Annotated in this window: 208 protein-coding genes, 2 pseudogenes and 2 riboswitches (1 of these 212 cut by a window edge); of the genes and pseudogenes, 128 read left to right on the top strand and 82 right to left on the bottom strand. The window is 71.2% G+C overall.

The window, feature by feature from the left end; translation table 11 throughout:
* The 3 genes from LZ604_RS06780 to LZ604_RS06770 all read left to right on the top strand — a co-directional run.
* Positions 1-733: the 3' portion of a class II aldolase/adducin family protein gene (locus tag LZ604_RS06780; protein ID WP_234513371.1), read on the top strand. The gene continues 62 nt to the left of window position 1, outside the view; 733 of the gene's 795 nt are visible here — the last part of the coding sequence; its start codon lies off the left edge, out of view; the stop codon is at positions 731-733.
* A 200-nt stretch (positions 734-933) separates the two neighbouring features.
* A complete protein-coding gene (locus LZ604_RS06775) occupies positions 934-2223 on the top strand; it encodes a hypothetical protein (RefSeq protein WP_234513370.1) in 1290 nt (429 codons plus the stop codon).
* A gap of 245 nt (positions 2224-2468) precedes the next feature.
* Positions 2469-3002, top strand: coding sequence for a DoxX family protein (locus LZ604_RS06770; RefSeq protein ID WP_234513369.1), 534 nt, complete (start codon positions 2469-2471; stop codon positions 3000-3002).
* A gap of 434 nt (positions 3003-3436) precedes the next feature.
* Here LZ604_RS06770 and LZ604_RS06765 read toward each other — a convergent pair whose 3' ends face one another.
* Both LZ604_RS06765 and LZ604_RS06760 read right to left on the bottom strand, forming a co-directional pair.
* Entirely contained in the window at positions 3437-3679 is a 243-nt protein-coding gene (locus LZ604_RS06765) for a hypothetical protein (RefSeq protein WP_234513368.1), read from the bottom strand.
* Positions 3666-5261: a PspC domain-containing protein gene (locus tag LZ604_RS06760; protein WP_234513367.1), complete on the bottom strand. Its 1596-nt coding sequence runs from the start codon at positions 5259-5261 to the stop codon at positions 3666-3668. The genes LZ604_RS06765 and LZ604_RS06760 overlap by 14 nt, the downstream gene beginning before the upstream one ends.
* A gap of 177 nt (positions 5262-5438) precedes the next feature.
* Between LZ604_RS06760 and LZ604_RS06755 the strand changes: the two genes are divergently transcribed.
* Positions 5439-6731, top strand: coding sequence for an ATP-binding protein (locus LZ604_RS06755; RefSeq protein ID WP_234513366.1), 1293 nt, complete (start codon positions 5439-5441; stop codon positions 6729-6731).
* Positions 6728-7453: a LuxR C-terminal-related transcriptional regulator gene (locus LZ604_RS06750; RefSeq protein WP_267971030.1), complete on the top strand. Its 726-nt coding sequence runs from the start codon at positions 6728-6730 to the stop codon at positions 7451-7453. The genes LZ604_RS06755 and LZ604_RS06750 overlap by 4 nt, the downstream gene beginning before the upstream one ends.
* Positions 7454-7493: 40 nt before the next feature.
* Here LZ604_RS06750 and LZ604_RS06745 read toward each other — a convergent pair whose 3' ends face one another.
* Positions 7494-8561, bottom strand: coding sequence for a C40 family peptidase (locus tag LZ604_RS06745; protein WP_234513365.1), 1068 nt, complete (start codon positions 8559-8561; stop codon positions 7494-7496).
* 476 nt (positions 8562-9037) lie between these two features.
* Here LZ604_RS06745 and LZ604_RS06740 point away from each other — a divergent pair, with 476 nt between their 5' ends.
* The gene (locus LZ604_RS06740) at positions 9038-9391 is read left to right on the top strand and encodes a hypothetical protein (protein WP_234513364.1); all 354 of its coding nucleotides are present in this window, start codon (positions 9038-9040) and stop codon (positions 9389-9391) included.
* On the opposite strand, the gene LZ604_RS06735 is transcribed toward LZ604_RS06740, so the two are convergent.
* Complete coding sequence (locus LZ604_RS06735; protein ID WP_234513363.1) at positions 9369-10337, bottom strand: tellurite resistance/C4-dicarboxylate transporter family protein; 969 nt, start codon at positions 10335-10337, stop codon at positions 9369-9371. The genes LZ604_RS06740 and LZ604_RS06735 overlap by 23 nt on opposite strands.
* Before the next feature lie 139 nt (positions 10338-10476).
* Positions 10477-11667 carry a C40 family peptidase gene (locus LZ604_RS06730; RefSeq protein ID WP_234513360.1) on the bottom strand — a complete coding sequence of 397 codons (1191 nt, stop codon included), beginning with the start codon at positions 11665-11667 and terminating at the stop codon, positions 10477-10479.
* 8 nt (positions 11668-11675) lie between these two features.
* A riboswitch (cyclic di-AMP (ydaO/yuaA leader) is annotated at positions 11676-11845 on the bottom strand.
* A 251-nt stretch (positions 11846-12096) separates the two neighbouring features.
* Between LZ604_RS06730 and pcrA the strand changes: the two genes are divergently transcribed.
* On the top strand, positions 12097-14646 hold the full coding sequence (gene pcrA, locus LZ604_RS06725; protein WP_234513358.1) for a DNA helicase PcrA: 2550 nt from the start codon (positions 12097-12099) through the stop codon (positions 14644-14646).
* Between the two features lie 97 nt (positions 14647-14743).
* Here pcrA and LZ604_RS06720 read toward each other — a convergent pair whose 3' ends face one another.
* Positions 14744-16363, bottom strand: a complete 1620-nt coding sequence (locus tag LZ604_RS06720) for a M23 family metallopeptidase (RefSeq protein WP_234513356.1) — start codon at positions 16361-16363, stop codon at positions 14744-14746.
* 220 nt (positions 16364-16583) lie between these two features.
* Entirely contained in the window at positions 16584-17444 is an 861-nt protein-coding gene (locus LZ604_RS06715; protein ID WP_234513355.1) for a lipase family alpha/beta hydrolase, read from the bottom strand.
* 614 nt (positions 17445-18058) lie between these two features.
* On the opposite strand from LZ604_RS06715, the gene icmB reads away from it, so the two are divergent.
* Positions 18059-18475, top strand: a complete 417-nt coding sequence (gene icmB, locus LZ604_RS06710) for a coenzyme B12-dependent isobutyryl CoA mutase small subunit (protein WP_234513354.1) — start codon at positions 18059-18061, stop codon at positions 18473-18475.
* A gap of 509 nt (positions 18476-18984) precedes the next feature.
* Here the strand turns inward: icmB and LZ604_RS06705 are convergent.
* Positions 18985-20610: a DUF5691 domain-containing protein gene (locus tag LZ604_RS06705; RefSeq protein WP_372482094.1), complete on the bottom strand. Its 1626-nt coding sequence runs from the start codon at positions 20608-20610 to the stop codon at positions 18985-18987.
* A 41-nt stretch (positions 20611-20651) separates the two neighbouring features.
* Complete coding sequence (locus LZ604_RS06700) at positions 20652-22004, bottom strand: SWIM zinc finger family protein (protein ID WP_234513352.1); 1353 nt, start codon at positions 22002-22004, stop codon at positions 20652-20654.
* Positions 22005-22136: 132 nt separating this feature from the next.
* Here LZ604_RS06700 and LZ604_RS06695 point away from each other — a divergent pair, with 132 nt between their 5' ends.
* The 8 genes from LZ604_RS06695 (at position 22137) to sucD (ending at position 31959) form a co-directional block, all read left to right on the top strand.
* Positions 22137-23312, top strand: coding sequence for an ATP-binding protein (locus tag LZ604_RS06695; RefSeq protein WP_234513351.1), 1176 nt, complete (start codon positions 22137-22139; stop codon positions 23310-23312).
* Positions 23309-25783 carry a DUF5682 family protein gene (locus LZ604_RS06690; RefSeq protein ID WP_234513350.1) on the top strand — a complete coding sequence of 825 codons (2475 nt, stop codon included), beginning with the start codon at positions 23309-23311 and terminating at the stop codon, positions 25781-25783. Before LZ604_RS06695 ends, LZ604_RS06690 begins: the two co-directional genes overlap by 4 nt.
* Positions 25780-27015: a VWA domain-containing protein gene (locus LZ604_RS06685; protein ID WP_234513348.1), complete on the top strand. Its 1236-nt coding sequence runs from the start codon at positions 25780-25782 to the stop codon at positions 27013-27015. The genes LZ604_RS06690 and LZ604_RS06685 overlap by 4 nt, the downstream gene beginning before the upstream one ends.
* A gap of 206 nt (positions 27016-27221) precedes the next feature.
* Entirely contained in the window at positions 27222-28463 is a 1242-nt protein-coding gene (locus LZ604_RS06680; protein ID WP_234513346.1) for a hypothetical protein, read from the top strand.
* Between the two features lie 243 nt (positions 28464-28706).
* Complete coding sequence (locus LZ604_RS06675) at positions 28707-28985, top strand: hypothetical protein (protein WP_234513344.1); 279 nt, start codon at positions 28707-28709, stop codon at positions 28983-28985.
* Entirely contained in the window at positions 28975-29328 is a 354-nt protein-coding gene (locus LZ604_RS06670) for a hypothetical protein (protein ID WP_234513342.1), read from the top strand. The genes LZ604_RS06675 and LZ604_RS06670 overlap by 11 nt, the downstream gene beginning before the upstream one ends.
* A gap of 543 nt (positions 29329-29871) precedes the next feature.
* A complete protein-coding gene (sucC, locus tag LZ604_RS06665) occupies positions 29872-31053 on the top strand; it encodes an ADP-forming succinate--CoA ligase subunit beta (RefSeq protein WP_234513341.1) in 1182 nt (393 codons plus the stop codon).
* Positions 31054-31074: 21 nt separating this feature from the next.
* Positions 31075-31959 carry a succinate--CoA ligase subunit alpha gene (gene sucD / locus LZ604_RS06660; protein WP_234513340.1) on the top strand — a complete coding sequence of 295 codons (885 nt, stop codon included), beginning with the start codon at positions 31075-31077 and terminating at the stop codon, positions 31957-31959.
* Between the two features lie 88 nt (positions 31960-32047).
* Here the strand turns inward: sucD and LZ604_RS06655 are convergent, their stop codons facing one another.
* On the bottom strand, positions 32048-32890 hold the full coding sequence (locus tag LZ604_RS06655; protein WP_308283568.1) for an RNA polymerase sigma factor: 843 nt from the start codon (positions 32888-32890) through the stop codon (positions 32048-32050).
* Between the two features lie 96 nt (positions 32891-32986).
* Between LZ604_RS06655 and LZ604_RS06650 the strand changes: the two genes are divergently transcribed.
* Positions 32987-34588, top strand: coding sequence for a cell division protein PerM (locus tag LZ604_RS06650; RefSeq protein WP_234513338.1), 1602 nt, complete (start codon positions 32987-32989; stop codon positions 34586-34588).
* A 351-nt stretch (positions 34589-34939) separates the two neighbouring features.
* On the opposite strand, the gene LZ604_RS06645 is transcribed toward LZ604_RS06650, so the two are convergent.
* The gene (locus tag LZ604_RS06645; RefSeq protein ID WP_234513337.1) at positions 34940-35722 is read right to left on the bottom strand and encodes a hypothetical protein; all 783 of its coding nucleotides are present in this window, start codon (positions 35720-35722) and stop codon (positions 34940-34942) included.
* A 352-nt stretch (positions 35723-36074) separates the two neighbouring features.
* Between LZ604_RS06645 and purN the strand changes: the two genes are divergently transcribed.
* Together purN and purH are read left to right on the top strand one after the other, a co-directional pair.
* Entirely contained in the window at positions 36075-36722 is a 648-nt protein-coding gene (gene purN, locus LZ604_RS06640; protein ID WP_234513336.1) for a phosphoribosylglycinamide formyltransferase, read from the top strand.
* Entirely contained in the window at positions 36719-38287 is a 1569-nt protein-coding gene (gene purH / locus LZ604_RS06635) for a bifunctional phosphoribosylaminoimidazolecarboxamide formyltransferase/IMP cyclohydrolase (protein ID WP_234513335.1), read from the top strand. Before purN ends, purH begins: the two co-directional genes overlap by 4 nt.
* Positions 38288-38363: 76 nt before the next feature.
* Here purH and LZ604_RS06630 read toward each other — a convergent pair whose 3' ends face one another.
* Positions 38364-38942, bottom strand: coding sequence for a hypothetical protein (locus tag LZ604_RS06630; protein ID WP_234513334.1), 579 nt, complete (start codon positions 38940-38942; stop codon positions 38364-38366).
* Positions 38943-39202: 260 nt separating this feature from the next.
* Between LZ604_RS06630 and LZ604_RS06625 the strand changes: the two genes are divergently transcribed.
* The 5 genes from LZ604_RS06625 (at position 39203) to LZ604_RS06605 (ending at position 44184) form a co-directional block, all read left to right on the top strand.
* Positions 39203-40057 (top strand): bifunctional methylenetetrahydrofolate dehydrogenase/methenyltetrahydrofolate cyclohydrolase, encoded by an 855-nt coding sequence (locus tag LZ604_RS06625; RefSeq protein WP_234513332.1) that lies wholly within the window; start codon positions 39203-39205, stop codon positions 40055-40057.
* Positions 40047-40559 carry a DUF3017 domain-containing protein gene (locus LZ604_RS06620; RefSeq protein WP_234513330.1) on the top strand — a complete coding sequence of 171 codons (513 nt, stop codon included), beginning with the start codon at positions 40047-40049 and terminating at the stop codon, positions 40557-40559. The genes LZ604_RS06625 and LZ604_RS06620 overlap by 11 nt, the downstream gene beginning before the upstream one ends.
* Before the next feature lie 521 nt (positions 40560-41080).
* Complete coding sequence (locus LZ604_RS06615; protein ID WP_234513328.1) at positions 41081-41650, top strand: helix-turn-helix domain-containing protein; 570 nt, start codon at positions 41081-41083, stop codon at positions 41648-41650.
* Positions 41651-41788: 138 nt separating this feature from the next.
* Positions 41789-42811, top strand: coding sequence for a helix-turn-helix domain-containing protein (locus tag LZ604_RS06610; RefSeq protein WP_234513327.1), 1023 nt, complete (start codon positions 41789-41791; stop codon positions 42809-42811).
* 383 nt (positions 42812-43194) lie between these two features.
* Positions 43195-44184, top strand: a complete 990-nt coding sequence (locus LZ604_RS06605) for a malate dehydrogenase (RefSeq protein ID WP_234513326.1) — start codon at positions 43195-43197, stop codon at positions 44182-44184.
* Here LZ604_RS06605 and LZ604_RS36190 read toward each other — a convergent pair.
* On the bottom strand, positions 44177-44731 hold the full coding sequence (locus LZ604_RS36190) for an MFS transporter (RefSeq protein WP_372482103.1): 555 nt from the start codon (positions 44729-44731) through the stop codon (positions 44177-44179). The two genes, LZ604_RS06605 and LZ604_RS36190, sit on opposite strands and share 8 nt — an antisense overlap.
* On the opposite strand from LZ604_RS36190, the pseudogene LZ604_RS06595 reads away from it, so the two are divergent.
* Positions 44639-44845: pseudogene (locus LZ604_RS06595) on the top strand (LysR family transcriptional regulator); the annotation flags it as partial. The gene LZ604_RS36190 and the pseudogene LZ604_RS06595 overlap by 93 nt on opposite strands.
* A 1-nt stretch (position 44846) precedes the next feature.
* Here the strand turns inward: LZ604_RS06595 and LZ604_RS06590 are convergent.
* Positions 44847-45623, bottom strand: a complete 777-nt coding sequence (locus LZ604_RS06590) for a hypothetical protein (protein WP_234513325.1) — start codon at positions 45621-45623, stop codon at positions 44847-44849.
* Between the two features lie 192 nt (positions 45624-45815).
* On the opposite strand from LZ604_RS06590, the gene LZ604_RS06585 reads away from it, so the two are divergent.
* The 5 genes from LZ604_RS06585 (at position 45816) to LZ604_RS06565 (ending at position 53088) form a co-directional block, all read left to right on the top strand.
* On the top strand, positions 45816-47336 hold the full coding sequence (locus LZ604_RS06585) for an aldehyde dehydrogenase family protein (RefSeq protein WP_234513324.1): 1521 nt from the start codon (positions 45816-45818) through the stop codon (positions 47334-47336).
* A 65-nt stretch (positions 47337-47401) separates the two neighbouring features.
* Positions 47402-48931 (top strand): GMC family oxidoreductase, encoded by a 1530-nt coding sequence (locus LZ604_RS06580; protein ID WP_234513323.1) that lies wholly within the window; start codon positions 47402-47404, stop codon positions 48929-48931.
* Complete coding sequence (locus LZ604_RS06575; protein WP_234513322.1) at positions 48931-50187, top strand: quaternary amine ABC transporter ATP-binding protein; 1257 nt, start codon at positions 48931-48933, stop codon at positions 50185-50187. Before LZ604_RS06580 ends, LZ604_RS06575 begins: the two co-directional genes overlap by 1 nt.
* Positions 50187-52127 (top strand): ABC transporter permease, encoded by a 1941-nt coding sequence (locus LZ604_RS06570; protein ID WP_234513321.1) that lies wholly within the window; start codon positions 50187-50189, stop codon positions 52125-52127. Before LZ604_RS06575 ends, LZ604_RS06570 begins: the two co-directional genes overlap by 1 nt.
* 1 nt (position 52128) lies before the next feature.
* Positions 52129-53088: an ABC transporter substrate-binding protein gene (locus tag LZ604_RS06565; protein ID WP_234513320.1), complete on the top strand. Its 960-nt coding sequence runs from the start codon at positions 52129-52131 to the stop codon at positions 53086-53088.
* A 114-nt stretch (positions 53089-53202) separates the two neighbouring features.
* Here the strand turns inward: LZ604_RS06565 and LZ604_RS06560 are convergent, their stop codons facing one another.
* Positions 53203-53742, bottom strand: a complete 540-nt coding sequence (locus LZ604_RS06560; protein ID WP_234513317.1) for a carboxymuconolactone decarboxylase family protein — start codon at positions 53740-53742, stop codon at positions 53203-53205.
* A gap of 47 nt (positions 53743-53789) precedes the next feature.
* Here LZ604_RS06560 and pdxR point away from each other — a divergent pair, with 47 nt between their 5' ends.
* Positions 53790-55199 (top strand): MocR-like pyridoxine biosynthesis transcription factor PdxR, encoded by a 1410-nt coding sequence (gene pdxR, locus LZ604_RS06555; RefSeq protein ID WP_234513313.1) that lies wholly within the window; start codon positions 53790-53792, stop codon positions 55197-55199.
* Between the two features lie 58 nt (positions 55200-55257).
* Here pdxR and LZ604_RS06550 read toward each other — a convergent pair whose 3' ends face one another.
* Positions 55258-56109 (bottom strand): hypothetical protein, encoded by an 852-nt coding sequence (locus LZ604_RS06550; RefSeq protein ID WP_234513533.1) that lies wholly within the window; start codon positions 56107-56109, stop codon positions 55258-55260.
* Positions 56110-56249: 140 nt separating this feature from the next.
* Between LZ604_RS06550 and LZ604_RS06545 the strand changes: the two genes are divergently transcribed.
* The 5 genes from LZ604_RS06545 to LZ604_RS06525 all read left to right on the top strand — a co-directional run bounded on the left by LZ604_RS06545 (position 56250) and on the right by LZ604_RS06525 (position 61389).
* Positions 56250-56588, top strand: coding sequence for a hypothetical protein (locus tag LZ604_RS06545; RefSeq protein WP_234513311.1), 339 nt, complete (start codon positions 56250-56252; stop codon positions 56586-56588).
* A 6-nt stretch (positions 56589-56594) separates the two neighbouring features.
* A complete protein-coding gene (locus LZ604_RS06540) occupies positions 56595-57779 on the top strand; it encodes a glutathionylspermidine synthase family protein (RefSeq protein ID WP_234513309.1) in 1185 nt (394 codons plus the stop codon).
* A 76-nt stretch (positions 57780-57855) separates the two neighbouring features.
* Positions 57856-57944: riboswitch (ZMP/ZTP riboswitch) on the top strand.
* Between the two features lie 40 nt (positions 57945-57984).
* The gene (locus tag LZ604_RS06535; RefSeq protein WP_234513307.1) at positions 57985-59436 is read left to right on the top strand and encodes a glycine hydroxymethyltransferase; all 1452 of its coding nucleotides are present in this window, start codon (positions 57985-57987) and stop codon (positions 59434-59436) included.
* A 198-nt stretch (positions 59437-59634) separates the two neighbouring features.
* On the top strand, positions 59635-60648 hold the full coding sequence (trpS, locus tag LZ604_RS06530; RefSeq protein ID WP_234513305.1) for a tryptophan--tRNA ligase: 1014 nt from the start codon (positions 59635-59637) through the stop codon (positions 60646-60648).
* 153 nt (positions 60649-60801) lie between these two features.
* On the top strand, positions 60802-61389 hold the full coding sequence (locus LZ604_RS06525; protein WP_234513303.1) for a 2'-5' RNA ligase family protein: 588 nt from the start codon (positions 60802-60804) through the stop codon (positions 61387-61389).
* 54 nt (positions 61390-61443) lie between these two features.
* Here LZ604_RS06525 and dprE2 read toward each other — a convergent pair whose 3' ends face one another.
* A complete protein-coding gene (dprE2, locus tag LZ604_RS06520; protein WP_234513301.1) occupies positions 61444-62208 on the bottom strand; it encodes a decaprenylphospho-beta-D-erythro-pentofuranosid-2-ulose 2-reductase in 765 nt (254 codons plus the stop codon).
* A gap of 137 nt (positions 62209-62345) precedes the next feature.
* On the opposite strand from dprE2, the gene LZ604_RS06515 reads away from it, so the two are divergent.
* A complete protein-coding gene (locus LZ604_RS06515) occupies positions 62346-63257 on the top strand; it encodes a YihY/virulence factor BrkB family protein (protein WP_234513299.1) in 912 nt (303 codons plus the stop codon).
* On the opposite strand, the gene LZ604_RS06510 is transcribed toward LZ604_RS06515, so the two are convergent.
* Entirely contained in the window at positions 63205-64479 is a 1275-nt protein-coding gene (locus tag LZ604_RS06510) for a D-alanyl-D-alanine carboxypeptidase family protein (protein ID WP_344412832.1), read from the bottom strand. The genes LZ604_RS06515 and LZ604_RS06510 overlap by 53 nt on opposite strands.
* A gap of 103 nt (positions 64480-64582) precedes the next feature.
* On the opposite strand from LZ604_RS06510, the gene LZ604_RS06505 reads away from it, so the two are divergent.
* The 3 genes from LZ604_RS06505 (at position 64583) to LZ604_RS06495 (ending at position 67914) form a co-directional block, all read left to right on the top strand.
* Positions 64583-64825: an SCO4848 family membrane protein gene (locus LZ604_RS06505; RefSeq protein ID WP_234513297.1), complete on the top strand. Its 243-nt coding sequence runs from the start codon at positions 64583-64585 to the stop codon at positions 64823-64825.
* A gap of 17 nt (positions 64826-64842) precedes the next feature.
* Entirely contained in the window at positions 64843-66198 is a 1356-nt protein-coding gene (locus LZ604_RS06500; protein ID WP_234513296.1) for a metallophosphoesterase, read from the top strand.
* A 159-nt stretch (positions 66199-66357) separates the two neighbouring features.
* Complete coding sequence (locus LZ604_RS06495) at positions 66358-67914, top strand: ABC transporter substrate-binding protein (RefSeq protein WP_234513295.1); 1557 nt, start codon at positions 66358-66360, stop codon at positions 67912-67914.
* A gap of 14 nt (positions 67915-67928) precedes the next feature.
* Here LZ604_RS06495 and LZ604_RS06490 read toward each other — a convergent pair whose 3' ends face one another.
* From LZ604_RS06490 to LZ604_RS06465, 6 genes are all read right to left on the bottom strand, one after another.
* On the bottom strand, positions 67929-68525 hold the full coding sequence (locus LZ604_RS06490; RefSeq protein ID WP_234513294.1) for a Uma2 family endonuclease: 597 nt from the start codon (positions 68523-68525) through the stop codon (positions 67929-67931).
* 156 nt (positions 68526-68681) lie between these two features.
* On the bottom strand, positions 68682-69446 hold the full coding sequence (locus tag LZ604_RS06485) for a succinate dehydrogenase iron-sulfur subunit (RefSeq protein WP_234513293.1): 765 nt from the start codon (positions 69444-69446) through the stop codon (positions 68682-68684).
* Positions 69446-71200 carry a succinate dehydrogenase flavoprotein subunit gene (gene sdhA / locus LZ604_RS06480; protein WP_234513292.1) on the bottom strand — a complete coding sequence of 585 codons (1755 nt, stop codon included), beginning with the start codon at positions 71198-71200 and terminating at the stop codon, positions 69446-69448. Before sdhA ends, LZ604_RS06485 begins: the two co-directional genes overlap by 1 nt.
* Before the next feature lie 19 nt (positions 71201-71219).
* A complete protein-coding gene (locus LZ604_RS06475) occupies positions 71220-71702 on the bottom strand; it encodes a succinate dehydrogenase hydrophobic membrane anchor subunit (RefSeq protein WP_234513291.1) in 483 nt (160 codons plus the stop codon).
* Between the two features lie 5 nt (positions 71703-71707).
* A complete protein-coding gene (gene sdhC, locus LZ604_RS06470; protein ID WP_308283567.1) occupies positions 71708-72088 on the bottom strand; it encodes a succinate dehydrogenase, cytochrome b556 subunit in 381 nt (126 codons plus the stop codon).
* Between the two features lie 208 nt (positions 72089-72296).
* Entirely contained in the window at positions 72297-72884 is a 588-nt protein-coding gene (locus LZ604_RS06465; protein ID WP_234513290.1) for a 2-oxo-4-hydroxy-4-carboxy-5-ureidoimidazoline decarboxylase, read from the bottom strand.
* A 280-nt stretch (positions 72885-73164) separates the two neighbouring features.
* Here LZ604_RS06465 and LZ604_RS06460 point away from each other — a divergent pair, with 280 nt between their 5' ends.
* The 7 genes from LZ604_RS06460 to LZ604_RS06430 all read left to right on the top strand — a co-directional run bounded on the left by LZ604_RS06460 (position 73165) and on the right by LZ604_RS06430 (position 79847).
* Complete coding sequence (locus tag LZ604_RS06460) at positions 73165-74787, top strand: beta-N-acetylhexosaminidase (RefSeq protein ID WP_234513288.1); 1623 nt, start codon at positions 73165-73167, stop codon at positions 74785-74787.
* A 261-nt stretch (positions 74788-75048) separates the two neighbouring features.
* A complete protein-coding gene (locus LZ604_RS06455; protein ID WP_234513286.1) occupies positions 75049-75621 on the top strand; it encodes a hypothetical protein in 573 nt (190 codons plus the stop codon).
* Between the two features lie 164 nt (positions 75622-75785).
* Entirely contained in the window at positions 75786-76208 is a 423-nt protein-coding gene (locus tag LZ604_RS06450; protein WP_234513284.1) for a hypothetical protein, read from the top strand.
* Positions 76209-76312: 104 nt separating this feature from the next.
* On the top strand, positions 76313-76930 hold the full coding sequence (locus LZ604_RS06445; protein WP_234513281.1) for an RNA polymerase sigma factor: 618 nt from the start codon (positions 76313-76315) through the stop codon (positions 76928-76930).
* 36 nt (positions 76931-76966) lie between these two features.
* Positions 76967-77788: a hypothetical protein gene (locus LZ604_RS06440; RefSeq protein WP_234513279.1), complete on the top strand. Its 822-nt coding sequence runs from the start codon at positions 76967-76969 to the stop codon at positions 77786-77788.
* A gap of 392 nt (positions 77789-78180) precedes the next feature.
* On the top strand, positions 78181-78858 hold the full coding sequence (locus tag LZ604_RS06435; protein WP_234513278.1) for an RNA polymerase sigma factor: 678 nt from the start codon (positions 78181-78183) through the stop codon (positions 78856-78858).
* A complete protein-coding gene (locus tag LZ604_RS06430) occupies positions 78858-79847 on the top strand; it encodes a hypothetical protein (RefSeq protein ID WP_234513277.1) in 990 nt (329 codons plus the stop codon). Before LZ604_RS06435 ends, LZ604_RS06430 begins: the two co-directional genes overlap by 1 nt.
* A gap of 212 nt (positions 79848-80059) precedes the next feature.
* Here the strand turns inward: LZ604_RS06430 and LZ604_RS06425 are convergent, their stop codons facing one another.
* Positions 80060-80890 carry a L,D-transpeptidase family protein gene (locus LZ604_RS06425; protein ID WP_234513276.1) on the bottom strand — a complete coding sequence of 277 codons (831 nt, stop codon included), beginning with the start codon at positions 80888-80890 and terminating at the stop codon, positions 80060-80062.
* 256 nt (positions 80891-81146) lie between these two features.
* On the opposite strand from LZ604_RS06425, the gene LZ604_RS06420 reads away from it, so the two are divergent.
* Genes LZ604_RS06420 through leuE form a run of 3 tightly spaced genes read left to right on the top strand, consistent with a single transcriptional unit; the run spans position 81147 to position 83640 of the window.
* Entirely contained in the window at positions 81147-82727 is a 1581-nt protein-coding gene (locus LZ604_RS06420; protein WP_234513275.1) for an acyl-CoA mutase large subunit family protein, read from the top strand.
* 38 nt (positions 82728-82765) lie between these two features.
* On the top strand, positions 82766-82927 hold the full coding sequence (locus LZ604_RS06415; RefSeq protein WP_234513274.1) for a hypothetical protein: 162 nt from the start codon (positions 82766-82768) through the stop codon (positions 82925-82927).
* A 59-nt stretch (positions 82928-82986) separates the two neighbouring features.
* Complete coding sequence (gene leuE, locus LZ604_RS06410) at positions 82987-83640, top strand: leucine efflux protein LeuE (RefSeq protein WP_234513273.1); 654 nt, start codon at positions 82987-82989, stop codon at positions 83638-83640.
* Between the two features lie 40 nt (positions 83641-83680).
* Here leuE and LZ604_RS06405 read toward each other — a convergent pair whose 3' ends face one another.
* The 3 genes from LZ604_RS06405 to LZ604_RS06395 form a co-directional block, all read right to left on the bottom strand.
* Positions 83681-84856: an acyltransferase family protein gene (locus LZ604_RS06405; RefSeq protein ID WP_234513272.1), complete on the bottom strand. Its 1176-nt coding sequence runs from the start codon at positions 84854-84856 to the stop codon at positions 83681-83683.
* Between the two features lie 197 nt (positions 84857-85053).
* Entirely contained in the window at positions 85054-86394 is a 1341-nt protein-coding gene (locus tag LZ604_RS06400; protein WP_234513271.1) for a polysialyltransferase family glycosyltransferase, read from the bottom strand.
* Entirely contained in the window at positions 86391-87368 is a 978-nt protein-coding gene (locus tag LZ604_RS06395) for a glycosyltransferase family 2 protein (RefSeq protein ID WP_234513270.1), read from the bottom strand. Before LZ604_RS06395 ends, LZ604_RS06400 begins: the two co-directional genes overlap by 4 nt.
* A gap of 198 nt (positions 87369-87566) precedes the next feature.
* Here LZ604_RS06395 and LZ604_RS06390 point away from each other — a divergent pair, with 198 nt between their 5' ends.
* From LZ604_RS06390 to LZ604_RS06370, 5 genes and pseudogenes are all read left to right on the top strand, one after another.
* Entirely contained in the window at positions 87567-88910 is a 1344-nt protein-coding gene (locus LZ604_RS06390) for a DUF6716 putative glycosyltransferase (protein WP_234513268.1), read from the top strand.
* A gap of 41 nt (positions 88911-88951) precedes the next feature.
* A complete protein-coding gene (locus tag LZ604_RS06385; protein ID WP_234513266.1) occupies positions 88952-90253 on the top strand; it encodes an N-acylneuraminate cytidylyltransferase in 1302 nt (433 codons plus the stop codon).
* 14 nt (positions 90254-90267) lie between these two features.
* Positions 90268-91206 carry an N-acetylneuraminate synthase family protein gene (locus tag LZ604_RS06380; protein ID WP_234513264.1) on the top strand — a complete coding sequence of 313 codons (939 nt, stop codon included), beginning with the start codon at positions 90268-90270 and terminating at the stop codon, positions 91204-91206.
* A 26-nt stretch (positions 91207-91232) separates the two neighbouring features.
* Positions 91233-92492, top strand: a complete 1260-nt coding sequence (locus LZ604_RS06375) for a hypothetical protein (protein ID WP_234513263.1) — start codon at positions 91233-91235, stop codon at positions 92490-92492.
* Between the two features lie 183 nt (positions 92493-92675).
* Positions 92676-93082: pseudogene (locus LZ604_RS06370) on the top strand (phosphate ABC transporter ATP-binding protein); the annotation flags it as partial.
* On the opposite strand, the gene LZ604_RS06365 reads toward LZ604_RS06370, so the two are convergent.
* Entirely contained in the window at positions 93058-93756 is a 699-nt protein-coding gene (locus LZ604_RS06365; RefSeq protein WP_234513262.1) for a class I SAM-dependent DNA methyltransferase, read from the bottom strand. The pseudogene LZ604_RS06370 and the gene LZ604_RS06365 sit on opposite strands and share 25 nt — an antisense overlap.
* A gap of 524 nt (positions 93757-94280) precedes the next feature.
* Between LZ604_RS06365 and LZ604_RS06360 the strand changes: the two genes are divergently transcribed.
* The 10 genes from LZ604_RS06360 (at position 94281) to LZ604_RS06315 (ending at position 105587) form a co-directional block, all read left to right on the top strand.
* Positions 94281-95501, top strand: a complete 1221-nt coding sequence (locus tag LZ604_RS06360; protein ID WP_234513531.1) for an amidohydrolase — start codon at positions 94281-94283, stop codon at positions 95499-95501.
* A gap of 374 nt (positions 95502-95875) precedes the next feature.
* Positions 95876-96940: a BMP family lipoprotein gene (locus LZ604_RS06355; RefSeq protein WP_234513530.1), complete on the top strand. Its 1065-nt coding sequence runs from the start codon at positions 95876-95878 to the stop codon at positions 96938-96940.
* A 466-nt stretch (positions 96941-97406) separates the two neighbouring features.
* Positions 97407-98456, top strand: coding sequence for a BMP family lipoprotein (locus LZ604_RS06350; RefSeq protein WP_234513261.1), 1050 nt, complete (start codon positions 97407-97409; stop codon positions 98454-98456).
* 212 nt (positions 98457-98668) lie between these two features.
* Entirely contained in the window at positions 98669-100351 is a 1683-nt protein-coding gene (locus LZ604_RS06345) for an ABC transporter ATP-binding protein (RefSeq protein ID WP_234513529.1), read from the top strand.
* Positions 100348-101466, top strand: a complete 1119-nt coding sequence (locus LZ604_RS06340) for an ABC transporter permease (protein ID WP_234513260.1) — start codon at positions 100348-100350, stop codon at positions 101464-101466. Before LZ604_RS06345 ends, LZ604_RS06340 begins: the two co-directional genes overlap by 4 nt.
* Positions 101466-102728: an ABC transporter permease gene (locus tag LZ604_RS06335; RefSeq protein WP_234513259.1), complete on the top strand. Its 1263-nt coding sequence runs from the start codon at positions 101466-101468 to the stop codon at positions 102726-102728. The genes LZ604_RS06340 and LZ604_RS06335 overlap by 1 nt, the downstream gene beginning before the upstream one ends.
* Positions 102725-103126, top strand: a complete 402-nt coding sequence (locus LZ604_RS06330; protein ID WP_234513258.1) for a cytidine deaminase — start codon at positions 102725-102727, stop codon at positions 103124-103126. Before LZ604_RS06335 ends, LZ604_RS06330 begins: the two co-directional genes overlap by 4 nt.
* Positions 103127-103209: 83 nt before the next feature.
* Complete coding sequence (locus LZ604_RS06325) at positions 103210-104493, top strand: thymidine phosphorylase (RefSeq protein WP_234513257.1); 1284 nt, start codon at positions 103210-103212, stop codon at positions 104491-104493.
* Positions 104494-104590: 97 nt separating this feature from the next.
* Positions 104591-105175, top strand: coding sequence for a Uma2 family endonuclease (locus LZ604_RS06320; protein ID WP_234513256.1), 585 nt, complete (start codon positions 104591-104593; stop codon positions 105173-105175).
* Between the two features lie 25 nt (positions 105176-105200).
* Positions 105201-105587 (top strand): STAS domain-containing protein, encoded by a 387-nt coding sequence (locus LZ604_RS06315; protein ID WP_234513255.1) that lies wholly within the window; start codon positions 105201-105203, stop codon positions 105585-105587.
* Here the strand turns inward: LZ604_RS06315 and LZ604_RS06310 are convergent.
* Positions 105471-106487, bottom strand: a complete 1017-nt coding sequence (locus tag LZ604_RS06310; RefSeq protein WP_234513253.1) for a sigma-70 family RNA polymerase sigma factor — start codon at positions 106485-106487, stop codon at positions 105471-105473. The two genes, LZ604_RS06315 and LZ604_RS06310, sit on opposite strands and share 117 nt — an antisense overlap.
* 193 nt (positions 106488-106680) lie before the next feature.
* Positions 106681-107958, bottom strand: a complete 1278-nt coding sequence (locus tag LZ604_RS06305; RefSeq protein ID WP_234513250.1) for an MFS transporter — start codon at positions 107956-107958, stop codon at positions 106681-106683.
* 63 nt (positions 107959-108021) lie between these two features.
* Here LZ604_RS06305 and LZ604_RS06300 point away from each other — a divergent pair, with 63 nt between their 5' ends.
* Positions 108022-108984 (top strand): LysR family transcriptional regulator, encoded by a 963-nt coding sequence (locus LZ604_RS06300; RefSeq protein ID WP_234513248.1) that lies wholly within the window; start codon positions 108022-108024, stop codon positions 108982-108984.
* 15 nt (positions 108985-108999) lie between these two features.
* Here the strand turns inward: LZ604_RS06300 and LZ604_RS06295 are convergent, their stop codons facing one another.
* Positions 109000-109761: a prolyl oligopeptidase family serine peptidase gene (locus LZ604_RS06295; protein WP_234513246.1), complete on the bottom strand. Its 762-nt coding sequence runs from the start codon at positions 109759-109761 to the stop codon at positions 109000-109002.
* A 113-nt stretch (positions 109762-109874) separates the two neighbouring features.
* On the opposite strand from LZ604_RS06295, the gene LZ604_RS06290 reads away from it, so the two are divergent.
* Positions 109875-111029 carry an adenosine deaminase gene (locus LZ604_RS06290; protein WP_234513244.1) on the top strand — a complete coding sequence of 385 codons (1155 nt, stop codon included), beginning with the start codon at positions 109875-109877 and terminating at the stop codon, positions 111027-111029.
* A 131-nt stretch (positions 111030-111160) separates the two neighbouring features.
* The gene (locus tag LZ604_RS06285) at positions 111161-111487 is read left to right on the top strand and encodes an ATP-binding protein (protein ID WP_234513242.1); all 327 of its coding nucleotides are present in this window, start codon (positions 111161-111163) and stop codon (positions 111485-111487) included.
* A gap of 101 nt (positions 111488-111588) precedes the next feature.
* Here LZ604_RS06285 and LZ604_RS06280 read toward each other — a convergent pair whose 3' ends face one another.
* The 5 genes from LZ604_RS06280 to afsQ1 all read right to left on the bottom strand — a co-directional run bounded on the left by LZ604_RS06280 (position 111589) and on the right by afsQ1 (position 115440).
* A complete protein-coding gene (locus LZ604_RS06280; RefSeq protein ID WP_234513241.1) occupies positions 111589-111795 on the bottom strand; it encodes a PspC domain-containing protein in 207 nt (68 codons plus the stop codon).
* 146 nt (positions 111796-111941) lie between these two features.
* Positions 111942-112493, bottom strand: coding sequence for a VanZ family protein (locus tag LZ604_RS06275; protein WP_234513240.1), 552 nt, complete (start codon positions 112491-112493; stop codon positions 111942-111944).
* Positions 112494-112592: 99 nt separating this feature from the next.
* Positions 112593-113207, bottom strand: a complete 615-nt coding sequence (locus LZ604_RS06270; protein WP_234513239.1) for a hypothetical protein — start codon at positions 113205-113207, stop codon at positions 112593-112595.
* Complete coding sequence (locus LZ604_RS06265; protein WP_267971025.1) at positions 113204-114865, bottom strand: ATP-binding protein; 1662 nt, start codon at positions 114863-114865, stop codon at positions 113204-113206. Before LZ604_RS06265 ends, LZ604_RS06270 begins: the two co-directional genes overlap by 4 nt.
* Positions 114763-115440, bottom strand: a complete 678-nt coding sequence (gene afsQ1, locus LZ604_RS06260; protein WP_121887427.1) for a two-component system response regulator AfsQ1 — start codon at positions 115438-115440, stop codon at positions 114763-114765. Before afsQ1 ends, LZ604_RS06265 begins: the two co-directional genes overlap by 103 nt.
* A gap of 271 nt (positions 115441-115711) precedes the next feature.
* Here afsQ1 and LZ604_RS06255 point away from each other — a divergent pair, with 271 nt between their 5' ends.
* Positions 115712-116449 (top strand): SigE family RNA polymerase sigma factor, encoded by a 738-nt coding sequence (locus LZ604_RS06255; RefSeq protein ID WP_234513237.1) that lies wholly within the window; start codon positions 115712-115714, stop codon positions 116447-116449.
* Between the two features lie 168 nt (positions 116450-116617).
* On the opposite strand, the gene LZ604_RS06250 is transcribed toward LZ604_RS06255, so the two are convergent.
* On the bottom strand, positions 116618-117319 hold the full coding sequence (locus LZ604_RS06250; protein WP_267971051.1) for a uridine kinase family protein: 702 nt from the start codon (positions 117317-117319) through the stop codon (positions 116618-116620).
* A gap of 63 nt (positions 117320-117382) precedes the next feature.
* Between LZ604_RS06250 and LZ604_RS06245 the strand changes: the two genes are divergently transcribed.
* Complete coding sequence (locus LZ604_RS06245; RefSeq protein WP_234513235.1) at positions 117383-117784, top strand: hypothetical protein; 402 nt, start codon at positions 117383-117385, stop codon at positions 117782-117784.
* A 148-nt stretch (positions 117785-117932) separates the two neighbouring features.
* Here LZ604_RS06245 and LZ604_RS06240 read toward each other — a convergent pair whose 3' ends face one another.
* The 3 genes from LZ604_RS06240 to deoC are packed head-to-tail and all read right to left on the bottom strand — an operon-like array spanning position 117933 to position 121234.
* The gene (locus tag LZ604_RS06240; RefSeq protein WP_234513234.1) at positions 117933-118832 is read right to left on the bottom strand and encodes an aldehyde dehydrogenase family protein; all 900 of its coding nucleotides are present in this window, start codon (positions 118830-118832) and stop codon (positions 117933-117935) included.
* On the bottom strand, positions 118825-120261 hold the full coding sequence (locus tag LZ604_RS06235; RefSeq protein WP_234513528.1) for an aldehyde dehydrogenase family protein: 1437 nt from the start codon (positions 120259-120261) through the stop codon (positions 118825-118827). Before LZ604_RS06235 ends, LZ604_RS06240 begins: the two co-directional genes overlap by 8 nt.
* Positions 120262-120277: 16 nt before the next feature.
* Positions 120278-121234, bottom strand: coding sequence for a deoxyribose-phosphate aldolase (deoC, locus tag LZ604_RS06230; RefSeq protein ID WP_234513527.1), 957 nt, complete (start codon positions 121232-121234; stop codon positions 120278-120280).
* Positions 121235-121348: 114 nt separating this feature from the next.
* On the opposite strand from deoC, the gene LZ604_RS06225 reads away from it, so the two are divergent.
* Positions 121349-122050: a PH domain-containing protein gene (locus LZ604_RS06225; RefSeq protein ID WP_234513232.1), complete on the top strand. Its 702-nt coding sequence runs from the start codon at positions 121349-121351 to the stop codon at positions 122048-122050.
* A gap of 967 nt (positions 122051-123017) precedes the next feature.
* Here LZ604_RS06225 and LZ604_RS06220 read toward each other — a convergent pair.
* Both LZ604_RS06220 and LZ604_RS06215 read right to left on the bottom strand, forming a co-directional pair.
* Positions 123018-123263, bottom strand: a complete 246-nt coding sequence (locus LZ604_RS06220; protein WP_234513231.1) for a DUF397 domain-containing protein — start codon at positions 123261-123263, stop codon at positions 123018-123020.
* Complete coding sequence (locus LZ604_RS06215) at positions 123260-124135, bottom strand: helix-turn-helix domain-containing protein (RefSeq protein ID WP_234513230.1); 876 nt, start codon at positions 124133-124135, stop codon at positions 123260-123262. The genes LZ604_RS06220 and LZ604_RS06215 overlap by 4 nt, the downstream gene beginning before the upstream one ends.
* A 156-nt stretch (positions 124136-124291) precedes the next feature.
* Between LZ604_RS06215 and LZ604_RS06210 the strand changes: the two genes are divergently transcribed.
* Complete coding sequence (locus LZ604_RS06210) at positions 124292-124741, top strand: ATP-binding protein (RefSeq protein ID WP_234513229.1); 450 nt, start codon at positions 124292-124294, stop codon at positions 124739-124741.
* 141 nt (positions 124742-124882) lie between these two features.
* Positions 124883-125341 carry a hypothetical protein gene (locus LZ604_RS06205; RefSeq protein ID WP_234513228.1) on the top strand — a complete coding sequence of 153 codons (459 nt, stop codon included), beginning with the start codon at positions 124883-124885 and terminating at the stop codon, positions 125339-125341.
* A 64-nt stretch (positions 125342-125405) separates the two neighbouring features.
* Here the strand turns inward: LZ604_RS06205 and LZ604_RS06200 are convergent, their stop codons facing one another.
* From LZ604_RS06200 to LZ604_RS06185, 4 genes are all read right to left on the bottom strand, one after another.
* Entirely contained in the window at positions 125406-126797 is a 1392-nt protein-coding gene (locus tag LZ604_RS06200; RefSeq protein ID WP_234513227.1) for a NucA/NucB deoxyribonuclease domain-containing protein, read from the bottom strand.
* Between the two features lie 438 nt (positions 126798-127235).
* Entirely contained in the window at positions 127236-128867 is a 1632-nt protein-coding gene (locus LZ604_RS06195) for a phospho-sugar mutase (RefSeq protein ID WP_234513226.1), read from the bottom strand.
* A gap of 253 nt (positions 128868-129120) precedes the next feature.
* Entirely contained in the window at positions 129121-129945 is an 825-nt protein-coding gene (locus tag LZ604_RS06190; protein ID WP_234513225.1) for a purine-nucleoside phosphorylase, read from the bottom strand.
* 500 nt (positions 129946-130445) lie between these two features.
* Positions 130446-130883 carry a gamma-glutamylcyclotransferase family protein gene (locus LZ604_RS06185; RefSeq protein WP_234513224.1) on the bottom strand — a complete coding sequence of 146 codons (438 nt, stop codon included), beginning with the start codon at positions 130881-130883 and terminating at the stop codon, positions 130446-130448.
* Positions 130884-130978: 95 nt separating this feature from the next.
* Here LZ604_RS06185 and LZ604_RS06180 point away from each other — a divergent pair, with 95 nt between their 5' ends.
* On the top strand, positions 130979-132427 hold the full coding sequence (locus tag LZ604_RS06180; protein ID WP_234513222.1) for an NAD(P)H-quinone dehydrogenase: 1449 nt from the start codon (positions 130979-130981) through the stop codon (positions 132425-132427).
* Positions 132428-132550: 123 nt separating this feature from the next.
* The gene (locus LZ604_RS06175) at positions 132551-133516 is read left to right on the top strand and encodes a DeoR/GlpR family DNA-binding transcription regulator (RefSeq protein ID WP_308283566.1); all 966 of its coding nucleotides are present in this window, start codon (positions 132551-132553) and stop codon (positions 133514-133516) included.
* Between the two features lie 305 nt (positions 133517-133821).
* On the opposite strand, the gene LZ604_RS06170 is transcribed toward LZ604_RS06175, so the two are convergent.
* Entirely contained in the window at positions 133822-135594 is a 1773-nt protein-coding gene (locus LZ604_RS06170; protein ID WP_234513220.1) for an acetyl/propionyl/methylcrotonyl-CoA carboxylase subunit alpha, read from the bottom strand.
* A gap of 363 nt (positions 135595-135957) precedes the next feature.
* Here LZ604_RS06170 and LZ604_RS06165 point away from each other — a divergent pair, with 363 nt between their 5' ends.
* Entirely contained in the window at positions 135958-136506 is a 549-nt protein-coding gene (locus LZ604_RS06165; RefSeq protein WP_234513219.1) for a hypothetical protein, read from the top strand.
* A 39-nt stretch (positions 136507-136545) separates the two neighbouring features.
* On the opposite strand, the gene LZ604_RS06160 is transcribed toward LZ604_RS06165, so the two are convergent.
* From LZ604_RS06160 to LZ604_RS06150, 4 genes are all read right to left on the bottom strand, one after another.
* On the bottom strand, positions 136546-137166 hold the full coding sequence (locus tag LZ604_RS06160) for a Maf family protein (protein ID WP_234513218.1): 621 nt from the start codon (positions 137164-137166) through the stop codon (positions 136546-136548).
* 22 nt (positions 137167-137188) lie between these two features.
* Positions 137189-137317 carry a morphogenic membrane protein MmpB gene (mmpB, locus tag LZ604_RS35660; RefSeq protein WP_267971020.1) on the bottom strand — a complete coding sequence of 43 codons (129 nt, stop codon included), beginning with the start codon at positions 137315-137317 and terminating at the stop codon, positions 137189-137191.
* A gap of 192 nt (positions 137318-137509) precedes the next feature.
* Positions 137510-137719 (bottom strand): acyl-CoA carboxylase epsilon subunit, encoded by a 210-nt coding sequence (locus LZ604_RS06155; protein ID WP_234513217.1) that lies wholly within the window; start codon positions 137717-137719, stop codon positions 137510-137512.
* Positions 137720-137742: 23 nt separating this feature from the next.
* Positions 137743-139326, bottom strand: a complete 1584-nt coding sequence (locus tag LZ604_RS06150) for an acyl-CoA carboxylase subunit beta (protein WP_234513216.1) — start codon at positions 139324-139326, stop codon at positions 137743-137745.
* 148 nt (positions 139327-139474) lie between these two features.
* Between LZ604_RS06150 and LZ604_RS06145 the strand changes: the two genes are divergently transcribed.
* Complete coding sequence (locus LZ604_RS06145) at positions 139475-140368, top strand: biotin--[acetyl-CoA-carboxylase] ligase (protein WP_234513215.1); 894 nt, start codon at positions 139475-139477, stop codon at positions 140366-140368.
* A gap of 184 nt (positions 140369-140552) precedes the next feature.
* Positions 140553-141692, top strand: a complete 1140-nt coding sequence (locus LZ604_RS06140; RefSeq protein ID WP_234513214.1) for an adenylate/guanylate cyclase domain-containing protein — start codon at positions 140553-140555, stop codon at positions 141690-141692.
* Between the two features lie 19 nt (positions 141693-141711).
* Here the strand turns inward: LZ604_RS06140 and LZ604_RS06135 are convergent, their stop codons facing one another.
* A complete protein-coding gene (locus LZ604_RS06135) occupies positions 141712-142320 on the bottom strand; it encodes a hypothetical protein (protein ID WP_234513213.1) in 609 nt (202 codons plus the stop codon).
* A 240-nt stretch (positions 142321-142560) separates the two neighbouring features.
* Between LZ604_RS06135 and LZ604_RS06130 the strand changes: the two genes are divergently transcribed.
* The 3 genes from LZ604_RS06130 to hutH all read left to right on the top strand — a co-directional run bounded on the left by LZ604_RS06130 (position 142561) and on the right by hutH (position 146332).
* Entirely contained in the window at positions 142561-143367 is an 807-nt protein-coding gene (locus tag LZ604_RS06130; protein ID WP_234513212.1) for an enoyl-CoA hydratase/isomerase family protein, read from the top strand.
* Positions 143368-143551: 184 nt separating this feature from the next.
* Positions 143552-144691, top strand: coding sequence for a GGDEF domain-containing protein (locus LZ604_RS06125; protein WP_234513211.1), 1140 nt, complete (start codon positions 143552-143554; stop codon positions 144689-144691).
* A 102-nt stretch (positions 144692-144793) separates the two neighbouring features.
* Complete coding sequence (gene hutH, locus LZ604_RS06120; protein WP_234513524.1) at positions 144794-146332, top strand: histidine ammonia-lyase; 1539 nt, start codon at positions 144794-144796, stop codon at positions 146330-146332.
* Between the two features lie 59 nt (positions 146333-146391).
* On the opposite strand, the gene LZ604_RS06115 is transcribed toward hutH, so the two are convergent.
* The gene (locus LZ604_RS06115; protein ID WP_234513209.1) at positions 146392-146787 is read right to left on the bottom strand and encodes a hypothetical protein; all 396 of its coding nucleotides are present in this window, start codon (positions 146785-146787) and stop codon (positions 146392-146394) included.
* Between the two features lie 154 nt (positions 146788-146941).
* On the opposite strand from LZ604_RS06115, the gene LZ604_RS06110 reads away from it, so the two are divergent.
* The 3 genes from LZ604_RS06110 to LZ604_RS06100 all read left to right on the top strand — a co-directional run bounded on the left by LZ604_RS06110 (position 146942) and on the right by LZ604_RS06100 (position 152528).
* Positions 146942-147229 carry a hypothetical protein gene (locus LZ604_RS06110; protein ID WP_234513208.1) on the top strand — a complete coding sequence of 96 codons (288 nt, stop codon included), beginning with the start codon at positions 146942-146944 and terminating at the stop codon, positions 147227-147229.
* Between the two features lie 307 nt (positions 147230-147536).
* Positions 147537-148787: a L,D-transpeptidase gene (locus LZ604_RS06105; protein WP_234513207.1), complete on the top strand. Its 1251-nt coding sequence runs from the start codon at positions 147537-147539 to the stop codon at positions 148785-148787.
* Positions 148788-149225: 438 nt separating this feature from the next.
* A complete protein-coding gene (locus tag LZ604_RS06100; RefSeq protein WP_234513206.1) occupies positions 149226-152528 on the top strand; it encodes a S8 family peptidase in 3303 nt (1100 codons plus the stop codon).
* Between the two features lie 82 nt (positions 152529-152610).
* Here the strand turns inward: LZ604_RS06100 and LZ604_RS06095 are convergent, their stop codons facing one another.
* Positions 152611-153534, bottom strand: a complete 924-nt coding sequence (locus LZ604_RS06095) for a helix-turn-helix domain-containing protein (RefSeq protein WP_234513205.1) — start codon at positions 153532-153534, stop codon at positions 152611-152613.
* Between the two features lie 170 nt (positions 153535-153704).
* Between LZ604_RS06095 and LZ604_RS06090 the strand changes: the two genes are divergently transcribed.
* The 4 genes from LZ604_RS06090 (at position 153705) to LZ604_RS06075 (ending at position 158867) form a co-directional block, all read left to right on the top strand.
* Positions 153705-154745, top strand: coding sequence for an NAD(P)-dependent alcohol dehydrogenase (locus LZ604_RS06090; RefSeq protein ID WP_234513204.1), 1041 nt, complete (start codon positions 153705-153707; stop codon positions 154743-154745).
* Between the two features lie 247 nt (positions 154746-154992).
* Positions 154993-155466 carry a hypothetical protein gene (locus LZ604_RS06085; protein ID WP_234513203.1) on the top strand — a complete coding sequence of 158 codons (474 nt, stop codon included), beginning with the start codon at positions 154993-154995 and terminating at the stop codon, positions 155464-155466.
* A 131-nt stretch (positions 155467-155597) separates the two neighbouring features.
* Positions 155598-157334 (top strand): S8 family serine peptidase, encoded by a 1737-nt coding sequence (locus LZ604_RS06080; RefSeq protein ID WP_234513202.1) that lies wholly within the window; start codon positions 155598-155600, stop codon positions 157332-157334.
* A 336-nt stretch (positions 157335-157670) separates the two neighbouring features.
* Positions 157671-158867: a PP2C family protein-serine/threonine phosphatase gene (locus LZ604_RS06075; protein ID WP_267971019.1), complete on the top strand. Its 1197-nt coding sequence runs from the start codon at positions 157671-157673 to the stop codon at positions 158865-158867.
* A 97-nt stretch (positions 158868-158964) separates the two neighbouring features.
* Here the strand turns inward: LZ604_RS06075 and LZ604_RS06070 are convergent, their stop codons facing one another.
* The gene (locus LZ604_RS06070) at positions 158965-159687 is read right to left on the bottom strand and encodes a DUF2637 domain-containing protein (RefSeq protein WP_234513198.1); all 723 of its coding nucleotides are present in this window, start codon (positions 159685-159687) and stop codon (positions 158965-158967) included.
* 24 nt (positions 159688-159711) lie between these two features.
* Positions 159712-159885 carry a hypothetical protein gene (locus tag LZ604_RS06065; protein WP_234513196.1) on the bottom strand — a complete coding sequence of 58 codons (174 nt, stop codon included), beginning with the start codon at positions 159883-159885 and terminating at the stop codon, positions 159712-159714.
* Between the two features lie 409 nt (positions 159886-160294).
* Between LZ604_RS06065 and LZ604_RS06060 the strand changes: the two genes are divergently transcribed.
* Both LZ604_RS06060 and LZ604_RS06055 read left to right on the top strand, forming a co-directional pair.
* Complete coding sequence (locus tag LZ604_RS06060; protein ID WP_234513194.1) at positions 160295-162601, top strand: SpoIIE family protein phosphatase; 2307 nt, start codon at positions 160295-160297, stop codon at positions 162599-162601.
* A gap of 168 nt (positions 162602-162769) precedes the next feature.
* Positions 162770-163006 (top strand): hypothetical protein, encoded by a 237-nt coding sequence (locus LZ604_RS06055; protein ID WP_234513193.1) that lies wholly within the window; start codon positions 162770-162772, stop codon positions 163004-163006.
* 75 nt (positions 163007-163081) lie between these two features.
* Here the strand turns inward: LZ604_RS06055 and LZ604_RS06050 are convergent, their stop codons facing one another.
* From LZ604_RS06050 to LZ604_RS06035, 4 genes are all read right to left on the bottom strand, one after another.
* Positions 163082-163675, bottom strand: a complete 594-nt coding sequence (locus tag LZ604_RS06050) for a TlpA family protein disulfide reductase (RefSeq protein ID WP_234513192.1) — start codon at positions 163673-163675, stop codon at positions 163082-163084.
* 100 nt (positions 163676-163775) lie between these two features.
* Positions 163776-164252, bottom strand: a complete 477-nt coding sequence (locus LZ604_RS06045; RefSeq protein WP_234513191.1) for a hypothetical protein — start codon at positions 164250-164252, stop codon at positions 163776-163778.
* 99 nt (positions 164253-164351) lie between these two features.
* Positions 164352-165566 carry a hypothetical protein gene (locus LZ604_RS06040; RefSeq protein WP_234513190.1) on the bottom strand — a complete coding sequence of 405 codons (1215 nt, stop codon included), beginning with the start codon at positions 165564-165566 and terminating at the stop codon, positions 164352-164354.
* A 139-nt stretch (positions 165567-165705) separates the two neighbouring features.
* On the bottom strand, positions 165706-166221 hold the full coding sequence (locus LZ604_RS06035) for an RICIN domain-containing protein (protein WP_234513189.1): 516 nt from the start codon (positions 166219-166221) through the stop codon (positions 165706-165708).
* Positions 166222-166422: 201 nt separating this feature from the next.
* Here LZ604_RS06035 and LZ604_RS06030 point away from each other — a divergent pair, with 201 nt between their 5' ends.
* Positions 166423-166908: a DUF3515 family protein gene (locus LZ604_RS06030; RefSeq protein ID WP_267971018.1), complete on the top strand. Its 486-nt coding sequence runs from the start codon at positions 166423-166425 to the stop codon at positions 166906-166908.
* Positions 166909-166951: 43 nt separating this feature from the next.
* Here the strand turns inward: LZ604_RS06030 and LZ604_RS06025 are convergent, their stop codons facing one another.
* From LZ604_RS06025 to LZ604_RS06015, 3 genes are all read right to left on the bottom strand, one after another.
* Complete coding sequence (locus LZ604_RS06025; RefSeq protein WP_234513186.1) at positions 166952-167488, bottom strand: hypothetical protein; 537 nt, start codon at positions 167486-167488, stop codon at positions 166952-166954.
* A gap of 28 nt (positions 167489-167516) precedes the next feature.
* Positions 167517-169382: a trypsin-like serine peptidase gene (locus tag LZ604_RS06020; protein WP_234513183.1), complete on the bottom strand. Its 1866-nt coding sequence runs from the start codon at positions 169380-169382 to the stop codon at positions 167517-167519.
* A 386-nt stretch (positions 169383-169768) separates the two neighbouring features.
* A complete protein-coding gene (locus tag LZ604_RS06015) occupies positions 169769-170116 on the bottom strand; it encodes a helix-turn-helix domain-containing protein (RefSeq protein ID WP_308283565.1) in 348 nt (115 codons plus the stop codon).
* Between the two features lie 269 nt (positions 170117-170385).
* On the opposite strand from LZ604_RS06015, the gene LZ604_RS06010 reads away from it, so the two are divergent.
* The 4 genes from LZ604_RS06010 to LZ604_RS05990 all read left to right on the top strand — a co-directional run bounded on the left by LZ604_RS06010 (position 170386) and on the right by LZ604_RS05990 (position 177596).
* Positions 170386-171102, top strand: coding sequence for a hypothetical protein (locus LZ604_RS06010; protein WP_234513181.1), 717 nt, complete (start codon positions 170386-170388; stop codon positions 171100-171102).
* Between the two features lie 97 nt (positions 171103-171199).
* Positions 171200-172228 (top strand): NucA/NucB deoxyribonuclease domain-containing protein, encoded by a 1029-nt coding sequence (locus LZ604_RS06005; RefSeq protein WP_234513179.1) that lies wholly within the window; start codon positions 171200-171202, stop codon positions 172226-172228.
* Between the two features lie 96 nt (positions 172229-172324).
* A complete protein-coding gene (locus LZ604_RS06000) occupies positions 172325-173302 on the top strand; it encodes a DUF6924 domain-containing protein (RefSeq protein ID WP_234513178.1) in 978 nt (325 codons plus the stop codon).
* A 451-nt stretch (positions 173303-173753) separates the two neighbouring features.
* On the top strand, positions 173754-177596 hold the full coding sequence (locus tag LZ604_RS05990; protein ID WP_234513177.1) for a S8 family serine peptidase: 3843 nt from the start codon (positions 173754-173756) through the stop codon (positions 177594-177596).
* Between the two features lie 129 nt (positions 177597-177725).
* On the opposite strand, the gene msrA is transcribed toward LZ604_RS05990, so the two are convergent.
* Together msrA and LZ604_RS05980 are read right to left on the bottom strand one after the other, a co-directional pair.
* The gene (msrA, locus tag LZ604_RS05985) at positions 177726-178436 is read right to left on the bottom strand and encodes a peptide-methionine (S)-S-oxide reductase MsrA (RefSeq protein WP_234513176.1); all 711 of its coding nucleotides are present in this window, start codon (positions 178434-178436) and stop codon (positions 177726-177728) included.
* Positions 178437-178513: 77 nt separating this feature from the next.
* Positions 178514-179632: a hypothetical protein gene (locus LZ604_RS05980; RefSeq protein WP_234513175.1), complete on the bottom strand. Its 1119-nt coding sequence runs from the start codon at positions 179630-179632 to the stop codon at positions 178514-178516.
* 118 nt (positions 179633-179750) lie between these two features.
* On the opposite strand from LZ604_RS05980, the gene LZ604_RS05975 reads away from it, so the two are divergent.
* Positions 179751-180905 (top strand): cystathionine gamma-synthase, encoded by a 1155-nt coding sequence (locus tag LZ604_RS05975; protein WP_234513174.1) that lies wholly within the window; start codon positions 179751-179753, stop codon positions 180903-180905.
* A gap of 16 nt (positions 180906-180921) precedes the next feature.
* Here LZ604_RS05975 and LZ604_RS05970 read toward each other — a convergent pair whose 3' ends face one another.
* The 3 genes from LZ604_RS05970 to LZ604_RS05960 all read right to left on the bottom strand — a co-directional run bounded on the left by LZ604_RS05970 (position 180922) and on the right by LZ604_RS05960 (position 182429).
* Positions 180922-181170 carry a hypothetical protein gene (locus LZ604_RS05970; protein ID WP_234513173.1) on the bottom strand — a complete coding sequence of 83 codons (249 nt, stop codon included), beginning with the start codon at positions 181168-181170 and terminating at the stop codon, positions 180922-180924.
* Between the two features lie 35 nt (positions 181171-181205).
* Complete coding sequence (locus LZ604_RS05965; protein WP_234513172.1) at positions 181206-181709, bottom strand: sigma factor-like helix-turn-helix DNA-binding protein; 504 nt, start codon at positions 181707-181709, stop codon at positions 181206-181208.
* A 213-nt stretch (positions 181710-181922) separates the two neighbouring features.
* Positions 181923-182429, bottom strand: coding sequence for a MarR family winged helix-turn-helix transcriptional regulator (locus LZ604_RS05960; protein WP_372482099.1), 507 nt, complete (start codon positions 182427-182429; stop codon positions 181923-181925).
* A 164-nt stretch (positions 182430-182593) separates the two neighbouring features.
* On the opposite strand from LZ604_RS05960, the gene ilvA reads away from it, so the two are divergent.
* Positions 182594-183823 (top strand): threonine ammonia-lyase, encoded by a 1230-nt coding sequence (gene ilvA / locus LZ604_RS05955; RefSeq protein WP_234513170.1) that lies wholly within the window; start codon positions 182594-182596, stop codon positions 183821-183823.
* Between the two features lie 33 nt (positions 183824-183856).
* Here the strand turns inward: ilvA and LZ604_RS05950 are convergent, their stop codons facing one another.
* A complete protein-coding gene (locus LZ604_RS05950) occupies positions 183857-184129 on the bottom strand; it encodes a response regulator transcription factor (RefSeq protein WP_234513168.1) in 273 nt (90 codons plus the stop codon).
* A gap of 387 nt (positions 184130-184516) precedes the next feature.
* Here LZ604_RS05950 and LZ604_RS05945 point away from each other — a divergent pair, with 387 nt between their 5' ends.
* Positions 184517-184885, top strand: coding sequence for a hypothetical protein (locus LZ604_RS05945; protein ID WP_234513167.1), 369 nt, complete (start codon positions 184517-184519; stop codon positions 184883-184885).
* Between the two features lie 93 nt (positions 184886-184978).
* On the opposite strand, the gene greA is transcribed toward LZ604_RS05945, so the two are convergent.
* Together greA and LZ604_RS05935 are read right to left on the bottom strand one after the other, a co-directional pair.
* Positions 184979-185476 (bottom strand): transcription elongation factor GreA, encoded by a 498-nt coding sequence (gene greA, locus LZ604_RS05940; protein WP_234513166.1) that lies wholly within the window; start codon positions 185474-185476, stop codon positions 184979-184981.
* Positions 185477-185644: 168 nt separating this feature from the next.
* Entirely contained in the window at positions 185645-186043 is a 399-nt protein-coding gene (locus tag LZ604_RS05935) for a DUF4307 domain-containing protein (RefSeq protein ID WP_234513165.1), read from the bottom strand.
* Between the two features lie 157 nt (positions 186044-186200).
* On the opposite strand from LZ604_RS05935, the gene mca reads away from it, so the two are divergent.
* The 7 genes from mca (at position 186201) to LZ604_RS05900 (ending at position 196295) form a co-directional block, all read left to right on the top strand.
* The gene (gene mca, locus LZ604_RS05930; protein WP_234513164.1) at positions 186201-187079 is read left to right on the top strand and encodes a mycothiol conjugate amidase Mca; all 879 of its coding nucleotides are present in this window, start codon (positions 186201-186203) and stop codon (positions 187077-187079) included.
* Positions 187080-187094: 15 nt separating this feature from the next.
* The gene (locus LZ604_RS05925) at positions 187095-187334 is read left to right on the top strand and encodes a hypothetical protein (protein WP_234513163.1); all 240 of its coding nucleotides are present in this window, start codon (positions 187095-187097) and stop codon (positions 187332-187334) included.
* Positions 187335-187481: 147 nt separating this feature from the next.
* Positions 187482-189509 (top strand): thioredoxin domain-containing protein, encoded by a 2028-nt coding sequence (locus LZ604_RS05920; protein WP_234513162.1) that lies wholly within the window; start codon positions 187482-187484, stop codon positions 189507-189509.
* A 210-nt stretch (positions 189510-189719) separates the two neighbouring features.
* Positions 189720-190997: a glycosyltransferase gene (locus tag LZ604_RS05915; RefSeq protein WP_234513161.1), complete on the top strand. Its 1278-nt coding sequence runs from the start codon at positions 189720-189722 to the stop codon at positions 190995-190997.
* Positions 190994-192637 (top strand): ArnT family glycosyltransferase, encoded by a 1644-nt coding sequence (locus LZ604_RS05910; protein WP_234513160.1) that lies wholly within the window; start codon positions 190994-190996, stop codon positions 192635-192637. Before LZ604_RS05915 ends, LZ604_RS05910 begins: the two co-directional genes overlap by 4 nt.
* Entirely contained in the window at positions 192634-193872 is a 1239-nt protein-coding gene (locus tag LZ604_RS05905; RefSeq protein ID WP_234513159.1) for a glycosyltransferase, read from the top strand. Before LZ604_RS05910 ends, LZ604_RS05905 begins: the two co-directional genes overlap by 4 nt.
* A complete protein-coding gene (locus tag LZ604_RS05900) occupies positions 193869-196295 on the top strand; it encodes a galactose oxidase family protein (RefSeq protein ID WP_234513158.1) in 2427 nt (808 codons plus the stop codon). The genes LZ604_RS05905 and LZ604_RS05900 overlap by 4 nt, the downstream gene beginning before the upstream one ends.
* A 32-nt stretch (positions 196296-196327) precedes the next feature.
* Here LZ604_RS05900 and LZ604_RS05895 read toward each other — a convergent pair whose 3' ends face one another.
* On the bottom strand, positions 196328-197059 hold the full coding sequence (locus LZ604_RS05895) for a Mut7-C RNAse domain-containing protein (RefSeq protein WP_234513157.1): 732 nt from the start codon (positions 197057-197059) through the stop codon (positions 196328-196330).
* 120 nt (positions 197060-197179) lie between these two features.
* On the bottom strand, positions 197180-197893 hold the full coding sequence (gene trhA, locus LZ604_RS05890) for a PAQR family membrane homeostasis protein TrhA (RefSeq protein ID WP_234513156.1): 714 nt from the start codon (positions 197891-197893) through the stop codon (positions 197180-197182).
* A 307-nt stretch (positions 197894-198200) separates the two neighbouring features.
* On the opposite strand from trhA, the gene LZ604_RS05885 reads away from it, so the two are divergent.
* Together LZ604_RS05885 and rfbB are read left to right on the top strand one after the other, a co-directional pair.
* Complete coding sequence (locus LZ604_RS05885) at positions 198201-200024, top strand: phosphoenolpyruvate carboxykinase (GTP) (RefSeq protein WP_234513155.1); 1824 nt, start codon at positions 198201-198203, stop codon at positions 200022-200024.
* A 388-nt stretch (positions 200025-200412) separates the two neighbouring features.
* A complete protein-coding gene (rfbB, locus tag LZ604_RS05880; RefSeq protein WP_234513154.1) occupies positions 200413-201387 on the top strand; it encodes a dTDP-glucose 4,6-dehydratase in 975 nt (324 codons plus the stop codon).
* Between the two features lie 266 nt (positions 201388-201653).
* On the opposite strand, the gene LZ604_RS05875 is transcribed toward rfbB, so the two are convergent.
* The gene (locus LZ604_RS05875; RefSeq protein WP_234513153.1) at positions 201654-202079 is read right to left on the bottom strand and encodes an SCO4983 family protein; all 426 of its coding nucleotides are present in this window, start codon (positions 202077-202079) and stop codon (positions 201654-201656) included.
* Positions 202080-202161: 82 nt separating this feature from the next.
* Entirely contained in the window at positions 202162-203373 is a 1212-nt protein-coding gene (locus LZ604_RS05870) for a pyridoxal phosphate-dependent aminotransferase (protein WP_234513152.1), read from the bottom strand.
* Positions 203374-203499: 126 nt separating this feature from the next.
* On the opposite strand from LZ604_RS05870, the gene LZ604_RS05865 reads away from it, so the two are divergent.
* Entirely contained in the window at positions 203500-204186 is a 687-nt protein-coding gene (locus LZ604_RS05865; protein ID WP_234513151.1) for a hypothetical protein, read from the top strand.
* 195 nt (positions 204187-204381) lie between these two features.
* The gene (locus LZ604_RS05860) at positions 204382-205275 is read left to right on the top strand and encodes a S1 family peptidase (protein WP_234513150.1); all 894 of its coding nucleotides are present in this window, start codon (positions 204382-204384) and stop codon (positions 205273-205275) included.
* A 28-nt stretch (positions 205276-205303) separates the two neighbouring features.
* Here LZ604_RS05860 and LZ604_RS05855 read toward each other — a convergent pair whose 3' ends face one another.
* A complete protein-coding gene (locus tag LZ604_RS05855; protein ID WP_234513149.1) occupies positions 205304-206914 on the bottom strand; it encodes an N-acyl-D-amino-acid deacylase family protein in 1611 nt (536 codons plus the stop codon).
* 11 nt (positions 206915-206925) lie between these two features.
* Positions 206926-208203: an amino acid deaminase gene (locus tag LZ604_RS05850; protein WP_234513147.1), complete on the bottom strand. Its 1278-nt coding sequence runs from the start codon at positions 208201-208203 to the stop codon at positions 206926-206928.
* A gap of 137 nt (positions 208204-208340) precedes the next feature.
* On the opposite strand from LZ604_RS05850, the gene LZ604_RS05845 reads away from it, so the two are divergent.
* The 5 genes from LZ604_RS05845 (at position 208341) to LZ604_RS05825 (ending at position 212959) form a co-directional block, all read left to right on the top strand.
* Positions 208341-209432, top strand: a complete 1092-nt coding sequence (locus tag LZ604_RS05845) for a sugar kinase (RefSeq protein ID WP_234513145.1) — start codon at positions 208341-208343, stop codon at positions 209430-209432.
* Positions 209429-210190, top strand: a complete 762-nt coding sequence (locus LZ604_RS05840) for an IclR family transcriptional regulator (protein WP_234513143.1) — start codon at positions 209429-209431, stop codon at positions 210188-210190. The genes LZ604_RS05845 and LZ604_RS05840 overlap by 4 nt, the downstream gene beginning before the upstream one ends.
* On the top strand, positions 210187-210597 hold the full coding sequence (locus LZ604_RS05835) for a RidA family protein (protein ID WP_234513141.1): 411 nt from the start codon (positions 210187-210189) through the stop codon (positions 210595-210597). Before LZ604_RS05840 ends, LZ604_RS05835 begins: the two co-directional genes overlap by 4 nt.
* Before the next feature lie 137 nt (positions 210598-210734).
* Complete coding sequence (locus tag LZ604_RS05830; protein WP_234513140.1) at positions 210735-212222, top strand: GntP family permease; 1488 nt, start codon at positions 210735-210737, stop codon at positions 212220-212222.
* A gap of 74 nt (positions 212223-212296) precedes the next feature.
* Positions 212297-212959, top strand: coding sequence for a hypothetical protein (locus LZ604_RS05825; protein ID WP_234513139.1), 663 nt, complete (start codon positions 212297-212299; stop codon positions 212957-212959).
* Between the two features lie 9 nt (positions 212960-212968).
* On the opposite strand, the gene LZ604_RS05820 is transcribed toward LZ604_RS05825, so the two are convergent.
* From LZ604_RS05820 to LZ604_RS05805, 4 genes are all read right to left on the bottom strand, one after another.
* A complete protein-coding gene (locus tag LZ604_RS05820; RefSeq protein ID WP_234513138.1) occupies positions 212969-214321 on the bottom strand; it encodes a M14 family metallopeptidase in 1353 nt (450 codons plus the stop codon).
* Positions 214322-214533: 212 nt separating this feature from the next.
* Complete coding sequence (locus LZ604_RS05815; protein WP_234513137.1) at positions 214534-215793, bottom strand: hypothetical protein; 1260 nt, start codon at positions 215791-215793, stop codon at positions 214534-214536.
* Positions 215794-215893: 100 nt separating this feature from the next.
* Positions 215894-216409 carry a SigE family RNA polymerase sigma factor gene (locus tag LZ604_RS05810; protein ID WP_234513136.1) on the bottom strand — a complete coding sequence of 172 codons (516 nt, stop codon included), beginning with the start codon at positions 216407-216409 and terminating at the stop codon, positions 215894-215896.
* Between the two features lie 193 nt (positions 216410-216602).
* Complete coding sequence (locus tag LZ604_RS05805) at positions 216603-218285, bottom strand: chitinase (RefSeq protein WP_234513520.1); 1683 nt, start codon at positions 218283-218285, stop codon at positions 216603-216605.
* 335 nt (positions 218286-218620) lie between these two features.
* Between LZ604_RS05805 and LZ604_RS05800 the strand changes: the two genes are divergently transcribed.
* The 14 genes from LZ604_RS05800 (at position 218621) to LZ604_RS05735 (ending at position 230575) form a co-directional block, all read left to right on the top strand.
* Complete coding sequence (locus LZ604_RS05800; protein ID WP_234513135.1) at positions 218621-219478, top strand: hypothetical protein; 858 nt, start codon at positions 218621-218623, stop codon at positions 219476-219478.
* Between the two features lie 93 nt (positions 219479-219571).
* Positions 219572-220285, top strand: a complete 714-nt coding sequence (gene cpaB / locus LZ604_RS05795; protein ID WP_234513134.1) for a Flp pilus assembly protein CpaB — start codon at positions 219572-219574, stop codon at positions 220283-220285.
* A 135-nt stretch (positions 220286-220420) separates the two neighbouring features.
* A complete protein-coding gene (locus LZ604_RS05790) occupies positions 220421-222034 on the top strand; it encodes a CpaE/TadZ family protein (protein ID WP_234513132.1) in 1614 nt (537 codons plus the stop codon).
* A gap of 71 nt (positions 222035-222105) precedes the next feature.
* On the top strand, positions 222106-222432 hold the full coding sequence (locus LZ604_RS05785; RefSeq protein ID WP_234513519.1) for a TadE/TadG family type IV pilus assembly protein: 327 nt from the start codon (positions 222106-222108) through the stop codon (positions 222430-222432).
* A 17-nt stretch (positions 222433-222449) separates the two neighbouring features.
* The gene (locus LZ604_RS05780) at positions 222450-223790 is read left to right on the top strand and encodes a TadA family conjugal transfer-associated ATPase (protein ID WP_234513131.1); all 1341 of its coding nucleotides are present in this window, start codon (positions 222450-222452) and stop codon (positions 223788-223790) included.
* A 25-nt stretch (positions 223791-223815) separates the two neighbouring features.
* Positions 223816-224763, top strand: coding sequence for a type II secretion system F family protein (locus LZ604_RS05775; protein WP_234513130.1), 948 nt, complete (start codon positions 223816-223818; stop codon positions 224761-224763).
* 13 nt (positions 224764-224776) lie between these two features.
* A complete protein-coding gene (locus tag LZ604_RS05770; RefSeq protein ID WP_234513129.1) occupies positions 224777-225685 on the top strand; it encodes a DUF5936 domain-containing protein in 909 nt (302 codons plus the stop codon).
* Positions 225682-226986, top strand: coding sequence for a sensor histidine kinase (locus LZ604_RS05765; protein WP_234513128.1), 1305 nt, complete (start codon positions 225682-225684; stop codon positions 226984-226986). The genes LZ604_RS05770 and LZ604_RS05765 overlap by 4 nt, the downstream gene beginning before the upstream one ends.
* Positions 226979-227710, top strand: coding sequence for a response regulator (locus LZ604_RS05760; RefSeq protein WP_234513127.1), 732 nt, complete (start codon positions 226979-226981; stop codon positions 227708-227710). The genes LZ604_RS05765 and LZ604_RS05760 overlap by 8 nt, the downstream gene beginning before the upstream one ends.
* 153 nt (positions 227711-227863) lie before the next feature.
* On the top strand, positions 227864-228034 hold the full coding sequence (locus LZ604_RS05755; RefSeq protein WP_372482102.1) for a hypothetical protein: 171 nt from the start codon (positions 227864-227866) through the stop codon (positions 228032-228034).
* Positions 228031-228639 (top strand): pilus assembly protein TadG-related protein, encoded by a 609-nt coding sequence (locus LZ604_RS05750; RefSeq protein WP_267971036.1) that lies wholly within the window; start codon positions 228031-228033, stop codon positions 228637-228639. The genes LZ604_RS05755 and LZ604_RS05750 overlap by 4 nt, the downstream gene beginning before the upstream one ends.
* Positions 228640-228654: 15 nt before the next feature.
* A complete protein-coding gene (locus tag LZ604_RS05745) occupies positions 228655-229245 on the top strand; it encodes a hypothetical protein (RefSeq protein ID WP_234513124.1) in 591 nt (196 codons plus the stop codon).
* A 7-nt stretch (positions 229246-229252) separates the two neighbouring features.
* Positions 229253-229897: an OmpA family protein gene (locus tag LZ604_RS05740; protein WP_234513122.1), complete on the top strand. Its 645-nt coding sequence runs from the start codon at positions 229253-229255 to the stop codon at positions 229895-229897.
* 102 nt (positions 229898-229999) lie between these two features.
* Positions 230000-230575 (top strand): dihydrofolate reductase family protein, encoded by a 576-nt coding sequence (locus LZ604_RS05735; protein ID WP_234513119.1) that lies wholly within the window; start codon positions 230000-230002, stop codon positions 230573-230575.
* The last annotated feature ends 111 nt before the right edge of the window (positions 230576-230686 follow it).

Here is a 230686-nt window from a genome sequence, read left to right as displayed (position 1 = left end):
GATGCACGAGTCGGTCGAGGACGAACGGGCGCACCGCAAGGAGCGGCTCGCGGGCGCGCTGCGGATCTTCGGACGGCTCGGCTTCGAGGACGGCGTCTCCGGGCACATCACCGCCCGCGACCCCGAGTACACCGGCTGCTTCTGGGTCAACCCGTTCGGGATGCCCTTCCGGCACGTCACCGTGAGCGACCTGGTGCTCGCCAACCAGGACGGGCAGGTGATCGAGGGCCGCTACCACGTGAACCAGGCGGCGTTCACCGTGCACGCCCAGGTGCACGCCGCCCGCCCGGACGTCGTCGCCGTCGCCCACTGCCACTCGGTGCACGGGCGGGCCCTCGCGGCGCTCGGCGATCTGCTCGACCCCATCACCCAGGAGTCCTGCGCCTTCTACGAGGACCACGCCGTCTACGACTCCTACACCGGTGTCACCGTGGACGTCGAGGAGGGCCGCCGGATCGCCGCCGCGCTCGGCAGCCGCAAGGCGCTCGTGCTGCGCAACCACGGGCTGCTGACCGTCGGCGACTCGGTGGACGCGGCGGCGTGGTGGTTCCTGTCGATGGAACGCTCCTGCCAGGTGCAGCTGACCGCGAAGGCCGCGGGGCGGCCGGTCCTGATAGACCACCGGCAGGCGGTGGAGACCCGCGAGCAGCTCGGCGGGGACCTGGTGGCCTGGATCAACTACCAGCCCCTGTGGCAGGACATCAGCCGCAGGGAGCCGGACCTGCTGAGCTGACCGTCCGCCGTCGGCGGTCGGAGGGCGCGCGGCACGCCCGCCTTTACGGTGAGTGTCAATCGACAGTCCGTTCTTTCACCCGCCGTGACCGGACCCGACGGACGAGAGGCGTGTCCGGTACGGCACAATTCGCTGTCGTCGCATGCCAGTTGCGGTGGCGGGTGCGGCTTGGGATCTGGCGCGGGAAGGCGGCAGCGGTCGTGGCGGTGCAGGAGGCGAGGCAGGGCGCGGGACGCGGAAGCGGTCCGGGTGCGCACGAGGGTGGCTGCACCTGCGGGGACTGCCCGCACGGCGCGCGTGAGGGACACCGGCGCGCGGTCGCGGAGTTCCTTGCGAAACGGGACGAGTTCGCCTCCGGGCGCGGGTTGCCTCCGGCGGTCGCGTACTCCGCGTCCGCGTCCCGGCAGTGGGTGTCCGACGAACTGACCCAGTCCGCGGACCTCGTCGCCGAGCGGAGCCGGGCCGACGGCGAGGCCTGGCTGGGCCGGCTGTGGCGGCTCACGGCGATCGCGGTGTGGAGCGCGGTGGGCGTCCTGCTGCTCGCGCAGGCCTTGACGGCGGTCGGGGCGGGATGGACCGCGGCGCGGACGGCCGGACTGGCCGCGGCCGTGCTGGCGGGCGCCGCGCTGACCGCCGCCGGATATCTGCACCGGGCGCGCGGCGGGGCGCTCGCGCCCGTCATCGGCGAGGACAACCGGCTGTCCACCTCGCGTGCGGTGGCGGCCGGCTGGGTGCTGTTCGTCGTGTACGCGCTGCTTGTGCTGATCGGCGAGCTGGCGGTGGCCTCGGCGCACGGCAGCCGCGACGCGCTGATCGCCGGGCTCGACCTCGCCCGCGGGGCGGGCGTGGTGACCGTGGTCGCCGTGGTGTGCGGGATCGCGGTCCTGGTACGCAGGGTGGTGAGCCTGCGGATCCTCGGCCAGCGCCTGCAGAAGGTACGGGCCGACCGGCCGCGGGCGGCGGATCTGCTGACGGACGACTCCGGACGCGGCAGCTTCGCGGACATCCAGTACGTGATGATCAGCGGGGTGGCGCTGGTCTTCGCGGCGGTACGGCTGGCCCGCCGCCCCGACCGGCTTCCCGACCTGCCGTGGGGTCTAGCCCTGCTGGTACTGGTCTCCGCGGCCACCTACCTCGCCGGGAAGTACGCCGAAGGCGGCCGCCCGGTGGTCCTCTCGGTGGTCCGGGCCCGGGAGGCGGGCGATCTGGATGCCCCGATCCGCACGGGCGACGACATCGAGATCCGCGGCGCAGGCTTCGTACCGCCCGGCGCCGAGACGGCGGACCGTCTGTCCCGGATGGCGGTCCGCATCGGCGCCGTCCATGTCCATGTGCCCCTCGTCCCGGTCCCCGGCGGCTTCAGCAACCCCTCGGACACGCTGCTGACGGTCCCGGTGCCGGCCGACGTGGAACCCGGGAGGGTGGACGTCCAGGTGGTGACGGCGGCCGGGGTCGAAACCAACCGGGTCACCATCGATGTGACGGAGTGACAGCGACCGGCTGCTCCGTTCGGCCCAGCCATGGGCGATGATCTGCCCGGTCCACCGGATGGCGGAGGGAAGTACGGAAGGAAGGGCCGGGACCGGGCTTGTTCGTACCGACAGGGATCAGCGAGCGGTGGTCGCCGGGGACGGGAGGGAGGAAAGTCGGTGCACACCGGTTGAGCGGTCCCCCCTCTTCGCACGTATGGTCTGTTGAGGGGTCAACAGCAGGCGGGTGAGAGGCGGCGGACACGATGGCTCAGAGCATGCGCACGGACTCCCACACTTCGTACATCGAGGAGAACCGCTCCTGGCGGGACACCGCCACTCGGTACGCTCTGCTTCCGCTGCGGGTCTTCCTCGGCGTCACCTTCATCTACGCGGGCGTGGACAAGCTCAACAGCAGCACCTTTCTGCACGACTCCGGCCCCGGCTCGATCGGCGACCTGATGCGCTCCGTGCGCGGCTCCTCCGCGATCCCGGCCATGGTCGACCTCGCGCTGAAGAACCCCTCCGGCTTCGGGTACGCCATGGCCCTCGGTGAGCTGGCCGTCGGCCTCGGCACGCTCGTCGGACTGCTGTCCCGCCTCGCCGCGTTCGGCGGCGCGCTGATCTCACTGAGCCTGTGGCTGACCGTGAGCTGGGCCTCCTCTCCCTACTACTACGGCAACGACCTGGCCTATCTGATGGCCTGGCTGCCCTTGGTCCTCGCCGGTGCCCCGGTCCTCTCCCTGGACGCCGCCCTCCGCGCCCGCCGCCAACGCCACCGCACAGACATGTACCGGTAAAACTCCGCCGCACGAAACCCAGCGGTCCAGCCGTCCATATCGATAACCGCGCGGGCCGGTCGCCTGAGGAAGTCCGGACGCGTGCCGGTGGACCGGCGACCGCTCGTGCCCCTGCCGGACAGGCCACCCCGCGAGACTCGGCCGCTGCCCGCGGACCGGCGGTGCTCGGGTCCGGCCGGGCGGGGCGCATCGCGGGGCTCGGCTGCCCGTCGGTCGCGCGGCGATGCGTGCCCGCGCCGGGGCGCTCGCGCGCGCGATGCGCGGTGCCCGCCGGTTGACCGGCGAATGCTCGGACTCGGTCGTTCGGTCGTGCGAGGGCACTCGGGCATCCGCCAGTGGACCGGCGGCGCTCGGGTCCGGCCGGGCGGTCGTACGGCGGTGCCCGCTGCGGGTGTCGGTATGCGCGGGCGTTCGGTGGGCCGTCGTTGTTCGCGTTACGGGGCCGCCGCCCCGTCCCGTTCTGCGGGGCGTTTCCCGGGTGACGTGCGGCCCCTGCGTATCGCGCGGGTCAGCAGGCCCGTCACGGCCGCGAGGCAGAGCCCGCCGCCGACGATCGGGACGATCGCGAACCACGGCGCCTCCCAGGCCCCGCGCGCGTCGCCGGCGAAGACGACCCCCGCAGCGGCCAGAAAGGCGCCGGCGACCAGCCGGCCGGGCTGGAACTCATGACGCAGCACGGGTCACCTCCACCTGGCCCACACCGACCTCGAGACTGACGTCGAGCGTGGCCACGCTCTTCGTCCCCGCCGCGGGCGAGAGCGTCAGCTCCTTGTGCCTGCCGGCCTCCACGTCCACGTCCTTCTTGGTGTCGCCCGGCAACCGGATGTCGGCGACACCCGTGTCGATCTTCAGCTTCACCGTCGCGTCCGCGGGCACCACCACCTTCAGCCGGCCCACACCCACCTCCGCCCGGGTCGTCACCGTCCCGTTTCCGGTCCGGTTCAGACGGCTGAGATCCAGGGTGCCGACGCCGGTGCCCAGTTCGTATCTCCCCTGCACGGCGGCCGCCGAGGCCGGCGCCCACGTCGTATGGGTCCAGTGAGTGCCGATGTCCTTCGGCAGCGCCGCCGACGCGGCGAGCAGACCCGCCGTGAGCAGGGCCAGGAAGACCGAGCCCGCCCCGGTACGCCCCAGGAGGGAGCTGAGCGCGATGCCCGTGCCGAACACGACGAGCGCGCCGGCGAGGCCCGTCTGCAGGCTGGTGCCGAGAGCCTGGCCGTTCCAGGTCAGGCCGGTGCCGAGACCGCCCGCCAGCAGCGCGAACAGGAACACCCAGCCGCCGATCCAGCGCGGCCCCCGTGGTCTGGAGCGGGGGGCGGTGCCTATCCGCTGTCCGTACGAGGTGCCGCGGGCGATGTTGACCGCCGCCGCGACATCACGGCTCGGGGTGTCGCTCGGGCCCCACAGATAGCCCGTGCCGCCCACGTGGGTGCCGTCCTTGACGATGGGGTCGCGCCACCAGGGGGCATGGGCGGCGGGCACGGGGGGTGCCGTCGCCTCCGGGGGTGCGTCGGCCACCGCCTGGGCGGCCAGCGGGTCCGGGTCGGGCGCGCCGCGGTGCCGCGACCAGTACCCCGCGCCGGCGAGGAGCAGGGACAGCACGACGGCGAAGGTCAGCACCCCGCCGTTTCTGAGCATCGACAGGAAGACTCCGCAGCCCACCAGGGCGAAGAGGACCGCGGCCAGGCCCTGGCCGTCGACGCGGCCCGTCAGCAGCTTGCGGATCTCGTTCTCCTCCTCGTCCTCGTAGGGGACGAAGAGCCAGCAGAAGCCGTAGAAGATGAGGCCGAGGCCGCCCGCCGCGGAGAGCACCGCGAGCCCGATCCTGAAGATCACAGGGTCCATGTCGCACTGCCGCCCGAGCCCTGCACAGACGCCGGCCAGCATCTTGTACCGCCGGTCACGCCGGAAGTGGCCGGAGCCCTGGCCCGCCTCGCCCTCGGAGGGCGTGCCGTCGCGCCCGGGTGCCTCCCCCCGCGCACCGCCCCCTTCGCGCGCGGGCGAGGAGAAGCCGGAGCCCGTGGTCTTCCGTGCGGTCCCGCCGGGGTCTCGGCCCGCGTCCTCGTGCCTGCCCTCGCTCACGCCCTCGCCCGCGTTCCCGTCCTCGGCCCCGTTCTCCCGCACGGCCGCATCCTGCCGTACCGCCGTGTCCTCGTGCGCCCGCGGCTCCACTCCCGGGGCACCCCAGGCGTGCCGGGCCTCGGGGCCGTGCCCCGAGCCGGGGTCCCGCCCCGCTGCCGTGTGCCGCTGATCCGTCATGTGTCCATGGTCGCCGCCCCAGCCGCCCGGCGGCAGTCGGGACGACCCTGGCCGAACCCTGAAATCTGCCCTGACGGCCGTCAAGGGAAGTGTTCGATCACCCGGATTCGAAGATCAGGGCAGTCTCGGGGGTCCACCCTGATGTCCGGGCAGACCACTCGTGTGACCATCGATGGCATGCCGGACGCCGCAGGAGTGCCTCTCGCCGACCCACGGCCGCCGCGCAAGCTCTACCGCAGCAGCGACGGACGCTGGCTCGGGGGAGTGGCGCGGGGGCTCGCCGGGCATCTCGGGCTGCCCGTGATCTGGGTGCGCCTCATGTTCGTGGGCCTGATGACGGCGGACGGCCTCGGCGCGCTGCTGTACGCGGCGTTCTGGTTCTTCGTCCCTCTCGGTGTCGGCGGCGTCGACGACCGCCGCTCCCCCTCCCTCGTCGGCACCGAGACCTCGCCCGACGGCCGTCGCAGACTGGTCGCCCGCAGACCCGACCGGGGCCAGATCGTCGCCCTGCTCCTCATGGTCGTCGTGGCGCTGACCTTCGTCGGCAGCGTGAACCTCGGCGGCGCCGCCAAGGCGTATCTCATCCCGGCCGTCCTGGTGGCGGCAGGCGTCGCCCTGGTCTGGCGCCAGGCGGACAACGCACGGCGGGCCCGCTGGATGGAGGTCGGCAGCCGCCGCCGCACCCTCACCCTGCTGCGCGCCGCGGCCGGTGTCCTGCTCGTCACCGCGGGCGTCTCCGGCATCTTCGTGCTGCAGGGCTCCGCGGCCCATCTCGGGTCCGTCCTCCAGGCGGCGCTCGCGGTCCTCGTCGGCATAGCGCTGCTCGCCGGGCCGTATCTCGTGCGTATGTCCCAGGACCTGTCCGAGGAGCGCCTGATGCGCATCCGCGCCCAGGAGCGCGCGGAGGTCGCCGCCCACGTCCACGACTCCGTGCTGCACACCCTGACCCTGATCCAGCGCAATGCGGAGAACTCGGGCGAGGTGCGCCGTCTCGCCCGTGCCCAGGAGCGGGATCTGCGCGCCTGGCTCTACAAACCGGAGGGGACGGGCAAGGACGAGGACGAGGAGCCCAGCACCCTGGCGGAGGCGGTCCGGCGCAACGCGGCGGAGGTGGAGGACAAGCACGGCGTCCCCATCGAGGTCGTCGTCGTCGGCGACTGCCCCCTCGACGACCGCACGAGCGCGCAGATGCAGGCCGCGCGCGAAGCGATGGTGAACGCCGCCAAGTACGGTGGCGAGGGCGGCGCCGTCCAGGTCTACGCCGAGGTCGAGGGAAAGACCGTGTTCGTGTCCATCCGCGACCGCGGCCCCGGCTTCGACCTGGACGCGATACCCGCGGACCGCATGGGTGTCAGAGAATCGATCATCGGCCGTATGGAGCGCAACGGCGGCACGGCACGGCTGCGCGCGGTGCCGGGCGGCGGCACGGAGGTCGAGCTGGAGATGGAGAGGGCGGAGAGTACGACATGAGCGACGCGAACGAGCCGGCCGGCCCGGTGGAGCCGGAGCGCGCGGGCGGGGGCACGGGGGAGCGGCGCGTGCGGGTCGTGCTCGTCGACGACCACCGCATGTTCCGTACGGGCGTCCGGGCGGAGATCGGGCAGACCGAGCGGACCGGCGTCGAGGTCGTCGGGGAGGCCGCGGACGTCGACCAGGCGGTTTCGGTGATCACCGAGACCCGGCCCGAGGTGGTGCTCCTCGATGTCCATCTGCCGGGCGGCGGGGGAGTCGAAGTGCTGCGGCGCTGTGCCGCGTTGACGGCGGACGCCGAGCGGCCGGTCCGGTTTCTCGCGCTGTCCGTGTCGGATGCGGCGGAGGACGTGATCGGGGTGATCCGCGGCGGCGCGCGGGGATACGTGACGAAGACGATCACCGGCTCGGACCTCATCGGCTCGATCTTCCGCGTACAGGAGGGCGACGCCGTCTTCTCCCCGCGTCTGGCGGGTTTCGTCCTCGACGCCTTCGCCTCGACCGACGCCCCGCCCGTCGACGAGGACCTGGACCGCCTCACTCAGCGTGAGCGCGAGGTCCTGCGCCTCATCGCCCGCGGCTACGCCTACAAGGAGATCGCCAAGCAGCTTTTCATCTCGGTGAAGACGGTCGAGTCCCATGTCTCGGCGGTCCTGCGCAAACTCCAGCTCTCCAACCGCCACGAACTGACCCGCTGGGCGACGGCACGCCGACTGGTCTGACGGCCAGGCACCCCCCGTGCCGGACGCGGGCCCTGCGGGCTCACACCACCCGCGTCGCCCCCGCGAACGGCATCTCGTCGATCGGTGCCAGCCGTACCGGCGCCGACGGGTTCGGCGCGTGGATCATCTGGCCGTTTCCCACATAGATCCCCACATGGCTGACCCCGGAGTAGAAGAACACGAGGTCGCCGGGGAGGAGCGCGGAGCGCGGGACGCGGCGGCCCGCACCGATCTGGGCGTATGTCGTCCGGGGCAGCGAGACGCCCGCCGAGTGGTACGCGGCCTGCACCAGCCCCGAGCAGTCGAAGGCGTCGGGCCCGGTGGCTCCCCAGACATAGGGGCTGCCGAGCTTGCCGTACGCGTACGCCACCGCTGCCGCGGCCCGGCCGTCGGGTGCCTCAGCGGCCGCTTCCGACGCCGAGACCGCGCCCAGGACGCCCCGCCCCGCCGACCGTGACGTGCGCCCCGCGCCTGCGGCCCCGGTGAGTTCGGCGCGCTGGCTCCCCGTCAGCCGGGACAGCAGTCGCCGTGCCTCGCTCAGCTTCTCGGTGACCGTCCGCTTCTGCCGCCGAAGCTCGGCCTGTTTCGAGGTCAGAGAGGCCAGTTCCACGCGTGCGGCTCCGCGCAGCCGCTCGATCTCCCGCAACTGCGCGCGTACGCGTGCCACGGCCGCCGCCTGCCGGCTGTCGACCCGCTCGGCGAAGGCGGCGTTGTCCAGGTACCGTCCCGGATCCGAGGAGAGCAGAAGCTGCACCGACGGGTCGATGCCGCCCCCGCGGTACTGCGCCGCCGCGGCCGATCCCAGCGCCTCGCGCGCGGAGTCGAGCCGGTCCGTGCGGCGAGCGGCCTCGTCCCGTAGCGCGTTGAGCCGTCGCGCGGCCCGGTCCGCCTGCTCCTTGGCACCGTCGTACTTCTCGGTCGCGACCTCCGCCTCCCGGTACAGCCGGTCCACCTCGGCTTTGGCCTGGGCCGGGGAGAGCGGCGGCTCGGCATGTCCGGTCCCGTCGAATCCGGCCGCGGACGCCGCTCCCGCGAGGGCGATCGTGGCGGCGGTCCGGGCCGTGGCCCCGCCGAGCGAACGCTGTCTGGGCTTGCGGTGCGCTGCCACCTGACCGTCACGTCCTTTCCTCCGACCGCCTGGGCGGCGGGCGGTGTCACGCGTCCGGCGGCGGCCCGCACAGGGGGAGCAGGCCGCCGCCGGACCTTCTCGGCGGTGGTGCCCGGCGGTCGCCCCTGGCCCGGGCGGCGGTGGGGAGCCGGTCACCTGGTGGAGGACGTTAGGCCCGGCCGTGACCGTCCCGTGACGCAATGTACGGAAGTGGCTCGACCGGATTGACGGTGACCGCATGTGACCGTGATTCCGTTCCGAGGCCGCCGACTTCACACTGTGTGGTGACCGTTGCGGCGGTTTCCCGGGCATGGCGACACGACGGAGTGCTATAGGGCGCATATATGCGTCGCCCGGTCGCTTCGGTCGCGCAGCGGGTCGGTCGCCCAGTCAGCCTGAGGGCGGCCGTGCGAGCGCCGTCACACCGCGTGGGCCGGTGTCCAGGCCCCGCGCGCCCCTCACTAGGCTCCGGCTCCATGGACGTACTCATCCATCTCTTCGTCGGCCTGCACATCGTCGGGATCGCCGCGCTCCTCGGCGGCTTTCTCACCCAGATGAAGGCGATGGGCCGGGGCACGGCCCGTTTCGTGCCCGGAATGCTGCACGGCGCGCTGACCATGCTGGTCACGGGCGTGGCCCTGGTCGGCCTCAATCAGGCGGACCACCACCACATCAACACCATCAAGATCGGGGTCAAGCTGGCCCTGCTGATCGTGATCCTCGGCCTGGTCTACGTGAAGCGCGACGAGGAGCAGGTCGAGAAGCCCCTGTTCGCCCTGGTCGGTGCGCTGACCACGGCGAACGTCTTCATCGCCGTGCTGTGGACCTGACGCTGTCCGCGAGGGACCTGACCGCTCCCACGAGAACCGCACACCAGACGGCCACCGCGATCCACAGCAGCACCTCGCCGGGGCCGTGCAGCCACGCCGCCCGGAGGGCGTCGGCGACGGACAGCGCCGCCACCGCCATCGTTCCCATCGAGAAGACGGTCGACCACCGCAGTGGGTCGTAGCCGGTGCGCGGCCGGAGCAGTTCGGCCGCCGCCAGCACGCAGTACCAGACGAAGGCGAGGGCGAGGAGGGCGATGGAGATACTCCGCAGGACCGTGTTGTCGTCCTTGTTCCAGAGGTAGAGGCCGCTGTCGGCGGCGGTGATCAGCCGCGCCCCGGCCACCGCGGAGAGGGCGGGCGCACCGCTCGCCATCCAGTGGTCGCCCGTGCCGACCGCCACCTGCCGCCGGTCGAAGCACCACAGCCCGACCAGGTAGAACGCCAGGCCGAGCCAGAAGAGCACCAGCGCGGTGTGGGCGAGCCAGGGCACCCGCAAGCCCGCGGCCAGCACCGACCCGAGCACAGCGATCCCCTCCATCGCCACGCATCCGAGGAACACCGCGCCGGGCATACCGCGCTCCCAGTTCCGAACGACCAGGAGGATCAGGGCCACCCACAGCCCGAAGCCCAGCGCGAGGAGGGTCTCGGCGAGCTGGGGCCGGTCCAGGGCGGCGACCCGGGTGCCCAGCATGGTGGTGGCCGGGACCACGGTGAGCGCGGCCGGGGAGCCGACGGGCCACTCCGGGCGGCCCCGCAGCAGCCGTGCGGAGATGTCGGCGGCCATCCCGAGCCAGGCGGCGGCCGCCAGTGCCAGGAGGACACGCGAGAGGACCTCGTACCCGGTCTGGTGCAGCCCGACCGACAGGACGCCGGTCGCCAACGCGGCGGCTCCGATGGCGGGCGGACGCTGCGCCCACCAGGTGCGGAGCGCAAAGGTGCCAGACATGCGCCCGATGCTAGGGACGCGCGCACGGCTTGCGTACGGGGCACGCGCGCGTGGACCCCGAAAACAACCCCACGCGCGCGTGGACCCCCAAACAACCCCGCGGGCGCGTACTGCCCGACCGGAACCCGCGCCGTCGGTCTCAGGCCGGCCGCACCACGCTGTGGATGATCGAGGCGCCGCCGTAGTAGACCGACTCCTCGCGGACGTAGGCGCCCGGCTTGGGGGCGTGGATCATCATGCCGTTGCCGATGTAGATGCCGACGTGGCTGATGTCGTCGTAGAAGAAGATCAGGTCACCCGGCCGGGCGTCGGCGAGCGGCACCGTCGTGCCGGCGTTCACCTGGTCGTACGTGGTGCGCGGAAGCGTCACCCCGGCGGCCTTCCACGCGGCCTGGGTCAGGCCCGAGCAGTCGTACGACTCGGGGCCGGTCGCACCCCACACATACGGTTTGCCGATCTGCGCGCGGGCGAAGGCGAGGGCCTTCTCGGCCTTCGTGGTGTAGGAGGAGTCCGCCGAGGTGGACCCCGAGGAGGGGGGCGTGGTGGTGGAGGACCCCGTGGAGCCGGTCGTGGTGCTCTTCGATGCCTGCTGCTGGGCCGCCTGCTGCTCCGCCTGCTGCTGGGCAGCCTGCTTCCGGGCCAGCGCCTCCGCCTGGCGCCGGGCCTCCTCCTGCTTCTGCTTCTCGAGCGCGGCGAGCCGCGCCTTCTCCTGTGCGGTCAGGTCGGACAGCATCTGCCGCGCGGCGGAGAGCTTCTTCTGGACGTCCGTCTTGGCCGTCCGCAGGGCCGTCTGCGACTCGGTGAGCGTCCGCAGGCTCTCGGCGGCCTCCCGCCGCTTCTTCATCGTTGCGGCCTGCTCGGTGACGTACTGGTCGACCGCTTCCTTCTGACGGCCGGTGAGCCGGCTCATCAGCTGCGTCTGGTCGAAGTAGTCCTGGGGGTTGTCGGCCAGCAGGAAGGTGGCCGTGTCGGGGGCCGCGGCCCCGGTCCGGTACTGCGCGGCGGCGAACGAACCCAGCTGCTCGCGCGCGTCGTTGAGCTTCTGTGTGCGCCGGGCGACGTCGTCGAGGAGCGTGTCGGCCTTTTTGCGCTCTTCGGCCGATCTCTCCTTGGCCGTGTTGTACTTCTCGGTGGCCGACTCCGCCTGGCGGTAGAGCTCGTCGACCTTCTTCTCGACTTCCTCGATGCTGGGCCTGCCGTCGGCGGCGGGCGCGGCCTGGGCCGTCTGCGAGAGCAGCGCGACGGAGGTCAGGGCCGCCGTGGCGAGGGCGGGGGTCCGTATGCCCGCGAGGCGTGGGCCCGAGGGGCGGGACTTGCGGTGCGGCGCCATGAAAGGCGTCTCCTTCCGTACTCCGCCTACCGGGTTAGCTGTCGGGTTCGGGCGGGTGGTTCGGAAGGTTGTGCCCTACGGCCGTGTCCCCTAGGACGCTCGGCCGATTCACCCCAGGTCGGGTGGGTCCCCGGCTCCGGCTGCCGCAAAGGCGCACCGGACTCGGCGGAGGCCGCACGGCCCGGCGACCTTCGCCGGTGGGGGTCGTGCGGCCCGCCCGGCACGGTAGCCAACTCTTGTGGCTCCTGTGAAGGTTGATGCGAGATATGCCCGATACATTTCCGTGATCTCGGCGTTGGGACCCCGGGTCGGGCGCGGACCGTGAACGGGCGGGCCCATACGGTGACGCTGCGGCGCCGGCCGGTCCGTCGCGCCGAGTTTCCGGGACGGCGGCCGGTTGTCGGTGGGGCGCCCTAGACTCGGAGAGCGATGAGCAGCCTCTTTGACGACAGCTTCCTGGCGGACCTCCAGGCCACCCCGGCCCCTGAGGAGGAGCCCCCGCCGCCCGAGGACGATCACGCTCCGGAGTCCGCTCCGGACGATCTGTTCGGCGGGCGCTTCGACCTGCCGCCGGACCGGGACTCCTACTACCGTGACGGTGCTCCCCGCCCGGTTCTCGACTCCCGGGCGCTGCTCGAGGGGCTGAACGAGAACCAGCGCGCGGCGGTCGTGCACGCCGGTTCCCCCCTGCTCATCGTCGCCGGCGCCGGCTCCGGCAAGACGCGTGTGCTCACGCACCGCATCGCCTATCTGCTGGGCGAGCGGCGCGTGCATCCGGGCCAGATCCTCGCGATCACCTTCACCAACAAGGCCGCAGGCGAGATGAAGGAGCGCGTCGAGCAGCTCGTCGGCCCGCGCGCGAACGCGATGTGGGTGATGACCTTCCACAGCGCGTGCGTCCGCATCCTGCGCCGGGAGAGCAAGAAGCTCGGCTTCACGTCCTCCTTCTCGATCTACGACGCCGCCGACAGCAAGCGTCTGATGGCGCTGGTCTGCCGCGACCTGGACCTCGACCCCAAGCGGTTCCCGCCCAAGGCGTTCAGCGCCAAGATCTCCAACCTGAAGAACGAGCTGATCGACGAGGAGGACTTCGCCGCCCAGGTCGCTGGGGGCACCTCCCCGACGGAATCCGGGGGAGGCTTCGAGAAGACCCTCGCCCAGGCGTACGCGCTCTACCAGTCGAGGCTCCGCGAGGCGAACGCACTCGACTTCGACGACCTGATCATGACGACGGTCAACCTGCTGCGCGCCTTCCCGGACGTCGCCGAGCACTACCGCCGCCGCTTCCGCCACGTCCTCGTCGACGAGTACCAGGACACCAACCACGCCCAGTACGCCCTGGTTCGCGAGCTGGTCGGCACCTCGGAGCACCCCGTGGACGTGCCGGTGGGCGAGGACGACCTGCAGCCCGCCGAACTGTGCGTCGTGGGTGACGCCGACCAGTCGATCTATGCCTTCCGCGGCGCCACCATCCGCAACATCCTCCAGTTCGAGGAGGACTACCCGGACGCCACCACGATCCTCCTGGAGCAGAACTACCGCTCCACGCAGACGATCCTGAGCGCGGCCAACGCGGTCATCGAGCGCAACGAGTCACGCCGCCCCAAGAACCTGTGGACCAATGCGGGCGCGGGCGCGCGGATCACCGGCTATGTCGCCGACACGGAGCACGACGAGGCGCAGTTCGTCGCCGACGAGATAGACCGTCTCACCGACCGGGGCGAGGCCAAGGCGGGCGACGTCGCCGTCTTCTACCGCACCAACGCCCAGTCCCGTGTCTTCGAAGAGGTCTTCATCCGTGTCGGCCTGCCCTACAAGGTCGTCGGCGGCGTCCGCTTCTACGAGCGCAAGGAGGTCCGGGACGTCCTGGCCTACCTGCGGGTGCTGGCGAACCCAGAGGACTCCGTTCCGCTGCGGCGCATCCTGAATGTCCCGAAACGGGGCATCGGCGAGCGCGCCGAGGCGATGATCGACGCCCTGGCACAGCGGGAGAAGATGAGCTTCTCGCAGGCACTGCGCCGCGTGGACGAGGCGTACGGCATGGCGGCCCGCTCGACGAACGCGGTCAAGCGGTTCAATGCGCTGATGGAGGACCTGCGGACCATCGTGGAGTCGGGCGCGGGCCCGGCCACGGTCCTGGAGGCCGTCCTGGAACGCACCGGTTATCTGGCCGAACTCCAGGCCTCGACCGATCCCCAGGACGAGACCCGCATCGAGAACCTCCAGGAACTCGCCGCCGTGGCCCTGGAGTTCGAGCAGGAGCGCGGCGAGGGGGCGGCGGCCGCGGAGAGCCCGGCTCCGGGGGGCACCCTGGCCGACTTCCTTGAGCGGGTCGCCCTGGTCGCCGACTCCGACCAGATCCCCGACGAGGAAGAGGGCGACGGCGTCATCACGCTGATGACCCTCCACACCGCGAAGGGCCTGGAGTTCCCGGTGGTCTTCCTGACCGGCATGGAGGACGGCGTCTTCCCGCATATGCGCGCGCTGGGGCAGACCAAGGAACTCGAGGAGGAGCGGCGCCTGGCGTACGTGGGCATCACCCGCGCGCGGGAGCGGCTCTACCTCACGCGGTCCGCCATGCGCAGCGCCTGGGGCCAGCCCTCGTACAACCCGCCCTCGCGCTTCCTGGAGGAGATTCCGGACCAGCACGTGGAGTGGAAGCGGACGGGCGGCTCCTCCGCCTCCCTCTCCTCGGGCCCGGTCTCGGGCGTGGCGGCCTCCCTGTCGTCGTCGCTGTCCTCGTCCCGGTCGCGGTCCTCGGCCGCGGGCGCCTCCGGTTTCGCCACGCGCCGCGGCGGTGCGTCGGAGAAGCCGGTGGTCTCCCTGGCGGTCGGCGACCGCGTCACCCACGACCAGTTCGGTCTGGGCACGGTGGTCGGCGTGAAGGGCACGGGCGCGAACGCGGAGGCGACGATCGACTTCGGCGACACGAAGCCGAAGCGGCTCCTGCTGCGGTACGCGCCGGTGGAGAAGCTGTAGAGCCGGTGGGCAACCGGTAGACCACGACGGCCGAGCCCCCGCCGAAGGGGGGGGGCTCGGCCGCGCGTCGATCACGCTGGTCGATCAGGCTGATCGATCAGGTGGGGTTCAGCCCGTGGCTGCGCAGCCAGGGCAGCGGGTCTATCGCGGCGCCCCCGTTAGGCCGTACCTCGAAGTGCAGGTGGGGACCAGTGGAGTTGCCCGAGTTGCCGGAGTACGCGATCGGCTGGCCGGCCTTCACGGTCGTCCCCGAGGGGACCCGGTAGCTGGAGAGGTGGCAGTACCACGTCTCCGTGCCGTCCTTCGCGGTCACGATCAGCATGTTGCCGTAGGCGCTGTTCCACTGGGTGCGGACCGTGCCGTCGGTCGCGGCCATGACCGTCGTGCCGTAGGAGACGGGGAAGTCGATACCGGTGTGCACCGACATCCAGTTGACCCCGGCCTGGCCGAAGTAGGCGCTGAGCCCCCGCTGTGTGACCGGCAGTACGAACTTCGGGCGCAGCCGCTCCTTGAGGGCCGCCTCCGCCGCCGCCTTCTTCTGCTCGGCCACCTGCTGGGCTTTGAGGTCGATACGTTCCTGCGTACGGCTCGCCCGGTCCGCGAAGTCGTCCGCGCCCGCGGAGAGGCTCTCGAGCTGGGAGTCCAGCTTGTTGTTCGCGGCGGACGGCTTCACCGGCACGGCATCGGACGCACTCGCCGTCGTCTCCTTGCCGCCGCTGCCACCCACACCGACCGTCGCGGCGGCGATCCCGGCCACCCCCATCACACACGCCGACGGCACGGCGACCGTCAGCAGCGCGGAGCGCTTCGCCGGGCTGCGGCGCCGGGACCGGCCGGCCGCGCGGGACGCGGCACGCGAGGCCGGCAGGGGGGTGATCTCTTCCTGGTCGTCGAGCAGGGGCGCGTCGTCGGACGGCTCATGCGTGGGCGCCAACTCGGCGTCGTCCACGGCGTACTGCTCGTACGGAAGCTGTTCGAAGGCGTCGGTGGCCGACTGGTCGAAGGCCTCAGCGGTGCCGAAGACCTGTGTCGCCGGCTGCTGCCCGAAGGACTCGGTCCCGTCGAAGGACTCGCCCCCGTGCAGGGGCGTCGTCGCCGTGGTCGTCGTCTGCTGGTCGTGCGCCGCGTGCTCGGCGACGCCGCCCGAGTTCCACTGGGTGGCGTCGTACGCCCCCGTGTCGAACGCCTGCGTGCCCCAGTCCCACTGCTGGGTCCCGTCGGCGGACTGACCGGCCTCGAGCCAGGCGTGTGCGTCCCACTGACCGGTGGCATCGACGGGTCCGCCCTGCGTGGGGATACCGACGAACTGCTGGTTTCCCATGCCCCAGGCGGCCGTGTCATGGCTGCCGGTGTCGAACGAGGCGTGGTGCTGGGCGGCGTACGGGTCGTAGTGGAGCGTCTCGTGCGTGCCGGTGCCGTACATCTGGTGGCCGTCCGCGCCGAGAGAGGAGTGGCTGCCGGTCCCCCACTGGGATGCGTCGTACGAGCCGGTCGCGCCGTCGCCCGGCAGGTCACCGAAGAGGGGATCGGCCGAGAAGGCCGTGCCCGTGTGGCCACCGGAGCCGAACGCCGTGGCGCCGGGGTCGGCATACGACGTGAATTCGGTGAACTCACCGTACTGGCCGCCCTGCCCGCCGTACGGCGCGTAGTGCGCCGAGGCGGCATCGGGGGCCGGAGCCGGGGGAGTTGCGGTCCCCGACGGGTGACGGTCGTTCACCAACTTCTCTTTCGCCTCGGCAGCAGGGGCTGGCAGAGCAGTGCGGCGACTGTACCCGGCGGTACGCGAGCGCGACAATCTTTCGCAGGTTTCCCTCGGGCAGGAAACGGGCAATCGGCCGTGTTTCGGCGGTCCCGGGCAAGGCTTTGGCTTTGCGTTCGATGAACGTTCGAGGGTCAGGAGGTGACCGTGAGGTGTCGGAGCGGCTGTCACGCCGCCGTCAGGCCACCGTCAGGCCACCGGTGGGAGCGTCCGCCGGTGCGGCCGGCTGTGCGAGGTCCAGTGCCTGCCGTATTCCCGTCGCGACCGCGGGGTGGACCGGGAGGGCCAGATGGCCGATGCCGCTCACCCGGATGTTGTGCGCCAGCAGGTCCGGGTGGTCGACGCAGGCCGTCTCCAGCGGATCCATCAGCGGGTCCAGATCGCTCCAGAAGCTCACGAAGTGCGTGCGGCAGCCGGGGGCCGGCTCGCGCAGTTCCTGGATCAGCTCGGAGGTGGGGCGCATCTGGCGGACGATGGGGTGCGCGTTCGCGAGCGGCGCGACCCGGGTGCCGGAGTGCGGCGTGCCCAGCGTGACGAGCGTACGCACGTGAAGGTCGCCGCCGAGGCGCTGCACGTAGTAGCGAGCGATCAGTCCGCCCAGGCTGTGGCCCACGACGTCCACGTGCGGCTGGCCGGTGCGCTCGCACAGCTCTTCTATGTGCCGGCCGAGCAGTTTCGCCGCGGTGCGGATGTCACAGGTCAGCGGAGAGTAGTTCAGCGACTCGATGTGCTGCCGGCCGTGCTGGGCGAGATTGCGGCGCAGCAGTACGAAGACCGAGCGGTTGTCGATGAACCCGTGGAGCAGGATGACCGGGGGCTTGGCCTCGGCCGGCAGCGTCGCGGCGTCCGGTGGGACAGGGAGCGCGCTGGAGTGGCGCTCCTGGATGATCCCGGAGGGGTAGAGCAGCAGATGCCCCGCGAGGATCGCGAGCTCCAGGGCGGTCGCCTTCAGCAGGGCCACGGAGAGACCGGCCAGCCTGCCCGGAAACATGCGCTGGCACAGCGGCACGAAGGGCTGCACTGCCCGCGAGACCATCATGGCCGACCTCCCGTCGGCGCACGCGAGGACGCCTCTGTCCCCCGTGTGCCCTTGATGGAAAGCCGCGGGGCGGTGGCCTGCGGGGCGGATGCCGTGGAAACGGCCGTGCCGCGGATGCGGCGCATGAGCCGATGGCGCGGCGGTCGGCTTCTCGTCGGGATGACGAATGACGCTTCCCGCCGTCCGCGTGATGCGGTTCCCGTCCTCCTCGTCCGGGTGCGGCTCCCGCTGTCGTGCCCTCGCAATCCTTATCGCCGGCGGGCCCGCCACCCGGCGCCCGGCCGGCGGTGGCGTGGCCGCCTTGCAGCGGCTCTCCGTGCGCACGATCCCCTCGGACCACGGCGCCCGAGCCGCTGATGCCGCGGCGCGTGTGCCGCGGGGAGGGGGGACCCTGCGCGGCGAACGTGTCCCATTGTGTGATTTCCCCCTCGGTCACCACCGCGAAACGGCCGGTTGCGGGATCCTGGCGATAACGTTCGTTCACTTCCCGGGTCGGTACGGAACGGGACGCCTGCGCCGTGGGGCCCGCGGCCCCTGTGTTCGCGCCGGTGCGGTGGTGTGCGGCACGGCGCAACATCGGTACAGGGTGGAGTAGTCGCTTCATGGAGGCAGTGATGGGTGTGGCAGCCGGTCCGATCCGCGTGGTGGTGGCCAAGCCGGGGCTCGACGGCCACGATCGCGGGGCCAAGGTGATCGCGCGGGCGCTGCGTGACGCGGGCATGGAGGTCATCTACACCGGCCTCCACCAGACGCCCGAGCAGATCGTCGACACGGCGATCCAGGAGGACGCCGACGCCATCGGGCTGTCGATCCTGTCCGGCGCGCACAACACGCTGTTCGCCGCGGTGATCGAACTGCTGAAGCAGCGCGACGCGGAGGACATCCTGGTCTTCGGCGGCGGGATCATCCCGGAGGCGGACATCCCCCTGCTCAAGGAGAAGGGTGTCGCGGAGATCTTCACGCCGGGGGCGACGACCGCGTCGATCGTGGACTGGGTACGGGCGAACGTACGTCAGCCGGCCGGGGCGTGACCGTTCCGTAGGCGGGGCGTCGGCCGGTCCCCGTCGGGGCGTCGGCCGGTCTGCCGGCTTGCGGCCGGTCCGTCGTTGTGTTGGCGGGTCTGTCGGGTTGCGGCCGGTTCGCTGTTGTGTTGGCGGGTGTGTCGGGTTGCGGCCGGTTCGCTGTTGTGTTGGCCGGTCTGTCGGGTTGCAGTCGACCCGCTGTTGTGTTGGCCGGCTGGTTCACGGCCTTGCGGCCTCGTAGCCCGGCCGGACCACGGCCTCCCGGGTGGTGTGCGGCTGCTCCTAGCCCGGGGCTGGGATGGGTGCGGCCGGCGGCCGGTTCCGGGGGCCAGCTCGGGCGTGACCGTGACCGTGACCGGGGGCGCCTTGCGGCCCGACCTCCGGGCCCCGCGCGCCGGCCCACGCTTGGGTCCCGAGGGCCCGCTCTCGCGCCACGGACCCGCGGGCCGGCTCTCGCTCCGGGCGCCGAGGGGCCGCGGGTGGCTGTGGGTCGTGGCTCCGGGGGCTCGCGGGTGCGCTCACGGTTCTCCCAGTTCCTCCCGCATCGCCGCGCGCAGACGCAGTGTCGTCGTCAGGCGCTGGAAGGCCTCGGCCCAGTAGCCGCCCGCCCCCGGTGACGCGTCCTCCGGCTCGTCGGGTATCGCCGTCAGCGCGGCGAGGCGATCTGTCTCCGCCGGGTCCAGACAGCGTTCCGCCAGCCCCATCACCCCGCTGAAGCTCCAGGGATAACTTCCCGCGTCCCGCGCGATGTTGAGCGCGTCGACCACCGCCCGGCCCAGTGGGGCGGCCCACGGGACCGCGCACACTCCGAGCAACTGGAACGCCTCCGACAGTCCGTGTGTGGCGATGAACCCTGCCACCCATTCGGCCCGCTCGGCGGCGCCCAGCGTCGACAGCAGCTTCGCCCGCTCGGCCAGGGACACCGCACCCGGGCCTCCGGCCTCCGGTGCCGAAGGCGGGCCGAGCAGCGCCCGTGACCAGCAGGGGTCCCGCTGCCGCACCGCCGCCCGGCACCAGGCCGCGTGCAGTTCGTCCCGCCAGTCGTCCGCCACCGGCAGTGCGACGATCTCCGTCGGAGTACGTCCCCCGAGACGTCCCGTCCATATGGCGAGCGGCGCCGCCTCCACCAACTGGCCCAGCCACCAGGACCGCTCACCCCGGCCGGTCGGCGGAGTCGCCGCCACCCCGTCGCGCTCCATCCCGGGATCGCACTCGTGCGGCGGCTCGACCACGAGCGTCGGCTCCCCGGGCGTCCGGTCGACCGCCACGCATGCCGCCGCCCGCGCCGCCATCCGCCCGGCCAGGGCCGAACCCGGCAGCGACGACAGCAACTCCGCCGCCGTGGCCCGCACATTGCGGCTCCGGTCGGACAACGCCTGCTCCAGGAACGGCTCGTCCGCGGGCTCCAGTCCCGTGCGCAGCGAGTCGAGGAACATCAGGCGGTCCTCGGCACGCTCGTTCGCCCAGGTGCCGGCCAGCAGTTCACGGGCGGCGGCCGGCTGCCGGGCCCGAAGGGCGCCGAGCAGGGCCACCCGTTCCGCGAACAGCCCCTGTTCCCAGAGGTGTTGCACGCGCCCAGGGTCTTCCGTCGGCAGTTCGGCCCCACCGGGTGCGGAGCGCAGCGCGAACCGCCAGTCCGGGTTCAGCCGGGCCAGCCACAGGGCGCGCGGGCCGGCGAAGGCCAACACCGCGGGGCGCAGGTCCGTACGCCCGCGAGCCGCGTCCAGGAGCGCCGGCAGCGCCTCCGGAGGCGGCGCGAAACCGCGTGCGTTGGCCAGCGCCAGCCACTGGGGCAGCAGCTCCATCAGGTCGGGCGCCGACCCCCGGCGGCCGCCGCTGCCCGTGCCGGGGCGGTCGGACAGCAGCAGGGCCAGACGGCGGGCCGCCGCGGGCGGCAGTGGCGGGCGGGGGTCCGGCGCTGCCGGCTCCGGTCTGGGCCCGGCGGGTGCGGGGCGCAGCCCCGCCCTGCGGCGCACGGTCTCCACGGCGGCCAGGTCCAGCAGCGCCGCCGGCGCCTCCCGGCCGGACGCCCAGGACGGCGCACGCCGGTCGGTGCCCAGCAGGGCCACGGTCACCAGCTCCTCCCAGGGCACCGCGGAGGGCGAGCCCGGCGCGGCCGGGGTCGCACGCTCAGTCACACGCATATCGGTCCCTTCCCGGTCGGTCGTGCGTCGTTTCGGTGTCGTCAGCACAGCGGGACCGCCTCCCCGGCGCCCTCCGGCCAGGCGGTGAGAGGGTTGAAGCCGCGGTGGCCGCACTCGCCGAACACCGTGACGGGCGCCCCGCCCGACAGGGCGACCAGACGCCACAGGCCCGGGCGGGCACCCGCCGACGGCGTGAGGGGAACGGCCGTGCCGCCCTCCGCGTCCGCCAGCTGCCAGGAGTCCCCGACCGGTGTCGGCACGACCCGGCCCAGCGTCACCGGAAACGAGTCCAGCCACGGGTCGTCCCGCAGCGCCCGTCCGTACCGTGCCAACGCCTGGGGCGTGGTCATGCCCGGCGGCCGTATCCCCGCCGGTGCCGCAGGCGCGAACTGCTCGCCCAGCGCCGCCCGCAGATGCCCCGCCCCCGGATACACGGACACCTCCGCCTCCAGCGCCAGGCCCACCGGCAGCGCCGGCTCGGGTGCCCGTCCGGCCGCCCCGTAGGAGAGGAGCAGCACCGTCCGGCCGGAGTCCGCGCCGTGCAGCCAGATGCGGCGCGTGGTGAGACGGCTGTCCGAGGTGTCGTACTGGGCCAGGACCAGCCAGCGGTCACGGACCGACGGACCGCCGGGCGAGCCCGGGAGGCCCACGCGGGAACGGACCGTCGCCGCCAGACCGTCCGGCAGCCGCTCTCGACGCAGCCAGCCCTGGTCCAGAAGGTGCAGCAGCGCGCACTCTTCCACGAGACGCACCGGCCAGCCCGGCCCCGACGACGGGATCGCCCCCAACTCCCGTACCCGGGCGGCCAGTCCCGGTGCCTGGGCGTCGACCATGCGGGCGGCCGTCTCCTCCCACATTCCGTACCCGTCCCGGTCGGCCGTGGCGAGGCCGCCGCGCAGCAGGTCCGTCAGCCGCTGCTCCAGCTCCGCCGCTCCCGCCGTGATCCGCTCGGCCCGCCGCTCCGCCCTGCGCCGGGCCGCCTCCGGATCAGCGGTCCTCGGGGAGTCCGGGCCGGTGGCCTGCCGCTGTTCCCGCGGGCGGTGTCTGCGCCTCTTGATCCACTGCTCGGCCCAGTCGGGTGCCGGCCCCCGCGGCACCGTCCCGTCCCCGCCCGCCCAGAGCAGCAGCAGTCCCAACGCGTGCTTGCACGGGAACTTGCGACTCGGGCAACTGCACTGGTACGCCGGGCCGGCCGTGTCCGCGAGGTCGACGACCGTTTGGTACGGCCTGCTGCCACTGCCTTTGCACAGCCCCCACACCGTCCCCTCGTCGGAACTGCCCGCCTCCGACCACGGTCCGGCAGCGCCGAGTTTGCTTCCCGCACTGCGTGACGCGGCGTCAGGCGCCAGTGCCAGCACCTGCTCCGCAGTCCAGCGCACCCCCTGCTCAGTCATGTCTCGAAGGTAGGTCCCGGCACTGACAATCAACCGTCGTGATGGTGTGTGTGCAGGTCAACGCGCATTGTCAGTGGTGTGGTGCACGGTTGGTGGCAGATCCGAAACGGCCGAGCCGAGGGGGATGTGGCCATGCGTGTGTCCGTTGATCCGATGTCCGTCGAACCGAACACGAGCGAGTCCGCGCCGGTGAACGGGTACACGGGTGCGGGCCCCGGCGAGGGGCTGTCCGCGCCCCTGCGACCGCACGCCGAGGACGCCTTCGCGGCCGAGCTCGCCGCGCTGGACGTGCAGGACGACCGGCCCCGCCCGGCCCGCTGGAAGCTGTCACCCTGGGCCGTGGCCACCTATCTGCTGGGCGGCACGCTGCCGGACGGCACGGTGATCACACCGAAGTACGTCGGTCCGCGCCGCATCGTCGAGGTCGCCGTCACCACGCTCGCAACCGACCGCGCCCTGCTCCTGCTGGGCGTGCCGGGCACGGCCAAGACCTGGGTGTCCGAGCACCTGGCGGCGGCCATCAGCGGCGACTCGACCCTGCTCGTCCAGGGCACGGCCGGGACGCCGGAGGAGGCGATCCGCTACGGCTGGAACTACGCGCGGCTGCTCGCGCACGGCCCCAGCCGCGACGCGCTCGTACCGAGCCCCGTCATGCGGGCCATGGCCGAAGGGAGGGTCGCGCGCGTCGAGGAGCTCACCCGGATCCCGGCCGACGTGCAGGACACGCTGATCACGATCCTGTCGGAGAAGACCCTGCCGATACCGGAGCTGGGGCAGGAGGTGCAGGCCGTCCGCGGCTTCAATCTGATCGCGACGGCCAACGACCGCGACCGCGGGGTCAACGACCTGTCGAGCGCCCTGCGCCGCCGTTTCAACACGGTGGTGCTGCCGCTTCCGCAGAGCGCGGACGCCGAGGTGGACATCGTCTCGCGCCGGGTCGACCAGATCGGCCGCTCGCTCGACCTGCCGGCGGTGCCCGACGGCATCGACGAGATCCGCCGCGTCGTCACGGTCTTCCGTGAGCTGCGCGACGGAGTGACCACCGACGGACGGACGAAGCTGAAGTCGCCCAGTGGGACGCTGTCCACCGCCGAGGCCATCTCCGTCGTCACCGGCGGCCTCGCACTGGCCGCCCATTTCGGGGACGGCGTGCTGCGCGCGAGTGACGTGGCCGCGGGCATCCTCGGCGCCGTCGTCCGCGATCCGGCGGCCGACCGTGTCGTCTGGCAGGAGTATCTGGAGGCGGTGGTCCGGGAGCGCGAGGGCTGGACGGACTTCTACCGGGCGTGCCGCGAGGTGACCGTATGAACGGCGGCTCCCCCTCCGCGGAGGGGCCGCTGCTGCTCGGGGTGCGGCACCACGGGCCGGGCTCCGCCCGCGCTGTACGGGCCGCACTGGAGGCGGCGCGGCCCCGGGCGGTGCTGATCGAGGGACCGCCGGAGGCGGATGCCCTGATCCCGCTCGCGGCGGAGGAGGAGATGCGGCCGCCGGTGGCGCTGCTCGCCCACGCCGTGGACGAACCAGGACGGTCGGCGTTCTGGCCGCTGGCCGAGTTCTCCCCGGAGTGGGTGGCGCTCCGGTGGGCCCTGGAGCACCGGGTCCCGGCCCGGTTCGTCGACCTGCCGGCGACACACACGCTGGCCTGGGACAAGGAGGAGCCGGCACCCGCGCCCGGGGCCGAAGCGGAACCTCCGGCCGGGGAGGATCCGGAACCGGGGCCCGGATCGGGGCTCGGCTCCGGCGACGCCGTGCGCGTCGACCCCCTGGCCGTGCTCGCCGAGGCCGCCGGGTACGACGACCCAGAGCGGTGGTGGGAGGACGTCGTCGAGCACCGGGGTGTGGGCGGCGAGGACGCGCTCGCGCCGTTCACGGCCCTCGAGGAGGCCATGACGGCGCTGCGGGAGGAGTACGGCACCGGGGGGCACCGGCGCGATCTCGTGCGGGAGGCGTATATGCGGCTCCAAGTGCGCTCGAACGTCCGGGAGTTCGGCCTCGAGGTGGCCGTGGTGTGCGGGGCCTGGCATGTGCCCGCGCTGCGTCGCACGACCGCCGTCGCCGCCGACCGCGCCCTGCTGAAGGGGCTGCCCAAGGTGAAGACGGACATGACCTGGGTGCCCTGGACCCACCGGCGGCTGTCCCGGGCCGGTGGTTACGGGGCGGGGATCGACTCGCCCGGCTGGTACGCGCATCTGTTCGCCGCTCCCGACCGTCCCGTCGAGCGATGGCTGACGAAGGTCGCCGGGCTGCTCCGGGAGGAGGACCGGATCGTGTCGTCCGCACACGTCATCGAGGCGGTGCGGCTCGCCGACACGCTCGCCGCGTTGCGCGGGCGCCCGCTGCCGGGGCTGTCCGAGACGACCGACGCGGTCCGGGCGGTGATGTGCGAGGGCTCGGACGTGCCGCTGTCGCTGGTGCGCGACCGTCTCGTGGTAGGCGACGTCCTGGGGGAGGTACCGGCGTCGGCTCCCGCCGTGCCGTTGCAGCGCGACCTGGCGCGGCTCCAGAAGCGGCTGCGGCTGAAACCGGAGCCGGGGGAGCGCGAGGTGGAGCTGGACCTGCGCAAGGACACCGACGCCGGGCGCAGCCGGCTGCTGCACCGGCTGCGTCTCCTCGGCGTCGACTGGGGCGAGCCCACGGCCTCGCGGGGCAGCACGGGCACGTTCCGGGAGACCTGGCGGCTGAGCTGGGAGCCGGAGCTGGCGGTGCGGGTCGCCGAGGCGGGGGTGTGGGGGACGACCGTGATCGCCGCCGCGACCGCCAAGGCCGAGGCGGACGCGGTCGCGGCGCGGGCGCTCGCGGAGGTCACCGGGCTCGCCGAGCGGTGCCTGCTGGCGGAACTCCCGGACGCGCTGCCCGTGGTGATGCGGGCGCTCACCGACCGGGCGGCCCTGGACGCCGACGTCGGCCATCTCGCCCAGGCTCTGCCCGCTCTGGTCCGCTCCCTGCGCTACGGAGACGTGCGCGGCACGGACACCCGGGCACTGGCAAAGGTCGCGGCAGGTCTCGCGGAGCGGGTGTTCGTCGGGCTGCCACCGGCGTGCACCGCACTCGACACGGACGCGGCCGAGGAGATGCGCCGTCATCTGGATGCCGTGGACGTGGCGGTGGGGCTGCTGGCGGAGGGGGCCGTGGCGGCCGCCGGGGAGATACGAGAGCGGTGGCGTGCCGTGCTGCGGGTGCTGTCCGGCCGGGACACCGTCGCAGGCGTCGTCCGTGGGCGTGCCGTGCGACTTCTCCTGGACGACGGGGAGTTGGAGCCGGGCGAGGCCGCACGGTTCATGGGGCTCGCGCTGTCGCCGGGTACGGCGCCGGCGGACGCGGCCGCGTGGATCGAGGGATTCGTCGGAGGCGGCGCCGGCGGCGGGATGCTGCTGGTGCACGACGAGCGGCTGCTCGGGCTCGTGGACACATGGCTGACAGGGGTGCCGGCGGAGGCGTTCACCGGCGTACTGCCCCTGCTGCGGCGCACGTTCTCGGCGTACGAACCGGGAGTCAGGCGTGCGCTGGGCGAGTTGGTGCGGCGCGGGCCGGACGCGCCGGGGAGCGCGGCGGCCGTCGGCGCGGGCTACGCCGGATTCGCGCCCGACCTGGACTCCGGGCGGGCGGACGCGGTGGTCCCGGTGGTGCGGCTGCTGCTCGGCCTGGACGACCCCGGCCGCGGTGATACGGACGCGTCGGACGGCAGGGGGCTGGACGAGTCCGCCGGTCTGGGCGAGTCCGTCGGTCTCGACGAGTCCGACGGCAGGGATGTCGACGACATGGTGGGGGTGGCCCGATGAGCGCGGACACGACCGGCCGTGAGGCGGCCACGCCATCCGCGGGCGAGGACGGCGGCACGGCGGGTACGGCCGGTACGGCGGCTGCGGCCGGGCTCGACGAGCGGCTGAGGCGCTGGCGGCTCGTGCTCGGCGGAGACACGGCGGACGGTACCGGGCGCCGGCTGACCGGGCGGGACGCGGCGATGGACGGGGCGCTGACCGCGTTGTACGGAAAGGGGGACACACCGCGTCGAGGGCGGGACCGTTCGGCGGGGCTGGGGGCGTCGGCGCCGTCCGTCGCGCGCTGGCTCGGGGACATCCGGACGTACTTCTCGTCGTCCGTCGTCCAGGTCATGCAGCGCGACGCCATCGACCGGCTCGGCCTGTCCACACTGCTGCTCGAACCGGAGATGCTCGAGGCCGTCGAGGCGGATGTGCACCTGGTCGGCACACTCCTCTCGCTGAACAAGGCGATGCCGGAGACCACCCGGGAGACGGCGCGGGCGGTGGTGCGCAAGGTCGTCGAGGACCTCGAGAAACGGCTCGCCACCCGCACCCGGGCCACGCTCGACGGCGCCCTCGACCGCAGCGCCCGTATCCGCCGGCCCCGCCACCACGACATCGACTGGAACCGCACCATCGCCGCCAACCTCAAGCACTACCTGCCGGAGTACCGCACGGTCGTGCCGGAGCGGCTGATCGGGTACGGGCGGGCGTCCCGGTCCGTGAAGAAGGAGGTCGTCCTCTGCATCGACCAGTCGGGGTCGATGGCGGCGTCGGTGGTGTACGCATCGGTGTTCGGAGCGGTCCTGGCGTCCATGCGGTCCCTCGCGACCCGGCTCGTCGTGTTCGACACGGCCGTGGTGGACCTCACCGACCAGCTCGACGACCCGGTCGACGTCCTCTTCGGCACCCGGCTCGGCGGCGGCACGGACATCAACAGGGCGCTGGCGTACTGCCAGTCGCGGATCACCCGGCCCACGGAGACGGTCGTGGTCCTCATCAGTGACCTCTACGAAGGAGGGATCCGGGAGGAGATGCTCAAGCGGGTGGCGGCGATGAAGGCGTCCGGGGTGCAGTTCGTGGCGCTGCTCGCGCTCTCCGACGACGGGGCCCCCGCGTACGACCGTGACCATGCGGCGGGGCTCGCGGCACTGGGGGCGCCGGCGTTCGCGTGCACACCCGAACTGTTCCCGGAGGTGATGGCGGCCGCGATCGAGAAGCGGGCCCTGCCGATACCGGAGACCGCATGAGCGGGGCGAGATGACGAGGGCGAGCACCGTCACCCAAACCGGGCACTGTTTGAAGCAAGGAGGAAAACGGATATGACTACCCATCGGTAACAGGGGGCTTGCGCGGCGACGGGAGGGCCGTGCAAGGATCGTCGGCGCTTCAATCCTCGGCGGTGCGCCGTGTCGCCCGTACCGCCTCGATCCGCCGCACGGAGGCTCTCCCCGTTGTGACCCCGCCAGCCGCACTGCCCTTCGCCGGTGCCGCACTGCACGTGATGCGTACGGCGGCGGGGCGGCGTGCGCTGCATCTGGCACTGCTGGTGGGCGGGTTGTTCGCACTGGGGTTCCTCTGCGAGGGGCAGGCCCATGCGGTGGAGGGAACACCCGTGGCCTCCACGGCTCCGACCGCCCCCGCCGCGGCCGGCACTCCGCCCGATGTGGTGCGGCCGGTCGAGAAGGCGGTCCGGCACGTCGAAGGCACCGTCAGCAGCGAGGCTCGGCAGGCGGTTCAGGGCTCTCCCCGTCAGGCAGCCCACCCCTCCGCAGCCGGCACTCGCCCCGCGGGCGGCACTCGCCCCGCGTCCAACAGGCGCTCCCTGTCCGACACCCGCTTCCTGTCCGACACCGGATCCGTGTCCGACACCCGCTTCCTGTCCGACACCGGATCCGTGTCCGACACCGGCTCCCTGTCCACCATCCGCCAGATGGCGCGGTCCCGCGCCGAGGGCCTCCTACAGTCCGGCGAGGGCTTCCTGCGGACGGTGTCCGAGGAATCGGCGGACGAGCTGTCACGTCGGCCGCCCATCCCGCCCATACCGCCCATTTCGTCCACCCCATCGATCCGGCCCCTGCGGCCCCTGCGGCCCCTCGGGCCCCTCCGGCCCATCCGGCCCCTCCCTCCCATCCGCTCGATCCCGTCAATCCTGCCCGTTCCGTCACTCCCGCCGGTTCTGTCGGTTCCTTCATCACCCTCGGTCCCGTCGACCCCGCCCGTTTCGTCCAGCCCGGGGTTTCCCGGTCTGCCGGATCTGCCGGGGTTCCCCGGAGCGCCGGGGCCGCCGGGTGTGCAGACACCGCCCGCGCGCACCCTGCCCATGCCGTCGGTGCAGGAGCGGCCGGTCGGCGGCGCGCGGCGCCACCGGCCGGGGGAGCAGCGGCAGGACTGGGGCCAAGGGCCGCGGATCACCGGGGCCGACGCGGCGTCCGGGCGGTACGCGCGCCGTGCCCTCCGCCTCCCGCGGCCTGTGCACGCACCCCTGCCCCAGTCGCCCGACGGCGCGCCGAACGGGGTGTTCGGCGTGTTTGACGCGCACTCGGCGGGCGACGACCGTGCATCGCGGCACGGTGACGGGCACGCCGTCGCGCCGCACCACCGGGCGCCGCTGCGGCTTCTGCCCGGCGCCACCGCGGTTGTCACCGCGGACGGGACCCGGGACCGCCACCGGAACATCCCAAAGTTCCCCGGCTAGGGCGGTACCTCCTCCCCGCGAGCTCTTCCACGTGGGGGCGGAACAGGTCTGCCCGCCGTCCGGACACCCCTCCGGTCCCCGGACGGAAGCCATCCGACCCGAGCCGTGGCAGCCGGACCGCATCCATGGCCGCCGGTCCCCCGACCGCCCATGAAGCCGTCGGCCCCTGCCGACACCGGCGACAGAACTCGGCAGCGGTGGTCCCGAACTCCCGGAACCCGATCCGAAGGATCTGACGCACACATGAACAACAACATCCGCCGCTCCATCGTCATAGCCGCCGGTGTCACCGGCGGCTGGGCGCTCGGCTCGGCCGTCGCCAGCGCGGACGAGCTGCCGGCGTCCTCGGTCTCCACGCCCGATGTGGGCATCGACACCGCGGACACGGTCGGCGCGGTCACCGGCACCGTGGGCGGGGTCGTGACCGACGTGCAGCACACCGTCTCCGAGGTCGCGCACGGTACGGCGGTGGACGGCGCCGCCCCCGGCCGCGACGGGGCCGGCGTACGGCGTGGCGGGTGAGGTGCGGCCGTTCGCGGGCGGGGTCGCCGGACAGGTTCCCCCGTTCGCCGAGGGCGTGGCCGTGGACGCAAGGGGGGCGGCGTACGGCGTCGCTGCCGAGGTGCAGCCCTTCGTGCAGGGCGTGGCCGGCTCGGTGCGGCCGGCTGTGCAGTCGGCGAACGAGGTCGTGCGGACGGCGGACGGTCTCGTGCAGCCCGTCGTGCACGGGGTGCCGGACGGCATCACCCGTCTGGCGTACGGCGTGACGGGTGATGTGCGGCCGTTGCGGGTGGGGCCGCAAACGAGGCCGGTTCGTTCGCCCAGGGCGTCACCGCTCCGGCGGCACCGTTCGCCGGTGATCTGACCGGGACGGCGGGGTCGGCCGCCGGCTCGCTGGCCGGCCACGCGGTGACCGGCGCCCGGGGCGCCGCCGCGTCCGTCACCCCGGACTACCTGCACTCGGGCCCTGGCGGCAGGTACTCCCTCTGAACGGCGACGCCGTAAGGCGTCCCATCGACTCCGCGGGGAATGAGGCACCGGGGTGGCCGAAAGCCGTCGGCCTGCCCCACCGAAACCCCGTGGACCGGGCGAGTGGCCCCATTGGGGTGGGGACCACTCGCCTCGCGCCCCTCCCGGGGCGGCAGAAGGGGTCCCACCGGGCCAACCCCAACCCGGTGGGACCCTCCCCGGCGCGCGGCGTCGCGTGCACGTGTGACAGGTATCACCGCTCAGGTGTGATCTGCGATTTAGAGCCCCACCTCAAGCGGCGATAACCTGCGAGACGGACATGCCGCGCGCTCGGACACCGTGTGCGCCTCCCTTGTGACACATGCGGACGTCACGTTGCCCTTCGCGGCACGCCCACGCATCCAACGAACCGCGAGATCACTGATAGGGACGGAAGCGCGTGGACCTGTTCGAGTACCAGGCGAGGGACCTCTTCGCCAAGCACGGTGTACCGGTGCTGGCCGGTGAAGTCATCGACACGCCTGAGGCGGCGCGCGAGATCACCGAGCGGCTGGGCGGCAAGTCGGTCGTCAAGGCGCAGGTGAAGGTCGGTGGCCGCGGCAAGGCCGGTGGTGTGAAGCTCGCCGCCACCCCGGACGAGGCGGTCGCCCGCGCGACGGACATCCTCGGCATGGACATCAAGGGCCACACGGTCCACAAGGTCATGATCGCCGAGACCGCCCCGGAGATCCTCGAGGAGTACTACGTCTCCTTCCTCCTCGACCGCGCCAACCGCACCTTCCTCTCCATCGCCTCCGTCGAGGGCGGCATGGAGATCGAGGAGGTCGCGGCCACGCGCCCCGAGGCCGTCGCGAAGATCGCGATCGACGCCATCGACGGTGTGGACGAGGCCAAGGCCCAGGAGATCGTGGCCGCGGCCAAGTTCCCGGCCGAGGTCGCCGACAAGGTCGCGCACGTCCTGGTCAAGCTGTGGGACACCTTCGTCAAGTCGGACGCCCTCCTGGTCGAGGTCAACCCGCTCGCCAAGGTCGCCTCCGGTGAGGTCATCGCCCTCGACGGCAAGGTGTCGCTGGACGACAACGCCGAGTTCCGTCACCCCGAGTTCGAGGAGCTCCACGACAAGGCCGCCGCCAACCCGCTCGAGGCGGCCGCCAAGGAGAAGAACCTCAACTACGTCAAGCTCGACGGCGAGGTCGGCATCATCGGCAACGGCGCGGGTCTGGTCATGTCGACCCTGGACGTCGTCGCCTACGCCGGCGAGGCCCACAAGGGCGTCAAGCCCGCCAACTTCCTCGACATCGGTGGTGGCGCCTCCGCCGAGGTCATGGCCAACGGCCTGGAGATCATCCTCGGCGACCCGGACGTCAAGTCCGTCTTCGTCAACGTCTTCGGCGGCATCACCGCCTGCGACGCGGTGGCCAACGGCATCGTGCAGGCCCTGGAGCTCCTCGAGTCCAAGGGCGAAGAGGTCAACAAGCCGCTGGTCGTACGTCTCGACGGCAACAACGCCGAGCTGGGTCGCCAGATCCTGGACGACCGCAACCACCCGCTCGTCCAGCGGGTGGACACCATGGACGGCGCGGCCGACAAGGCCGCCGAGCTGGCTGCTGCCGCGAAGTAAGGGACGAGGTCACACACAACCATGGCTATCTTCCTCACCAAGGAATCCAAGGTCATCGTCCAGGGCATGACCGGCTCCGAGGGCCAGAAGCACACCAAGCGCATGCTGGCCTCCGGCACGAACATCGTCGGCGGCGTGAACCCGCGCAAGGCCGGACAGGTCGTCGACTTCGACGGCACCGAGGTACCGGTCTTCGGCTCCGTCAAGGAGGCCATCGAGAAGACCGGCGCCGACGTCACGGTCATCTTCGTCCCGGAGAAGTTCACCAAGGACGCGGTCGTCGAGGCCATCGACGCCGAGATCCCGCTCGCGGTCGTCATCACCGAGGGCATCGCGGTCCACGACACGGCCTCCTTCTGGGCGTACGCCGGGAAGAAGGGCAACAAGACCCGCATCATCGGCCCGAACTGCCCCGGCCTGATCACCCCGGGCCAGTCGAACGCCGGCATCATCCCGGCCGACATCACCAAGCCGGGCCGCATCGGGCTGGTCTCGAAGTCGGGCACGCTGACGTACCAGATGATGTACGAGCTGCGCGACATCGGCTTCTCGACCTGCGTCGGCATCGGCGGTGACCCGATCATCGGCACCACCCACATCGACGCCCTCAAGGCCTTCCAGGACGACCCCGACACCGACCTGATCGTCATGATCGGTGAGATCGGCGGCGACGCCGAGGAGCGGGCCGCGGCCTTCATCAAGGAGAACGTGTCCAAGCCGGTCGTCGGCTACGTCGCGGGCTTCACCGCGCCCGAGGGCAAGACCATGGGTCACGCGGGCGCCATCGTCTCCGGTTCGTCGGGCACCGCCCAGGCGAAGAAGGAGGCGCTGGAGGCCGCAGGCGTCAAGGTCGGCAAGACGCCGACGGAGACCGCCAAGCTGGCGCGCGAGATCCTGGCCGGCTGACTTCTCCTCTCCGGCTGAACCGCCGTTGGGCCCGTGCTCCCCTCAGGGAGTGCGGGCCCAACGGCTTTTCCGGGTGTGCGCACAAGCGTCAGCGGGCCTCCGGAACCACTCGTTCCGGGCCGTGAAGGGGTGAGGACTCCAGGAGCGCTCGCAGTTCCAGCTGCTCCTCGGAGAGCGGGCCCTGCGCCACCCGCGGCGGCAGGTCCCGGATCTCCGTCCCCCGGGGCACGGGTCGTTCGTAATGGTCCTGGGCCATGCGCAGGGTCTGCGTGGTCGCGCCGACGATCGCGGCAGTGAAGGCGAGGGCCCCGACGGTCCCCCACCGGGTGCGCCGCTCGGCCCGGGACCGGACCGAGGGCGGCCGGGCCGCGTGGAGGTGCTGAGCGGTGGCCAGCTCGTCCAGCCTGCGCCGCAGTACCTCCGGCGCCGCCTGGTCCGGTACCAGCGCGGCGAGCGTCTCCCGGGCGAAGAGCAGCCGGCCCGCCGCGGCCGGAGTGCTCGCCTGTGTCTCGGCGGCGGCCTCCGGCAGACCGAGGCCGACGCCGTCGTGGAGCAGCAGTGTGCGCCGCCGCGCCGGAGACAGCGTCAGCAGCGCGTGCAGCAGCGCGCGGTCGGACGGGTCGGCGGGAGGCGGCTCGGCCCGCCGGTGGCGCAGGCGGAAGCGGTGCCGGGGCGAGAGCGCCCAGTCGTGTGCCGCCGCCCGCACCCATCCCGCAGGATCGGGGTCCACGGCCACCTCGGGCCAGCGCTGCCACGCCTGCTGGAAGGCCCGCTCGACCGACTCGCGGGCCAGTTCTCGGCGGCCGGTGAGCAGATACGTCTGCCGTACGAGGGCGGGGGCGCAGGACCCGTACAACGCGTCGAAGGCCTGAGAGGGCGTCACGGCGGGCCGCGCCGGGCGCGGTTGCGGGGAGACAGGGCTCTGTGTCACAGGGCGACCCTCCGTGCAGAAAAGAACATAAACATATATTGGGCGACACATCGGAGCTTGCCCTGTTACGACGGGAAAGCGCGTGTCGTTGGGAGCATGGCGGGCGTGACCCGATGGACCGACCGCCGAACCCCGCCGTCGTCTCCGCCCGCCCGGTCGCGCGACCGATGGGCCGGGCTGGGCGGCAGCCTCCTGGACGGCGCCGTCGCCGCGGTGCTGGGGCTCGGCTCGCTCGCCGTGCTCGTGATCGTGCTGTGGATCAGTTCACCGTTCCCCGACACCGGTCCCGGGGGCGCGCTGCACCTCGCGGCCTCGGTGTGGCTGCTGGCCCACGGTGTCGAACTTGTGCGCACCGAGACGCTCTCCGGGGTGCCCGCGCCCGTCGGGGTGACGCCGCTGCTGCTGGCCGTGGTGCCGGTGTGGCTGCTGCACCGCGCGGGGCGCGACGCGGTGGGCGGAGAGGACGGAGAGGACGGAGAGGACGGCGGGGAAGGGGAGGGCGACGAGCCGCTCGTCGCCGCGGGCACGGCATGGTCCGGCGTGGCGGCGGGCTATCTCGGGGTCGGCGCGATGGCGGCGCTGTACGCCTCGGGCGGAACCCTGCGGCCGGCGTGGACCTGGACCGCGGTGAGCCTGCCCCTGGTCACCGTGGTGACATCGGGAGTGGGCGTATGGACGGCGCAGGCGGCGGTGCCGTGGCCCGTGCGCCGGGTGCTCGAGCGGCTGCCCTCGGCCGGGCGACGCCTGCCGACCGCCGGGACGGTGCGCCCCGGCGGGCGGACCGGCCCGTCGGTCCTGCGGGCCGCCCTGGCCGGGACGGCCACGCTCGTGGGTGCCGGCGCGCTGCTCGTGGGCGCCTCGCTGGTGTGGCACGGCGGTGCCACGCGGGCGTCGTTCCTCGAACTCACGGGAGGGTGGTCGGGGCGGTGCGCGGTGCTGCTGCTGGCGGCGGCGCTGCTGCCGAACGCGGCCGTGTGGGGCGCGGCCTACGGACTCGGGCCCGGGTTCCTGCTGGGTGCCGGGCACGTGATCGGACCGCTGTCGACGGCGCGGCCCCCGGCCCTCCTGCCGCCGTTTCCGCTGCTGGCGGCGGTGCCCACCACGGGGGCCGGGCCGCTGCTGTGGGCGATGGGCGCGGTGCCGGCCGCGGCGGGGGTGACGGTCGGGTGGTTCGTCGCGGGGGCGGCGTGCGGGGGCCGCGGGCGGCGACGGAGCCGGGACGGGGTGTGGTCGGCCGGCCGGACGACCGCGGCGATGACGATGGCCGGGCTGCTGTGCGGGGCGCTGTTCGGAGGGCTCGCACAGGCGGCGGGAGGGCCGCTCGGCGTGGCGGCGCTTGCGCACCTGGGGCCTGTGGGGTGGCAGGTGGGCGGTGCGGCGGCCGTCTGGACGGTGGGTGTGGGCATGCCGGTGGCTCTGTGCGTACGGGCCTGGTGGCTGCGCGGGACCGGGAAGGCGGAACGGCGCGGACGGCGGATGCGGCGGCCCCGGCCGGTACCGGAATCCTCCGTGGTGCCCGCGCCTTCGGCTCCGCCGCCGCTGGTACCGGCACCGGCGGGGGTCCGCAGGCCGGGCGACATCACCCTGTGGGAGGACCCCGATCTCAAGCCGTACGAGGTGCTGTCGGGGGAGGTGGACCCGTTCCTGTCGGACTTCGGCAGGAGCGAGCCCCCGCCGGGCCCCGCACCGAACCCCTAGCGACCCGGCCCGGTCTCCGGAGCGAACTGCGGGCGAGTTCTTTCCCGGTTTCCGGAGCGAACTGCGGGCGAGTTCTTTCCCGGTCTCCGGAGCGAACCGCCGGCGAGCTCTTTCCCGGTCCCCGAAGCGAACCGGTGGCGAGCTCTTTCCCGGTCCCCGAAGCGAACCCCTAGCGAGCCGGCCCGGTCCCCGGAACCAACCGCTGACCAGCCCTGCCCCCAGCCCCGGCCGACCCTGGCGATCCCGCCAGGCTCCGGGAACACCGGCGCCGCGACGGCCTCGACCGGGACGCCGTGACCAGACCGCTGACCGGCCGCCCGACGAGCCCGACGGAGCCCGGGACCGCCCGGCTCAGTCCTGTGTGCCCAGGACGCCCCGGAGGTTCTTCGGCAGCAGGTCGTTGCACGAGTGCTTCGCCGCCGCCGTCAGGGAGTCGTTCAGACACGTGTAGTAGTCGCGGTAGACCAGCTGGGACGTGAACATGGCCGCCACCATCGCGAGCGCCAGGGACGCCGTGACCAGACCGCTGACCGCCGCCGTCGTCTGCGGGCGGGGCGCGGGCGCCGGGCTGTTCGAGCGAGAGGCGGCGGGCTTGGCGCGCAGCGCGCTCACGCCCCAGTACAACGACAGCGCTCCCAGCAGCAGGGCCACGTACGGCCAGCTGAAGAGGGCGAAGAAGAAGGCCCACATACCGCCCAGCAGCGCATAGCGCGCGCGGCGCTGCGCGGGGTCCGTGGGGTCCCAGCGCAGACCGGTACCCGGGCCGCCGGGCCGCTCGGGGCCACCCTGCCCGCCGGAGCCGCCGGGACGCTCGCCGAAGCGGCCGCCCGATGCCGGGCCGGGCTGCCGGTCGCTCCACTGGCTGCCCCACGGAGCTCGTCCGCCCTCGTCGTCGGAGCCGTCCTGCCCCTGCCCACGGCCTGGCTCCGGGTGGCGCGGCCGCCAGGGCCGGTCCGGCGTCCCCTCCGGCGGCGGCGCGAACGGGTTGTCGTCCGCGGGTGCCCCCTGGCCCCGACCACCGCTCGCGGAGTCACCCCCGTCGCCGGAGGTCTCGCCGCTCTCCCGCGGCGGCACGGGCGAAGGGTGCCGCTCGCGCAGCAGCAGCGGAGGGAGTCGGAGACTGCGGTCCGGCATCAGGTGTGCGTCTTCCCCTTGGTGGTTCTGGCGGGCGGCTGATCGGCGGAGCGGGCCGCGAGGCGGGCGCGCCCGGGCGGGCGTACTCATACGGATCAACGTTCCGCGCAGGCGCGGCGTTCCCCCGCGTCGATCCGCTCCCCCGGGCGGTTCTCCGCAGACGCTACCTCCCGGACGCGCCCCCGTCCCGCGGGGGTCGTCCGGTGTGCCGGTATCGTTGCTGACGGTCGACCGCTTCGTAGACTTCCCCGTATCCGGGCGTGCGAAGCATTCGTACGACCATACAAATGCTCTCCCGAGCGCATGCTCTCCGAGCGACCGCACGAACGCTCTCCCGAGAAAGGGCCCCGTCGTGGCCGAGTCCGTGGCCGAGACCGCCTCCGAGTCCGCGGCCAAGCGCCTGGTCGTCCTGGTCTCCGGGTCCGGCACCAACCTGCAGGCGCTCCTCGACGCCATCGCCGAGACCGGTCCCGCCTACGGGGCCGAGGTCGTCGCCGTCGGTGCCGACCGCGACGGCATCGAGGGCCTCGCCCGCGCCGAGCGCGCCGGGCTGCCGACCTTCGTGTGCCGGGTCAAGGACTACGACAGCCGGGAGTCCTGGGACGCGGCCCTCACCGAGGCCGTCGCGGCGTACGAGCCCGATCTCGTCGTCTCCGCGGGCTTCATGAAGATCGTGGGGAAGGAGTTCCTCGCACGGTTCGGCGGGCGGTTCGTCAACACCCATCCCGCGCTCCTGCCCAGTTTTCCCGGAGCCCACGGCGTGCGTGACGCGCTCGCGTACGGCGCAAAGGTCACCGGTTGCACCGTCCACTTCGTCGACGACGGCGTCGACACCGGGCCGATCATCGCTCAGGGCGTGGTGGAGGTCCGGGACGAGGACGACGAGAGCGCTCTGCACGAACGCATCAAGGAAGTCGAGCGAAGGCTGCTCGTCGAGGTCGTGGGGCGGCTCGCCCGCAACGGCTATCGCATTGAGGGACGAAAGGTAGTTATCCAGTGACCGCCACCGCCGAGAGCACCAAGCGGCCCCTGCGCCGCGCGCTCGTCAGCGTCTACGACAAGACCGGGCTGGAAGAGCTGGCCCGCGGGCTGCACGAGGCCGGTGTCCAGCTGGTGTCCACCGGCTCCACGGCCTCCCGTATCGCCGCCGCCGGTGTCCCCGTCACCAAGGTCGAGGAGCTGACCGGCTTCCCCGAGTGCCTGGACGGCCGGGTCAAGACCCTGCACCCCAAGGTCCACGCCGGCATCCTCGCCGACCTGCGTCTGGACAGCCACCGTGAGCAGCTCGCCGAGCTGGGCGTGGAGCCGTTCGACCTGGTCGTCGTCAACCTCTACCCGTTCCGCGAGACCGTCGCCTCCGGTGCCTCGCAGGACGAGTGCGTGGAGCAGATCGACATCGGCGGCCCGTCGATGGTCCGCGCCGCCGCCAAGAACCACCCGTCGGTCGCCGTGGTCACCAGCCCGGAGCGGTACGCGGACGTCCTGGCCGCGGTCAAGGACGGCGGCTTCGACCTCGCCGCCCGCAAGCGGCTCGCCGCCGAGGCCTTCCGGCACACGGCGGCCTACGACGTGGCGGTGGCCTCCTGGTTCGCGTCGTCGTACGCGCCCGTCGACGAGTCCCGCTTCCCGGACTTCCTCGGCGCCACCTACGAGCGCGAGAACACCCTCCGCTACGGCGAGAACCCGCACCAGGACGCCGCCCTCTACACCGACGGCACGGGCGGCCTCGCCGAGGCCGAGCAGCTGCACGGCAAGGAGATGTCGTACAACAACTACACGGACACGGACGCCGCCCGCCGTGCCGCGTACGACCACGACGAGCCCTGCGTCGCCATCATCAAGCACGCCAACCCCTGCGGCATCGCGGTCGGCGCGGACGTCGCCGAGGCGCACCGCAAGGCGCACGCCTGCGACCCGCTGTCCGCGTTCGGCGGTGTCATCGCCGTCAACCGGCCGGTGAGCCGGGAGATGGCCGAGCAGGTCGCCGACATCTTCACCGAGGTCATCGTGGCGCCCGGCTACGAGGAGGGCGCGCTTGAGGCCCTCACCAAGAAGAAGAACATCCGGGTGCTCAAGGCCCCGAACGGCCCCTCCAACCGCGTGGAGGCCAAGCAGATCGACGGCGGTGTCCTCCTCCAGGTCACCGACCGTCTCCAGGCCGACGGCGACGACCCGGCCAACTGGACCCTGGCGTCGGGCGAGGCGCTCTCCGCCGAGGAGCTGAAGGAGCTGGCCTTCGCCTGGCGGGCCTGCCGCGCCGTCAAGTCCAACGCCATCCTGCTCGCCAAGGACGGCGCCTCGGTCGGCGTCGGCATGGGCCAGGTCAACCGCGTGGACTCCTGCAAGCTGGCCGTCGAGCGGGCGGGCGAGGAGCGGGCGCGCGGTTCCTACGCCGCCTCGGACGCCTTCTTCCCGTTCCCCGACGGGCCGGAGATCCTGATCGCCGCGGGCGTCAAGGCGATTGTCCAGCCGGGCGGTTCGATCCGTGACGAGCAGGTCGTGGAGGCCGCGAAGAAGGCGGGCGTGACCATGTACTTCACCGGCACGCGCCACTTCTTCCACTGAGCCGCGCCGGACATGCCGGCGGCCTCCGGCCTCCCCGTCGGGGAGACCGGAGGCCGCGGCGCGACCGCTCGGGTCGTCAGTACGCGGTCTGCTGCCTGGGCCGGTTGAACCAGGCGGAGCCGTTGGAGTTGCCGACGAAGACGGCGATGAGGATGGCGAGCACCGTGTGCAGCAGGCCCACGAGGATGAACGGGTAGATGCCGAGGATCGCGGTGATGATCGCGAACACCAGGATCGTGATCCGGGCGCCGTTGCCACCGGTGTTGAACTTCACGGCCAGCACGATCGCGAACACCGCCCAGGCGATGGCGAACACCGCGACCGCCCACAGCCAGCCGGTCGAGTAGTCCGCGAGCTGCTGGAAGCTCGAGTCGTCCTTGTACTGCGCGTTGTTCTTGGCGGCGTGGACGCCGGCCGCACCGACGGCGAAGATGCCCGCACCGATCAGCTGCAGGCCGACGATGACCCACAGCAGCACCCGGGCGGCACCGACCGTGCCGGGCATGGTCGTCAGGACCGGCTGCTGGCCGTAGCCCCCCGGCGCCGGCGGGGCCTGCGGGTAGCCGTAACCGGGCTGCTGGCCCTGCGGGTAGCCGTAGCCCGGCTGCTGGCCCTGGGGCGGGCCGTAGGGGTTGTTCGGTTCACCGAAACTCATGAGCGGTTCTTCCTCCGTCTGCTCAAGTGCGGGGACGAGCGCGGCATGGATCGGAGGAAAGTTCTGCAGTTACGGTCCGTCCCCCCGGATACTGCCCGCGGCACCGCCGTTCATCGTTCTAAAGCGCTCGCACCTTTGTCCAGCGACATTTCGTATGTGTTGTGCAAGCGCAACCTCTCGGGTCAAGGCGGAAACCGGCCGTGACGCCGACGGGTGCCCGGATTGGAACCGGGGGCGGGTCATCCGCGAGGATGGGAGCCATGACCGCCCAGATTCTCGATGGCAAGGCCACCGCAGCCGCGATCAAGTCCGATCTGACCGCCCGCGTGGCGGCGCTGAAGGAGAAGGGCATCACGCCCGGCCTCGGCACGATCCTGGTCGGGGACGACCCCGGCAGCCGGAAGTACGTCGCGGGCAAGCACCGCGACTGTGCGGAGGTAGGCATCGCGTCGATCCAGCGTGAACTGCCCGCGACGGCCACTCAGGAGGAGATCGAGGCGGTCGTCCGCGAACTGAACGAGGATCCGGACTGCACCGGTTACATCGTGCAGCTGCCGCTGCCCAAGGGCATCGACGAGAACCGGATCCTGGAGCTGATGGACCCGGAGAAGGACGCGGACGGCCTGCACCCGATGAACCTCGGCCGCCTCGTGCTGAACGAGCCGGCGCCGCTGCCCTGCACCCCCAACGGCGTGCTCACCCTGCTGCGCCGCTACGGCGTGGAGATCAAGGGCGCCGAGGTCGTGGTCGTCGGCCGGGGTGTGACCATCGGGCGCCCGATGCCGCTGCTGCTGACCCGGCGCAGCGAGAACGCCACGGTCACCCAGTGCCACACCGGCACCCGCGACCTCTCGGCGCATCTGCGGCGGGCCGACATCATCGTCGCCGCGGCGGGCTCCGCGCACCTCATCCGGCCCGAGGACGTCAAGCCCGGCGCCGCCGTCCTCGACGTCGGCGTCTCCCGCAGCGCCGAGGGCAAGATCGTGGGCGACGTCCACCCGGACGTCGCCGAGGTGGCCGGCTGGATCTCCCCGAACCCGGGCGGCGTGGGTCCGATGACCCGTGCCCAGCTGCTCGTCAACGTGGTCGAGGCGGCGGAGCGCAGTGTCGGCTGACGGCAGGCCCGAGGAAACCCGGGAGAAGGTCACCGCACAGCGGCGGGAGGCGGACACCGAGCCCGTCGTCCCGGGCGCGGTCAGTGCTGCGGACGCAGCCGGGCGGCCCGAGCGGACGACCCGGAGGTTCCCGAGGATCACCCGGGACACCGCGCGGCCCGAGGGCGGCGGCCGGGCCGCGCCCGGTGACGCGCCCGCGCCCGCCCGGCAGTGGCCGATCCTCGCCGTGCTGGCCGTCGTCGGGCTCGGGCTGCTGCTGACCGCGCTGGACGCGTTCCGCCTGGGCACGATCCTGATCGGCGTCGCCCTGCTCGGCGGTGCCGTGATGCGCTGGACGCTGCCCGACGTGGGCATGCTCGCGGTGCGGTCCCGCTTCACCGACATGGTGACCTACGGCGTCCTGGGCCTCGCCATCGTCCTGCTCGCACTGATGGCCCAGCCCCACCCGTGGCTGGAGATACCGTTCCTGGACGACACACTGCACTTCACGGTCCGCGCCTGAGGCCACGGCCTTCCCGGCGCACACCACGGCGGGCCGCCCCTTCTCCCGGAGGGGCGGCCCGCCGTCGTATGCGCCGAGGACGCGCCGGGCGGTCGGCCGTGGGCGGTTGTCCGTACGGCGGCTGCGGGTTGTGCGGCAGCCGCGGGCGGCGTCGCAGTGGCTCACCGCGACCGGCCCGGATTCCCGATGGGCGCCGACGGGACGGAACGGGACGGCCTTCGACACGGTGCGGGCCGGAATCGGCACGGTTCCGGCCGGAAGTGGAACGAAGAACAAGGACCGGAAGACAAGGGGCGCTCGGCCTCTCCCCCGTGGGAGGCCGGGCGCCCGGGGCGGTCGAGCCGCCCGGGAAACACCCTTGTGTACGTGGGTGAGCTGTTCAACACCTGGCGGGCGGCTGTGGCACGGAAGTGACCATTCCGCTACCGTCTCCGCGACTCGCCCCGGAACCGACCTCGCCCCTGGCACCGTCAATCGAACGGACGGACGCCTTCGGGCCGGGTAACGCGGAGGAGTGAGCGATGGGCGCCTGGCAGCCGCTGCCGGACGATCTGCCGCCGGAGGTACGGCACTTCGTGGAGCAGTTACGGCTCCTGAAGGACCGCACCGGACTCAGCCTCGTCGCCCTCGGCGCACGCACCGCGTACAGCAAGTCGTCCTGGCAGCGCTACCTCAACGCCACCCAGCCGCCGCCCCGCCAGGCGGTCGCCGCGCTGTGCCGGGTCGCCGGGATCCCGGCCGAGGAGGCCGAACGCTTCGGTGTGCGCTGGGAGCTGGCGGTGCAGGCCTGGCCCCGCCAGCCGGCCCCGGCGCCCGCACCGGCGGGCGGCGGCCCCCTGCCCGTACCGGCGGACGGTCCCGTGCCGCCGCCGAGCGGTTCCACGCCCGGACCGGCGGACGGCCCGTCTCTCCCCCCGGCCGACGCTCCCGTACCCGGGGAGTACGAGGACGATCCGACGGTTCCGTGGTGGGACCGGCCCGAGGAGGTGCCCCCGCAGCGGCCCGCCGGGCGCCGCCTCCTGATCGCCGCGCTCCTCGCCCTGCTGACGCTGCTCGTCGTCGCCCTGGTCGGTGCCGTGACGCTCGGTTGACCTGAGTCCGGTGTGGCTCCTGAGGTCGCCGCCGTGTCTCTGTTGTGTCGATGCGTCGACAAGTTCGCGGATGTGCCCCGAATGCTCACCGAGCCCGGCTACCGTTCCCCTCGGGACCGGGGGAATGAGGGGGAAGCGATGCCTCGCTGGAAGTCCTTGCCCGAGGAACTCGATCCGCAGGTGCGGGAGTTCACGGAACAGCTGCGGCGGCTCGTGGAGCACAGCGGTCTGAGCGTCTCCGCCGTGGCGGACCGCACGGGCTACGGCAAGACGTCCTGGGAGCGCTATCTGGGCGGTCGGCTGCTCGCGCCGAAGGGGGCCGTCGTCGCCCTGGCCGAGGTGACCGGCGCCCATCCCGTCCATCTGACCACCCTGTGGGAGCTGGCCGAGCGTGCCTGGAGCCGCTCGGAGATGCGCCATGACGCGACCGTGGACGCCCTGCGGATCTCCCAGGCCCGCGCCGCGCCGGCGGAGCCGGAGACGGCGGCCGCCGAGCCCGGGGCGCACACCGGGAAGGCGGCCCGCAGTGCCGCGGCGGCGCTCGGGATCACGAGCCCGGCCGCGGCGCCGGGAACCTTCGGACCGGCGCCGGATATGCCGGGAACGTACGGACCGGCGGCACCGGGCGGCCCGCCCGGCGGGACCCGGCCGGACACCGGGGACCGGCCGTACAAGCGACGGCTGGTGATGTTCCTCGCGGGCATGGCCGGGGCGCTCGCGGTGATCGCCGCGGTCTTCCTTCTGACCGGCGGCAACGGAAACAGGCCCACGGCATCGCCCGAACGGGCCGCGACATCGGCGAGCGCGCTCCCCGAACTGCCGTCGGGCGTCAAGTGCGGCGGGGCGAGCTGCACCGGCAGGGATCCGGAGAAGATGGGCTGCGGCGGCACGCTGGCCAGGAGCACCAGCAGCGTCACCGTCGGCACGACCCTCGTCGAGGTCAGGTACAGCAGGACATGCGGGGCCGCATGGGCCCGTATCACCCGGGCGGCGCGCGGCGACAGGATCGAGGTGTCCGCAGGGGGGCCGGCCAGGCAGACCGGGTCGGTCACCGAAGCCACGGACACGGACGCCTACACCCCGATGCTGGCCGTCAAGGACCCGGCTGCCGCGAAGGCGTGCGTGACGCTGGCGTCGGGGCGCAAGGGGTGCACGAAGTAGCGCGTGGAAAAACATCGCCCCGACCACGCATGAGCCCGCCGTCATGGGGCAGGCGCACGGTACCCCCACGGGAGTCCGGCAGTGCCGGGAGGCCGACGGACCTTCCGGCCGGACACCCCCCAGGCGGCGGCCGCCGCTCAGTCCCCCTCTGCGGAGCGGACGGCCGCCGCCTCAGCCGGTTGTGGGACGGGCCACACGGGCCCGGCAGACCCGGATCACGGATGCGCGATAGCCTGACGGCTGGATCTCTCTTGACGCCAAGAGATCGATCATTCGTACCCTTGATCGATCATCGCGGTGGGCGTCGGCCACGAGCCGGCGGCAGGGATCCCGCAACCCCGGGGCGACGACGCCCCACCGCCAGCTGTCATACGGAGAACGCCATGACCCGCACTCCCGTGAACGTCACCGTCACCGGCGCGGCCGGCCAGATCGGCTACGCACTGCTCTTCCGCATCGCCTCCGGCCAGCTGCTCGGCGCGGACGTGCCGGTCAAGCTGCGCCTCCTGGAGATCACCCCGGCGCTCAAGGCCGCCGAGGGCACGGCCATGGAGCTCGACGACTGCGCGTTCCCGCTCCTGCAGGGCATCGACATCAGCGACGACCCGAACGTCGCCTTCGACGGCGCCAACGTCGCCCTCCTCGTGGGCGCCCGCCCGCGCACGAAGGGCATGGAGCGCGGCGACCTCCTCGAGGCCAACGGCGGCATCTTCAAGCCCCAGGGCAAGGCCATCAACGACCACGCCGCGGACGACATCAAGGTCCTCGTCGTCGGCAACCCGGCCAACACCAACGCCCTGATCGCCCAGGCCGCCGCCCCGGACGTGCCGGCCGAGCGCTTCACCGCGATGACCCGCCTCGACCACAACCGTGCGCTGACCCAGCTCGCGAAGAAGACCGGCACCTCGGTCGCCGACATCAAGCGCCTGACGATCTGGGGCAACCACTCCGCCACCCAGTACCCGGACATCTTCCACGCCACCGTCGCCGGCAAGAACGCCGCCGAGGTCGTGAACGACGAGAAGTGGCTGGCCGAGGACTTCATCCCGACCGTCGCCAAGCGCGGCGCCGCGATCATCGAGGCCCGCGGGGCGTCCTCCGCGGCCTCCGCCGCCAACGCCGCCATCGACCACATCCACACCTGGGTCAACGGCACGGCCGAGGGCGACTGGACCTCCATGGGCATCCCGTCGGACGGCTCCTACGGCGTCCCGGAGGGCCTGATCTCCTCCTTCCCGGTCACCACCGAGAACGGCAAGTACGAGATCGTCCAGGGCCTGGACATCAACGAGTTCTCCCGCGCCCGCATCGACGCGTCGGTGAAGGAGCTGGAGGAGGAGCGCGACGCGGTCCGCTCGCTCGGCCTCATCTGAGAACGTCTTCGGCGGTAGCGCCGCAAGCCCAAAGCGGGTCCCGCTCCGGTTTCCTCCGGAACGGGACCCGCGGGTGTCTCCGCTCCGCGGCCGTGTGGGCGCGGCCGTGGACGCGGTGCCGCTCTGGGCGGCCCGAGGGCGTCAGGGTGCGTGCGCGGCCGCCCGTGACCGTCCGGGTCTCCGGGCCGGCGCCGTACCCCGCCACCACCAGCGCCGTCGCCGCCAGCACCACCAGGGCGACCGTGCGCAGCGCCGGGCCCATGCCGTGCGGGAGGTCGGAGTGGGCGGCCAGGACGGTGCCGGTGACCGCGACGCCGAGCGCGGCGCCCGTCTCGCGGGCCGTGGTGCCGAGCCCCGAACCGAGTCCCGCCTGGTGCGCCGGGAGCGAGCTGACGACGCCGAAGGTCAGGGCGGGCATGGACAGCCCGGTGCCGGCGGAGACGACCAGATCGCCTCCTGGGGGCTGCCGCTCGCCGCGGAGCTGGGCCTTGTCACCTTCGCTGTGCCGCTGCCGCTTCCGCCGCTGCACATGGGGCTCGCCTGGCATCCGCGCCACGACGCCGATCCGGCGCACGCATGGCTGCGCGGCTGTGTCCGCGACCTCGCGCGGGACTGGCAGGTGGGCGCCGGAGCCGGCCCGGCGCCCACCGGAAGACCCTGACTCAGGCCGGCCGCAGCAGGTCCTGCAGCCTCGAGACGTCCATTGACGCGCTCGCGGGCGGGATCCTGGGCGAGACCGGCACGTTGTAGTCCGTGAAGGTGAGGGTCAGGTTCGTGCCCGGGCCCTTCTGGGCCGCGCGGTACAGGCGGTGCGGTGTGCCCGTCGTGACGTACAGCGTCGAGGTCAGGCCGTTCATCTCGAAGGACAGCGGGACCACCCGCCTGCCGCCCACCATCGTCGCGAGGCCCTCCTTCAGGGAGGCGGGCGGAGTCGCCGTCGCGGCCGACTGGAGGTCCTTGAGGTTGCAGACGTTGACGATGCCGCTGAAGAGCTTGTCGGACGCGGAGCCGTGGATGTAGTGGTTTCTGAACGTCTCGGCCGCCGCGGCGCCCCGTCCGCCCGGGAGCTCCGCCGTCCAGAACGTCGTGTCCGGCTTCAGCCACACATCGGTGCCGCGCTTGATGATCTGGACCGTGCCGCCGCGCGTGCCGAGGGTCAGGGTGCCCGCGCAGTCGCCCCGCCTGTCGAGTGCGAGGTTCATCTCCGTGGGCAGGGTGAGGCTGTTCATCGCGGTCGAGCTGCGGTCCTCGTAGCGGATGCGGACCGAGGTCGCCTTCCGCAGAGCGCCCTGCGCCTGTGCCGCCAGTTGCTGCGGGCTCTGGTCGCCGCCCATGTCGGCCGACGACACGCCGCCCAGTACGGGGGAGACCAGCAGACCCATCGTCGCGGCCGTCACCGTCGCGCACGTCGCGATCGTGAAGCCATGCGTCCGGAACATCGCGTCACCTCCACCAGTAGCTCAGGCTCAGCGTACTTTTCACCCTTTTCGACCGCATTTTCAGTGACGCGGAGCACTTTCGGTCACACGGACGCATGCATCCCCGGTGGAAGGGCAGGCGCTCGCAGCCCAAGGGGGGTGACACGCGTGTGGCACGGGGCGACCGAAGAGGAACGGAAGGCAATACCGATCATGGCGAGACAGCGCATACGGCAGGCAGCGCGGACCATCCATGTGGCAGGGGAGTGGCGCGCGGCGCTCTCCGGCGTCACGCGCGAGATCCTGGACCCCGCGGATGCCGAGCCGCTCGCCCTGGTCGCGGAGGGTGACGACAGGGACGCGGACGCGGCCGTCGCGGCCGCCCGCCGCGCCTTCGACGAGGGACCCTGGCCGCGTACGTCCGCGGCCGAACGTGCCGCGCTGCTGCGCCGTGTCGCTGATCTCCTGGTGCGCGACCGCGAGGAGCTGGGCCTCCTGGAGAGCCGCGACGCGGGCAAGACGCTGGAGGAGGGCCGCGTCGACATCGACTGCGTCGCCGACGCCTTCCGCTACTTCGCGGACCTCGTCGCCGCCGAGAGCGCCGGCCGGGTCGTCGACGCCGGCTCGCCCGACATCCACAGTGTCGTGGTCCACGAGCCCGTCGGGGTGTGCGCCCTGATCACGCCCTGGAACTATCCGCTGCTCCAGGCCAGCTGGAAGATCGCCCCCGCGCTCGCGGCCGGCAACACCTTCGTGATCAAGCCGAGCGAGATCACCCCGATGACCACCATCGCCTTGATCGAGCTGCTCGTCGAGGCCGGACTGCCCGCCGGGGTGGCCAACATCGTCACCGGCCCCGGCCACTCGGTCGGCGCCCGGCTCGCCGAGCACCCCGGTGTCGACCTGGTCTCCTTCACCGGCGGACTCGTCAGCGGCACGAAGGTCGCGCAGGCCGCGGCCGTCGGCGTGAAGAAGGTCGCCCTCGAACTCGGCGGCAAGAACCCCAATGTCGTCTTCGCGGACGCCTGCGCCACCGACGACGGTTTCGACACCGCCGTCGACCAGGCCCTCAACGCGGCCTTCATCCACAGTGGTCAGGTGTGCTCGGCCGGCTCCCGCCTCATCGTCGAGGAGTCCGTCCGCGAACGCTTCGTCGCCGAACTCGCCCACCGCGCGGGCCGGATACGCCTCGGCCGCGGCACCGAGAAGGGTGTCGAGTGCGGACCGCTGGTCTCCGCCCAGCAACGCGCCAAGACCGAGGCGTACGTCGCCTCCGCGCTCGCCGAGGGCGCCGTGCTGCGCTGCGGCGGCAAGCGCCCGGCGCCGGACGAGACCCGGCCGGCCACCGGCTATTTCTACGAGCCGACCGTGCTCGACCACTGCCACCGGGAGATGAAGGTCGTACGGGAGGAGGTCTTCGGGCCCGTCCTGACCGTGGAGACCTTCCGCACCGAGGACGAGGCGGTGGCGCTCGCCAACGACACCGAGTACGGCCTCGCCGGCGCCGTGTGGACCACCGACCCGGGCCGGGCCCGCCGCGTCGCCGGCCGGCTGCGCCACGGCACCGTATGGATCAACGACTTCCACCCCTACCTCCCGCAGGCGGAGTGGGGCGGCTTCGGCAAGAGCGGCGTCGGCCGCGAACTCGGCCCCGCGGGTCTCGCCGAGTACCGCGAGGCCAAGCACGTCTACCAGAACCTCGCCCCGAAGCCGGTCCGCTGGTTCGCGGGCTGACATCCACCGACCCCCGCCCCCCACCTCCCCGCCTTTCGCTCACCCCACCCATGGAGCAACTCCCCATGCACCACAACCCGCACGAGTACGACTACGTCGTCATCGGCGGCGGCACCGCGGGATCCGTCATCGCCTCCCGACTCACCGAGAACCCGGACGTCACCGTCGCCGTGATCGAGGGCGGCCCGAGCGACGTCGGCCGCGACGACGTCCTCACCCTGCGCCGCTGGATGGGCCTGCTCGGCGGTGAGCTGGACTACGACTACCCGACCACCGAGCAGCCACGCGGCAACTCCCACATCCGGCACAGCCGCGCCCGAGTGCTCGGCGGCTGCTCCTCCCACAACACGCTGATCGCGTTCAAGCCGCTGCCGTCCGACTGGGACGAGTGGGAGGCCGCCGGCGCCGAGGGCTGGGGCGCCGTCCCGATGGAGGCGTACTACGCCCGGCTCCTCAACAACATCGTCCCCGTCGACGAGAAGGACCGGAACCCCATAGCCCGCGACTTCGTGGACGCGGCCCAGGAGGCGCTCGGCGTACCGCGCGTGGAGGGCTTCAACACAAAGCCGTTCACCGAGGGCGTCGGCTTCTTCGACCTCGCCTACCACCCCGAGAACAACAAGCGCTCCAGCGCGTCGGTGGCGTATCTGCACCCGGTGATGGACGAGCGCCCCAACCTGACGATCCTCCTGGAGACCTGGGCGTACCGGCTCGAGATGGACGGCACCCACGCCGACGGCGTGCATGTGCGCACCAAGGACGGCGAGGAGATGCTCGTACGTGCCCGGCGCGAGGTCGTGCTGTGCGCCGGCGCCGTCGACTCCCCGCGGCTGCTGCTGCACTCGGGCATCGGCCCCAAGGCGGACCTGGAGAGGCTCGGCATACCGGTCGCGCACGATCTGCCGGGCGTCGGCGAGAACCTGCTCGACCACCCGGAGTCGGTGATCGTGTGGGAGACGCACGGCCCGATCCCGGAGAACTCCGCGATGGACAGCGACGCCGGTCTGTTCGTGCGCCGCGATGCGGAACAGCCGGGCCCGGACCTGATGTTCCACTTCTACCAGATCCCGTTCACGGACAACCCGGAGCGACTGGGCTACGAGCGGCCGGAGTTCGGCGTCTCGATGACCCCGAACATCCCCAAGCCGAAGAGCCGGGGCCGCCTCTACCTCACGAGCGCCGACCCGAGCGACAAGCCCGCGCTCGACTTCCGCTACTTCACCGACGAGGACGACTACGACGGCCGCACCCTCGTCGACGGCATCCGCATCGCCCGCGAGATCGCGAAGACCCAGCCGCTGGCCGGCTGGCTGAAGCGGGAGGTGTGCCCCGGTCCGGACCTCACCGGCGACGAGGAACTGAGCGCGTACGCGCGCAAGGTCGCCCACACCGTGTACCACCCGGCCGGCACCTGCCGTATGGGTGCCGAGACCGACGAACTCGCCGTGGTCGACCCTCAGTTGAAGATCCGCGGCCTGGACGGTATCCGCATCGCCGACGCGTCCGTCTTCCCCACCATGCCCGCCGTGAACCCGATGATCGGCGTGCTCATGGTCGGGGAGAAGGCCGCCGATCTGCTCGGAGGTAAGGCCTGATGGCTCTCGCAGTTCCCACTCGCAAAGCGCCCACCGGCACGCCCGACGACGCCCCCGTCTTCTCGGTCGACGGCTTGTGGAAGGTCTTCGGCCCGAAGGCCGCCCGCATCCCGGAGGATCCCGAACTCGCCGCGCTGCCGGCCGCCGAGCTGCGCGAACGCACCGGCTGCACGGCCGCCGTCCGCGACGTGGGCTTCGACGTCCGCAAGGGCGAGGTCTTCGTCGTCATGGGCCTGTCCGGCTCCGGCAAGTCCACTCTCGTGCGCTGTCTGACCCGGCTGATCGAGCCGACCACGGGCAGTATCGCCATCGACGGCGAGGACGTCCGCGCCATGGACAGGGCGCGGCTGCGCGAACTGCGGCGCCACCGCGCCGCGATGGTCTTCCAGCACTTCGGCCTGCTGCCGCACCGCACGGTCCTCGACAACATCGCGTACGGCCTGGAGATCCAGGGCGTCGGCCGGGCCGAACGCCGCGAGCGCGCCGCCGACTTCGTCGCCAAGGTCGGCCTGGAGGGCTTGGAGCAGCGGCGCCCCAGCCAGCTGTCCGGCGGCCAGCGGCAGCGGGTCGGGCTCGCCCGCGCGCTCGCCGTCGACCCCGAGGTGCTCCTGTTCGACGAGCCGTTCAGCGCGCTCGACCCGCTGATCCGGCGCGACATGCAGGAGGAGGTCGTCCGGTTGCACCGTGAGGAGGGCCGCACGATGGTCTTCATCACGCACGACCTGAGCGAGGCCCTCAAGCTGGGCGACCGCATCGCCCTGATGCGCGACGGCCGCATCGTGCAGCTGGGCACCCCCGAGGAGATCGTGGGCTCTCCGGCCGACGACTACGTCCGCGCGTTCGTCCGGGACGTGCCGCGCGAGCAGGTCATGACCGTCCGCTCGGCCATGCGCGCCGCGTCCGCGCAGGAGACGGAGGACGGCCCGGCGGTGTCGCCGGACGCGACGGTCTCGGAGGCGATCGAGGCGGTCGCCCGCACCGGTTCCCCGGCCCGCGTCATGGACCATGGCCGCTGCCTCGGCGTCGTCGACCACGAGCGCCTGCTCGGCGTGGTGGCCGGGACGGAGCCGGGTGCCATCGCCGGGGCCGAGCAGGGTGCCGTGGCGGGGTCCGAGCAGTATGCCGTGGCCGGGACGGAGCAGGGTGCCGTGGACGGCGCGGGTAGGAACGCCGCGGCCGCAACCGGGCAGGACATCGCGGCCGGGACGGAGCCAGGCGCCGTGACCGGAACGGAGCAGGCCAAGGGGGTGGTGTGATGGCCACGCTGACCGCCACCGCACCCAAGGCCAAGCTCCCCGGCCTCCTCAGACACCGTGCCGTGGGCAAGCTGCTGCTGCTGGCGGCCGTCGCGGCGGTGCTCGTGCCGCTGGCCCACGGCCGCTGGGCGAGCGGCGCCTGGCCGCACGCGCTCACCGTCGACCTCTCCAAGCCGCTGGCCTCGGCCAGCAACTGGGTCATCGACAACCGCGACAGCCACCCCCTCTTCCTGTACTTCTTCGGCTACGTCAGCAACGCCGTCGTCCTGTCCGTACGCGCCGTCTACCTCGTGCTGCTCGCCGCGGGCTGGGCGGGCGTCACGGCCGCCGCCGCGCTGCTGGCCTGGCGTGCCGCGGGCGCCCGCCTGGCCCTGGGCACGGCGGCCGCGTTCCTCGCCTGCGGTCTGCTCGGCATGTGGGTCCCCACCATGCAGACCCTGGCGCTCATGGTGGTCGCGGTGCTCGTCTCGGTGCTGCTCGGCGCGCTGCTGGGCCTCGCCGCGGGCCTGTCCGACCGTACGTTCCGCGCCCTGCGCCCCGTCCTCGACACCATGCAGGTGCTGCCCGCGTTCGCGTACCTCCTGCCCGTCGTCCTGGTCTTCGGCATCGGCGTCCCCGCGGCCGTCCTCGCGACCGTCGTGTACGCGGCCCCGCCCATGGCCCGGCTCACCGCGCTGGGCCTGCGCGGCGCCGACAAGGAGGTCCTCGAAGCGGTCGAGTCGCTCGGCACCACCGCCCGCCAGCGGCTGGTCACCGCCCGGCTGCCACTGGCCCGCAGGGAAATGCTCCTCGGCCTCAACCAGACGATCATGATGGCGCTGTCCATGGCGGTCATCGCCTCGGTGATCGGCGCCGGCGGTCTCGGTGACCGGGTCTACCAGGCCCTCGCCTCCGTCGACGTGGGCGCCGCTCTCGCCGCCGGCATCCCGATCGTGCTGCTCGCGGTCGTCCTCGACCGGGTCACCGGCGCGGCGGGAGCCGAGGGCGAGCGGCCCGGCGGCCGCGCCGGATGGGCGTACGCCGCCGTGGCGACCGTCGCCGTCGCGCTGGCCGCGCGGCTCGCCGGCCGCCTGGAATGGCCCGGCGCCTGGACCGTGCCGATCGCCGAGCCGGTGAACCGTGCCGTCGACTGGATGACCGCCCATCTGTACTCGGGCGTCCCCTACGTGGGCGGCACCGCCGACTGGGCGGCCCACTTCACCACCTGGATCCTGGACCCGGTGCGTGCCGGTCTCCAGTGGCTGCCCTGGTGGTCGGTGCTGCTCGTCGTCGCCGCGCTGGCCTGGCTGATCGGAACCTGGCGCACCGCGCTCACCGCCGTCCTCGCGATGGCCGCCACCGGTGTGCTCGGGGTGTGGAAGCCGTCCCTGGACACGCTGTCCCAGGTGCTGGCGGCCGTCGCCGTCACCCTCGTCCTCGGGTTCGCCACCGGGATCGCGGCGGCCCGCAGCGACCGGTTCGAACGGCTGCTGCGCCCGGTCCTGGACGTCTTCCAGACGATGCCACAGTTCGTGTACCTGATCCCGGTCGTCGCGCTGTTCGGCGTCGGCCGCGCACCCGCCGTCGCGGCGGCGGTCGTCTACGCGCTCCCGGCCGTCGTCCGGATCACCGCCCAGGGTCTGCGCCAGGTCGACCCGGCCGCCCTGGAGTCGGCGCGCTCGCTCGGCGCGACGAGCGCCCAGCAACTGCGCCAGGTGCAACTCCCGCTGGCCCGCCCGGCGCTGCTGCTCGCGGTCAACCAGGGCGTGGTCCTGGTCCTCGCCGTGGTCATCATCGGCGGCCTGGTCGGCGGCGGCGCGCTCGGCTACGACGTCGTCTTCGGCCTCGCGCAGGGCGACCTGGCGACCGGTCTGGTGGCCGGCGCGGCGATCGTCTGCCTCGGTCTGATGCTCGACCGGGTGACCCAGCCGACCGAGCGGCGCGCGAAGAAGGGAGCGTGACATGGCTCGTACGCGCAGAAAGATGGTGACCGCCGCACTCGCCGTGCTGGCGCTGACGACCGGCTGCGGTGCCGCCGACATGACCAGGCAGGCCTCGCCGTTCGCGGGTGCCCAGGGCGCGAGGACGGTGACCCTGTCGGTGCAGTCCTGGGTGGGCGCGCAGGCCAACGTGGCCGTGGCCCAGTACCTCCTGGAGCACAAGCTCGGCTACCGGGTCGACACCGTCCAGGTCGACGAGGTCCCCGCCTGGGACGCGCTCAGCCAGGGCCGGGTCGACGCGATCCTGGAGGACTGGGGCCACCCCGACCAGGAGAAGCGGTACGTCGAAGACAAGAAGACCATCGCCCGTGGCGGCGGCCTCGGGGTGACCGGTCACATCGGCTGGTTCGTCCCGACGTACCTCGTCAAGCAGCACCCGGACATCACGGACTGGCGGAACCTCGACAAGTACGCGCCTTTGTTCCGCACCGCGGAGAGCGGCGGCAAGGGGCAGCTGATGGACGGCTCGCCGTCCTACGTCACCAACGACAAGGCGCTGGTGGACAACCTGAAGCTGGACTACCAGGTGGTGTTCGCCGGTTCGGAGGCCGCGCAGATCACGCAGATCAGGCAGTTCGCCAAGGAGCACAAGCCCTACCTGACGTACTGGTACACCCCGCAGTGGCTGTTCAAGAAGGTCCCGATGACCGAGGTGAAGCTGCCGCCGTACAAGGAGGGCTGTGACGCGGACGCGGCGAAGGTGGCCTGTGCGTACCCGCACACGCCGCTGCAGAAGTACCTGAACGCCGGCTTCGCGAGGAACGGTGGCAAGGCGGCGGCCTTCCTGAAGAGGTTCCGCTGGACCACCGAGGACCAGAACGAGGTCTCGTTGATGATCGCCGACCGGAAGATGACCCCGGACCAGGCCGCGAAGAAGTGGGTGGACAGCCACCCCTCGACGTGGCGGGCCTGGCTGTCCTGATCAGCCCTGCCGCACGCCGAGGGATCCCGGGATGCCGGCCCGCGGCAGCGGCAGCGGTTCGCCGGGGGCGCCGATCGGATGGGCACGGTCGGCGCCCCCGGCGACGTACGGCGGTTACGAGTACTGCCCCGGCCGGTAGTGGCCCGGCACGGCACGGGCCGTCACGCCGAACCGGTTCCAGGCGTTGATGACCGCGATCGCGGCGATCAGCTGGGACAGCTCCGCCTCGTCGAAGTGCTTGGCGGCTCGCTCGTACACCTCGTCCGGCACGAATCCCTCCGTGAGGACCGTGACCGCCTCGGTCAGTTCCAGCGCCGCGGCCTCCTTCTCCGTGTAGAAGTGCCGCGACTCCTCCCAGGCGCCGAGCTGGACGATCCGCTCGACGCTCTCGCCGGCGGCGAGCGCGTCCTTGGTGTGCATGTCGAGCCAGAAGGCGCAGTGGTTGAGATGCGAGGCACGGATCTTCACCAGCTCGCGCAGCTTCGGGTCGAGGCCGCGCCCGGCGGCCGAGTCGAGCCGGACCATCGCCCGGTAGACCTCCGGGGCGTGCTCGGCCCAGTTCAGACGGGGTATGTGCTCGGGCGCGTACCCCGCGGTCGTGGGGGTGCCGCCCGTGGTGTCGCTGTTCGTGGGCGTGTGGTCGTTGCTCGTCATACTCTCGACCCTGGGAGCGAGGCAGCCCAGGAGTATGGTCCATTTCCGTGGAGAAACTATGGGCCACTCTGGGGACCGACCTCTATCTGAAGCCGACCGGTCCGGGTCTGCGCCGGGGCCTGACCGACGCCCTGCGCGAGGCGGTGCGTACCGGGCGGCTGGCCCCCGGCACCCGGTTGCCCTCCTCCCGCTCGCTCGCGGCCGACCTGGGCGTCGCGCGCAACACGGTCGCCGACGCCTACGCCGACCTCGTCGCCGAGGGCTGGCTCACCGCACGCCAGGGCTCGGGCACCCGGGTCACGGAGCGCGCGACGCCCCGGCCGTCCGGCCGGCCGGCCGCCCAGCCGCGGGAGCCGGGCAGCCTCCCGTACGACCTGGTCCCGGGAAGACCGGACCTCTCCTTCTTCCCGCGCACCGAATGGCTCAGAGCCGCCCGCCGCGCCCTGGCCTCCGCGCCCCACGAGGCCCTCGGCTACGGCGATCCGCGCGGCCGGGCGGAGCTGCGCACCGCGCTCGCCGGCTATCTCTCCCGGGTCCGGGGCGTCCGCGCCGACCCCGAGCGGATCGTCGTCTGCTCCGGGTTCGCACAGGGGCTGAAGCTGCTCGGCGAGGTGCTGCGCGACCGTGCCGCCGGCTCGCCCGCCTCACCGGCTTCGCTGGCCGTGGAGTCGTACGGCCTGGAGGTGCACTGGACCATCGTGGAGCGGGCGGGTCTGCGGACGGTCCCGCTCCCGTTCGACGACCTCGGGACCGGGACGGAGGCGCTGACCGGTGAGGCGGCGGTGCTGCTGAGCCCGGCGCACCAGTTCCCGATGGGCGGGGCGCTGCGGCCCGAACGGCGGGCCGCCGTGGTGGACTGGGCCCGCCGCACGGGCGGCCTGGTGCTGGAGGACGACTACGACGGCGAGTTCCGCTACGACCGTCAGCCGGTGGGCGCGCTCCAGGACCTCGACCCGGACCACGTGGTGTACCTGGGCACCGCCAGCAAGTCGCTGGCCCCCGGGCTGCGCCTGGGGTGGATGGTGCTGCCCCCGTCCCTGGTCCCGGAGGTGGTGGCCGTACGGGAGACCGGCGGCTGGTCCGGGGGTGTCCTCGACCAGCTGACCCTGGCGGAGTTCATCGTCTCGGGTGCCTACGACCGCCATGTCCGCGCCGCACGGCTGCGCTACCGGCGCCGCCGTGACGCCCTGGTCCAGGCGGTCGCGTCCCGCGCCCCCGAGGTGAGGGTCAGGGGCATCGCGGCCGGCCTGCACGCCGTACTGGAGCTGCCGCCGGGCTCCGAGGCGTCGGTGGTACGGGCGGCCGCCTGGCAGGGGCTGGCCGTCCACGGACTGTCCCGCCACCACCACCCGCACGCCGCCATCGAGCCCCTGGACGCCCTGGTCGTGGGCTACGGCACCCCACCGGACCACGCATGGGCGGGCGCGCTGGAGGCTCTGTGCCGGGCCCTGCCGTGACGGTTCGCCGCCGCCCCGGGAGGCGGCGGGGTGAGGGGCGGCAGAGATCGGTGGTTGGTCAGCTCTGACCGAGCGGGGTTTTCGCCACCTGTGCCGCGGGGGCCGGAGCCTCGCCGAAGCGGGCCAGCAGCAGCGCGCCCGCCACGGCGACGCAGAAGCCGAGTACCGCGAGCCAGGTCAGCCCCTCGCGGGTCCGGTCGCCGAGCCACACCACCCCGACCGTGGCCGGCCCCACCGTCTCGCCCACGACCAGGCCCGCCGTCGCCACCGTCACCGACCCCCGCTCCAGGGCCGTGGTCAGCAGCAGGAAGGCCGCGCCGCCGCCCAGCAGCAGCGCGTACACAGCCGGATTGGTGAGCAGGGCGGACGGCGTGAGCCCGTCGATCAGCCGTACCGCCACCTCGACGACCCCGAAGCCGAACCCGGCGCCCAGCCCCAGCACCAGCGACCGCCCCCGCCCCGGCAGCCGTCCCCCGGCCGCCCCCAGCACCAGCACGGCCACCGCGACAGCGAGCATCGTGTACTTCAGCGCCGTGGACCCGGCCCGGTCGCCCTCGGCCCCGGAAGCAAGCCCCAGCAGGGCGAGCCCCGCGCACACCACCCCGACCGCGGCGCCCTCACTCCCCGTCAGCCGCACTCCCAGCAGCCGCGTCCCGACCACCGCCGTCACGGCCAGACTCGAGGCGAGGGCCGCGCCCACCGCGTAGATCGGAAGCGACCGCAGCGCCGCGATCTGCAGCAGGAACCCGAGCCCGTCCAGCGCCAGCCCCGCCAGATACCGCCACTGCCGCAGGGCCCGCAGCAGCAGCGCCGCCTCCCCGCCCCCGCCGGTGCCTGCCGCGCGTGCCGCGACCGCCTGCAACACCGTCGCCGTACCGAAACAGACCGCCGCACCGAGCGCGCACACCATTCCAAAGAACACAAAGCGACTGTAGAGGAGCGCACGGAGGCAGGGGCCCGATCGAACACCAGAGTGGCCATCTCTAGTCTGGTGGCCGGAAACTTCTCACCGATGTCTCAACGACATCTCACTCGACGGGGGCCACGAACATGGCGGGCACACGCCGGCAACTGCGCTCGGGCACGGTCGTCCTCGGGGGCATGGGACTCCTCGCCGCCGCCCTCACCGCCTGCTCCTCGGACCCGGACAAGCGCTGCGTCGACCGCGACAGCTACACCCTCGGCAAGGGGTACAAGGTCGTCGCCGACAAGTACTGCACCTCCTCCGGGCCGTCCGGGCACGACGGCTGGTACTACGGCGGCAGCAAGAAGAGCGGCTTCGTGAGCGGCGGTTCCTTCACCAGGCCCAAGGGCTCGGGCGGATCCGGCGGCGGCCACAGCGGCGTCCACCGCGGCGGCTTCGGCGGCCACGGCAAGTCCGGCGGCTGAGCGGCCGTGGAACGCCGCACGACCGAGCCCCGCCCCGACTGGCAGCGCACCGTCGAGGCGCAGGGCCTCATCTACCCGCTCACCCGCTACCCGGACGACTCCCTGCGCCCCTACTGGGACGAGAGCGCGTACTACGTCTTCTCGCTGGAGGAGGTCGAGGCGCTGGAGGAGGCCGTCGAGGAACTGCACGGCATGTGCCTGGCCGCGGCCGCGCACATCGTCGAGCAGAACCGTTTCGCCGACCTGGGCATCACCGACCCGCGCGTGGCCCGCGCGGTCGCCGAGGCCTGGCGCCGCCGTGCCGAACTCCCCTCTCTCTACGGCCGTTTCGACCTGCGGTACGACGGTACGGGCCCGGCGAAGCTCCTGGAGTACAACGCCGACACACCCACGTCCCTGGTGGAGGCCGCCTCGCCCCAGTGGTTCTGGATGCAGGAGCGCTTCCCGGGCGCGGACCAGTGGAACTCCCTCCACGAACGCCTGGTCGCCGCCTGGGAGAAGCAGTCCGCGCTCCTCCCGCCCGGCGGTCCGCTCTACTTCGCGCACTCCTCCGTCGACGAACTCGGCGAGGACCTCATGACGGTCGCGTACCTGAAGGAGACCGCCGAGCAGGCCGGGCTCGACACCGACTGGATCTCCATGGAGGAGATCGGCTGGGACCCGCTCTCGCGGCGCTTCGTCGACAACGGGCTGCGTTTTATCCGCAGCTGTTTCAAGCTCTACCCCTGGGAGTGGCTGGTCGCCGACCGCTTCGGCGGCCATGTCATCGACACTCTCGACAACGGCGGCGGCACGGGCAGCACGCTGTGGATCGAGCCCGCCTGGAAGATGCTGCTCAGCAACAAGGCGCTCCTCGCGATCCTCTGGGAGCTGTACCCGGACCATCCGAATCTCCTCCCGGCCCACCTCGACGGCCCCCGCGACCTGGCGCACACCACGGGCTATGTCACCAAGCCGCTTCTCGGCCGCGAGGGCGAGGGCGTGACCGTCCATCAGCCGGGCGCCGAACCCGTCGTCCGGGAAGAGCCGTGCTGCTACCAGGAGCTGGCGCCCCTTCCGTCCTTCGACGGCAACCGCGTCGTCCTCGGCGCCTGGGTCGTCGCGGACGAGTCGGCCGGACTCGGCATCCGCGAGTCCTCCGGCCTGGTCACGGACGAGTACGCGCGGTTCCTGCCGCACGTGATCCTGTGAGCGGCGCGCGCCGCAGGCACCGTCGCTCGCATGGTGGACGCGGGGACCTGGCCGCCCGCCCCGCCCGGTAGGCTGATCGACGGGCCGTGACTGGCGCGCTGGGATGGGACCGACCATCGGGGAGCGGCCCCTGATGTGCGAGTGCCGTGCGCCTGGGCCGACCGTGAACCGTGACCGCTTCAAGCCACGCCACCCGGAGGCCGACATGCCGGAGCAGCAGCCACTCTCCACCGAGTCCACCGCCTTCCGCGCCGCCCTCGACGTGATCCGCGCCGTCGAGCCGCGCGTCGCCGACGCCATCGGCCAGGAGGTCGCCGACCAGCGCGAGATGCTCAAGCTGATCGCCTCCGAGAACTACGCGTCCCCGGCCACCTTGCTGGCCATGGGCAACTGGTTCAGCGACAAGTACGCCGAGGGCACCATCGGCCGCCGCTTCTACGCCGGCTGCCGCAATGTCGACACCGTCGAGTCGCTCGCCGCCGAGCACGCCAAGGAGCTGTTCGGCGCCCGCCACGCCTACGTCCAGCCGCACTCCGGCATCGACGCCAACCTCGTCGCCTTCTGGGCCGTCCTCGCCCAGCGTGTCGAGGCCCCCGCCCTGGAGAAGGCGGGCGTCCGCCAGGTCAACGAGCTCTCCGAGGAGGACTGGGCCGAGCTGCGCCGCGCCTTCGGCAACCAGCGCATGCTCGGCATGTCCCTGGACGCGGGCGGCCACCTCACCCACGGCTTCCGCCCGAACATCTCGGGCAAGATGTTCGACCAGCGTTCCTACGGCACGGACCCGGCCACCGGTCTGATCGACTACGAGGCGCTGCGCGCGTCGGCCCGCGAGTTCAAGCCGCTGATCATCGTCGCGGGCTATTCGGCCTACCCCCGCCTGGTGAACTTCCGGATCATGCGCGAGATCGCGGACGAGGTCGGCGCCACGCTCATGGTCGACATGGCCCACTTCGCCGGCCTGGTCGCGGGCAAGGTCCTGACCGGCGACTTCGACCCGGTGCCGCACGCGCAGATCGTCACGACCACCACCCACAAGTCGCTGCGCGGCCCGCGCGGTGGCATGGTCCTGTGCGACGACTCCCTGAAGGACCAGGTGGACCGAGGCTGCCCGATGGTGCTGGGCGGCCCGCTCCCGCATGTGATGGCCGCGAAGGCGGTGGCCCTCGCGGAGGCCCGGCAGGAGTCCTTCCGCGGCTACGCCCAGCGGATCGTGGACAACTCCCGCGCCCTCGCCGAGGGACTGATGCGCCGCGGCGCCACGCTGGTCACGGGCGGCACGGACAACCACCTGAACCTGATCGACGTGGCCTCCTCCTACGGCCTCACCGGCCGCCAGGCGGAGGCGGCCCTGCTGGAGTCGGGCATCGTCACCAACCGCAACGCCATCCCGGCCGACCCGAACGGCGCCTGGTACACCTCCGGCATCCGCATCGGCACGCCCGCGCTCACCACCCGGGGCCTCGGCACGGCGGAGATGGACGAGATCGCGGCCCTGATCGACCGCGTCCTGACGACCGCCGTCCCCGGCACCACCGGCAAGGGCACCCCGTCCAAGGCCCAGCACGTGCTGGACCCGAAGATCGCCGACGAGATCGCCCACCGGGCGAGCGACCTGCTCCAGGGCTTCCCGCTCTACCCGGAGATCGACCTGGGCTGATCCGGTCGCCGCGGCCCCCGGCCGTTCACGGATCGAACCAGCTCCCGCCGCGGCCCGGAGGCACCCCTGCCTCCGGGCCGCGCCCGGCGCACGGCGTACGCGCCCCGGCCCCCAGTACCGGTCCCTTCGTGGGCCACCCGTGAGCACCCTCTCCCTCCGCTTACCGAACGGTCCGCCGGACCTGAGAGAATGGTGAACATGGCTTCCGACAGTCCTCGCGTGCTCTCCGGCATCCAGCCCACCGCCGGCTCGTTCCACCTCGGCAACTACCTCGGTGCCGTCCGCCAGTGGGTTGCCCTCCAGGAGACTCACGACGCGTTCTACATGGTCGTCGACCTGCACGCGCTCACGGTCCTGCAGGATCCGAAGGAGCTGCGTGCCAACACCCGTCTGGCCGCCGCCCAGCTGCTCGCGGCCGGGCTGGACCCGGAGCGGTGCACGCTCTTCATCCAGAGCCACGTCGCCGAGCACGCGGAGCTCGCCTGGGTCATGAACTGCCTCACCGGCTTCGGCGAGGCCAGCCGGATGACCCAGTTCAAGGACAAGTCCGCCAAGCACGGCGCCGACCGCGCGAGCGTGGGCCTGTTCACGTACCCGATCCTCCAGGTCGCCGACATCCTGCTGTACCAGGCGAACGAGGTCCCGGTCGGCGAGGACCAGCGCCAGCACATCGAGCTGACCCGCGACCTCGCCGAGCGCTTCAACGGCCGCTTCGGCGAGACCTTCACGCTCCCGCGGCCGTACATCCTCAAGGAGACGGCGAAGATCTACGACCTCCAGGACCCGTCGATCAAGATGAGCAAGTCGGCGTCCACGCCGAAGGGCCTGATCAACCTGCTCGACGACCCGAAGGCCACCGCCAAGAAGGTCAAGAGCGCCGTCACGGACACGGACACGGTGATCAGGTTCGACGTGGAGGAGAAGCCGGGGATCAGCAATCTGCTGACCATCTACTCGACCCTCACCGGCACCGCTATCACCGAACTGGAGCAGCGGTACGACGGCAAGGGCTACGGCGCCCTCAAGTCGGACCTCGCCGAGATCATGGTGGACTTCGTGGCGCCGTTCCGGGAGCGCACCCAGCAGTACCTGGACGACCCCGAGACGCTGGACGGCGTCCTGGCAAAGGGCGCGGAGAAGGCGCGTGCGGTTGCGGCCGAGACGCTCTCCCAGGCATACGACAGGGTGGGCTTCCTGCCTGCCAAGCACTGACCCGCGCCGTGCCCCGACGCGCCGTGGAGTGCTGCACTCCACTCTGACTGTGCCTGACCGACGGCGGTGCGTGGTCGTACAGTCGGAATGCGAACACCACAGGCAGCCCGTCCTGCCCCGGCCACGCACACCAACACGACGACAGGAGACGACGTGGGGACCGTAACGATCGGTGTGTCGATCGCGGTCCCGGAGCCTCACGGCAGCCTGCTCCAGGAGCTGCGCGCGGGCTTCGGCGACGCCGCGGCTCACGGCATCCCCACGCATGTCACCCTGCTGCCGCCGACGGAGGTCGACGCCGCCGAACTGCCCGCGATCGAGGCGCACCTCGTCGAGGTCGCGACGGCCGCGCGTCCCTTCCCGATGCGGCTGTCCGGGACGGGCACGTTCCGTCCCCTGTCGCCCGTGGTGTACATCCGCGTCGTCGAGGGCGCGGAGGGGTGCGCCCGGCTGCAGAAGCAGGTCCGGGACGCGTCCGGGCCGGTGGCGCGCGACCTGCTGTTCCCGTACCACCCGCATGTCACGGTGGCGCACGGAATCGACGAGGCGTCCATGGACCGGGCGTACGAGGAGCTGTCCGGCTACGAGGCCGAGTGGCCGTGCACGGGCTTCGCGCTGTACGAGCAGGGTCCGGACGGCGTCTGGCGCAAACTGCGGGAGTTCCCGTTCGGCGGCGCGGTGGTGCCGCCCCAGGCGACGGCCCCGACCGAGGACACGTCCCTTCCCGCCCATCAGGGCTAGGGGTCCGAACCGGCCGTCCGCCGGGCCGGGGGCGTTGGGCCGGGGCGTCGGGCCCTAGAGCGGAAGGCGCCGGAACAGGGCCCTCGGCAGATGCCGCAGGGCCGACATCACCAGGCGCAGGGCCCCCGGCACCCACACCACCTCCGACCTCCTCCGCAGCCCCAGCTCGATCGCCGTGGCGACCTGCTCCGGGGTCGTGGTCAGCGGCCCCCGGTCCCGTGCGGCCGCGCCGGGCCCGCCCAGGGACGCGGGGCGTACGACCATGACATGCACACCGGTGCCGTACAGCGCGTCACCGAGGCCCTGCGCGAACGTGTCGAGCCCCGCCTTGCTGGAGCCGTAGATGAAGTCCGTTCGGCGGGCGCGCTCACCGGCGACGGACGACAGCAGGACCAGCGAACCGTGGCCCTGCTCCTGGAGCGCCCGGGCGCACACCAGGCCCGCCGAGACCGCGCCCGTGTAGTTGGTCTGCGCGACGCGCGCCGCGGCCACCGGGTCGCGCTCGTCGGTCGCCTGGTCGCCGAGCACACCGAACGCGAGCAGCACCAGATCGATGTCCCCCTCCGCGAACACCTTGCCGAGCGCGTTCTCATGGGACTCGGGGTCGAGCGCGTCGAAGGCGACGGTGCACGCGTCGGCGCCGAGCCCGCGCAGATGCCCGGCGGCCCTGTCCAGCTCGGGGGAGGGACGGCCGGCCAGCCAGACGGTCCGGGCGCCCCGGGCCACCAGGCGGCGGGCGGTGGCCAGCGCGATCCCGGAGGTGCCGCCGAGGATCAGCAGGGAGCGGGGAGCGCTGAATGCATCCTTGTGGGCAGGCATGACCGTGACCGTAGCGTTGCAGAACAGGCATAACCTCTCAATATCCCCACTCGGCGTCGCTCCTCACTGAAACGGGTGATGCGGGGAAGCCGGAGTACGCCGGGAGACGGCAAGGGCCACGAGGGGAGCGTCGGAACATGGACTGGCTGAAGAGACTCCCCGGCATCGGGCCGCTGGCCGTGCGGCTGACGGCCACGCACGCCTGGCGCTCGTACGAACGCCTCGACCGGGTGAAATGGACCCGGCTCGCGGCCGCCATGACGTTCGTCAGCTTCGTGGCGCTCTTCCCGCTGCTCACCGTCGCCGCCGCGATCGGTGCCGCGACACTCAGCGTGGACCAGCAGAACAAGCTCCAGAGCAAGGTCGCCGACCAGTTCCCCGGCATCTCCGGCCAGCTCGACATCCACGGTCTGGTGCAGAACGCCGGCACCGTCGGCGTCATCGCCGGTGCCACGCTGTTCTTCGTCGGCATCGGCTGGGTCGGCCAGATGCGGGACTGTCTGCGCGCGGTGTGGGAACTGCCCGACCGCGGCGAGAATCCGGTGCTGGCCAAGGTCAAGGACGGCGTGGTGCTCGTCGGCCTAGGCGGCGCGGTGCTGGTGACCATCGCCATCTCCACCGTCGCCAACGCCCTGGTCGACTGGGTGGCCGGGGAGCTCGGCCTCGGCCCGGGCGGCTGGGGCAGCGTGCTGCTGCGGATCGCCGCCTTCGCCGTCGCCGTCCTCGCCGACTTCCTGCTCCTGCTGTACGTCCTCACCCTGCTGCCCGGCGTGGAACCCCCGCGACACCGGCTGCTGACCGCCGCCCTGATCGGCGCGGTCGGCTTCGAGCTGCTCAAGCTGCTGCTCAGCGGCTATATCCAGGGTGTCGCCTCGAAGAGCATGTACGGCGCCTTCGGGGTGCCGGTCGCGCTGCTGCTGTGGATCAACTTCACCTCGAAACTGGTGCTGTTCTGCGCCGCCTGGACGGCGACGGGCAGCGGCGCGACCGGCGAGGTCACGGACGCGTCCGACGGCGTACCAGATCGGGCAGCGGCCAGCGGCGGTTGACCAGGAAGACGCCGGCGGCGAGCAGGAGGAGCACTCCGCCGGAGACGGCGAGTGCCACCCCGATCCCGCTGGAGCCGCCGCCCTTGACCGGGGCGGCCACGGCCTTGCCGGTCCCCCCGCCCGTTCCCTTGCCCTCGGACGTCCCGGTGCCGCCGGCCTGGCCGCCCGTACCGGCGCCCTTGGGTGCGACCAGCTCGCCCACCGGCCGGACCTTCCCGGCCGCACCGAAGCCCCAGTCGAACAGCCGGGCGGTCTCCCGGTAGACCTCGTTGTGCTCCTTCTTCTCCGGGTTCATCACCGTGACGAGCAGCACCCTGCCGTTCCGTTCGGCGACTCCGGTGAAGGTGGCACCGGCGTTGGTGGTGTTGCCGTTCTTCACACCCGCTATGCCCCGGTAGGGGGTGACATCGAAGTCCCCGGCCAGCAGCCGGTTGGTGTTCTGTATCTCGAAGGACCCGCGGGTCGTCTTGCCCTTCTTCTTCGTGGTCTCGCCCGGGAACGAGGTCCGCACCGTGGAGCAGTACTCCCTGAAGTCCTTCTTCTGGAGCCCGGACCTGGCGAACAGCGTCAGGTCGTACGCCGACGAGACCTGCCCGGGCTCGTCATAGCCGTCCGGGCTGACCACGTGCGTGTCGAGGGCCTGCAACTCCTCCGCGTGTGCCTGCATGTCCCTGACGGTCTGTCCGACCCCGTGGTTCATCGCGGACAGCACATGCACGGCGTCGTTCCCGGAGCGCAGGAAGACACCGAGCCACAGGTCGTGGACCGTGTAGCTCTCGCCCTCCTTGATCCCGACCAGGCTGGACCCGGCGCCCATACCGGCCAGGTCCGAGGGGAGCACCTTGTGCGTCTCGCTCCGGGGGAACTTGGGCAGCACGGTGTCCGCGAACAGCATCTTCAGGGTGCTCGCCGGAGGCAGCCGCCAGTGCGCGTTGTGGGCGGCCAGAATGTCACCCGACTCGGCGTCGGCGACGATCCAGGAGCGCGCGGTCAGGTCCTTCGGGAGCACCGGGGCGCCACCGCCGAGGTTCACCTGGGTGCCCGGCCTGCCGAGCAGTTCGCCGCCGACCGTGGACATCACCGCCGGAGGCTTGGCCGAAGCGGCCACGGTCGGGCTGGGCGGGGCCGCGAAAGCGGTCGCGGGAGCGGCGAGCGAGAGGGACAACACGGCGGCGGAGGTGATCGGCAGGCGACGCCCGGCGATCTTCTTCAAGACGGACACGGACGCGAACGTACCGGGTGCGCGACGGTAAGTCCCGGCCGGTCCCAGCCGATACCGGACACCCCTGGGCGAACGGCCACCCCGGAGCAGCGATACTGAGGGTATGAAGCTCAGCCGCCCCCTCTCCTGGTTCCTGCTCGCCTTCGGGGTGTGGAGCTGGGTCATCTGGATCACTTTCGTCAAGAACCTGTGGAAGGACGGCAGCGGACTCGCGTTCGACGACGCGGGGAATCCGACGGCGTACTTCTGGGTCCACCTGACGCTCGCCGTCGTCTCCTTTGTCTTGGGGACAGTCATCGGTGTCATCGGGTTGCGTGGACTGCGCGCGCTGCGACGTACGCCATAACGGGGAGCGGGCACACGGTGGTTGCCGTCTTCGTCCTCATCGCCGTGACCGTCCTGGCGGCGTTCGCCGCGCTGCACCGGTACGCATGGCGCCGGCTGGTCCACGACACGACCCGCGGCCCGGGCCTCGCCCGGCGCACCGGCACGGCCGTGTTCGTCGCCGGACCGGTGCTGACGGTCGCGGCCCTGGTGGCCGAGCGTGCCGGAGCCCCCTTCTGGCTTCAGCGCGTCCTGGGCTGGCCGGGCTTCCTGTGGATGGCGCTGTCGCTGTATCTGCTGCTGGCGCTGGTCGCGGGAGAGGCCCTACGGCCACTGGTGCGTCGTCTGGCGGCCCACGGCAGGCGGGCACGGCCCACGGCGACAAGTCCTTCTCCGGCACCGCCGGGAACGACCCACCCGGCCACCCGGACCGGGCCACTGCCGGATGCCGGGCCGGAGACGGCCGCCGCGCCGCTGTCGGAGACCGCGCTGGACACGGAGCCCGCGCCCGCGCCCGATCCGGGTTCCGGGTCGGCGCCGGATCCGGGTCCCTCGACCGCGCTCGCCCTCCCCTCCCGCCGTCTCTTCGTCTCGCGTGTCGTGGGCGGGGCCGTGACCGCTGCCGCGGTCGGCACCGTCGGCTACGGCACGTACGGCGTGCTGCGCGGCCCCGCGGTGAAGCGCGTCACGGTCCCGCTGGCCAGACTCCCGCGCTCCGCGCACGGTTTCCGTATCGCCGTCGTGAGCGACATCCACCTCGGCCCGGTACTCGGCCGGGGGTTCGCGCAGCGCGTGGTCGACACGATCAACTCGACCCAGCCGGACCTGATCGCGGTCGTCGGCGACCTGGTCGACGGCAGCGTGAAGGACCTGGGCCCCGCGGCGGCACCGCTGTCGCGGCTCAGGGCCCGTCACGGCAGCTACTTCGTCACCGGCAACCACGAGTACTACTCCGGCGCGGACCAGTGGATCGAGGAGGTGCGCAGGCTCGGCCTGCACCCGCTGGAGAACGCGCGCACGGAGCTGCCCGCCTTCGACCTGGCCGGCGTCAACGACCTTGCGGGCGACAGCGAGGGCGAGGGCCCCGACTTCGCCAAGGCGCTCGGCGACCGCGACACCGCACGAGCCGTCGTCCTCCTGGCCCACCAGCCCCTGCAGATCCACGAGGCCGTGCGGCACCACGTGGACCTCCAGCTGTCCGGTCACACCCACGGCGGCCAGCTCTGGCCCGGCGACCTCGTGGCGGCCGCCGCCAACCCGACCGTCGCGGGCCTGGAACGCTACGGCGACACCCAGCTCTATGTGTCCCGGGGGGCGGGCGCCTGGGGCCCGCCGACGCGGGTGGGGGCTCCCTCGGACATCACGATCGTGGAACTGGCGTCGCGCCGGGCCTGAACCGCAAGCGCTTCACGTGCGGTGAAACCGGCCCGCAACAACCCCTCGGTAAGTTCATCCTCGTCTCACCAAATGGCCCTTCCCCCAAGTGAATCACTGTGATTGGGTGATCCGCGCCACAGGGGAGTGGCTTGCGCTGAGGGCCTGGGGAGGGCGCCGATGCGATCGGCTCGCACGCGGATTCTCGCGACCGTGCTGGTACTGGCGGGCGTGGGAGTGGGCGGGTGGCAACTGCTGCCCGCCAAGGAGAACACCGGCAAAGCCATCACGGTCGGCACATCGGATGCCGTCACCTCGCTCGATCCGGCGGGAGCCTACGACGCCGGTTCCTGGGCGCTGTTCAGCAACGTCTTCCAGTCGCTGCTGACCTTCGAACCCGACGGCGTCGCGCCCGTGCCGGACGCCGCCCAGAGCTGTGACTTCCTGGGGACGGACCTCACGGTGTACCGCTGCACCCTCCGCAAGGGACTTCTGTTCCCCGGCGGGCGCGCCATGACGGCCGAGGACGTCAAGTACTCCTTCGACCGGGTCAAGCGCATCAACTCCGACGTCGGTCCCGCGAGCCTGCTCGAGACGCTCCACTCGGTCGACGCCGACGGGCTCACCGTCACCTTCCACCTGTCGTCGCCCGACGCGACGTTCCCGTTCAAGGTGGCCACCGGCGCCGGCTCGATCGTCGACCGCACCAGGTACCCGAGCGACGCGCTGCGCAAGGACGACGGCGCCGACGGGACCGGCCCGTACACCCTGACGTCGTATGTGAAGGACAAGAAGGCCGTCCTCGCCCGCAACAAGCACTACCAGGGCGATGTGCAGGACAGCGGCCGCCCGGTCGTGCTTCGCTACTACGCCGACCCGGCCGCCCTGGAGAAGGCGTGGAAGGCGAAGGACGTCGACGTCGCCACGCGTCAGCTGCCGCCCTCCGTGCTCGCCGGGCTCTCGCCCAGCGACCCCCGCCAGCGCGTCAGCGAGGCCGACAGCGCCGAGACCCGCAACCTGGTGCTCAACACCGCCGCCGGATCCCCGCTGCACGACCGCCGCGTCCGCCAGGCCGTCGCCCTGCTGATCAACCGCGAGGAACTGGTCAGCAAGGTGTACGAGGGCACCACCGACCCGCTGTACTCGCTGATCCCGGCGGGCATCACGGGGCACACCACGTCCTTCTTCGACGCCTACCCCACGCCCGACGCGCAGAAGGCCCGCGCCCTGCTCACCGCGGCGGGCGCGCGGGTGCCCGTCCGCCTGGCCTACGGCTACGCGCAGGGCCGCGGCGCCGCCGCCGAGGAGGCCGCCGAGCTGAAGCGGCAGCTGGAGGCGAGCGGGCTGTTCGAGGTGGACACCAAGGGCTACGAGTGGACCGACTTCCAGAAGCGGTACGCGAGCGGCAGGTTCGACGCCTACGCCGTCGGCTGGGTCGCCGACTTCCCCGACCCGGACACCTTCGGCGCCCCACTGGTCGGCACCGGCAGCAGCATGAAGAACGGCTACGGCAGCGAGGACGTCGACCGTCTGATCCTGGACAGCCAGCGCTTCTCCGACCGCAGCCGTACCGCCGAGGACTTCCAGCGGTTGCAGGGGATCGTGGCCCGGGACGTGCCGCTGATCCCCCTGTGGCAGCGCAAGGAGTACGTGGTCAGCAGCGAGGCCGTCGGCGGCGGACAGTACCTGTCGGACGGCACCGGTGTCTTCCGGCTGTGGCGGCTGGGCTGGATCTGACGAGTCCGGACCGCTCAGCCGCCCTGCTTCCGCCGTCCCGCATCGAGGATCTCCCCCACGTCCAGGGTGACTTCGGCGCCGAGGGAGTCGGGGAGGGTGACGAGTTCGCCGGCGGCGTGGACGTGGTGGGTGGCGTAGTCGCCCTCTGCCGGGTCGGTGAGCACGTGGAGGCGCCGGTGCCGGCGGTCGACGATCAGGAACACGGGGACATGGGCGTCGGCGTATGCGGTCACCTTGGTGCGCAGGTCCGTCTCCCAGTTGTCGGAGGTGACCTCCAGGACGAGCCGGAAGGCCGCCGGGTCGTAGCAGTTGTCCTCGACCAGGTGGTCTTCGATGTCGGTGTCGGCGATCGCCAGGTCGGGAACGGCGTAGTCCTCGCCTGTGCGAAGCCACAGGCCGATGCCCTGGAGCACCTCGTCGAGTCCGGCCCCGATGAAGGGGCGCATGAGCTCCGTCAGGGCGCGAGCGTGGGGGGCGTCCAGGGGCGGGGACACGAGGATCTGGCCGCCGATGATCTCGACTCGGTAGCCCGGAAGGCGGTCCATGATCCGGTTCGCCTCCGCGATCAGCGGACGCTCGCCATGGGGCCGCTCGGCAGCTGCTGCTGACATCAGATGCCTCCTGGGAGCTGGTGCCGAGAACATCATCGTAGGCGGGGGAGCCCGGGAGCGTCCCGTCGCGGCGCTCCCCCGATCGTGGCCGCAGACAGCACGAGGGCCCCGTTCCCAGGGGAGCGGGGCCCTCGGCGGCCTACCGGAGGAAGGACCTCAGAAGCGGCGCGTGATCAGCGCTCGCTTCACCTCCTGGATCGCCTTGGTCACCTCGATGCCACGCGGGCAGGCGTCCGTGCAGTTGAACGTCGTGCGGCAGCGCCACACGCCGTCCTTGTCGTTGAGGATCTCCAGCCGCTGCTCACCGGCGTCGTCACGCGAGTCGAAGATGAAGCGGTGCGCGTTGACGATCGCCGCCGGGCCGAAGTACTGGCCGTCGTTCCAGAACACCGGGCACGAGGACGTGCACGCGGCGCACAGGATGCACTTCGTGGTGTCGTCGAAGCGCTCGCGGTCCTCCGCCGACTGCAGACGCTCGCGCGTCGGCTCGTTGGTGTCCTTCGTGATCAGGAAGGGCATCACGTCCCGGTACGCCTGGAAGAACGGCTCCATGTCCACGACCAGGTCCTTGAGGACCGAAAGGCCCTTGATGGGCTCGATCGTGATCGGCTTCTCGGGGTTGATGTCCTTGATCAGCGTCTTGCAGGCCAGACGGTTCTTGCCGTTGATCCGCATGGCGTCCGAGCCGCAGATGCCGTGGGCGCAGGAGCGGCGGAACGTCAGCGAGCCGTCCATGTCCCACTTGATCTTGTGCAGACCGTCGAGGACGCGCTCCTTGGGGTCGATCTCCAGCTGGAAGTCTTCCCAGGTCGCCTCCGCCGAGACCTCCGGGTTGAAGCGGCGGACCCGGAAGGTGACCGTGATGTAGGGGGACGCCGCCTGGGCCTCCGCCTCGGCCTTGTCCAGAACAGGGGTTGCCATCAGTACTTACGCTCCATCGGCTGGTAGCGGGTCTGGACGACCGGCTTGTAGTCGAGACGGATGGACTCGGTGCCGTCGTCGCCCACCTCGCGGTACGCCATGGTGTGGCGCATGAAGTTGACGTCGTCGCGGTTCGGGTAGTCCTCGCGGTAGTGGCCGCCGCGGGACTCCTTGCGGGCCAGGGCCGACACCGCCATGACCTCGGCCAGGTCGAGCAGGTTGCCCAGCTCGATGGCCTCCAGCAGGTCCGTGTTGAACCGCTTGCCCTTGTCCTGGATCGCCACGTTCTTGTAGCGCTCCCTGAGCTCGGCGATCTTCTCGACCGCCGTCTTGATCGTCTGCTCGGTGCGGAACACCATGACGTTCGCGTCCATGGTCTCCTGCAGCTCACGCCGCAGCTCCGCAACCCGCTCGTTGCCCGTCGACGACCGCAGCCGCTCGATCTGCGAGACGACCAGCTCGGCCGGGTTCTCCGGCAGCTCGACGAACTCCGCCTTCTGCGAGTAGTCCGCCGCCGCGATGCCCGCGCGCCGTCCGAAGACGTTGATGTCCAGCAGCGAGTTGGTGCCGAGGCGGTTCGCGCCGTGGACGGACACACAGGCGACCTCGCCGGCCGCGTACAGGCCCGGGACCACCGTGGTGTTGTCCGAGAGGACCTCGCCCTCGACGTTCGTCGGGATACCGCCCATCGCGTAGTGCGCGGTCGGCTGGATCGGGATCGGGTCCGTGTAGGGCTCGATCCCGAGGTACGTCCGGGCGAACTCGGTGATGTCGGGCAGCTTGGCGTCCAGCTGCTCCGGCGGGAGGTGGGTGAGGTCCAGGTAGACGTGGTCGCCCTCGGGGCCGCAGCCCCGGCCCTCGCGGATCTCCGTGTAGATGGAACGGGACACGACGTCACGCGACGCCAGGTCCTTCATGACGGGCGCGTACTTCTCCATGAAGCGCTCGCCGTCCTTGTTGCGGAGGATGCCGCCCTCACCGCGCGCGCCCTCGGTCAGGAGGATGCCCATGCGCCAGATGCCGGTCGGGTGGAACTGGAAGAACTCCATGTCCTCCAGCGGCAGGCCACGGCGGTACACCGCCGCCTGGCCGTCACCCGTGAGCGTGTGCGCGTTCGACGTCACCTTGAAGAACTTGCCGCAGCCGCCGGAGGCGTAGATCACGGCCTTCGCCTGGAAGACGTGGATCTCGCCGGTCGCCAGCTCGTAGGCCACCACACCGGCCGACTTCTTGACGCCGTCGACCTCGGTGATCAGCTGGTCCAGGACGTAGAACTCGTTGAAGAACTCCACGCCCTCCTTGACGCAGTTCTGATAGAGCGTCTGGAGGATCATGTGGCCGGTGCGGTCGGCCGCGTAGCAGGAGCGGCGGACCGGGGCCTCGCCGTGGTTGCGGGAGTGACCGCCGAAGCGGCGCTGGTCGATCCGGCCCTCGGGCGTCCGGTTGAACGGCAGGCCCATCTTCTCCAGGTCGAGGACCGAGTCGATGGCCTCCTTCGCGAGGATCTCGGCGGCGTCCTGGTCGACCAGGTAGTCACCGCCCTTGACCGTGTCGAAGGTGTGCCACTCCCAGTTGTCCTCCTCCACGTTGGCCAGCGCGGCGGCCATGCCGCCCTGCGCTGCGCCCGTGTGGGAGCGGGTCGGGTAGAGCTTCGTCAGCACGGCGGTGCGGCTGCGCTTCGTCGCCTCGATCGCGGCGCGCATGCCGGCGCCGCCGGCGCCCACGATGACGGTGTCGTACTTGTGGATCTTCATGATTCTCGCAGCCCCGTGCCTAGCGGATGTTCGGGTCGAAGGTGAAGATCACCAGCGTGCCCAGCAGGATGGTGAACACCGTGGCGGTGTACAGCAGGCCCTTCAGCCACAGACGCGTGCTCGCCTGCTCGGCGTAGTCGTTGATGACGGTACGCAGGCCGTTGGCGCCGTGCAGCATGGCGAGCCACAGCATGGCGAGGTCCCAGACCTGCCACCACGGGGAGGCCCAGCGGCCGGCCACGAAGGCGAAGCCGACCTTGGTCACGCCGCCGTCGAGGACCAGCTGGATCAGCAGGTGGCCGAGGACCAGGACGACCAGGACGATGCCGGACAGGCGCATGAACAGCCAGCCGTACATCTCGAAGTTGCCGCGGGTCGACTTCGGGGTCTTGTTCGTCCGCTTGCGGGGCGACTCGATGACCGGCGCCGGGTTGTCGACGTCGTACAGCGAGGCACCCTCGACGGGGCCGATGCCGGAGGCGGTGGTTTCAGTCGTGGACATACGCGTCAGCTCCCGAACACTTCACGAGCGGCGTGGCCGAGGACGGGGTAGATGGCCCCGAGCATCAGAACGACCCAGATGCCGACGACCGTCCAGAGCATCTGCTTCTGGTAGCGCGGGCCCTTCGACCAGAAGTCGACGGCGATGACGCGCAGGCCGTTCAGCGCGTGGAAGAGGATGGCGGCGACCAGGCCGTACTCCAGCACGGCGACGATCGGCGACTTGTACGTGGCCACGACCTTGTCGTAGGCCTCGGGGGAGACACGGACGAGAGCGGTGTCCAGCACGTGTACGAACAGGAAGAAGAAGATGAGGACGCCGGTGACTCGGTGAGCCACCCAGGACCACATTCCTTCCCGGCCGCGGTACAGCGTTCCAGCCGGCACGGAAGAACCCTCCGGGAGCGGGGACTAGGGCCGCGCCGGCTTCTCTGTCGGTCGGGCCCGGCCGGGTACGGTCCACCGGCCCCCAGCATCGTAGCGACGTGTTCTCGGAACGCTTACGGCGGCCCTGCCGATGTGATCAAACCGGCAATCAAACGGGCACGGACGGGCTACTGGGACGGGTTGCGGGGCGGGACATGGACGGCAGGGCTTATGGAGCGTGCCCCGCCATCGGCAGCCCGGACGGGTTCCGGACGAGGCGCGCCAGTCTGCCCTTCGCCAGGCGGCGCAGTTCCTCGGCCGCCAGCAGGCGTTCTTCCTCCGGATCGTTCGCCAATCGTGACCGGATGCCGGCCAGCATCAGGTCGGCGGACTCGTCGGGGGTCACCCCGTCCAGACAGATGACGAACACATGTCCGAACCGACTCTCGTACGCCGCGTACGCGGCGCTCAGCGCGGTGTGGGCCGCGGAGTAGGCGCCGTCGGGCAGCAGGGTGAGCGTCTCGCCCGCCAGCGCTTCGGCGAGGTCCGCGGGGGACAGGTCGTATGCCGCCTCGTCGGCCGCGGCGAGCAGGGAGTCCATGTCGGGGTAGGGGCGGTGCTCGGTGACGCGGTGGACCCAGCGCAGGCTGCGGCAGCAGGCCGAAAGGGCGCGCCGGGCCTCGTCGGCGGGTGCGGAGTTGAACCGCTCCAGGCCGACCGGCGTCGCGGTGCGCTGTTGTGCCGGCAGGGCGGTGGCGCCGGGGAGGCGGGGGAGGCGGTGCGCGGGCAGCGTGGGTCCTCGGCGGGTGGCGGGCAAGGGATGCGGAAAATGCGCCGTCACGTTATCGACGGCGGTCGGGTGGGCGTCCGGCGGCCGCCCGAATTTCACCCGAACAGGAGAGTTTCAAGGCTGCTTGTGGACGATCGGGGCGAGCGGTGGTCGTAAGTTCGGAAGGGATGAAGGGGGACAGATGTGTGGAGGTGGGTAGTGTGTGGTCGATAGCCGGGCGAATGCCTACGGATGTGGTGTGTGACGTGGGGCAGAGGCTGACGCGCACGGTGCGGCCGTACGCGACTGTGGTGCGAGGTGCGGAGCGGTGACCGGCCGGAGGCGGCAGGTACCCGAGGGAAGGACGCACGCAAGGCGCAACGGGTTGCTGCTGGGCGGCGCGGTCGTCACCGCCGGCGCGATCGCGGCGGCCGTGACGCTGTGGCCGTCGGGCGGCGGCGCGCCCCCGGTCAGGGTGGGCACCTCCGCCACATCCCCGACGGGGTCCCCGGTCCCCTCCCCGACCGCGACCTACCCCCTTTCGCAGGCACCCCGCACCATTCCGGCCGTCCGTGAGTTCACCGCCGCCCGCGGTCCGGGCTGGCGGCCCGCCCCCGGGGGTCGGGTGGTCGTGGACGACGCCGCTCTCGCCGACGAGGGGCAGTTGCTGGCCGGGGAGCTGGGGCTGGCGTACGCGGGGCAGACCGGTGCGCGCGCCGGCGACGTGGAACTCGACGTGACCGGGGGCGGCAACCAGGAGTCGTACGTCCTGACCGTCCAGAACGGGCGGGTCCGGATCGACGGCCCGGGCGAGGCCGGGGTCTTCTACGGCACCCGCACCCTCAAGCAGGAGGTGCACGGCGGCGGCGCCGCGCCCGAGGGCGTCGTGCGTGACGCGCCGGACAAGGCCCGGCGCGGCCTCATGCTCGACATCGCCCGTAAGTACTACACGGCCGGGTGGATCGAGGACCGCATCCGGGAGCTGGGCGACCTGAAGTACAACGAGATCGGGCTGCACTTCTCCGACGATCAGGGCTTCCGTATCGAGTCCTCCTCGCATCCGGAGATCGTGTCCGCCCAGCACCTCACCAAGGCGGAGGTCAAGACGATCGTCGACCTCGCCGCCGGCCGGCACATCAACGTCGTCCCCGAGATCGACTCGCCCGGCCACCTGGGCGCCGTGATCGCCGCGCACCCCGACCTCCAGCTGCGCAACGCCGCCGGCGTCGCCTTCCGCGGGGCGGCCGACATCTCCAAACCGGCCGCCGCGAAGATCGTGGACGACCTCCTGAACGAGTACGCGGGCGTGTTCCCGGCTCCCTTCTGGCACCTCGGCGGAGACGAGTACCTGGCGCTCACGGTGGCGAACCCGTCCGCATCCTTCCCGCAGCTCGCCGCCGCCGCGAGGGCGAAGTACGGCCCGGGGGCGGGCGTCGCGGACCTCGCGACCGGCTGGCTCGACGACCGGGCGAACGTGATGCGCGGCCACGGCCGCACCATGCGCGCGTGGAACGACGGCTTCTACCAAACGAGCGCTGCACAGCCGGCCAAGGACCTCCAGGTCGCGTACTGGACCGGCAAGGAGATCGGCGCCCGGCTGCCCGAGGCTTACCTGAGCGCGGGCCGGCAGCTGATCAACTACAACGACGAGTTCCTCTACTACGTGCTCGGCCAGCCGCAGACCTTCGTCTACCCCACCGGTCAGCGCATCTACGAACAGTGGACACCGCGTGTGGTCCGGGGCACGGCCGCGGTGCCGGCCCGGTACGACGGGCAGATCCTCGGCGGAGTGTTCGCGGTGTGGGGCGACCGTCCGAACGCGCAGACGCAGGACCAGGTGGCGGCCGGGATCCGTATGCCGCTGCGGGCGTTGGTCCAGAAGCTGTGGGATCCGCGCCCACCGGCGCTTTCCTGGGCGCAGTTCCGGCAGTCGGCGGACCGTCTGGGGTGACGGCGGTCCGGGGCCCGCCCCGGCCGGAGCGGGCCCCGATTGGCGGAATGCTGTATTCCGGGCGCGCATCCGGTGTCGCTGTGGTCTATTCGGTACCTCTGCGGCGGAACCGAGGGCGCAATGGCCGAAAACATCTCTTCGAGGCGCCCGACCGGCATGACGGGGTGCCTCTGTGACACTCCCGCTCCGTTGCACGCAGTAAGGGGAAGTGCGGGCTCCGTAGACATGAGGCGCCCCGTCGAGGCGTTTCGAGGAGGCGTGATGAGCCTGGTGGACCTGATCGCACAGGCCGACGAGCGTGCACTCGCGGCAAGCGGACTGGCTTGTTTGGATCGGTGTGTCCCCCTCCTCGGAGGTGACGACGACATCCTGCGCCCGCTGTGGGCGTGCCTCGTCGAGGGCCACGAGTGGGAGGAACGGCTCGCGAAGGCGCGGGCCGGACTGGACGGCGGGGGCGAGGACGCCTCCGCGGAGTGCGCTTTCGAGGCCGAGGCCGCGCGGCTCGCACGCGGGATGCTGGAGGACGTGCCCGCCGAGCCGTCCGCCGACGCCCTGCGCCGGTGGGCCGATGCCTGCTCGGTGGCCGCGCTGCAGATCCACCAGCTGCTGGACCCTTCCGACGACGACGGCGAGTCCTCGGTGGCCGCGCACCGCGAGGGCCGCACGGACGGCATGTCGCCGTTGGTCGCCGCCGAACTGCGACGTCAGGTGACCGTCCTGGAACTGGTCGCCGACCACGGAGCCACCGGACTGCGGCAGGCCCGTGACGTGTCGACCGAGGGACGGCGGGTGCTGCGGGCGGTCGTCTCCCGCCGCGCCCGAGGCCGGGCCTAGGGGGCCCTGGGCCTGGGCTCCTTGAGAACGACCCGGCTGCGCAAACCCCCTTCGCGAAAGAATCCTGTGACTGTCCTGTGGGTCCGTGGGGCGGTTCTGCGCCGGTGTCGGGGACTCCTCCCGGACGGCGTGACGCTTCACGACGGCAGGGCGCTCTTCCGGATGTGAACGCAACTGAGCTGACCAGGCCTCACGCCGCCACCAAGCCCGTGCGCTGGGCGGCCGACGTCGTCGCGGCCCTGCGCGAGGGCGCCCGGCTGCGGCTCGACTACTCCGCGCAGAGCCTGTGGCGGGTGGATCGGACGATCGAGGAGATAAGCCGTCAGGGCGCCCCCTATGCCGCCGTGGAGACCACGCTGCGAGGCTTCGGCGCGTACGCCGGCGAGGTGGTCGTGCGGCTGACCGGCGGCGAGTGGTGGACGACCGGCGGCGACCACTGGATACGCACCCCCGACGGCCGCCTGTGGGACCCGATCGACGAGGCCCGCCGCTGCTACCACGGCGACGGCTCGCTGCGGCTGCTGTGCCGGGACGCGGAGAGCCTGGCACCGAGGGGCCACTCCCCCCGTACACATGACGGCCAGTGACATTTACGTGGGGGCGGACGCTGATGACCTTGGGGGCGTGAGTAAGACCGGCGTGCCGCATACGTGTGGGGACGCGAGACCACTCGCCACGAACGAGGACAGCGTTGGGCCAGGGAGGGGAAACCCGCCGCACGCAGGCGTACGACGGGGAGCTGGGCGCGGCCGTCGCAAGGGCCCAGCAGGGGGACGAGGCCGCCTTCGCGGTGGCATACCGGATCGTGCAGCCGGGACTGCTCGGCTATCTGCGCGGGCTCGTCGGCGACGACGCGGAAGACGTGGCCTCCGACGCCTGGCTGGAGATAGCCCGTGACCTCGGCCGGTTCAGGGGCGACGGCGCCGGCTTCCGGGGCTGGACCGCCACCATCGCCCGGCACCGCGCGTTCGACCACCTCCGGCGCCAGCGGGTCCGACCCCAGTCCACGGCCCTCGACAGCGACGCCCTCCAACTGCCCGGCCGCCACGACACGCACGACCAAGCCCTGGAGTCCCTGTCGACCGAGCGCGCCCTGGATCTCATCTCCCGGCTGCCACGCGACCAGGCGGAGGCGGTACTGCTGCGCGTGGTCGTCGGCCTCGACGGGCCCGCAGCGGCCCGGGTCCTCGGCAAGCGCCCCGGCGCGGTCCGCACCGCCGCCCACCGGGGCCTGAAGCGACTCGCACGCGAACTCGCCGGCCCCGGTGTGACGGAAGACGGCAACGGGACGCTGGGGGAGTCGGAATGAGCGCGAGCACGGCGTGGGTCGGGAACGGAAACGGTCATGGGTGAGCGACACAACGGTGGTGGGCACACGGCCCGCCCTTCCGTACGCCCCGGCCCCGAGACACGGACCGCCGACGCCCTGCGCGCCGCCTTACAGCCCCGGCGCCTCGACCCGGAGGCGGAGGCCCGGGCCCTCGCCGCCTTCCGCGACGCCCGCAAGCAGCGGCAGGGCACACGGCCGGTGCGCACCCGGCGGTGCGACGACTGGCGTCCCAGCACCGGGCGCCCGGCGGGCCGTTCGCTGCGCACGCTGCTCGCCGTGCTTCTGTCCGGTGCCGCCCTCGGCGGAGTCGCCGTCGCGGCGAGGGGCGACCTGCCGCACGACATGGCGCCGCGACGGCCCGTCGGCTCGCAGGCGCCTCGGACCCCGGGGCCGCCGCAGCGGACGAGCGGCACCGGCTCGGCGGGCGAAGCACCCGGGGCGGACGGGCGGTCCAAGCGGGCCGCCCCGCCGCACGCGTCCCCGAGTCCGGGCCGGGCGACGCGGAAGGCGGCCGACAAGGGGGCCAAGGCCCGGGACAAGGCCGACCGCAAGTCCGCCGAAGCGGCAGCCAGGGCCGCGAAGAAGGCGGACAGGCCCGCGAAGAAGGCGGACAGGCCCGCGAAGAAGGCGGACAGGCCCGCGAAGAAGGCGGACAGGCCCGAAGAGACGAAGAAGGCCGGCAAGGAGGCTAAGAGAGCGAAGAAGCCCTCCAAGTCCCCCAAACCTTCCAAGTCCCAGAAGTCTGCAAGGTCCCCGAAGTCCCCGAAGTTCCTGAAGTCCCCTGAGTCGGGTAAGTCGCCGGAGTCCTCGAAGTCCGCCAAGCTTGCGAAGTCTTGAGAGTTCCGGAAGGTCAGGTAGGTCCGGAAGTTCAGGAAGTCCGCCGGGAAGACCCCCGCGCCCGGTGAGAAGGGGCAGGGCAGGCGCGTGGCGCGGGAAGCCGCCGATGGCAACGGCCGGGGCCGCCACCCCCCACAGGAGAGGCCCCGGCCGTCGCGCGGCACGGGCCGCGCGGCGGCCCGTACTCTCTACAGCGTCGGGGGTGCCTTTTCTGTCACACCTCCGCGTCACGGGTTGGTTGCGCCGCGTGCGGACGTGGACGTGGAGCGGTTTCAAGCCGTAACGTGCCTTTCGCGCCGACCGCGGATGATCAGAAGAACGGGTAAGGCAAACGCCGCTCATCACGCGCGGCCGTAGACCGCAACGAACGATGAGGATCAGGGGCAGTTCGGGTGCTGGGGGACGACGCGGAGCTGACGGCCGCGGTGCTTGCGGCACAGGCCGGGGACGAGACCGCGTTCCGGACCGTGTACCGCGCCGTGCACCCACGGCTGCTCGGATACGTGCGGACGCTGGTCGGCGACCCGGACGCGGAGGACGTCACCTCCGAGGCGTGGCTGCAGATCGCCCGTGACCTGGAGCGGTTCAGCGGCGATGCGGACCGGTTCCGCGGCTGGGCGGCCCGGATCGCCCGCAACCGCGCGCTCGACCACATACGGATGCGCGGGCGCCGCCCCGCGATCGGCGGCGACGAGACGGAGCTGACCGGGAAGGCCGCCGAGTCGGACACGGCGGGCGAGGCCATGGAGGCCCTGGCGACCGGCCGCACCCTCTCCCTCATCGCCCAGCTCCCGCAGGACCAGGCGGAGGCCGTGGTGCTGCGGGTGGTCATGGGCCTCGACGCCAAGTCCGCGGCCGAGACGCTCGGCAAGCGCCCCGGAGCCGTTCGCACGGCCGCCCATCGTGGCCTCAAACGGCTTGCCGAGCTGATCGGAAACGCCGGTCCGGAGGCGGATCCGGAATCGGCCGGCGTGCTCGGCGCCATGCCTCCTCAACGAGGAGCGCGCAGGCGCGCGGTGACGTCCGCCGGTGTGACGCATACGCGTTCGCGGACGCAGAGGGACATGTGATGGCCGACGAGCAGTACAGGTGGCTGGACAGTGACGCCGCGGAGCGTCTGCTGCGCGGAGAGCCGCTGGACGCCGTTGGCGACGACGCCCGCGAACCCGCCGCAAGGCTTGCCGAAGCTCTTGCCGCACTCGCCGCCACAACCCCGCCGACCAGCGCGGAACTGCCGGGCGAGGCTGCCGCGCTGGCCGCCTTCCGGGCCGTGCGCGCCGATCGTGAGCAGGCTCGGGCGGCGCTCGGCCGGCCCGACCCCTCGCATGCCGCTGACCGGGTCGCGGACGCCGGGCTGGTCCGCCTGGGGCGTTCCGCCGCAAACGGACGGCGGGCCCGCTGGGGGCGGCCCCTGCGCTTCGGTCTGGCCACCGTGGCCGCCGCCGGGATGATCGGCGGGGTCGCGGTCGCGGCCGGAACCGGAGTCCTGCCGACGCCCTTCCAAGAGGAACCGGGGCCCACCGTGTCCGTGTCGTCGGCCACGTCGCCGCGACACCCTCTGCTCACTCCGGCGCCCGGTGCGACGGAGACCAGCGGACCTGTGACGCCGACGCCGGGCGCCACCCCCGGAGCCTCCGCATCGGGCGGTTCCTCGCGTGACGAGGCGGGCGGCGCCTCCGCCGCCACCCCCTCCCCGAGCACCCCCGGCGACGGCACCTACGGGCGCACCCGGGACTGGTGGACCGCGGTCCGCTCCTCCTGCCGTGACATGGCCGGCGGCAGGGAACTGCGCGCGGACCGGCTGCGCGATCTCCAGGACGCGGCCGGCGGCAGCGGCCGGGTGAAGACCTTCTGCAAGGTGATGCTGGCCGACGGCGAGGGCGGTACGGGCACCGGCGACGGCCAGGGATCCGGCCGGGACGGAGACGGCGGCGGCGACCTCGGCGGCAGCCAGGGCGGTGACGGCGGTGACGGCCACCACATATGGCCGGGTGGCAATGGTCTGGCCGGCAGCCCGTTGGGCACTCCGGATCCGCAGGTCTCGGCCCTGTCGCCGTGACACCGGCTGACCTGCGATTTCGTGTTTCTTGAATTTTCTTCGGCGCGGGTGTGACACTTTCGGCCGCTGCGGCGCAGTACTGAGTGAGCCGACTGGTCATCGGCCGTCGCACAGAGCCGGGGTTCCCCCCGTACCCACGGCTCGGTGCATCGGCGCGGGCGGGACACGTTCCCCCGGTCCCGCCCGCGCCCCACTCACTCCGCCGGACCCTCTCACCAGTGCACGACCACCTTGTCGCCGGTCCTCACCTGGGAGAACAGCGCCGCGATCGCGGCCTCGTCCCGCACGTTCACACAGCCGTGGGAGCCTCCGGCGTATCCGCGTGCCGCGAAGTCGTACGAGTAGTGCACCGCCTGGCCGCCGCTGAAGAACATCGCGTACGGCATCGGTGCGTCGTAGAGCGTGGACACGTGGTGGCGCGACTTCCAGTAGATCCGGAACACACCCTCGCGGGTGGGCGTGTACTGCGTGCCGAACCGGACCGCCATCGTCGAGACCGTCCGTCCGTCGATCATCCAGCGCAGCGTCCGGCTCCTCTTGCTGATGCACAGCACCCGGCCCGTCCTGCAGCGCGGATCCGGCGCGGCGGCCGGCTGCCCGCCCATCAGGTACAGCTCCCATGTCCCGGGCTTGTGCGTCATCCTCAGCAGCCGCTGCCAGGTGACCGGGTCGACCTCGCCCGTCCGCGGCAGCCCCCGCTTGCCCTGGAAGCCCTTCACGGCGTTCTCGGTGAGATCGTCGTACGTCCCGGTCGGTCCGTCGAAGAGCCAGGCGACCTGGCGCAGCCGGGCCTGCAGCTCGCGTACCCGAGGGCCCGAGTCCCCGCGCGCCCACAGGGCGGCGGACGAGTGCCCCGGGGCGGGTGCGGCGTCCTGGGTGCCGGCCGCGGAGGGGGTGTGCGGGATATCGATGTGCACCGGTGAACGGCGCTTGCCGTCGCCCCCGTTCGCGTCCCCGGGCTGTACCGTGCAACCGGCGGCGACGGCGAGCACGGCCGCCCCGGCCACTGCGGCAAGCGATCGTCCGAAGCGTTGAGTACGCATGCCCGCTCCCCCTGCACCTGGTCACCCCTGTCGGCACACCGCCCCCGGTGTCCCGTCGTGTCCCCGAGATGCTCCCCCTGCGTGACCGCTGCCGAACCAGGGGGCATGGTTGTGAGCAAGGTCCCAGCCGACGGCCCTCCACCGGGCGCACGGCCGCCGCTACAGTCCGTGGCGAGGGTCGCCGTACTGGCGAGTAACCAAAGCCGGGTCACCAAGCCGAGTAACGAAGCAGCGAAGCAACGCGGAGGCACACACCATGGCGCGCGAGTCGGAGTCCGGACTGCCCATCGAGCCGGTGTACGGGCCGGACGCCCTGGAGGGCTGGGAGCCGGCCGAGAAGCTGGGTGAGCCGGGGGCGTACCCCTTCACACGCGGCGTCTACCCGACGATGTACACGGGCCGCCCGTGGACGATGCGCCAGTACGCGGGCTTCGGTACGGCGACGGAGTCGAACGCGCGGTACAAGCAGCTGATCGCGAACGGCACGATGGGCCTGTCGGTCGCCTTCGACCTGCCCACCCAGATGGGCCACGACTCCGACGCGCCGATCGCACACGGCGAGGTCGGCAAGGTGGGCGTGGCGATCGACTCGGTCGACGACATGCGCGTGCTGTTCGGCGGGATCCCGCTGGACAAGGTGTCGACGTCGATGACGATCAATGCGCCGGCGGCCCTGCTGCTGCTTCTGTACCAGCTGGTGGCGGAGGAGCAGGGGGTCGGCGCGGACAAGCTGACGGGCACGATCCAGAACGACGTCCTCAAGGAGTACATCGCCCGGGGGACGTACATCTTCCCGCCGAAGCCCTCGCTCCGCCTGATCGCGGACATCTTCAAGTACTGCAAGGCCGAGATCCCGAAGTGGAACACGATCTCGATCTCCGGCTACCACATGGCGGAGGCGGGTGCGTCACCGGCGCAGGAGATCGCGTTCACGCTCGCGGACGGCATCGAGTACGTGCGCACGGCGGTCGCGGCCGGGATGGACGTGGACGACTTCGCGCCGCGCCTGTCGTTCTTCTTCGTGGCGCGTACGACGATCCTGGAGGAGGTCGCCAAGTTCCGTGCGGCCCGCCGGATCTGGGCGCGCGTGATGAGGGAGGAGTTCGGGGCCGAGAACCCGAAGTCGATGATGCTGCGCTTCCACACCCAGACGGCGGGTGTTCAGCTGACGGCCCAGCAGCCCGAGGTGAACCTCGTCCGGGTCGCGGTCCAGGGTCTGGCGGCCGTGCTCGGCGGCACCCAGTCGCTGCACACGAACTCCTTCGACGAGGCGATCGCCCTGCCGACGGACAAGAGCGCGCGGCTGGCCCTGCGCACCCAGCAGGTCCTCGCCTACGAGACGGATGTGACGGCGACCGTCGACCCGTTCGCGGGCTCCTACGTGATCGAGAAGATGACGGACGAGGTCGAGGCCGCGGCGCTGGAGCTGATGCGGAAGGTCGAGGACCTGGGCGGCGCCGTCACGGCGATCGAGCACGGCTTCCAGAAGATGGAGATCGAGCGCAACGCCTACCGCATCGCCCAGGAGACGGACGCGGGGGAGCGGGTCGTGGTCGGCGTCAACCGCTTCCAGCTCCAGGAGGAGGAACCCTACGAGCCGCTGCGCGTCGACCCCGCGATCGAGGCCCAGCAGGCCGAACGCCTGGCGAAGCTGCGCGCGGAGCGCGACCAGCAGGCCGTGGACGCGGCGCTCGCGGACCTGAAGAAGGCGGCGGAGGGCACGGAGAACGTCCTCTACCCGATGAAGGAGGCGCTGCGGGTACGGGCGACCGTGGGCGAGGTGTGCAACGCGCTGCGCGAGGTCTGGGGGACGTACGTGCCGTCGGACGCGTTCTGAGCCGGACGATCCGTCCGTAGGTCCCGGCCTACCTCGTCGTGGACCGTGAGCACGATGTGGTGCTTCTCCACACCGACCCGGTCGACGGCAAGTACCCCGCCCCCCAGAGCTTCAGGCGCGGCCAGAGCGTGCCCGTGCCGGAGAGCGTCGGCGTCCGCGTCGAACTCTGCGTCGACACCCTCCTCGACGGCCACGGCTGACCGTCTCGCCCCCGGCACCCGGAATCGGAGTGTCGTACCCCCGTGCGACACTCCTTTCCATGTTCGGCGTCATCGATCTCCCCACCTACCTGGCAGGACTCGTCCTGATCGTGCTCCTGCCCGGGCCCAACTCCCTGTACGTGCTCTCCGTCGCGGCCCGGCGCGGAGTGCGCGCCGGGTACACCGCGGCAGCCGGGGTGTGGTGCGGGGACACCGTGCTGATGACGCTGTCCGCGGCCGGAGTCGCCTCGCTGCTCAAGGCGAACGCCGTGCTGTTCGGGATCGTGAAGTACGCAGGGGCCGGGTACCTGACGTGGCTCGCGATCGGGATGCTGCGCGCCGCGTGGACGATGTGGCGGACACGACGGGAGAAGGGCCCGGAGGAGGCCCCGGCCGCCACGGCCACCGCCGTGGAGCGGCCCTACCGCCGCGCTCTGGTGATCAGCCTGTTCAACCCCAAGGCGATTCTCTTCTTCGTCGCCTTCTTCGTGCAGTTCGTCGACCCGGGGTACGCCTACCCGGCGCTCTCCTTCGTCGTTCTCGGCGCCTTCGCCCAGCTCGCCAGCTTCCTCTACCTGACCGCGCTGATATTCAGCGGCACGCGCCTGGCGGCGGCCTTCCGCCGGCGCAAGCGTCTGTCGGCGGGGGCCACCTCGGCCGCGGGCGCCCTCTTCCTGGGCTTCGCGGTGAAGCTGTCGCTGGCGAGCGCGTAGCCGTCCGGGCGGATCAGGACGGCCCGGTTCCGGTGCCCGGTCAGAGGGGCCTCGGCCGGTTCAGGGCCGAGCGCATCCTCGGTGTGAGCCGCTCCTCCACGAACCGGTTGAGCAGCCACGCCAGCAGCAGCATGGTGGCGACCGTCAGCAGGAACGTGCCGTAGGACGGGATGCCCAGCCCCCGGTGCAGGGCGTGTATGACGACCCAGCCCAGATGCTCGTGGACGAGGTAGAAGGGGTACGTCAGCGCGCCCGCGACCGTCAGCCAGCGCCAGTTCGCCCAGTCGAGCCGGCCCAGCGCGATCGCGGCGACGGCGAGGAAGCCCAGGGTGACGACCAGGACGATGCCGAAGGCGGTGCGGTAGGAGAAGCCGGGCGCGTGCGGGGCGTGCCACAGCCTCTGCACCGCGTAGTGCTGGCCTATGAGCCAGCTCACGGCCACGATGCCCCAGGCGTACGCGTCGCGCCGGTCGCGGTGCACGAGGTACAGGCCGATGCCGCCGATGAAGAACGGCGCGTATTCGGGCATCAGGACGATGTTCAGCAGCGGCTGGTGGGCGCCCTGCGCGATCGCCGCCGCCAGGGTCCAGCAGGCGCAGAACAGGATCACACGGCGACGGTTCGCGCCCGGCAGCACGATGCACAGGGCGAACAGGGCGTAGAACCGTATCTCCGCCCACAGGGTCCAGCAGACGCCGAGCACACGGTTGACGCCGAGCGGCTGCTGAAGCAACGTCAGGTTCACCAGTGCGTCGCTCGGCGAGACCGCCTGGTACGCCACCACCGGCAGCGCGAACACCGCCGTCACCAGAATGATCGCGGCCCAGTACGCGGGCATCAGCCGGGAGACGCGGGAGGCGAAGAACGAGCGCAGGGTGCGCCCCCAGCCGCTCATGCAGATCACGAAGCCGCTGATCACGAAGAACACCTGCACGCCCAGACAGCCGTAGGCGAAGTAGGAGTGCAGGGTGGGGAACTGGTACCGGGGCGAGCTGCCCCAGGCCCGGGTGACCTCGCCGTCACGGCCGCCGTAGTGGTAGGCCGCCACCATCAGCGCGGCCACCAGCCGCAGCCCGTCCAGGGCGCGCAGCCGGGATCCGCCGGAGCGGGGCCGTACGGGGGTGGTGGGCCCGGGAGGCACGTCGGCGGCGGGAGGCCGGGCGGGTATGGACTCCCGGAGGGGGCTGGTGGCGATGGACTGGTCGGAGGTGGTCATGCCGGACTCTCTCAGCGAGGCAGCAGATGGAGGACGTGCTGTCACGGGGTGGTACACGGCAGGCGCGCTGCGCCCGGCCGGTGAGCTCCGGTCCATGACGCCCGGACGGAAACGTTCCTGTGGTGAAGGGGGCCGTACGGCGCCCCCGTTCCGGCGAGGGGACGGGGGGACGCCGTCGTAGGCCACGGTGGTGCGCCTCAGCGCTTGGTGCCCGCGCCCCGGCGCAGCTCGCGGGCCCGACGGGCGACCCGGCGGACGGTGGCGTTGCGCGGGATGAACGCGAGCTGGACGGGAATCCCGCCGGGCAGCGCCAGCGAGGTGAGCCGCCGTCGCTTGAAGTACCGCCAGGTATGCGGGCCGAGATGCCTGGTCAGATAGGCCTCGGCCTCGGCGCGCAGATCCGGGTAGATCTTCGGCTGCATGGCGAAGCCCACGGCGCGCACCAGTGCGTTGAGCGCCGCGACGTCCATGCCCTGGCGCCGGCTGGTGACCGCCTTGCGGTTGGACAGCTCCGGCAGCAGCGCGTCGACGATCGTGACGGGGATGCGGTTGCTGTTCTCGTAGGGCGTCAGCCGCTCCAGAAGGGTCTCGGTGCCGATGCGGGCGACCGGGAGGCCGTAGAGCGCGGAGGCGGTGAGCAGAGCCGTCGAGAAGCAGCCCACGACCAGCGCCGGACGCATGTGCTGGTAGAGGACCTCGGCGAGGACGGGGGTGTCGAGCACCGTCAGTTCGGCGCCGAGCTTCTCCGCCTCCTTCTCCAGGAGGCGCGACCAGCGGGCCGGGGCCGTCGGGTGCGGCTTGAACACCACGCGCGTGTGCCCGAGCGCGACCGCGCCCTTCAGCATCCGTACGTGCAGGTCCTCCTCCTCCTCGGCGGTGAGGATGCCGAGCGCGGAGAGGTACTGGCCCAGTAGCAGCGCCGGCGCGTCCAGGGACGGCAGCGCCTCGCCGGTGTTCTCCAGTTCGGTGAGCACCTTGGCGAACGCGTCCGTCGGCACGATCTCCGGCTCGACCCCGAACTCGGTGAGCAGCAGCGGCTTCAGGCCGGGCACCAGGTCCAGGTGGAGCAGACGGTCGACGCGGGTGCCGACCAGCGGGTCGATCTTGTTGCGGGTGGGGCCGTAGCTCATCAGGCCGTCCGCGTACACCGTGACGGGCGCCCCGGTGAAGATCTGGCAGACCCCGAGTGCCGGGTTGACCTGGATCGACTCGACGGCCAGTTCGATGTCGTCGTCGCCGAGGTTCCAGACGAGCCTCAGGTGCCGTTCCCACAGGGGGACGTCGTCCAGCCGCGGGGCCCAGCCGCCCGGGTGGAACGGGGAGATGGTCTCGTTCCAGGAGACGACGTCGTCGAAGCGGTCGCGCAGGTGCTCGAAGCCGGGCATCTCGTCCAGGCCGGGCGTCGTCTCGGGCGTCGCGGCGTTGTTGCAGACGAGGAGTATGCGCCGGTCGGCGGGCGCGAAGCAGTCGCTGTCCAGCGCCGCGGCCAGGGTCGCGGTGCCGTACAGCGTCGACGCCAGGAAGATCTGCGTCGTCACGCGGCCACCCCCGAGGAGGCGGGACGGCGGCGCAGCCGGCGCAGGCGCGAGGCGCGCTGGATGTCCATGGAGTCGAGGGCCTCCTCGAGTACGTCCTGCGGCATGCGCCGCAGCGCGACAGCACTCATCGACTTCAGTTTCCGTGCCACCGCCGGTTCGAACCTTTCGATGGATCCCAGATGGTGGGAAATGATTGCGCAATATGTGCGAACGGCTTTGGGGAGGAGTTTATCCGCGTCCTGGTCCGTGGCTGTTTCGGCCACCACCTGATCGAACGCACGAATGAAGTCGAGCTGTCGAACATCACCGATCTGGGTGAGCGAGGAGGCGACACCACGCCGGTAGAAGACACCGAGCAGCCCCACCGCGGCGAAGGATTCCGCCTCGCGGTGCAGTTTCCAGATCCACGGCCGGTCCTCGGCCGTGCGCAGTCCGTCGGTGAAGTGCAGCAGACCGCGGTCGACGAGCCGGCGGTGGTAGGCGCCCGCCCATGCGTACGCGTAGTCGACGGAGGTGGAGCGGTCGGCGGGCAGGATGGCGTCGCGCGGGTTCATCACCACGCCGCGCCGGCCGTGCGGCACCCGGTGGATGGAGCGTGCCCGGGCGGTGGCCTGGACATGGTCGGTGCGGATGAAGTCGCAGCCCAACTCCTCGATTGCAGAGATGAGTTGGGGGTAGTAGCCGGGAGCGAGCCAGTCGTCCCCGTCGAGGAACGTGAGGTACTCGCCGCGCGCCTTGTCGATCCCGGTGTTGCGTGCGGTGGCCAGCCCTCCGTTCTTCTCGTGGCGGACATACACCGCGCCTGGCAGCTCGTGCTCGGCGCGCGCGAGGATGTCCGGGGTCTCGTCGCGCGAGCAGTCGTCGACGAGAATGAATTCGAAGTCCTCACGTGCGTTCGCACGCAGGCTCTTCAGGGTGTCTGGCGCGTATTGCTGCACGTTGTAGAACGGCACGATGACGGAGAGCTTGACCACCCCTGTGACGTTAGGCGGCGGCCCGGCATTCGTCTTGACCGTCGGCTTGATGTCAGGTGAACGACGCGTGGCGGAACAGTGAACCCAGCTGTTTCGCACGTGTTTCACGCCCCGATTCGCCGTTCGGCGGCGTGCTGTTAACCCTTTGTTGTATTCCGGTTGGGCTGCGCATCGGAATCGCTTCCTAGCGTCTTCGATGTGCCAGCAAGTACCACGAAGTCCCTTCGGGTCGCCGTCCTAGCCGATTCCGATACCCGGTGGAAATGGGGCGCGCTCACCGCGAACCGCATCTCGCCGGCGGAATTCACCGAGTCCGACAAGTCGAGCAGAACGGCCGATTCGGTCATACGGCTCGACGGCTTCCTCCTGAGGGGCCGTGCCACCCCCACCGCCCGCCAGCTCGAAGAGGTCGGCGTCCGCGCGGACTCCCTCCGCGAGGTGACCGCCGTCGAGTTCCTGCGCGAGATGACGAAGGAGACCTACGACGTCCTCGTGCTCGCCCTCGTCGGCGGCGGTGTCCAGGCGATGCTGCACGGGCTCGCCCACGCCTGGCAGGGACGCGCACGGCGCCCCGTGGTCGTCACGGGCTATGTCGGCGTCGTCTACGAGAAGCTCGCCGACGGCCTGCTGCTGCGTCACGGCGCGGACCTCGTGCTCGCCAACTCCCGTCAGGACGCCGAGCGTTTCCGGGCGGTCTACGAGGGGGTGGGCGCCGACGCCTCGTCGGTGACCGAGGTGGCGCTGCCCTTCCTCGGGGGCGCCGCCTACGAGAAGAAGGACCCCTACACGGTCGTCTTCGCCGCACAGCCCTCCGTGCCCGAGAGCCGCAAGGACCGCACATACCTGCTGGAGAGGCTGATCCGGCACGCGCGCAAGCACCCCGAGCGCGAGGTGCTCCTCAAGCTCCGCTCCAAGCCGGGCGAGCACACCACGCACATCGAGGAGCTGCCGTACCAGAAGCTGGCCCAGAAGGAGGACCTTCCGGCCAACTTCCGCCTGGTGTACGGGAACATGGGCGAGGTCCTCGACCACACCGACCTGCTGGTCACCGTCAGCTCGACGGCCGCCCTGGAGTCGCTGCACCGCCGTATCCCCACCGTCGTCCTCACCGACCTCGGGGTGCGGGAGGCGCTCGGCAACCACCATTTCGTGGGCTCCGGCTGCCTCGCCTCCTGGGACCAGCTCGACGCCGGGCACGTGCCCGCGACGGACCCGGAGTGGGTTGCCCGGCAGGGCGTCGGCGCCGACGGCTCCTACGCGACCGCCTTCGACGAGGCGCGCCGGCGCATCACCGAGCTGCTCGCCGCCGGTGAACTCCCGCCGCTCGCGCCCTACTACACGCCCGTCACCGCGCCCGGCTATCTGCCCGGTGTCCTCGCCCGCCACCACCTCGCCCCGGACGGCAGCCCGCTGCCCGGCGCTCCCGCCGCCGACAAGGCGCCGAGCCCCGTACGCCAGATCGTGCGCCGCGCCGCGCGCGGCGCCTACCGCCACGGAGTGCAGCGCGTGGCGCCCGTGATCCGGCGGATGGGGGAGCTGTGAGCGAGCGGACCCCACGCCAAGCACCCCAAGGAGCTGAACCCATGTCCAACCCGGAAGCGACACAGGCGTCGCCGGTGCGCCGTGTGCTCGCGGTGATCCCCGCACGCGGCGGCTCCAAGGGTGTGCCCGCGAAGAACCTCGCCCCGGTCGGCGGGGTCCCCCTGGTCGCCCGCGCCGTGCGCGAGTGCCTGGCCGCCCGGCTCGTCACCGACGTCGTGGTCTCCACCGACGACCAGGCGATCGCCGCCGCCGCCCGCGAGGCCGGCGCCGAGGTCGTGCTGCGCCCCGCCGCCATCGCGGGCGACACCGCCACCTCCGAGGACGCGGTCCTGCACGCCATGGACGCCCACGAGGCGCTGCACGGCTCGCCGGTGGACGTGGTGCTGCTGGTCCAGTGCACCAGCCCCTTCCTGGTCCGCGAGGACGTCGACGGGGTGGTCGCCGCGGTCGTCGAGAACGGCGCGGACACGGCGCTGACCGTGGCCCCCTTCCACGGCTTCATCTGGCGCGACGCCGCCGACGAGCCCGCCCCCGTCATCGGCTCCCAGCGCACCGGCGAGGTCGGAGGGGCCACGCGGGTCGCCAACGCCACGGCCACCGACGGCGGATACGGCGTCAACCACGACAAGTCCTTCCGGCCGCGCCGCCAGGACCGGCCCCAGGACCTGCTGGAGACCGGCGCCGCCTACGCGATGGACGCCGCCGGGCTGCGTGAGCACCGGCACCGCTTCTTCGGCCGCACCGAACTCGTGCGCACCGACCCGGCCCGTGTGCTGGAGATCGACGACCCGCACGATCTGGCCCGCGCCCGCGCCCTCGCGCCGCACTTCGACGCCGCGCGGCCCGGGGCCCTCCCGACCCGCGCCGACATCGACGCGGTCGTACTCGACTTCGACGGCACCCAGACCGACGACAGGGTGCTGATCGACTCCGACGGACGCGAGTTCGTCTCCGTGCACCGCGGGGACGGCCTCGGTATCGCCGCGCTGCGCCGCAGCGGCCTGACGATGCTGATCCTGTCCACGGAGCAGAACCCGGTCGTCGCCGCACGGGCCCGGAAGCTCAAGATCCCGGTCCTGCACGGCATCGACCGGAAGGACCTCGCACTGAAGCGGTGGTGCGAGGAGCAGGGCATCGCGCCTGAGCGCGTGCTCTACGTCGGCAACGACGTCAACGACCTCCCGTGCTTCGCCCTGGTCGGCTGGCCCGTGGCGGTCGCGAGCGCCCACGACGTCGTGCGCGGCGCCGCACGCGCGGTCACCACCGTCCCCGGCGGCGACGGCGCGATCCGAGAGATCGCCAGCTGGATCCTCGGCCCCTCTCTCGACTCCCTCGACAAGTAAGGAATCCCCCTGCCATGAGCAGCAACTCCCGTCTGCGCACGTTCGGTACCCGTGAGGTCGGCCCGGGCAAGCCCGTCTACGTCTGCGGCGAGATCGGCATCAACCACAACGGCGAGCTCGAGAACGCCTTCAAGCTGATCGACGTGGCCGCCGAGGCCGGCTGCGACGCCGTCAAGTTCCAGAAGCGCACCCCCGAGATCTGCACCCCGCGCGACCAGTGGGACATCGAGCGCGACACCCCCTGGGGCCGGATGACCTACATCGACTACCGCCACCGTGTGGAGTTCGGTGAGGACGAGTACCGTCAGATCGACGAGTACTGCAAGGAGAAGGGCATCGACTGGTTCGCGTCCCCGTGGGACACCGAGGCCGTCGCCTTCCTCGAGAAGTTCGACGTCCCGGCTCACAAGGTCGCCTCCGCGTCCCTCACCGACGACGAGCTGCTGAAGGCGCTGCGTGCCACCGGCCGCGCGGTCATCCTCTCCACGGGCATGTCGACCCCGAAGCAGATCCGCCACGCGGTCGAGGTCCTCGGCTCCGACAACATCCTGCTCTGCCACGCGACGTCGACCTACCCGGCGAAGGCCGAGGAGCTCAACCTCCGCGTGATCAACACGCTGGAGATGGAGTACCCGAACGTCCCGATCGGCTACTCCGGCCACGAGACGGGCCTGCAGACCACCCTCGCCGCGGTCGCGCTCGGGGCGACCTTCGTCGAGCGCCACATCACCCTCGACCGCGCGATGTGGGGCTCCGACCAGGCCGCGTCGGTGGAGCCGCAGGGCCTGCAGCGCCTGGTCCGCGACATCCGCACCATCGAGGCGTCCCTCGGCGACGGCGTGAAGAAGGTGTACGACTCCGAGCTCGGCCCGATGAAGAAGCTGCGCCGTGTCGCCGGCGTGGTCGCCGAGGCGGAGATCGCCGCGGCCGCCGGTGAGCCGGTGTCGGTCTGAGCGCCTTACGGGACGGTCGTACGCCGATGAGCCCCCGCGCCGGATCCGCCGGTCCGCACACGCTCGCCTTCGTCGAGAGCCCGGTCCAGCTCCTGAACGTCCTGGAGTGGGCACACGCACACGCGCTCGGTACGAAGGTCGGCGATGCGCCCGGGCGCGGGGTGGCGATCCCCGCGCAGGGCGGGCCGCGGTCCGGCGCGGGGCGCTCGGTGGCGAACGGCCCGGGGGCGTCCGAGGCGGAGGGCACGGCACCCGGCGGCTCCGGCGGCCCCTCGCTCCGCCGTGCGGCGGGCGAGGGGCTCACCCTCGTTGTGCTCTCGCCCACCGACCCGATGACCCGTGGCCAGCTGCGCCGCATGGCGGAACTGGCCCGCGACGAGGGGTACGAGGTCCGCTGGGAGGAGGCGCGGGGCGGCGCGACGGCTCCCTTCCGGACGATCGGCGGCCTCACCCGGATGCTGCGCCGGGCGCGCCGGGTGGTGATGGGGGACCCTTTCTCCCGCTACGTCCAGCTGCTGCTGACCATCACCCGGGCCCGCGAGCTGGTGGTGGTGGACGACGGCACGGCGACGATGGAGTTCGTCGCCCAACTCGCCCGCGGCGAACGTCTGGTGCGATGGCACCGCAAGGGCGGCCGTCCGGGCGCCCGTGACCTGGTCTTCGCGCCGGTGTCAGCGTCGGCTCGGCGCCGGCTGACGCCGAGCGCGCGGCGCGCCGTGGAGGTCTTCTCGTCGATGCCGGTCGACGAGACCCCGGCCGGGGTCACGGTCACCGCGAACGACTTCGCCTGGACCCGGGCCCGCTTCGGCCCGCCGCGCCTCACCAAGGGCGCGGACCTGGTGGGCACCTCCCTCGTCGAGACGGGTGTGGTGGACGGCGAACGCTATCTGGAGGCGGTCCGTGCCCTGGCTGCCGCGCACGGGGCGCGGCGCTATTTCGCACACCGCCGCGAAAGCCCCGACAAACTTCACCGGTTGGCGGTCGAGACGGGTCTGGAGGTGGTCCGTCCGGACCTCCCTCTGGAACTGATCGCCCGACGCGGCCCCATCGGCCGTACGATCCTCAGCTTCCCGTCCACGGTCGTCCACACCCTGCCCCTGGCACTCGTCGGTATGGAGGTGCGGGTCGCGGTGTGCGAGATCGATCCGGCCTGGCTGACGGACCACGCCTCACCACGGGCCCAGGGCTTCCTTTCGGGGGTGACCGGGACGGCGCGGGACGTGGACCGGCTGCCGTCGGCGGCGGAACAGGACCGGGCGACGGAACAGGGCATGGCGGCGGGGTAGACCTCAGCATCCCCACGGCTCCCGCACGGAACGGACATGAGTCATTCACGGATCGGCCACGCGGCACGGGTCGGACCGCCACGATCCGGCCACTGAATCTCCCCGCGCGGAGCCGACCGGCACCGCGCGGGGAGATCTGTTTCCACCGTGGGGGGACCACACGTGGCAGCCACACACCGGGACGAACTCGTCGAGGAATCCCTCACGCGCGCGGGCCTGTGGAAGGAGGTCCCCGACCGCCTCCGCCAGCCCGGCGGCGCCCTCTCCGGCGGTCAGCAGCAGCGTCTGTGCATCGCCGCGCGCCGGCCGTACGCCCCCGGGTGCTGCTCATGGACGAACCGTGCTCGGCACTCGATCCCACCTCCACCCGCCGGGTGGAGGAGACGATCGGGGAACTGGCCGGACAGGTGACCGTCGTGATCGTCACCCACAACATGCAGCAGGCGGCCCGCGTCTCCGACCAGTGCGCCTTCTTCCTCGCCGAGCAGGGCGCGCCCGGGTGCATCGTCGAGCACGGCCCGACCGGCGAGATCTTCGGTACCCCGAAGGACCGGCGGACGGCGGACTACGTGGCGGGCCGCTTCGGCTGACCGGCCGGCGGCTTGCGCGCCAGAAGGAACGCCCGCTCCCGCTTCCCGTCCTCGTCCGTCCCCTCCTCGTCCGGGTCGAGGAGCGCGCGTGCGTGGACGAGCAGCCCGGTCCGCGCGAGGTGCCCGGTGACCGTGTCCGGGGCGTGCCAGTAGTAGTCCAGCTCGACGTCGTGCCCGAAGCGCTCGGTGAGGCGGGTGCGGTCGTCCGTGCCCGCCGGGAACGACAGCAGGACCTGGCCGCCGGGCACCAGGATCCGCTCGAACTCGGCGAACACCGTGGACAGGTGCTCCGTCGGCACATGGCTGACGGAGTGGAGCGCCGCGATGCCGCCCAGTGTCCGGGGCGGCAGATCCAGCGCCGTCATGGTGCCCACATGGAACCGCAGCTCCGGGTGGGTGCGGCGGGCCAGGGCCACCATGCGCGGGGAGACGTCGACGCCGAAGACGGGGACGCCGAGGGCGTGCAGACGCGCCGTGCCGTGGCCGGGGCCGCAGCCGAGGTCGGCGACGGGGGCTGGGCTGTTCATTCGCACCAGATCCGCGAAGGCGGTGACCAGGGCCCGGTCCAGTGGGCGGGTCGCCGGGCCGTCGGGAACGTGGGCGGCGTAGTCGGGGGCCAGGGTGTCGTACGACGCCCGGGCGGTGCGCAGGAAGTCCGGTTCCTCGGCGTTCACGGTGGCGCACGCTACCCGCCGGGGTGGGCCCTGCGGGGGCGGCTTCCCAGGGTTCATCCGCTCGTCACCCGTCACCCGTCACCCGTCACGGGGCCCGGCGGGCCGGGACCGCGGCCCTCGGGAGACGGCGGCGAGGCGGGGTACCCGCGGGAGACGGAGACCCGGCGGGATGCCGGATGTGCCGGGAGGAAGGAGGCGGACGGCGACGTGGTGCCGGTGACGGGAGGGAACAGATCGGGCCCCCCGGGCGTTGCCCCGGCGGGACGCTCCTACACGGGAGCGGTCCCGGTCAGGGATCCCCGGGCGCCGTCGGCGGTGCCGGGACGGCTCCGCGGTCACCCCCGGCGGACCCGCCACGGTCTCCTCGGAGATCCCTCGCCCAAAAAGACGGGCGAGTGTACCCATCGTCACAGCCGGCTATGCGGCGTGCGGCCAGCTTTTCTTCCCCTGACGGGCTGAAGTTTTGTTGATCGAGGGGAGAACGGCCGCCCGATCGCCCTACCCTTCAAAGGGTGAACCACTTGATGTCCCGAGAGTCCGAGGCCGATCACCCCGGGGACAGTGTGCTCCCCGGCACCCTGCCCGAGTTGCTGCGGGCCGAGCTCGTGGCCTTCCGCCGCGACCTGCACATGCACCCAGAACTCGGCAACCAGGAGTTCCGCACGACCGCCGCGATCAAGGCCCGCCTCGAGGAGGCGGGACTCGCGCCGCGCGTGCTTCCCGCGGGCACCGGGCTCATCTGCGACATCGGTGAACCGGACGGCGTACGCCCGATCCTGGCGCTGCGCGGTGACATCGACGCGCTCCCCATCCCCGACACCAAGACCGACTGCGCCTACCGGTCCACCGTGCCCGACCGCGCCCACGCCTGCGGGCACGACGTCCACACCACCGTCGTCCTCGGGGCCGGACTCGTCCTCGCGGACCTGCACCGGCAGGGCAGGCTGCCGCGGCCGGTGCGGCTGATCTTCCAGGCCGCCGAGGAGGTCCTCCCGGGCGGTGCCACCGACGCGATCGCGTCCGGTGCGCTCGACGGCGTCGGACGGATCATCGCCGTCCACTGCGACCCGAGGGTCGACGCCGGGCGCATCGGACTGCGGCACGGCCCCATCACCTCCGCGTGCGACCGGCTGGAAGTCACGCTCGCCGGCTCGGGCGGCCACACCGCACGCCCCCACCTGACCACCGACCTCGTCACGGCCGTCTCGCGCGTCGCGACCGATGTGCCGGCCCTGGTCGCCCGCCGCGTCGACGCGCGCAGCGGGCTCTCGGTCACCTGGGGGCGCATCGAGTCCGGCCACGCCTGCAACGTCATCCCGCAACACGCCGAGCTGGCCGGGACCGTGCGCTGCCTGGACCTGGAGACCTGGCGGCACGCACCCGACGTCGTCCACGCGGCGATCGACGAGATCGCGAACCTGTACAAGGCGAAGTCCGAGATCAACTACGTGCGGGGAGTGCCGCCCGTCGTCAACGACACGGCCGTCACCGAACTCCTGCACGACGCGATGGCCGCACGCCGCGGCGTCCACTCCATCGAGGACACGCAGCAGAGCCTCGGCGGCGAGGACTTCTCCTGGTACCTGGAGCATGTGCCCGGTGCCATGGCCCGCCTCGGCGTCCGCCGGCCGGGCGAGCGGACCGTCCGCGACCTCCACCAGGGCGACTTCGACGTGGACGAGCACGCGATCACGGTCGGGGTGGAGCTGTTCACGGCGGCCGCGCTGCTGGACGCGGAGGGCTAGGGCCCCGGAGGGCCGGGGCTCCGGAGGGCTGGATCCCCGGAGGGCCAGGGCCCGGGAGAGCCAGGGCCCGGGAGCCTGGGTCCCCTGGGGTGGACGGGCCCGGAGCGCCGGACGGACCCGGCTCTCCAGGGCTCTCCGATGACCGAAAGGTGCGCCCCGGTTCGCCCCCTTCGTCCGCTTGCGTGACCCGTCCGTAACCGGCGACGCACCGACGCAACGCAGTGGCGGCACGAATCGATAACGGCCACGAGAAACCCCGTTCCCCTCCCCTTCTACGCGCGTTACTGTGCGCCGAAATCGTTGCGGTGGCGGCGATCGGGGAAACGGACCGGTGACGGTGCCGTGGGGATGAAGGGGTGCTTGCTGTGCGTCTGATCTCTCGGAGGACGAGGTTCTCCCAAGCTGCGGTGGCCGTCGCGGTCGTCGCCCTCGCGGCCGCCGGGTGCGGCAAGTCCAGCACCGACGCCTCGGGCGGCTCGGACAAGAACTCGTCCGGCTACACGGGCAAGGGCATAGGCCTGGCCTACGACATCGGCGGCAAGGGCGACCAGTCCTTCAACGACGCCGCCTTCGCCGGTTTCGAGAAGGCCGAGAAGGAGTTCAAGATCGGCGGCCGGGACATCGAGCCGCAGGACGGCGAGTCCAGCGCGGACAAGGTGCAGCGCCTGGAGCAGCTCGCGAAGGCCGGCTACAACCCGATCATCGGCGTCGGCTTCGTCTACGCGCCCGCCGTCAAGGAGGTCGCGGCCAAGTACCCGAAGATCACCTTCGGCATCATCGACGACGACACGGTCAAGACGAGCAACGTCGCCGACCTCGTCTTCCATGAGGAGCAGTCCTCGTACCTGGCCGGTGTCGCCGCCGCGAAGGCGACCAAGAAGAACCACATCGGCTTCATCGGCGGCGTGGACATCCCGCTGATCCACAAGTTCGGGGCGGGCTTCGCCCAGGGCGCCAAGTCCGTCAACCCGAAGATCAAGATCGAGTCCCAGTATCTGACCCAGACGCCCCAGGAGGGCGGCTTCTCCAGCCCCGACAAGGGCAAGGACGCGGCGAACGGACAGATCGAGGCGGGTGCCGATGTGATCTACCAGGCGGCGGGTCTGTCGGGCCAGGGTGTGATCCAGGCCGCCGCCGAGCACAAGGTGTGGGCCATCGGCGTCGACTCCGACCAGTACCAGCAGGGCGCCCTCGCCAAGTACAAGGACTACATCCTCGGCTCGGCCCTGAAGAACGTCGGCGGCGCGGTGTACGACCTGACCAAGTCGGTCGTCGAGGGCAAGCCGCTGACCGGTGAGCAGCGTGGCGACCTCAAGTCGGGCGGCGTCGGCTTCGCCGACTCCAACCCGAAGTACAAGGCCCTGAAGGACGTCGTCACGGCGGTCGACAAGGCCAAGCAGGACATCATCGACGGCAAGGTCACCGTCAACACGCAGTGACGCCGCCGGTCCGTCCGGCTACCGGGTGCCCCGGGAGCCGGTACCGGAAGCCGTAGGTGAATCCGCCCCGCTGGGATCCGGTCCGGCGGGGCGGAGTGCTGTGTGCCCCACGGCCCGCAGAGGCGCCGCGGGCCCGCTGCGGGCGCACGCTGGGAGACGGGACGGTGGCCGGCCGGAGAGGTGGCCGCCCGGGCCGCCTGTACGCGGTGCACAGGTCGCCTCAGGGGTCACAAAAGCTCCTCTTTCCACGCATCTCGCCCCCACATCAGGAGTCCATTCCCTCCCTTTCGCGCCACGCGCCCTTGCCTCGTGCAAGCGCCGCACCGCGCTCCGTAACCTGCCCTGTGTCAGTGGCCACATCTCGATAACGGACCGGACAGAAGGGGTTTTCCGTCCGGTCTACGCGCGTTACGCTGCCGCGGAACCAGCGCCTGGTATGGGCGCTTGCACAAAGGAGTCACGTTCCATGCGCCGGGTGTCCCGTATCGCCGTTGCCGGGGTTGCGACCGCAGCCCTTGCCGTCACCGTATCCGCCTGTGGCAACTCGTCCACATCGTCTGCCGGTGGCAGCGGCAAGTCCAAGGGCATAGGCCTCGCGTACGACATCGGCGGCAAGGGCGACCAGTCCTTCAACGACGCCGCGTACGCCGGTTTCCAGAAGGCCGAGAAGGACTTCGGTGTCGCCGGCCGGGACGTCGAGCCGCAGGAGGGCGAGACGGACGCCGACAAGGTGCAGCGCCTGGAGACGCTCGCCAAGGCGGGTTACAACCCCGTCATCGGCGTCGGCTTCGTGTACGCGCCGGCCGTCAAGCAGGTCGCGGCCAAGTTCCCGAAGGTGACCTTCGGCATCATCGACGACAACGAGATCCACGCGAAGAACGTCACCGACATGGTCTTCCACGAGGAGGAGTCCTCCTACCTCGCCGGTGTCGCCGCCGCCAAGACCACGAAGAAGAACCACATCGGCTTCATCGGTGGCGTGAACATCCCGCTCATCCACAAGTTCGAGGCGGGCTTCATCCAGGGTGCCAAGTCGGTCAACCCGAAGATCAAGATCGAGTCGCAGTTCCTGACGCAGACCCCCCAGGAGGGCGGCTTCGCCAGCCCCGACAAGGGTGAGAACGCCGCGAACGGCCAGATCGACGCCGGTGCCGACGTGATCTACCACGCGGCCGGCCTCTCCGGCCAGGGCGTCATCAAGGCCGCCGCCACGCACAAGGTGTGGGCGATCGGCGTCGACTCCGACCAGTACAGCCAGAGCGCTCTGTCGTCGTACAAGAACTACATCCTCACCTCGGCGCTCAAGAACGTCTCCGGGTCGGTGTACGAGCTCGCCAAGTCCGTCATCAAGGACAAGAAGCCGCTGACCGGCGAGATCCGCGGCAGCCTCGCCAACGGTGGCGTCGGCCTCGCCGACTCCAACCCGGTGTTCAAGAACAACGCCGACCTCCAGGCCGCCCTGAAGAAGGCCGAGCAGGGCATCAAGGACGGCTCGATCAAGGTCAAGACCTCCTGACCGGAGGTCACCGGCCGACCGGAAGCATGGCCAAAACGACGCTGTAGTGGCAGCGTTGCGGCCACGGAACGGGGCGTGGGGAGGATGACCGACTCGCGCCCCGTTCGCGCGGCAGAATGCTCGGAACGGATCGACAGGGATCAGGTCCGGGCACTATTTAAAGCAGGGGCGCTACGCGCGTAGAGCGGCCCCTTTCCCAAGGAGAGTGCGCCATCGACGCGTCCAGCAGCCCTCCGCTCACCGCTCCGTCGACGACCGCGGTCGAGCTGGCGGGGATCACCAAGCGATTCCCCGGTGTCGTCGCCAACCACGACATCCACCTGACGGTCAGCAAGGGCACCGTGCACGCCCTCGTCGGCGAGAACGGCGCCGGCAAGTCGACGCTGATGAAGATCCTCTACGGCATGCAGAAGCCGGACGAGGGCACGATCACCGTCGACGGCGAGCAGGTGACCTTCAACAGCCCCGCCGACGCCATCGCCCGCGGCATCGGCATGGTCCACCAGCACTTCATGCTCGCCGACAACCTGACGGTCCTCGAGAACGTGGTCCTCGGCAGCGAGAAGCTCCACGGAATCGGCAGCGGCGCCCGCAAGAAGATCAAGGAGATCTCCGAGCGGTACGGTCTCGGCGTACGCCCCGACGTCCTGGTCGAGGACCTCGGCGTCGCCGACCGGCAGCGCGTCGAGATCCTCAAGGTCCTCTACCGCGGCGCCAAGACCCTCATCCTCGACGAGCCGACCGCCGTGCTCGTCCCGCAGGAGGTCGACGCGCTCTTCGACAACCTGCGCGAGCTGAAGTCCGAGGGTCTGTCCGTCATCTTCATCTCCCACAAGCTGGGCGAGGTCCTGTCGGTCGCCGACGACATCACCGTCATCCGCCGCGGCACCACCGTGGGCACGGCGATCCCCGCCGAGACCACCCCGCGCCAGCTGGCCGAGCTGATGGTCGGCAGCGAGCTGCCCACCCCCGAGACCGCCGAGTCCACCGTGACGGACCGGCCGGTGATCGAGGTCAAGAACCTCACCATCCGCGCCACCGGCGGCTCCTCGCTCGGCGAGCTCGACGAACCCGCCTCCACCGGCCTGCTCACCGAGTCGACGGCCGAGAGCGCGGCGGCTGTGCGCCGGGTCCTCGACGACATCACCTTCACCATCCACGCCGGTGAGGTCATGGGCATCGCCGGTGTCGAGGGCAACGGCCAGACCGAGCTGATCGAGGCGCTGATCGGCCTGAAGAACGCCGACTCCGGTTCCATCGCCTTCCTCGGCGAGGACATCACCGCCTGGCCCACCCGCAGGCGCCGCGAGCAGGGCGTCGGCTACATCCCCGAGGACCGCCACCGCCATGGCCTGCTCCTCGAGGCCCCGCTGTGGGAGAACCGCATCCTCGGCCATGTCACCGAGCGCCCCAACGCCAAGGGCTTCTGGCTCGACCCCAAGGGCGCCCAGGAGGACACCCGGCGGATCGTCAAGGATTACGACGTCCGCACGCCCGGCATCGACGTCACCGCCGCCTCCCTCTCCGGCGGCAACCAGCAGAAGCTGATCGTCGGCCGCGAGATGAGCCACGCGCCGAAGTTCCTGATCGCCGCCCACCCCACCCGCGGTGTGGACGTCGGTGCGCAGGCCGCGATCTGGGACCACATCCGCGCGGCCCGCCGCGAGGGCCTGGCCGTGCTGCTGATCTCCGCCGACCTGGACGAGCTGATCGGCCTCTCCGACACCCTGCGGGTGATCTACAACGGCCGGCTGGTCGCCGACGCCGACCCCGCCACCATCACCCCGGAGGAACTGGGCTCGGCCATGACGGGTGCCGCGTCCGGTCACCTGGAACACGTAGAAAACGCCACAGAAGGCGACGCAGACGCCGGCCCGGAGGACGACGCCCGATGAAGAAGTTCGACAAGGAGCGGGTGCTCCTCGCGGTGGCCGGTCCGGTCATCGCGCTCGTCTCGGCGATCCTGCTCACCTCGGTCGTGCTGATCGCCTCCGGCAAGAATCCGTTCGAGCCGTACCGCCTGATGATCGAGCAGGCGACGTTCTCCGACGTCCAGGTGCTGATCGTCAACCAGGCGTCGATGTACTACCTGGCGGCGCTCGCGGTGGCCATCGGCTTCCGTATGAACCTGTTCAACATCGGCGTCGACGGCCAGTACCGACTCGCCGCGATGATGACCGCCGTCGTCGGCGCGCACCTCGCGCTGCCGTCCTTCCTCCAGATTCCGGTGCTCATGCTGGTCGCCATGTTCACCGGCGCCTTCTGGGCCGGTATCGCGGGTGTCCTGAAGACCACCCGGGGGGTGAGCGAGGTCGTCGCGACGATCATGCTCAACGCCATCGCCACCAGCCTCATCGGCTACCTCACCCTCTCCAACGTGTGGGGCGTGCAGGTCGGCAACAACATGACGACCGGCATCATGAAGAACTCCGGCTGGGTCCCGGGCATCAACCTGGGTCCCGACGTCGGCGAGATCTACGGCCTGGTCTTCCTCGCGGTCGTCGCGGGCATCCTGTACTGGCTCGTCCTCAACCGCACCCGGTTCGGCTTCGACCTGCGCGCCACCGGCGCCTCCGAGACCGCCGCCGCGGCCTCCGGTGTCAACGCCAGGAAGATGGTCCTCACCGCGATGCTGATCTCCGGCGCGGTCGCGGGCCTGTCGGGCCTGCCGCTGCTGCTCGGCGACGCCCACACCTACAGCCTCAGCTTCCCGACGGGCCTCGGTTTCACCGGCATCACCATCGCCCTGCTCGGCCGCAACAACCCGGTCGGCATCGCCTTCGCGGCACTGCTGATCGCCTTCCTGGACAAGGCGTCCCCCGCCCTCGACTACGCGATCCCGGTGGCGTACGAGAAGGAGATCGCCACGATCATGCAGGGCCTGATCGTCTTCGCGGTCGTCATCTCGTACGAGGCCGTACGCCAGTGGGGCCTGCGCCGCCAGCAGAAGCGGGTCGGCGCGGAGCTGGCCGCCGCCGCTCAGAACACCAACAAGGAGGTGGCGGCCTGATGAGCACCGCGACCATCGCCAAGCCCAAGGCGCAGCAGCCCGGCAAGGGCAGCCGCCGTATGTCACTGCCGGTGCTCCTGCTGATCATCGCCGGAGTCCTGGCCCTCACCTCGATCGTCCGGCTGATCACCGGCGCGGACGGCATCACCTCGACCGGCCAGATGTCCACGGCGCTGCGCCTGGCCGTCCCGATCGGCCTCGCGGGCCTCGGCGGCCTGTGGGCCGAGCGCTCCGGCGTCGTCAACATCGGCCTCGAGGGCATGATGATCCTCGGCACCTGGTTCGGTGCCTGGGCCGGCTACCAGTGGGGCCCGTGGACCGGTGTCGTCTTCGGCATCATCGGCGGTGCGCTCGGCGCCCTCCTGCACGCCATCGCCACCGTGACCTTCAACGTGAACCACATCGTCTCCGGTGTGGCGATCAACATCCTGGCCCTCGGCACCACCCGCTACCTGTCGAAGTTCACCTTCGAGAACGCCCCGCAGGGCTCCTCCAAGCAGTCCCCGCCGATCGACTCGCTGGGCACCTTCGACATCCCCGGCCTGTCGAGCTGGCTGGACACGCTGAACCACAAGCACTGGTTCCTGGTCTCCGACATCGCGGGCCTGATCGGCGGTCTGGTCACCGACCTGTCCCCGCTCACCGTGATCGCGGTCGCGCTCGTCCCGGTCACCTGGTGGGTGCTGTGGCGCACGGCCTTCGGCCTGCGGCTGCGTTCCTGCGGCGAGAACCCGGTGGCGGCGGAGTCCCTCGGCGTCAACGTGTACAAGTACAAGTACATCGCCGTGATCATCTCCGGTGGGTTCGCGGGCCTCGGCGGCGCGTTCCTGTCCATCGTGGCGTCCAACGTGTACCTCGACGGCCAGACCGCCGGCCGCGGTTACATCGGTCTCGCCGCGATGATCTTCGGTAACTGGATGCCGGGCGGACTCGCCCTGGGCGCGGGCCTGTTCGGCTACACCGACAGCCTCAACCTGCGCGGCGGCACCACCAACGTCCACGCCCTGATCCTGCTGCTCGGCATCCTGGTGGTGTTCGGCGCGGCGTACCTCGCATGGAAGAAGAAGTACGTCCCCGCGGTGATCACCGCCGTGGTCGCGGCGCTGCTCTTCGTCTGGTACTCCAGCACCAGCGAGGTTCCCGCGCAGCTCGTCACCGCCACTCCGTACATCGTCACCCTGCTGGTGCTGTCGCTGTCCGCGCAGAGCCTGCGGATGCCGAAGGCGGACGGCATGCCATACCGGAAGGGACAGGGCAAGTGACACCGCCCGCCACGGTCGACTGGGCGGCCCTGCGGGAGCAGGCGCGCGCGGCGATGGCCCGCGCGTACGCCCCCTACTCGGGCTACCCGGTCGGTGTCGCGGCCCTGGTCGACGACGGACGCGTCGTCACCGGCTGTAATGTCGAGAACGCCTCCTACGGCCTCGGCCTGTGCGCCGAGTGCGGTCTCGTCTCGCATCTGCAGAACACCGGGGGCGGCCGGCTGACGCACTTCACCTGCGTCGACGGCAACGGGGAGATCCTCGTGCCGTGCGGCCGCTGCCGCCAGCTGCTGTACGAGTTCGGCGGCCCGGATCTGCTCCTGGAGACCCCGGCGGGCATCCTGCCGCTGTCGGAGATGCTGCCCCAGGCGTTCGGCCCGGACCATCTCACCAAGTAACTCCCGGTAACTCCCGCCCGGCCCCCCGAGTCGTCCTCCATGACTCAGGGGGCCGCGCACCTTCGGACCTTCGGAAGGAAACCATGGCCATGGACGCCATCTCCGTCATCCGCACCAAGCGGGACCGCGGTGAGCTGAGCGACGAGCAGATCGACTGGGTCATCGACGCGTACACGCGGGGCGAGGTCGCCGACGAGCAGATGTCCGCGCTCGCGATGGCCATCCTGCTCAACGGCATGAACCGCCGTGAGATCGCCCGCTGGACCGCGGCCATGATCGCCTCGGGCGAGCGGATGAACTTCTCGTCGCTGTCCCGTCCGACGGCCGACAAGCACTCGACCGGTGGCGTCGGCGACAAGATCACCCTCCCGCTGGCGCCGCTGGTCGCCGCCTGCGGAGCGGCGGTCCCGCAGCTGTCGGGCCGCGGCCTCGGCCACACCGGCGGCACCCTGGACAAGCTGGAGTCGATCCCCGGCTGGCGCGCACTGCTGTCGAACGAGGAGATGCTGCACGTCCTGGACACCACGGGCGCGGTGATCTGCGCGGCGGGCGACGGCCTGGCACCCGCCGACAAGAAGCTCTACGCGCTGCGCGACGTCACGGGCACCGTCGAGGCGATCCCGCTGATCGCCTCCTCCATCATGTCCAAGAAGATCGCGGAGGGCACGGGCTCGCTCGTCCTCGACGTGAAGGTCGGCTCCGGCGCCTTCATGAAGACGATCGAGGACGCGCGGGAGCTGGCGTCCACGATGGTGGGTCTCGGCACCGACCACGGCGTGAAGACGGTGGCGCTGCTGACGGACATGTCCACGCCGCTGGGCCTGACGGCGGGCAACGCCCTGGAGGTCCGCGAGTCGGTGGAGGTCCTGGCGGGCGGCGGCCCCTCCGACGTGGTGGAGCTGACCATCGCCCTGGCCCGCGAAATGCTGGACGCGGCGGGCGTGAAGGACGCGGACCCGGCGAAGGCGCTGGCCGACGGCTCGGCCATGGACGTCTGGCGCCGGATGATCGCGGCCCAGGGCGGCGACCCGGACGCGTCGCTGCCGACGTCGAAGGAGCAGCACGTGGTGAGGGCCCCCTCGTCGGGTGTTCTGACCCGCCTGGACGCCTACGGCATCGGCGTCGCCGCCTGGCGCCTCGGCGCGGGCCGCGCCCGCAAGGAGGACCCGGTGCAGGCCGCCGCGGGCATCGAGATGCACGCCAAGCCGGGCGACTCGGTGACCGAGGGCCAGCCGCTGCTGACCCTGCACACGGACACCCCCGAGCGCTTCGAGTACGCGCTGCAGGCGGTCGAGGGCTCGTACGACGTGGCGGCCCCGGGCACGGACTTCACCGCCTCGCCGGTGGTGCTGGAACGTATCGCCTGACCTGGGCTTTCCCCTTCCGGGTGAACGGGACCGGTGGACCGCCGCCGGTCCCGTTCGGCATGCTGGGATCGGTGACGCACCGATAGGAGACACCGCCATGAGCGCACTCACCGTGAGCCAGGACCCCGATCAGAGCTGGGACGACCTCGTCCGGTTCTGGGAGGAGATGGAATGGCCCGAGGGCAGCAAGGTGGAGATCATCGAAGGGGTCGTCACCGTGTCACCCGCTCCCGCGTCCCGGCACAATGTCATCGCGGAACGCATTCAGCGTCGCCTTTACTCTGTGATTCCCGATGACTGGGGCGTCTACCAGACACTGGCCATCGCCGTCCCCTCGCGTCTGGGCATGCTCATCCCGGACCTTGTGGTTGCTCCGGTGCCGGAGTGCACGGAAGCGGACACACACATCCCGGCCGCCCTGGCCGAACTCGTCGTCGAGGTGACCTCCAGGTCCAACGCCCGCCACGACCGCGTCAGCAAGCCCGCCGCGTACGCGACCGCGGGCATCCCGCTCTATCTCCTCGTCGACCGCTGGGCCTCCGGCGTTCCCACGGTGACGCTGTACGGCGAGCCCGAGGGCGACGTCTACCAAGTTCTGTCCTCCGTCAAGTTCGGCGACACCATCACGCTGCCCGCACCCTTCGACCTCACCCTCGACACCAGCGGGTTCCCCGCCGACTAGCCACGCCGCCGCGCTCGTCCGCCCGATGACTTCCGCGTGCCACGGCCGTCTACCGAACGTGGACGCGACAACACCAACAGTGCTGTACCTGCCGGTCTCCCTCGGCCGGCACGAGGTGGCGGCGCTGTGCGAGGACGTGCGGGCGCGGCTGGTGTCCGGCGGGGCCGAGGTCGTGGTGTGCGATGCGTCCGGGCTGGGCCCACCGGCACTCTCGACCGTCGACGCCCTGGCCCGGATGCAGCTGGCCGCCCGGCGGGCCGGGGGCCGTATCCGGCTGCGTGATCCGGCGCCCGCCCTACGCGCGCTGATCGATCTGACCGGCCTCCCCATCGAGCTGGAGGGGCAGGCCGAACAGCGGGAACCAGCGCTTGGTGTCGAGGAAGCAGTGGAACCCGGAGATCCTGCCGTCTGACGTCTCCAGGACCTGGACCGCCCAAGCCGTGAAGCCGCCGGTGTCCGGGTCCGGCTTGTACTGGGCGAAGCCCGGCAGGCCGTTGACCGCGACCGGCACCAGGCGGGAACCCGCGCAGGCGGAGCCGAGCGTGGTCATGAAACCGGTGATGTCCACCGTGCCGCGCAGCCACAGGTCGAACGGTGGCATCGTCATCACAGCGTCCTCGTGCAGCAGGGCCGTCAGCGCCGCCATGTCGTACCCCTCGAAGGCCGCCACATAGCGCTCCAGCAGTTGCTGCTGCCCCGCGTCCAGAGGGTCGGAGACGGCGGCGTCGGCGCCCTCGCGCGCCCGCTCCGCCAGCGTGGCGCGCGCCCGCTGCAACGCGCTGTTGACCGAGGCGACCGAGGTGCCGAGCAGCTCGGCGACCTCGCCGGCCCGCCAGGCCAGCACCTCGCGCAGGATGAGCACCGCCCGCTGCTTGGCGGGCAGCTGCTGCAGGGCCGCCATGAAGGCCAGCCGGACCGACTCCTTGGCGACGGCCGCCTCCGCCGGGTCGTCGGTCGTCGGCAGGACGCGCGCGTCGGGCATCGGCTCCAGCCAGGTGCTGTCCGGGCGCGGGGAGAGGGCGGCCCGGGCGAGGGGCGTCGACTCGGTCAGATCCATCGGGCGGGCACGCCGATTGCCCGCGCTCAGCATGTCCAGGCAGACGTTCGTCGCGATCCGGTACAGCCAGGAGCGGAGTGAGGAGCGGCCCTCGAACTTCTCGTAGCTCCGCCAGGCGCGGACCATCGTGTCCTGTACCGCGTCCTCGGCCTCGAAGGACGAGCCGAGCATGCGGTAGCAGTATCCCGTCAGCTCGGTCCTGTGCCTCTCCAGCCGGACGTCGAGGTCCTCCACCGTCGCCGTACCGTCACCCATGGTCCACCCACCCCAGCGGCCGTCCCTGTCGCGCACCCTCGCGCCCCAGCACTTCGGAAGCTACCGCAGCCCACTGACAACGGCGCCCGCAGCGGGGAAACCCGCAGGCCACGGGGGGAGGGCCCGGCACAACCCGGGAGGTACGGCGCGCCACTCACGCGGTACGGCGCGCCACCCACGGGGTGGAGCCCCGCTACGCCGCCGCCGGCTCCCGTCGGGCGGCGAGACGGGCCGCGCGGGACCCGAACACGGTGATCGTCACGACGCCGAGGACCGCCAGTAGGCCCATGCCCACGGTCCCGGACCAGCCGCCCGCGTGGAACGCCATCGCGCCGACCGTGCTGCCGGTGCTGGACCCGACGTAATACGACGACTGGTACAGCGCGGACGCCTGGGCGCGGCCCCGCTTCGCCGTGTGGCTGACCGCCGAGGAAGCCACCGCGTGGCCCGCGAAGAAGCCCGCCGTGATCAGGACCAGCCCCAGCAGGACCGGAGGCAGGGAGGACGCCATGGACAGCAGCAGGCCCGCCGTCGTGGTGCCGGCCGCCAGGTAGAGCGCCCCACGGCGGCCCAGCCGGTGTACCAGCCGGCCCGCCGTCGACGCCGACACCGTGCCCACCAGGTACACCAGGAAGATGGAGCCGATGATGCCCTGCGGCAGCCCGAACGGCTCCTCCGTCAGGCGGTAGCCGATCACGGTGTAGACGCCGCCGAACACCGTCATGAACAGCGCGCCGATCGCGTAGAGCCGGCGCAGCAGCGGGTCGGCCAGGTGGTCGCGGACCGTGCCGGCCAGCACCCGCGGGCGCAGCGACCCCGGCACGAAGTGCCGCGGCGCCGGCAGCAGCAGCCGGAAGGCCACCGCGCACGCCACCGCGATCACCCCGATCGTGCCGAGGGACACCCGCCAGCCCCACTCCTGGGCGACCCAGCCGGTGATGACCCGGCCGCTCATCCCGCCCACGCTGTTGCCGGCCACGAACAGGCCGATCGCCGTGATCAGGGCCCTGGGGGTGACCTCCTCGGCCAGGTAGGCGGTCGCCGACGCGGGCAGACCGGCCAGCGCCGCGCCCTGGACGGCGCGCAGCGCGATCAGCGCACCGAGCGACGGGGCGAAGGGGACCAGCAGCCCGACCGTCACCGCGACGGCCAGCGACGCCGTCATCAGCGTCCGCCGTCCGAACCGCTCGGACAGCGCGCTCATGGGAAGGACGAACAGCGCCAGTCCGCCCGTGGCGCCCGAGACCGTCCAGCTCGCCGCGCTCGCCGTCACCCCGAAGTCGCGGGAGACGAGCGGCAGCAGTGCCTGCGTGGAGTAGAGGAGGGCGAAGGTGGCGACCCCGGCGAGAAACAGGGCGAGGCTCATCCGGCGGTAGCCGGGGCCTCCCGGGGTCAGACGGGAGACGGCGGTTGGGGCGGTCGCGGAGGCGGCGCCCACGGTGGTGGACGCCCCGGTATCAGCAGCAGGCATGCTTCGAACGTACGGACCCCGCTCCTCATCCGTCCAATGCACAGAAACGCCATAATCGTTCCCATGGTGCATCAGCAGAGGTCAGCAGCTCGCCTGTCATCGTCCAGTGACACAAGTGACGCAGTAGACATCGTCGCGCTGCTCGCGCCGCGCCTGGCGCACTTCGCGGGTGTCGCCCGGACCGAGCATGTCACCCGTGCCGCGCAGGAGATGCAGGTCCCCCAGTCCACCCTGTCCCGCGCGCTCGTCCGCCTCGAACAGGACCTGGGCGTCGAGCTGTTCGCCCGGCGCGGGCGCACGGTCGCCCTCACCCCCGCCGGCCGGACGTTCCTCGCGTCCGTCGAGCGCGCTCTCGCGGAGATCGAACGGGCCGCGGAGGAGGTGCGCGCGGACGCCGACCCGGCCACCGGCAAGGTCGCCTTCGGCTTTCTGCACACGATGGGTGCCGAGACCGTGCCCGGCCTCATCCACGCCTTCCGCGCCGACCACCCGCGCGTCCGCTTCAGCCTCGTCCAGACCTACGGCGAGGCGATGCTCGAGAAGCTGCGCGCCGGGGAACTGGACCTGTGCCTGACCTCTCCGGTGCCCGACGCACCCGATCTGGTCGCCCGCCGCGTCGACGAGCAGAAGCTGCGGCTCGTCGTCCCCGCCGACCACCGGCTGGCGGGCCGCCGGCGCGTCCGGCTCGCCGAGGCCGCGGACGAGACGTTCGTGACCCTGGAACCCGGCTACGGGATGCGCCGGATCACCGACGCCCTGTGCCGCGAGGCGGGATTCACACCGCGCGTCGCCTTCGAGGGCGAGGAGGCCGAAACGTTGCGGGGCCTGGTCGCGGCCGGGCTGGGCGTCGCACTGCTGCCGCCTCCGGCGGTGCCGCGGCCGGGGGTCGTCGAGCTGACGGTCACGGCGCCGCGGGCGGTGCGCGAGATCGGCGTCGCATGGCTGGCGGGGCACGTGGACACGCAGCCGGTTGCGGCCTTCAAGAAGTTCCTGCTGTCGCGGCGGGGGCGGCTGCTGCACCAATGACCGGTGCCGGGCTTCTCACCTGCGCAACGACCGGCCGAACCCCGCTGCCAGCGGCATTCGCAGCCCGAGCGGCGGGGGAGCGGCGAGCGCGTCCTCCACCGGGCGGGACAACGGCCGCCCGAACAGCGTGCCCAGCATGAAGTCCTCGGCGAGCGCATGCACTTCGGAGCGGTACTGGTGCAACCCGTGCCCGTCCGCGTGCACTTCGAAGCGGCAGATGTCGCGGTTGGTCTTCTTCGCGCGGGCCGCCAGCCGGAAGGACAGCTCCGGGTCCGTGCGCTCGTCGTTCGTGCCGTGCACGATCAGCACCCGCCGCCCGGCGAGCTGCTTCACCGGTTCGGGCGACGCGGCCATGTCCTCCTCGGGCAGCCAAGGGGCCAGTGCGAGCACGGAGTTGACGGCCGGATGTCCCGCCGCGTGCAGCGCCGCCCGGCCGCCCATGCCCACGCCGACGAGACACACCGGCACGTCCCCATGGCGTCGTACGACCTCGTCGGCGGCCCATGCGGCGTCCTGTGCCGGGTGCGCCTCGCTGCCGTTCCAGCCCCGGTAGCGGTAGTGCACCACGTGGGTGACCAGGCCCTCGCCGTGGCCGGCCCGGGCCAGGCGGCGGCCGAGCCCGAGGACGGAGGCGGTCGCGAGCAGGGTCGAGGGCCTGCGGGCGGAGACCTCGTCACCGCCGGGGAGCAGCAGCACCGCGCCGCTCACCGTCGTCGGCTCCGGGCCGAGCGCCCTTCCCAGCCGGGCCCTGCGCACCGGCGTCGCTTGGTGTGCCATGACAGAACAGTGTCAGAAGCGACGGTGTACGCGACCCGTCCTGAGGGTCACCTTTGCATATCGACGTCTCGCCCTGCCCCGGCCTCTACGCGCGTAGGCGCTATGGTGCGGAAATGACGAGCCAGCACCAGAACACCCCGAGCTGGGACCAGATCCACCGGGCGCCCAAGGTCCTGCTGCACGACCACCTCGACGGGGGCCTGCGCCCCGGCACCATCGTCAGTCTCGCCCGGGAGACGGGCTACTCCCACCTGCCCGACACGGACCCGGACAAGCTCGGCATCTGGTTCCGCGAGGCGGCCGACTCCGGCTCCCTGGAGCGGTACCTGGAGACCTTCTCCCACACGGTCGGGGTCATGCAGACCCGGGACGCACTGGTGCGGGTGGCGGCCGAGTGTGCCGAGGACCTCGCCGAGGACGGGGTCGTCTACGCGGAGGTGCGCTATGCGCCCGAGCAGCATCTGGAGGGCGGGCTGACCCTCGAGGAGGTCGTCGAGGCGGTCAACGAGGGCTTCCGGGAGGGCGAGCGGCGGGCGAAGGCGAACGGCCACCGCATCCGCGTCGGCGCCCTGCTCACCGCCATGCGCCACGCGGCCCGCTCCCTGGAGATCGCCGAACTGGCCAACCGCTACCGCGACCTGGGCGTGGTCGGCTTCGACATCGCCGGAGCCGAGGCCGGTTACCCGCCCACCCGGCACCTCGACGCCTTCGAGTACCTGAAGCGCGAGAACAACCACTTCACCATTCACGCCGGTGAGGCCTTCGGACTGCCGTCCATCTGGCAGGCGTTGCAGTGGTGCGGCGCCGACCGGCTCGGCCACGGGGTGCGCATCATCGACGACATCGAAGTCCTCGAGGACGGCTCGGTGCAGCTCGGACGCCTCGCCTCGTACGTACGCGACAAGCGCATCCCTCTGGAGATGTGCCCCAGTTCCAACCTCCAGACCGGCGCCGCCGACTCGTACGCCGACCACCCCATCGGGCTGCTGCGGCGGCTGCATTTCCGTACCACGGTGAACACGGACAACCGTCTGATGTCCGGGACGAGCATGAGCCGGGAATTCGAGCACCTGGTCGACGCTTTCGGTTATACGCTCGACGATCTCCAGTGGTTCTCGGTCAATGCTATGAAGTCAGCATTCATTCCTTTCGATGAACGGCTGGCAATGATCAATGACGTCATCAAGCCCGGATATGCCGAGTTGAAGTCCGAATGGCTGTTCCGTCAGACCGCCTCCACCAGCGCTTCCGTGCCCGACGAGGGCTGACGGGTCCCGTTTTCCGGCGGTCGGGGAACATGGATCCGGCCGAATCGGGGCGTTTGCGGAGCCCGCATTCGCGTGCTTACGGTTTCGGGACCGCTCATATCCCCGTCATCGGATCCAAGGACGCATTCATCATGAAGCAGTCTGCTGCCAAAACCCTCGGGGTCGCCGCCCTGGGTGCCGCCTTCGCCGCCGTGGGCGCGGGCGTCGCGAGCGCGGCCCCGGCCGTGCCGGACGTCGCCGGGCCGGACACCGCGACCCAGGCGCTGCCGCTGGGCAACGTCGCCGGCGCGCTGCCCGGCGCAGGCGAGGCGCTCGGCCAGGGGCAGCGCGCCCTCGGCGCCGTGGGAAAGGCCGCGGCCGACGGGCCGGCCGCGCCGGTCGGCGGTCTGCTCGGCGGGCTGCCCGTCAAGACGCTGCCGCTGCACGGCGTGCCGGTGAACGGCATCCCGCTGACCTGACGGGGCCTCGGCCCCGACGGGGCCTCAGCCCCCGACGCCGATGGGCGCCCCCGACCGAACAGGGGCGCCCATCGGCGTCCGGCGTCCGGACCGTGCGACCGTCACCAGGCCGTGCGGGTCCCGGCCTTGTCCTCCGACGGGAACAGGATCCACAAGGCTATGTAGAGCAGGAACTGCGGGCCCGGGAGCAGGCACGACAGCAGGAAGATCACCCGCATCGTGGTCGCGGAGGTGCCGAAGCGCTGTGCCAGCGCTGCGCACACTCCGCCGATCATCCGTCCGTGGGTGGGGCGGGTAAGGGCGGTCATTGAGACTCCTTCGCGAACCGTGGCGGGAAACGGCTCCCGGCGGCTGCCGGGGCGTCCGATCGGTGCCCAAGTCCTCGACCGTGTCGATGCCTTCGACGTCTCCGATGTGTTCCACGCTACGGGGACGAAGCGGGAGAAGCGTCGCTCTAAGGAGCTATTCCGACCCTGGGAATCGTCGGGGTCCGACCCTGAGCCGTCTCCTCCCGCGGGTGGGCGGCCCGTCGCCGTGACTCGGCCCGGCGGCGGAGCAGGGCCCTCGCCGTCGGCACGACCAGCACATGGGCCAGCGCCACCCCGACGGTGTTCAGCAGGATCGAGTCGATGTCGACGACCTGGCCGGGCACCCCGGTCTGCACCAGCTCGATCCCCAGGGAGACCAGGGTGCCCGTGGCGACCGCACGGGCCAGCGAGGCGAGCGGGGAGCCGTCGAGCCGGCCGCCCGCCATCGGCAGCAGCACCCCGAGCGGTGCGAGCAGCGCCAGCCCCTTGCCGATGCGGCGGGCCGCCTCCGGCCAGCCCAGGGCCAGATCGGCTCTGATACCGGCGAGCGGATGCAGATTGGCGGGCCTCACCCAGGGAACGTCCAGGGGGCGCAGCGTGATCCAGGCGACGAGGGCCAGATGCGCGACGAGGAGGACACCCCCGGCCACACGGATGCGGATCACGGCGCTGCCGCCGTCTGAGCCTTGACGCTGCACGCCCCCCAAGACGTCACGCCCGGCGGGATCGGTTCCCCTTCCGCCTTTTTGCTCCTCCGCCTGCGGGGCGACCGGGCCGCCGTGGGCGCGCCCCGGGGCTCAGCCCCCGGACACCTCCGTCGACGGCGGTGCCACCGTGCCCGGGCGGGAGCGCACCTCGGCCGTGCACGCGTAGCGGCGCAGCGGTTGTGCGTCCGGGCCGCCGAGGACGACGGTGCCGTCGTCGGCGGTGGTCGCCTCCGAGTCGGCGAACGTGCAGACGATCTGGGCGAGTGCGTACGAGGCGAGGCTGTCCGGGCGGGTGCTCAGCCGGAACGTGTCCGCCGCGTCCCTGCCGCGTGGGCCGCTGACCTTGATTCCGCCGGGCACGTCCGTCGCGTACCCCGCCTGCTTCTCCGCGGACGGCGGTGTCATGGCGAGCTGGTCGATCAGCCCCTGCGCGACCAGCACCCGGCGCGCCGCCTCGGCGGCGCCGTCCGGGATGCGCACGAAACGGTCCACCGGCACGAGCTGCGAGGCGCACAGCAGGAACACCTGGACCGGTATGCCGCGGCCCGCCTGCGTCGAGGGCTCCGAACCGGACAGGGCGCACGGCACCCGGGACGGCGCGGGACCGAAGTCCGTCGGCACCTGCGTGGCACGGATACCGCAGCCGGCCAGCAGCGTCGCCAGCAGCGCGGTGGCGAGCCAGGGGCGTCCGCCTCGTCTGTTCATCGGGCGTTCCCCTTGGTGCCGTTCCCGTTCCGCTGCTCCTCCTCGACCAGCGGTGACGCGTCGCGCGGCAGGCGCAGCGTGAACACCGCCCCGCCGTCGGGGGAGTTGGCGGCCGTGATCTCGCCGCCGTGGATGTGCGCGTTCTCCATCGCGATGGACAGTCCGAGGCCGCTGCCCTCGGAACGCGGCCGTGAGGCGCTCGCCTTGTAGAAGCGGTCGAAGACATGCGGCAGGACGTCCTCCGGGATGCCGGGACCGTGGTCCCGCACCCTGATGACCAGCTCCTCGCCCTCCTCGCGCACGGACACCCGTACCGGCGAGCCACCGTGCTTGAGCGCGTTGCCGATCAGGTTCGCCAGGATCACGTCGAGCCGCCGCGGGTCGAGGCGGGCCATGATGCCGCGCTCGGCGTCCAGCTCGACGGCGTCCAGCCAGGCACGGGCGTCGATGCACGCGGTGATCTGGTCGGCGATGTCCACGTCGTCCAGGACCAGCCGGGCGGTGCCCGCGTCGAAGCGGGTGACCTCCATCAGGTTCTCGACGAGGTCGTTCAGCCGCCGGGTCTCGCTGACCACGAGCCGTACGGCCGGCTCGATCATCGGGTCGATGCCGCCGGTCTCCGCGTCCAGTTCCTCCTCCAGGACCTCGGTGACGGCCGTGATCGCCGTGAGCGGAGTGCGCAGCTCATGGGACATGTCGGCGACGAAGCGCCGGGACGCCTCCTCGCGGGCGCTCATGTCCGCGACCGTCTTCTCCAGGGACTCGGCGGCACGGTTGAAGGTCCGGGACAGCTCGGCCAGTTCGTCGGTGCCGGACACCCTCAGCCGCGTGTCCAGCTTGCCCTCGCCCAGCCGCCGGGCCGCGATACCGAGGCGGTGCACCGGCTTCAGCACGGTCGTGGCGGCGGCCTGCGCGAGCAGCGCCGAGCCGATCAGCGCGAGACCGGTGGCGATACCGAGCGACCAGGCCAGCGAGTTGAGGTCCTTCGCCTCCGGCTCCAGGGACTTGAGCATGTAGCCGGTCGGCCCACCGCCTATCACCTTGGCGCCGCCCACCAGGTACGGCTTGTCGTCCTCGACGATCCGCTGCCAGTACAGGTGGTAGGAGTCCTTCGCGTCCGACGTCTTCTGCTGCTTGTCGACCGCCTTCCGCAGCGACGCGGGCACGTCCTCCAGCGTGAAGGTGTCCAGGTCCGAGTTGCCGGTCACGGTCCTGCCGTGCTCGTCCTGCGCCACCAGCAGCACGCTGAAGCGCTGGCTGCTGTTCGCCATCTGCCCGGCGGTGTGCTGCAACTGGTCGCGCGTCGGGTGCACCGGCAGCGACGTCGCCCGGTTCTGCATCTCCTGCTGGAAGTCGCGCAGCACCGCGTCCTGGGTGCGGGTGAGCACGGCCTCGCGGTTGAGCCAGTACGCGATGCCGGACGCCGACACCGCCGCGGTCAGCGCGACGAGTCCGAAGACCACGACCAGGCGCAGTCTGAGACTGGTGAAGCGCAGGCGTGACTGCACCGCCCTGCGTGCCGCGGCCCAGCCGCGGAGCCCCCTGTACGGATCGGTCACTGAGGAGCGTCCAGCCGGTATCCGACGCCACGGACCGTGCGGATCAGCGTGGGCGACGAGGGCACGTCCTCGACCTTGGCGCGCAGCCGCTGGACGCATGCGTCGACGAGCCGTGAGTCGCCCAGATAGTCGTGCTCCCACACCAGCCGCAGCAGCTGCTGCCGGGACAGGGCCTGTCCGGGCCGCCGGCTCAGCTCCAGCAGCAGTCGCAGTTCCGTCGGGGTGAGTTGGAGGTCCTCGCCGTTCTTGGTGACCGTCATCGCCGACCGGTCGATGACCAGGCTGCCGAACGTCGCCGAGTCGCTGGCCTCCCGCTCGCCGCGGCGCAGCACGGCCCGGATCCGGGCGTCGAGGACCCGCCCCTGCACGGGCTTGACGACGTAGTCGTCGGCGCCGGACTCCAGCCCGACCACGACGTCGATGTCGTCGCTGCGCGCGGTCAGCAGAATGATCGGCAGCTGGTCGGTGCGCCGGATCCGCCGGCACACCTCGAAACCGTCGATGCCGGGCAGCATGACGTCCAGCACGATCAGATCCGGCCGCTGTTCACGCAGCAGCTTCAGGCCGTCCTCTCCGGTGGCAGCGGTGGCCACACGGTGTCCCTGGCGCGTCAGTGAGAGCTCCAGGGCCGTTCGGATGGCGTCGTCGTCCTCGATCAGCAACAGGGAAGGCACGGGGGCCATTCTGACCCATACCGCGGCCGTCTATCGACTGCCGGAGCGACTGTGTGAGCGGCCCCGGCCCTCTCGCGGTCCGCGACGCGGGCGGACGGAACGGCTGCGTAATCGTACGGCTCTTTTCTGTGATGACGCTGTGAAACGGCTGTGGCCGGCCCCTGTGACAGCTCTGTGACAGTCGACGGACACGGCCATGAAGTCGCCCGGGCAAGCTTTTCGACACAAGCAAGGCCGCACGGAAGACCGGGTCCACGACGGGGGGCGCAAGATGAACACGCTGCACAGCAACAGCACAAGCGCAGTTGTCACGCGTCTTCACGACGTCACCCGGAACACGGAGAAGTCCGGTGCCGTGAGCGGGCGGGGGTGCGCTCGCGGCACCGGGCGTCAGCACACCGCGTATATGACGGTGGTTGACGCGCACACGGGGGAAGCTCACGGGGGAGCCGCGTACGGGGAGGCATCGGGGGAGCGCCGCTCGGTGACGGAGGCGGAGTTCACCGCCTATGTCGAGGAGCGCCGCGCCTCCCTGTACGCAACCGCCTACCACCTGACCGGTGACCGGTTCGAGGCCGAGGACCTGCTGCAGAGCGCGCTGTTCTCGACGTACCGGGCCTGGGACCGGATCAGTGACAAGGCCGCGGTGGGTGGCTATCTGCGGCGCACGATGACGAATCTGCACATCAGCGCGTGGCGCCGCCGCAAGCTGAACGAGTACCCGACCGAGGAGCTGCCGGAGACCGCCGGCGACACGGACGCGATGCGGGGCACCGAGCTGCGCGCCGTCCTGTGGCAGGCGCTCGCCCGACTGCCGGAACTCCAGCGCACCATGCTGGTCCTGCGTTACTACGAGGGCCGCACGGACCCGGAGATCGCGGAGATCCTCGACATCAGTGTCGGCACGGTGAAGTCCAGCATCTGGCGGTCGCTCCGCCGGCTGCGCGAGGACGAGGTCCTCAGCTTCGGCCGTGACGAGGAGGAGTCCTTCGGCGAGCTTGTCGCCTGAGGGACGGGGGGCACGGGGGAGCACCACCTGGGGGGACGGGGGAAGCACGGGGGAGCACCGCGACGGGGGACACGCGGGGTGCGCGGGAGAGCGGGACTGGAGGGCCGGGGGGTCCGTCCAGTCCCGCTTTTCGTCGTCCCTGCGGTGGTGGGCGGGGCCGAGGTCCGGCTAGGCCGCGGCTCCGGCCGGAGCCGGCCGTCCCGTGGTCGCCGCGGCGAGCCGGCTCAGCGCCTCGTTCCGGTCGCACGCGTACGCGCCGAGAGCCGTCTGGCGGGCGACGATCGACCGCTCCGCGCGCATCAGCCGCCAGCCGCGGCGCAGCAGGAACGGGACCGACTTGCGGCCCTCCCTGAGATCGCGCACGAAGCGGCGGCGGAACGTGGTGAGGGGCCCGCGCGTCAGGCACAGGGCGTCGGCGAGCAGGCCCAGTTCCCGGCAGCGCGCCACGATCTCGGCGGCGAAGATCCCTTCCGCGATGAACACCGGCGTACGGTCGATGTCCAGCGCCTCCTCGCCCGTGCGTGCGCTCAGCGCGATGTCGTACACAGGCACCCTCGTACGGCCCGTGGCGCACAGTTCGGCGATGGCCGCGACCGCGACGTCCGCGTCCCACGACCGCGGATGGTCCCAGTCGATGTCCGAACTCCCCTCCACCAGGGGCAGCGTCGGGTCGTCGCCCTCCTTGTAGAAGTCGTCCAGTCGCAGCACGGGAAGCCCGGAGAGGGCGGCGACGAGGGACTTGCCGGAGCCGGAGGGGCCGCACAGCAGCACGACGCGGGCGGGGGCCGGAGGATGGGAACTCACGAGACACCAGTCTGACGCATTCCGTACACCGTGCCGACCCCGCGGGTCGACGTTTGGAGCACACATCACGACTCAACTACCCTGCGTGTCGACATCATTACCCTTCGCAGTGAAAAGGTGGCAGCAGTCATGGCACGACACGCCTCCCCCAAGAACCCCACCGCCCGGCGAGCCCTCGTCCTCATCGCGACCGCGGGCGCCGCGCTGGGGGCGGGCGCGGCCGCGGCATCGGCGGACAGCGCCCCCGTCCTGGACGTGATGCGCACCCGGCCCGTCTCGCTCGACCAGGCCGGGCCCCAGCAGGGCCTTCAGCAGCTGAGCGGGATCGTGGGACGGGTCACCGGGCCGCTCTCGGGCCTCAAGCCGAATCCGCTGGCGGGCACGGGCGTCGACCCGCTGGACAACGGCGTCGCCACGCAGGTCGCCGACTTCAAGCCGCTGTCGTCGCAGGCCCTGACCCGGCCGGTGGCCCAGGCGCAGTCGCTCGGCAGTGTTCCGGTGGTCGGCCAGGTGCTCCGCGGGACGCGCTGACCCGCGGCCCCATGACGCAGAGCCGCGCTTCCCCTGGACGGCGGGAAGCGCGGCTCCGCTGTTCCGCGTACGTCTCCGGTACGAGGAGCGCGTCCGCTACGAGAAGCGGGCCCCGTACGGAGAAGCGGGCCCGTACGGAGAAGCGCCTCTAGTACGACGAGCCGGAAGCGCCCAGCGACCCCGTCGGGTGCCAGACCGTCTTCGTCTCCAGGAAGGCCGTCAGGCGCTCGATGCCCGGCGTCTCGAAGTAATCCACAGGCTGTGGACGCAGCACGCGCTTCAGGTTGTCCGCCGCGGCGATCTCCAGTTCCTTCGCCAAACCCTCGTCGGCACCGGCGAGATCGATCGCGTTGACGTCCTGGTGCGCGGCGAGCGGCGCAGCGATCTCCGCCGTGCGGCCGGACAGCACGTTGACCACACCGCCCGGCACGTCGGAGGTGGCCAGCACCTCGCCCAGCGAGAGGGCCGGCAGCGGGGCCTTCTCGGACGCGATCACGACCGCGGTGTTGCCCGTGGCGATCACCGGGGCCACGACCGAGACCAGGCCCAGGAAGGACGACTCCTGCGGGGCCACGACGGCGACCACGCCGCTGGGCTCCGGTGAGGAGAGGTTGAAGTACGGGCCCGCGACCGGGTTGGCGCCGCCGACCACCTGGGAGATCTTGTCGGTCCACCCCGCGTACCAGACCCAGCGGTCGATCGTGGCGTCCACGACCGCCGCCGCCTTGGACTTGGAAAGGCCCTCCGCTTCGGCCACCTCGCGCACGAACTGCTCCCGGCGGCCCTCCAGCATCTCCGCGACGCGGTAGAGGACCTGGCCACGGTTGTAGGCCGTCGCGCCGGACCATGCGCCGAACGCCTTGCGCGCGGCCACGACCGCGTCACGGGCGTCCTTGCGGGAGGACTGCGGAGCGTTGGCCAGCCAGTTGCCCTTGGAGTCCGTCACCTCGTACACCCGGCCGCTCTCGGAACGCGGGAACTTCCCGCCGACGTACAGCTTGTAGGTCTTGAAGACAGTGAGTCGCTGCTGTTCGGTCTTCTCAGACATCGAGGTACGCCTCCAGGCCGTGGCGGCCGCCCTCGCGGCCGAAGCCCGACTCCTTGTAGCCGCCGAACGGCGAGGTCGGGTCGAACTTGTTGAACGTGTTGGACCAGACGACACCGGCCCGCAGCTTGTTCGCGACGGCCAGGATCCGCGAGCCCTTCTCGGTCCAGATGCCGGCCGACAGGCCGTACTGAGTGTTGTTCGCCTTGGCGACCGCCTCGTCCGGCGTGCGGAAGGTGAGGACCGACAGCACCGGGCCGAAGATCTCGTCGCGGGCGATGGTGTGCGCCTGGGTGACGTTCGTGAAGAGCGTCGGGGCGAACCAGTAGCCGCTCTCGGGCAGTTCGCAGGCCGGGGACCAGCGCTCGGCGCCCTCCGCCTGGCCCTGCTCGGCGAGCGCGCTGATCCGGGCCAGCTGCTCGGCGGAGTTGATCGCACCGATGTCGGTGTTCTTGTCGAGCGGGTCGCCGAGGCGCAGGGTCGACAGGCGGCGCTTGAGGGACTCCAGCAGCTCGTCCTGGATCGACTCCTGGACCAGCAGGCGGGAACCCGCACAGCAGACCTGGCCCTGGTTGAAGAAGATGCCGTTCACGATGCCCTCGACGGCCTGGTCGATCGGCGCGTCGTCGAAGACGATGTTGGCGCCCTTGCCGCCCAGTTCGAGGGTGAGCTTCTTCCTCGTACCGGCCACCGTGCGGGCGATCTCCTTGCCCACGGCCGTGGAACCGGTGAAGGCGACCTTGTTCACGTCAGGGTGGGCGACGAGCGCGGCACCCGTGTCGCCGTAGCCCGGAAGGATGTTGACGACACCCTTGGGCAGGCCCGCCTGGCGGCAGATGTCCGCGAAGAACAGGGCGCTCAAAGGCGTGGTCTCCGCGGGCTTGAGGACGACCGTGTTGCCGGTCGCCAGCGCCGGGGCGATCTTCCACGCCAGCATCAGCAGCGGGAAGTTCCAGGGGATGACCTGGCCCGCGACCCCCAGCGGCCTCGGGTTGCGGCCGAACCCGGCGTGCTCCAGCTTGTCGGCCCAGCCCGCGTAGTAGAAGAAGTGCGCGGCGACCAGCGGGAGGTCCGCGTCGCGGGTCTCCTTGATCGGCTTTCCGTTGTCCAGCGTCTCCAGGACGGCCAGCTCGCGGCTGCGCTCCTGGATGATGCGGGCGATACGGAACAGGTACTTGGCCCGCTCCGAGCCCGGCAGCGCCGACCACTTCTCGAAAGCCTTGCGGGCGGCCTTGACCGCACGGTCGACGTCCTCGGAACCGGCCTGCGCGACCTCGGAGAGGACCTCCTCGGTGGACGGGCTGATCGTCTTGAAGACCTTGCCGTCGGCCGCCTCGGTGAACTCGCCGTCGATGAACAGGCCGTAGGAGGGGGCGATGTCGACGACCGAGCGGGACTCGGGCGCCGGTGCGTACTCGAATGCGGATGACACGTTGTTCATGAGGGTCTCAGTCCACCGTCACGTAGTCGGGGCCGGAGTAGCGGCCGGTGGCGAGCTTCTGACGCTGCATCAGCAGGTCGTTCAGGAGCGAGGAGGCGCCGAAGCGGAACCAGTGGTTATCGAGCCAGTCGGCACCGGCGGTCTCGTTGACGAGGACCAGGAACTTGATCGCGTCCTTGCTGGTGCGGATGCCGCCGGCGGGCTTCACGCCGACCTGGACGCCGGTCAGGGCGCGGAAGTCGCGGACGGCCTCCAGCATGAGCAGGGTGTTGGGCGGGGTCGCGTTGACGGCGACCTTGCCGGTCGAGGTCTTGATGAAGTCGGCGCCCGCCAGCATGCCGAGCCAGCTGGCCCGACGGATGTTGTCGTACGTGGACAGCTCGCCCGTCTCGAAGATGACCTTCAGCCGGGCGTTCGTCCCGCAGGCCTCCTTCACGGCGACGATCTCGTCGTACACCTTCAGGTACCTGCCCGCGAGGAACGCCCCGCGGTCGATGACCATGTCGATCTCGTCGGCGCCCGCGGCCACGGCCTCGCGCACGTCGGCCAGCTTCACCTCGAGCGCGGCGCGGCCCGCGGGGAAGGCGGTGGCGACGGACGCGACCTTCACACCGGAGCCCGCGACGGCCTCCTTGGCGACGGCCACCATGTCGGGGTAGACACAGACGGCCGCGGTCGTGGGGGTCGTCCGGTCCGTGGGGTCGGGATGGACCGCCTTGGCGCCGAGCGCCCGGACCTTGCCCGGGGTATCCGCGCCTTCCAGCGTCGTCAGGTCGACCATCGAGATGGCGAGGTCGATGGCGTACGCCTTCGCGGTGGTCTTGATGGAACGGGTGCCGAGCGAGGCGGCGCGCGCCTCCAGGCCGACCGCGTCGACGCCGGGCAGCCCGTGCAGGAAGCGGCGCAGCGTGCTGTCGGACGCGGTGACGTCACTGAGAGCAGATGCAGGTGCAGAGGGGGGCATGGTCACCAGACGAGCATATCTACGCGCGTAGCGGCTGTACACCCCCGTGTGCGCATCGCAACTCCGGCGAGACCGCCCACGACGGCGCGGGGCCCGTCGTGCACAATCGGCACCATGACGACGCCCGAGCACGAGTCATCAGCGCCGCAGCCGCCGGCCTCCGAGGTCAGGGACCGGGTCTACCGGTCGTCCGGAGGCATCGCGGGCGGTGTCCTGCTGCTCGCGATCATCGGGTGGCTCGGCTTCGACGCGCTGTTCACCGGCCATGGCCGGACCCCGTGGATGGCGCTCGCCGCGATGATCCTCATCGTGCCGCTGGTGGTCGCCTTCAGCCTGCGGCCGGCCGTCTACGCCAACGACGAGCGGCTCCGCATCCGCAACCCCTTCCGCGTGATCGTCCTGCCGTGGGGGCAGGTCGCGGCCCTGCGGTCCCGTTACTCCAACGAGGTCGTCTCCCAGTCCGGCACCACGTACCAGCTGTGGGCGGTGCCCGTGTCGATGCGGGCGCGCAAGAGGGCGATACGGCAGGAGGCGCGGGCCGCCGGGGCGGGGCAGCGCGGGTCGGACCGCGTGGGGCGGCTCGGTACCCGGGGCGTCTTCGGTTCTCCGGGCGTCGATGGGCCGGGCGGCACCGGGCGGTCCGGGCCCGTCCGTGCCGCGTCCGACCAGACCATGAGTGATCTGCAGGAGCTCCACGAAGCCCGGGAGCACGACGAGCGGGCCCAGGGAGAGGTGACGGTCCGCTGGGCCTACGAGATCGTGGGGCCGGCGGTCGCCGGAGCGGTGGTGCTCGCCATTCTGCTGGCGGTGGGCTGAGGCCGGCCGGAGGCAAGGCGTACGCCACGGCGGTGCTGCCCGGAGTGTCGCGGTGCCGCTGACAGCGCGGTGAGGGATTCGCCGGTGCCGTAGCACCTGTCCTGCGGACAATCGGAAAATCCGCCGATATGCCCGGGAACCCCGCAGGAGGAAGAGGCTCGGGGAGGCGAAGGCGGATCGGCGGGCCCACCGCCGGGAGGCTTGGGGCGAGGAGTGGCAGGACTGGTTGCGCCGCTCCCCGGTGGGGACCGACCTGCTGGAGTGGTGGAGAGACGAGGAGACGACCTCCTCGCCCTCGTCGGCCCGGAACGTTACCGTGCCCGTCTTGTCGAACGCCTGTCCCTCGCCTCGCCTCGGGATGGCGGCCATCGGGATCGGATGCACACGTCGTATCGACAGACCTTGCCGGGACCCGAAGACGTGCAGCCAGGACCCGGCCGACGGCCGGGCGGACAACCTCTGGAACCGCACCGGTCCGGCCCCCGGCGCATGCAGTGGTTTCACGGACTGCTGGACCGCGTACGGGATCGACGTCGCGTTCACCCCCGACCACCGGCACCGCGCGGTGCACATCCAGGCCCCGTCGGGCCGCTGCATGCTCTGGGTCGACGGTGTCCGCGTTGCGGAGGGGCTCGCGCTGGAGCACTCCGGTTACCGGGTGGGCGAGCGGTTCTACGTCGTGCAGGCCGCGGGTCCGGAGAACCATCCGGAGCAGGGTCCCGCGATGGGAGACCTGGGCTGGAACATCCTGTCGCTGGTCGTCCACGACGTGGAGCGGGCCACACGACGCAGGTGCTTGTGCCCGAGGCCACGGAGACGTGGACCCATCCCATGCTGCGGGCGAACGGTCGAACCCTGTGCGTCTACCCGGATCACGAGGCGTGCGGGGACGCTCCGCCGGACCGGGTGCTTCCCCGTCGAGCCGCTGCCACCGGTTTGATCGCGGCGGTGGTCGCGGGACTCCCGGTCAGGGCCGTGCGCACCCCGTCGGCGTCGCCGGAGCGGAACGCCTCACGGCGTAGGGGAGGAAAACGGACCACGCCCCGGAGGCCACGGCGAGCCGGGGGCCTTCCGTGTTCTTGGAGTCGCGGATGTGGACGGTGCGGGGCGCTATTGCGATCTCGACGCAGGAGTTGCCGTCGTTACCGCTGCTGTAGCTGCTTTTGAACCACGCCAGCTCCGAGGCGTCCCCGGCAGCGGTCTTGCGGATCATGTTTCTCCCAGCAGTTGTTCGATGAAGGCGAGCGACTCCCCCGGCGAGAGTGCCTGAGCCCGGATGGTGCCATACCGCAGCTCGAGAACGCGGAGCTGTTTCGGGTCGGAAGTCGGGCGGCCGTTGAACGCGCCGTCGGAGCGGCCCACTGCCGTGCCGTCTCCGAACTTCAGCATTTCGATCCTCCCGTCCAGGCCGGAGTGGGTCTCGCTGTTCAGCGGCATCACTTGAAGAACGACGTTGTGCAGCCGACCCACCTCCAACAGATGTTCGAGCTGCTGTCGCCAGGCCATTCTGCCCCCGATGGGACGCCGCAGCGCCGCCTCTTCCTGGACGAAGCTGAGCGCGGGAGCGGGCGCACGCTCGAAGACCGACCGTCGGGCCATGCGGGCCGCCACCATGCGCTCGACCTCGTCCGGCGAGTATGGGGGTTGCATCGCCTCGAACAGCGACCTCGCGTGGTCCGGCGTCTGCAAGAGGCCGTTGACGCTGTGGCTCTCGTAAACCCCGATCTCGACCGCCTGCGCCTCCAACTGCGCCAGCTCCCGTACCTTCTTCGGATACCGGACCTTGGCCACGTCCTCCTTCATCGCCGAGAGCAGCCCGCCCGCCCCCAGCGCCTCGTCCGCCCTGTCCAGGAACTCGGGCCGAGGGATGCGCTTCCCGCTCTCGATTTTGTAGACCATGTCCTCGCCGTAGCCGACGACCGTCCCGAACTCGGCGGCCCGCATGCCCACCGCCTCCCGGCGCAGCTTCAGCTGCCGTCCGACGGTGGCGATGATCGCGAGCCCCCACTCGTCGTCGGGATCCACTTCCCAACCCGGCTCGTCAGCCTCGGTCTTGAGCCGTACCGCCTCGCCGTCGACCGTCATCGCGCGCCCCCTCTTCCGTGCCGTCGTGCCGCAACGGCCGTACCCGTACGCGCCGTCCCGACAAGCCCGGACACCACCGGACAAGCGTCGGACAGTCACCGTACGTATCAGCGTTGTCACTGTTCACAGTAGGCGGGGGCCGCCACGCTGAGTGACGTGAACCAGAAATCCGCCGAACTCGTCACCCCCGTCCGCAACTTCAGCCAGCCGCTGTCCCCCACGCCCCGCGCAGCGCGCCTCGCCCGTCTTCTAGCTGCGGAGCAACTCCGCTCCTGGGGGCTGGACGTGGGCCGGGCCAGCCAGGTCGTTGCCGAGCTGGCCGCCAACGCCATCACGCACGGCCGCGTCCCCGGTCGGGATTTCCGGCTCACGCTCTACGTCGTCGGCGACACCCTCCGGATCGAGGTCACCGATGCCCGGGGTGACCGCCTCCCGGCACCCCAGCACCCGGCCGCCGACGCCGAGTCAGGCCGGGGCCTGGTCGTCGTCGAAGCGGTGGCCGACCGCTGGGGCGTCGCGTCCGGACCGTACCCGTGCAAGACGGTATGGGCCGAGCTGAGCGTGGGTGGGGGCACGCACGCCGGGCAGCCGCTCCCGGCCGAATGACCACATCGGCGTCACGCACGTCAACGTCCGACACACCGCCCACGTCCCGCTGTGCGGGTGGGCGGTCAGTTCTGCCGTACGGCCGACCTCATGATCGGTCATGCTAGGTGCGACGCATTGCGCACAGCATGAGGAGGAGCGGTGGCGGAGCTGGTCAGCCGTCGGGAGTATCCGGTGGAAGTCGATCACGGCGCCTTTGCGCTGGAGGATTGGGACGATCGGCAGGTGCCGGTGCCGTTTCCCGAGGGCTTCGACCACGGTGTCTTTCTTGCTGTGCGCCCTGGGCGCCTCGACTTCACGAGTGCGGGTCACACCCACCTCGCTGCTCTCGCCGTCGAGGTGTGGGATGCCGAGCCTCCTGTTCCTTCAGGTAAATGGGAGGAGAGTGCCATGGCGAGCATCTTCTGCTCGTCAGGCAGGCTTCAGGCGAGGTCGATGACCGCTGGCCCGATGTTGGAGGAGATCCAGCTGTCCGATGGCCCGGGAAACTGGTCCGTGCGTGTGGTGTGCGCGGGGCGGGAAGCACTTGCCGAGTTGGCGGAGGAAGGTGCTGTGGAGGGGGTAGAGCGTTACGTTGCCCAGTTCTGGCCGGCGACGTAATAGCCCGACGGCCCTGATCGCAACTGCGTGATCAGGGCCGCAGACTTGGTCTTTTCTAAGTCGGTCAGGATATGATTGCGACTAGGAATCCGTCGTCGGGTCCGTCAAGAACACGGTTCTTGTCATAGAACTGCGCGAGCAGCGAGCCAGCGGCACTGTTTTCTTGCTTCTTCACCGGCATCACGCTGAAGTTGTTGGGCTCTCCCAGGTGGTCGTGTTTCCAGCGCGCGGCGCCCTCATACGTGCTTTGGAACGGGTATTCGTCGCACTCCTTGGTGTTGTGTGCGGTGTAGTTGGCGCCGAAATACTTCTTACAGTTGTAGACGGAGACATTATAGTTCTCCTTCCGGCGGGTGCTGTCCCAGTAGAGTCGCGTCAATGGTGCATCGGCGGTACGCCCTGGAAATTCCTTTCTAGTGCTGGGAGGGAGCGTGGTGAACGGTTTGGTGAAGGCCTTTTGGATGTGCAGTGCAACGCCCCGTTCTGGCGCGTTGCGTGCGGTGCTGTACTGCAGCGTGGGGAGGATGCTGAAGGCCGCGGCTCCGGCGGTCTTGTTGGGCAGGTAGGCGGCTTTGTCCCAGCGCGGAGGCAGTATGAAGAGCTTGTGGTCTGTCGGAGGAGAGGACACGACCCACCCGGGTGGGGCTTTGATGGCGACGGTGGGCTGATAGACGGCGAATTCAGAGTCGGTCTTGGCCCCAGCGCTCCCGTGGCCCGCGGCAGCGGTGACCGTATGTTTAAGGCTTCCCTTCTCCAGAAGTTGAGCCCAGGTCCTGGTGGTCGGCATCTTCGCGCCGCCTTGAGTGTATTTGACGGACGCGGGCCAGCTCTGTGCGATTTTCCCGTTGGTCACGATGCCCATGTCGGCGGCACTGTTGACACCGGTCGCGGTGAATCCCGTGAAGTAGTAGGTGATCGTAACCGTGCGGCTGTCTTTCGGGATTGTTCCTATCGCCATCACGTCGAAGCTGCTGGTTCCGGCCGGTCTTCCGTTCAGTCGCCAGACCTGGTTCATTTGGACGCCCGAGCAGACGGCGAAGCGCGACTTGATGTAGAACTGCGAGGTGCCGAGGCCGCGTACGCACTCGGCCGGTGTCATGGAGTGGGAGGGCTCTGGCAAACGCACCACCGGGACTGCAGTCGCGGCCAGGGGATGTTGCGTCAGGGCGGTGGGCCTTTCCGACGCCTTCGTGGACAATGGTGCATAAGTCCTGGCGGGGCCGACGGTCTCGCGCGGCAAGAGGGGTTGCGAGGTTTCCGTGGCTGCCAGTTGCCGCAACTTGTCGACGCCCTTGGACTGCTGAAGCTCAGTCAAACCTGGTGTCTTGCTGTTCAGAGGCAGCACATGATTTTCCATACGCGCGGCGTCGCCACCGCCCGCGTGCGCCACATCAAGCGGTGTGGTTAGCGGGATCAGGAAGGCGGGCAACAACACGGCGGCGGTGCGTATTCCCACCCACCAGGACGGATGTCTTGTCATCGATACCCCCTGTTTCAGGACACGCCGTACGGCGAGAGTCCACACAGGGGTATCAGATAAAGGGCCTCACAGGCATGAGGAATTCACCTCTGTCGCGATTGCATCGCGCGATGACTGAAATGCCATCACGAATCGGCACGAAGTAAACGCTCTGGTGGGCGCACGGTGCCCTGGAACCGGGACCCACCGGACCCTGCAGGCTCCGGGTCGATGGTGTCCGTGTTGCGGAGGGCCTCGCGCTGGAGCACTCCGGTTACTGGGCGAGCGATAGTTCTGCGTCGTGCAGGCGCGTCTACGTCGTCCAGATCACCTTGGGATTCTGAGCGTCCCCGGGATCCTCCCGGTGGCCCTCGCCTCGCCCGCCGCACGGCATGGCTCTGCCCGCGGCTGTCGCCGCGGGCAGAGGCCGGCCGGTCAGATGCCGGCCGCTGCCGACAGGTCGTGCTTGATCGTGGTCAGCAGGTCCGTGGCCTTCGCCCGGGCCGAGGGAAGGTCGGCGGGCGAGGCGACGGGCACCACGACCTCCAGGTAGCACTTCAGCTTCGGCTCGGTGCCGCTGGGGCGGACGATCACGCGGGCGCCGTCGAGGGTGTAGCGCAGGCCGTCGGTGGGCGGGAGCCGGTCCGTGCCCTGGGTGAGGTCCTCGGCTCGGGTGATCGGCAGACCCGCGAGCCGGGTCGGGGGCTGCTCGCGCAGGCGACGCATCGCGTCGGCGATGACCGAAAGGTCCTCCACGCGCACCGAAAGCTGGTCCGTGGCGTGCAGCCCGTGTTCGACGGCGATGTCGTCGAGCAGGTCGAGCAGGGTGCGGCCCTCGGCCTTCAGCACGGACGCCAGCTCGGTGACCAGCAGCGCGGCCGTGATGCCGTCCTTGTCGCGGACGCCGTCGGGGTCGACGCAGTAGCCGAGGGCCTCCTCGTAGCCGTAGCGCAGCCCGTCCACACGGGAGATCCACTTGAAGCCCGTGAGGGTCTCCTCGTACGGCAGTCCCGCCTTCTCGGCGATACGGCCGAGCAGGGAGGAGGAGACGATCGACTCGGCGAAGGCGCCGGTGACCCCGCGGCGGACCAGGTGCGTGGCGAGCAGGGCGCCCACCTCGTCGCCGCGCAGCATGCGCCAGCCGGAGCCGTCCTCGACGGCGACGGCGCAGCGGTCGGCGTCGGGATCGTTGGCGATCACGAGGTCGGGTTCCGTCTCGCGGGCCTTCGCGAAGGCCAGGTCCATGGCGCCGGGCTCTTCCGGGTTGGGGAAGGCGACGGTCGGGAAGTCGGGGTCGGGCTCGGCCTGCTCGGCGACCAGCACCGGTGCGGGGAAGCCGGCCCGGGCGAACGCGGCGAGCAGGACGTCCTTGCCGACACCGTGCATCGCCGTGTAGACCGTGCGGGCGGTGCGCGGGGAGCCGGGGGAGACCACGGCGTCCGTACGGGCCAGGTAGGCGTCGAGGAGGCTGTCGTCCAGGACCTCCCAGCCGGAGTCCGGGCGGGGAACGGCGGTCAGGGTGGTGATCGCGTCGATCTCGGCCGCGATCCCGGCGTCGGCGGGGGGCACGATCTGGGAGCCGTCGCCGAGGTAGACCTTGTAACCGTTGTCGCGGGGCGGGTTGTGGCTGGCCGTGACCTCCACGCCTGCGACCGCGCCGAGGTGCCGGATGGCGAAGGCGAGGACAGGGGTGGGCAGCGGGCGGGGCAGGAGGGCCGCGCGCAGGCCCGCGCCCGTCATCACGGCCGCTGTGTCCCGGGCGAAGTCGGCGGACTTGTGGCGGGCGTCGTAGCCGATGACCACGAGCCCGTCGCCCTGGCCCTGGGACTTGAGGTAGGCGGCGAGACCGGCGGCGGCGCGGATGACCACCGAGCGGTTCATCCGCATGGGCCCGGCGCCCAGTTCACCGCGGAGTCCGGCGGTGCCGAACTGGAGGGTGCCGGCGAAGCGCGCGGCGAGCTCGGCGTGGTCCCCGGCGTCGATCAGCTTGGCGAGTTCCTCACGGGTCTCCGCGTCGGGGTCCTCGGCCAGCCACGCCTGGGCCCGTGCGATGAGTTCGTCGTGCACGTCGGGTCAACCTCTCGTTGTGTGTCTGTGGGTGTGGCATCGCCCGCGGCGGCCGGGCGGAAACGCGGCGGCCGGGTGGAAACGCGCAGGCCGGGCGGGGACAGGGCGCCAGAGCCGGTGGCGTACCGGCCGCTGCCGACGGATACGCCCGCCCGGGGGGCCGCCGCCGGAGCGACGGCCCACCGGGGGCGTGTGTGCCGCATCGTCTTCCCGCTCAGGACGGCAGCATTCGGCCGTCCGGCGCAGTGGTGCCTTACAGGCGGTGCAGCACCTGGGCGAGCAGGGCCCCCATGCGCGTGGCGCTGTCGCGGCCCGCCTGGAGGACCTCCTCGTGGTTCAGCGGCTCGCCCGTCATGCCCGCGGCCAGGTTCGTGACCAGGGAGATACCGAGGACCTCGGCACCCGCCTCGCGCGCGGCGATCGCCTCGAGAACCGTGGACATGCCCACCAGATCCGCGCCGATGGCGCGGGCCATGCGGATCTCCGCCGGGGTCTCGTAGTGCGGGCCGGTGAACTGCGCGTAGACGCCCTCCTCGAGGGAGGGGTCGACCTCCTTGCACAGGGTGCGCAGGCGCGCGGAGTACAGGTCCGTCAGGTCGACGAAGTTGGCGCCGACGATCGGGGACGTCGCCGTCAGGTTGATGTGGTCGCTGATCAGGACCGGCTGGCCGGGGCGCATGGTCTCGCGCAGGCCACCGCAGCCGTTGGTGAGGACCACGGTCTTGGCACCGGCGGCGACGGCGGTACGCACACCGTGCGCGACGGCGGCCACACCGCGGCCCTCGTAGTAGTGCGTGCGGCCCAGGAAGACCAGGGCGCGCTTGTCGCCGATCCGGTAGGAGCGGATCTTGCCGCCGTGGCCCTCGACGGCCGGCGGCGGGAAGCCGGGCAGCTCGGTGACCAGGAACTCGGCCTCAGGCTCGCCGAGGGCGTCGACGGCCGGCGCCCAGCCGGAGCCCATCACTAGGGCGACGTCGTGGGTCTCGGCACCCGTCAGCTCGCGCAGGCGCGCGGCGGCGGAGTCGGCGGCGGCGTAGGGGTCGCCCTGGATGTCGTCCGGAAGAAGAGATGCGTTCACGCGCAAGAGGGTAGCCGCTCTCGGCCTACGCGCGTAGATGACGGAGGTCACGGGAATGCGATCGTTGTCTTGTCGTTTCCGACGATGAAGTGCTCCGGCCTGGGGTGGAGGGGGCGGTCGGATGCGGCGCGGGGCGCGGGAAGGCGGCCGTCCGGCGGCGGGAGGGGCCGGAGGGGCCCCAGGGGCAGAAGGGGCGGGAGGGCACGTGGGGCGTACGCCGGTGCTGGTGGCGACCGGGTTCGGGCACGTGTGCCGGTGTGGGACGTGTGCGGGGGGCACGGCAAGCGGTGGGGGCGGGAGCCGGGCGAGTGCACCCGGCGGGAGAACCTGCGGCGGGGGCGGAGCGACGGCCGGCGGCAGATCGGGGAGCGGCAGCCCATCGGGGAGCGGCAGCCGATTCGGGAGCGGCAGCCGGTCTGCGGTCGGGGCCTGGCCTCCCTCCGGGCCCGTCGGCCCGGTCCGTGGCCCGCGCGGCAGCCGTTCCGGGGAGCGGGGTCCCGTCAGCAGGGCCGCTTGCGCAGTTCCATCACGTAATCGTGGGGCGCCCCGGCCGACTCCGCGGCGTCCGCGACCTCGCCCAGGTAGCGGGCCGACGGAAGGCCGCCCTCGTAGCCGTTCAGGACGTAGGTCCAGGCGGACTCCTCGCCCTCCAGCGTGTGCACGCGGACCCGCAGACGGCGGTATATGTCCAGCCCCACGCCCTCCCAGCGGTCCAGGGACTCCTCGTCCATGGGTGCGATGTCGTACAGCGCGACGAAGACCTGTGACATCGGGTCCTCGACGATCGTCGCCAGGGCTCCCTCCCAGCCCATGTGCTCGCCCCCGAAGGTCAGCCGCCAGCCGTCGAGCCAGCCGGTGGCGCGCATCGGCGAGTGGGGTGCGCGGCGGGTCATCAGCCGCGCGTCGAGGTTGCCGGCGTACGCGGCGTAGAGCGACATGGAGATGAGAGTACGGCAGTGCCCCGGCAGTCTCTTGTGTAACAGAAGCACCAGCGGCAGCCCCCGGAGGAGACGCACCCCGAACGTGCGGGACAATGGGGTACGTGACTCGGATCGTGATCATCGGTGGCGGACCCGGCGGATATGAAGCGGCTTTGGTGGCCGCGCAGCTCGGCGCGGAGGTGACCGTCGCCGACTGCGACGGTCTGGGCGGGGCGTCGGTGCTCACCGACTGCGTGCCGTCGAAGACGCTCATCGCGACGGCCGAGGTGATGACCACCTTCGACTCCTCGTACGAGGAGCTCGGCATCATCGTGGCCGACGACACCCCGCCCCTGGAGCAGGCGGCCCGTGTCGTCGGGGTCGACCTCGGGAAGGTCAACCGGCGGGTGAAGCGTCTCGCGCTCGCCCAGTCCCACGACATCACCGCGTCCGTCACGCGCGCCGGCGCCCGGGTCATGCGCGGGCGCGGCAGGCTGGAGGGCATGCAGGCCCTGGACGGATCCCGCAAGGTCGTCGTACGGGCCGCGGACGGCAGCGAGGAGACCCTCACCGCCGACGCCGTGCTCATCGCCACCGGCGGTCACCCGCGCGAGCTGCCCGACGCCCAGCCGGACGGGGAGCGCATCCTCAACTGGACCCAGGTCTACGACCTCGACGAGCTGCCCGAGGAGCTCATCGTCGTGGGGTCCGGTGTCACCGGTGCCGAGTTCGCCGGCGCCTACCAGGCCCTCGGCTCCAAGGTCACCCTCGTCTCCTCGCGCGACCGCGTGCTGCCCGGCGAGGACCCGGACGCCGCGGCCGTCCTCGAGGACGTCTTCCGCCGCCGCGGTATGAACGTCATGGCCCGCTCGCGCGCGCAGTCCGCCAAGCGGGTCGGCGACCGGGTCGAGGTCACCCTCGCCGACGGGCGGGTCATCACCGGGTCGCACTGCCTCATGGCCGTCGGCGCGATACCCAACACCAGCGGTATGGGCCTGGAGGAGGCCGGGGTCAAGCTCCGCGAGTCCGGGCACATATGGACGGACAAGGTCTCCCGTACGACGGCTCCGGGCGTGTACGCCGCCGGTGACGTCACCGGCGTCTTCGCCCTCGCGTCGGTCGCCGCCATGCAGGGGCGCATAGCCATGTACCACTTCCTCGGCGACGCGGTGACCCCGCTCAACCTCAAGACCGTCTCCTCGAACGTCTTCACCGACCCCGAGATCGCGACCGTCGGCTACTCCCAGGCCGATGTGGACGCGGGCAAGATCGACGCACGGGTGGTCAAGCTGCCCCTGCTGCGCAACCCGCGCGCCAAGATGCAGGGCATCCGGGACGGCTTCGTCAAGATCTTCTGCCGGCCCGGCACCGGGATCGTCGTCGGTGGTGTGGTCGTCGCACCGCGCGCGTCCGAGCTGATCCATCCCATCTCGATCGCGGTCGACAACAATCTGACGGTCGAACAGATCGCGAACGCCTTCACCGTGTACCCCTCCCTGTCGGGCTCGATCGCCGAGGTGGCACGGCAGTTGCACACCCGCAAGGCCGCGGGCGCCGTCTGACACGTAGGACATAGGTGCCGGGACTGGGCGCGTATACCACTTTCCGCCCTGCCGTGCGAACAACTTCTGTTATTCGGCGCAAACTGCTGAAACCAGACGGTCGTTGGGGTTACTGTCAGTTTCGTGTTCGCTGCAGAACGTCGTCAATTGATCCTCGAAATGGTGCGAGCGAACGGTGCCGTGTCGCTCCGTGAGCTCGCCCGCGTCGTCCAGACCTCCGAAGTGACCGTACGGCGGGACGTGCGCGCGCTGGAGGCAGAAGGACTCCTCGACCGCCGGCACGGCGGTGCGGTACTGCCGGGCGGGTTCACGCGGGAGTCCGGCTTTCCGCAGAAGTCCCATCTCGCGACCGCCGAGAAGACCGCCATCGCCGACCTCGCCGCGGGCCTCGTGGAAGAGGGCGAGGCCATCGTGGTGGGGGCGGGGACCACCACGCAGGAGCTGGCGCGCCGGCTCGCGAGGGTGCCGGGGCTGACCGTCGTCACCAACTCGCTGCTGGTGGCTCAGGCGTTGGCCCATGCCAATCGCGTGGAGGTCGTGATGACCGGCGGCACCCTGCGCGGCTCCAACTACGCCCTCGTCGGCAGCGGCGCCGAGCAGTCGCTCCAGGGCCTGAGGGTCTCCAAGGCCTTCCTGTCCGGGAGCGGGCTCACCGCCGAGCGGGGGCTGTCCACGTCCAACATGCTGTCGGCGTCCGTCGACCGCGCGCTGGTGCAGGCGGCCGCGGAGGTCGTCGTCCTCGCCGACCACACCAAGCTCGGTACGGACACGATGTTCCAGACCGTGCCCACGGATGTGATCACCCGGCTGGTGACGGACGAGCCGCCCGCCCACGACGACCGCGCGGCCACCGAGCTGCAGGCCCTGGCCGATCAGGGTGTGCAGATCGCGGTCGCCGGGGCGTCGGGCGGGGGCTCCTCGGGGGGTGACGCGGGCCCGGCGGGCCGTCAGCCGCGCCGTGAGGTGCCGCTCCCCGGCCCCCGCCGCAGCCAGGTCCCCGGCGGCGGCCCGCAGCTGCGCAGCGCGACGGTCCTCGGGGAGCCGCCGACGGGGGAGCGCGCCCGGGTCGCGGACCTGCGCCGCCGCTAGGGGATTTCCGCCGATCACCTGGCTCGGACCCCAGGGCCGCGGACGGGCGCCGCGCCCGACTCCAGGCCGGCCGCGGCCGTGCGCACACCGAGACCGGGTCCTCGCCTGTGTCCCCCGGCGCGCAGTCGCGTCCTCACCTCATCGGCCGGCAGTCGGTCCTCACTCGATCCGCTGTCGGCAGGCCTCACCTGATCTGCCGTCAGCCGGCAGGAGTGTCATGCACGTGACCCACAGGCCAGGAACGGGAGCGCCCGGCGGGCCGAGGGTTCGGGCCGCCGGGCGCTCCCGGGTGTCGTATGTGCGGGTCAGTCCACGATCTCGCAGATCAGGGCGCCGGAGGTGATGGACGCGCCGACCTCGGCGCCGAGGCCCTTGATGGTGCCCGCCTTGTGCGCGTTCAGCGGCTGCTCCATCTTCATCGCCTCGAGGACGACGACCAGGTCGCCCTCCTTGACCTCCTGGCCCTCCTCGACGGCGACCTTGACGATCGTGCCCTGCATCGGCGAGGCGAGGGAGTCACCGGAGGCCACCGGCCCGGACTTCTTGGCCGCGCGGCGCTTGGGCTTGGCGCCCGCCGCCAGGCCCGTACGGGCCAGCGACATGCCCAGCGACGAGGGCAGCGACACCTCCAGGCGCTTGCCGCCGACCTCGACCACGACGGTCTCGCGGCCCGGCTCCTCCTCGGCCTCCGCCTCGGCGGGCGCCGTGAACGGCTTGATCTCGTTGACGAACTCGGTCTCGATCCACCGGGTGTGCACCGTGAACGGGTCGGTGGAACCGGTCAGTTCCGGCGCGAACGCAGGGTCCCTGACCACCGCACGGTGGAACGGGATCGCCGTGGCCATGCCCTCGACCTGGAACTCCTCCAGCGCCCGGGAGGCACGCTCCAGCGCCTCCTTGCGGGTGCGGCCCGTGACGATCAGCTTGGCGAGCAGCGAGTCCCACGCCGGGCCGATGACGCTGCCGGACTCCACGCCCGCGTCCAGGCGGACACCGGGACCGGACGGCGGGGCGAACTTCGTCACCGTGCCGGGGGCCGGCAGGAAGTTACGGCCCGGGTCCTCGCCGTTGATGCGGAACTCGATGGAGTGACCCCGCAGTTCGGGGTCGCCGTAGCCCAGTTCCTCGCCGTCGGCGATGCGGAACATCTCGCGGACCAGGTCGATGCCGGCGACCTCCTCGGTCACCGGGTGCTCGACCTGCAGACGGGTGTTGACCTCCAGGAAGGAGATCGTGCCGTCGTTGCCGACGAGGAACTCCACGGTGCCCGCGCCGACGTAGCCGGCCTCCTTGAGGATGGCCTTCGACGCCCCGTACAGCTCATCCAGCTGCTCCTGGCTCAGGAAGGGAGCCGGGGCCTCCTCGACGAGCTTCTGGTGGCGGCGCTGAAGCGAGCAGTCACGGGTGGAGACGACGACCACGTTGCCGTGGCTGTCGGCCAGGCACTGCGTCTCCACGTGGCGGGGCCGGTCCAGGTAGCGCTCGACGAAGCACTCGCCGCGGCCGAAGGCGGCCACCGCCTCACGGACCGCGGACTCGTACAGCTCGGGGACCTCTTCGAGGTTGCGGGCCACCTTCAGACCGCGCCCGCCACCGCCGAAGGCGGCCTTGATGGCGATGGGCAGGCCGTGCTCCTCGGCGAAGGCGACGACCTCGTCGGCGCCGGAGACCGGGTCGGGCGTACCGGCGACCAGCGGGGCACCGGCGCGCTGGGCGATGTGCCGGGCCGCGACCTTGTCGCCCAGATCGCGGATGGCCTGCGGCGGCGGGCCGATCCAGATCAGCCCGGCGTCCAGCACGGCCTGGGCGAAGTGGGCGTTCTCGGAGAGGAAGCCGTAACCGGGGTGGATGGCATCCGCGCCGGAGTCCTTCGCGGCCTGGAGTACCTTCTCGATGTCCAGGTAGCTGGTGGCGGGGGTGTCACCGCCCAGGGCGAATGCCTCGTCCGCCGCGCGGACGTGCAGGGCGTCCCGGTCCGGGTCGGCGTACACGGCCACGCTCGCGATCCCGGCGTCACGGCAGGCCCGGGCGACACGGACAGCGATTTCGCCACGGTTGGCGATCAACACCTTGCGCACGTTGGCTCCCTCTCCTTGAAACAAGCCGAGTTTAGGGACAGCCGACACGACGTTTCGACCCGTCCCCAGAGGTGAGCTTGCCCACACGGAGCGTGAAACGAGGCTCACTCCACCTGCGAAATCCCTTGTCGCACCGCCGTACAGGGGAATCCACCGGAAAACCCTAGCCCTCCGGTGTGGTCAAGGTCTCTATGAAGTAGTCCTGCCGGGGGTCGTGTTTCTTTGTGGAGTCCCTACTAATGGCCCAACGAAACTTTGCCCCCGCCAGGCCTCTTGTCCCGAGGTTTACCCGTTAGTAGCGTTCCCGATGTCTCGAAGGTACTCGGAGTGACACGCAGCGCGCTCGAAGGTGGGTGGGGGCCGGTGGTCCGTAGACCGGTGGCAGGGATCGTGGCGGTGGTCCTCGTCGTGGAGGCGTTCGGCATCGGGATGCTGAACTGGTTCCTCGGCACGCTCGTGGACCGGCAGAACATGTCACTGGCGGGGCTCGACCCGGATGCGATGGCCACGTCGTCGAAGGTGGGCGGCGTCGTCTTCGGGCTCTACTTCGCGCTGTGCGGGCTCGCCGCCCTGCTGGTGGCCGTGCGCGACCGCTCCCCGTCTGGCTTCTGGCGCATCCTGCTGATCAGCGCCGCGGTGGTGCACGCCCTGCTCGGCGCCTTCACGGTCGGTCTGGTCGGCTGGGGAGCGTTCGCGTTCCTGATGGTCGTGTTCGGGCTGATACTGCTCACCCTGATGACGTACGACCGCCACGAGGGCCAGGCCGGCCCCTGGTCCGCGCAGGGCGGCCCCGGGGACGGCGGGAGCGCTCCAGGAGAGGCACGGGAGGCCGGAGAGGCGCGAGACGCCCGAGAGGCGATGGAGCAGGAGGGAACCCCCGAGGGCGGCGGGCCGGCACCCGTCACTCCCTGAAACCCGCGCCCGGCCCGGGGCCGGGCGGCGGGCGGTCGCTCACTTCTCCCGCGGCGCCCACAACTCGGTTATGGCCACGCCCAGTTCGGCCAGCAGTCGGCGGACCAGCGGCAGCGAGATACCGATGACGTTCCCGTGGTCGCCGTCGATGCCGTCGATGAAGGGCGCCGAACGGCCGTCGAGAGTGAAGGCACCCGCCACGTAGAGGGGTTCACCCGAGGCAACGTACGCGGCGATCTCCTCGTCCGTCGGCTCGCCGAAGCGGACCACGGTGGACGCGGTGGCGGACGCGTACCGGCCGCTGATCGTGTCGTAGATGCAGTGACCGGTCTGCAGGGTGCCCGCCCGGCCGCGCATCGACTTCCAGCGGGCCGTCGCCTCCGCCGCGTCCGCGGGCTTGCCGAGGGCTTCGCCGTCCATGTCGAGGACCGAGTCGCAGCCGATCACCAGCGCGCCCTTCACCTCGGGCTTCGCTGCGACGACGGATGCCTTGGCCTCGGCCAGCGCGAGCGCGAGTTCCGCGGGAGTGGGAGCGGTGACGGCGTCCTCGTCGACCCCGCTGACGATGACCTCGGGGTCGAGGCCGGCCTGCCGGAGCAGTCCGAGGCGGGCGGGGGACTGGGAGGCGAGCACCAAGCGGCGACGGGACTGATCGGTCATGCGCTCAGCGTATCGGCGCGGTTCACCGGATGCCGATGACGATCATTGCCAGCAGGCTGGCCAGCGCCATCAGGACCCCGAGTCGCCGCAACATGTCCTGCATGTCGCGCAGTTCCTTGGGCGGCTCGTTCTCGGGGTCGGACCACAGCATGTCTTCGATCGTGCGGCCGGGGCGCGTCCCGACGCCTGAGTACTCGTACTCAACTTCGCCGCGCGGCTCCCGCCTGGGACACATGGGGCTGGTGAGGCAGGTGGGGCAGGTGGAGCGGCCCTCCGGTTGACGGGCCCCGGCGCTGTCCGGCGGCCCCGCCCGGGTCCGGGCCCGGGCGGGGGCGATGGGTGGCTAGCCCGGCCAGTACGTGCGGCTCCACGCCGTCGGGCTCGGCTGGGGCAGTCGGTGGGTGGCGATGCGGGCCGGGTCGGCCCAGGAGTCGCTGTGCCGCGCCACGCCGGGCGGTATGGCGGCCGCCGCCGCGGCGCGGGCTCGGACCACCGCCAGTGCGGCGGCCAGCTCCTCCGGGGTCGGATTGCCCCGTACGACCTTGATCGTCATGTCCGCTCCCAAGGGTCCGGGGTTTACAGGGGGATGTTTCCGTGCTTCTTCGGGGGCAGGGACTCCCGCTTGGTGCGCAGCTGCCGCAGCGCCTTCACGACATGGCGGCGGGTGTCGGACGGCATGATCACGGCGTCGATGTAGCCACGCTCGGCCGCGACGTAGGGGTTGAGGAGGGTGTCCTCGTACTCCTGGATCAGCCGGGCCCGGGTCGCCTCCGGGTCGTCCGCCTCGGCGATGGTGCGGCGGTGCAGGATGTTGACCGCGCCCTGAGCGCCCATCACCGCGATCTGGGCGGTCGGCCAGGCCAGGTTCACATCCGCGCCCAGGTGCTTGGAGCCCATGACGTCGTAAGCGCCGCCGAACGCCTTGCGGGTGATCACCGTGATCAGCGGGACGGTCGCCTCGGCGTAGGCGTAGATCAGCTTGGCGCCGCGGCGGATGATGCCGGTGTGCTCCTGGTCGACGCCGGGCAGGAACCCGGGCACGTCGACGAAGGTGATCACGGGCACGTTGAAGGCGTCGCAGGTGCGCACGAAGCGGGCCGCCTTCTCGCTCGCGTCGATGTCGAGGCAGCCGGCGAACTGCATCGGCTGGTTGGCGACGATGCCCACCGGGCGCCCCTCGACCCGGCCGAAGCCGGTGACGATGTTCGGCGCGAACAGTGGCTGTGTCTCGAAGAACTCGGCGTCGTCCAGGATGTGCTCGATCACCGTGTGCATGTCGTACGGCTGGTTGGCGCTGTCCGGGACCAGCACGTCCAGTTCGCGGTCCTCGTCGGTCACCGACAGGTCCGCCTCCTCCGGGAAGGCCGGGGGCTCGGACAGGTTGTTGGACGGCAGGTACGACAGCAGCTGCTTGACGTACTCGATCGCGTCCTTCTCGTCCCCGGCCATGTGGTGCGCCACGCCGGAGGCGGTGTTGTGGGTGCGGGCGCCGCCCAGCTCCTCGAAGCCGACGTCCTCGCCGGTCACCGTCTTGATGACGTCCGGACCGGTGATGAACATGTGCGAGGTCTGGTCGACCATCACCGTGAAGTCGGTGATCGCGGGGGAGTACACCGCGCCGCCCGCACAGGGGCCGACGACCAGGCTGATCTGCGGGATCACCCCGGAGGCGTGGGTGTTGCGGCGGAAGATCTCGCCGTACGCGCCCAGGGACGCCACGCCCTCCTGGATGCGGGCGCCGCCGGAGTCGTTGATCCCGATGACCGGGCAGCCGGTCTTGAGGGCGAAGTCCATGACCTTGACGATCTTCTGGCCGTAGACCTCGCCGAGGGCTCCGCCGAAGACCGTGAAGTCCTGGGAGAACACGGCGACGGGCCGGCCGTCCACGGTGCCGTAACCGGTCACGACGCCGTCCCCGTACGGGCGGTTCTTGTCCAGCCCGAAGTTGGTGGAGCGGTGCCGGGCGAACTCGTCCAGCTCGACGAACGAGTCCTCGTCCAGCAACAGCTCGATCCGCTCACGGGCCGTCAGCTTGCCCTTGGCGTGCTGTTTTTCGACGGCGCGCTCCGAGCCGGCGTGCGTCGCCTCCTGGACACGGCGCTGGAGGTCCGCCAGCTTGCCCGCGGTGGTGTGAATGTCGATCTCTTCCGGCTCGGACATCGGGATGCGGCTCCCTGCCTGCTCAGTGGGGACGTGAGGGTGAGGTGCAACGAGAATGCTCAGAAGAACGAACGGTTACTCATCCGTAGCGTAGTGGCGGTGCCCACTGATCAGCAGTGCGGCGTTTACCACACCTAGGGTGGCTTGCATGATGCCGCGAGATGCCTCAGACGAGAACGATCACCGCAACGACGCCACGGGCGGCGGCGGCCGCTGGTCCGATCTGGAACGGCCGCCCCTGAACGCCGCCGCGCTGCGCCACGCGCTGGTGCGGGAGGGCGGGCTGTGGTCCGGGATCGATGTGGTGCAGCGCACCGGGTCCACCAACAGCGACCTCGTGGCCCTCGCCGCGGCCGGCCGGACCGCCGAGGGCGCCGTCCTGGTCGCCGAGGAGCAGAACGCGGGACGCGGGCGGCTGGACCGCACCTGGACGGCCCCGGCCCGCTCCGGACTGTTCTTCTCGGTCCTGCTGCGGCCCGCCGGCGTGCCGATCGGACGCTGGGGCTGGCTGCCGCTGCTCGCCGGGGTCGCCGTCGCGACGGGGGTCGCCCGGGCCGCGGGCGTCGACACGGCACTCAAGTGGCCCAACGACCTCCTGGTCACCGTGGGTGGCCAGGAGCGCAAGGCGGGAGGGATCCTCGCCGAGCGCGCGGGCGAGGACGGGGTCGTCGTCGGTGTCGGCATCAATGTCACGCTCCGGCAGGACGAGCTGCCGGTGCCCGCCGCGGGCTCCCTGGTCCTCGCGGGTGCCCGCACCACGGACCGTGACCCGCTGCTGCGGGCGGTGCTGCGCTCGCTGGAGGACTGGTACGGCCGGTGGCGCGCGGCGGACGGCGACCCGGCGGCCTGCGGCCTGCAGGAGACGTACGCGGCCGGCAGCGCCACGCTGGGGCGCCTCGTCCGCGCGGAACTGCCGGGCGACCGGTCCGTCACCGGTGAGGCGGTGGCGATCGACGGTGACGGCCGGCTGGTGCTCGCGACACAGGACGGGGTGCAGGAGCCGGTGGGAGCGGGAGACATCGTGCACCTTCGGCCCGCGTGAGCGGGCGGACGTCGTGCGCCTTCGGCCACCCTGAGCGCGGGGGCGGTCGTGTGCCTTCGGCCACCGGGGAACACGCACATGTCCCCGTCGTCGGCCACTCCTGAAGGAGTGAGCTACCGCACACCTGCCGTAGAGTTGACCGCGGTCGATACCTGACCGTGGCCAGATCGGAAGGGCAGCACGCGTGACCGTCGACGACACGGGCTCGGGCACGGGCGTACACCCCGCCCCCGACGGTGAACCGGGGCGGGACGCTCACGCCGAGCCCGAGGAGAACCCCCTCGCGCTCCGCCTGGAGCAGCTCATTCTGGGGGCCGAGCGCCGGTACACCCCCTTCCAGGCGGCCCGCAGTGCGGGCGTCTCCATGGAGCTGGCGTCCCGCTTCTGGCGGGCGATGGGCTTCGCGGACATAGGGCAGGCCAAGGCCCTCACGGAGGCGGACGTTCTGGCCCTGCGCCGCCTGGCCGGTCTGGTCGAGGCGGGACTGCTGAGCGAGGCGATGGCGGTGCAGGTGGCCCGTTCCACCGGGCAGACCACCGCCCGGCTGGCCGAGTGGCAGATCGACTCCTTCCTGGAGGGCCTCACGGAGCCCCCCGAGCCCGGCATGACCCGTACCGAGGTCACCTACCCCCTGGTCGAACTGCTCCTGCCGGAGCTGGAGGAGTTCCTCATCTATGTCTGGCGGCGCCAGCTCGCCGCCGCGACCGGCCGGGTCGTCCAGGCCGCCGACGACGAGGAGATGGTGGACCGCCGGCTCGCCGTCGGTTTCGCGGACCTCGTCGGCTTCACGCGTCTGACGCGCCGCATGGAGGAGGAGGAACTCGGCGAGCTCGTGGAGGCGTTCGAGACCACCGCCGCCGACCTGGTCGCCGCGCACGGCGGCCGCCTCATCAAGACGCTGGGCGACGAGGTGCTGTTCGCGGCGGACGACGCCGGTACGGCTGCGGAGATCGCCCTTCGCCTCATCGAGACGATGGCCAACGACGAGACGATGCCGGAACTGCGCGTGGGTATCGCCTTCGGCACGGTGACCACCCGGATGGGCGATGTGTTCGGTACGACGGTGAACCTGGCGAGCCGGCTCACTTCCATAGCCCCGCGGGACGCGGTTCTGGTCGACGGCGCGTTCGCGGAGGAGCTGATCCGCACGACAGAGGCGCCCGCCTCCGAGACGGAGGCCGCCGAGGCCGCGGCGGCCGCGGAGAAGGAGGGCAAGGAGCCGCCCTCGTACCGTTTCGCGCTCCAGCCGATGTGGCAGCGTCCGGTACGTGGCCTCGGTGTGATCGAACCGTGGCTGCTGACGCGGCGTGACGGGATGACGTAGGAGGGCGCCCGTCGGGTGCTCAGCCGCCCACCGCCGGCAGCCCGTTGACGCACAGGCCCACGATCGGGACGCACAGGCCCGGAGGGTTCGGGGCGGGCGCGGGCGTCTGCGTGGGGGCGGTCGTGGAGGGTGCGGGCCGCGGGGTACTGGGTGCCGGGGCAGCCGCGGATCCGTGCGTACCGGGGACCGTCGGCGTCGAGGGAGCCTCGGGGATGCCGGTCGAGGGGTCGGTGGCGCCGGCGGCGTCCGAGGCCGAGGAGGACGGCCGGCCGGAGGGGTGCGTGGCCGATGTCGCGGCCGGGCTCGCGCCCGCCGCCCGTATGACGGCGGTGGTGGACGGGCGGTCCGCGCTGCCGCGCGGCACGGTTCCGGCCGTTCCGACCGTGGCCGCCGTGTCGGTGGCGTCTATCCGGGGCTCGGCCTCGGCGGTCCCGCCACCGCCCGTGACCGTCTCCGGAGCGAGACGTACGAGGCTCAGGGCCCCGGCGGCGAGCGCGAGCCCGCCGACCGCCAGGGCCATCCGCCGCGGACGGGGCTTGCGGTGCCGGCCCGCGGGACGGAACCGGAGGGGGCCCGTGCCTCCGTGCGCGGTGGTCGTGGTCTCGCCGGTGGCCGTGTCCGTCGTCATGCTCGTCCCTCCCGGTCCGCCCGCACTCCCCCCGATGCGCTCTGGCGGTGGGCAGGTTATGTCCCGGTTGGGGGGAGGCGGGGCCGAGAAGGGTCGAATATCACTCGAAAGGGGAGGGCGGCCGACTGTGACGGCGTCGGCGGCCGCGTTCGGCGGAGGGACATGACGGCTTTCGAAAGGGCGCCTCGGCTGCGATGATCGGGAGGTCGAGAGTTAACCCGCGTTAACCGGGAGGGTGTCATGGCGGAGCAGGCGGACGAGCGGCGGTTCGGCGAGCACGTCGTCGTACGGCGGCACGCGTACGTCGCGGAGCTGGCGCTGGACCGGCCCAAGGCGATGAACGCGGTGTCCACCGAGATGGCGCGCTCGATCGCCGCGGCCTGCGATCACCTGGCCGCCGACCGGGACGCCCGGGTCACCGTGCTGACCTCGACGCACGAGCGGGCTTTCTGCGTGGGTGCGGACCTGAAGGAGCGGAACTCCTTCACGGACGCCGATCTGGTGCGCCAGCGCCCCGTCGCGCGGGCCGCGTACACCGGGGTCCTGGAGCTGCCGATGCCGACGATCGCAGCCGTGCACGGGTTCGCGCTGGGCGGTGGCTTCGAGCTGGCGCTGTCCTGCGACCTGATCGTGGCGGACGGCACGGCGGTGGTGGGGCTGCCCGAGGTGTCCGTCGGGGTGATCCCGGGCGGCGGCGGCACCCAGCTGCTGCCCCGCCGGGTGGGCGCGGCCCGCGCGGCGGAGCTGATCTTCACGGCGCGGCGGCTGCAGGCGGCCGAGGCGCGGGGGCTCGGGCTGATCGACGAGCTGGTCCCGGAGGGCCGGGACCGCGAGGAGGCGCTCGCTCTCGGGGCCCGTATCGCCGCGAACTCCCCGGTGGGGCTGCGCGCCGCGAAGCGTGCCCTGCGGCTGGGCCACGGCCTCGATCTGCGGGCCGGCCTCGAGGTCGAGGACGCGGCGTGGCGCTCGGTGGCCTTCTCGGGAGACCGCGCGGAGGGGGTGGCCGCCTTCAACGAGAAGCGCAGCCCCCAGTGGCCGGGCGAATAGCCCCGGACGGGGTGGGGCGGCTCTCCGGGCGGCGTGGCGCGTGACCTTGTGCCGGTGAGGCGGGCGCACCGTGACGGCGGGCGAACGGTTCCGTGGCGGCGGGGCGTGCGGCCCCCGGTGGGGCCGGACCCCTGATCGCCGCACCGATGTCTCATATGGTGCTGATCGTCCCTAGCCTGGAGTCGTGGTCGAGGACAGCCGGCTGGAGGCCGTGGTGGCGCTGGCGCAGGGCATGGCGGCGGCGCACACCCCGCCGGAGACCTGGCGGGCCGCAGCACTGGGGGCGTGCCGGGCGCTCGCCGGGAGTTTCGCCGCGCTCTCGGTGTGGGAGCGCGAGGGCGGACGGCTGCGGGTCCTGGCGAACGTCGGGGACCGCGCGCCCGACGAGGAGGAGTTCCCCGAGGACGAGACGTACCCGGTGCACCAGTTCCCGGAGATCACCGAGTTCCTGCACGAGCGCTGGGCGGGTGGCGGCGGTCCGAGCGCCTGGGTGGAAACGGTGCAGGGGCCTGCCGAGGGGCACGCCGGATACTCCCACCAGCGGGTCGCCGCACTACGCCGCCGCGGCCGCGGCTGCTGTGTGGTCGCGCCCGTCCTCCTGCACGGCCGCGCCTGGGGCGAGTTGTACGTCGCCCGCGCGGCCGAAGCGCCCCTCTTCGACCGTGCCGACGCCGATTTCGCCACGGTCCTCGCCTCCGTCGTCGCCGCGGGTCTCGCCCAGTCCGAGCGCCTGGAGGAGGCCCGCAGGCTCGCCTTCACCGACGCGCTCACCGGCCTCGCCAACCGCCGCGCCGTCGATGTGCGCCTGGAGGAGGCGATCGAACGGCACCGCGGCGACGGGGAGGTGGTCTCGCTCGTCATCTGCGACCTGAACGGGCTCAAGCGGGTCAACGACACCCGCGGGCACGCCGTGGGCGACCGGCTGCTGGAACGCTTCGGATCGGTTCTCTCGCTGTGCGGCGCCATGCTGCCGGGCGCCCTCGCCGCCCGCCTCGGCGGGGACGAGTTCTGTCTGCTCGCGGTCGGCCCGCCGGCCGACGAGGTGGTCCGGATCGCCGACGAAGTGTGCCGGCGCGCCGCGGATCTGGAGCTGGGCGACGGCGTCGCCTGCGGGGTCGCCTCCACGGGGGATCCGATCGGTCCGGTCCGCTCGGCCCGCCGGCTGTTCCGGCTCGCGGACGCGGCCCAGTACCGCGCCAAGGCGCTGGGTGCCACGAAGCCCGTGGTCGCGGGCCGCGAGGGGCCCGACGACCCGGTCGTACGGCTGGCCGACGCACCGCCTCCCGCGGCGGGGGAGCGCCGCCGTATCCGCGGCCGTCACTGACGGCCGGCCCCGGGCGGCGGTAAGGGGCCCTCCCGCTACCCACTCGTGACAGCACCCCTAGTGACATCCCGGAATTCACTGCGTACGCTCCTGAATATGGATATGCACACTGTGGTGGTGGGGACGTCCGGGCTGACCGCGTCCGACGTGCTCGCCGTGGCGCGGGCGGACGCCAGGGTCGAGATCTCGCAGGAGGCCCGCGCGGCCCTCGCGGCGGCCCGCGAGATCGTGGAGGCGCTGGCGGCGAAGCCGGATCCGGTCTACGGCGTCAGCACCGGCTTCGGCGCCCTGGCGACCCGGCACATCAGCCAGGAGCTGCGCACCCAGCTCCAGCGCAACATCGTCCGCTCGCACGCGGCCGGTATGGGCCCGCGGGTGGAGCGGGAGGTCGTCCGTGCCCTGATGTTCCTCCGGCTGAAGACCGTCTGCTCCGGACACACCGGTGTGCGCCCCGAGGTCGCGCAGACCATGGCGGACCTCCTCAACGCCGGCATCACCCCGGTCGTGCACGAGTACGGCTCGCTCGGCTGCTCCGGCGACCTCGCTCCGCTCTCCCACTGTGCGCTGGCGCTGATGGGCGAGGGTGAGGCCGAGGGCCCCGACGGCGTCGTACGCCCCGCCGCCGAACTCCTCGCCGAGCACGGCATCAGCCCCGTCGAACTGCGCGAGAAGGAGGGCCTCGCGCTCCTCAACGGCACCGACGGCATGCTCGGCATGCTGATCATGGCTCTGGCGGACCTGGAGACGCTCTACAAGTCGGCCGACGTCACGGCGGCGCTCTCGCTGGAGGCGCTGCTCGGCACGGACAAGGTGCTCGCGCCGGAACTGCACGCCATCCGCCCGCACCCCGGGCAGGGCGCCTCGGCCGCCAACATGCTGGCGGTGCTGAAGGGATCGGGCCTGACGGGCCACCACCAGGACGACGCGCCGCGCGTCCAGGACGCCTACTCGGTGCGGTGCGCCCCGCAGGTCGCGGGCGCGGGCCGGGACACGCTGGCGCACGCCCGTCTGGTCGCCGAGCGGGAGTTGGCGTCGGCGGTGGACAACCCGGTGGTCCTGCCCGACGGACGCGTGGAATCGAACGGAAACTTCCACGGTGCACCGGTGGCGTACGTGCTTGACTTCCTGGCGATCGCGGCGGCGGACCTTGCGTCGATCGCGGAGCGCCGCACCGACCGCCTGCTGGACAAGAACCGGTCGCACGGCCTGCCGCCGTTCCTCGCGGACGACGCGGGTGTCGACTCCGGTCTGATGATCGCCCAGTACACGCAGGCGGCGCTGGTGAGCGAGATGAAGCGCCTGGCCGTGCCGGCCTCCGCCGACTCGATCCCGTCCTCCGCGATGCAGGAGGACCATGTCTCGATGGGCTGGTCGGCGGCGCGCAAGCTGCGCACGGCGGTGGACAACCTGACCCGGGTGCTGGCGATCGAGCTGTACGCGGCGAGCCGGGCCGTCGAACTGCGCGAGGGTCTGACCCCGGCCCCTGCCAGCCGGGCGGCGATCGCGGCCCTGCGCGAGGCGGGCGCCGAGGGCCCGGGCCCGGACCGCTTCCTGGCCCCCGACCTCGCGGTGGCGGACTCCTTCGTGCGGTCGGGGCGGCTCCTGGCGGCCGTGGAGGGTGTCACCGGGCCGCTGGCGTAAGGGCCACCGTCTTCAGGGCCGCCGTCACCCCGTGGCGGCGGCCCTTCGGTGCGCCTCCGTCAGTACGCCTCCATGCGCTCCCTGCGCACCGAGTAGGTCACGAAGCCCGCGCCCAGGCACAGGAAGAGGGCGCCGCCCACCACGTACGGCGTGGTGTCCACGCTTCCGGTGTCCGCGAGTTGGGTCTCAGCCGCCGTACCGTCCGTCGCCGAGCCGTCCGCCGGCGTCGTGGTCGTCCGGGCGAAGCCGGTGTCCGCCGCGTCGGCCGTCGCCGCGTTTCTCGTGGTGCTCTCCTCTGTGGACGTCCGGGTGGACACCGCCGTCTGCCGGCCCGGCGCCTCGGGTGTCGCGTTGGCGGAGGGGACGAACCACAGGGCACCCAGCAGGGTTCCGGCTGCGGTGGCGGTCAGCAGGGTCCGGCGTGCGGTGGACGATGATCGACGTGCGGCGGACACGGAATACCGATCCCCCCTGGAGCGTTGCGAATTGGCCGTGTGCAGCGATGCTAGTGAAAGTCGCGGGTCGCGGGAAAGTCGCGGCCCCCGCACGCCGTACGCTCCCGTCATGACCACTTCTGAGACATCACGGTTTGTCCGACTTCGAGTGGAAATGGTTGTCGAGGTTCGCGATCCCGACGCCGTCGCCAAGGACGCGCTGCGCCGTGTCGCGGAGGACACGGACATGCCCGAGGGCGAGCGCGCCTACACCGAGAGCGCGGTGACGGAGGACCCCGCCGAGGCGCTCGCGTATCTCGTCGACCCGGCCGAGCTGCTCGGCCGGGTGTCGGGGGTCGAACTCGCCCAGGCGTCCTGGAGCAGCGAGCAGATCGACTACGACCCGGATTCCTCGGACTGGGTCCTCGACGACGATGACGACACCGAGAGGGACGTGTACTGACGAGGGGCCGGACTCGGCCGAGGTGCTTTGGGACAGTCGTGACCCCGGGTGGCAACCGGCACCCGGGGTTCCGTCGTCTCAAGCGGCGTTCCACCACGACCGCGCGACACGGTGACGGTGTGACCCGCGCGACGCGGCGACGGTGCGGCCCGCGGGACGCGGCGACTGTTCACCCGCCCGCCGGGAAGACGTGGTGTGGCCCACACCTCGGCCGGATGTGGAACGGGGTGTACCGGCCTTAGCGTTGATGGTTCTTACGGGGGCCGTGCGGGCTTTTGGGGTTTCGGCAACGATGGAGAAGCGTGTGATGACGGACAGTAAGCGGCGCAAGGGTCTGGTGACCGCGACCGCACTGCTCGGCGGGCTGCTGGCGCTCACCGCGTGCAGCGGGGGCGACAAGGCGGACGGTGGCAGCGGGGGTGACTCCACCTCGCAGGCCAAGGTCGACGAGGCGGCCGCACAGAAGACCTCCGAGGCACAGATCAAGATCACGCCGGGCGACGGCTCCGACAACGCCTCCATCAACAACGCGGCCAAGGTGACGGTCGCCAAGGGTGTCCTGAGCGAGGTCACCATGACCACCGCATCCGGCACGTCGGTCGCGGGCCAGATATCCGCCGACAAGAAGAGCTGGGCGCCCAGCGGCCAGCTGGAGCGGGCGACGACGTACAAGGTCGCCGTGACGGCAAAGGACTCCGCGGGCCGAGAGGCCCATGAGAACGCCTCGTTCACGACCGTGGCCCCGGCCCACTCCTTCATAGGCAATTTCACGCCGGAGAGCGGCTCCACCGTCGGCGTCGGCATGCCGGTCTCGATCAATTTCGACAAGGCCATCACCAACAAGGCCGCCGTGCAGAAGGCCATCACCGTCACCTCCAGCAGCGGGCAGGAGGTCGTCGGGCACTGGTTCGGCGCCAACCGGCTCGACTTCCGTCCCGAGCAGTACTGGAAGGAAGGCTCCACCGTCACGATGAAGCTCAACCTCGACGGTGTCGAGGGCACGAGCGGCGTGTACGGCGTGCAGCAGAAGACGGTCACCTTCAGGATCGGCCGCAACCAGGTCTCCTACGTCGACGCGAAGACCAAGCAGATGAAGGTCACGCAGGACGGCAGGACCGTCAAGACCATCCCGATCTCCGCCGGCGCGCCCGACCACACCACGTACCAGGGCCAGATGGTGATCTCCGAGAAGTTCACCCAGACCCGGATGAACGGCGCGACGGTCGGCTTCAAGGACTCCGACGGCAAGGGCGAGTACGACATCAAGGACGTACCGCACGCCATGCGCCTGACCACGTCCGGCACCTTCATCCACGGCAACTACTGGGGCTCACCCTCCGTCTTCGGCAGCGTCAACACCAGTCACGGCTGCGTCGGCATCCAGGACCAGAAGGGCGCCAAGGACCCGGGCACGCCCGGTGCGTGGTTCTACAGCCACTCGATCGTCGGCGACGTCGTGGTCGTCTCGAACACCGGTGACAGGACCGTCTCCCCGGACAACGGCCTCAACGGCTGGAACATGAGCTGGGCCCAGTGGAAGGCGGGCTCGGCCGTCTGACCGCCGGACGCCGACACCTCTCCCCCGATGCCGCCGACCGCCCCTGCCGGGCAGTCGGCGGCATCGCCGTTCCGCCGGACCCGCATGGGGGGTTGCCGGGCGCGAGTAGGGCCCGGCCCGAGGTCCGCCACGGCCTTCTCATCGTTCTCTTGTGTCCGGGGTGTGCAGCGAGAACATCGGAAGCAGCAGCCGCTCCGCGGCTCGTGACCATCCGCAAGGGCAGGATCACGGTTAAGGAGAACGGCGCCTCGTAGGGCTCCCGAAGGCGCCGGCGCCGCGTCCCAACTCGTTATCCACGGCTCTATTGAGGCCGTGATCAGCCCCCCGGCATACTGCGTGGCTCGGGGGGTTGACGTACGCATGTGCGGGACCCCTCCGGCCGGGTGAACGGGGAGTTCATCCGGTACCTCACCTCCAGGGGGAGTTTTGCGCAGACAAGTGAAGAGAGCATGCGCGGCGACCGTGGCCACGGCGGCCGCCGTGGCGCTGACGGCGGGTATGACCAACCCGGCGTCGGCGAAGCCGGAGACGGCGAAGCGCTCCGCCGCCCCGGGCCTGACGGCCCGGCAGCGGATCACCCTGATCACCGGTGACCGTGTCGTGGTCGACGCCAAGGGCCGTGTCGTCGGCCTGGAGCGGGCGAAGGGCCGCGGAAACGTTCCGGTGCAGGTGCGGAGGGTCGCCGGCCACACCTATGTGGTGCCGGCCGACGCGGCCGCCATGATCGCCTCCGGGAAGCTCGACCGGCGGCTGTTCGACATCACCCAACTCAACGCCTCCCGGACCCGCAAGGACCAGAGGAACGGCCTGAAGGTCATCGTCGGCTACCGGGGCGCCGCGAGCGCGGCGAAGGCCGAGGTGCGTGAGGCGGGCAGCCTCCGCCGGACCCTGAAGTCCCTCAACGCGGACGCGGTCCAGACACCCCAGCGGGACGCGGCCGAGCTGTGGAAGGCCGTCACCGACGGCGACCGCACCGCCTCCGGGGTCGCGCATGTCTGGCTCGACGGCGTCCGCAGGGCCAGCCTCGACAAGTCCGTGCCGCAGATCGGCGCCCCGACGGCCTGGCACGCGGGCTACGACGGCAAGGGCGTCAAGGTCGCCGTGCTCGACACCGGCGTCTACGCCGACCACCCGGACCTCAAGGGCCAGGTGATCGAGTCCAAGAACTTCTCCACCGCCGCCACCACCGCCGACAAGGTCGGCCACGGCACGCACGTGGCGTCCATCGTGGCCGGCACCGGCGCGAAGTCGCACGGCAAGTACAAGGGCGTCGCGCCCGGCGCGAAGATCCTCAGCGGCAAGGTCCTCGACGACGAGGGGTACGGCGACGACTCCGGCATCCTCGCCGGCATGGAGTGGGCCGCCCAGCAGGGCGCCGCCGTCGTCAACCTGAGCCTGGGCGGCCCGGACAGCCCCGGGACCGACCCGCTCGAGGCCGAGGTCGACAAGCTGTCCGAGCAGAAGGGCATCCTGTTCGCCGTCGCCGCCGGCAACGAGGGCGAGATGGGCGACCGGACCATCGGCTCCCCGGGCAGCGCGGCCGACGCGCTCACCGTCGGCGCCGTGGACGACGGCGACAGGCTGGCGCCTTTCTCCAGCCGTGGCCCGGGCCTCGACGGGGCGATCAAGCCCGATGTGACCGCGCCCGGTGTGAACATCACCGCCGCCGCGGCCCCCGGCAGCCTCATCGACAAGGAGGTCGGCGAGAAGCCGGCCGGCTACCTGACCATCTCGGGCACGTCGATGGCGACCCCGCATGTCGCGGGCGCCGCCGCCATCCTCAAGCAGGAGCACCCGGACTGGACGTTCGCGGAGCTGAAGTCCGCGCTGACGGGCTCCGCCAAGGGCGGCAACTACACCCCGTTCCAGCAGGGCTCCGGCCGGATCGCGGTGGACCGGGCGATCAGGCAGACCGTGCTCGCCGACCCGTCGTCCCTGAGCTTCGGCGTCGCGCAGTGGCCGCACACCGACGACAAGCCGGTCACCAGGCAGCTGACGTACCGCAACGTGGGCAGGACCGACGTCACCCTGTCGCTCTCGCTGACCGCCACCGGCCCCAAGGGCCAGGCGGCACCGGCCGGTTTCTTCACGCTGGGCGCGAAAACGCTGACCGTCCCGGCGGGCGGCACGGCCTCGGTGCCGGTCAGCGCCGACACCAGGCTGGGCGGCACCACGAACGGCGCCTACTCGGCTTATGTGACGGCGACCGGCGGCGGCCAGAGCGTACGCACGGCCGCGGCCGTGGAGCGCGAGGTGGAGTCCTACGACGTCACCCTGAAGTACGTCGACCGTGACGGGCAGCACCCCGTCCACCTGTCCGACCTGGCGGACCTCTCGCCCACGGGCGACGGGCGGGAGTACTTCTCCCAGAGCTCCGACGACACCGTGACGCTCCGGGTGCCCAAGGGCACGTACCTGCTCGACTCGGTCTCGGTGAAGAACCCCGCCTCGATCGAGGGCGGCGCGGACTGGCTGGTCCAGCCCAAGCTGAGCGTCACCGGGAACACCACGGTCACCCTCGACCTGACCCGGACCAGGTCCGCCGACATCACCGTGCCGGACGCCGCCGCCAAGCCGGCGTCCGCGATGGTCTCGTACACCTACGAGGCGGCGGGCACGAGCTCCGGCGACGCTCTCGTCGTGCCGTCCTTCCAGGACCTGCGCATCGCGCACGTCGGCCCGGCGGTGTCCTCCGGGCTCTGGCAGAGCTGGTTCGGCCAGTGGACCAAGGGCGACACGGCCGAGTACGACGTCTTCACCGGCGCCCATGTCAGCCGGCTCGAGGGCGCGCACGTGCGCCACTACGGGGCCGGCGAGCTGGCCACGCTGAAGGTGAACCTCGGCTCGGCGAGCAGCGGCAAGACCGGTGCGGTCGGCGTCTACGGCGAACTGCCGAACGACTTCGCCTCCAACGTCCTGGTCCAGCAGAAGCTGCGCAGCACCCGCACGCTGTACGTGTCGACCGGCGACAAGGCCCGGTGGGCGTTCGACTTCGCGCAGTTCGGCGGCAAGAGGAACCCCGAGGGCTTCCCGGTCACGGAGGCGTACTACACGATCGAGGAGCCCGAGGCCTTCCAGGCGGGCAAGAGCTACACCAGGAGCTTCAACGAGGCCGTCTTCGCGCCGAAGGTCAGCTCCGACTACGGCATCTTCCGTGCGGGCAACCAGATCTACGGCCTTCTGCCGCTGTTCGCCGACGGCCAGGGCCACCCCGGTTCCTCGGACTTCATGTCGGTGAAGACGACGCTCTACCGCAACGGCACCAAGGTCGGCTCGAACAGCGACCCGCTGTTCGGGCTCGAGGCCTTCACGGTGCCGTCCGGTGACGCCTCGTACAAGCTGACGACCTCGGTCATCCGCAGTGTGAAGGTCGCCGCCGCGTCCACCCGCATCGACGCGAGCTGGACGTTCAGGTCCAAGAAGGCGGACGCGGCCAAGCTGCCCACCTCCTCGGTCCGATTCGGCGCGACCACCGGCCTGGACAGCCGTGTCGTGGCCGGCAGGACGGTCACCATCCCGGTGACCGTGCAGGGTTCGGCGGCGGGCCGCAACCTCGGGTCCCTCGGGGTGTGGGTGTCGTACGACTACGGCAAGACCTGGAAGAAGCTGACGGTCCGGCACGGCACGATCACCTACAGGAACCCGGCGAAGGGCCAGGGCCTGTCGTTCCACGCCAAGATCGCCGACAAGAAGGGCAACAAGTCGACGATCTCGATCTACAACGCGTTCTACGGCAAGTGAGCCACTGACGGACGGCCCGCCGGAAGAAGTCCTTCCGGCGGGCCGTTCGGTGTCCGGGGTGGTCCCGTGAGGCGGGGCGGGGTCAGGGCCGGTGTGCCGTGGTGCCCGCGCGGGTCGCGTCCGTGCCCCAGCTCGCCAGCAGCCGCAGCGCCTCCGCCGACACCGAGCCCGGCTCGGCGTGGTACGTCACCAGCGCCAGCTCGCTGTCGTCCGGGACCCTGAACGACTCGTACTCCAAAGCCAGTTCACCCACCAGCGGATGCCGCAGCAGCTTCAGCCCGTGGCTCTTCTCCTTGACGTCGTGCGTCGCCCACAGCCGCCGGAACTCCTCGCTCTTCACCGACAGCTCCCCGACCAGCGCCGACAGCCGCGGATCGTCCGGGTGGCACCCCGCCTCATACCGCAGCAGGCACACGATGTCGATCGCCTTCTGCTCCCAGTCCACGAACAGGTCGTGGTACTCGGGCCGCAGGAACACCATCCGCGCCCAGTTCCGCTCCTGCTGCGGCATCTCGCCCCAGTCCCCGAAGACGGCCGCGGCCATCCGGTTCCATGCGAGGATCTCCGCGCGCCGCCCCACGAGGTACGCCGGGACACCGTCGAAGGAGTCCAACAGCCGCCGCAGCGACGCGCGTACGTGCTGTGAGCGCGCCGACGGCTTCTTCTTGTGCGCCTTCGGCTTGGCGAGATGCGTCAGATGCGCGTGCTCCGCATCCGTCAGGCGCAGCGCGCGGGCGATCGCGTCCAGTACCTCCGCGGACACGTTGCGTCCGTTGCCCTGCTCCAGACGCGTGTAGTACGCCACGGACACCCCGGCCAGCTGCGCCAGCTCCTCGCGCCGCAGCCCCGGCACGCGCCGGTGCCGTCCGAAGTCGGGCAGCCCCACGTCCTCGGGCTTGAGGCGGGCCCGCCGGGTGCGCAGGAACTCGCTGAGCTCGGCCCGCCGGTCCAGGCCCTGACCGGCTTCCACCGCGGGAGCCTGCAGGGAGTCGGGCTGTTCGTTCATATGTCCAGTATTCCCGCTCGCACGGGTGTGAGCCTGACCCCGTCAGTGGTAGGACCGCCGAACGTAGGCAGAGCCGTGGCCTGGGTGGAAGCCGTGCGGGCAGGCAGGCTGGACTCCGTGTCCGGCAGAAGGCAGCCGGGCACACGACCCCCCAAGGAGTGAACTCCGGCATGACCACCGTTGCTGCGTACGCCGCACCCGCCGCCAAGGCGCCGCTCGAGCGCACCACGATCGAGCGCCGCGAGGTCGGCGAGTTCGACGTCCTGATCGACATCAAGTTCGCCGGCATCTGCCACTCGGACATCCACCAGGCCCGTGAGGGCTGGGGCGAGGCGATCTTCCCGATGGTCCCGGGCCACGAGATCGCGGGTGTGGTCTCCGAGGTCGGTTCCGGCGTGACCAGGTTCAAGGTCGGGGACCGGGTGGGCGTCGGCTGTATGGTCGATTCCTGCCGGGAGTGCGAGAACTGCAAGGCAGGTCTCGAGCAGTACTGCCTCAAGGGCATGATCGGCACGTACAACGCCCTCGACAAGAACGGCGAGCCCACCTACGGCGGCTACTCCGAGAAGATCGTCGTCGACGAGAACTACACCGTCCGTATCCCCGACGGGCTCTCCCTCGACGTGGCCGCGCCGCTGCTGTGCGCCGGCATCACCACGTACTCCCCCCTCCGGCACTGGAACGCCGGCCCCGGCAAGAAGGTCGCGGTCGTCGGCCTGGGCGGCCTCGGCCACATGGCCGTCAAGCTCGCGCACGCGATGGGCGCCGAGGTGACCGTGCTCTCCCAGTCCCTGCGAAAGAAGGAGGACGGGCTGAAGCTGGGCGCCGACCACTACTACGCAACCAGCGACCCGAAGACCTTCGAGGAGCTCCGCGGCACGTTCGACCTGATCGTCTCGACCGTGTCGGCGCCGCTGGACTTCGGCGCGTTCCTGTCGCTGCTCAAGACGGACGGTGCCCTGGTGAACGTGGGCGCGCCCGAGGAACCCATCTCGCTCAACCTGTTCTCGGTGATCTCCGGCCGCAAGACCCTGGCCGGCTCCGGCATCGGCGGCATCCGCGAGACCCAGGAGATGCTCGACTTCTGTGCGGAGCACCGTATCGGCGCCGAGATCGAGCTGATCGGCGCGTCCGAGATCAACGACGCGTACGAGCGGGTGCTGAACAGCGATGTGCGGTACCGCTTCGTGATCGACGCGGCCACCATCTGAGCATCGTGCGACCACGCCGTGGGGCGGCCCCAGGGGCCGCCCCACGGCGTTTTCCGCTGTCGGCCGGCGGATGACGGCGACTGCCGGCGGTGCCGTCGGCACGCGCGCCGCGGGTCCTTGGCGGAGGCGGACATCCGATTGCGGCCGGGGCGGTGCGACCGTAGCTTCAGGGCGTCGGATTCTCCCGACAAAGCCCACATAGACCCTTATGTCGGCTTTCCTAGTGGTGCCATCGAATGGAGCATTCATGTCGGTCATGACCGGTACCCAGCCCATACAGCAGTTCGGGCAGCAGTACGGCCAGCAGTTCAGCGGTCCCCAGCCCCAGATCGGACAGATCGTCCAGCAGGCCATCCAGCAGGCGTGTCAGCAGGCGAGCCAGCAGATCGCGCAGCGCATGCAGCAGACGCTGCAGCACATCCAGCAGGTCCAGCAGCAGCTCCAGCAGCAGGGCATGGCCCATCAGGCCCACCCGTACCTCGCCACCGCGCTGCATCACACGCTGCACGCGGGCGTCCGGCAGGCGGTGGAGCAGTCGGTGCAGCAGGCTCTGCCGCTGGCCATCGTGACGCTGCTCCAGCAGAGCCAGCAGGGCCAGCAGGGCATGCCGGGTATCCAGGGCATGCCGTGGGGCGGCCAGCAGTCGTTCGGCCAGCCCTTCCCGCAGTTCCAGCAGCAGCCCGGCTTCGGCCAGATGAGTCAGCCCTTCGGTATCGGCTGACCCCAGGGCGGCGCGCGATGCGGTGTGCCCGGGAGCGGTGCCCGGGTACACCGCATCACCGTGGAAGCGCAGGCCGCCCGACGCCGGATCAGGAGCACAAGGACGACGTAGGCGTGGTGAAGGTGGACGCAATGGTCAAGGAAAGGCCCGGAAACAACCGCGGGAGCGGGGCCGAGGGCGCGGGAGCCGGCGGGCCGGGACCCGAGGGCAGCCAGAGCGGGACCCGCAGGAAGGACGCGCAGTCTGCGCTGTCGGTGCGCCCGCGCCGGCAGCGGTACATGGTCGCACCACTGCCGCAGCAGCTGCTGCCACCGGGGATCCCCGAACCCGGCACGGACGCGCTGTGCGACCAGTTGGAGAGGATGCCCGAGGTCGAGGTGGTCCGCAGGCTCCGGCCGTCGCAGCGGCTCCAGTCGGCCGGAATGCCCCCCTCCTGCCCGGAGGTCGTGGTGATCGAGACGACCGAGGCCCAGGTGCCGGCGCTGCGGTCGCTGCATGTGCACATCGAGCCGGACCTGCCGCTGGCCGGAGCCGGACCCGCCTCCGCACCGGCCGCGGGGCAGCCGCCCCTGCGCGACCCGGGCCTGGTCATGCCACTGGACCAGCCGACAAAGATCGCGTTGCGCGTCTGCGGCCCGGACGGCGAACCACTGGCCGGCGCCGGTGTGTTCCTGATCGGCGCGGCCTGGCCCGCCCAGGGCATCACCGGCGCCGACGGCACGGTCACCCTCCCGCTGGCCACGGACACCGCCCAGTCCGTCCAGTCCCTCTATGTCCGGCCCCCGGGCGGCTACACGGACCGCTGGATCCTCCACCCCGACCTGTCGGCGACCCAGGAGAACCTCGTCACCCTCACCCCGCTGGCGCAGGTCTACCCGGAGCTCGAGACGCGGCAGCAGTACGGCTGGGGCCAGCAGGCCATGCGGCTGGACCGGCTGCCCCCCACCTTCCGCGCCTTCGGCGTCAGGATCGCGCTCATCGGTTCGGGCGTCAGCACCGAGCATCCCGACCTGAAGCAACGGGTGCGGTCCGGCGTCGACTTCGTACGCGGCGAGGAGAGGGGCTGGGCCCACGACAGGGTGGGCACCGGCACCCACGCGGCGGGCATCATCGCGGGCGCGGACACCGGCAAGGGCGTCATCGGCATCGCGGTAGACGCGGAGATCGAGGTCTGCCAGGTGATGCCCGACGGGCGGTTCAGCGATCTGATCGCCGCCCTGGACCACTGCATCGAGGGCGAGGTCGACATCGCCCACATCGCCGTGACGGCCCCGTACCCCTCGCCCCTGGTCTCCCGAAAGCTCGCCGACGCCACCATGGCGGGCATCGCCTGTGTCGCCCCGGCGGGCGACTCCGGCGGGCCGGTCGCCTTCCCGGGCTCGCTGCCGACCGTGTTCGCCGTGGGCGCGCTCGGCGCCTTCGGCTCGTACCCCCAGAACACCTCCCAGGCCACCCACTGCGGACCGCAGCTGACCCCCGAAGGCCTGTTCGCGGCGTCGTTCAGCTGTCACGGCGCCGGGGTCGACGCGGCCGCCCCCGGGGTGGCCGTGCTGTCGTGCGCGCCGCGGGGCGGATACACGGCCCTCGACGGCACCGGCGCGGCCTCGGCGCACGTCGTGGGCCTGGCCGCCCTCGTCCTCGCCCACCACGAGGACTTCCACGGCCAGCTGCTGCCCCGCGGATCCGGCCGGGTCCAGCACCTGTTCGAGATCATCGCCGCCAGCTGCCGTCCGATGGCGGCACCGGGCACGGCCCAGGCGGCACACGTCGGGCGTGGTCTGCCCGACGCCCTGGTCGCCCTCGGCCTGACCCCGGGGGTGCAACTCGCTCCGGGCCTGCCGCCCTACGCCGCGTCCCTGGCCGGCTAGCCACGTTCCCCGCCGCAGGCCACACGAACGGCACCCGCCCCGAGGGACGGGTGCCGTTCGGCCTGCCGCAGCGTGTCCGGGCACCGCCGGGGCGGATGCGCTGGTACGGTCACAGGCCCCCCGAGCCCGCGGCAGCCGCCGTACCCTCCCGCCCGCTGCCCGGACTCGCCGCCCCCGGCCGTCCCACGCCGGTGATCAAGTCCCGCCAGGAGTACTCGTGCACAGGCCGTGTGAGCGGATCCGCCGGAACGTCCGACAGGACCCGGGCCGCACCACCCTGCGCCGGTCCGTCTTCGCAGGGCAGCCGGTGCCGGGCCGCGTCCGCCGGAGCACGCCATGAGGTGGCCCGGCGCCCACCGCAGCGAGAGCCGCAGGGTGGCGCGGGTGAGCAGCACGGGCCTGCACGTGCCCGCACCGCCCGTATGGGTGCGCTGGCTGCCGGCCATGTACGTCGCCGGGCTCCTGATCCTCGAACCGATCACTCCCGTGCAGTGGCCGGTGAGCTTCCTGCTCATCGCACTCCCCGTGATCGCCGCCTTCTCCCACGGTCCCGCCGTCGTCGCCGCCGTCACGGTCTTCGCCGTCGGGTTCGAAGCCCTCCTGGCCGGCACCCCGTGCTGTGCGGGCCGTCCCGTGGCATACATCGGCGAGCGCCACTACGTGGCCAGCTACATCTCCACCGCGCTCGTCGGCATCCTCGGCACGCTCCTGGCCGCCAGCCGGGTGCGCCGGGAGCGCACCCTCGCCACCGTGCGCTCCGTCGCCGAGACCGCGCAGCGGGTGTTACTGCGCCCGGTGCCCCGACGCCTCGGCCGGATCTCCATCGAAACCCTCTATCTGTCCGCCGCCGCGGAGGCGCGTATCGGCGGTGACCTCTACGAAGCCGTCTCCACTGCGTACGGTGTCCGCCTGCTCATCGGCGATGTGCGGGGCAAGGGCCTGGTCGCGGTGGAAACGGCGGCGACGATGCTCGGCGCGTTCCGCGAGGCCGCCCACGACGAACCCGATCTGGCCGGGGTGGCGCGCCGAGTCGAGCGGAGCATGACCCGCACGGCCGCACAGCTCGAGGGCAACGAAAGCGAAATCGCGGAACGCTTCGTCACCGCGGTGTTCGCCGAGATCCCCGACCACGAGCCCGTGGTCCGCCTGGTCAACTGCGGCCATCCGCCGCCCCTGTACATCGGCCCCGACGGGGTCACCGAGCTGGAGCCGGCCGACCCCTCGCCGCCCATCAACATCGGCGTCATGGCCGGCAACGGCTACCACGTGGACGTGGCGCCCTTCCGCCCCGGCGACCAACTGCTGCTGTACACCGACGGCGTAACCGAGACCCGCGATTCCAGCGGAGCCTTCTACCCGCTCCTCGAGCGTGTCCGCTCGTGGGACTCCCTGCCGCCCCAGGACCTCCTCGCCCGTCTGCACCGGGACCTGATGGCCTTCAGCGGCGGCGGCCTCGACGACGACACCGCCGCCCTGGCGGCGTTCCGCCTCCGCGCCGAGCCTTCGGCCGGTCCGGCCGAATTCCCCCGCTAGTCCGAACCGGACACGGCCACCGCGCCGGATCCCTCGCCCGCCAACCGAGGCAGGACGTGCGGCGGGCGAGGAATCCGGCGCGGTGCTCATGTCCGGATCAGCCGGCGCCGGACTGCTCCTTGCCGTGCGCGGCATGTCGCGGGCGGTATTTGGACGACACCTGGCCGACGAGTTCCCGAAAACACACCAGGGCGGTGATCGGCGGAATGCCGACGATCACCATCGAGAGCGTGGAATGCGAGGAATGGCTGACACACAGAGCCACCGCAGCGGCGGAGGCGAGGAGGATGACCCCCCAGGACCGCCGGGCGGTCCGGTGCGACAGGGCGGCGCGCAGAATGGACAGGGCCGCGACGAACCACGGCCCGTACACCGTCAGCGGCCACCACTGCGCCAGGGGCGAGGGAAGAACCGTCGCGGCGATGGCGCGCAGCTGACTGTACGAATATGCGGTGGACCACCCCAGCATGGCCACCGAGCACGCGGCGATGGTGGCGACCAGGATCGTGATCGGGGTGACCGGCTGGCCGCTGTCGAGCACATGGGGCGTCGGACGGGGCCGCCGCCGGTCGCTCCGGTGGCGATGCTGCCCGTCCAGGCCGGCCGGAGCGGGAGCCGTGGCGGTCACGGTGGACAGCATCTGGGCCAGTTCCTCGTCCGGGTCCCAGCCGTTCGGCGCGATGTCCGGGCCGGGGGCGCCCCAGACGGGATGCGCGTCGAGGGGATCGCCGTTGTAGGAGGGCTGCCCCAGCCCGTCATAATCCGTTCTCAGGGCGAACTGAATGTCGTAGAGGCTTGGCTCGCCTGGAAGCCTGTCCATTCTCTAGCTCCTCCGCGCCCTCGCTCAGGCCGATCCATTGAAAGCGCGAAGGTATTCACTCTCCATCTGACCGATCTTCTTGAGGAAGTCTTCAAGAAGGTCTGAACAACCCTTGACGCGCAAGTCGCCACCCGCCAAGTCGCGCCACACGGCTCCGGTTCCGGCCAGGGTCTGATCTTCCGGTTCGTTCCAAGTCACGATCACCTAACGAGCGCCAACCGGCCCAAGCTATCCGGCATTCGGGGGAATGAATCCATGAAGAAACGTTCATCCAGTCGGATGACAGTACCCGCTCGGCCTAATTCCCCATAGGCGTCCAACCGTATATGTCCGTGAATAGCATTTCCTGCTCGTCAGGCGCGGCGGGGTGTGGACCCCTGCGACAGGCGTTCGGTTTCACGGAGTCCTCCCCGGACTCCGCAGCGCCGGTTCGACGCCTCGGCGACCGGTTCACTGTCCAGCCGGTACGTGACCCCGCTCCCGGCCGGCGCCGCGCTTTGCCGGGTTGCCGCTGGACCGCCCGACGCCTTGAACTGGTGGAAGGGCGCTCTGCGCCGGTGTGCGCGGCGGGCGAACGACGCGGATACGCGAGAGGAGGTGCCTTCGAATGCCCGATCGTGACGTGCTGATGTACCTCGATGAGGGCGGCCGGGTGATCGAGTGGCACCATCGCGCCAAGGAGCTGTTCGGATGGTCCGCCGAGGAGGCCGTCGGCCGGTCCGTCGCGGCCCTGCTGCGCGAGGCCGGCGCCGCCGGCGGACGACGCGGGGAAGGTTTCCCGGATACCGCTCCAGTGCTGGTCAAGCCGGTGTTGCGGGGATCCTCCGTTGTCTGGCAGGTACGCGCGGTAGCGGACGCCCTCTCACGGCAACAGGACGTGGCGCTCATCAGAGCCATGTTCACCCAGTCCCCGGTGGGACTGCACGTCCTCGACGATCAACTGCGCCTGGTCCGTATGAACACCGCCGCCCGCGGTCTGCGTGACGTGCCGGCGGACGACCTGATCGGCAAGCGCTTCACCGAGGCGTACGAATTCGAAGACGCCGAGGAAGAGCTCGCGGTGGCGCGCAGGGTCCTGGAGAGCGGACAGGCGGTACTGAACCGGCTGGTCCGGGACATTGAGCCGCCGGACGTGCGCAAGCGCCGCATCTACTCCGTCTCCTACGTCCGCCTGGAGGACTGCGGCGGGGGCGTGCTGGGTCTGGTGGCATCCTCGATCGACGTCACCGAGCGCGAGAACGCACACAGACGCCTGGCCCTGCTGGACGCGGTACGCGCACGGGTGGGGCGGCGGCTGGACGTGCCGGCCGTGTGCCAGGAACTGGTGGACACGGTGGTGCCCGCCTTCGCGGGCATCGTCGTCGTCGAGGTGGTCGAGGACGTCGTCCGCGGAGAGGAACCGCCGCTGGTCCCCGTCGACCGACTCGTTCCCCTGCGCCGCACGGCCTTCCGGGGACGTATCTCGGCCTATCCGGTCGGAGACGTACGCCCCCTGCCTTCGGGCACTCCCTACTCACACGTGCTGTCCGACCTTCGCCCCCGCCTCGTCCCGATCCACGAGGACAGCGTGTGGCTCGCCGCCGACCCGGCCCGGGCCGACTCCATCAGGCAGTCCGGCGCCCACTCCATGATCGTGTCACCGCTGGCTCTGCACGGTCACGCTCTGGGCGTCGTCAGCTTCTACCGCCACCGGCAAGAGGATCCCTTCGAGGAGGAGGACCTCCAGCTGGCGTCCGACGTGTGCGCGCACGCCGCTCTCTGCATCGACAACGCCCGCCGCTACAGTCGCGAGCGGACCATCGCGGCAACCGTCCAGCGCAGGCTTCTTCCCCAGCAACCGGCGACTCCGAGCTCGGCGGAGATCTGCCAGATGCACTTTCCCGGCCCGGAGGGCGGCGGCGCGTGGTTCGACGCGATCACGCTGCCCGGCGCACGGACCGCGCTGGTCGTCGGCGAGGTCGCCGGACGGGGCATCACCGCGGCAACCACGATGGGACAACTGCGCACGGCCCTCCACTCGCTCGCTCCCTTGGACCTGGGGCCCGACGAGCTGCTGGCCCGCCTGAGCGACACCGCGGCCCGCCTCGCGGCCGAACGCGCCGCACTGCCCGCCGGGGATCCTCTGGGTCATGAGCCGCTCACCGCCGGCTGCGCCATCGCGGTCTACGACCCGGTCGATCTGACCTGCACCATCGTCCGCGCCGGCCTCCCGGCGCCGTTCGCCCTCTTCCCCGACGGCACGTCGTGCAACCTGGCCGTCCCCCCGGGTCCTCTCCTGGCCGGAACGGGCAACGCCCCGTTCCCCGCGACAACGGTCAGCCTTCCGGAGGGCACCACGCTGGCGATGGGTACGGTCTCGCTCGCGCAGGAGGTTCTCTCGGGGCCGCTGCGCCCGCTGCTGGACAGCGGCAGAACGCGGCCTCTGCCGGAGCTGTGCGACGAGATCGCGGAAGCGCTCACCAACGGCCGACACGCCGAGGAGATGCTCATGCTGCTCGCCCGCACGAAGGCCCTGCCTCCGGAGCGGGTGCGGGCCCTCTCCCTGCCCGCGAATCCCAAGGCCGCACCCATCGCCCGTGCAGCGGCCCGGCAGCAGCTGGAAGCCTGGGGCATCGACGAGGAGACCGCCTTCACCAATGAGCTCATCGTCAGCGAACTCGTCGGCAACGCCGTCCGCTACGGCGCTCCGCCCCTGCAACTCCGCCTGATCCTCGACCGGACGCTGACGAGCGAGGTCAGCGACGCCGCCACCAGCGCCCCGCATGTGAAGCACGCCCGTACCGTCGACGAGACGGGCCGGGGGCTGTTCATCATCGCGACTCTCGCGGCCCAGTGGGGTGCCCGCTACTGGGACCAGGGGAAGACCGTTTGGGCGGAGCAAGCCACGGGGATGCCCGACGCGCCGCCGCTCTGACAGCGCACCGAGGCAGGGGGGCGGCCGGCCCGCATCTCGGCTCCGCATGCATCACTCGGATGCCTTCGGGCGCCTCGCGGCCCGGTGCGGTCACGCTGGATCCGTTCGGTGACGTCAGAAAAGCGAGCAGGGATGCTCCCTTTCAGCCGCTGCCCAGGAGGTCCGGACATGGGCTCGATCAAGCACCGCTCCCTCGGGGCAGCCGTCGGCACGGCCGTCGCCCTTGCCTGCGCTTCGCCTGCCACGGCCGCCGGCAGCGGCCGGGGGTTGCAGAACGGGCACGAGGAGGTCTTCCGTCTGCTGGCCAGGTCCACCCAGACCACCCATCGCACCGCGCGCGGGTACGTCCACAGCGTCGACATCAACGCCACGGACACGGACGCCACCGTGCACCTCATTCGATGAGCGTGGCGCGGAGCCAACGGCACCAAGGCAGGTGAAGGCATCGCTTCCCGGACCCTTCACCGGAGCCCGTGACGCTCACCCGGTTCGGGACATGCCTGTGCGGCCGGCAGTCGGCCGGGACGGTGATCCCAGCAACGGCTCGATCAGAGCGGTCAGTTCGGAGCGGCTGATCTGACCCATGCGGGCCGCCGCGATCCTGCCCTGGCGGTCGACGACTAGCGTGTAGGGGTACGCCTGCGGATTGACGAGGCCTTTGGGGATGCGCAGGAGTTCGACGGACCTCGGGTCGTGGAGGCTGCGGTAGGCGACCTTGTGCCGGCGGGCGAAGGATGCTCCGACTTCTCGGGAGGCGTCGGCGTCGACGCCCATGACCCTCACGCCGCGTGAGTGGAAGGCGGTGTGGACGGCAGAGAGGTCGGAGGCCTCGGCGCGGCAGGGGCCACACCAGGAGGCCCAGGTGTTGATGACGAGCACGTTGCCCCGGTAGTCGTGAACGGCGATCGGGCGGCCGTCGATCGCCGTGCCCGCCAGGTCGGGCATCGCCTTGCGGTCGGCGGGGGCGTACGTGTGCAGCGTGCGGGGAGCTTGGCCGTCGTCGAGATGGGCGGTCGCGCAGCCTGACAGCATCAGGAGAGCCAGGGCGATGCCTGCGGCTTTGGTGGGTTTCATGGGGGTGAGGAAGCGACCCTTTCTGGTTGCGAGGAGAGGGGGGCGGTGAACCGGCCCGCCCGGCCGCCGGCGGGCGCCGGCAGGGCCGGTGGGACGGTGCTCACATGGCCGGGGTCGCCTGCTCTTCGTCGTCGATCGTGTAGCGCTTCTTCAGCACGGCGTCGAGCTTGCCGGACCGCCAGGCGGACAGGCACCAGGCGGTGGGGAGCTGGAGCGTGAACAGGCCGAAGAAGGAGTACAGGGCCGCCGCGTCCAGCAGTTCTCCCGGGCTGACGCTGCCGTAGGGGGCGGCGCCGGCGATACCGAGGGCCAGCATGTAGAGGCTTCCGTCGATGAGGACGGTCCTCCAGCGCGGCAGCGGGGAAAGCAGGCGGCGGCTCAGGGTGAGCAGTGTGGTGCAGGTGACCAGGAAGACGGCCTGGTCCCTGCACCACATGAGCGGCTCCGGGCCGGTGGGCCCGAGGTTGTCCCCGAAGGCGAGCGATTCCGCGGTCAGCACCACGGTGCCGGTGAGCCATGAGATCAGGGTGACCCATGCGGCGTAGGCAAGGGCGCTACGCCAGGGAGTGAACATCATGGCGCTCCTTTCGAGCCCCTGTCAGGGCCGGCGGCAGGACCATCATCCCACCCTCACCGCGGGAGACCGCCGCCAGGGGCACCCGGCCCAAAGAGCCTGCTAGTAGCCGCCGTTGTTGGAGATGGTGCTCGGTTCGCAGGCGCGGGCGAAGAGGCACTCCAGGCCGCTGAACTTCTTGGTGCTCATCTTGTGCTGGTAGACGGTCTTGGCGGAGTGCTTGTTGCCGCTGGTGTAGCCGAAGAGGTACATCTCGTGGTCCGGGGCGGGGCGGGCCTTACCGGACACGTAGAAGTCGCCGTTGCGGGCGAGCCGGGCGTCGTAGAAGACGCCGATGCCGGCGCGGCGGATGCCCGACTTGGGGCAGAACGGGTCGGTGGCTTCGATCTGCCCGTGGACGGCACGGGTCTTGCCGTCGAACCGGGTCATGGTGCGGAAGTCGATCTTCTTGGTCGACGCCTTCCGCTTGTCGATCAGCTTCCCCTTCTTGTTGTAGACCTTCGTCCAGCCGGTCTCGGGGAAGAGGTCGTAGGACGACTTCGTCCAGTACACGACGCCGCGGACACCGGCGCGGAAGGAGGTGCCGGAGACGGCCTTGGAGAAGCCGCGGCCGTCGCCCTTGTACTTGTAGGCGCTGCCGTACTTGCAGCCGGCGACCTTGCTGATGTAGCTGGGGACGGTCACCCAGCTCTGCCGGATGAAGGACCGCCAGGTCACCACGGTCTTGGTGTACTTCTTCGCCTTGGCCTCGACCTTCTGGGCGGTCTGGGCGAGCGCCGTGGAGGTGTCGCCGGTGGGGACGGTGACGTTCAGGCCCCAGGTGTGGCCGAGGCCCTTTGCGTCACCGCTGATCTGGTAGGAGGGCTCGGAGCCGGGAGTGATCGCAGTGTCGCGGAGGCTGTGTCCGGAGGTCGTGGCGATCACCTTGCCGTCACGGATGACGGTGTAGGTCTTGGCGCCGAGGTCGGGCCACGACAGGTCGACGAACTTGGAGGAGGCGGCCCAGGCGGCGCGCTCGGCCTGGTTGGGCGAGTGGGCGAGGGTGACGTCGGCGATCACGTGCTGTGAGCCGGCAGCGAGGATCTGGCTGTCGGTGGCCTGACCGGTGTAGCTCTTCACCGTGTGCACACCGCCGGCGGCGAGGGCGGTCTTGCCGGTGATGAAGCTGCCGGTGGTGGCGTTGAGGACGAACGCGGCCTCTTTCGGCGCAGGGGCGGCTGCGGCGATGGATCCGTCGTTGGCCACCGTGGTGGCGAGAAGGGCGACGGGAAGCGCGGCTGCCGCGCTCCAGCGTCCCAGTGTGCGTGTGACGTTCAAGAAACGACTCCTTGGATCGAGCGGCGGCCCCAACGTGCCTGCCGGCGGGGTGGTGTTGGAGGCCTGGTGGCGAGCCGGGCGCGGCTTCCGGGCGTTACGCAGGGCGTCCACATCCCCGGAAGCCGCATCCCGGGCGGGGTCAGGACAGGCCCCACTCCTGGCGTCCGCGGGCCGCGTTCGAGTCTCCGGACTTCTCCAGGTAGGGGTGCGAGCCCGCCTTCGTGGAGTTCGATGCGATGACCTTGCCGTTGCGGGCCTGGCTCCAGATCTGCGAACCGCCCAGCATCCAGCGCTGCGCCTTCCAGCCGGAATGGCAGGTGTACTGGACGATGCGGCTCTTGTTGTCGACGTTCAGGCACTTGCCCGACTTGTCGTTCTTGATGGTGAACAGCGACTGGTTCTTGTAGAGCCGGTGGAGGGTCCAGCGCTGCGTCTTGTCGGTCCTTGAACACTTGCCCACGGTGACCTGGGCGTTGTTCTTGGTGCTGCCGCCCATTGAGAGGCAGATGTGACCAGGCGCCCAGACGCGCTCCAGGCGGGTGTGGGCGTAGGGGTCCCTGGCCTGGGGCGCGGCACTGGCCGCCGGTGCGGTGAGCCCGGTCACCGTTCCGGCCGCGACGGCTGCGAGCAGCAGTGATCCGGCTGTCTTACGCATTGGTTTTCCTCCCCGTTTGATCAACATGACGCGCCTCGAACGTAAACGCGAACCGAGATACCCGCTACGTCCGTTGGGGAGTTGTCCAATGGGGCATTAGCCAAGAGGGAGGGTCGGTACACCCGGTGTGTGGCCGTCGGATTCGGTGGCCTACGGTGGCCCGAGTATTTGTCTCACTCACGGGGAAGACGACTTTCATTTATGACGCGTTTGAGCCGTCTGACTTTGGCTGCCGTCTGCGGCATTGTCGTTCTGGCCGTGGGGGGAGCGGTGACGACCCATCTGCTGGACGATCCGGCGCGGGGTCTCACGGCTGCCGCGGGTGCGGGGGATACGCACTGCCGGGAGGTCACTCGAAAGGCGCCTGGCCTGCTGGCGGGCAAAGAGCGCCGGTCTGTGGGTCTCGAGGGTGTCGTGGTGTGGGGCAGCCAGCAGGTGATCCTGCGCTGTGGTGTCAACTCGCCGGGGGCGACGAAGGATCCGTGTTTCGAGGCGAACGGGGTGGACTGGGTGATCGACGAGCGGCAGTCGACGCCGGACCGGAAGGTCATTGTGACGTTCGGCCGTACGCCGGCGACCCAGGTTGCGATCCGCGCTCGTGAAGTGCGGGCGGATGAGGCGATCGTGGAACTGTCGCATCTGGTGGCGGGGGTGCCGAAGTCCGGCCGTTGCCTGGACGCACAGTGACCGGCGCCGGGCCCGCTGATGGGACGTGCGGGCCCGGCCGCCCTCAGGCGCCCTTGGTCCTCCGGCGTCGCGCGACGGTGTACCCGGCGGCGGCGAGGAGTACCACGCCTCCCCCGACGGCGGCAACGGTGCCGGTGTTGCCGGAAGAGCCGGCCGCCTGCGTGCAGTACCGGTGGTCGTCGCTCTTGACGGTGATGGTCAGGTGCCCCTGGCTGCCGGTCAGTCCGTCGTGGTGTCCGGCGATGTCGACGGGGTAGCTTCCCGCCTTGATGTCGCAGCGGATGGTGCCGTTGCCCTGCCCGAAACTGTTCTTGAGCAACCCGACGGTGACGGCCTTGGTGAACGCAGGGGACTTCACGGTGAAGCTGCCGTTTCCGTCCGCGGCCAGGGAGGTCAGGTCTACGTCGGAGGTGACCACGATGGGTGCGCCCTGCTGAAGAGGACCGTCCCCGTCGCTGTCGCTGTCGTTTTCGCGGACGCTGACGCTCAGGCCCGGACCGTCCGCCGCAAAGGCTGCGTGGGAGCTCGTAAGGCCGATGATCGTCGCGGTGAGGGTGGCTGCTGCTGTGCGCAGGTACATCGCGGGTACCTCGCCTTCCTGGGAGGGGTTAGCCGGCCTTGGGCGCGACGAGCATGTGTTCACGGCCGAGGGTGGTGGTGGTGTCGGTGTAGAGGGTGGTCTCGCCGTCCGACCAGCGCACGAGGAGGTCGTTGGGCTGCCCCTGGGTGTAGGAGCCGGCTGTCATGACGGAGGCGTGGGTCCACAGCTTGTTAGAGGACTTCAGCTGGGTCTCCGTTCCGACACTGGAGGCGCCGGCGTCGCGGTAGAGGGAGAGTTCGCCGTCCGACCAGCGCACTATCACGTCCCAGTTGGCGCCGCCGGTGAAGTTGCCGGCGGCAAGGATGGTGGCGTGCGTCCAGGTCTTGTTGGGGTCCTTGAGCTTGTGCTCGTGGAGGAAGCCGCGGCCGTCGACGTCGGTGTAGAGGGACACTTCCCCGTCGACCCAGCGGACCATGACGTCGTCGGTCCACTTGTTGGAGCTGTACCGTCCGGCGGTGATCTGGGTGGCGTTCCTCCAGGTCTTGTTGGGCTTTTGAAGCTGGGTTTCCTTGGCGAAGTCGCCGTGGCCGCTGCCGGTGTAGAGGGTGACCTCGCCGTCCACCCAGACCACGATGAGGTCGGAGGCGTCGTTGCCGCTGAAGTCTCCGCCGGTGACGACCATGGCGTCCTTCCAGGTGGAGGACTTCGTGATCCTCTTCTCGCCGGAGAATCCGCCCTGGCCGTTGCCGATGTAGAGGGTGACCTCGCCATCGGACCAGACCACGATCATGTCGGTCCTGCCGTCGCCGGTGTAGTCACCGGAGGCCATCTTCCTGGCGTGGGTCCACAGGCCCCCGCCGGTGGGGTACATGCTGTAGCCGCGCGGGTACTGGCGCGGGTCGCGGTTGTTCTTCGCGGCGTCGTAGATCTCGAGAGCCCGCTTGTCGTACGTGACGGCGAAGGAGATGCGGTCGCTGTTGTTCTCCAGGCCGCCGCCGTAGTAGCCGCCGAGGTTGCCGATCACGGTTCCGCTGCCGGTCCTGCTGTTCAGGCCGGTGATCCACGGACTTCCGGAGGTGCCGCCGTAGAAGCCGCCGCACTCCATGCGCATCTGCCGGTAGCCGGGAAGCTGCCGGGTCGCGACGCCGGGGCAGATGATCGGACGGTTCTTCGGGTTGTGGCTTCCCGGATAGCCGACGACGGTCACCGTCTGGTGGTAGCGGCCGCCCACCTGGCCGAGCTTGAGGGCGGCGCCGACGGCCTTCTGCACGCTCTGGCGGTGGCTGTTGGTGCCGACCCGGGCGAAGGCGTAGTCGAAGTCGGAGTAGGCGTCCCGGGTGGGTTCCTTCCCCGCGCGGTACCAGCGGGAGTCGCGAACCCACTTCTGCACCGGGAAACGGCCGTAGGGGGTCGGCTTCTTCGACGCGCCGTCGTAGCGGGGCACGAACATGCCCTTGGTGCCGCCCGAGCAGTGAGCGGCGGTCAGGATGACGTTGCCCTGCGGGCTGTCGACGACGCCGGCCGAGCAGAAGCGCCCCACCAGTCTGTCGGTGGCGGGGTCCCTGACGTAGTGGAAGAAGGTGCCCACGGTGGGGACACCCGCGAAGTAGTGGCCGTTCTTGGCGGCAGCCAGGCCTGACAGGGATGAGGGCTTCCAGCCGGCGGGTGCCTCGGAGCGGGGGGAGTCCGGCGTGGCTGCGGCCATCCGCCGGGGTGTCCAGAACCTCTCGGCCGCTTCACTCGTCCACTGGCCGGCCGCGCCCGCACCGTCTGCGGAGGGCACCGACGGCGCGGTGCGGGTGGCAGCGGCGGCCGTGACCGATGCGTGCGCGGTGGCGACCGGATGGGGGGTGTGCGCGGTGGCGGGCGTGGCGGTCGCCAGAACGAGCACACCGGCTGACGTCAGTAGCTTGCGTATGTGGGTGAAACGCATGTGTTCCTCAATGTGTATGGCGCACTTGGAATGCTGCCGGGGCTGTACAGGCACGCTGTGCCGGCTCAGCAGCCAGGACTCCGCCCCATCCCCGTCAGGCGGCGCAGTGGGAAGCAGCGCGAAGAGCGTGCTGCCGAAACGAAGGCCAACGAGACGAAACCGCTGATCGCCACGTGGAACCCGTGGCTTCGTCGGACCTGACGGAGGCTTGGGCGGAGAGAGAAGGGCGTCGCGTGGAAGCCGGGCTCCGCCGGCGGGCAGGCCTTCGCCGTGGTGCAGCTGGGCGGCAGTGCCGGTTCCGGGCCGGTGATGCGATCACGGTGGCACCGGCCCGGAACCGGCGTGTCGGCCGGGCGTCGTGTCAGCGGAGGTGGTTGTTCACCGCCTCACGCGACAGACGGTGCGCGCCGCTGTCTTGGGATTTGACCGAGGCGCCGCGAGCACATCGGGTCGGTGCACAGTGATCCGTGGGCCAGGGCGGAGACGATCGCGGCCTGTGTACGTGTCCGCTCTCCCAGCTTTGCCACGATGTTTGCGATGTGCGCCTTCACCGTGCGTTCTGCGATCCCCAGTTCCCGTGCGAGCTCACGGTTGCCCTGCCCCGTTCCCAGCAGCAGGAAAACCTCTTTTTCTCTTGCGGTCAGGCTCTCCAGCCGCCAGACGCGGGGCTCGGGGCTGTACCCGGTGCGCCGGTAGGGGCAGGTCGTGTCTCCGGCGTCGGACCGTTTGGACATGTCGGCCCTTCCTGGTCGCAGCGTTCCAGCAGACCCCCGTGGTCTGGTTGGCTGTGACCGAACACCAACCTACCCGTCCGTAACTCGTCGCTCACGCTTTTAACCCTCCCCAACTTCCCCAGCCGGGTGGGACGTTGCCCAAAGGTGAGGGGTCTGTTGGTGCGTTGCCTGAAGAGACAATGTCCCTCAAGTGTTCGAGTTCCTAGGCTGCCTGACGGCCACAGGGAAGCAACGAGGGGAACACTGTGAGCAATCGCACCATGGGGCGCATGGCCGCCGCTGTCGCGACCGCTGCCGGTATCGCCGTCCTGGCCCCGGCTGCCGCGCAGGCGCAGCCCGCCCGGACCGACACCGTGGTGAGCGTGCAGGCCGCCGCACAGAAGCCCGCTCACCTCACCGTCGGCTCCTACAAGGCGTACCTGAAGAAGAACTGGGCGAAGGGCGGCCGTGAGACGGCCGCGAAGTTCGCCAAGCTGACGCCGGCGCAGCAGCGGAAGTTCCTGCGCCACCTGGAGGACCGGAAGGTCTACGAGGCGCTTCGCAACCAGGTCGAGGGCGGCTTCGGCCGGTCGCTGCACATCGTCGACCCGTACAACGAGGACGTCGAATTCGTCACCGACGTCACCGCCCGTATCGCCAAGGACGATGCCGGGACGCTGACGGTGCGCTTCTCCGTGCAGGAGCGGATCTTCGACATCCCGGTGACCACCGAGACCATCACGGTCAAGGGCGCCACCCAGGGCGAGGGCAGGTCGAAGAAGGCCGTAACGAAGGCCCACCTGAAGAACGTGAACGCGGCCATCGCGATCACCGCCGGTCCGACCCGTGCCGCGTCCAAGGGCGCCGTCACCCGTGGTTCGGTCACCTGGACGGCCAAGCCCCAGGTGAGGGCATTCGGTGCGAAGAAGGTCGTCAAGGAGCAAGGCGCGGCGGCTGTCGTCGTCAAGACGAATCGTTCCTTCGTGGCGTCTCTCGCCAACGTCTAGTCCTCACCTCCCCCTGTGAGGGGGCCCGGCGCCCGCTGGTCACCGTGGTGCCGCGACCCGTTCCTGTTCCGCACCATCTAGGCGAAGGAAGAACGGAATGAATCTGCGTACGCGGATGAAAACCGGACTGCTCGGTGTCACCGGGGCGGCCCTGCTCGTCGGTGGACTGACGGCCGCCCACCCCGCGACCGCTCAGCCGTCTGCCGCAGTGAACGCGCTCAGCGCGATGAAGGTCGACGCCGTGAAGACCGCTCACGTCGACGCGGCCGGGGTCCTCTGCAAGATCGGCTACATCACCATCACCCGCACCAGCATGTGCCTGGACGTCAACGCCCGCGTGGATGTGCTGCGCAACGGCAGGCCGGTCGGCAGCGCCACCTTCGAGGTCAAGCACTCCATGACGCTGAAGACGAACAAGCTGAAATGGGGTGAGAGCTTCACCGTCGGCAAGGCCAGGCTCGTCAATGCCTCCGGGATCAGCGTCAGCGTTTCGGTCGGCGCCGGCAAGGGCGTGAAGACCAGCGTGAAGTTCCCGCAGGGATCCAGGCTGGGACCGGCTCACAAGGGCTCGGTCAGCTACTCGGCCAGCGTGAAGAAGCACAAGCAGCTCAGCAACCCGGCCTCCTACCGGTTCACCTTCACCAAGCCCGGCTACACCATCGGTACGGGCGGCTACAAGTCCGCCAAGTTCCGCTGTGACGACACCTTCTGGTCGCGGGACGACACCAAGCGGGTGAAGAACCCGGGCTGCGTCTTCCCCGGCTACGCGCCCGTCTTCAGCCTGTCCCGGTCCGACTCCAAGGTGAAGGAGTCCGCGAAGCACATCCTCGACGCGCAGAGGGCGATCACGGGGCACCCGGGTGCCTCCACGCCGCTGCACCGCATCACCGACGAGAAGACCATCGACAAGCACCGCCGGGCCATGTGCGGGCGCACCCACGCGCCGAGCGGCAAGGACTGCGACGAGTACCCCTTCGCCGCGACGAAGGAGGGCGGCAACCCGCGCCGAGGCAGCATCCGCGTGATATCCGCGAGCGACAACCGCAGTGCCGGCGCCCGCCTCGGCGGCTTCTACAAGAGCCAGCGCGTTCTCGGCAATGACGCCTACTACGTACGTATCAAGTAGGAACGTCACACCGCGTCAGTAGCCTGGGTGCCGCCCCTCTCCGGGGTGGCACCCGTGCCTCGTATCCGGGGACGACGAGACGGAGTTGAAGCAGGCGTGACGACTGAGACCGCAGACCTCTACGTGGAAGACCACGATCTGCAGATCGATCCTCAGTGTGAGGGGATCATGGCGTTCCCCGAGCACTCCGACATCACCAACGGGATCGTCGGCTTCCACCAGGACTTCGGCACCATCCTGACCGGCTTCGAACGCGGCTGGTGCCACGTGACCGTTCAGATCTGCCCGGAGCCTCCCGCTCTGGACGCGGCGGATTGGGACGACGTACTCGACGTCTCGGCCGACTTCGCCCGCGGGCAGGCCTTCATCGGCAGCTACGACAAGGCACTCACCACCAACCTGGCCTTCGACGGCCCGGGGACCTACCGGCTCCGCGTCCATGCGCGAGGCCGGGCAGGGGCGAAGGACGCGGCGCTTCCGCGCCGTCCCCGGCCGAGCAGGACAAACCCCGCGCCCGAAACGTACCTGGTGCAGGTCTGGAAGGCCGCCGCCAGGCCTGAGGAGGTCCACAAGAGCAGCGGATACCCCGGGCTTCCCGCCGCCGGGTACACCGGCCCGACCAGCTCTGCCTACAGCCCGGAGGTCGACGCTCCGCAGATCCGTGCCGGAAGCGGCGGGATCGTGCTCGTCCGTACCTGCTTCACCGAACCCGGCGCGTGGCAGGCGTTGCTCGGCTTCATCGGCAAGGGCGGCGAGGGGGGCGACTGCATCGATGTGACGGCCGTCGACGAGCGTGCGTACGAGGGGCTGAGCGGGGAGCAGCTGCGCAGCCTGGTGGACCGTGACGAGGACGACTGGCCCTATCACCCGGTTCTTCTGGTCGCGGACGAACGGGCCCTTGCCGCGGGTGACTTCCCTCTCCTGGCCGTCGACAACCCGCCGGGCGAGCCCGCCGCGTCGTTCAGGATCACGACCGCTCATCTGGAGAGCTTCGTGGTCAACATGGAACTGGGGAACACCAGCTTCTTCGAGTGGTCCCGTGACGCGGGCGAAGACGGCGTCTACACGGGGTGACGCAACCGCGGATGCCCGCTCGTCGTTCCCAGCGCGCGCGTAGCGGGCGGAAGCCGTGCAGCCGGGCAGTGGTCCGCTCGACCACCCACCGGCAGACGCCCAGGACGGAGCCGTGCTCGCTGCCGCGAGCCGGCTTCGGACGCCCATCCCCGGTCGCTCTCGGCGTCGACGCCCTGGCCGCATGGAGCAGTCCCGGCAAGTGGCACCCGGTCGTGGCACGTGATGTGGTGATCCTTCGACGCACTCAACAGGTGGCTCCTCCGGGGAAGAAACGCCCCTGATTCATGACAATCCCTGTCCTGCCGACCGTGTGACGGCGGCGCGCAGGCGGCACGTGTCGCAGTTGGAACATGTCGCAGTTGCGACATCCGAGGCCGGTGACACGTCGAGCTTCATCAACGGATGCTCTCGGACAACTTGTGCTCCCAGCTGTACGAGAGGTGTCTCACTGATGTCTGGAATCCGCCTAACGGCGGCGATATCAACAGGATTGATGCTGATTGCCGGAGCTGCACCGACCGCGCATGCGGCGCAGACGGCAGCTACCGGGACCGCCACTCGTCCCGCTGCCGTACCGGGGGCCGCCGCCGCGACCGTGCGGCTGGTGACCGGTGACCGGGTGACCGTGACGACGCTGCCCGGCGGGCGGCGCGCCGCGTCGGTGCAGCCAGGACCCGGGCGCGAGCACATCCCCTTCAAGACGCTGGAAGGGGACGACAAGGCGCTGACGGTGATTCCCTTCGACGCCGAGGCACTCGTGTCCGCCGGTGCCCTGGACCGGCGGCTGTTCGACGTGACGGAGCTGATCGCCGATGGCTACGACGAAGCCCACGCCTCCGCACTGCCGCTGATCGTCTCCTCGGCGTCCGCGCCCGGCGGGGCCAGGGCCGGCGCGCAGGCGGCGAAGACCGCCGCGGCCACGGCCGACCGGCTGATGGCGCTCAACGCGGCAGCAACGCCCTCCCGCAGCCTGGAGAGCATCCACGCGCGGTCCTTGCGGGTCGCCGACGACGACCTGGGCAGGTTCTGGAAGACGCTGGATCCCGGCGGATCGTCGGACGCCGCCCGGGCCGCAGTCACCCCGCGGATCTCCCTGGACGGCAAGGTCAAGGCGGCGCTGGACCGCAGCACCGCCCAGATCAACGCTCCCACTGCATGGAAGGCCGGCTACGAGGGCCAGGGCGTCAAGGTGGCCGTGCTCGACACCGGCGTCGACGCCGGTCACCCCGACCTGGTCGGCCGGATCGCGGAAGCCGAGGACTTCTCCGGCAGCGGGAACACCGTCGACCACTTCGGCCACGGCACGCACGTCGCCTCGATCGTCGGCGGCACGGGCGCCGCTTCCGGCGGGACCCGACGCGGTGTCGCGCCCAAGGCCGACCTGCTGATCGGCAAGGTGCTGGACGACAACGGCTACGGCTCCGAGTCGGGCATCATCGACGGCATGGAGTGGGCGACCGCCGAGCACGCCAAGGTCGTCAACATGAGCCTCGGGTCGGACGAGCAGACCGACGGCACCGACCCCCTCAGCCAGGCCGTCGACAACCTGACCGCCTCCACCGGCACGCTCTTCGTCATCGCGGCGGGCAACTCGGGCCCGGGCCAGTCGACCGTCGGCACGCCCGGCGCAGCCGATGCCGCGCTCACCGTGGGCGCCGTCGACCGCGACGACTCCCTGGCCTCCTTCTCCAGCCGCGGCCCGCGCTTCGGCGACGACGCGGTCAAGCCCGATGTGACCGCCCCCGGCGTGGGCATCGTCGCCGCCCGCGCGGCCGGCACCACGCTGGGCGACCCGGTCGACGCCAACTACGTCGCGCTGTCCGGGACCTCCATGGCCACCCCGCACGTCGCCGGCGCCGCCGCGCTGCTGGCCCAGCAGCACCCGGACTGGAACGCCAGGCAACTCAAGGACGCCCTGATCAGCACGGCGCACACGGTGCCCGGCACCAAGGTGACCGAGCAGGGCGGCGGCCGCATCGACCTGGCCGCGGCCATGGGCCCGGTCACCGCCACCGGCTCCGTCACCCTCGCCCCGCTGACCATCGGTGGCACCCAGGGGCAGCAGCAGACCGCCACCCTCCGCTACACCAACACCGGCGATCACCCGCTCACCCTCTCCCTGGCCGTCGACCTGGCCACCGAGGCCGGCCGGGCCATCCCCGACGGGGTCGTCAGCCCCGACTCCGGCACCGTGCAACTGGCTCCCGGTGCCACCGCCGACGTGCCGCTGCGCACCGACGCCACGCACGCCGTCCGCGGCAAGTTCTACGGATACATCACCGCGAAGTCCGCCGACGGCACCGTGCTCGCCCACACCACCGTCTCCCTCGTGGTGCACGCCCCCCAGCACCGGCTCACCGTGGTCTACCGCGACCGCGACGGCCGGATCGTGCCCGGCTCACTGCCGACCATCTGGGGCCCCGACGGGTTCGTGAACTACACCGACCGCGACGCGGGAGTCGCCGTCGTCGAAGAGGGCACTTACTACCTCAGCTCCGGTTTCTACGACCGGACCGATGACGGCGAAGAGGCCGGGGAGATCGTCGACCCCGAGGTGAAGGTCACCAAGGACATGACGGTGACGCTGAATGCCGCCGATGTCTCCGAGGTGAAGATCCGCACGCCTCGTCCCGCCGAGCAGCACGGCGTCCTCAGCACCACGTTCCACCGCCAGATCGACGGTCACGGACTGCTTCAGGGCGCCCTGTTCTTCGATACCGTCAAGCGGCTCTATGTCAGCCCCACCGCTCCGGTCACCGACGGTGCCTTCGAGTTCTCCTCACGCTGGCAGATGACGGCTCCGCAACTGCGGGCCAAGGTCTCGGGCGGCTCACAGGAGTTCACCCCGTACTACCAGGTGACCTCCCCGGTCTTCGGGGATCGGGGTGCGCGGCTGACCGCCGTGGCCGCCGGCATGGCGGTGGCGCCCGACTTCCGCGCGGCGCGCGGCAAGCTGGCCGTCGTACGGGACGACAACTCCGCCTGGTACGACCGATGGGCCCTCCCGCGGGCCGCGGCGGCCGCGGGGGCCAAGGCGCTCCTGGTCGTGCAGCCCGAGGGCTTCTCCGACTGGACCCGATGGCAGCCGAACGGTGACCGGATGGCGCTGCCCACCATGCAGACCTCCTGGAAGAACGGGACGGCTCTGCTGGAGAGCGTGAAGAAGGGCACCACGACGGTGGAGTTCTCCGGCACGGTGAACAGCCCGTATCTGTACGACGTGATGCAGGTCTCGAAGGGCTCCATCCCCAAGCAGGTGGTCTACACCGTCTCCGATCGAAACAGCGGGGAGGTCCACAGCACGTACACCCGCACCGGTGCCTCGGCCTGGGCGAGCGAGCAGCGTTTCGCATGGAGGCCGTTCCAGGACACCGCATGGAACCAGTACAGCCGCTACGTTCCGGTCGGCCAGGAACGCGTCGAGTACGTGAGCGCCGGAGACACGCTGTGGCAGCACGTCGTGCACCACAACATCGTCGACAACGTCGACTTTCCGTTGATGGCCGGCATGCACGACGCCCCGCACACCTACCAGCCCGGCCGGCGCGCCACGGAGCGGTGGTTCGGAGCAGTGGTCCGCCCGTCGATCCCGCGTGATGAGCCCCTGCCGTCGGTGCGCAACGGCGACACCCTGTCGCTGCACGTTCCGGACTTCGACGACTCCGGCACCGGCCACTGGTCGTTCGCGGAGAGCGACCCCTTCGGCGGAATCGGCGGCGGCGTCGGCGCGGCCTTCGTGAACGACACGTCCACGATGGCGCTGTACCGGAACAAGGAGCAGATCGCCACGTCCGGCAACGGCGCATGGGGCAACTTCGAGGTGCCCGCCGGAGACGCCGCATACCGGCTGGACCTGACGACCGCCCGCGTCTCGGACGACTGGCACTTCGGCACCGGCACGCACACGTCGTGGACCTTCCGCTCGAACACCGCGGCCGGCGCGACCCTGCTGCCGCTGCTCCAGCTCGACTACGCCGTACCGGTCGACGCGCAGAATGCGGTGGGCCCGGTGCGCACACACGACCTCGGTGTGACCGTCCGCATGCAGGACGGCATGGCAGCCCCGCGCGGGGTGACGCTCAAGGTCGAGGCGTCGTACGACGACGGGAGGAGCTGGACCACCGCGCGCACGGCGCAGCGCGGCGGCGACGGGCGGTTCACCGCCACCGTGGAGCGGCCGTCGAGCGTGCACGGCGACGCGTATGTGACCCTGCGGGTCACCGCCACGGACGCCGCGGGCGACAGCGTCCAGCAGACCGTGAACCGCGCCTACGTGCACCACGGGAGCGCATGAGCCGCCGTGAACGCTGACGCGGACCGATCCGGCTGAACCACGGCGGGTGCCAGGGCCCTGAGGGCTCCGGCACCCGCCGTGGCCATCTGCGGCCCGCCCGGTCAGCAGGCGAACGACGAATGCCGGCGGTCAGTCAACCGTCGGGGCCGGAGTGAGCCCCGTCGGGCACGAGGCCCCCCAGTTCGTCTCGAACGGGTCACCCAGCAGGACCCCCGTCCCACCGAGCCCGCAGTAGCCCGCCGGGTTCTTGTCCAGGTATTGCTGGTGATATGCCTCGGCCGGGTAGAAGTCGCGGCCCTGTGCCGGGAGCAGTTCCGTGGTGATGGTGCCGTAGCCGGAGGCCGTGAGGACCTTCTGGTAGGCCTCGCGGGAGGCCTCGGCGGCGGCCTGCTGGGCGGGGGAGTGGGTGTAGATCGCCGAGCGGTACTGCGTGCCGACGTCGTTGCCCTGGCGGAAGCCCTGCGTGGGGTTGTGGGACTCCCAGAAGACCTGGAGCAGTCGGTTGTAGGAGATCTTGTTCGGGTCGTAGACCACGCGGACCGCCTCCGTGTGGCCCGTCAGGCCCGAGCAGACCTCCTCGTAGGTCGGGTTCTGGGTGTAACCGCCCTGGTAGCCGACCAGCGTGGTGTGGACGCCCGAGGGCAGCTGCCAGAACTTGCGCTCGGCGCCCCAGAAACAGCCCAGGCCGAAGTCGGCGATCTCCAGCCCCTCCGGGTAGGGGCCGAGGAGCGGGGTGCCCAGCACCGTGTGCCGCTCGGGGACCGCGAAGGCCGGCTCCGGGCGACCGCGCAGGGCCTGCTCGGGGGTCGGCAGCTGGGGCGTACGGCTGTGCAGGAACATGCGGTCTCCACTGGGTCACGGGGGTGGGATCCGTGTACCTCAACGTGCGCGTCGACCCGGGAATTCCGGGCCCGGCCTCAGTGCGGCAGCGTCGCCGGGCTTCCCCCGTTGGCCTCGTACCCCGCAACCGCCAGGGCGCGGTACACCGCGTAGTCCGCGGCCGGGTCGGCGGTCAGCGTCCAGGGGAGCGCGCCCACGTGGCCGTCCACGTGGACCAGCTGGGCCATCGCCTCCGCCCAGCGTTCGCCGCGGACGAGGAAGAACACCAGGAGGTGGCGGACGTGCGCGAGCATCGGGTCGTCGGGGCGGGCCGACTGGAGCGCGTAGAGCGCGCCGTGGACCGCCTTCGTCACGACCTCGCTCCGGTAGAAGCTGCTGACCAGGTTCACCTCGGGCAGGTGCTCGAAGACCGCGAAGAGCGGCATCGCCGCCAGCAGTGAACCCTGGGGTGCACGCGCCGCGGCCGCCTCCGCGAAGGAGTACGCCAGCTCCCGTGAGCCGTGCCACTTCTCGCACCAGTAGTGCAGGGCCGCCAGGTGCGCTCCCATGTGGGCGGGCGCGCGGTCCAGGATCCTCAGCCAGAGCTGCTCGAACTCCGGCTGCGGGTAGGCCAGCCCGCGGGCGACCGACAGCTCGACGATGTACGGGACGGGGTCACCGGGGGCCAGCAGCGCCGCCTCCGCGCACGCCGATCTCGCCTCCTCCATGATGATCCGGAACTCGTCCGTCCCCGGTGTCGAGGTGCGCCACGCCTGCTGCACCAGGAACTCCGCGTGCACCGCCGCGCCGCCGGGGTCCTTCGGGGCCTCGGCGCGCCACACCCGCAGCCACTGGCCGCCCGGCGTCTCGCTCACCCCGCCGGGCCGCTGCCGGAGCTCCAGGGACGCGGCTCCCGCGAAGGCCTGCACACGCTGCCAGCGTGTCTCGCCCTCCGTCTCCGTGCCGGCCAGGAGCTGCGCGGCCGCCCGGTAGTCCTGAGTGCGCTGCACCACGTCCAGGACGTCCAGCAGATCCTGGTCCGGGCCGGGCATCCGGACGTCCAGCTCCTCCTGGCGCGCAAAGCCGTAGTTCGCCGGGTCCGCGGCGTCAGGGTCGCCGGGCGCGACCTGCTGGATACCCGAGCGCCTGCGCATGAGAACGGGCAGCAGAACCATGCTGAAGAGGGCCAGCGCCATCAGGACCCAGAGAATCACCATGACTCAAGCGAACCAGACGGGGCCGACACCGTGCCAACCCGGTCGCCGAACCTGTGGAAAACGGCCTTCGGCCGTGCGGTCCCTCATCCAGGCGGCGGGCGCACTACCCTCGGTGCACATGAGTGACAGGCACATCAGCGAACACTTCGAGACCCGCGCGATCCACGCGGGGAACACCGCCGACCCCCTCACCGGTGCGGTCGTCCCGCCGATCTACCAGGTCTCCACCTACAAGCAGGACGGTGTCGGCGGCCTGCGCGGCGGCTACGAGTACAGCCGCAGCGCCAACCCCACCAGGACCGCCCTGGAGGAGAACCTCGCCGCCCTGGAGGGCGGCCGCCGCGGCCTCGCGTTCGCGTCCGGACTGGCGGCCGAGGACTGCCTGTTGCGTACGCTGCTCCGCCCCGGCGACCACGTGGTCATCCCGAACGACGCGTACGGCGGCACCTTCCGCCTCTTCGCCAAGGTGGTCTCCCGCTGGGGCGTGGAATGGTCGGTCGCCGACACCAGCGATCCGTCCGCCGTACGAGCCGCCCTCACCCCGAAGACCAAGGCCGTGTGGGTGGAGACCCCCTCCAACCCGCTGCTCGGCATCACCGACATCACCGCCGTCGCCCAGATCGCCCGTGACGCGGGCGCCCGGCTGGTCGTCGACAACACGTTCGCGACCCCCTACCTGCAGCAGCCGCTGTCGCTCGGCGCGGACGTCGTCGTGCACTCGCTGACCAAGTACATGGGCGGCCACTCCGACGTCGTCGGCGGTGCGCTGATCGTGCAGGACCAGGAACTGGGCGAGGAGCTGGCCTACCACCAGAACGCGATGGGCGCGGTCGCCGGCCCCTTCGACTCCTGGCTGGTGCTGCGCGGCACCAAGACGCTGGCGGTCCGCATGGACCGGCACAGCGAGAACGCGACGAAGATCGCCGACATGCTCACCCGGCACGCGCGCGTGACCGGTGTGCTCTACCCGGGCCTGCCGGAGCACCCCGGTCACGAGGTGGCCGCGAAGCAGATGAAGGCGTTCGGCGGCATGGTCTCCTTCCGGGTCGAGGGCGGCGAGGAGGCGGCCGTAGAGGTCTGCAACCGGGCCCAGGTCTTCACGCTCGGCGAGTCCCTCGGTGGCGTCGAGTCGCTGATCGAGCACCCGGGGCGCATGACGCACGCGTCCGCGGCCGGCTCGGCCCTGGAGGTGCCGGCCGACCTGGTCCGCCTGTCCGTGGGCATCGAGAACGTCGACGACCTCCTCGAGGACCTCCAGCAGGCCCTCGGCTAGGTGGAGCGGCCTGGTCTCACCAGTCGCTGATCGGTGGAGTCGTCGTCGAGGGCGGCTCCACCCAGGGGCGGGCCATCGCCGCCCAGACCGCGAAGGCGACGGCGGCGGCGAGCAGCGCCAGCCACAGCAGGCGGCGTGCCAGGGCCCGGCGGCGCAGCATGCGGCTGCCGCGCCGGACCACCTCCGCATGGAGGCCGGGCGGCACCGGGGGCGGCGTGCGTTCCAGCAGCCGCCGCACGGCGGCCTCCCGCTGGGGCAGGTTCATCGACACCCTCCGGTCCGTCCCTGCCGCCGTGTGCCTCACGACGGAGCCACCTCGGCCTCCAGCGCCGCCGGTGCCGGGTCCTGCGGCGGGTGCAGCAGTGTCGCCGTCGCCCGGGCGCAGATCGCCTGGACGCGCTGGGCGGGCAGGCCCAGCAGTGCCGCCGTCTGTTCCTCGGCGACACCCTCGTAGAGCCTGAGGACGATGATCAGGCGCTGCTGGGGTGTCAGGCCCGCGAGGGCGCTCCCCGAGTGCGGCCGGTGCCGTCCGAGCAGCCCGTACCGGTGCCACGCACTGTGCGCGAAGCGGGTGGCCAGCCCGCGACGGGCCCGGTCGTAGGGGTCCTCGCCGCGCAGCCCGTCCCAGGAGGTGTAGGTCTCGGCGAGGGCAAGGGTCAGCAGGCGCCGCGCGCGTGGGTTGTCGTCCGGGGCCTCGGCGGTCAGCAGGGTGGCGGTGTGCAGCAGCCGCCCGGCCGCGCCCGCGACGAACGCCTCGAACTCGCGGGCCCGGCGGGCGCCGTGGGCCTCATGCCGTTCTCGCACCGCACCTCCCGCCTGAGGGCGACCCTGAGGGAACGGGACCCGGCGCGCGGCGGCGGTCGCGCACCCACGACCAGGGGGCGTGAACGGCGCGCGGTACCGCGTACGACAGGACCCGGTCTCATATGAAACCGGTCACGCCTTCGGGTCAAGAGCCGGGGCGCATCGGTACGCGCGCGTGTGCCGTCGTGAGCACGAACGGCGCGCCCCGGGGGCTCAGGAGGCCGGCTGCGACTCCGCCACCGGGCCTGCCTGGGCGGCCTGCCGGGCGGAGAGGGCGACGTTGAACCGCGTGAGGAGGGCGCAGAACGACTCGCGCTCCTGCGGCGTCCAGTCGTGCGTCAGTTCGGCCATCAACTGGCGCCTGGAGCACCGTACTTCCTCCAGGCGGGACAGCCCGCGCGGGGAGAGCTGGAGCACCACCGCGCGACCGTCCTCCGGATGCGAGGTGCGCTTGACGAGACCGGTGTCGACCAGCGGGGCGACCTGCCGGGTGACCGTCGAGGAGTCGATGCCCATGCTCGCCGCGAGCGCCTTGACGCCCATCGGCCCCTCCTTGTCGAGGCGGTTGAGCAGCAGGTACGCGGCGCGGTCCATGGAGTTGCGCACCTGCCCGACCCCGCCGAGCCGCGTCTGTTCGGCACGGCGTGCGAACACCGCGACCTCGTGCTGCAGCGTGTCCAGGAGACCGGGGTCACCGACGATCGTCATGTCCATCGACATATCAGGTGTTGTGGGCATGGCCGGGGGCTCACTTCATGCGTGGGGAGCTGGGTTGGGGGACAGGGTACGCGGCCCGGGCGCGGGCCGTACCTGCGCTGAGGAAACCCGTCCCGGGGCTTGGTCACACCCGCTGCCGGCGGGGGCGAGCTGCGAGACTGGTGGTCATGAGCTACAGCACGGCCGATCCCTTGCCGACGGTGACGCTGGACGACGTCCGCGGCGCCCAGAAGATGCTCTCGGGGGTGGCTCGTGTCACCGCCATGGAGGGCAGCAGGCATCTGTCCCGGCTGGTCGGCGCGCCGGTGCACCTCAAGTGCGAGAACCTCCAGCGGACGGGGTCGTTCAAGCTGCGCGGCGCCTATGTGCGGATCGCGGGGCTGCTGCCCGAGGAGCGGGCGGCGGGCGTGGTCGCCGCGAGCGCCGGCAACCACGCGCAGGGGGTCGCCCTCGCGTCCTCGCTGCTCGGTGTGCATTCCACGGTGTTCATGCCGAAGGGCGCCGCACTGCCGAAGATCAGCGCGACGCGCGAGTACGGCGCGGACGTACGGCTGCACGGCCAGGTGGTGGACGAGACCCTGGCCGCGGCGCAGGAGTACGCGTGCGAGACCGGCGCGGTGTTCATCCACCCCTTCGACCACCCCGACATCGTCGCGGGCCAGGGCACGGTCGGGCTCGAGATCCTGGAGCAGTGCCCCGAGGTGCGCACGATCGTCGTCGGCGTCGGCGGCGGTGGACTGATCGCGGGCATCGCGACCGCGGTGAAGGCGCTGCGTCCGGACGTGCGGGTGGTGGGCGTGCAGGCGAAGGGCGCGGCCGCGTATCCGCCTTCGCTGGCGGCCGGACGCCCGGTGTCGGTGGGGAACCCGGCCACCATGGCCGACGGCATCATGGTGGGCCGGCCCGGCGATGTGCCGTTCCGGATCGTCCGCGACCTGGTCGACGAGGTCCGTACGGTGTCCGAGGACGCGCTGTCCGCCGCGCTGCTGCTCTGCCTGGAGCGGGCCAAGCTGGTCGTCGAGCCGGCCGGCGCGAGCCCTGTGGCGGCGCTGATGAGTGAGCCGGACGGCTTCGAGGGCCCGGTGGTCGCGGTGCTGTCCGGCGGGAACGTCGACCCCGTGCTGATGCAGCGCATCCTGCGGCACGGCATGGCCGCGCAGGGCCGCTACCTGGCCGTCCGGCTGCGTCTGACCGACCGGCCGGGGGTTCTGGCCTCGCTGCTCGGGGTGCTGTCGGCGGCGGACGCCAACGTCCTCGATGTGAGCCACGTACGGACCGACCCACGGCTCGGGCTGACGGAGGCGGAGGTGGAGCTGCACCTGGAGACGAAGGGTCCCGCGCACTGCGCCGAGGTCGGTCACGCCCTGCGCGACGCCGGCTACACGGTCATCGACTGAGCCACCCCGAGACTCGCCGGTCTCCCCGCCCGGTCATCGGGTGCCGGACGGCCGGCCACTGGTGATGCCCGCCTGCCAGGCGATCTTGGCGGCCTGCAGACGGCTGCGCACACCGAGCTTGCGGTAGATGCTGTGCAGATGGTCCTTGGCCGTCTCGGGACTGATGGTGAGGATCTGCGCTATCTCCGGGTTGGAGAGGCCGTCACCGGCGAGCGCGAGCACCTCCAGCTCCCGCGCCGAGAGGGCACCCAGCACAGCCCGGGCCTCGGTCCGTGCCGGGCACTCGCACGATGCGCAGGCGCGCACGGCGACGGCTCCCGGAACGCTCCGGAGCTTCGTGCTCTCTTGTGGGCTGCGGTCAACAAGGCCGATGTTCATCACGCGTATCCCCCTGGTTGGAAAGGCGCTGCGCCGGCTGCCGCGCAGTCACCAACGCACGCGGGTCAGGCGTGCATCCGGATCACGACTGTAGGGGGTGGCCCTCGAACGCCAGGTGATGATTCGGTGAATGGATCCTCCGGACGCCCGGAGGACGGCCGCCCGGCCCTGCAGGGGCCCGGAGGAAGACCCCCTGGGCGGGGGATGTCGGCGCGGGCTCCATGGCATGGATGATGCCCGAGCAACCCCGGGGGCTCGGAGGTGCCTCCGGCACCGATGTGAAACGGGGGATCGATGCTCAAGCACAAGCGACGGATGGGTGCTGTCGCCGCGGCGGTCGCGGCGGTGGCGATGATCGGCGGAGCGCCCCAGGCGATGGCCGCGACCCAGGCGTACGAGCTGGACGCGTGGACGCCGAAGATCTATGCGCACGAGGTCGTCGCCAGCGCCCACTACGCGGGCTACAAGAGGGTCTGCGTCTCCCTCCTGGGTGAGACGTTCGAGGGCTGGGTCGAGCTCAAGAACAACTGCGTCAATGTCTCGCCCGGCTCCGTGGGGAGCGTGGTCACGTCCGTCAAATGCCCCACGTACGGATCGTTCAAGACCTGGGTGATCGGGAAGAGGCCGAACGGCCACAGTGATGTGAAGAGCAGCGGCGGAGTCTTCCTCGAGTGCAGGCGGTGAGGCGGACGATCCCGGTCGTCCGGCCCCGGCCGCCCGCCGCGTGACGAGACCCCGGCGCCCCCACGGGGCCGGGGTCTCGTCATGTCCCGCTTCTCAGCCGGAGTACGGCTCGGCCTTCAGGATCTTCACCGTGGCCTTCTTGCCGTTCGGCAGCTCGTACTCGGCGTCCTCGCCGACCTTCTTGCCGTTCACGCCCGTCCCCAGCGGGGACTGCGGCGAGTAGGTCTCGATGTCGGAGCTCGCGTACTCGCGGGACGCCAGCAGGAAGGTCAGGGTGTCGTCCTCGTCGCCGTCGAAGGCGATCGTGACGACCATGCCCGGCGCCACAGCACCGTCGGCCGCCGGGGCCTCGCCGACCTTGGCGTTCTCCAGGAGCTGGGTCAGCTGGCGCACACGGAGCTCCTGCTTGCCCTGCTCCTCCTTGGCCGCGTGGTACCCGCCGTTCTCACGCAGGTCCCCCTCCTCGCGCGCGGCGGCGATCTTGGCGGCGATCTCCGTGCGCGCGGGACCAGAAAGGTACTCCAGCTCGGCCTTGAGCTGGTTGTACGCCTCCTGGGTCAGCCAGGTGACGTTCTCGCTGGTCTGGGTCACAGGTGCTCCTCGTCGGTACTGGGAATACAAAGCATCGCCCTACCCAGAAGAATGTTCCTTCACGGGTGGGCGAAACCACGAGCCTAACAATTCAGCGGCGAAAGGGGGAGGACATAAGCCATCAGAATTACGTCGACCCAGGTCAGCGGCCATGTGACACGGGACGAGTCAGTCGGCGTGGCAGCCGAGCAGCTCCGCCGTGCTGCCCTGGGCCGTGGTACGGAGCGTGACCACCTTGTCGATGCGCGTGGCGTGTCCGCCGAACCGGAAGTCCGCGCGGCCCACCTCGGTACCGTCCGCCGACTGGGAGCGCAGGGTGCAGTAACCGGCCGTGTCCGCGTCCTTGCGGACCTCGAGATGGATCCTGACCGAGTCGTGCGCGGCCTCGAAGGTGATGACCTCGGCGCCGATCTTGTTCTGGGCCACGTAGTGGTACGCGAACCAGCCGACGATCGCGAGCAGCAGCGCGCCCAGCACACTGCCGACGATCTTGAGGGTGCGGTCGGCGCGCTCGTCCGCGGAGCGGCCGTAACGGCCCTCGGGCAGCCGCGTGCTCGCCGTGCTCATGACCGTCCTCTCGGCAGGAACGGGACGAACGTCCCGGAAGGGGGCCCTCCGGGACCGGACCCGGAATTATTCGCGCCCCGGTTCGGTCACTATAGAAGCCGCCCGTCGCGTCGTTTCACACCGGGCGCCGACTTGCCGACTTACTGAGGATCGAGTCTTGACTGACCAACTGCGACTGATGGCCGTGCACGCCCACCCCGACGACGAGTCGAGCAAGGGCGCGGCCACCATGGCGAAGTACGTGTCCGAGGGGGTGGACGTGCTGGTGGTGACCTGCACGGGCGGGGAACGCGGCTCCATCCTCAACCCGAAGCTCCAGGGCGACACATACATCGAGGAGCACATCCACGAAGTACGCAAGAAGGAGATGGACGAGGCCCGGGAGATCCTGGGCGTCCGGCAGGAGTGGCTCGGCTTCATCGACTCCGGCCTGCCGGAGGGCGACCCGCTGCCCCCGCTGCCCGAGGGGTGCTTCGCCCTGGAGGACGTCGACAAGGCGGCCGGAGAGCTCGTCCGCAAGATCCGCGCCTTCCGCCCGCAGGTGATCACCACCTACGACGAGAACGGCGGCTACCCGCACCCCGACCACATCATGACCCACAAGATCTCGATGGTGGCGTTCGAGGGCGCGGCGGACACCGAGAAGTACCCGGAGGCGGAGTTCGGCCCGGCGTGGCAGCCGCTGAAGCTCTACTACAACCAGGGCTTCAACCGCCCGCGCACCGAGGCGCTCCACAAGGCGATGCTCGAGCGCGGCCTGGAGTCGCCCTACGGCGACTGGCTGAAGCGGTGGGACGAGTTCGAGCGCGTCGAGCGCACCCTGACCACCCATGTCCCGTGCGCGGACTTCTTCGAGATCCGCGACAAGGCGCTGATCGCGCACGCCACGCAGATCGACCCCGACGGCGGCTGGTTCCGCGTCCCGATGGAGCTGCAGAAGGAGGTCTGGCCGACGGAGGAGTACGAGCTGGCGAAGTCGCTCGTGGACACCTCCCTGCCGGAGGACGACCTCTTTGCGGGCGTCCGCCGTCCCTGAGGGACAATGCCTGTCATGAGCGCAAGCGTGAGCCTGGCAGTGACGCATCTGATCCCCCTCGCCGAGGTGGACCAGAACAAGGTCACCCCCGGCGTCCTCGGCTTCATCGTGTTCGCGGTGATGGCGCTGGCCGTGTGGGGTCTGATGAAGTCGATGAACAAGCACATGCGCAAGGTGGACTTCGAGGAGACCGACGCCTCCGGCGAAGCAGCCGCGCGCAAGGACCAGGGCGCGCCCAAGGCCCGGCGGGGCTGATCCGGCCTTCGCTTCCCCCGGCCCGCGGTGTCGTGGACGGTCTCGGCCGGCCGGCACCGCCGGGCCGCTCCGGCACGCCCCGCGGTGGGGCGCGCCCGGCCGTTCCGCGGTCCTCCGTGGTGACCGGCGCCGTGGGAGAGTGGGGGAGTGAACCGACTGGCCCATGAGACGTCCCCGTACCTGCTCCAGCACGCAGACAACCCCGTCGACTGGTGGCCCTGGTCGGCGGAGGCCTTCGACGAGGCGCGCAAGCGGAACGTGCCCGTCCTGCTGAGTGTCGGCTACAGCAGCTGCCACTGGTGCCATGTCATGGCGCACGAGTCCTTCGAGGACCCGCAGACCGCCGCCTACCTCAACGAGCGCTTCGTCAGCGTCAAGGTCGACCGCGAGGAACGCCCCGACGTAGACGCCGTCTACATGGAGGCGGTCCAGGCGGCCACCGGCCAGGGCGGCTGGCCCATGACCGTCTTCCTCACCCCGGACGCCGAGCCGTTCTACTTCGGCACCTACTTCCCGCCCGACCCCCGCCATGGGATGCCCTCCTTCCGGCAGGTCCTCCAGGGCGTCCACCAGGCGTGGGCCGACCGCCGGGAGGAGGTGACCGAGGTCGCCGGGAAGATCGTGCGGGACCTCGCCGGGCGCGAGTTCCCGTACGGCGACACCCGCACCCCCGGCGAGGAGGAGCTCGCCCAGGCCCTGCTCGGCCTCACCCGTGAGTACGACCCGCAGCGCGGCGGCTTCGGCGGCGCCCCCAAGTTCCCGCCGTCCATGGTCCTCGAGTTCCTGCTGCGCCACCACGCCCGCACCGGCTCCGAGGGTGCCCTGCAGATGGCGCGGGACACCTGCGAGCGCATGGCGCGCGGTGGCCTCTACGACCAGCTGGGCGGCGGCTTCGCCCGCTACTCCGTGGACCGCGACTGGGTGGTGCCGCACTTCGAGAAGATGCTCTACGACAACGCCCTGCTGTGCCGTGTGTACGCGCACCTGTGGCGTGCCACCGGATCCGCACTCGCCCGCCGGGTGGCCCTGGAGACCGCCGACTTCATGGTGCGCGAACTGCGCACCGCCGAGGGCGGCTTCGCCTCCGCACTCGACGCCGACAGCGACGACGGTACGGGCCGGCACGTCGAGGGTGCCTACTACGTGTGGACGCCCGCACAGCTCGCCGAGGTCCTCGGCCCGCAGGACGCCGAGCTCGCGGCCCAGTACTTCGGCGTGACGGACGAGGGCACCTTCGAGCAGGGTGCTTCGGTGCTCCAGCTCCCCCGGAGCGAGGGTGTCTTCGACGCGGACAGGGTCGAGTCGATCAGGCGCCGCCTCTTCGAGGCGAGGGCCGGACGCCCGGCCCCGGGCCGGGACGACAAGGTGGTCGCCGCCTGGAACGGCCTCGCCGTCGCCGCCCTCGCGGAGACCGGCGCGTACTTCGACCGCCCCGATCTCGTGGACGCCGCGATCGGTGCGGGCGACCTCCTGGTACGGCTGCACATGGACGAGCAGGCGCGGCTCGCCCGTACCTCGAAGGACGGCCGGGCGGGCGCCAACGCGGGCGTGCTGGAGGACTACGCCGATGTCGCCGAGGGCTTCCTCGCCCTGGCCTCCGTCACCGGCGAGGGCGTCTGGCTGGAGTTCGCCGGGCTTCTGCTCGGCCAGGTGCTGACCCGGTTCACCGACGAGAGCGGGGCGCTGTACGACACCGCCGCCGACGCCGAGAAGCTCATCCGCCGCCCCCAGGACCCCACCGACAACGCCGCCCCGTCCGGCTGGACCGCCGCCGCCGGCGCCCTGCTGGCGTACGCCGCCCAGACCGGCGCCGAACCCCACCGCACCGCGGCGGAGCGGGCGTTGGGTGTCGTCAAGGCGCTCGGCCCGCGGGTGCCCCGGTTCATCGGCTGGGGGCTCGCCGTCGCGGAGGCGCTCCTCGACGGGCCGCGCGAGGTCGCGATCGTCGGCCCGTCCCTCGACGACCCGGCGACCAGGACCCTGCACCGCACGGCGCTCCTGGGCACCGCTCCGGGCGCGGTCGTGGCCGTGGGAACTCCGGAGAGTGATGAGTTCCCGCTCCTTGCCGACCGAGTTCCAGCCAATGGTGAACCCACGGCATACGTCTGCCGCAATTTCACATGTGATGCGCCGACCACGGATCCCGAGCGTCTCCGCAGGGCGCTGAGCGGCTGAGACGCCGCAGGGAAACGCGTTGTTCCAGACGTCGGGAACGGGCGTGTGCTCCGGGTAGATCCCTGTAGACGGGCGACCGTTACGAAACACGCTATTTATCGGAAGAGCTCCCGGACTTCACAATTCCCACCTACTCTCTCCACGGTGAAGCGACAGGAGTGACTCGCTGTCGCGACAGGGGGGTTCTGGGGATCTGGGGGGATCTTTTCCTTGCTGACGTCTGTCTTAATCGCTGCCGTATCGCTGGCACTGTTCTGGATGGCGGCCTTCACCCTGTGGTGGCAGATGCACGCGTGGCGCACGCCCGAGGTACTGGCCTCCACCCGGTTCGGCAGCCCGGACGGTGCCGAGCATCTGTCGTTCTCGCTGCTGCTGCCCGCGAGACACGAACAGGCCGTGCTCGACCACACCATCCAGCGGCTGCTGGAGTCCAGCCACACCGACTTCGAGATCATCGTGATCGTGGGGCACGACGACCCGGAGACCACCGAGGTCGCCAGGAAGGCCGCGGCCCGCGACGGGCGCGTCCGCGTCGTCGTCGACCACCACGAGAAGAAGAACAAGCCGAAGGCCATGAACACGGCGCTGCCGCACTGCCGCGGCGATGTCGTCGGGGTCTTCGACGCCGAGGACCAGGTCCATCCGGAGCTGCTCGCCCATGTCGACCACGCGTTCCGCACCACGGGCGCCGACGTCGTCCAGGGCGGGGTGCAGCTGATCAACTTCCACTCCAGCTGGTACAGCCTGCGCAACTGCCTGGAGTATTTCTTCTGGTTCCGCTCCCGGCTGCACCTGCACGCGCAGAAGGGGTTCATCCCGCTCGGCGGCAACACCGTCTTCGTGCGCACGGACGTGCTCAGGGAGGCCGACGGCTGGGACCCCGACTGCCTGGCGGAGGACTGCGACCTGGGGGTGCGGCTGTCCAGCGTCGGCAAGAAGGTCGTCGTCGCCTACGACTCCGACATGGTGACCCGGGAGGAGACCCCCGGCTCGCTGATGTCGCTGCTCAAGCAGCGCACCCGCTGGAACCAGGGCTTCCTCCAGGTGTACCGCAAGAAGGACTGGAAGCAGCTCCCCGGCCTCGGGCAGCGGATGCTCGCCCGGTACACCCTGATGACGCCGTTCCTGCAGGCCTTCTCCGGTGTCATCATCCCGCTCAACGCGGGCGTGGCCCTCTTCCTGGACGTGCCGGTCGGCATCGCCTTCCTCACCTTCCTGCCGCTCGTCACCGCGGCGGTCACCTTCGTCTTCGAGGTGGTCGGGCTGCACGACTTCGGCAAGCAGTACGGGCTGCGCGTCCGCTTCGTCCACTACGTGAAGCTCATCGTGGGCGGTCCCTTCTACCAGGTGCTCCTCGCGGGCGCCGCGGTCCGCGCCGTCTGGCGCGAGCAGCGCGGCCGCAACGACTGGGAGCTGACCAGCCACGTCGGCGCGCATCTGCACACGGCCGCCGTGATCCGCGAGACCCGAGAGGACGTTCCCGCGTGACCTCCACTCTTCCCGCGGCGACCGGCACAAAGGTCCCCGCGCAGGACACACCTGTCCCCGAATCCGTCCCCGGCTCCCCTCCGGTGTTCCGTTTCCGCAGCTCACGGCCGGATCTGGTGCTGTGCGGGGTGCTCCTCGCGGCGATCCTGACGGTGCAGGGCTGGAACATCGCCGACTACCCGACCCTCAGCGACGACGAGGGCACCTACCTCGCCCAGGCCTGGGCCGTGCAGAACGGCCACGGGCTCGCCCACTACACCTACTGGTACGACCACCCGCCGCTCGGCTGGATCCAGATAGCCCTGCTGACCTGGCTGCCCTCGCGCATCGACCCCTCACTGATGACGGTCGGCGGTATGCGCCCGGCGATGCTGCTGGTGAGCGCGGTGAGCGCGGTCCTCGTCTACATCCTTGCCCGGCGCCTGAGGCTGCCCGTCTGGGCGGCGGGGTCGGCCATGGTCCTGTTCGGGCTCTCGCCGCTGTCGGTGGTGCTCCAGCGCGAGATCTTCCTCGACAACCTCGCGGTGATGTGGACGCTCCTCGCGTTCACCCTGGCCGCGTCCCCGAGCCGTCACCTCTGGCATCACTTCGGCGCGGGACTCGCCGCCGCGGCCGGCGTCCTCACCAAGGAGACGATGCTCGTCGTCCTGCCCGCCGTCTTCCTCACCATGTGGCGCCACAGCCACCGGGACACCCGCAAGTTCGCGCTCACCGGCGCCGTCACGGCGTGCGCCCTGATCGGGCTGTCGTACCCGCTCTTCGCCCTGCTCAAGGGTGAGCTGCTGCCCGGAGCGGGCCATGTCTCCCTGTGGGACGGCGTCGCCTACCAGATGAGCCGGGCCGGTTCCGGATTCCTCCTCGACCCGGGCTCCGGCTCCTACGGCGTACTGCACTCCTGGCTCTACTACGACCGGGTCCTGCCGCTCGGCGGTCTCGCCGGAGCGCTGCTGCTCCTGCTCACCTGGCGCTGGTCGGTCACCGCACGGGCGCTGGCCGGGCCCGCGCTCGCCGTCGCGATCCTCACCCTGGTCGCGATGCGGCCGAGCGGCTATCTGCCCGCGATGTACGTCATCCAGGCCCTGCCGTTTCTCGCCCTGGTCCTGGCGGGCTCCGCCGCGAGCATCGCCCACGGGGTGCTGCACAGGTGGCGCCGCAGGACCGAGCGGCCCGCCGTCACCTGGGCGCGGTACGCCGTGGCGGCGCTGCTCCTGGCCGCCGCCGGGGCGTACGTCGTGCCCCGCTGGTACGACGGCGACCGCACCGCCGTCACCGCCGACGCAAACGCCTCCTACCGGGCGGCCTCCCACTGGCTCACCAGCGAGGTGCAGGACCCGAAGGACACCCGCGTCCTCGTCGACGACGCGCTCTGGCTCGACCTCGTCCACGCCGGATACCGGCCAGGGCTCGGCGTCATCTGGTTCTACAAGGCCGACCTTGACCCCGCGGTGACCAGGACCATGCCGCACGGCTGGCGCGACCTCGACTATGTGGTCGCCTCCCCGACCGTCCGGCGCGACGCGGTCGACCTGCCGGGCGTCATGGCCGCGATCAAGCACTCCACGCCGGTGGCCACCTTTGGCACCGGCCCCGACCGGATCGAGATCCGCAGGGTTGACCAGGCCGCGGGAGGCGACCGATGAGCCAGGAATCCACCGCCCCCGGCGAGCTGGGCGATCCGGCGGTACGGGCCGCCGAAGTGCCCGAACCGGGCGCCGTCACCATCGTCGTACCGACGTTCAACGAGTCGGCCAACATCCGCGAACTGCTGCGCCGGATCACCGAGTCGGTACCGTCCCGGCTGCCCTGCGAGGTCGTCTTCGTCGACGACTCCACCGACGACACCCCCGATGTGATCTTCCGCGAGGCGCAGGACTGTCCGTTCCCGGTCACCGTGCTGCACCGGGACGAGCCGGCCGGCGGGCTCGGCGGGGCCGTGGTGGAGGGCATGAAGGCGGCCGGCTCCGACTGGATCGTCGTCATGGACGGCGACCTCCAGCATCCGCCGTCCCTGGTACCGGAACTGATCGGCACCGGGGAGCGGGCGAACGCCGGGCTGGTCGTCGCCTCCCGCTACATCAAGGGCGGCAGCCGCGCCGGGCTCGCGGGCGGCTACCGTATCGCCGTATCCCGCGGCGCGACCTGGCTCACCAAGTCGCTCTTCCCGCGCCGGCTGCGGGGCATCAGCGACCCGATGAGCGGCTTCTTCGCCGTCCGCCGCAGCGCGGTCACCGCGGAGACCCTCCAGCCGCTCGGCTACAAGATCCTCCTCGAGCTGGCCGTGCGCAGCAGACCGCGCAGGGTCGCCGAGGTGCCGTTCGTCTTCCAGGACCGGTTCGCGGGCGAGTCGAAGTCGACCGCGCGGGAGGGCTTCCGTTTCCTGCGTCATCTGGCCGGGCTGCGCACCGCCTCGCCGATCGCCCGCATGGTCGCCTTCGGGCTGATCGGCGCCTCCGGTTTCGTACCGAACCTGGCGGGCCTGTGGGGGCTCACCCGGCTCGGTCTGCATTACGTTCCGGCGGAGATCCTCGCCAACCAGCTGGGCGTGGCCTGGAACTTCCTGCTCATGGAGCACCTGCTGTTCCGCGAGCGCCGCCGCCACCGCCACTGGTGGGACCGGGTGGGCCGGTTCGCGCTGCTCGCCAATGCCGACCTGGTGCTGCGTATCCCGCTGATCGCCCTGCTGGTGCACGAGTTGGGGATGGGCGCGCTGCCGGCCACCGCGTTGGCGCTGGTGATGACGTTCGTCCTGCGCTTCGTGGGGACCGAGGCGCTGGTCTATCTGCCGCGCCGGGGGCGGAAGGCCGAAGGACGGGGCACCGCCGAAGAGCCGAGGCCCGCCGCGGACGGGAGCCGCACAGCGAGGAGGACCCTGTGAAGACCGTTCGCAGACTCCGCGTCCTGCGCAGACGCAGAACCGCCCTGCTCGCGGTGACCGGCCTGACCACGGGCCTGCTGCTGACCTCGCCGCAGCCCGCGTCCGCCGCCAACCTCGTGAAGAACCCCGGCTTCGAGACCGCCGGCACCGACGGGATGCCGTACTGCTGGGAGAGGTCCGGCTGGGGCGACAACGACTTCACCTTCACCACCACCGGGGACGCCCACACGGGAAGCAAGGCCATGAAGGTCGAGCTGACCCGCCGCGTCGACGGTGACCGCAAGGCACTCATCACCGAGTCCGCGAGCTGCGCGCCCGTGGTCACCCCGGGCAAGCAGTACGACCTGTCGCTCTGGTACGAGTCGACCACCCCCGACACCGCGATCACCCTGTTCCGGCACGACGCGACGGCCGGCTGGCAGTACTGGACCGACCTCAAGACGCTGGACATGAGCGCGGGCTGGGCTGAGGCGAGCGTCCGGACCCCCGAGGTGCCCTCCGGCACGGACCTGATCACCTGGGGTGTCTCGGTGTACGGCACCGGGTCCGTGACCACCGACGACTACACGATGGAGCAGGTCGCCGATCCGTTGCCGCCCGCGCAGTGCACCGGTACCACGGATCAGTGCGCCAACGGCCGCTGGCAGGTCCTGCCCGCGCAGAACCCCGTCCGTTCCATGCACTCCGTCGTGCTCGACAACGGCAAGGTGCTGCTGATCGCGGGCTCCGGCAACAGCGAGGAGAACTTCGACGCGGGCACGTTCACCAGCGCGGTCTACGATCCCTCGGACGGCTCGTACAAGGTGATCCCCACCCCGAAGGACATGTTCTGCGCCGGGCATGTGCAGCTGCAGGACGGGCGGGTGCTCGTCATGAGCGGCAACAAGGCGTACCCGGTCGTGGGCGGACACGGCTACGAGGGGTTCAAGGACTCGTACGTCTTCGACCCGAAGACCGAGACCTACACCAAGACCAACGACCTCAACGACGGCCACTGGTACCCGTCCGCGACCGAACTCGGCAACGGTGACGTGATCTCCTTCGGCGGGCTGCGCGAGGACTCCACCGGCTCGGTGACGACCGAGTACTGGTCGGACCGGGGGCAGCAGTGGCAGCCGCTGTGGAAGGTCAACCAGACCTGGTCGTACTGGGGTCTGTACCCCTCGATGATCCTGATGCAGGACGGCCGCCTCTTCTACTCGGGCAGCCATGTCTTCGGAAACAACATCCCGGGCACCGGCTCGGCGATCTACGACTACGGCGCCAACACCGTCACGCAGATCCCGGGCCTGCGGAACAAGGACGAGCGCGACCAGTCGGCGAGCGTGCTGCTGCCCCCGGCCCAGGACCAGAGGGTCCTCACCCTCGGCGGCGGCAACATCGACTCCAACCCGGACGCGAACCGGCTCACCGACCTGATCGACCTCAAGCAGGCCCGCCCGTCGTACGTCGCCGGGCCGCCGCTCCCGCAGGGCACCGTCGACCTCGGCAACGGCAAGGCCGCGGAGACCGGCGGGCAGGGCAAGATGTACGTCTCCGCGGTGCTGCTCCCCGACGGCAAGGTGCTGGAGACGGGCGGCGCCCTGCACAACCGGGCGGACCCGGTGTACGAGTCCTCGATCTACGACCCGGACGCCGGCACCTTCGACCCCGTCGCCGCCGACCCCGAGGCCCGCGGCTACCACTCCTCGGCGTTCCTGCTGCCGGACGGCAGGGTGATGGCGACGGGTGACAACCCCGGCAACGGGACGTGGAACCACAACGTGTCGATCTACTCGCCGCCGTACCTGTTCAAGGGCACCCGTCCGACGATCACCTCGGTCATCCAGGCGGAATGGACGTACGGCACCACGCAGCGCATCACGGTCGACCGGCCCATCGCGAAGGCGGAACTGATCCGCCCGGCGGCGGTCACCCACTCCTCCGACCCCAACCAGCGGTTCGTGGACCTGCCGCTGACGGTGGACGGCGAGAACGTCGACCTGAACGTGACGAGCAACCCCAATCTGGCCCCGCCCGGCTGGTACATGCTCTTCGCGGTCGACGCGAACGGCGTCCCGTCGGTGGCCCGGTGGATCCACCTGAGGGGCCCGGCGGCCCTCGGCGCGGACACCCCCGCGGCCCACGTCCACTCCTTCGCCGACTCGCCGGCGGGCAGGACCACCGGTGCCGGACAGAAGCGCACGTCGCAGAAGGTGAGCACGACCATCTCCGGCTGCGACCGGCACTACGGCTCGGTCAATGTGTGTGTGCCGACCGCGTTCCCGCCCGGGGTGAAGAGGACGACGGCCGCGCGCTGCGCCTGGCTCGCGCGCAACGACTACGGCCGGCTCCGGGTCAACGGCAAGGACGACCCGCTCGGCCTCGACCCGAACAGGGACGGGGTGGCCTGCGGGAAGGGCGACGCGCGGAACGGCCGCTAGGAGGGTGCTAGAAGGGTCTGAAAAACCCCCACCTAGGCCCGGGTCGGGAACTCCGTCAGGGCGCGCTCCACGATGGCCTCCAGCTGGTCGTGGTGCGCGCCCTTCCAGTAGGCGCGGCCGCAGGCCCGGCAGCGCGCGAAGACGTCGTACGAACGGCGTGTGCCGTGTTGGAGCTGGTCGGCGACCTCTTCCTTGCTGGCGTCGCGGAGCACGCCGTTGCACGCGGTGCACCGGGTCCACGGCCGCAGCTCGGGGGCGAACCGGTCGAGCACGTCCCGGAGTTGGTCGTCCGGCCGGGTGCTGTAGACGAAAGCACCCGCCCACAGCTCGCGGCGGCGCAGCAGCCCCCGGTCGCGGCTGAGCATCACCCGCCGCTCGGCCGCCGAGCGGGTGGCGAGGGCCGGGTCGCCGATGTCGGTCGACTCGTAGGCCGCGTCCACGCCGAGCAGCCGCAGCCGGCGGGCCAGGGTTCCCAGGTGGACGTCCAGGAGGAAGCGGAGCGGGGCGCCGGGCACCTGCTGGGGGCGCTGCACGGGGCAGACCTCGACCCGCTCGCCGGCGGCCGGGACGTGGGAGAAGGGCGAGGTGCGGCCGTCCACGAGGAGCGCTCCGACCTCGGTCAGCGGCACGCCCAGCGACTCGACGACATGGCCGAGTGTGGAGGCGCCGTCGGTGACGACCGCGGTGGCGCGCCCGCGCCGGGCGTGCGGGACGAAGAGCCCCAGCGCGGGGGCGAACTCGACGTGGATCTCGGGTCCGTTCACCGGCTCAGGATGACACGCGGGACCGGCCCCCGGCCTCCGGGTTTCGGGGGCCGGGGGCCGGTCCAGCTGAAAGGCAGTGTCAAAAGCCGGTGGCTTTCATATGACGTTTCCCTTCGCCCGCTACGCGTGCTGGTACGCCACCAGGGAGATCCCGACGTAGTGGACGACGAACGCGGCGAGGGTGAGCGAGTGGAACACCTCGTGGAAGCCGAACCACCGGGGTGACGGGTTCGGCCGCTTGATCCCGTAGACCACGCCGCCCGCGCTGTAGAGCAGCCCGCCGACGATGACGAGCACCAGGACGGCGATACCGCCGGTGCGCATGAAGTCGGGGAGGAAGAAGACGGCGGCCCAGCCCATCGCGATGTAACAGGGCGTGTACAGCCATCGCGGGGCGCCGACCCAGAAGACGCGGAAGACGATGCCGGCCGCCGCGGCGGCCCAGATGCCCCACAGCAGCCACTGGCCCTTCGCGCCCGGCAGGAGCAGCAGGGCCAGGGGCGTGTAGGTGCCCGCGATGATCAGGAAGATGTTCGCGTGGTCGAGCCGGCGCAGTACGCCGTCCATGCGCGGGCTCCAGCTGCCGCGGTGGTAGAGCGCGCTCACCCCGAAGAGCAGACAGGCCGTCAGAACGTAGATCCCGCAGGCGACTCTGCCGCGGGGTGAGTGCGCGAGCGCCGTGAGCACCAGGCCGGCGACGAGGACGGCCGGGAACATTCCGAGGTGCAGCCACCCGCGCAGCCTCGGCTTGATGGGATGGGGCAGGGAGAGCGCGACGGGATCGCGGCCGGCTGCCGGCGAGTCCGTGGGCGCGTCGGGGACGGACGCAGTCATGCCCGGCATGGTACCTACGGAACCGTAAGTTGCGTATCCAGTGCGACCGGTATCACCCGGGCTGTCCGGCCTGTGCGGAAACCGTGCCAACGCAAAAAATCCTTCTGCTGAACCCTATGTAGACGCAAAGAATGGCGGGCATACGTGGCGATCCTCACTCCGCTCAGGTGTGACGTCCTCTGGACAGATGGGCGAGAACGTCGGATGATCAAATGAGTGAGGTCGGCACCGGATGAGCGGCTACGAAGCATCCGGGTCGCAGCCCCCACGGGGCAATCAACAGAAAACCCCTCTTCTAGGAGCGATCGTGGCGCGCGACATCGCGGCTCCCTCAACCGTCCCCACCCAGCACAAGGACCTGATCTCGTGGGTCAACGAGATCGCCGAACTGACGCAGCCGGACAGCGTGGTCTGGTGTGACGGATCCGAGGCCGAATACGAGCGCCTGTGCGAGGAGCTCGTCCGCAAGGGCACGTTCAAGAAGCTCGACCCGATCAAGCGCCCCAACTCCTACTACGCGGCCTCCGACCCGACCGACGTCGCCCGGGTGGAGGACCGTACGTTCATATGCTCCGAGCAGGAGCAGGACGCCGGCCCCACCAACCACTGGAAGGCACCCGCCGAGATGCGGGAGATCTTCCAGGGCGAGAACGGCCTGTTCCGCGGTTCCATGCGCGGCCGCACGATGTACGTCGTGCCGTTCTGCATGGGCCCGCTGGGCTCCCCGCTCTCCGCGATCGGTGTGGAGATCACCGACTCCGCGTACGTCGCCGTCTCCATGCGCACCATGACGCGCATGGGCCAGGCGGTCCTCGACGAACTCGGCTCCGAGGGCTTCTTCGTCAAGGCCGTCCACTCCCTCGGGGCCCCGCTGGAGCCCGGCCAGAAGGACGTCCCCTGGCCCTGCAACCAGACCAAGTTCATCTCGCACTTCCCCGAGAGCCGTGAGATCTGGTCGTACGGCTCCGGCTACGGCGGCAACGCGCTGCTCGGCAAGAAGTGCTACGCCCTGCGCATCGCCTCGGTCATGGCGCGCGACGAGGGCTGGCTCGCCGAGCACATGCTGATCCTCAAGCTCACGCCCCCGCAGGGCGAGTCGAAGTACGTCGCCGCGGCCTTCCCGAGCGCCTGCGGCAAGACGAACCTCGCCATGCTCGAGCCGACGATCTCCGGCTGGACGGTCGAGACGATCGGTGACGACATCGCGTGGATGCGCTTCGGCGAGGACGGCCGCCTGTACGCGATCAACCCCGAGGCCGGCTTCTTCGGTGTCGCGCCCGGTACCGGTGAGCACACCAACGCCAACGCGATGAAGACGCTGTGGGGCAACTCGGTCTTCACCAACGTCGCCCTCACCGACGACAACGACATCTGGTGGGAGGGCATGACGGAGGAGACTCCGGCCCACCTCACCGACTGGAAGGGCAACGACTGGACGCCGGAGTCCGGGACCCCGGCCGCCCACCCGAACGCCCGCTTCACGGTCCCCGCCTCGCAGTGCCCGATCATCGCGCCCGAGTGGGAGGACCCGAAGGGCGTGCCGATCTCGGCGATCCTCTTCGGCGGCCGCCGCGCCTCTGCGGTCCCGCTGGTCACGGAGTCCTTCGACTGGAACCACGGTGTCTTCCTCGGTGCGAACGTCGCCTCCGAGAAGACCGCCGCCGCCGAGGGCAAGGTCGGCGAGCTGCGCCGCGACCCGTTCGCCATGCTGCCGTTCTGCGGCTACAACATGGGCGACTACATGGGCCACTGGATCGATGTGGCCAAGGACAAGGACCAGTCCAAGCTGCCGAAGATCTACTACGTCAACTGGTTCCGCAAGAACGACGAGGGCAAGTTCGTCTGGCCCGGCTTCGGCGAGAACAGCCGCGTCCTGAAGTGGATCGTGGAGCGTCTGGAGGGCAAGGCCGAGGGCGTCGAGACCCCGATCGGCATCCTGCCGACGAAGGAGGCGCTGGACACGAACGGCCTGGAGCTGTCGGAGTCCGACCTCGACTTCCTGCTCACCGTCGACAAGGACGTGTGGCGCGAGGAGGCGGCCCTGGTGCCCGAGCACCTCAACACCTTCGGTGACCACACCCCGAAGGAACTCTGGGACCAGTACCGCGCGCTGGTGCAGCGCCTGGGCTGAGCCCACCGAAAAGCTCCGCGGCCGGTCCGGCATGCCCTGACCAGCGATGTCGTCACGAAGGCCGGCCGCGGTGACAGCACCGTGTTTGCACCGGGCCGGGGCCCGCACCGTACAACGGCGTACGGGTGCGGGCCCCGGCCCGGTGTCCGTATATCCCCGTACACACCGTGCAGAGCGCCGAAGAGCAGGCTGCATGGCCGTCGACCCGCTCGGATGCGCCCGCCGCACCGACGCTTGCGGAGGCCGAGCGGCAGGGCCCGCTGCCTTCCCGCGAGGGCGGTGCCGGTCTCGGCGGCCCGGGTCGCTCCGGCGGAGGGGCCACGGCGCCTGGGGCCGCAGGACCGCGTCGAATTCGCCCGGCGAAATCGACCGATAAACTCGGAGACCCATGCGTATCCTCGTGACCGGCGGTGCCGGATTCATCGGTTCGGAATACGTCCGGCGGCGGTTTGGAACGGACCCGGCGGCGCGGATCACCGTGCTCGACGGCCTCACGTATTCCGGGGTCGAGGCCAATCTCGCGCCGGTGGCGGAACACCCCGGCTACCGTTTCGTCCGGGGCGACATCTGCGATCCGGATCTGGTCGACCAGGTGATGCCGGGCCATGACGCGGTGGTCCACTTCGCCGCCGAGTCGCACGTGGACCGGTCGATCGACGGCGCCGGCCCGTTCGTCCGCACCAATGTGCTGGGCACCCAGGTGCTTCTGGACGCGGCCCACCGGCACGGCGTCGGCCGGTTCGTGCATGTCTCCACGGACGAGGTCTACGGCTCGATCGGCGAAGGATCCTGGACCGAGGAGTGCCCGCCGGCGCCCAACTCCCCGTACGCCGCGTCGAAGGCAGGCTCCGACCTCATCGCGCTCGCCTACCACCGCACCCACGGCCTGGACGTCGTGGTCACCCGCTGCTCCAACAACTACGGCCCGTACCAGTTCCCCGAGAAGGTCATCCCGCTCTTCATCACCCACCTGCTCGACGGCAGGACGGTCCCCCTGTACGGCGACGGGCGCAATGTGCGCGACTGGCTGCACGTCTCCGACCACTGCCGGGGCATCGACCTGGTCCTGCACGGCGGCAGGGCAGGCGAGGTCTACCACATCGGCGGCGGAACCGAGCTGAGCAACCACAAGCTGACCGGCCTGCTGCTGGACGCGGTCGGCGCGGGCTGGGACCGGGTCGAGTACGTGGCCGACCGCAAGGGCCACGACCTGCGCTACTCGCTGGACGACGGCAAGATCCGGGAACAGCTCGGCTATGCGCCCCAGGTCGACTTCTCGGACGGACTGGCCGCCACGGTGGCCTGGTACCGGACCCACCGCTCCTGGTGGGAGCCGCTCAAGGAGAGGGCGAAGCTGCACTGAGCACGAGCATGCAGGTGGAGGCGCGGTTCACCGGAATCGATGCCAATCTCGTGCTGTCATCCGTCCGTTGGGAGGGCTCTCCGGCAATTCGTCCGCAGACAGGGCCGCCACGGCCCCCGGGGCGGAAGCGGCCTGGAGAACGCGCGAGTTCGCGGGACCCCGGTGGGCAGGCGACGGAGACAGGGGTGGCACCCGGTCCGCGCGTCGCTGCTGGTGCACGCGGACCGGGGCCGTGAAGGGGAGCCGCCCTGGGCGGCTCGAGAGGGTCAGCCGGCGGCGATCGGCTCGCGCGGCTCGGCCGACGAGGCGGCATGCGCGTCCATACGCTCCGCCGACAGGATGGCCGCCGCCGTGTCCGCGCGGGACGCCGACACCACCAGGGCCCGGCCCGCGAGTGCGTGGGCGCGCCGGTGGAGGGCCGCGACCTGCGGTGCACCGCCGTGCGCGGCCGCCGCCGCACGGGCCGGCGGCACGCCTCCGCGCAGCCGCGTCACCTGCTCGGCAAGTCGCTCGGCCGCGGTGTCCAGCTCTCCGGAGGGTGCCAGGGCCCGCAGCTCGTCCGTGACCGCGAGCAGCGCGGCCAGATGGCCGGCGAGCTGGATGTCCAGCTCCTCCTCGCGGGAGCGGTGCGGGAAGTCGGGGGCGGGGCCGGCCGGCGTGTGGACCGACTTGGTGCGGATCGGTTCGTACATGGGACGGCCTCCTGTGCTCTGACAGGAAGCCATCCTAGCTTGGATTTCGTCTAAAGTTGAGCCTGATCGGGAACCGGGCCTGTCAGGGCTGGCTGTATCCGTCGAGGAAGTCCCCTATCCGCGTGATCGCCGCCGTCAGGTCGCCCACGTTCGGCAGGGTCACCACCCGGAAGTGATCGGGGTCCGGCCAGTTGAATCCCGTCCCCTGGACGACCATGATCTTCTCGCTCCGCAGCAGGTCGAGGACCATCTGCCGGTCGTCCTTGATCTTGAAGACCTTGGGGTCGAGGCGGGGGAACAGATACAGCGCGCCCTTCGGCTTGACACAGGTCACGCCGGGGATCCGGGTCAGCAGCTCGTACGCCGCGTCCCGCTGCTCCTTCAGTCGTCCGCCCGGCAGCACCAGATCGTTGATCGTCTGGCGGCCGCTGAGCGCCGCCACCACTCCGTGCTGGCCGGGCATGTTCGCGCACAGCCGCATGTTGGCGAGGATCGTCAGGCCCTCGATGTACGACTGCGCGTGCGCCCGGGGACCGGAGATCGACATCCAGCCCACCCGGTACCCCGCCACCCGGTACGCCTTGGACATGCCGTTGAACGTGAGGGTCAGCAGGTCCGGGGCGACGGCCGCCGTCGGGGTGTGCGTGGTGCCGTCGTAGAGGATCTTGTCGTAGATCTCGTCGGAGCAGACGAGGAGGTTGTGCCGGCGCGCGATGTCCGTCAGGCCGCGGAGCACGGCCTCGTCGTAGACGGCGCCCGTCGGGTTGTTCGGGTTGATGATGACGATGGCCTTGGTGCGGTCGGTGACCTTGCGCTCCACGTCCGCGAGGTCCGGCATCCAGTCGGACTGCTCGTCGCAGTGGTAGTGCACGGCCGTGCCGCCGGACAGGGACACCGCCGCCGTCCACAGGGGGTAGTCCGGTGCCGGTACGAGCACCTCGTCGCCGTCGTCCAGCAGGCCCTGCATCGCCATCACGATCAGCTCGGAGACGCCGTTGCCGACGAAGACGTGCTCGACGTCCGTCTCGATGCCGAGGGTCTGGTTGTGCATGACGACCGCCCGCCGGGCGGCGAGCAGGCCCTTGGCGTCGCCGTAGCCGTGGGCGGTCGAGACGTTGCGGAGGATGTCCTCGAGGATCTCGGGCGGGCACTCGAAGCCGAAGGCGGCAGGGTTGCCGGTGTTCAGCTTGAGGATGCGGTGACCCGCCGCCTCGAGCCGCATCGCCTCCTCGAGAACCGGGCCCCGGATCTCGTAGCAGACATTGGCGAGCTTCGTGGACTGGATCACCTGCATGTCGTGAGCTTACGGCCGTGTATCCGGTCGCGCCGCGTGTTTTCCACCACGTGGGCGGTGCCGGTTCGGCCGGTCGTCCCCGGTCGGCCGCATCACGCGTCACTTACGCCCCTACAATGCACGCCCATGTCTTGGGAACAAAGGCCCGGTGAGGGGACCCACGGCGGGCAGCCCGTCAACGGCGTGACGGGTGAACCCGGGGGTCCCCCGAACGTGTACCACCCCCACGCCGAGGCGACCCCCGAGTACGGCCGGTATGCCGACCCTGCCACCGCCCATGGCTGGCAGAACGCCTACGACGAGACGCGGGAGCTGCCCCGGTTGGCACCCGACGGGTACGGCCCGGTGGCGGCCGCCCCCGAAGGCGGCTCCCGGCACCGGAGGCGGTCCGCGCCGCGCTCCCGGGTGCCCGGCCGTGTGCTCATGGCCGTCGGGGCGCTCGGTGTCGTGGGTGTGGCCGCCGCTCTCGCCGGGAGCTTCGGCTCCGGGTCCGGCGGCAGCGCGCCGGGAGGCGCCGAGGAGTCCGCGCGACCGAAGGCGGCCCGGTCCGCGTCGGCCGCGGACGGCTCCCCGTCCACCTCCGCCTCGGTGGGCCCGTCCCGTTCCGTCGCGCCGGCCGCGGCGGGTGCGTCCCCGACGGCCTCCGCCTCCCGGGAGGCGGAGGCCACGCGGAGCGCGGCCCCGGCCACCTCCACGGCGGCGCCCACCGGCAATGCCCCGTCCACACCGCCCTCCGTCAGCGCGAGCCCCACCGAGTCTGCCAACTGGCACGGGCCGGGCCACGGGCACGGAGGTCCCAAGCACCCCTGGTAGAGGGGTCCGGCGGTCCGCCGCGGACGCGGACGCGCGCGCAGGAGCTTCGGTGAGACGGCCGAAAACCGCTCCTTGTCCCCGCATGGCGCTGCACTGACAATGCGCATGACAAAAACAGTGCATGACGAAAACGGGCGGGCCGGACGACCTCCGGCCCCTCTCGTCAGCGCAACCTCCTCAAGAGGGGACCCCCACATGAGAAAGCCCTTCGCCGCCGCGCTCTTCGCTCTGGTGATCGCCGGAGCCGGCGCGGCACCGGCGGTCGCGGCTCCCCAGGCCGCCCGGACCGCCCAGGCTCCCCGGGCCACGATCACGGCTTCCCGCACCACGGAGGCTTCCCGTACGGCCACCCTCCGGGCCGTCGACTTCGCCGGCACCGTCTCGCTCAGCAACTGCTCCGGTTCCGTCATCCGCTTCCCGAAGTCCGCGGACACCGACCCGGCGCTCGTGCTCACCAACGGCCACTGCCTGGAGACCGGCTTCCCGTCGCCCGGTGAGGTCATCGTCGACCAGTCCTCCAGCCGCTCCTTCGGACTGCTCAACTCCTCCGGCAGCCGGGTCGCGACGCTGCGCGCGAGCAAGGTCGCGTACTCCACGATGACCGACACGGACATCACGATCTACCAGCTCACCCGCACCTATGCGCAGATCAGGAGCTCGTACGGCATCAGCGCGCTCACTGTCGCCGACACCCACCCGGTCGCCGGCACCGCCATCAAGGTGGTCTCCGGCTACTGGAAGCGGATCTACAGCTGCAACGTCGACGGCTTCGTCTACCGCCTGAAGGAGGGCGACTGGACCTGGAAGGACTCGGTCCGCTACACCTCCGCCTGCAACACCATCGGCGGCACCTCGGGGTCGCCCGTCATCGACAACGCCACCGGCAAGGTCGTCGCCGTCAACAACACCGGCAACGAGGACGGCGAGCGCTGCACCGTCGACAACCCCTGCGAGGTCGACGCGAACGGCACGGTGACCGTGCGCCAGGGCATCAACTACGCCGAGGAGACCTACCAGATCCCCGCGTGCTTCGGCCCCGGCAACAAGCTGGACCTCGGCGCGAGCGGCTGCGTCCTGCCCAGGCCGTAACCGCCTGCGGCGGTGCGACGGCGGGCGGTCACACGGGAGTACTGCGGACCGCCCGCCCCGCCAGCACGTCCGTGCGGCGGCCGTCCTCGATCGCGAGACGGCCGTCGACCAGCACGTACGGGATTCCTGTCGGAAGCGTCCGCGGCCGTTCGAAGGTGGCGCCCGCCGCGACCGTGGCCGGGTCGAAGAGCACCAGGTCGGCGCGGTAGCCCTCGCGGACCAGACCGCGGTCCGGCAGCCGCAGCCGGGCCGCCGGTCGCGAGGTGAGACGGGCGACGCAGTCCTCCAGGGACAGCACCCCCAACTCGCGTACGTAGCGGCCGAGATAGTGCGGAAAGGTGCCGTACGCGCGAGGGTGCGGTTTCGCGCCCCGCAGGATGCCGTCGGAGCCGCCCGTGTGGACGCGGTGCCGCATGATCGCCCGGACGTTCTCCTCATGCCCCACGTGCTGGAGGATCGTCGGCGCCAGCCGGTCCTCGACCAGCAGCCGCCGGGCCGTCACCCAGGGGGCCTCGCCGCGCAGGTCCGCCGACTCCCGGACGGTCCTGCCGACGTACCCGGCGAGTTTCGGATCGCTCACCCCGGAGATCTCGACGGTGTCCCAGTCGACGGGGACACCGTGGCAGCCGTCGGCGCCGTTGATCTCCAGGTCGTGGCGGATCCGCTCGGCCGTCGCGGGATCGGTGAGCCTCCGCAGGATCTCCTCGGGGCCGCCCTCGCCCGCCCAGCCCGGCAGCAGCGCGGCCAGCGTCGTGGAGCCCGGGCTGTAGGGGTAGGTGTCCAGGGTGATGTCCGCGCCCGCCGCCAGGGCCTCGTCGAGCAGGGACAGCAGCTCGGGGGCGCGGCCCGCGTTCACGCCGAAGTTCATGGTGGCGTGCGCGAGGTGCAGCGGGCAGCCGGCCTCACGGGCCAGGGCCACCATCTCCGCGTACGCCTCCAGGGCGCCCGCCCCGTAACTGCGGTGGTGCGGGCAGTAGTAGCCGCCGTATCCGGCCACCACGCGGCACAGTTCGGTGAGTTCGGCGTTCCTGGCGTACATGCCGGGGGTGTAGGTGAGCCCGGACGACATGCCGACGGCGCCCTGCTCCATGCCCTCCGCGACCAGGCGCCGCATCCGGTCCAGCTCCTCGGGTGCCGCCTCCCGGTCCTCCCAGCCGACGGCCAGCATCCGGACCGTGCCGTGCGGGATCAGATAGGCGGCGTTGACCGCGATTCCCTGGTCCAGGCGGTCCAGGTACTCGCCCACCGACCGCCAGGTGAAGTCGACGTCGTCGCCGTACCCGTTCCAGCCGGTGATCGCGCGGCGGACCTCCTCCAGCGTCCGGTCGTCGACCGGCGCGTACGACAGCCCGTCCTGCCCGACGACCTCCAGCGTCACGCCCTGCGCCACCTTCGCGCTGTGGTCGGGGTCGCGCACCAGGGCGAGGTCGCTGTGGGCGTGCATGTCGATGAAGCCGGGGGCGAGGACCAGACCCTCCGCGTCCAGTTCCCGCATGGCGCGTGGGCGCTGGCAGCCCGCCGCCGCGGCCTCCTTCACGATCGCGGTGATCCTGCCGCGGTCGATCACGACGTCGGCGCGGTACGAGGGTGCCCCGCTGCCGTCCACCACGTCCGCGTCCCGGATGACGAGCTGCTCCACGACCGGCCCTCCTAGAAGAACGTACGAATGCAGTCGACGACCGTCCCGTCCGCCTCGGCCACCGGGATCACCTGCCATTTGTCGAAGGACGTGCACGGGTGGGACAGACCGAAGCCGACCCAGTCGCCCACCTCGACGTCCGCCTCGGGGCCGGTGCGCAGCCAGAGGTGCTGGTCCGACAGGGCCGTCACCTCGATCCCGGCCGCCGGGCGCTCGATGCCGTCCCGGCGTACCACCTGGGCCACGGGGAGGTCGAGGTCATGGGCCGCGTCCCGCTTGCCCGCGTTGACGAACGCCTGATCCGCCGACGGGCGGGACACCACCTGGGCCCACAGCCGGAAGGCGGGCTCCAGGGCGCCCTCCTCGGGCACCCGGTTGAACGGGGTCAGCCTGCGGTAGTGGACGTCGTCGTGCGAGACGTACGCGCCCGAGCGCAGCAACTTCAGGACGGGCAGCGAGAGATCGGGGATGCCGGCGAAGACGTCGGCGACCGCGTCGAACCACTCGCTCCCGCCGGCGCTCACCACGATCTCGTCGGCCCCGGCGAACCGTCCCGCCTTGTCGAACTCCACGGCGATCCCGACCAGCCGGTGCAGCCAGGCGCGCACCCGCTCCGGCGACGCCTCGGGGACCTGGGCCTCGTACCCCGCCACCCCCACCAGACGCAGCGTGTCGGTGCCCGCCACCGCCTCCGCGACCGCCAGGGCGTCCGCCTCCGTGCGCACGCCGGTGCGGGCGCCTTCGCCCGCGCCCAGCTCGACGACGACCTCCACGGGACGGGCGGCGCCCCGCAGCGCCGCGTCCATCAGCCGCACCCCGCGCACGGAGTCGACGTAGCAGACGAGGCGGAAGTCCGGGTCATCGGCCAGCTCGGCGGCGATCCAGCGCAGGGCCGCGGCGTCCACCAGCTCGTTGGCGAGGAACACCCGCCGGACCCCGAACGCCCTTGCCACCCGCACCTGGTGGGGGAGTGCGAGGGTGATGCCCCAGGCCCCGTGCTCGATCTGGCGGTGGAAGAGCTGCGGGGCCATGGACGTCTTGCCGTGCGGGGCGAAGGCGAGTCCGTGGCGGGTCGTGTAGGTCTCCATCAGGGCGAGGTTGTGCCGGAGGCGCTCGGCGGACAGGGCGAGGAGCGGGGTGGTGAAGCCGCCGGTGAACAGATTGCGGCGCTCGGCCGCCAGGCCGGCGAGGGTGAGTCCTTCGGCGTCCGGTGGGAGGCCCTTGAAGCGGTGGTCGACGCGTTCCGCCATGAGGGCGGTGAGGCGTTCTGCGGCGGTGGCGGCGTCCATGGGGCCTCCCTGAGGCCGGTCGTTGCGTCCTCTGCAACGACCGTTGCGTATCTCGCTTGTTGCTGTCTAACATCCCGGCCGACGCGGGGTCAACGGAGCCGCCGTGACCCGCGAAGCGAAGAGGAGCCACGTCCATCGTGACCGCCAACGGCCTGCCCGTCGCCGCTGCCGCCCCGGACGCCGCGGACACCGTGGATGTCGTCGCGCTCGGCGAGTCCATGGTCACGTTCATGCCGTCCGGGCCGGGCAGGCTCGCCGACGTGCCGTCCTTCGAGCGGGGCATCGGAGGCGCCGAGTCGAACGTCGCATGCGTGCTGGCGGCAGCCGGGCATTCCGCGCGGTGGGTCAGCAGGGTCGGGGCGGACGGCTTCGGCGATCACCTGGTGGAGGCCATCGGGGCGTACGGCGTCGACGTCGCGTCCGTACCGCGGGATCCGGCGCGCCCGACCGGGATCTACTTCCGCACGGCGGGGGACCGGGCGACCGGCGCCCATGAGGTGGCGTACTACCGGGCCGGCTCGGCGGCCTCGGCGATGACGGTGGAGAACGTCGATCTGGGCGCGGTGCGGGCCGGCCGTGTGCTGCATCTGTCCGGGATCACGGCCGCGCTGTCGGACGGCTGTCTGGGGCTGCTGCGGGAACTGACGGCACCTCGGGCCGGGGGCCCGCTCGTCTCCTTCGACGTCAACCACCGTCCCGGGCTGTGGCGCGACGGCGACGGGCCCGGGGTGCTGAGGGAACTGGCGCGCGGAGCCGACATCGTGTTCGTGGGGGCCGACGAGGCCCGCCAGGTGTGGGGGCTGCACGGCGCCCGCGCCGTCAGGGAGGCGCTGCCCGAGCCGGACATCGTGGTCGTCAAGCAGGGCAGGGGAGGGGCGACCGTCCTCGCGAGGGGGGCCGACGGCCTGAGCGAGGACGCCACGGGCACCGCCGACTTCGTGCGGGCGCTGAACGTCGACGTCGTGGCCGCCGTCGGCGCCGGTGACGCCTTCGCCGCCGGATTCCTCTCCGCCACCCTGCGCGGACTGCCCCTGCGGGACCGGTTGCGGCACGGGCACCTGATGGCCGCCGCCGCGCTGACCGTCCCCGGCGACCTCGCCACCCCTGCCTCGCGGGACCACGCCGATCGCCTGGCCGCACTCGACGACGACGCGTGGGGGACACTTCGACTCGGCCCCGGCTGGACCGAAGCCGACGCACGGGCCGAGGAGGAGGTACGTACGCCATGAGCCAGACCGTCGACCGGGCGCTGAGCATCCTGCCGCTGCTGGCCGAGGGACCCGCCGATCTCGGACAGGTCGCCGACCGGCTGGGCGTGCACAAGTCCACCGCCCTCCGCCTGCTGCGCACCCTGCACGAGCACGGCCTGGTCTACCGCCAGTCCGACCAGCGCTACCGCCTCGGCGCCCGCCTCTTCGCCCTCGCCCAGCAGGCCGTCGAGAACCTCGACGTCCGGGAGATCGCCCATCCCCACCTCGTCCGCCTCAACGAGGAGTGCGGACACACCGTCCACCTCGCGGTGTACGAGGAGAACGAGGTCCTCTACATCGACAAGGTGGACAGCCGCTACCCGGTGCGGATGTACTCCCGGATCGGGAAGCCGGTCGCCATCACCGTCGCGGCCGTCGCGAAGCTGCTTCTCGCCGATCTCCCCGAGCCGGAGCGCCGCGCCGTCGTGGACAGGCTCGACTACCCCCACTACACGGCCCGTTCGACGCCGAACGCCGCCGCCTACCTCCGGGAGCTGGCGACCGTGCGCGAACAGGGCTGGGCCAGCGACCTCGGCGGCCACGAGGAGTCCATCAACTGTGTAGCCGCCCCCGTCCGGGGAGCCGACGGACGGGTCGTCGCGGCCATGTCGGTCTCCGCGCCCAATGTCGTCGTCACCGCCGACGAACTCCTCACCCTCCTCCCGCTGGTGCGCCGGACCGCGGACGCCATCACCCGGGAGTACTCCGGCAACACCCCCGCAAAGGACGCCGTATGACGGACAAGATCGCTCTGACCCCGAAGACCCACACGGCCCCGCCCGCCCGTTTCTCCCACGGCGTGAGGAAGGGCAACATCCTCCAGGTCGCAGGCCAGGTGGGCTTCCTGCCCGCCGAGGAGGGCAGGCCGCCCACACCCGCGGGCCCCACCCTGCGCGAGCAGACCCTTCAGACCCTCGCCAACGTCGAGGCGATCCTGCAGGAGGGCGGGGCCGCCTGGGACGACGTGATGATGATCCGCGTCTATCTGACCGATGTGGACCACTTCGCCGAGATGAACGAGATCTACAACGCCTACTTCGACGAGCAGGGCCTCACCCAGCCGCCCGCCGCCCGGACCACCGTCTACGTGGGCCTCCCGGCCGGCCTCCTCGTCGAGATCGACGCGCTGGCCGTGCTCGGCTGACCCCGCGCCGGCCCACCACCGCTTCCGCACTCCGTACGCCTTCACGGCCCGGCGCCCCCACCCCCTGAGGTGCCGTGCCGCGATCCTCCCTGCCCGAAAGCTCCATGGCCTTACGAGAAGCAAGAGGTCCACCTGTCATGCTCATGCCTTCGCTCACGCCTGCCGCCGCCACGCCACCACCCGCCCCACCCCACACCGGCGGTCTGCTCGCCCTCGTCCACGGCACCGCCGGCCTGCTCACCGTCGCGGCACTCGGGATCGCGCTCCTGCTCGTCCTGATCATCAAGGTGAGACTCCAGCCCTTCGTGGCGCTGCTCACCGTCTCCATAGCCGTCGGCCTCGGCGCGGGCCTGTCGGTCACCGAACTGTTCGGCACGGTCCAGCGCTCCGACGCCGTCTCCCTCATCGAGTCCGGCATGGGCGGCACCCTCGGCCATGTCGCCGTCATCATCGGCCTGGGCACGATGCTCGGTGCCGTCCTGGAAGTCAGCGGCGGCGCCAAGGTCCTGGCCTCCCGGCTGCTGAACCTCTTCGGCGAGCGGCGCGCCCCGCTCGCCATGGGCCTCACCGGTCTGATCTTCGGCATCCCGGTCTTCTTCGACGTCGGCATCTTCGTGCTCGCGCCGATCGTGTACGCGGCCGCCAGGAGGGGCGGCAAGTCGATCCTGCTCTACTGCCTTCCGCTGCTCGCCGGCCTGTCGATGACCCACGCCTTCCTGCCGCCGCACCCCGGTCCGGTGGCCGCCGCCGGTCTGCTCAAGGTCGACCTCGGCATGGTCATCCTGATGGGCATCGTCTGCGGCATCCCGGCGGTGCTGGCCGCGTGGGCGTGGTCGGCCTGGATCGGCAGGCGGATCTTCGTAGCCGTACCGCAGGACATGGTCGAGGCGGCCGAGGAGGCGAAGGCGGCGCTGGCCGAGGAGCAGTCGGCGGCCGGTGTCGACCCGCCGGAGAAGCCGGTCCCGCTCGCCACGGTGCTCGCCATCATCGGCACCCCGCTGGTCCTCATCCTCCTCGCCACCTTCTCGTCGATCGCCTTTGCCCCCTCCTCGGTGCGGTCGGTGATCGAGTTCTTCGGCCACCCCTTCGTGGCGCTGACGATCGCGCTGCTGCTGGCCTACTACCTGCTGGGCATCCGCCGCGGCTGGTCCCGCAAGTCCCTGGAGGCGGTGTCGACCGCCTCCCTCAAGCCGGTCGGCAACATCCTGCTCGTGGTCGGCGCGGGAGGTGTCTTCGGCGCGGTGCTCAAGGGCAGCGGGGTCGCACAGGCCCTCTCCGAGACCTTCCACGACGTCGGCCTGCCGGTGATCGTCCTGTCGTACCTGATCTCGCTGGTCCTGCGCGTGGCCCAGGGCTCGGCGACGGTCGCGATCGTCACCACGGCGGGCATCGTCGCCCCGCTGCTGACGGGGAGCCACCACTCCGAGGGCTTCGCGGCCCTGGTCATCGTGGCCGTCTCGGCGGGCTCGATCTTCGCCTCGCACGTCAACGACGGTGGGTTCTGGATGGTGGCCAAGTACTTCGGGATCAGCGAACGGGACACGCTGCGCACGTGGACCGTACTGGAATCGGTGCTGTCGGTGGCCGGGTTCGCGGTGGCCGCGGCGGTGAGCGTCTTCGTATAGGAACGGCGAAGATTCGTATAACGATGCAGGGGTCGGCTGTGTCCGTCACAGGATCTTGGACCATACTGCCCGCTGTGGAGCAGCGCATAGGTCCGAGCAGCCAGCCCCTGGAGGGTGCCGGGTTCGACCCGGCCTTCATCCCCGGGCTCACCTCACCCGTGTCCCGCGACGGGCAGGACTCCGCCGAGCGGAAGGGCTCCGCGGAGCCCGGCGGCTCCGCCGAACCGGAGGACGCGGTCCCGGCCGGCGGGAAGGCCGCCGCCGGGGAACCCGACGACGAGGTCGCCGCGGTGGAAGGTGACGCGGAGGAAGCCGGCGCGGTGGAAGGCGCCGCGGAGGAAGGCGGCGCGGAGGAAGGCGGCGCGGAGGAAGGTGACGCGGACGAAGCCGGTACGGTGGAAGCCGCCGGGGAGGCCCCGCAGGGTCCCGTCTTCGAGGCCGCCGACCGCCGCGCGCGGATCGTCGCGGACCACAGCGGTGTACGGCTGCGCCTGGACGACCAGGAGTGCGAGTTCCGCTGGGACGAGATCGGTGCCGTCGAGACCGAGACCGCGCGCTTCGGCAAGCGGTTCACCGTCACGGTGCACACCCCTGACCGCCGCTGGTACCCGATCGAGATCGAGGCGACGGCCAGGGCGCGCTTCAAGGAGTGGGAGACCCGGCTGGACGAGGTTCTGGACGCCTACTTCGAGGACGGCGAGAAGGAACCCGCCGCCCTCGCGAAGGGCGACGACTGAACCGCGCCGTCAGCTGCAGTACTGGGCCTCCTTGCCGATGGAGCGGTACATGCAGTCCGCGTTCTCGAGCAGTTGCAGCACCGCGTCGCGGTTGCGTGAGGTCTCCCGCTCGATGACCTCGTCGGGCGGGTAGAACCCGCCCGACGAACTGGACGTCGGATACATCTCGAAGGTGTAGTCGAAGATCTTCTGGGTGCCCCAGAGATAGTCGTCGATCGACCCGTCGGTGATGTAGAGATCGCTCGACTGCTCGGGCGTGTAGCCGTTGCTCGCGGCCATCTTCCGCCCCACGGCCTTGAAGGCGGCGGCATCGTCCGCCGTCATGCCCGGCGCCGTGTCCGAGTACGTGTACCCGAAGGGCCACAGCACGAGTTCGCTGTACGTGTGGAAGTCGATGCCCGCCTTGATCTGCTGCTTCCCGCCGACGACCCGGCTGCGCACGAAGTCGGCGACCACCTTCACCTCGGGCGCCGACTCGGCGGACGCCCCGCGGTACGTCTCCGACGACTTCGAGCCGGAGGAGCCGCCGCAGCAGCCCCACTTGTAGTTCCAGTTGCGGTTCAGATCGGTACCGACGTACGAGGAACCGGAGTTGGGCTGGCGGTTCTTGCGCCACGAGCGGTACGAGCCGGTCGCGATGTCGTACTCGCCGCCGTCCGGGTTGAGGTCGGGGACGATCCAGATCTCCCGGCTGTTCACGATGTCGGTGATCCCGGGGTCGCTGCCGTAGCCCGCCCCCAGCTCGCGCAGCAGGTACAGCGCCATCTCGACCGTCAGATGCTCGCGCGCGTGCTGGTGGAAGGTGAACAGGACCTCGGGCTCGTTCTCGTCGGTCGCCACGTTGTCGCTGACCTTGATGGCGACGATGTCCCGGCCCTGGTACGACTTGCCGATCACCCGTCTGCTCATGATGTTCGGGTAGGCCGCGAGCCGCTGGTCGATCTCCGCGTTCATCTCGGCGTAGTTGTGGTACTTCGAGTCCGCCGAGGGGAAGTCGAAGAGCCGTACGTCGCCCCCGCCGCCGGAGCGGTCGGGGACGGCCGCGAGCGGGGTGACGTCATAGCCCAGTGCCCGCAGCCTCTTGATCTGTTCCGCGCGGCCCGAGACGACGACCGTCTCCTCGTCCGCCTCGTCGACCGTCACGCCGGTCCGCTGAAGGGCCGTGCGGGTCAGGGGAGTCGTGCCCTGATGGATCTCGTACTGGCGGACGTCGTCGGACGAGGAGCGGTCCGGCCGGGCGCCGGTGGCCGTGGCGCTGGTGGTGGCCGCGACGGGTGCCGCGAGGGCGAGTGCCAGAAGGGTGGCGAGGGCGGCGGTCCGTCTGCCGCCACGGGTGCCCGATCCGCGGATGCGAAGTCGCATGAAGTCTCCTTGTGTCTCCAGGGTTCCGGGGTCTCCGGATGTGGGGTGGAGTGGAGCGGGGGGTGGTTCGTTCGCTGCGACGTACGTGCGGGTGTTGCGCTCATGGTGCGCAAATGGCATGAACAGTTCAAGTACGTGTCGAGGAACCGAGGGAAACACGGCTCGGGCCCCGGGGGCGAACAGCCCCCGGGGCCAGGCCGGTCGACGCGGGATCAGTCGCGCGAGAACCACCTCTCGCTGGTGGCGATGGTCTCCATCTGCTTCGGGGTGAGCGCGGGGGCCTCACGGGTCGCGGGGGTGTGCTGGGTCCCGGAGTTGAAGGCGCTGATCACCACCCGGCGGCCGTCGGGACGCATGGTGTCGACGGTCCACATGACGACTCCCCTGCCGCCCTTGTCGCCGGGCCCCTGGTGTGTGGCGACCCTGGTGCCGTCGGGCAGGGTCCTGGAACCGGAGCCGAAGAGCTGGTTCGCGAGACCGGACATGTCCGCCTGGACGTTGACCTGCACCATGCTCGCGCCCTTGCCGTCGTCGATGACGACGTATCCGAACCCGGGGTCCGCGACGCCCTTCTTGACGACCTCTGCCCCCTTGGGCAGGAGGGTGGCGAGCGTGGCCGACACCGAGCCTCCGGGGACGCCCTGCGACCGGCTCGGCTCTGCCGTCGGCACGCGGGGATCGGCGGGGATGGCATCGGCGACGGACCGCCACGCCGCCGCGCCGGCGAGCATTTTGAGCTGGTCCGGGGAGAGCGGAGGCCGGCTGCGGCTGACGGGCGCGCCCTTCTCGGCGGGGGCGTTCCACTCCTGGACGCTGATGTGCTGCCCCTTCGGCGTGACCAGCTCGGCGCTCCACAGCTTCGTGTCGACGCGGCGGTCCGGGTACTCGTATCCCTGGAGGATCATGAGCGTCGAACCGTCGGCGAGCCTGCCCGAGGTGCAGGCGTCGTACGGGACGAACACCTTGTCGGGGCACGCGGTGGTCTCCAGAGCCTGGCTGCCGCCGGGCCGAACGCGATCCACCATGACGGCGACGGCGGCCTTGCCCTTGCCGTCGTCGTAGACGACCCGTGCGTACGGCGGCAGCTGCTCGCCAGTGCCGCGCCCCTCTTCGCCGCTGAACTTCCCCTTGGGCAGCAGCCTTTCGAGGGTGCGGACGACGTCGTCGGCGGACATGGCGGACGGCCGCGTGGGCGAGGCGGCCGGGGTCGGGGGGGCCGACGGGCTGCCGGCCACGGAGTGCCGCCGTCCGCCGTCCGTCTGGATTCCGGGCAGGACGAGCGCCCCGCCCAGCCCGACGAGTGCCACGCCGGTCACACCGCCCGCGATGGCGGCCCGGCGCCGGCGGATCTTCCGGCCGCGTGTTTCGCCGCGGGCGGCCAGGTCGAGCCGGTGGCTCTCGAAGGTGCCGCCGGCCTGGCGCAGGGCCGAGGCGAACTGGTCCTCGAAGGGGTCGTGCTCTTCAACGGGCATGGCAAAACCGCCGTTTCTGCGGGTGGGATGGTGGTCGTCGGCCGGTCGGACGGAGTGGATCCCGGAGCCGGAGTCGCGGAATCCCGGTGTCTCCGGCGGGTCAGGGCGTCGCGTACTCGCTGAGGGCGCCGCCGAGCAGGGTGCGCAGCCGGGCGAGGGCCCGGACGCAGCGGGTGCGGACGGCTGCCGAACTGGTGTTCATGACTGCCGCGGTCTCCTCGATGCTGCGGTCCTCCCAGTAGCGCAGGACGACCACGGCGCGGTCCTTGGCGGACAGCCGTCCGAGCGCGTCGACAAGGGTGAGCCGCAGCGGTGCGTCCCCGGCCGTGCCCGGATCGGGCACCTCGGGGAGCACATCGGTGGCGCGTTCCCTACGGCTGCTGTGGCGCCGCTGATGCGCGAGGAAGGTGCGGGTGAGAACGGTCTGGGCGTATCCGGCGGGGTTGTCGGCGCGGGAGACGCGTCCCCAGCGGAGGTACACCCGGCCCAGGGTCTCCTGGACCAGGTCCTCGGCGAGATGGGTGTCGCCGCCGGTGAGCAGACAGGCGGACCGGTACAGATGCCCGGCCCGCGCCGCCGCGAACTCCGGGTACCCGTCGCTGCGGCTCTGTCTCATGCGTCCCCCGTCGTGCCGTGTCGTGTGGTGCTGCCGGCCGTCCCGTACGGCCCTCACCTCATTGATGCGGTGGCACCACGGAAATGTTTCAACGGGCCCGAGAGGAGGCCGCCTCCGGGGGTGGCCCCGGAGGACAGGGCGGACGCCCGGCCCTCGAAGGGCCGGGCGTCCGGGGTGCGGTGCGCACCGGGGGTCAGGGCAGCGCGTGTACGTGCGGGCCCACCGTGTTCGACCAGGCGTTGCCCGACGCCGCGTCCCAGTTCGTCGACCAGGTCATCGCGCCCCGCAGATCCGGGTAGGTCTTCGAGGGCTTGAAGGAGCCGCAGCCGGTGCCCTTCGCCAGACAGTCGAGGGCGTTGTTCACCACCGTCGGGGAGACGTAACCGCTGCCCGCCCCGCTCGCCGAGGCGGGGACGCCCAGGCCCACCTGGGACGGGGACAGGCCGCCCTGGAGCTGGATGCAGGCCAGGGCCGTCAGGAAGTCCACCGAGCCCTGGCTGTAGACCTTGCCGTCGCAGCCCAGCATGGAACCGCTGTTGTAGTACTGGGTGTTGACGACCGTGAGGATGTCCTTGATGTTCAGCGCGGTCTGGAAGTAGCCGTACGACGTCGACTGCATGTCGATCGTCTGCGGGGCCATGGTGATGATCAGCGACGAGCCCGCCTTCGCCGACAGCGAGCGCAGCGCCTGCGTCATGTACGTCGCGTTGATGCCGTTCTCCAGATCGATGTCCACGCCGTCGAAGCCGTAGGTCTGCATCAGCGAGTAGACCGAGTTCGCGAAGTTCGCCGCCGAGGTCGCGTCGCTCACCGAGACCGTGCCGTTCTGCCCGCCGACCGAGATGACCACCTTCTTGCCGGCCGCGTGCTTGGCGGCGATGTCCGCCTTGAACCGGTCCACCGTGTAGCCGCCGAGGCCGGAGGAGTCCAGGTTGAAGGACACCGCGCCCGGCGTGCTCGTCGCGTCGGCGAACGCCACCGCGATGATGTCGTACTGCGACGGCACGTCCGAGAGCCTCTGCACCGTGGCGCCGTTGTCGAAGTTCTGCCAGTAGCCCGTCACCGCGTGCTTCGGCAGCCCCCCGGTTCCGCCGCCGGACGAGGGGGCCGTCGTGGCCGTCACCGGCGCCGACTTCGGCGACTCGCCCGCCGCGTTCGTCGCCGTCACCTGGAAGGAATACGACGTCGACGGGGACAGGCCCGTCACCGTGGCCGAGGCGCCGGTCACGCCGGACACCTTCATGCCGCCCTGGTAGACGTTGTAACCCGTCGCGCCCGACACCGCGTTCCAGGACAGGGAGGCCGACGAGGACGTGGTGGAGGAGACCGTGAGACCGGTGGGGGCCGCGGGCACGGTCGGGGACGGGTCACCTCCGCCGCCCCCGTCCGGGCCGTACACCGACACGTCGTCCGCGTAGTAGGCCGCCTGGCCGTACCAGCCGTGCAGGTACACGGTCACCGAGGTCGTCGAGGCACCGGTGGTGAAGGTCGTCGACAGCTGCTTCCAGCCCGGCGAGTCCGGCGTCCATGTCGACACGTCCGTCGTGCCCGTGCCCGTCGCGCCCAGGTAGGTGTAACCGCCTTGCACCCACGCGCCCAGCGTGTACGTCGAGTTGGGCTTGACCGCCACCGTCTGGGTGCAGCGCGCGTTGTCCTGGCCCGCCGGGGTCGCCTTCAGTGCGGCCGCCCCGCCGTGGGCCGGGGACGGCACCGTCGTACCGCTGCCGGCCGAACAGGTCCAGTCGGCGAGGCCGGACTCGAAGCCGGCGTTCCTGGCGTTGTTCACGTCCGCCGCAGCCGCGTGCCCGGTGCCCAGGAAGGTGAGGGCGAGCGCGGCGACGGCGGTCGCGGCCAGGGTCCGTCTGCGGCGGAGCATGCCTGGTACGCGGTCCACTTGGGCCTCCGATGGGGGAGAGGGGGGTTCGGGGAGGAACGGTGGCCACCGCCTGACGAGAAACTTGGTCCAGACCAATTGGCTTGTCAAGACCTCTGGCACCGCCAACGCCTCGATCGCCGGGGCAAGTTGCGGCATATGCGCCTACGCTGTGTCGATCAAGCTGGCACCTTCGGTGAGATGATCTTCCGGATTCGGTGTTGAGGCGGGCACGCCGTGGATATGGTGCTGTTGCAGGACGATGCAAGAGGACCTCACAGGGGCCATCTGAGGCGGTGGTCGACCACCCGCCGCAGTGAACGGGGTGGTGTGCAGCCGTGCCGACCGCGATAGCCGTCACCAGTCCCGACCTGGTGCTCCCACCGCTCGACCGGCAGACCCCGCCCGCCGCGGTCCAGCCCCAGCCCACGCTCGAGCAGTCCCTGAACGGCCTGCACGCGCTCGTCGAGCAGCACGGGTACGTCATCGCGCTGCACGCCGCCTCCGGTGACGACCCGGCCGTCCAGCGGCTGCGCACCGTGCGCTCGATCCTGGAGAGCGACCGCATCGCGCTGCTCGGCGTCGATCTGCCCCCGCTCGGACTCGCCCTGCTGGCCCAGCAGTTACGCCGGCTGTCGGTCTGCGACTTCAGCCCGGGCGTACTGGCGTCGTCCGTGCGGCTGCTCGCCCACTACATCTACGCCGGTGCCCTGCTCGGCTCGGTCACCAAGCTCGACCGCGTCCCCGTCTCGCTCACCACCCACGCCAAGTCCTGGGCGCCCAACGCCCAGTTCGCCGTACTCGCCCATCCCCGGCCGCAACTCGTCCGCATCGGGCAGGAGGAGTTACCGGGCCCCGAGTTCGGCACCCGGATGGTCGTCGCCGCCGGGCAGCCGCCCTCGGACTGGGTCACCGCCCACCTCGCGCCCGCCTGGCGGGTCCAGGGCGTCACGACCGTGCCCCTGCCGAAGCACTCCGGGCCCTGGTGGGGGACCCAGCGGATCGTGGAGTTCGCCGCGGGCCTGCACGACGTGTCCGTGCTCTACCAGCTCGTCTCCTCGGTACGGCGCGAGGTGTGCCACTGGTGCGGCCTCGAACTCATCGGCGATCGCTGCGGCTTCTGCGCCGCGCCTCTGCCGCCGCCCCCCGAACCGCAACCGGCCGCCGCCCGCGCACTGCCACGGGGCGGCACATGAGCCCCGTACGCACCACCGCATGACCGCAGACCGTCCCCGGCCGGAAAGCGGGCCCGCCCGACTGCTCGGCACGTCCCTTCGAGGTGAGATGTAGTGAACGCACGCCAGCGCCGCGGCGTCATCCTGCTGGTTCTCTCGGCGCTCGCCGCCGTCGGCGCCTTCGCCGGAGTCCTGTCGGTGATCCGCGACGTGAACTCGAAGGTCGGGCCGGAGGTCACGGCGTACCGGCTCAAGGACGACATCCAGCCGTACCAGGAGCTGACCGCCGACCGGTTCCAGCGGATCTCCATGCCCCGGCGCTGGCTGTCCGCGACCGCGGTCACCAGCCTCTCGCAGATCCGCGGCAAGATCGCCGTGACCCGGCTGGAGAAGGGGTCGCTGCTGCAGACCGACATGATCGTCGACCGGCCCGCCCTGCTGGCCGGTCAGCAGGAGATCGCGATCATGATCGACGCGTCCACCGGTGTCGCGGGCAAGATCGACCCCGGCTCGCGGGTCAACATCTACGCCACCTTCAAGGCCCAGAACGACAAGGGCAAGGACGAGTCCAGGGTCATCGTGACCAACGCCCGCGTCCTCGACGTCGGCAAGCTCACCGCCCTCGACCCGGACCAGTCCAGCGACGAGCGCCGCCGCAATGCCACCGAGGCCGTCCCCATCACCTTCGCGCTCGACACCGCGGACGCCCAACGCGTCGCGTACGCCGAGTCGTTCGCCGAACACGTCCGGCTCGCCCTGGTCGCGGGCGGCTCCCAGACCACGCTCACGCCCGGCGACCGCACGTACACCCTCGACCAGGACAGGTAGGAGGCCACGCATGAGGTCCGTCCCGGTCCCCGGCGGCCCCGTCCGCAGCGGTCCCGTCTCCGGCGGGTCCGCCCCCCGCGGCCCCGTCCCCGGCGGGTCCGCCCCCCGCGGCCTCCTCCTCGGGAGGACTCGCCGATGACCCTCCGCATCCTCCCCGCCGTCGGCGACCTCGACGCGGTCCGCGCGCTCACCCCCCTGCTCGGCCGGCTCCCCGACGCCGAGCCCGCCCCGCCGGTGCATGACTCCACCGCCCTGCTCGACACCCTGGCGCGGCTGGCCGGCGAGTCCCTCGAGGAACTGCCCGAGGTCGTCCTCGTCCACGAGCGCATCGGACCGCTCCCCGCACTCGACCTGATCCGCGACCTGGTCATGCGGTTCCCGGCGGTCGGGGTCGTCCTCATCACCGCCGACACGAGCACGGGCGTGCTCACCGCGGCGATGGACTCCGGCGCCCGCGGCATCGTCACCCTCCCGCTCGGTTACGACGCCCTGGCCGAACGCGTCCAGGCCGCCGCCGCCTGGTCCGCCGGGATGCGGCGCCACCTGGGCAGCACCACCCCCGAGCTGTACAGCGGGCCCGGCGGGACCGTGGTCACGGTCACCGGCGCGAAGGGCGGGGTCGGCGCGACGGTCACGGCCGTGCAGCTGGCGCTGGCGGCACGGGCGTCGGGCCGTACGGTCGCCCTGGTCGACCTCGACCTCCAGTCCGGTGATGTCGCCTCCTACCTGGACGTGCAGTTCCGGCGCTCGGTCGCCGACCTCGCGGCGATCACGGACATCAACCCCCGCGTCCTGCAGGACGCCGTCTACACCCACGACAGCGGTGTCGGTCTCCTGCTCGCACCCGCCGAGGGCGAACGCGGCGAGGAGGTCACCGACCGGGTGGCCCGCCAGGTCATCGGCGCGCTGCGCTCCCGCCACGACGTGGTGATCGTCGACTGCGGCGCCCAGATGAACTCCGCCACCGCCGCGGCCGTCGAGGTCGCCGACCAGGCGCTGCTGCTCGTCACCCCGGACGTGGTGGCGGTCCGCGCCGCCAAGCGGATGGTGCGCCTGTGGGACCGCCTCCAGATCCGCAAGGCGGAGGAGACGCTCACGGTCGTCAACCGCCACTCGCGCGGTACGGAGATCCAGCCGGCCCTCGTCGAACGCATCACCGGCACCAGGGTGGCCCGCACCGTGGTCCCGGCGTCCTTCAAGGAACTCCAGTCGGTCGTGGACGCCGGTCGCCTCCAGGACCTCGACGCCCGCTCCACGGTGAAGCAGGCGCTGTGGGCGCTGGCGGCCGAACTGGGCCTGGTCGCGCCACCGGAGGGCGGGGTCGGACGGCGGCGGAAGGCACCGCCGGACCGGGGCGCCCTGACCCTGTGGCGCAAGGGCGGGGACCGGGGTGCGGTCACCCTGGAGTTCGCCGGGATGTTCCCGCTGCTGCTGGTCGTGATGGCGCTGCTGTGGGAGTGCGTCCTGTACGGCTACACGTACTCGCTGGCGGGCAACGCGGCCGACGAGGCGGCACGGGCGGCCACGGCGGCGGCGGCCGTGCAGGGCGACTCGGCGGGGGCCTGCCAGTCGGCGGGGGCCGCGCATCTGCCGGGAGCCTGGAGCGGCGCGACGATCCGCTGCAACCCGGACGGCCCGGTGATGAAGGCGACCGTACGGGTGAACGTCCCGCTGTTCTTCCCGGGCGTCGACCCCGGCTGGCAGGTGGAGGGAAGCGCGGGCGCGGCGGTGGAGGGGAACGGCCGGTGAGGGCTCTTCTCCGCCGTACGGCGGCCCCCGGGGAACGGCGCACCCGCCGCTTCGACGACCGCGGCGTCTCCATGCTCGAGTTCGCCGGCTTCCTGCCCATCCTCCTGATCATCGGCATGGCGGCCATCCAGCTCGGCCTCATCGGCTACGGCATCAACCAGGCCGGCACCGGCGCCCGCGCCGCCGCCCGCGTCGCCTCCCGCAACGGGGACGGGGCCGCGGCGGGCGCGGCGGCCGTCAGCGGCTGGCTGGACCCGAGGGTCGACGCGCCACGAGGCGCCGGCACCACCACCGCCACCGTCACCGTCCGCGTCCCCTCCGTCATCCCCCTCTTCGGCGCCTGGCCCGTGACCCGCCGCGCCACCATGCCCAACGACCCCGACCCCGCCACCCCGTAGAGGAGCTGACGACCGGCATGAGCCTGCGCTCCCGTATCGCCGCCCCCGACGACGGCGGAGCCGCCCGCGAGGACGGACAACTCGTCGCCGTCTACCGCGCCAAGCTCCTGGAGGAGATCGACCTCGCCGAGATGTCCGGCCTCGCGGCCGCCGAACGCAGGGTCCGCCTGGAGCGGGTCCTGGGCCACATCATCAGCCGGGAAGGACCGGTCCTCTCCTCCGCCGAGCGTTCCCAGCTGATCCGCCGGGTCGTCGACGAGGCCCTCGGCCTCGGCGTCCTGGAACCGCTCCTCGCCGACGCGTCCATCACCGAGATCATGGTCAACGGCCCGGACTCCATCTTCGTGGAGCGGGCGGGCCGCGTCGAACAGCTCCCACTGCGCTTCGCCTCCACCGAGCAGCTGATGCAGACGATCGAACGGATCGTCTCCACGGTCAACCGGCGTGTCGACGAGTCCAACCCGATGGTCGACGCCCGCCTGCCCACCGGCGAACGCGTCAACGTCATCATCCCGCCGCTCGCCCTGACCGGTCCCACCCTCACCATCCGCCGCTTCCCGCGCGCCTACACCCTCCCCGAACTCATCGGCCTCGGCTCCCTCGACGAGCAGATGCTGATGCTGCTCGCCGCGTTCGTCCGGGCCCGGTTCAACCTCATCGTCAGCGGCGGCACGGGCACCGGGAAGACGACCCTGCTCAACGCCCTGTCGGGGCTCATCCCCGCACAGGAGCGCATCATCACCATCGAGGACTCCGCCGAACTCCAGCTCCAGCAGGAGCATGTGATCCGCCTGGAGTCGCGCCCGCCGAACGTCGAGGGCAAGGGCCAGATCACCATTCGCGACCTGGTCCGCAACAGCCTCCGGATGCGTCCCGACCGGATCATCGTCGGTGAGGTCCGCGGCGGCGAGACCCTGGACATGCTCCAGGCGATGTCGACGGGACACGACGGCTCGCTCGCGACCGTCCACGCCAACTCCGCCGAGGACGCCCTGATGCGGCTGCAGACCCTGGGCTCGATGTCCGAGGTGCTGATCCCGTTCGAGGCGCTCAAGGACCAGATCAACTCGGCGGTGGACGTGGTCGTTCAGCTCGCGCGGTACGCCGACGGCTCCCGCAAGGTCGTCGAGATCGCGCTCGTCGTGTCACACGGCCGGGAGCAGTTCCGCGTCACCACCGTTTCCCGTTTCGTCCCCCAGCCCCTCGGAGCCGACCGGATCGTCCGCGGCCGCTTCGAGCACCTCCCGCTGCCCCGGCCGGTCGCGGAGAAGCTGTACGTCGCCAACGAACCGCTCCCGCCCGCCTTCGGCGTCGCGGAGGCCATCGACGTACGCAACACACGGCAGGCCATCGGATGACCCCCGCTCACGTCAGGAGCGCGCCATGAACGACCCCGCCCTCCTCGCCCTCGGCGCGACCGTCCTCACCGGCACGCTCGCCGTCGCGGGCCTCCACCTGTACGCCTCCGGCCGGGCCCAGCGGCAGGCGCTCGTCGAGCGGCTCACCGGCGACCCGGCGGGCCCGGTGCGCACCGCCTCCGGCCGCGTCCGGCGCTTCACCGCCGTCGACCGGCGGCTGCGCCGCACCCGCCTGGGCCGCACCCTCCAGCTGCGCCTGTCGGCCACGGGACTCGATCTGACGCCGGGGGAGTTCTTCACCTACGTCACCGCCGTCGTCGTCGCGCTGTGGCTGATCGCGGCCTCGACGCTGGCCCCCTTCTTCGGCCCGCTCGCCGCGCTGGCCGGCGTCTGGAGCGCGGCCATCTTCCTCAACTGGCAGCGGCAGAAACGCATCGAGGCCTTCATCAACCAGCTCCCGGACGTGGCCCGTCTGCTGGCCAACGCCACGGCGGCCGGCCTCGCCCTGCGCACCGCGCTCGCCATGGCGGCGGAGGAACTGGAGGCCCCGGCGGGCGAGGAACTGGCCCGCGTCGCCGACCAGCTGATGCTCGGCCGCTCGATCGACGACACCCTCGGCGAACTCGCCGAACGCCTGCCCTCCCGCGAACTGGTCGTCCTGGTCACCACGCTCGTCCTGGCCAACAAGGCGGGCGGCTCGGTCGTCAACTCGCTGCGCAACCTCACCCAGACCCTGGAGGACCGCAAGGAGACCCGGCGCGAGGTCCGCACCATGCTCTCCGAGGTGAACGCGACGGCCTTCACGGTCCCGCTGCTGGGGCTCGGCTCCCTGGTCCTGGTCAACTCGTCGAACGAGGGCGCCCTCGCCCGGGTCACCGGCTCCGCGCTCGGCCAGGGCCTGGTCCTGCTGGCGGTCGGCCTGTACACGGTCGGCTTCTTCGTCATCCGCCGCCTCGGCAAGATCGAAGTGTGAGGAGGGCCCCGAGATGACCGCAACGACCGGGATACTGCCCCTGCTCCTCGCCCTGCTGACCGCCGTCTCCGTCACCGGGATGCTCCTCGGCATCCGTATGATCCGCGCGGACGCGAAGCTGCCGAGCGACCTGACGCTCGCGCTGGAGGTGGGCGCCACCCGTGTCTCCAAGGCGGGCTCCGCGGTCGACCGCATCGGCATGCGCTTCGCCCCACTCGTGCTGCGCCTCATGGGCCCGCGCCGTGTCGACGCCAAACGCCGCCGAATCGACATGGCCGGCAACCCGGGCGGTCTCACCCTTCAGCGGTACGCCGCACGCCGGGCGGTGTACGGAGTCTTCGGCCTGGTCGTGGGCCTGATGTTCCTCTCCAACGGACAACTGCTGTTCGCGGCGCTCACCTTCGCCTTCGGCCTGTTCGCCGCCGACGCCCTGATCTGGCAGGCCATCCGCGAACGCAAGGACGTCATCGACCGCACGCTGCCGGACTTCCTGGACGTCCTCGCGGTCGTCGTCTCGGCCGGCCTCGGCTTCCGTCAGGCACTGGACCGGGTCGCGGAGAAGTACGAGGGGCCCTGGGCGGACGAACTGCGCATCACCCTGCGCCAGATGGACATGGGCGTCAGCCGCCGCCAGGCCTTCGACGAACTGCGTCGCCGCAACTCCTCCGAGCAGGTCGCCCAGTTCGTCTCCGCCCTGCAACAGGGCGAGGAACTGGGCTCCCCGATCGCGGAGACACTGATTCAGCTGGCCACCGACATGCGGCGCACGGACGCCCAGAACGCCCGCCGCCGCGCGGCCAAGACGATTCCCAAGGCCACGCTGGTCACCCTGGTCTTCATGCTCCCGGCGACGATGATCCTCATCGCCACGGGCATGTTCCTGGGCTCGGGGGCGAACTTCGGATCGATCCTGGGCCGATGATGAGCAGCCGGACCGGTCACCTCACCCCCGGGTACCTGGAGGACGACGCGCCGCCGCCCGCCAGCGTCCGCCTCCAGTTGAGCGCACTGCAGGCCCTGTGCCGTCAGACCGTGGCCGTACGCCTCGCCATGGTCGTCATCGGCGCTCCGTTCGCCCTGGCCAACACCCCCTCCGGCGCTCCCCGCCACGCCGTGCTCGTGGCCGCCGTCCTCGGCGTGATGACGTCGTACGCCCTGCTGCGCGACTGGGAGCGCGTCGGCCCGCGCCTGCTCGCCCATCCGGCGCTGATGGCGCTCGACCTGCTGTTCGTCGCCACCCTCCTGCTGACCGCGTCCCCCGCCTCCCCGCTCGCCTACGCCACCGTCTGCACGCCCCTGCTGTCCGGACTGCTCTACGGCTGGCGCGGCGCCGGCGTTCTCACCGGACTGCAACTGGCCGTGGTGCTGGCCGTGTTCCGCGCCTGGGAAAACCGTCCGGGCGCCGGTGCCAGCACCGTCCTCATCGCCGGGTTCTGCGTCGCCGCGGGCATCATCGGGGTGACCCTGCGCAATCTGACGTTCCGCTTCGGCGCCGCCGGCGAGGCACTGTCCGAGGCGAACGCCCGCCTCGCGGCGGCGGAGGCCGTGGAGTCCGAACGCGCGCGACTGGCCCGGGAGATGCACGACTCGGTGGCGAAGACCCTGCACGGCCTCGCCCTGGCCGCGGAGGCACTCGCCGCCTCCGCCGAGCACCGCGACCCCGCGACGCTCAAGCGCCAGGCCGCCCTGGTGGCCGACGCGGCACGGCGGGCCGCGACGCAATCCCGCGACCTGCTGTCGGACCTGCGCCGCCGCAGGGACCTCACGACGGCCCGCCTGGACCTGGCCGGCGAAGTGGCGCGACGTGCGAGGGAGTTCGCCGCCCGTGACGGAGCCGAAGCAGAGCTGAGCCTGCCGGGCACCCCGCTGCTGCTGCCGTACGCGACGGCCCACGACGTCCTGTCCATCGTCTCCGAGGCGCTGGAGAACACCCACCGCCACGCCCGCGCCACCCGAGTACGCATCGAACTCGACGCCGCCGGGGCCGAGACGTTCGACCTGCGGATCGGGGACGACGGTGTCGGTCTGCCCTCGACCGCCGTACCCGGGCATCTGGCGGAAACCGGCCACTTCGGTCTGCTGGGCATGACGGAACGCGCCGCGTCCCTGCGCGGCCGCCTCCGCCTGGGCCGCTCACCGCTGGGCGGCGCCGAGATCCATCTGCACGTCCCCGTCCCCGTCCCCGCTCCCCACCGCCCCCAAGAGGAGGCCGCCCATGCCTGACCAGGCACTTCCCGGCCCGCCGCTGCGCGTCCTGGTGGCCGACGACAACCCGGTCGTACGGGCGGGCCTGACCGCCCTGCTGTCCGTCCACGGCGACATCGAGGTGGTCGCGGAGGCGGCCGACGGCGAGCAGGCCCTCGCCCGCGCCGCCTCGCACCGCCCGGACGTCGTCCTCCTCGACCTGCGCATGCCCGGCACGGACGGCCTGACCGCGCTGCCCCGGCTGGCCCGCACGGCCACCGTGATGATGCTGACGTACAGCGGAGAACCCGAGGTCGCGGCGGAGGCACTCCGCCGCGGGGCCTCCGGCTATCTGGTGCACGGCGAGTTCACGGCGGCCGAACTGGTCGCCGCGGTGCGGACCGTGCGGGAGGGGCGCCGCCCTGTCTCGTCTTCGCTCGGACTTTCCTACGAACCGAAGCGAACTACTTCGCACCTGCAACCGGTTATGACACATTCGTCGAAGGCTCGGCCCACCCGTGCGGGGGGCCTGCGGCGCCGTGCCGCGGGATGGCTGGACTTCGGCCTGAGTTCCAGGGAGGTGGAGGTCATGGATCTCATCGCGGCCGGGATGAACAACCGGCAGATCGCCGCCGCCTGCTTCATCAGTGAGAAGACGGTCAAGAATCACATCAATCGTATCTTCGCAAAGCTGCATAGTTCCTCGCGCAGCGAAGCGATCGCCCACTGGCTGGGGACGGCCCGGGAGGGGTGGAGCCGATGACGCCGCACCGGTACGGAAGTTGGGCCCCTGGGCCCACTCCCGGTGAGGGCGCTTTCACGTACGGTGCGTGGGTTGGTCGTAGCCGCATCGGGCGGGAGGGCAGGGGCCGTGATGACGAGGACCAGGCACAGGGTCGGCACGTGGAGGCGGACCGTGGTGTCCCGGATGCGGGGGGCCGGGCGGGACGCGGGGGCCGGGTTCGTGGAGTATGCCGGGCTGATGATCATCATTGCCGGGATCTTCACGATGATCGACGGTCTCGGACTCGACGGTGCGATCTCGGGCGCGATCATGCGTGCGGTGACCAACGTCATCGGCGGCTGACCCCTCCGCGCCCACTCGCAGACCGCGGACAGACACTTCCCCTCTACATCTGGCTGACGGGGATCCTGCTGTTCGCCGCGATCGCTTTCTTCGTCTTCGCCCAAGCAGCGTCCGCCCGCAATGGAGCTCAGTCCGCGGCGGACGCTGCTGCGTTGGCGGCCGCACAGGACTCCCGCGACGAGCTGATGACCGGTCTTCAGAACGCCGTCGGCCAGGACGGCGACTGGCTGAAGTGGCTTCGGGGTGAGGGCCTCAAAGGCGCGGGAGCGAGCGCTGCGGCCGATCGGCTGGCGGCTGACAACGACTCGACCGTCCAGGGCGGCGCCGTAGCCACCACCGTGAACGGCTTCCCCGGATACCGGGTGACGATCCAGACGCGCTACACGGTGGGGAAGTCCATCATTCCGGGCACGCAGGCCCGGCACGCGAGGGCCGAAGCCGTCGCGGTGATTCAACCGCGCTGCACCCTTCCCTCTGACGCGGATCCGAAGAAGTCCGTACACCTCGTCTGCGACGGCCGGCCCGTCGACATCGACCCCGAACATTTCCTACCGGACGACCTTCCTGACGCGTCCGTGCTGTTCTCTGTGCATCTGGCTGAGTGAAAGGAAGCCGTACCGATGGACTTTCGGCACACCATGAAGGGCCGCAGGGCGCTGAGCGCACTCGCGATCGCGGCCGGGCTGCTCCTCACGGTGGCCGGTTGTGGCGCGGGAAGTGACGGGAAGTCGGGCAAGGGACCCGCGACGTCGTCGGCTCCCGCCCGGACCGGGGACGGCGGGCAGAAGCAGTCCCAGGCGCCCCAGTCGGACGCGGCGCTGGCCGAGGTCAAGGGAGAGAACGGGCTGGCGCTGACGGTGACCTCCGCCAAGCGTGACAGCGGGGGCTTCGTGACCGTGGAAGGGACGGTCACGAACAACACGGGCACCCTGTGGGTCGCGGCCGACTGGCGCGGCGACGAGCGGGAGTTGGCCAGGAACGGTGGCTCCATCGCCGGGGCCAGCCTGATCGACCAGAAGGGCAAGAAGAAGTACCTGATCCTCCGTGACACCTCGGGACGCTGCCTCTGCACGCAGTTCACCGGCGGAGTCAGGGAAGGTGCGACCGCGCAATGGTTCGCCCAATTCCCCGCCCCACCCGAAGGCACCGACACCGTCGACTTCCAGGTCGGCGCCATGCCCCCCGCCTCCATCGAACTCTCCCAGGGGTGAACCGGCCATGCCCCTCCCCCTCCGTGCCGTCACCGCGCTCTCCCTTCTCACCGTGCTCGGCCTCGGCGGCGGCCCCCCGGCGGCCGCCGATGACGGTCCCAGCGCGCCACCCGATACCGTCACCACCTCACCGCCACCGTCCGTCGACCCCACCAGCCCGGGGCTGAAGCTCGCCGACGGGGCGACCCTCGCGCCGGCCAAGGTGCTGGACATCAAGTCGGTCGTGGAGGACCTCGGCGGTGAGGAGCGGCGTGAGGACACCAACGAGAACGTCACGTTCGCGCTGCAGGCGGAGGTGCTGTTCCCCAAGGACAGCGACAAGCTGAACCCGGAGGCCAGCGCCCGTATCGACGCCATCGCGGACGAGATCAAGAAGCAGAGCGCCACCAACGTCCGCGTCTTCGGCTTCACCGACAACCTGGGCTCGTACGCCCACGGCCTGGTCCTCTCCAAGAAGCGCGCGGAGGCGGTCCACGACCGGCTGGCCGCGCGTCTCGGCGGGACCGTCACCTTCGAGGTGCGCGGCTACAGCGAGGACTACCCGATCGCCGACAACTCCTCGGAGGAGGGCCGCCGCAAGAACCGCCGCGTGGAGGTTTCGTTCCCCAGGGGGGAGTCGTCCTCCGGCACGTCGGGCACCGCGGGAGGCTGAGTCCCCGGGTGCGAATCACCCGGAGCCGCCTCCCGCTCCGCGCGGCGCCGCTGCGCGATGCTCGTGCAGTCCGGATGGTCGGCGTCGTAACCGGGAGCTGCCATGAGAAAGATCGTCCTGATGATGTCCATGTCCCTGGACGGCTTCATCGAGGGCCCGAACCGTGAGATCGACTGGCACCTGGTCGACGACGAGCTGCACCAGCACTTCAACGACGTGCTGAAGGAGATGGGCGCCTTCCTCAACGGGCGGGTCACCTACCAGCTCATGGCCGACTTCTGGCCCACCGCGGACGCCGACCCGCACCGCTCGGGGCCGGTCGTCGAGTACGCCCGGATCTGGCGCAACATGCCGAAGATCGTGTTCTCCCGGACCCTCCGGCACGCCGACTGGCACACCACCATCGTCAAGGACGTCGTCGTCGAGGACATCCTCGCGCTCAAGGCCCAGGAGGGCGGCGACCTCGCGCTCGGCGGCGCCGCCCTGGCCGCCGAGTTCCTGCGGCACGACCTCGTGGACGAGTTCCGGGTGTACGTCCATCCGATCCTCGTCGGCCGCGGGCAGCGCCTCTTCGCCGAGTCCGACGAGCTGACCGCCCTGCGTCTCGTCGACTCCCGCAGGTTCGGCAACGGTGTCGTGCTGCTGCACTACGTGCGTCCGCACGTGACCGACGGGTAAATCCGTTGTCCCGGCGTAGCCCGCTCGATAGGAAGGCTTCCCAATGCCGAAATCAAGCCGGCGCAGTGACGGGAGGTGTCACTTGGTAGCACCGTCGGTCACGGATCAGGG

Source organism: Streptomyces glomeratus (assembly GCF_021462825.1).
GTDB classification, from domain to species: domain Bacteria; phylum Actinomycetota; class Actinomycetes; order Streptomycetales; family Streptomycetaceae; genus Streptomyces; species Streptomyces glomeratus.
This window is presented reverse-complemented; position numbering and strand designations above follow the sequence as displayed.

Coding starts and splice junctions, on each gene's coding strand:
- LZ604_RS06770 (WP_234513369.1), top strand. CDS start 2,469: ATGGCTCAGAGCATGCGCACGGACTCCCACACTTCGTACATCGAGGAG.
- LZ604_RS06760 (WP_234513367.1), bottom strand. CDS start 5,261: ATGACGGATCAGCGGCACACGGCAGCGGGGCGGGACCCCGGCTCGGGG.
- LZ604_RS06755 (WP_234513366.1), top strand. CDS start 5,439: ATGCCGGACGCCGCAGGAGTGCCTCTCGCCGACCCACGGCCGCCGCGC.
- LZ604_RS06750 (WP_267971030.1), top strand. CDS start 6,728: ATGAGCGACGCGAACGAGCCGGCCGGCCCGGTGGAGCCGGAGCGCGCG.
- LZ604_RS06740 (WP_234513364.1), top strand. CDS start 9,038: ATGGACGTACTCATCCATCTCTTCGTCGGCCTGCACATCGTCGGGATC.
- LZ604_RS06735 (WP_234513363.1), bottom strand. CDS start 10,337: ATGTCTGGCACCTTTGCGCTCCGCACCTGGTGGGCGCAGCGTCCGCCC.
- LZ604_RS06730 (WP_234513360.1), bottom strand. CDS start 11,667: ATGGCGCCGCACCGCAAGTCCCGCCCCTCGGGCCCACGCCTCGCGGGC.
- pcrA (WP_234513358.1), top strand. CDS start 12,097: ATGAGCAGCCTCTTTGACGACAGCTTCCTGGCGGACCTCCAGGCCACC.
- LZ604_RS06715 (WP_234513355.1), bottom strand. CDS start 17,444: ATGATGGTCTCGCGGGCAGTGCAGCCCTTCGTGCCGCTGTGCCAGCGC.
- icmB (WP_234513354.1), top strand. CDS start 18,059: ATGGGTGTGGCAGCCGGTCCGATCCGCGTGGTGGTGGCCAAGCCGGGG.
- LZ604_RS06705 (WP_372482094.1), bottom strand. CDS start 20,610: ATGCGTGTGACTGAGCGTGCGACCCCGGCCGCGCCGGGCTCGCCCTCC.
- LZ604_RS06700 (WP_234513352.1), bottom strand. CDS start 22,004: ATGACTGAGCAGGGGGTGCGCTGGACTGCGGAGCAGGTGCTGGCACTG.
- LZ604_RS06695 (WP_234513351.1), top strand. CDS start 22,137: ATGCGTGTGTCCGTTGATCCGATGTCCGTCGAACCGAACACGAGCGAG.
- LZ604_RS06690 (WP_234513350.1), top strand. CDS start 23,309: ATGAACGGCGGCTCCCCCTCCGCGGAGGGGCCGCTGCTGCTCGGGGTG.
- LZ604_RS06685 (WP_234513348.1), top strand. CDS start 25,780: ATGAGCGCGGACACGACCGGCCGTGAGGCGGCCACGCCATCCGCGGGC.
- LZ604_RS06675 (WP_234513344.1), top strand. CDS start 28,707: ATGAACAACAACATCCGCCGCTCCATCGTCATAGCCGCCGGTGTCACC.
- sucD (WP_234513340.1), top strand. CDS start 31,075: ATGGCTATCTTCCTCACCAAGGAATCCAAGGTCATCGTCCAGGGCATG.
- LZ604_RS06650 (WP_234513338.1), top strand. CDS start 32,987: ATGGCGGGCGTGACCCGATGGACCGACCGCCGAACCCCGCCGTCGTCT.
- LZ604_RS06645 (WP_234513337.1), bottom strand. CDS start 35,722: ATGCCGGACCGCAGTCTCCGACTCCCTCCGCTGCTGCTGCGCGAGCGG.
- LZ604_RS06630 (WP_234513334.1), bottom strand. CDS start 38,942: ATGAGTTTCGGTGAACCGAACAACCCCTACGGCCCGCCCCAGGGCCAG.
- LZ604_RS06625 (WP_234513332.1), top strand. CDS start 39,203: ATGACCGCCCAGATTCTCGATGGCAAGGCCACCGCAGCCGCGATCAAG.
- LZ604_RS06615 (WP_234513328.1), top strand. CDS start 41,081: ATGGGCGCCTGGCAGCCGCTGCCGGACGATCTGCCGCCGGAGGTACGG.
- LZ604_RS06610 (WP_234513327.1), top strand. CDS start 41,789: ATGCCTCGCTGGAAGTCCTTGCCCGAGGAACTCGATCCGCAGGTGCGG.
- LZ604_RS06605 (WP_234513326.1), top strand. CDS start 43,195: ATGACCCGCACTCCCGTGAACGTCACCGTCACCGGCGCGGCCGGCCAG.
- LZ604_RS36190 (WP_372482103.1), bottom strand. CDS start 44,731: ATGCCAGGCGAGCCCCATGTGCAGCGGCGGAAGCGGCAGCGGCACAGC.
- LZ604_RS06590 (WP_234513325.1), bottom strand. CDS start 45,623: ATGTTCCGGACGCATGGCTTCACGATCGCGACGTGCGCGACGGTGACG.
- LZ604_RS06585 (WP_234513324.1), top strand. CDS start 45,816: ATGGCGAGACAGCGCATACGGCAGGCAGCGCGGACCATCCATGTGGCA.
- LZ604_RS06580 (WP_234513323.1), top strand. CDS start 47,402: ATGCACCACAACCCGCACGAGTACGACTACGTCGTCATCGGCGGCGGC.
- LZ604_RS06575 (WP_234513322.1), top strand. CDS start 48,931: ATGGCTCTCGCAGTTCCCACTCGCAAAGCGCCCACCGGCACGCCCGAC.
- LZ604_RS06570 (WP_234513321.1), top strand. CDS start 50,187: ATGGCCACGCTGACCGCCACCGCACCCAAGGCCAAGCTCCCCGGCCTC.
- LZ604_RS06565 (WP_234513320.1), top strand. CDS start 52,129: ATGGCTCGTACGCGCAGAAAGATGGTGACCGCCGCACTCGCCGTGCTG.
- LZ604_RS06560 (WP_234513317.1), bottom strand. CDS start 53,742: ATGACGAGCAACGACCACACGCCCACGAACAGCGACACCACGGGCGGC.
- LZ604_RS06550 (WP_234513533.1), bottom strand. CDS start 56,109: ATGGTGTGCGCGCTCGGTGCGGCGGTCTGTTTCGGTACGGCGACGGTG.
- LZ604_RS06545 (WP_234513311.1), top strand. CDS start 56,250: ATGGCGGGCACACGCCGGCAACTGCGCTCGGGCACGGTCGTCCTCGGG.
- LZ604_RS06535 (WP_234513307.1), top strand. CDS start 57,985: ATGCCGGAGCAGCAGCCACTCTCCACCGAGTCCACCGCCTTCCGCGCC.
- trpS (WP_234513305.1), top strand. CDS start 59,635: ATGGCTTCCGACAGTCCTCGCGTGCTCTCCGGCATCCAGCCCACCGCC.
- dprE2 (WP_234513301.1), bottom strand. CDS start 62,208: ATGCCTGCCCACAAGGATGCATTCAGCGCTCCCCGCTCCCTGCTGATC.
- LZ604_RS06515 (WP_234513299.1), top strand. CDS start 62,346: ATGGACTGGCTGAAGAGACTCCCCGGCATCGGGCCGCTGGCCGTGCGG.
- LZ604_RS06505 (WP_234513297.1), top strand. CDS start 64,583: ATGAAGCTCAGCCGCCCCCTCTCCTGGTTCCTGCTCGCCTTCGGGGTG.
- LZ604_RS06495 (WP_234513295.1), top strand. CDS start 66,358: ATGCGATCGGCTCGCACGCGGATTCTCGCGACCGTGCTGGTACTGGCG.
- LZ604_RS06490 (WP_234513294.1), bottom strand. CDS start 68,525: ATGTCAGCAGCAGCTGCCGAGCGGCCCCATGGCGAGCGTCCGCTGATC.
- LZ604_RS06485 (WP_234513293.1), bottom strand. CDS start 69,446: ATGGCAACCCCTGTTCTGGACAAGGCCGAGGCGGAGGCCCAGGCGGCG.
- sdhA (WP_234513292.1), bottom strand. CDS start 71,200: ATGAAGATCCACAAGTACGACACCGTCATCGTGGGCGCCGGCGGCGCC.
- LZ604_RS06475 (WP_234513291.1), bottom strand. CDS start 71,702: ATGTCCACGACTGAAACCACCGCCTCCGGCATCGGCCCCGTCGAGGGT.
- LZ604_RS06455 (WP_234513286.1), top strand. CDS start 75,049: ATGAGCCTGGTGGACCTGATCGCACAGGCCGACGAGCGTGCACTCGCG.
- LZ604_RS06440 (WP_234513279.1), top strand. CDS start 76,967: ATGGGTGAGCGACACAACGGTGGTGGGCACACGGCCCGCCCTTCCGTA.
- LZ604_RS06430 (WP_234513277.1), top strand. CDS start 78,858: ATGGCCGACGAGCAGTACAGGTGGCTGGACAGTGACGCCGCGGAGCGT.
- LZ604_RS06425 (WP_234513276.1), bottom strand. CDS start 80,890: ATGCGTACTCAACGCTTCGGACGATCGCTTGCCGCAGTGGCCGGGGCG.
- LZ604_RS06420 (WP_234513275.1), top strand. CDS start 81,147: ATGGCGCGCGAGTCGGAGTCCGGACTGCCCATCGAGCCGGTGTACGGG.
- leuE (WP_234513273.1), top strand. CDS start 82,987: ATGTTCGGCGTCATCGATCTCCCCACCTACCTGGCAGGACTCGTCCTG.
- LZ604_RS06405 (WP_234513272.1), bottom strand. CDS start 84,856: ATGACCACCTCCGACCAGTCCATCGCCACCAGCCCCCTCCGGGAGTCC.
- LZ604_RS06385 (WP_234513266.1), top strand. CDS start 88,952: ATGTCCAACCCGGAAGCGACACAGGCGTCGCCGGTGCGCCGTGTGCTC.
- LZ604_RS06380 (WP_234513264.1), top strand. CDS start 90,268: ATGAGCAGCAACTCCCGTCTGCGCACGTTCGGTACCCGTGAGGTCGGC.
- LZ604_RS06375 (WP_234513263.1), top strand. CDS start 91,233: ATGAGCCCCCGCGCCGGATCCGCCGGTCCGCACACGCTCGCCTTCGTC.
- LZ604_RS06360 (WP_234513531.1), top strand. CDS start 94,281: ATGTCCCGAGAGTCCGAGGCCGATCACCCCGGGGACAGTGTGCTCCCC.
- LZ604_RS06350 (WP_234513261.1), top strand. CDS start 97,407: ATGCGCCGGGTGTCCCGTATCGCCGTTGCCGGGGTTGCGACCGCAGCC.
- LZ604_RS06340 (WP_234513260.1), top strand. CDS start 100,348: ATGAAGAAGTTCGACAAGGAGCGGGTGCTCCTCGCGGTGGCCGGTCCG.
- LZ604_RS06335 (WP_234513259.1), top strand. CDS start 101,466: ATGAGCACCGCGACCATCGCCAAGCCCAAGGCGCAGCAGCCCGGCAAG.
- LZ604_RS06325 (WP_234513257.1), top strand. CDS start 103,210: ATGGCCATGGACGCCATCTCCGTCATCCGCACCAAGCGGGACCGCGGT.
- LZ604_RS06320 (WP_234513256.1), top strand. CDS start 104,591: ATGAGCGCACTCACCGTGAGCCAGGACCCCGATCAGAGCTGGGACGAC.
- LZ604_RS06315 (WP_234513255.1), top strand. CDS start 105,201: ATGACTTCCGCGTGCCACGGCCGTCTACCGAACGTGGACGCGACAACA.
- LZ604_RS06310 (WP_234513253.1), bottom strand. CDS start 106,487: ATGGGTGACGGTACGGCGACGGTGGAGGACCTCGACGTCCGGCTGGAG.
- LZ604_RS06305 (WP_234513250.1), bottom strand. CDS start 107,958: ATGCCTGCTGCTGATACCGGGGCGTCCACCACCGTGGGCGCCGCCTCC.
- LZ604_RS06300 (WP_234513248.1), top strand. CDS start 108,022: ATGGTGCATCAGCAGAGGTCAGCAGCTCGCCTGTCATCGTCCAGTGAC.
- LZ604_RS06295 (WP_234513246.1), bottom strand. CDS start 109,761: ATGGCACACCAAGCGACGCCGGTGCGCAGGGCCCGGCTGGGAAGGGCG.
- LZ604_RS06290 (WP_234513244.1), top strand. CDS start 109,875: ATGACGAGCCAGCACCAGAACACCCCGAGCTGGGACCAGATCCACCGG.
- LZ604_RS06285 (WP_234513242.1), top strand. CDS start 111,161: ATGAAGCAGTCTGCTGCCAAAACCCTCGGGGTCGCCGCCCTGGGTGCC.
- LZ604_RS06280 (WP_234513241.1), bottom strand. CDS start 111,795: ATGACCGCCCTTACCCGCCCCACCCACGGACGGATGATCGGCGGAGTG.
- LZ604_RS06270 (WP_234513239.1), bottom strand. CDS start 113,207: ATGAACAGACGAGGCGGACGCCCCTGGCTCGCCACCGCGCTGCTGGCG.
- LZ604_RS06265 (WP_267971025.1), bottom strand. CDS start 114,865: ATGCGTCCAGCGGCTGCGCGCCAAGGTCGAGGACGTGCCCTCGTCGCC.
- LZ604_RS06255 (WP_234513237.1), top strand. CDS start 115,712: ATGAACACGCTGCACAGCAACAGCACAAGCGCAGTTGTCACGCGTCTT.
- LZ604_RS06250 (WP_267971051.1), bottom strand. CDS start 117,319: ATGTGTGCTCCAAACGTCGACCCGCGGGGTCGGCACGGTGTACGGAAT.
- LZ604_RS06245 (WP_234513235.1), top strand. CDS start 117,383: ATGGCACGACACGCCTCCCCCAAGAACCCCACCGCCCGGCGAGCCCTC.
- LZ604_RS06240 (WP_234513234.1), bottom strand. CDS start 118,832: ATGTCTGAGAAGACCGAACAGCAGCGACTCACTGTCTTCAAGACCTAC.
- deoC (WP_234513527.1), bottom strand. CDS start 121,234: ATGCCCCCCTCTGCACCTGCATCTGCTCTCAGTGACGTCACCGCGTCC.
- LZ604_RS06225 (WP_234513232.1), top strand. CDS start 121,349: ATGACGACGCCCGAGCACGAGTCATCAGCGCCGCAGCCGCCGGCCTCC.
- LZ604_RS06220 (WP_234513231.1), bottom strand. CDS start 123,263: ATGATCCGCAAGACCGCTGCCGGGGACGCCTCGGAGCTGGCGTGGTTC.
- LZ604_RS06215 (WP_234513230.1), bottom strand. CDS start 124,135: ATGACGGTCGACGGCGAGGCGGTACGGCTCAAGACCGAGGCTGACGAG.
- LZ604_RS06185 (WP_234513224.1), bottom strand. CDS start 130,883: ATGTCGCTCTACGCCGCGTACGCCGGCAACCTCGACGCGCGGCTGATG.
- LZ604_RS06180 (WP_234513222.1), top strand. CDS start 130,979: ATGGGGTACGTGACTCGGATCGTGATCATCGGTGGCGGACCCGGCGGA.
- LZ604_RS06160 (WP_234513218.1), bottom strand. CDS start 137,166: ATGACCGATCAGTCCCGTCGCCGCTTGGTGCTCGCCTCCCAGTCCCCC.
- mmpB (WP_267971020.1), bottom strand. CDS start 137,317: ATGCTGTGGTCCGACCCCGAGAACGAGCCGCCCAAGGAACTGCGCGAC.
- LZ604_RS06155 (WP_234513217.1), bottom strand. CDS start 137,719: ATGACGATCAAGGTCGTACGGGGCAATCCGACCCCGGAGGAGCTGGCC.
- LZ604_RS06150 (WP_234513216.1), bottom strand. CDS start 139,326: ATGTCCGAGCCGGAAGAGATCGACATTCACACCACCGCGGGCAAGCTG.
- LZ604_RS06145 (WP_234513215.1), top strand. CDS start 139,475: ATGATGCCGCGAGATGCCTCAGACGAGAACGATCACCGCAACGACGCC.
- LZ604_RS06135 (WP_234513213.1), bottom strand. CDS start 142,320: ATGACGACGGACACGGCCACCGGCGAGACCACGACCACCGCGCACGGA.
- LZ604_RS06130 (WP_234513212.1), top strand. CDS start 142,561: ATGGCGGAGCAGGCGGACGAGCGGCGGTTCGGCGAGCACGTCGTCGTA.
- hutH (WP_234513524.1), top strand. CDS start 144,794: ATGCACACTGTGGTGGTGGGGACGTCCGGGCTGACCGCGTCCGACGTG.
- LZ604_RS06110 (WP_234513208.1), top strand. CDS start 146,942: ATGGTTGTCGAGGTTCGCGATCCCGACGCCGTCGCCAAGGACGCGCTG.
- LZ604_RS06105 (WP_234513207.1), top strand. CDS start 147,537: ATGACGGACAGTAAGCGGCGCAAGGGTCTGGTGACCGCGACCGCACTG.
- LZ604_RS06095 (WP_234513205.1), bottom strand. CDS start 153,534: ATGAACGAACAGCCCGACTCCCTGCAGGCTCCCGCGGTGGAAGCCGGT.
- LZ604_RS06090 (WP_234513204.1), top strand. CDS start 153,705: ATGACCACCGTTGCTGCGTACGCCGCACCCGCCGCCAAGGCGCCGCTC.
- LZ604_RS06085 (WP_234513203.1), top strand. CDS start 154,993: ATGTCGGTCATGACCGGTACCCAGCCCATACAGCAGTTCGGGCAGCAG.
- LZ604_RS06080 (WP_234513202.1), top strand. CDS start 155,598: ATGGTCAAGGAAAGGCCCGGAAACAACCGCGGGAGCGGGGCCGAGGGC.
- LZ604_RS06075 (WP_267971019.1), top strand. CDS start 157,671: ATGAGGTGGCCCGGCGCCCACCGCAGCGAGAGCCGCAGGGTGGCGCGG.
- LZ604_RS06070 (WP_234513198.1), bottom strand. CDS start 159,687: ATGGACAGGCTTCCAGGCGAGCCAAGCCTCTACGACATTCAGTTCGCC.
- LZ604_RS06060 (WP_234513194.1), top strand. CDS start 160,295: ATGCCCGATCGTGACGTGCTGATGTACCTCGATGAGGGCGGCCGGGTG.
- LZ604_RS06055 (WP_234513193.1), top strand. CDS start 162,770: ATGGGCTCGATCAAGCACCGCTCCCTCGGGGCAGCCGTCGGCACGGCC.
- LZ604_RS06050 (WP_234513192.1), bottom strand. CDS start 163,675: ATGAAACCCACCAAAGCCGCAGGCATCGCCCTGGCTCTCCTGATGCTG.
- LZ604_RS06045 (WP_234513191.1), bottom strand. CDS start 164,252: ATGATGTTCACTCCCTGGCGTAGCGCCCTTGCCTACGCCGCATGGGTC.
- LZ604_RS06035 (WP_234513189.1), bottom strand. CDS start 166,221: ATGCGTAAGACAGCCGGATCACTGCTGCTCGCAGCCGTCGCGGCCGGA.
- LZ604_RS06030 (WP_267971018.1), top strand. CDS start 166,423: ATGACGCGTTTGAGCCGTCTGACTTTGGCTGCCGTCTGCGGCATTGTC.
- LZ604_RS06025 (WP_234513186.1), bottom strand. CDS start 167,488: ATGTACCTGCGCACAGCAGCAGCCACCCTCACCGCGACGATCATCGGC.
- LZ604_RS06020 (WP_234513183.1), bottom strand. CDS start 169,382: ATGCGTTTCACCCACATACGCAAGCTACTGACGTCAGCCGGTGTGCTC.
- LZ604_RS06015 (WP_308283565.1), bottom strand. CDS start 170,116: ATGTCCAAACGGTCCGACGCCGGAGACACGACCTGCCCCTACCGGCGC.
- LZ604_RS06010 (WP_234513181.1), top strand. CDS start 170,386: ATGGCCGCCGCTGTCGCGACCGCTGCCGGTATCGCCGTCCTGGCCCCG.
- LZ604_RS06005 (WP_234513179.1), top strand. CDS start 171,200: ATGAATCTGCGTACGCGGATGAAAACCGGACTGCTCGGTGTCACCGGG.
- LZ604_RS05990 (WP_234513177.1), top strand. CDS start 173,754: ATGTCTGGAATCCGCCTAACGGCGGCGATATCAACAGGATTGATGCTG.
- msrA (WP_234513176.1), bottom strand. CDS start 178,436: ATGTTCCTGCACAGCCGTACGCCCCAGCTGCCGACCCCCGAGCAGGCC.
- LZ604_RS05980 (WP_234513175.1), bottom strand. CDS start 179,632: ATGGTGATTCTCTGGGTCCTGATGGCGCTGGCCCTCTTCAGCATGGTT.
- LZ604_RS05975 (WP_234513174.1), top strand. CDS start 179,751: ATGAGTGACAGGCACATCAGCGAACACTTCGAGACCCGCGCGATCCAC.
- LZ604_RS05970 (WP_234513173.1), bottom strand. CDS start 181,170: ATGAACCTGCCCCAGCGGGAGGCCGCCGTGCGGCGGCTGCTGGAACGC.
- LZ604_RS05960 (WP_372482099.1), bottom strand. CDS start 182,429: ATGTCGATGGACATGACGATCGTCGGTGACCCCGGTCTCCTGGACACG.
- ilvA (WP_234513170.1), top strand. CDS start 182,594: ATGAGCTACAGCACGGCCGATCCCTTGCCGACGGTGACGCTGGACGAC.
- LZ604_RS05945 (WP_234513167.1), top strand. CDS start 184,517: ATGGGTGCTGTCGCCGCGGCGGTCGCGGCGGTGGCGATGATCGGCGGA.
- LZ604_RS05935 (WP_234513165.1), bottom strand. CDS start 186,043: ATGAGCACGGCGAGCACGCGGCTGCCCGAGGGCCGTTACGGCCGCTCC.
- LZ604_RS05925 (WP_234513163.1), top strand. CDS start 187,095: ATGAGCGCAAGCGTGAGCCTGGCAGTGACGCATCTGATCCCCCTCGCC.
- LZ604_RS05905 (WP_234513159.1), top strand. CDS start 192,634: ATGAGCCAGGAATCCACCGCCCCCGGCGAGCTGGGCGATCCGGCGGTA.
- trhA (WP_234513156.1), bottom strand. CDS start 197,893: ATGACTGCGTCCGTCCCCGACGCGCCCACGGACTCGCCGGCAGCCGGC.
- rfbB (WP_234513154.1), top strand. CDS start 200,413: ATGCGTATCCTCGTGACCGGCGGTGCCGGATTCATCGGTTCGGAATAC.
- LZ604_RS05875 (WP_234513153.1), bottom strand. CDS start 202,079: ATGTACGAACCGATCCGCACCAAGTCGGTCCACACGCCGGCCGGCCCC.
- LZ604_RS05870 (WP_234513152.1), bottom strand. CDS start 203,373: ATGCAGGTGATCCAGTCCACGAAGCTCGCCAATGTCTGCTACGAGATC.
- LZ604_RS05865 (WP_234513151.1), top strand. CDS start 203,500: ATGTCTTGGGAACAAAGGCCCGGTGAGGGGACCCACGGCGGGCAGCCC.
- LZ604_RS05860 (WP_234513150.1), top strand. CDS start 204,382: ATGAGAAAGCCCTTCGCCGCCGCGCTCTTCGCTCTGGTGATCGCCGGA.
- LZ604_RS05850 (WP_234513147.1), bottom strand. CDS start 208,203: ATGGACGCCGCCACCGCCGCAGAACGCCTCACCGCCCTCATGGCGGAA.
- LZ604_RS05840 (WP_234513143.1), top strand. CDS start 209,429: ATGAGCCAGACCGTCGACCGGGCGCTGAGCATCCTGCCGCTGCTGGCC.
- LZ604_RS05835 (WP_234513141.1), top strand. CDS start 210,187: ATGACGGACAAGATCGCTCTGACCCCGAAGACCCACACGGCCCCGCCC.
- LZ604_RS05830 (WP_234513140.1), top strand. CDS start 210,735: ATGCTCATGCCTTCGCTCACGCCTGCCGCCGCCACGCCACCACCCGCC.
- LZ604_RS05820 (WP_234513138.1), bottom strand. CDS start 214,321: ATGCGACTTCGCATCCGCGGATCGGGCACCCGTGGCGGCAGACGGACC.
- LZ604_RS05815 (WP_234513137.1), bottom strand. CDS start 215,793: ATGCCCGTTGAAGAGCACGACCCCTTCGAGGACCAGTTCGCCTCGGCC.
- LZ604_RS05810 (WP_234513136.1), bottom strand. CDS start 216,409: ATGAGACAGAGCCGCAGCGACGGGTACCCGGAGTTCGCGGCGGCGCGG.
- LZ604_RS05805 (WP_234513520.1), bottom strand. CDS start 218,285: ATGCTCCGCCGCAGACGGACCCTGGCCGCGACCGCCGTCGCCGCGCTC.
- LZ604_RS05790 (WP_234513132.1), top strand. CDS start 220,421: ATGACCCTCCGCATCCTCCCCGCCGTCGGCGACCTCGACGCGGTCCGC.
- LZ604_RS05785 (WP_234513519.1), top strand. CDS start 222,106: ATGCTCGAGTTCGCCGGCTTCCTGCCCATCCTCCTGATCATCGGCATG.
- LZ604_RS05780 (WP_234513131.1), top strand. CDS start 222,450: ATGAGCCTGCGCTCCCGTATCGCCGCCCCCGACGACGGCGGAGCCGCC.
- LZ604_RS05775 (WP_234513130.1), top strand. CDS start 223,816: ATGAACGACCCCGCCCTCCTCGCCCTCGGCGCGACCGTCCTCACCGGC.
- LZ604_RS05770 (WP_234513129.1), top strand. CDS start 224,777: ATGACCGCAACGACCGGGATACTGCCCCTGCTCCTCGCCCTGCTGACC.
- LZ604_RS05765 (WP_234513128.1), top strand. CDS start 225,682: ATGATGAGCAGCCGGACCGGTCACCTCACCCCCGGGTACCTGGAGGAC.
- LZ604_RS05760 (WP_234513127.1), top strand. CDS start 226,979: ATGCCTGACCAGGCACTTCCCGGCCCGCCGCTGCGCGTCCTGGTGGCC.
- LZ604_RS05745 (WP_234513124.1), top strand. CDS start 228,655: ATGGACTTTCGGCACACCATGAAGGGCCGCAGGGCGCTGAGCGCACTC.
- LZ604_RS05740 (WP_234513122.1), top strand. CDS start 229,253: ATGCCCCTCCCCCTCCGTGCCGTCACCGCGCTCTCCCTTCTCACCGTG.
- LZ604_RS05735 (WP_234513119.1), top strand. CDS start 230,000: ATGAGAAAGATCGTCCTGATGATGTCCATGTCCCTGGACGGCTTCATC.